This window comes from Chelatococcus sp. CO-6, assembly GCF_001271345.1.
Lineage (GTDB): Bacteria > Pseudomonadota > Alphaproteobacteria > Rhizobiales > Beijerinckiaceae > Chelatococcus_A > Chelatococcus_A caeni.
The window spans coordinates 2298866-2522700 of the sequence record NZ_CP012398.1 but is presented as its reverse complement, the minus strand read 5'-3'; the positions used below and the strand labels follow the sequence as shown (position 1 = coordinate 2522700).

Annotated in this window: 217 protein-coding genes, 3 tRNA genes and 4 pseudogenes (2 of these 224 running past the window's edge); 121 read left to right on the top strand and 103 right to left on the bottom strand. The window is 68.0% G+C overall.

The features are described from left to right. The 4 genes from AL346_RS11850 to AL346_RS11835 form a co-directional block, all read left to right on the top strand. Positions 1–46, top strand: partial view of a DNA translocase FtsK gene (locus AL346_RS11850; RefSeq protein ID WP_082312503.1) — the 3' end only. The gene continues 2588 nt to the left of window position 1, outside the view; only the last 46 of its 2634 coding nucleotides appear in the window; its start codon lies off the left edge, out of view; the stop codon is at positions 44–46. Positions 47–412: 366 nt separating this feature from the next. Further along, a complete protein-coding gene (locus AL346_RS11845; protein WP_019401036.1) occupies positions 413–1843 on the top strand; it encodes a nodulation protein NfeD in 1431 nt (476 codons plus the stop codon). After that, on the top strand, positions 1840–2607 hold the full coding sequence (locus AL346_RS11840) for a slipin family protein (protein WP_019401037.1): 768 nt from the start codon (positions 1840–1842) through the stop codon (positions 2605–2607). Before AL346_RS11845 ends, AL346_RS11840 begins: the two co-directional genes overlap by 4 nt. Positions 2608–2759: 152 nt before the next feature. Then, positions 2760–3395 (top strand): DUF1326 domain-containing protein, encoded by a 636-nt coding sequence (locus tag AL346_RS11835; protein WP_019401038.1) that lies wholly within the window; start codon positions 2760–2762, stop codon positions 3393–3395. Positions 3396–3455: 60 nt separating this feature from the next. On the opposite strand, the gene AL346_RS11830 is transcribed toward AL346_RS11835, so the two are convergent. Both AL346_RS11830 and AL346_RS11825 read right to left on the bottom strand, forming a co-directional pair. Further along, a complete protein-coding gene (locus tag AL346_RS11830; RefSeq protein ID WP_026014934.1) occupies positions 3456–3947 on the bottom strand; it encodes an SRPBCC family protein in 492 nt (163 codons plus the stop codon). Further along, complete coding sequence (locus tag AL346_RS11825) at positions 3944–4306, bottom strand: metalloregulator ArsR/SmtB family transcription factor (protein WP_050996491.1); 363 nt, start codon at positions 4304–4306, stop codon at positions 3944–3946. Before AL346_RS11825 ends, AL346_RS11830 begins: the two co-directional genes overlap by 4 nt. Before the next feature lie 227 nt (positions 4307–4533). On the opposite strand from AL346_RS11825, the gene AL346_RS11820 reads away from it, so the two are divergent. Then, positions 4534–4932 (top strand): DUF1801 domain-containing protein, encoded by a 399-nt coding sequence (locus tag AL346_RS11820; RefSeq protein WP_019401041.1) that lies wholly within the window; start codon positions 4534–4536, stop codon positions 4930–4932. A 175-nt stretch (positions 4933–5107) separates the two neighbouring features. Here AL346_RS11820 and AL346_RS11815 read toward each other — a convergent pair. Then, positions 5108–5197: transfer RNA gene (locus AL346_RS11815), tRNA-Ser, on the bottom strand. Between the two features lie 160 nt (positions 5198–5357). On the opposite strand from AL346_RS11815, the gene AL346_RS11810 reads away from it, so the two are divergent. The 17 genes from AL346_RS11810 (at position 5358) to AL346_RS11730 (ending at position 20853) form a co-directional block, all read left to right on the top strand. Then, positions 5358–5819 (top strand): GNAT family N-acetyltransferase, encoded by a 462-nt coding sequence (locus AL346_RS11810; RefSeq protein ID WP_019401042.1) that lies wholly within the window; start codon positions 5358–5360, stop codon positions 5817–5819. 255 nt (positions 5820–6074) lie between these two features. Then, the gene (locus tag AL346_RS11805; protein WP_019401043.1) at positions 6075–6728 is read left to right on the top strand and encodes a 50S ribosomal protein L21; all 654 of its coding nucleotides are present in this window, start codon (positions 6075–6077) and stop codon (positions 6726–6728) included. Positions 6729–6780: 52 nt separating this feature from the next. Continuing rightward, positions 6781–7047: a 50S ribosomal protein L27 gene (gene rpmA / locus AL346_RS11800; protein WP_019401044.1), complete on the top strand. Its 267-nt coding sequence runs from the start codon at positions 6781–6783 to the stop codon at positions 7045–7047. A 175-nt stretch (positions 7048–7222) separates the two neighbouring features. Beyond that, positions 7223–7903: a GNAT family N-acetyltransferase gene (locus AL346_RS11795; protein WP_019401045.1), complete on the top strand. Its 681-nt coding sequence runs from the start codon at positions 7223–7225 to the stop codon at positions 7901–7903. Next, the gene (locus AL346_RS11790; RefSeq protein WP_157672216.1) at positions 7903–8442 is read left to right on the top strand and encodes a GNAT family N-acetyltransferase; all 540 of its coding nucleotides are present in this window, start codon (positions 7903–7905) and stop codon (positions 8440–8442) included. Before AL346_RS11795 ends, AL346_RS11790 begins: the two co-directional genes overlap by 1 nt. A 122-nt stretch (positions 8443–8564) precedes the next feature. Next, on the top strand, positions 8565–9635 hold the full coding sequence (gene obgE / locus AL346_RS11785) for a GTPase ObgE (protein ID WP_053193689.1): 1071 nt from the start codon (positions 8565–8567) through the stop codon (positions 9633–9635). Then, a complete protein-coding gene (gene proB / locus AL346_RS11780) occupies positions 9623–10786 on the top strand; it encodes a glutamate 5-kinase (RefSeq protein WP_019401048.1) in 1164 nt (387 codons plus the stop codon). Before obgE ends, proB begins: the two co-directional genes overlap by 13 nt. Positions 10787–10904: 118 nt before the next feature. Next, positions 10905–12197 (top strand): glutamate-5-semialdehyde dehydrogenase, encoded by a 1293-nt coding sequence (locus AL346_RS11775; RefSeq protein ID WP_026014936.1) that lies wholly within the window; start codon positions 10905–10907, stop codon positions 12195–12197. Continuing rightward, complete coding sequence (locus tag AL346_RS11770; RefSeq protein ID WP_019401050.1) at positions 12197–12844, top strand: nicotinate-nucleotide adenylyltransferase; 648 nt, start codon at positions 12197–12199, stop codon at positions 12842–12844. Before AL346_RS11775 ends, AL346_RS11770 begins: the two co-directional genes overlap by 1 nt. A gap of 82 nt (positions 12845–12926) precedes the next feature. Continuing rightward, positions 12927–13346, top strand: a complete 420-nt coding sequence (gene rsfS, locus AL346_RS11765) for a ribosome silencing factor (protein ID WP_082312502.1) — start codon at positions 12927–12929, stop codon at positions 13344–13346. Positions 13347–13353: 7 nt separating this feature from the next. Next, entirely contained in the window at positions 13354–13833 is a 480-nt protein-coding gene (gene rlmH / locus AL346_RS11760; protein ID WP_019401052.1) for a 23S rRNA (pseudouridine(1915)-N(3))-methyltransferase RlmH, read from the top strand. An 18-nt stretch (positions 13834–13851) separates the two neighbouring features. Then, positions 13852–15276: a murein hydrolase activator EnvC gene (locus AL346_RS11755; protein ID WP_019401053.1), complete on the top strand. Its 1425-nt coding sequence runs from the start codon at positions 13852–13854 to the stop codon at positions 15274–15276. After that, positions 15276–16595, top strand: coding sequence for a S41 family peptidase (locus AL346_RS11750; protein WP_026014938.1), 1320 nt, complete (start codon positions 15276–15278; stop codon positions 16593–16595). The genes AL346_RS11755 and AL346_RS11750 overlap by 1 nt, the downstream gene beginning before the upstream one ends. 130 nt (positions 16596–16725) lie before the next feature. Next, the gene (locus tag AL346_RS11745; protein ID WP_019401055.1) at positions 16726–17799 is read left to right on the top strand and encodes a divergent polysaccharide deacetylase family protein; all 1074 of its coding nucleotides are present in this window, start codon (positions 16726–16728) and stop codon (positions 17797–17799) included. A 2-nt stretch (positions 17800–17801) separates the two neighbouring features. Further along, on the top strand, positions 17802–18320 hold the full coding sequence (locus AL346_RS11740) for an RNA pyrophosphohydrolase (protein ID WP_019401056.1): 519 nt from the start codon (positions 17802–17804) through the stop codon (positions 18318–18320). Positions 18321–18338: 18 nt separating this feature from the next. After that, a complete protein-coding gene (locus AL346_RS11735; protein WP_019401057.1) occupies positions 18339–19004 on the top strand; it encodes a phosphatase PAP2 family protein in 666 nt (221 codons plus the stop codon). Positions 19005–19068: 64 nt separating this feature from the next. Further along, positions 19069–20853 (top strand): ABC transporter ATP-binding protein, encoded by a 1785-nt coding sequence (locus AL346_RS11730; RefSeq protein WP_019401058.1) that lies wholly within the window; start codon positions 19069–19071, stop codon positions 20851–20853. Between the two features lie 11 nt (positions 20854–20864). Here AL346_RS11730 and AL346_RS11725 read toward each other — a convergent pair whose 3' ends face one another. Then, a complete protein-coding gene (locus tag AL346_RS11725; RefSeq protein WP_019401059.1) occupies positions 20865–21587 on the bottom strand; it encodes a tyrosine-protein phosphatase in 723 nt (240 codons plus the stop codon). A 196-nt stretch (positions 21588–21783) separates the two neighbouring features. Between AL346_RS11725 and AL346_RS11720 the strand changes: the two genes are divergently transcribed. The 3 genes from AL346_RS11720 to AL346_RS11710 all read left to right on the top strand — a co-directional run bounded on the left by AL346_RS11720 (position 21784) and on the right by AL346_RS11710 (position 24008). Then, positions 21784–22290, top strand: coding sequence for a GNAT family N-acetyltransferase (locus tag AL346_RS11720; protein WP_019401060.1), 507 nt, complete (start codon positions 21784–21786; stop codon positions 22288–22290). 125 nt (positions 22291–22415) lie between these two features. Further along, positions 22416–22952, top strand: coding sequence for an inorganic diphosphatase (gene ppa, locus AL346_RS11715; RefSeq protein WP_019401061.1), 537 nt, complete (start codon positions 22416–22418; stop codon positions 22950–22952). 405 nt (positions 22953–23357) lie between these two features. After that, a complete protein-coding gene (locus AL346_RS11710; protein WP_019401062.1) occupies positions 23358–24008 on the top strand; it encodes a LysE family translocator in 651 nt (216 codons plus the stop codon). A gap of 11 nt (positions 24009–24019) precedes the next feature. Here the strand turns inward: AL346_RS11710 and trmD are convergent, their stop codons facing one another. The 7 genes from trmD to AL346_RS11680 form a co-directional block, all read right to left on the bottom strand. Next, positions 24020–24709, bottom strand: coding sequence for a tRNA (guanosine(37)-N1)-methyltransferase TrmD (trmD, locus tag AL346_RS11705; protein WP_019401063.1), 690 nt, complete (start codon positions 24707–24709; stop codon positions 24020–24022). A 3-nt stretch (positions 24710–24712) separates the two neighbouring features. Continuing rightward, on the bottom strand, positions 24713–25321 hold the full coding sequence (gene rimM, locus AL346_RS11700) for a ribosome maturation factor RimM (protein ID WP_245258852.1): 609 nt from the start codon (positions 25319–25321) through the stop codon (positions 24713–24715). After that, positions 25318–25689: a 30S ribosomal protein S16 gene (gene rpsP, locus AL346_RS11695; protein ID WP_019401065.1), complete on the bottom strand. Its 372-nt coding sequence runs from the start codon at positions 25687–25689 to the stop codon at positions 25318–25320. The genes rimM and rpsP overlap by 4 nt, the downstream gene beginning before the upstream one ends. Before the next feature lie 3 nt (positions 25690–25692). Next, positions 25693–26211: a hypothetical protein gene (locus tag AL346_RS25040; RefSeq protein ID WP_156332741.1), complete on the bottom strand. Its 519-nt coding sequence runs from the start codon at positions 26209–26211 to the stop codon at positions 25693–25695. A gap of 3 nt (positions 26212–26214) precedes the next feature. Then, positions 26215–27777, bottom strand: coding sequence for a signal recognition particle protein (gene ffh, locus AL346_RS11690; RefSeq protein ID WP_019401066.1), 1563 nt, complete (start codon positions 27775–27777; stop codon positions 26215–26217). A gap of 557 nt (positions 27778–28334) precedes the next feature. Then, positions 28335–28703, bottom strand: coding sequence for a DUF488 domain-containing protein (locus AL346_RS11685; RefSeq protein ID WP_019402018.1), 369 nt, complete (start codon positions 28701–28703; stop codon positions 28335–28337). Next, entirely contained in the window at positions 28700–29539 is an 840-nt protein-coding gene (locus tag AL346_RS11680; protein ID WP_019402017.1) for a GyrI-like domain-containing protein, read from the bottom strand. The genes AL346_RS11685 and AL346_RS11680 overlap by 4 nt, the downstream gene beginning before the upstream one ends. Positions 29540–29712: 173 nt before the next feature. Here AL346_RS11680 and dapF point away from each other — a divergent pair, with 173 nt between their 5' ends. Beyond that, positions 29713–30582 (top strand): diaminopimelate epimerase, encoded by an 870-nt coding sequence (gene dapF, locus AL346_RS11675; protein ID WP_019402016.1) that lies wholly within the window; start codon positions 29713–29715, stop codon positions 30580–30582. Next, positions 30582–31820 carry a tRNA (N(6)-L-threonylcarbamoyladenosine(37)-C(2))-methylthiotransferase MtaB gene (gene mtaB, locus AL346_RS11670; RefSeq protein WP_019402015.1) on the top strand — a complete coding sequence of 413 codons (1239 nt, stop codon included), beginning with the start codon at positions 30582–30584 and terminating at the stop codon, positions 31818–31820. Before dapF ends, mtaB begins: the two co-directional genes overlap by 1 nt. Before the next feature lie 4 nt (positions 31821–31824). Here the strand turns inward: mtaB and AL346_RS11665 are convergent, their stop codons facing one another. Beyond that, positions 31825–32529, bottom strand: a complete 705-nt coding sequence (locus AL346_RS11665) for a GntR family transcriptional regulator (protein ID WP_082312501.1) — start codon at positions 32527–32529, stop codon at positions 31825–31827. Between the two features lie 482 nt (positions 32530–33011). Between AL346_RS11665 and AL346_RS11660 the strand changes: the two genes are divergently transcribed. From AL346_RS11660 to AL346_RS11645, 4 genes are all read left to right on the top strand, one after another. Then, positions 33012–34019, top strand: coding sequence for a 4-hydroxythreonine-4-phosphate dehydrogenase PdxA (locus tag AL346_RS11660; protein ID WP_053193686.1), 1008 nt, complete (start codon positions 33012–33014; stop codon positions 34017–34019). Between the two features lie 55 nt (positions 34020–34074). Next, positions 34075–35067 (top strand): Bug family tripartite tricarboxylate transporter substrate binding protein, encoded by a 993-nt coding sequence (locus tag AL346_RS11655; protein ID WP_371179633.1) that lies wholly within the window; start codon positions 34075–34077, stop codon positions 35065–35067. A 210-nt stretch (positions 35068–35277) separates the two neighbouring features. Next, positions 35278–35778, top strand: a complete 501-nt coding sequence (locus AL346_RS11650; protein WP_019402013.1) for a tripartite tricarboxylate transporter TctB family protein — start codon at positions 35278–35280, stop codon at positions 35776–35778. 51 nt (positions 35779–35829) lie between these two features. Continuing rightward, a complete protein-coding gene (locus AL346_RS11645) occupies positions 35830–37347 on the top strand; it encodes a tripartite tricarboxylate transporter permease (protein ID WP_019402012.1) in 1518 nt (505 codons plus the stop codon). A gap of 98 nt (positions 37348–37445) precedes the next feature. On the opposite strand, the gene AL346_RS11640 is transcribed toward AL346_RS11645, so the two are convergent. Further along, positions 37446–38846: an NAD(P)H-dependent oxidoreductase gene (locus AL346_RS11640; RefSeq protein WP_019402011.1), complete on the bottom strand. Its 1401-nt coding sequence runs from the start codon at positions 38844–38846 to the stop codon at positions 37446–37448. A gap of 165 nt (positions 38847–39011) precedes the next feature. Between AL346_RS11640 and AL346_RS11635 the strand changes: the two genes are divergently transcribed. Continuing rightward, positions 39012–39770 carry a GntR family transcriptional regulator gene (locus AL346_RS11635; RefSeq protein ID WP_019402010.1) on the top strand — a complete coding sequence of 253 codons (759 nt, stop codon included), beginning with the start codon at positions 39012–39014 and terminating at the stop codon, positions 39768–39770. Here the strand turns inward: AL346_RS11635 and AL346_RS11630 are convergent. Further along, positions 39764–40243 (bottom strand): BA14K family protein, encoded by a 480-nt coding sequence (locus tag AL346_RS11630; protein ID WP_026015110.1) that lies wholly within the window; start codon positions 40241–40243, stop codon positions 39764–39766. The genes AL346_RS11635 and AL346_RS11630 overlap by 7 nt on opposite strands. Before the next feature lie 285 nt (positions 40244–40528). Here AL346_RS11630 and AL346_RS11625 point away from each other — a divergent pair, with 285 nt between their 5' ends. Beyond that, the gene (locus tag AL346_RS11625; RefSeq protein WP_019402008.1) at positions 40529–41143 is read left to right on the top strand and encodes a glutathione S-transferase family protein; all 615 of its coding nucleotides are present in this window, start codon (positions 40529–40531) and stop codon (positions 41141–41143) included. Positions 41144–41181: 38 nt separating this feature from the next. Here the strand turns inward: AL346_RS11625 and AL346_RS11620 are convergent, their stop codons facing one another. Beyond that, positions 41182–41916 carry a 2OG-Fe(II) oxygenase gene (locus tag AL346_RS11620; protein ID WP_019402007.1) on the bottom strand — a complete coding sequence of 245 codons (735 nt, stop codon included), beginning with the start codon at positions 41914–41916 and terminating at the stop codon, positions 41182–41184. Continuing rightward, entirely contained in the window at positions 41913–42986 is a 1074-nt protein-coding gene (ada, locus tag AL346_RS11615; protein WP_019402006.1) for a bifunctional DNA-binding transcriptional regulator/O6-methylguanine-DNA methyltransferase Ada, read from the bottom strand. Before ada ends, AL346_RS11620 begins: the two co-directional genes overlap by 4 nt. 254 nt (positions 42987–43240) lie before the next feature. Between ada and AL346_RS11610 the strand changes: the two genes are divergently transcribed. Beyond that, positions 43241–44434 (top strand): diguanylate cyclase, encoded by a 1194-nt coding sequence (locus tag AL346_RS11610; protein ID WP_019402005.1) that lies wholly within the window; start codon positions 43241–43243, stop codon positions 44432–44434. A gap of 39 nt (positions 44435–44473) precedes the next feature. On the opposite strand, the gene AL346_RS11605 is transcribed toward AL346_RS11610, so the two are convergent. From AL346_RS11605 to AL346_RS11595, 3 genes are all read right to left on the bottom strand, one after another. Then, positions 44474–44550 (bottom strand) — tRNA-His (locus AL346_RS11605). Between the two features lie 150 nt (positions 44551–44700). After that, entirely contained in the window at positions 44701–45276 is a 576-nt protein-coding gene (locus AL346_RS25035; protein WP_156332740.1) for a phasin family protein, read from the bottom strand. Between the two features lie 559 nt (positions 45277–45835). Further along, positions 45836–46219 (bottom strand): phasin, encoded by a 384-nt coding sequence (locus AL346_RS11595; RefSeq protein WP_019402004.1) that lies wholly within the window; start codon positions 46217–46219, stop codon positions 45836–45838. 240 nt (positions 46220–46459) lie between these two features. Between AL346_RS11595 and AL346_RS11590 the strand changes: the two genes are divergently transcribed. From AL346_RS11590 to AL346_RS11580, 3 genes are all read left to right on the top strand, one after another. Then, the gene (locus AL346_RS11590) at positions 46460–49339 is read left to right on the top strand and encodes a PAS domain S-box protein (protein ID WP_053193682.1); all 2880 of its coding nucleotides are present in this window, start codon (positions 46460–46462) and stop codon (positions 49337–49339) included. Between the two features lie 98 nt (positions 49340–49437). Further along, complete coding sequence (locus AL346_RS11585; protein WP_019402002.1) at positions 49438–50595, top strand: acyl-CoA dehydrogenase family protein; 1158 nt, start codon at positions 49438–49440, stop codon at positions 50593–50595. A gap of 324 nt (positions 50596–50919) precedes the next feature. Then, complete coding sequence (locus tag AL346_RS11580) at positions 50920–53649, top strand: bifunctional acetate--CoA ligase family protein/GNAT family N-acetyltransferase (RefSeq protein WP_019402001.1); 2730 nt, start codon at positions 50920–50922, stop codon at positions 53647–53649. Positions 53650–53705: 56 nt separating this feature from the next. Here the strand turns inward: AL346_RS11580 and bfr are convergent, their stop codons facing one another. After that, positions 53706–54185, bottom strand: coding sequence for a bacterioferritin (gene bfr / locus AL346_RS11575; protein ID WP_019402000.1), 480 nt, complete (start codon positions 54183–54185; stop codon positions 53706–53708). A 115-nt stretch (positions 54186–54300) separates the two neighbouring features. Then, positions 54301–54639 carry a bacterioferritin-associated ferredoxin gene (locus AL346_RS11570; RefSeq protein WP_019401999.1) on the bottom strand — a complete coding sequence of 113 codons (339 nt, stop codon included), beginning with the start codon at positions 54637–54639 and terminating at the stop codon, positions 54301–54303. 242 nt (positions 54640–54881) lie between these two features. Between AL346_RS11570 and AL346_RS11565 the strand changes: the two genes are divergently transcribed. Further along, a complete protein-coding gene (locus AL346_RS11565; protein ID WP_019401998.1) occupies positions 54882–55103 on the top strand; it encodes a hypothetical protein in 222 nt (73 codons plus the stop codon). A gap of 161 nt (positions 55104–55264) precedes the next feature. Here the strand turns inward: AL346_RS11565 and AL346_RS11560 are convergent, their stop codons facing one another. Continuing rightward, a complete protein-coding gene (locus tag AL346_RS11560; protein WP_019401997.1) occupies positions 55265–56044 on the bottom strand; it encodes an outer membrane protein in 780 nt (259 codons plus the stop codon). Between the two features lie 388 nt (positions 56045–56432). Next, positions 56433–57398: a LysR family transcriptional regulator gene (locus tag AL346_RS11555; protein WP_019401996.1), complete on the bottom strand. Its 966-nt coding sequence runs from the start codon at positions 57396–57398 to the stop codon at positions 56433–56435. 279 nt (positions 57399–57677) lie between these two features. On the opposite strand from AL346_RS11555, the gene AL346_RS11550 reads away from it, so the two are divergent. Continuing rightward, a complete protein-coding gene (locus AL346_RS11550; protein WP_026015108.1) occupies positions 57678–58358 on the top strand; it encodes a TerC family protein in 681 nt (226 codons plus the stop codon). 60 nt (positions 58359–58418) lie between these two features. Here AL346_RS11550 and AL346_RS11545 read toward each other — a convergent pair whose 3' ends face one another. The 4 genes from AL346_RS11545 to AL346_RS11530 are packed head-to-tail and all read right to left on the bottom strand — an operon-like array spanning position 58419 to position 61117. Further along, the gene (locus AL346_RS11545; RefSeq protein ID WP_019401994.1) at positions 58419–58865 is read right to left on the bottom strand and encodes a low molecular weight phosphatase family protein; all 447 of its coding nucleotides are present in this window, start codon (positions 58863–58865) and stop codon (positions 58419–58421) included. Between the two features lie 4 nt (positions 58866–58869). Further along, a complete protein-coding gene (locus tag AL346_RS11540; RefSeq protein ID WP_019401993.1) occupies positions 58870–59358 on the bottom strand; it encodes a UPF0262 family protein in 489 nt (162 codons plus the stop codon). 14 nt (positions 59359–59372) lie between these two features. Continuing rightward, complete coding sequence (gene hisD, locus AL346_RS11535) at positions 59373–60665, bottom strand: histidinol dehydrogenase (protein WP_019401992.1); 1293 nt, start codon at positions 60663–60665, stop codon at positions 59373–59375. Positions 60666–60667: 2 nt separating this feature from the next. Beyond that, a complete protein-coding gene (locus tag AL346_RS11530; protein WP_019401991.1) occupies positions 60668–61117 on the bottom strand; it encodes a DUF2948 family protein in 450 nt (149 codons plus the stop codon). A gap of 228 nt (positions 61118–61345) precedes the next feature. On the opposite strand from AL346_RS11530, the gene AL346_RS11525 reads away from it, so the two are divergent. Continuing rightward, on the top strand, positions 61346–61681 hold the full coding sequence (locus tag AL346_RS11525) for a hypothetical protein (RefSeq protein WP_040404279.1): 336 nt from the start codon (positions 61346–61348) through the stop codon (positions 61679–61681). 66 nt (positions 61682–61747) lie between these two features. Here AL346_RS11525 and murA read toward each other — a convergent pair whose 3' ends face one another. Both murA and AL346_RS25030 read right to left on the bottom strand, forming a co-directional pair. Next, complete coding sequence (murA, locus tag AL346_RS11520) at positions 61748–63037, bottom strand: UDP-N-acetylglucosamine 1-carboxyvinyltransferase (RefSeq protein ID WP_019401989.1); 1290 nt, start codon at positions 63035–63037, stop codon at positions 61748–61750. 46 nt (positions 63038–63083) lie between these two features. After that, on the bottom strand, positions 63084–63338 hold the full coding sequence (locus tag AL346_RS25030) for a hypothetical protein (protein WP_156332739.1): 255 nt from the start codon (positions 63336–63338) through the stop codon (positions 63084–63086). A gap of 208 nt (positions 63339–63546) precedes the next feature. Between AL346_RS25030 and hemA the strand changes: the two genes are divergently transcribed. Both hemA and AL346_RS11510 read left to right on the top strand, forming a co-directional pair. Further along, positions 63547–64773 carry a 5-aminolevulinate synthase gene (gene hemA, locus AL346_RS11515; protein WP_019401987.1) on the top strand — a complete coding sequence of 409 codons (1227 nt, stop codon included), beginning with the start codon at positions 63547–63549 and terminating at the stop codon, positions 64771–64773. 122 nt (positions 64774–64895) lie between these two features. Further along, positions 64896–64970: transfer RNA gene (locus tag AL346_RS11510), tRNA-Thr, on the top strand. Between the two features lie 48 nt (positions 64971–65018). On the opposite strand, the gene mbfA is transcribed toward AL346_RS11510, so the two are convergent. Next, a complete protein-coding gene (gene mbfA, locus AL346_RS11505; protein WP_019401986.1) occupies positions 65019–66002 on the bottom strand; it encodes an iron exporter MbfA in 984 nt (327 codons plus the stop codon). 373 nt (positions 66003–66375) lie between these two features. Here mbfA and AL346_RS25890 point away from each other — a divergent pair, with 373 nt between their 5' ends. From AL346_RS25890 to AL346_RS11490, 3 genes are all read left to right on the top strand, one after another. After that, a complete protein-coding gene (locus AL346_RS25890) occupies positions 66376–69705 on the top strand; it encodes a hypothetical protein (RefSeq protein WP_305728450.1) in 3330 nt (1109 codons plus the stop codon). A 519-nt stretch (positions 69706–70224) separates the two neighbouring features. Further along, complete coding sequence (locus AL346_RS11495; protein ID WP_156332738.1) at positions 70225–70512, top strand: hypothetical protein; 288 nt, start codon at positions 70225–70227, stop codon at positions 70510–70512. Positions 70513–70588: 76 nt separating this feature from the next. Then, on the top strand, positions 70589–71368 hold the full coding sequence (locus tag AL346_RS11490; RefSeq protein WP_053193679.1) for a DUF4239 domain-containing protein: 780 nt from the start codon (positions 70589–70591) through the stop codon (positions 71366–71368). Between the two features lie 4 nt (positions 71369–71372). Here the strand turns inward: AL346_RS11490 and AL346_RS11485 are convergent, their stop codons facing one another. The 4 genes from AL346_RS11485 to AL346_RS11470 form a co-directional block, all read right to left on the bottom strand. Continuing rightward, on the bottom strand, positions 71373–72182 hold the full coding sequence (locus AL346_RS11485) for an inositol monophosphatase family protein (protein ID WP_019401401.1): 810 nt from the start codon (positions 72180–72182) through the stop codon (positions 71373–71375). A 38-nt stretch (positions 72183–72220) separates the two neighbouring features. Next, positions 72221–73282, bottom strand: coding sequence for an ABC transporter ATP-binding protein (locus tag AL346_RS11480; protein WP_019401402.1), 1062 nt, complete (start codon positions 73280–73282; stop codon positions 72221–72223). Next, the gene (locus tag AL346_RS11475; protein WP_019401403.1) at positions 73279–75516 is read right to left on the bottom strand and encodes an iron ABC transporter permease; all 2238 of its coding nucleotides are present in this window, start codon (positions 75514–75516) and stop codon (positions 73279–73281) included. The genes AL346_RS11480 and AL346_RS11475 overlap by 4 nt, the downstream gene beginning before the upstream one ends. 239 nt (positions 75517–75755) lie before the next feature. Next, positions 75756–76784 carry an ABC transporter substrate-binding protein gene (locus AL346_RS11470; RefSeq protein ID WP_019401404.1) on the bottom strand — a complete coding sequence of 343 codons (1029 nt, stop codon included), beginning with the start codon at positions 76782–76784 and terminating at the stop codon, positions 75756–75758. A 185-nt stretch (positions 76785–76969) separates the two neighbouring features. Between AL346_RS11470 and AL346_RS11465 the strand changes: the two genes are divergently transcribed. Beyond that, positions 76970–78025, top strand: coding sequence for a substrate-binding domain-containing protein (locus AL346_RS11465; protein WP_019401405.1), 1056 nt, complete (start codon positions 76970–76972; stop codon positions 78023–78025). 77 nt (positions 78026–78102) lie between these two features. Here AL346_RS11465 and AL346_RS11460 read toward each other — a convergent pair whose 3' ends face one another. Together AL346_RS11460 and AL346_RS11455 are read right to left on the bottom strand one after the other, a co-directional pair. Further along, positions 78103–79725 (bottom strand): hypothetical protein, encoded by a 1623-nt coding sequence (locus AL346_RS11460; protein WP_156332737.1) that lies wholly within the window; start codon positions 79723–79725, stop codon positions 78103–78105. A 208-nt stretch (positions 79726–79933) separates the two neighbouring features. Next, on the bottom strand, positions 79934–80929 hold the full coding sequence (locus AL346_RS11455) for a sugar-binding transcriptional regulator (protein ID WP_019401407.1): 996 nt from the start codon (positions 80927–80929) through the stop codon (positions 79934–79936). 312 nt (positions 80930–81241) lie between these two features. Here AL346_RS11455 and AL346_RS11450 point away from each other — a divergent pair, with 312 nt between their 5' ends. From AL346_RS11450 to AL346_RS11435, 4 genes are all read left to right on the top strand, one after another. After that, entirely contained in the window at positions 81242–82672 is a 1431-nt protein-coding gene (locus AL346_RS11450) for a PTS galactitol transporter subunit IIC (RefSeq protein WP_019401408.1), read from the top strand. 9 nt (positions 82673–82681) lie between these two features. Further along, the gene (locus AL346_RS11445) at positions 82682–83146 is read left to right on the top strand and encodes a PTS sugar transporter subunit IIA (protein WP_019401409.1); all 465 of its coding nucleotides are present in this window, start codon (positions 82682–82684) and stop codon (positions 83144–83146) included. Positions 83147–83227: 81 nt separating this feature from the next. Beyond that, on the top strand, positions 83228–83515 hold the full coding sequence (locus AL346_RS11440; RefSeq protein ID WP_019401410.1) for a PTS sugar transporter subunit IIB: 288 nt from the start codon (positions 83228–83230) through the stop codon (positions 83513–83515). A 125-nt stretch (positions 83516–83640) separates the two neighbouring features. Then, entirely contained in the window at positions 83641–84036 is a 396-nt protein-coding gene (locus AL346_RS11435) for a VOC family protein (protein ID WP_019401411.1), read from the top strand. 150 nt (positions 84037–84186) lie between these two features. Here AL346_RS11435 and ptsP read toward each other — a convergent pair whose 3' ends face one another. From ptsP to AL346_RS11405, 6 genes and pseudogenes are all read right to left on the bottom strand, one after another. Further along, positions 84187–86175 carry a phosphoenolpyruvate--protein phosphotransferase gene (ptsP, locus tag AL346_RS11430; RefSeq protein WP_245258866.1) on the bottom strand — a complete coding sequence of 663 codons (1989 nt, stop codon included), beginning with the start codon at positions 86173–86175 and terminating at the stop codon, positions 84187–84189. A gap of 3 nt (positions 86176–86178) precedes the next feature. Further along, a complete protein-coding gene (locus tag AL346_RS11425) occupies positions 86179–86562 on the bottom strand; it encodes a PTS glucitol/sorbitol transporter subunit IIA (RefSeq protein WP_019401413.1) in 384 nt (127 codons plus the stop codon). Between the two features lie 18 nt (positions 86563–86580). Then, entirely contained in the window at positions 86581–87591 is a 1011-nt protein-coding gene (locus tag AL346_RS11420) for a PTS glucitol/sorbitol transporter subunit IIB (protein WP_053193676.1), read from the bottom strand. Between the two features lie 37 nt (positions 87592–87628). Then, positions 87629–88147, bottom strand: a pseudogene (locus tag AL346_RS11415) (PTS glucitol/sorbitol transporter subunit IIC); the annotation flags it as partial. Positions 88148–88258: 111 nt separating this feature from the next. Then, positions 88259–88699, bottom strand: coding sequence for a transcriptional regulator GutM (locus tag AL346_RS11410; protein ID WP_019401115.1), 441 nt, complete (start codon positions 88697–88699; stop codon positions 88259–88261). A 356-nt stretch (positions 88700–89055) separates the two neighbouring features. Beyond that, the gene (locus tag AL346_RS11405; protein WP_019401114.1) at positions 89056–90018 is read right to left on the bottom strand and encodes a sugar-binding transcriptional regulator; all 963 of its coding nucleotides are present in this window, start codon (positions 90016–90018) and stop codon (positions 89056–89058) included. A gap of 186 nt (positions 90019–90204) precedes the next feature. Here AL346_RS11405 and AL346_RS11400 point away from each other — a divergent pair, with 186 nt between their 5' ends. The 10 genes from AL346_RS11400 to AL346_RS11355 all read left to right on the top strand — a co-directional run bounded on the left by AL346_RS11400 (position 90205) and on the right by AL346_RS11355 (position 102683). Beyond that, positions 90205–91548 carry an NAD(P)H-dependent oxidoreductase gene (locus tag AL346_RS11400; RefSeq protein ID WP_019401113.1) on the top strand — a complete coding sequence of 448 codons (1344 nt, stop codon included), beginning with the start codon at positions 90205–90207 and terminating at the stop codon, positions 91546–91548. 240 nt (positions 91549–91788) lie between these two features. Further along, on the top strand, positions 91789–92805 hold the full coding sequence (locus AL346_RS11395; protein WP_019401623.1) for a thiamine pyrophosphate-dependent dehydrogenase E1 component subunit alpha: 1017 nt from the start codon (positions 91789–91791) through the stop codon (positions 92803–92805). A 7-nt stretch (positions 92806–92812) separates the two neighbouring features. After that, positions 92813–93811, top strand: coding sequence for an alpha-ketoacid dehydrogenase subunit beta (locus AL346_RS11390; RefSeq protein ID WP_019401622.1), 999 nt, complete (start codon positions 92813–92815; stop codon positions 93809–93811). Beyond that, a complete protein-coding gene (locus tag AL346_RS11385; RefSeq protein WP_053193673.1) occupies positions 93811–95109 on the top strand; it encodes a dihydrolipoamide acetyltransferase family protein in 1299 nt (432 codons plus the stop codon). Before AL346_RS11390 ends, AL346_RS11385 begins: the two co-directional genes overlap by 1 nt. Positions 95110–95223: 114 nt before the next feature. Continuing rightward, complete coding sequence (locus AL346_RS11380) at positions 95224–96222, top strand: ABC transporter substrate-binding protein (RefSeq protein WP_019401620.1); 999 nt, start codon at positions 95224–95226, stop codon at positions 96220–96222. A gap of 21 nt (positions 96223–96243) precedes the next feature. After that, entirely contained in the window at positions 96244–97950 is a 1707-nt protein-coding gene (locus AL346_RS11375; RefSeq protein ID WP_019401619.1) for an iron ABC transporter permease, read from the top strand. Further along, entirely contained in the window at positions 97938–99014 is a 1077-nt protein-coding gene (locus AL346_RS11370) for an ABC transporter ATP-binding protein (protein ID WP_019401618.1), read from the top strand. The genes AL346_RS11375 and AL346_RS11370 overlap by 13 nt, the downstream gene beginning before the upstream one ends. A 5-nt stretch (positions 99015–99019) precedes the next feature. After that, positions 99020–100171: an MBL fold metallo-hydrolase gene (locus AL346_RS11365; protein WP_053193670.1), complete on the top strand. Its 1152-nt coding sequence runs from the start codon at positions 99020–99022 to the stop codon at positions 100169–100171. Between the two features lie 8 nt (positions 100172–100179). Beyond that, on the top strand, positions 100180–100929 hold the full coding sequence (gene surE, locus AL346_RS11360; protein ID WP_019401616.1) for a 5'/3'-nucleotidase SurE: 750 nt from the start codon (positions 100180–100182) through the stop codon (positions 100927–100929). Between the two features lie 92 nt (positions 100930–101021). Beyond that, complete coding sequence (locus AL346_RS11355; RefSeq protein WP_019401615.1) at positions 101022–102683, top strand: Na/Pi cotransporter family protein; 1662 nt, start codon at positions 101022–101024, stop codon at positions 102681–102683. Between the two features lie 114 nt (positions 102684–102797). On the opposite strand, the gene AL346_RS11350 is transcribed toward AL346_RS11355, so the two are convergent. From AL346_RS11350 to AL346_RS11320, 7 genes are all read right to left on the bottom strand, one after another. After that, positions 102798–103562, bottom strand: a complete 765-nt coding sequence (locus AL346_RS11350; RefSeq protein ID WP_019401614.1) for an SDR family NAD(P)-dependent oxidoreductase — start codon at positions 103560–103562, stop codon at positions 102798–102800. A gap of 122 nt (positions 103563–103684) precedes the next feature. After that, positions 103685–104743, bottom strand: a complete 1059-nt coding sequence (locus tag AL346_RS11345; protein ID WP_053193667.1) for a tagatose 1,6-diphosphate aldolase — start codon at positions 104741–104743, stop codon at positions 103685–103687. Beyond that, on the bottom strand, positions 104743–105648 hold the full coding sequence (locus tag AL346_RS11340; protein ID WP_019401612.1) for a PfkB family carbohydrate kinase: 906 nt from the start codon (positions 105646–105648) through the stop codon (positions 104743–104745). The genes AL346_RS11345 and AL346_RS11340 overlap by 1 nt, the downstream gene beginning before the upstream one ends. Next, positions 105645–107168 (bottom strand): tripartite tricarboxylate transporter permease, encoded by a 1524-nt coding sequence (locus tag AL346_RS11335; RefSeq protein ID WP_053193662.1) that lies wholly within the window; start codon positions 107166–107168, stop codon positions 105645–105647. The genes AL346_RS11340 and AL346_RS11335 overlap by 4 nt, the downstream gene beginning before the upstream one ends. Positions 107169–107174: 6 nt before the next feature. Continuing rightward, positions 107175–107654 carry a tripartite tricarboxylate transporter TctB family protein gene (locus tag AL346_RS11330; protein ID WP_053193659.1) on the bottom strand — a complete coding sequence of 160 codons (480 nt, stop codon included), beginning with the start codon at positions 107652–107654 and terminating at the stop codon, positions 107175–107177. Between the two features lie 16 nt (positions 107655–107670). Next, positions 107671–108663 carry a tripartite tricarboxylate transporter substrate binding protein gene (locus AL346_RS11325; protein ID WP_019401609.1) on the bottom strand — a complete coding sequence of 331 codons (993 nt, stop codon included), beginning with the start codon at positions 108661–108663 and terminating at the stop codon, positions 107671–107673. A gap of 54 nt (positions 108664–108717) precedes the next feature. Continuing rightward, a complete protein-coding gene (locus AL346_RS11320) occupies positions 108718–109620 on the bottom strand; it encodes a dihydrodipicolinate synthase family protein (RefSeq protein WP_019401608.1) in 903 nt (300 codons plus the stop codon). Positions 109621–109805: 185 nt separating this feature from the next. On the opposite strand from AL346_RS11320, the gene AL346_RS11315 reads away from it, so the two are divergent. The 8 genes from AL346_RS11315 to AL346_RS11280 all read left to right on the top strand — a co-directional run bounded on the left by AL346_RS11315 (position 109806) and on the right by AL346_RS11280 (position 117459). Beyond that, positions 109806–110627 (top strand): IclR family transcriptional regulator, encoded by an 822-nt coding sequence (locus tag AL346_RS11315; protein WP_019401607.1) that lies wholly within the window; start codon positions 109806–109808, stop codon positions 110625–110627. Between the two features lie 113 nt (positions 110628–110740). After that, the gene (locus AL346_RS11310; RefSeq protein ID WP_019401606.1) at positions 110741–111373 is read left to right on the top strand and encodes a GntR family transcriptional regulator; all 633 of its coding nucleotides are present in this window, start codon (positions 110741–110743) and stop codon (positions 111371–111373) included. Then, positions 111370–112314, top strand: a complete 945-nt coding sequence (locus AL346_RS11305) for an alpha/beta hydrolase fold domain-containing protein (protein WP_019401605.1) — start codon at positions 111370–111372, stop codon at positions 112312–112314. Before AL346_RS11310 ends, AL346_RS11305 begins: the two co-directional genes overlap by 4 nt. A 172-nt stretch (positions 112315–112486) precedes the next feature. Next, positions 112487–113749 (top strand): sugar ABC transporter substrate-binding protein, encoded by a 1263-nt coding sequence (locus AL346_RS11300; protein WP_019401604.1) that lies wholly within the window; start codon positions 112487–112489, stop codon positions 113747–113749. Between the two features lie 91 nt (positions 113750–113840). After that, positions 113841–114743: a carbohydrate ABC transporter permease gene (locus AL346_RS11295; protein WP_019401603.1), complete on the top strand. Its 903-nt coding sequence runs from the start codon at positions 113841–113843 to the stop codon at positions 114741–114743. Continuing rightward, on the top strand, positions 114740–115576 hold the full coding sequence (locus AL346_RS11290; protein WP_019401602.1) for a carbohydrate ABC transporter permease: 837 nt from the start codon (positions 114740–114742) through the stop codon (positions 115574–115576). Before AL346_RS11295 ends, AL346_RS11290 begins: the two co-directional genes overlap by 4 nt. Continuing rightward, positions 115573–116463: a sugar phosphate isomerase/epimerase gene (locus AL346_RS11285; RefSeq protein WP_156332736.1), complete on the top strand. Its 891-nt coding sequence runs from the start codon at positions 115573–115575 to the stop codon at positions 116461–116463. The genes AL346_RS11290 and AL346_RS11285 overlap by 4 nt, the downstream gene beginning before the upstream one ends. A gap of 3 nt (positions 116464–116466) precedes the next feature. Beyond that, the gene (locus AL346_RS11280) at positions 116467–117459 is read left to right on the top strand and encodes a Gfo/Idh/MocA family protein (protein WP_019401600.1); all 993 of its coding nucleotides are present in this window, start codon (positions 116467–116469) and stop codon (positions 117457–117459) included. A 6-nt stretch (positions 117460–117465) separates the two neighbouring features. Here AL346_RS11280 and AL346_RS11275 read toward each other — a convergent pair whose 3' ends face one another. Beyond that, the gene (locus AL346_RS11275; RefSeq protein WP_053193654.1) at positions 117466–118701 is read right to left on the bottom strand and encodes an MFS transporter; all 1236 of its coding nucleotides are present in this window, start codon (positions 118699–118701) and stop codon (positions 117466–117468) included. A 7-nt stretch (positions 118702–118708) separates the two neighbouring features. Continuing rightward, positions 118709–120562: a dihydroxy-acid dehydratase gene (gene ilvD / locus AL346_RS11270; RefSeq protein ID WP_026015035.1), complete on the bottom strand. Its 1854-nt coding sequence runs from the start codon at positions 120560–120562 to the stop codon at positions 118709–118711. A 164-nt stretch (positions 120563–120726) separates the two neighbouring features. Here ilvD and AL346_RS11265 point away from each other — a divergent pair, with 164 nt between their 5' ends. Then, positions 120727–121575 carry an RNA methyltransferase gene (locus AL346_RS11265; protein WP_050996521.1) on the top strand — a complete coding sequence of 283 codons (849 nt, stop codon included), beginning with the start codon at positions 120727–120729 and terminating at the stop codon, positions 121573–121575. A gap of 217 nt (positions 121576–121792) precedes the next feature. Here the strand turns inward: AL346_RS11265 and AL346_RS24650 are convergent, their stop codons facing one another. Continuing rightward, the gene (locus AL346_RS24650; protein ID WP_019401596.1) at positions 121793–121945 is read right to left on the bottom strand and encodes a DUF3309 family protein; all 153 of its coding nucleotides are present in this window, start codon (positions 121943–121945) and stop codon (positions 121793–121795) included. 120 nt (positions 121946–122065) lie between these two features. On the opposite strand from AL346_RS24650, the gene AL346_RS11260 reads away from it, so the two are divergent. Continuing rightward, positions 122066–122374, top strand: coding sequence for a hypothetical protein (locus tag AL346_RS11260; RefSeq protein WP_019401595.1), 309 nt, complete (start codon positions 122066–122068; stop codon positions 122372–122374). Here the strand turns inward: AL346_RS11260 and AL346_RS11255 are convergent. The 4 genes from AL346_RS11255 to AL346_RS11240 are packed head-to-tail and all read right to left on the bottom strand — an operon-like array spanning position 122335 to position 126389. Continuing rightward, positions 122335–123327 carry a metal ABC transporter permease gene (locus AL346_RS11255; protein WP_019401594.1) on the bottom strand — a complete coding sequence of 331 codons (993 nt, stop codon included), beginning with the start codon at positions 123325–123327 and terminating at the stop codon, positions 122335–122337. The genes AL346_RS11260 and AL346_RS11255 overlap by 40 nt on opposite strands. Next, positions 123327–124538 (bottom strand): metal ABC transporter permease, encoded by a 1212-nt coding sequence (locus AL346_RS11250; protein WP_019401593.1) that lies wholly within the window; start codon positions 124536–124538, stop codon positions 123327–123329. The genes AL346_RS11255 and AL346_RS11250 overlap by 1 nt, the downstream gene beginning before the upstream one ends. After that, positions 124535–125359, bottom strand: coding sequence for a metal ABC transporter ATP-binding protein (locus AL346_RS11245; RefSeq protein WP_053193651.1), 825 nt, complete (start codon positions 125357–125359; stop codon positions 124535–124537). The genes AL346_RS11250 and AL346_RS11245 overlap by 4 nt, the downstream gene beginning before the upstream one ends. Before the next feature lie 43 nt (positions 125360–125402). After that, positions 125403–126389 carry a metal ABC transporter solute-binding protein, Zn/Mn family gene (locus AL346_RS11240; RefSeq protein WP_019403443.1) on the bottom strand — a complete coding sequence of 329 codons (987 nt, stop codon included), beginning with the start codon at positions 126387–126389 and terminating at the stop codon, positions 125403–125405. A gap of 314 nt (positions 126390–126703) precedes the next feature. On the opposite strand from AL346_RS11240, the gene ccoN reads away from it, so the two are divergent. From ccoN to AL346_RS11180, 12 genes are all read left to right on the top strand, one after another. Continuing rightward, entirely contained in the window at positions 126704–128356 is a 1653-nt protein-coding gene (gene ccoN / locus AL346_RS11235; RefSeq protein ID WP_019403444.1) for a cytochrome-c oxidase, cbb3-type subunit I, read from the top strand. 5 nt (positions 128357–128361) lie between these two features. Next, positions 128362–129102 carry a cytochrome-c oxidase, cbb3-type subunit II gene (gene ccoO / locus AL346_RS11230; RefSeq protein WP_019403445.1) on the top strand — a complete coding sequence of 247 codons (741 nt, stop codon included), beginning with the start codon at positions 128362–128364 and terminating at the stop codon, positions 129100–129102. Further along, positions 129099–129266 (top strand): cbb3-type cytochrome c oxidase subunit 3, encoded by a 168-nt coding sequence (locus AL346_RS11225; protein WP_019403446.1) that lies wholly within the window; start codon positions 129099–129101, stop codon positions 129264–129266. The genes ccoO and AL346_RS11225 overlap by 4 nt, the downstream gene beginning before the upstream one ends. Next, a complete protein-coding gene (gene ccoP / locus AL346_RS11220; RefSeq protein WP_019403447.1) occupies positions 129257–130132 on the top strand; it encodes a cytochrome-c oxidase, cbb3-type subunit III in 876 nt (291 codons plus the stop codon). Before AL346_RS11225 ends, ccoP begins: the two co-directional genes overlap by 10 nt. Positions 130133–130135: 3 nt before the next feature. Then, the gene (locus AL346_RS11215; protein WP_019403448.1) at positions 130136–130366 is read left to right on the top strand and encodes a hypothetical protein; all 231 of its coding nucleotides are present in this window, start codon (positions 130136–130138) and stop codon (positions 130364–130366) included. 25 nt (positions 130367–130391) lie between these two features. Next, positions 130392–131186 (top strand): DUF2189 domain-containing protein, encoded by a 795-nt coding sequence (locus AL346_RS11210; RefSeq protein WP_019403449.1) that lies wholly within the window; start codon positions 130392–130394, stop codon positions 131184–131186. A 4-nt stretch (positions 131187–131190) separates the two neighbouring features. Beyond that, entirely contained in the window at positions 131191–133452 is a 2262-nt protein-coding gene (locus AL346_RS11205; RefSeq protein ID WP_019403450.1) for a heavy metal translocating P-type ATPase, read from the top strand. Continuing rightward, positions 133449–133631 carry a cbb3-type cytochrome oxidase assembly protein CcoS gene (gene ccoS / locus AL346_RS11200; RefSeq protein WP_019403451.1) on the top strand — a complete coding sequence of 61 codons (183 nt, stop codon included), beginning with the start codon at positions 133449–133451 and terminating at the stop codon, positions 133629–133631. Before AL346_RS11205 ends, ccoS begins: the two co-directional genes overlap by 4 nt. Positions 133632–133798: 167 nt before the next feature. Next, positions 133799–134257 (top strand): MarR family winged helix-turn-helix transcriptional regulator, encoded by a 459-nt coding sequence (locus AL346_RS11195; protein WP_019403452.1) that lies wholly within the window; start codon positions 133799–133801, stop codon positions 134255–134257. A gap of 5 nt (positions 134258–134262) precedes the next feature. Then, positions 134263–135429, top strand: a complete 1167-nt coding sequence (locus AL346_RS11190; RefSeq protein ID WP_040405100.1) for an HlyD family secretion protein — start codon at positions 134263–134265, stop codon at positions 135427–135429. 23 nt (positions 135430–135452) lie between these two features. Beyond that, positions 135453–137018, top strand: coding sequence for a DHA2 family efflux MFS transporter permease subunit (locus AL346_RS11185; RefSeq protein WP_019403454.1), 1566 nt, complete (start codon positions 135453–135455; stop codon positions 137016–137018). Between the two features lie 274 nt (positions 137019–137292). Beyond that, positions 137293–137661 (top strand): SPW repeat protein, encoded by a 369-nt coding sequence (locus AL346_RS11180; protein ID WP_245258929.1) that lies wholly within the window; start codon positions 137293–137295, stop codon positions 137659–137661. Between the two features lie 88 nt (positions 137662–137749). Here the strand turns inward: AL346_RS11180 and AL346_RS11175 are convergent, their stop codons facing one another. Next, positions 137750–138211, bottom strand: coding sequence for a MarR family winged helix-turn-helix transcriptional regulator (locus tag AL346_RS11175; protein WP_019403456.1), 462 nt, complete (start codon positions 138209–138211; stop codon positions 137750–137752). Positions 138212–138461: 250 nt separating this feature from the next. Here AL346_RS11175 and AL346_RS11170 point away from each other — a divergent pair, with 250 nt between their 5' ends. Further along, on the top strand, positions 138462–139649 hold the full coding sequence (locus tag AL346_RS11170) for an MFS transporter (protein ID WP_019403457.1): 1188 nt from the start codon (positions 138462–138464) through the stop codon (positions 139647–139649). 27 nt (positions 139650–139676) lie between these two features. Here AL346_RS11170 and AL346_RS11165 read toward each other — a convergent pair whose 3' ends face one another. Beyond that, positions 139677–141242, bottom strand: a complete 1566-nt coding sequence (locus AL346_RS11165) for an MFS transporter (protein ID WP_019403458.1) — start codon at positions 141240–141242, stop codon at positions 139677–139679. A 133-nt stretch (positions 141243–141375) separates the two neighbouring features. On the opposite strand from AL346_RS11165, the gene AL346_RS11160 reads away from it, so the two are divergent. Together AL346_RS11160 and AL346_RS11155 are read left to right on the top strand one after the other, a co-directional pair. Continuing rightward, positions 141376–142143, top strand: a complete 768-nt coding sequence (locus tag AL346_RS11160; protein ID WP_019403459.1) for a helix-turn-helix transcriptional regulator — start codon at positions 141376–141378, stop codon at positions 142141–142143. 163 nt (positions 142144–142306) lie between these two features. Further along, positions 142307–143776 (top strand): NAD-dependent succinate-semialdehyde dehydrogenase, encoded by a 1470-nt coding sequence (locus tag AL346_RS11155; protein ID WP_019403460.1) that lies wholly within the window; start codon positions 142307–142309, stop codon positions 143774–143776. A 27-nt stretch (positions 143777–143803) separates the two neighbouring features. Here the strand turns inward: AL346_RS11155 and rfbA are convergent, their stop codons facing one another. The 4 genes from rfbA to rfbB are packed head-to-tail and all read right to left on the bottom strand — an operon-like array spanning position 143804 to position 147241. Continuing rightward, the gene (gene rfbA / locus AL346_RS11150; protein ID WP_019403461.1) at positions 143804–144682 is read right to left on the bottom strand and encodes a glucose-1-phosphate thymidylyltransferase RfbA; all 879 of its coding nucleotides are present in this window, start codon (positions 144680–144682) and stop codon (positions 143804–143806) included. Then, complete coding sequence (gene rfbD, locus AL346_RS11145) at positions 144679–145587, bottom strand: dTDP-4-dehydrorhamnose reductase (RefSeq protein WP_040405102.1); 909 nt, start codon at positions 145585–145587, stop codon at positions 144679–144681. The genes rfbA and rfbD overlap by 4 nt, the downstream gene beginning before the upstream one ends. Before the next feature lie 11 nt (positions 145588–145598). Further along, on the bottom strand, positions 145599–146156 hold the full coding sequence (gene rfbC / locus AL346_RS11140) for a dTDP-4-dehydrorhamnose 3,5-epimerase (protein WP_019403463.1): 558 nt from the start codon (positions 146154–146156) through the stop codon (positions 145599–145601). Between the two features lie 23 nt (positions 146157–146179). Next, positions 146180–147241: a dTDP-glucose 4,6-dehydratase gene (gene rfbB, locus AL346_RS11135; protein ID WP_019403464.1), complete on the bottom strand. Its 1062-nt coding sequence runs from the start codon at positions 147239–147241 to the stop codon at positions 146180–146182. 228 nt (positions 147242–147469) lie between these two features. Between rfbB and AL346_RS11130 the strand changes: the two genes are divergently transcribed. Continuing rightward, complete coding sequence (locus AL346_RS11130; RefSeq protein ID WP_019403465.1) at positions 147470–148324, top strand: class I SAM-dependent methyltransferase; 855 nt, start codon at positions 147470–147472, stop codon at positions 148322–148324. Between the two features lie 27 nt (positions 148325–148351). Here the strand turns inward: AL346_RS11130 and AL346_RS11125 are convergent, their stop codons facing one another. Beyond that, positions 148352–150181, bottom strand: coding sequence for a glycosyltransferase (locus AL346_RS11125; RefSeq protein ID WP_053193649.1), 1830 nt, complete (start codon positions 150179–150181; stop codon positions 148352–148354). Positions 150182–150528: 347 nt separating this feature from the next. On the opposite strand from AL346_RS11125, the gene AL346_RS11120 reads away from it, so the two are divergent. After that, positions 150529–151509, top strand: coding sequence for a glycosyltransferase family 2 protein (locus AL346_RS11120; protein WP_053193646.1), 981 nt, complete (start codon positions 150529–150531; stop codon positions 151507–151509). A gap of 84 nt (positions 151510–151593) precedes the next feature. Here the strand turns inward: AL346_RS11120 and AL346_RS11115 are convergent, their stop codons facing one another. Further along, positions 151594–152235, bottom strand: a complete 642-nt coding sequence (locus AL346_RS11115; protein ID WP_019402395.1) for a TetR/AcrR family transcriptional regulator — start codon at positions 152233–152235, stop codon at positions 151594–151596. 255 nt (positions 152236–152490) lie between these two features. Between AL346_RS11115 and AL346_RS11110 the strand changes: the two genes are divergently transcribed. Both AL346_RS11110 and AL346_RS11105 read left to right on the top strand, forming a co-directional pair. Continuing rightward, on the top strand, positions 152491–153279 hold the full coding sequence (locus AL346_RS11110; protein WP_245303198.1) for an alpha/beta fold hydrolase: 789 nt from the start codon (positions 152491–152493) through the stop codon (positions 153277–153279). A gap of 113 nt (positions 153280–153392) precedes the next feature. Next, positions 153393–153698 carry a hypothetical protein gene (locus AL346_RS11105; RefSeq protein WP_019402393.1) on the top strand — a complete coding sequence of 102 codons (306 nt, stop codon included), beginning with the start codon at positions 153393–153395 and terminating at the stop codon, positions 153696–153698. A 212-nt stretch (positions 153699–153910) separates the two neighbouring features. Here the strand turns inward: AL346_RS11105 and AL346_RS11100 are convergent, their stop codons facing one another. Both AL346_RS11100 and AL346_RS11095 read right to left on the bottom strand, forming a co-directional pair. Then, on the bottom strand, positions 153911–155170 hold the full coding sequence (locus AL346_RS11100; RefSeq protein ID WP_156332735.1) for a hypothetical protein: 1260 nt from the start codon (positions 155168–155170) through the stop codon (positions 153911–153913). A gap of 196 nt (positions 155171–155366) precedes the next feature. Then, positions 155367–156803, bottom strand: a complete 1437-nt coding sequence (locus AL346_RS11095) for a hypothetical protein (RefSeq protein ID WP_245258892.1) — start codon at positions 156801–156803, stop codon at positions 155367–155369. Between the two features lie 303 nt (positions 156804–157106). Here AL346_RS11095 and AL346_RS11090 point away from each other — a divergent pair, with 303 nt between their 5' ends. Beyond that, positions 157107–158528 carry a hypothetical protein gene (locus AL346_RS11090; RefSeq protein ID WP_245258891.1) on the top strand — a complete coding sequence of 474 codons (1422 nt, stop codon included), beginning with the start codon at positions 157107–157109 and terminating at the stop codon, positions 158526–158528. 176 nt (positions 158529–158704) lie between these two features. On the opposite strand, the gene AL346_RS11085 is transcribed toward AL346_RS11090, so the two are convergent. Further along, positions 158705–159172 (bottom strand): MarR family winged helix-turn-helix transcriptional regulator, encoded by a 468-nt coding sequence (locus tag AL346_RS11085; RefSeq protein ID WP_019402389.1) that lies wholly within the window; start codon positions 159170–159172, stop codon positions 158705–158707. A 144-nt stretch (positions 159173–159316) separates the two neighbouring features. Between AL346_RS11085 and AL346_RS11080 the strand changes: the two genes are divergently transcribed. Next, positions 159317–160108 carry an alpha/beta fold hydrolase gene (locus tag AL346_RS11080; RefSeq protein ID WP_040404498.1) on the top strand — a complete coding sequence of 264 codons (792 nt, stop codon included), beginning with the start codon at positions 159317–159319 and terminating at the stop codon, positions 160106–160108. A 125-nt stretch (positions 160109–160233) separates the two neighbouring features. Here the strand turns inward: AL346_RS11080 and AL346_RS24645 are convergent, their stop codons facing one another. From AL346_RS24645 to AL346_RS11070, 3 genes are all read right to left on the bottom strand, one after another. Continuing rightward, positions 160234–160380, bottom strand: coding sequence for a hypothetical protein (locus tag AL346_RS24645; protein WP_019402387.1), 147 nt, complete (start codon positions 160378–160380; stop codon positions 160234–160236). A gap of 65 nt (positions 160381–160445) precedes the next feature. Then, positions 160446–163556 carry an efflux RND transporter permease subunit gene (locus AL346_RS11075; protein WP_019402386.1) on the bottom strand — a complete coding sequence of 1037 codons (3111 nt, stop codon included), beginning with the start codon at positions 163554–163556 and terminating at the stop codon, positions 160446–160448. Beyond that, entirely contained in the window at positions 163556–164665 is a 1110-nt protein-coding gene (locus tag AL346_RS11070) for an efflux RND transporter periplasmic adaptor subunit (protein WP_019402385.1), read from the bottom strand. The genes AL346_RS11075 and AL346_RS11070 overlap by 1 nt, the downstream gene beginning before the upstream one ends. Before the next feature lie 84 nt (positions 164666–164749). Here AL346_RS11070 and AL346_RS11065 point away from each other — a divergent pair, with 84 nt between their 5' ends. The 4 genes from AL346_RS11065 (at position 164750) to AL346_RS11050 (ending at position 168894) form a co-directional block, all read left to right on the top strand. After that, entirely contained in the window at positions 164750–165355 is a 606-nt protein-coding gene (locus tag AL346_RS11065) for a TetR/AcrR family transcriptional regulator (RefSeq protein WP_026015168.1), read from the top strand. Continuing rightward, positions 165352–166626 carry a multidrug effflux MFS transporter gene (locus tag AL346_RS11060; RefSeq protein WP_082312495.1) on the top strand — a complete coding sequence of 425 codons (1275 nt, stop codon included), beginning with the start codon at positions 165352–165354 and terminating at the stop codon, positions 166624–166626. The genes AL346_RS11065 and AL346_RS11060 overlap by 4 nt, the downstream gene beginning before the upstream one ends. Positions 166627–166675: 49 nt before the next feature. Further along, on the top strand, positions 166676–167974 hold the full coding sequence (gene fabF, locus AL346_RS11055) for a beta-ketoacyl-ACP synthase II (RefSeq protein ID WP_019402382.1): 1299 nt from the start codon (positions 166676–166678) through the stop codon (positions 167972–167974). A 104-nt stretch (positions 167975–168078) separates the two neighbouring features. Further along, positions 168079–168894, top strand: coding sequence for an oxidoreductase (locus AL346_RS11050; protein WP_019402381.1), 816 nt, complete (start codon positions 168079–168081; stop codon positions 168892–168894). Between the two features lie 188 nt (positions 168895–169082). On the opposite strand, the gene AL346_RS11045 is transcribed toward AL346_RS11050, so the two are convergent. Both AL346_RS11045 and AL346_RS11040 read right to left on the bottom strand, forming a co-directional pair. Further along, positions 169083–169418, bottom strand: a complete 336-nt coding sequence (locus tag AL346_RS11045) for a hypothetical protein (protein WP_019402380.1) — start codon at positions 169416–169418, stop codon at positions 169083–169085. A 241-nt stretch (positions 169419–169659) separates the two neighbouring features. After that, positions 169660–170814 (bottom strand): lipase family protein, encoded by a 1155-nt coding sequence (locus tag AL346_RS11040; protein ID WP_019402379.1) that lies wholly within the window; start codon positions 170812–170814, stop codon positions 169660–169662. Between the two features lie 469 nt (positions 170815–171283). Between AL346_RS11040 and AL346_RS11035 the strand changes: the two genes are divergently transcribed. Next, positions 171284–172006 (top strand): response regulator transcription factor, encoded by a 723-nt coding sequence (locus AL346_RS11035; protein WP_019402378.1) that lies wholly within the window; start codon positions 171284–171286, stop codon positions 172004–172006. A 42-nt stretch (positions 172007–172048) separates the two neighbouring features. On the opposite strand, the gene AL346_RS11030 is transcribed toward AL346_RS11035, so the two are convergent. Then, the gene (locus AL346_RS11030) at positions 172049–173374 is read right to left on the bottom strand and encodes an ATP-binding protein (protein WP_040404497.1); all 1326 of its coding nucleotides are present in this window, start codon (positions 173372–173374) and stop codon (positions 172049–172051) included. A gap of 316 nt (positions 173375–173690) precedes the next feature. Here AL346_RS11030 and AL346_RS11025 point away from each other — a divergent pair, with 316 nt between their 5' ends. After that, positions 173691–174545: a MipA/OmpV family protein gene (locus AL346_RS11025; RefSeq protein WP_040404496.1), complete on the top strand. Its 855-nt coding sequence runs from the start codon at positions 173691–173693 to the stop codon at positions 174543–174545. Positions 174546–174632: 87 nt separating this feature from the next. On the opposite strand, the gene AL346_RS11020 is transcribed toward AL346_RS11025, so the two are convergent. Next, positions 174633–175118 (bottom strand): VOC family protein, encoded by a 486-nt coding sequence (locus AL346_RS11020; protein WP_053193640.1) that lies wholly within the window; start codon positions 175116–175118, stop codon positions 174633–174635. Between the two features lie 394 nt (positions 175119–175512). Here AL346_RS11020 and AL346_RS11015 point away from each other — a divergent pair, with 394 nt between their 5' ends. Together AL346_RS11015 and AL346_RS25575 are read left to right on the top strand one after the other, a co-directional pair. After that, complete coding sequence (locus AL346_RS11015) at positions 175513–175848, top strand: hypothetical protein (protein ID WP_245258893.1); 336 nt, start codon at positions 175513–175515, stop codon at positions 175846–175848. Continuing rightward, complete coding sequence (locus AL346_RS25575; protein WP_019402373.1) at positions 175845–176027, top strand: hypothetical protein; 183 nt, start codon at positions 175845–175847, stop codon at positions 176025–176027. Before AL346_RS11015 ends, AL346_RS25575 begins: the two co-directional genes overlap by 4 nt. Positions 176028–176056: 29 nt before the next feature. Here AL346_RS25575 and AL346_RS11010 read toward each other — a convergent pair whose 3' ends face one another. After that, entirely contained in the window at positions 176057–176344 is a 288-nt protein-coding gene (locus AL346_RS11010; protein WP_019402372.1) for a hypothetical protein, read from the bottom strand. A 146-nt stretch (positions 176345–176490) separates the two neighbouring features. Here AL346_RS11010 and AL346_RS11005 point away from each other — a divergent pair, with 146 nt between their 5' ends. Continuing rightward, positions 176491–178614, top strand: a complete 2124-nt coding sequence (locus AL346_RS11005; protein WP_019402371.1) for a winged helix-turn-helix domain-containing protein — start codon at positions 176491–176493, stop codon at positions 178612–178614. Between the two features lie 149 nt (positions 178615–178763). Here the strand turns inward: AL346_RS11005 and AL346_RS11000 are convergent, their stop codons facing one another. Further along, on the bottom strand, positions 178764–179456 hold the full coding sequence (locus tag AL346_RS11000; RefSeq protein ID WP_019402370.1) for a thioredoxin family protein: 693 nt from the start codon (positions 179454–179456) through the stop codon (positions 178764–178766). Positions 179457–179458: 2 nt separating this feature from the next. After that, entirely contained in the window at positions 179459–179752 is a 294-nt protein-coding gene (locus tag AL346_RS10995) for a hypothetical protein (protein ID WP_019402369.1), read from the bottom strand. 102 nt (positions 179753–179854) lie between these two features. Here AL346_RS10995 and AL346_RS10990 point away from each other — a divergent pair, with 102 nt between their 5' ends. From AL346_RS10990 to AL346_RS10980, 3 genes are all read left to right on the top strand, one after another. Continuing rightward, on the top strand, positions 179855–181075 hold the full coding sequence (locus AL346_RS10990) for a helix-turn-helix domain-containing protein (protein ID WP_053193637.1): 1221 nt from the start codon (positions 179855–179857) through the stop codon (positions 181073–181075). A gap of 9 nt (positions 181076–181084) precedes the next feature. Continuing rightward, positions 181085–181735: a DUF5074 domain-containing protein gene (locus tag AL346_RS10985; RefSeq protein ID WP_019404189.1), complete on the top strand. Its 651-nt coding sequence runs from the start codon at positions 181085–181087 to the stop codon at positions 181733–181735. Between the two features lie 333 nt (positions 181736–182068). Beyond that, complete coding sequence (locus AL346_RS10980) at positions 182069–182521, top strand: PPC domain-containing DNA-binding protein (RefSeq protein ID WP_019404190.1); 453 nt, start codon at positions 182069–182071, stop codon at positions 182519–182521. Positions 182522–182636: 115 nt separating this feature from the next. Here AL346_RS10980 and AL346_RS10975 read toward each other — a convergent pair whose 3' ends face one another. From AL346_RS10975 to gstA, 3 genes are read right to left on the bottom strand one after another with little or no spacing between them, the layout of a single operon-like run. Beyond that, the gene (locus tag AL346_RS10975) at positions 182637–182864 is read right to left on the bottom strand and encodes a 4-oxalocrotonate tautomerase family protein (RefSeq protein ID WP_019404191.1); all 228 of its coding nucleotides are present in this window, start codon (positions 182862–182864) and stop codon (positions 182637–182639) included. Positions 182865–182876: 12 nt separating this feature from the next. Next, positions 182877–183254 carry a nuclear transport factor 2 family protein gene (locus AL346_RS10970; RefSeq protein WP_019404192.1) on the bottom strand — a complete coding sequence of 126 codons (378 nt, stop codon included), beginning with the start codon at positions 183252–183254 and terminating at the stop codon, positions 182877–182879. Beyond that, entirely contained in the window at positions 183251–183880 is a 630-nt protein-coding gene (gstA, locus tag AL346_RS10965; RefSeq protein ID WP_019404193.1) for a glutathione transferase GstA, read from the bottom strand. Before gstA ends, AL346_RS10970 begins: the two co-directional genes overlap by 4 nt. A gap of 116 nt (positions 183881–183996) precedes the next feature. Here gstA and AL346_RS10960 point away from each other — a divergent pair, with 116 nt between their 5' ends. Both AL346_RS10960 and AL346_RS10955 read left to right on the top strand, forming a co-directional pair. Continuing rightward, on the top strand, positions 183997–184353 hold the full coding sequence (locus AL346_RS10960) for a helix-turn-helix domain-containing protein (RefSeq protein ID WP_026015483.1): 357 nt from the start codon (positions 183997–183999) through the stop codon (positions 184351–184353). A gap of 258 nt (positions 184354–184611) precedes the next feature. After that, entirely contained in the window at positions 184612–186210 is a 1599-nt protein-coding gene (locus tag AL346_RS10955) for a serine hydrolase (protein WP_019404195.1), read from the top strand. A 74-nt stretch (positions 186211–186284) separates the two neighbouring features. Here the strand turns inward: AL346_RS10955 and AL346_RS25025 are convergent, their stop codons facing one another. Continuing rightward, a complete protein-coding gene (locus AL346_RS25025; protein ID WP_156332734.1) occupies positions 186285–186431 on the bottom strand; it encodes a hypothetical protein in 147 nt (48 codons plus the stop codon). A 246-nt stretch (positions 186432–186677) separates the two neighbouring features. On the opposite strand from AL346_RS25025, the gene AL346_RS10950 reads away from it, so the two are divergent. Beyond that, positions 186678–187643, top strand: a complete 966-nt coding sequence (locus tag AL346_RS10950; protein ID WP_019404197.1) for an isoaspartyl peptidase/L-asparaginase family protein — start codon at positions 186678–186680, stop codon at positions 187641–187643. A gap of 22 nt (positions 187644–187665) precedes the next feature. On the opposite strand, the pseudogene AL346_RS10945 reads toward AL346_RS10950, so the two are convergent. From AL346_RS10945 to AL346_RS10910, 8 genes and pseudogenes are all read right to left on the bottom strand, one after another. Beyond that, positions 187666–188531 (bottom strand): annotated as a pseudogene (locus AL346_RS10945) (D-amino-acid transaminase). 76 nt (positions 188532–188607) lie between these two features. Beyond that, positions 188608–189423: a M55 family metallopeptidase gene (locus AL346_RS10940; RefSeq protein WP_053193634.1), complete on the bottom strand. Its 816-nt coding sequence runs from the start codon at positions 189421–189423 to the stop codon at positions 188608–188610. Then, a complete protein-coding gene (locus AL346_RS10935) occupies positions 189420–190517 on the bottom strand; it encodes a P1 family peptidase (protein ID WP_019404200.1) in 1098 nt (365 codons plus the stop codon). The genes AL346_RS10940 and AL346_RS10935 overlap by 4 nt, the downstream gene beginning before the upstream one ends. A gap of 18 nt (positions 190518–190535) precedes the next feature. Beyond that, the gene (gsiD, locus tag AL346_RS10930) at positions 190536–191441 is read right to left on the bottom strand and encodes a glutathione ABC transporter permease GsiD (protein ID WP_019404201.1); all 906 of its coding nucleotides are present in this window, start codon (positions 191439–191441) and stop codon (positions 190536–190538) included. Positions 191442–191448: 7 nt separating this feature from the next. After that, on the bottom strand, positions 191449–192369 hold the full coding sequence (gene gsiC / locus AL346_RS10925) for a glutathione ABC transporter permease GsiC (RefSeq protein WP_019404202.1): 921 nt from the start codon (positions 192367–192369) through the stop codon (positions 191449–191451). Positions 192370–192521: 152 nt separating this feature from the next. Then, positions 192522–194048, bottom strand: a complete 1527-nt coding sequence (gsiB, locus tag AL346_RS10920) for a glutathione ABC transporter substrate-binding protein GsiB (protein WP_245258953.1) — start codon at positions 194046–194048, stop codon at positions 192522–192524. Between the two features lie 65 nt (positions 194049–194113). Further along, positions 194114–196015 (bottom strand): dipeptide ABC transporter ATP-binding protein, encoded by a 1902-nt coding sequence (locus AL346_RS10915; protein ID WP_019404204.1) that lies wholly within the window; start codon positions 196013–196015, stop codon positions 194114–194116. Between the two features lie 81 nt (positions 196016–196096). After that, a complete protein-coding gene (locus AL346_RS10910) occupies positions 196097–197053 on the bottom strand; it encodes a MurR/RpiR family transcriptional regulator (RefSeq protein ID WP_019404205.1) in 957 nt (318 codons plus the stop codon). Positions 197054–197129: 76 nt separating this feature from the next. Here AL346_RS10910 and AL346_RS10905 point away from each other — a divergent pair, with 76 nt between their 5' ends. Continuing rightward, entirely contained in the window at positions 197130–197321 is a 192-nt protein-coding gene (locus AL346_RS10905) for a hypothetical protein (protein ID WP_019404206.1), read from the top strand. Between the two features lie 43 nt (positions 197322–197364). On the opposite strand, the pseudogene AL346_RS25570 reads toward AL346_RS10905, so the two are convergent. The 8 genes and pseudogenes from AL346_RS25570 to AL346_RS10870 all read right to left on the bottom strand — a co-directional run. Next, positions 197365–197590: pseudogene (locus AL346_RS25570) on the bottom strand (ABC transporter permease subunit); the annotation flags it as partial. A gap of 324 nt (positions 197591–197914) precedes the next feature. Then, entirely contained in the window at positions 197915–198772 is an 858-nt protein-coding gene (locus AL346_RS10900; RefSeq protein WP_019404207.1) for a phosphodiesterase, read from the bottom strand. Then, on the bottom strand, positions 198773–199849 hold the full coding sequence (locus AL346_RS10895) for an ABC transporter ATP-binding protein (protein ID WP_245258954.1): 1077 nt from the start codon (positions 199847–199849) through the stop codon (positions 198773–198775). Further along, a complete protein-coding gene (locus AL346_RS10890) occupies positions 199846–200640 on the bottom strand; it encodes an ABC transporter permease (protein ID WP_019404209.1) in 795 nt (264 codons plus the stop codon). Before AL346_RS10890 ends, AL346_RS10895 begins: the two co-directional genes overlap by 4 nt. Position 200641: 1 nt before the next feature. After that, entirely contained in the window at positions 200642–201454 is an 813-nt protein-coding gene (locus AL346_RS10885) for an ABC transporter permease (protein ID WP_019404210.1), read from the bottom strand. Between the two features lie 74 nt (positions 201455–201528). Beyond that, positions 201529–202548, bottom strand: coding sequence for an ABC transporter substrate-binding protein (locus AL346_RS10880; protein ID WP_019404211.1), 1020 nt, complete (start codon positions 202546–202548; stop codon positions 201529–201531). A gap of 28 nt (positions 202549–202576) precedes the next feature. Beyond that, entirely contained in the window at positions 202577–203593 is a 1017-nt protein-coding gene (locus tag AL346_RS10875) for a substrate-binding domain-containing protein (RefSeq protein WP_019404212.1), read from the bottom strand. Between the two features lie 401 nt (positions 203594–203994). Continuing rightward, complete coding sequence (locus AL346_RS10870) at positions 203995–204159, bottom strand: hypothetical protein (RefSeq protein WP_156332733.1); 165 nt, start codon at positions 204157–204159, stop codon at positions 203995–203997. 37 nt (positions 204160–204196) lie between these two features. Between AL346_RS10870 and AL346_RS10865 the strand changes: the two are divergent. Continuing rightward, positions 204197–204825, top strand: a pseudogene (locus AL346_RS10865) (ATPase, T2SS/T4P/T4SS family); the annotation flags it as partial. A 74-nt stretch (positions 204826–204899) separates the two neighbouring features. Here AL346_RS10865 and AL346_RS10860 read toward each other — a convergent pair. From AL346_RS10860 to AL346_RS10835, 5 genes are all read right to left on the bottom strand, one after another. After that, positions 204900–205247 carry a cupin domain-containing protein gene (locus tag AL346_RS10860; RefSeq protein WP_019404215.1) on the bottom strand — a complete coding sequence of 116 codons (348 nt, stop codon included), beginning with the start codon at positions 205245–205247 and terminating at the stop codon, positions 204900–204902. 551 nt (positions 205248–205798) lie between these two features. Continuing rightward, positions 205799–206023, bottom strand: a complete 225-nt coding sequence (locus AL346_RS10850; RefSeq protein WP_019404216.1) for a hypothetical protein — start codon at positions 206021–206023, stop codon at positions 205799–205801. Between the two features lie 216 nt (positions 206024–206239). After that, complete coding sequence (locus AL346_RS10845) at positions 206240–207130, bottom strand: SDR family oxidoreductase (protein ID WP_019404217.1); 891 nt, start codon at positions 207128–207130, stop codon at positions 206240–206242. Positions 207131–207210: 80 nt separating this feature from the next. Then, positions 207211–207498 (bottom strand): alcohol dehydrogenase catalytic domain-containing protein, encoded by a 288-nt coding sequence (locus AL346_RS10840; protein ID WP_197286559.1) that lies wholly within the window; start codon positions 207496–207498, stop codon positions 207211–207213. A 53-nt stretch (positions 207499–207551) separates the two neighbouring features. Further along, positions 207552–208160, bottom strand: coding sequence for an NADPH-dependent F420 reductase (locus AL346_RS10835; protein ID WP_026015487.1), 609 nt, complete (start codon positions 208158–208160; stop codon positions 207552–207554). Positions 208161–208308: 148 nt separating this feature from the next. Between AL346_RS10835 and AL346_RS10830 the strand changes: the two genes are divergently transcribed. Beyond that, on the top strand, positions 208309–208668 hold the full coding sequence (locus tag AL346_RS10830; protein ID WP_019400632.1) for a helix-turn-helix domain-containing protein: 360 nt from the start codon (positions 208309–208311) through the stop codon (positions 208666–208668). Between the two features lie 175 nt (positions 208669–208843). Here AL346_RS10830 and AL346_RS10825 read toward each other — a convergent pair whose 3' ends face one another. Continuing rightward, a complete protein-coding gene (locus AL346_RS10825; RefSeq protein ID WP_019400633.1) occupies positions 208844–209737 on the bottom strand; it encodes a LysR family transcriptional regulator in 894 nt (297 codons plus the stop codon). A 103-nt stretch (positions 209738–209840) separates the two neighbouring features. On the opposite strand from AL346_RS10825, the gene AL346_RS10820 reads away from it, so the two are divergent. The 12 genes from AL346_RS10820 to AL346_RS10760 all read left to right on the top strand — a co-directional run. Continuing rightward, the gene (locus AL346_RS10820; protein ID WP_019400634.1) at positions 209841–210656 is read left to right on the top strand and encodes an SDR family NAD(P)-dependent oxidoreductase; all 816 of its coding nucleotides are present in this window, start codon (positions 209841–209843) and stop codon (positions 210654–210656) included. 531 nt (positions 210657–211187) lie between these two features. After that, entirely contained in the window at positions 211188–212510 is a 1323-nt protein-coding gene (locus AL346_RS10815) for a site-specific integrase (RefSeq protein WP_019400635.1), read from the top strand. Positions 212511–212551: 41 nt separating this feature from the next. Then, a complete protein-coding gene (locus AL346_RS24640; protein WP_082312492.1) occupies positions 212552–212944 on the top strand; it encodes a helix-turn-helix domain-containing protein in 393 nt (130 codons plus the stop codon). Positions 212945–213045: 101 nt separating this feature from the next. After that, positions 213046–213639 carry an ImmA/IrrE family metallo-endopeptidase gene (locus AL346_RS10805; RefSeq protein WP_019400637.1) on the top strand — a complete coding sequence of 198 codons (594 nt, stop codon included), beginning with the start codon at positions 213046–213048 and terminating at the stop codon, positions 213637–213639. A 68-nt stretch (positions 213640–213707) separates the two neighbouring features. Next, positions 213708–213956 (top strand): hypothetical protein, encoded by a 249-nt coding sequence (locus AL346_RS10800; RefSeq protein WP_019400638.1) that lies wholly within the window; start codon positions 213708–213710, stop codon positions 213954–213956. Between the two features lie 4 nt (positions 213957–213960). After that, a complete protein-coding gene (locus AL346_RS10795; protein ID WP_019400639.1) occupies positions 213961–214413 on the top strand; it encodes a hypothetical protein in 453 nt (150 codons plus the stop codon). A gap of 3 nt (positions 214414–214416) precedes the next feature. Beyond that, positions 214417–214947 carry a Mov34/MPN/PAD-1 family protein gene (locus tag AL346_RS10790; protein WP_019400640.1) on the top strand — a complete coding sequence of 177 codons (531 nt, stop codon included), beginning with the start codon at positions 214417–214419 and terminating at the stop codon, positions 214945–214947. After that, the gene (locus tag AL346_RS10785; protein WP_019400641.1) at positions 214944–216305 is read left to right on the top strand and encodes a ThiF family adenylyltransferase; all 1362 of its coding nucleotides are present in this window, start codon (positions 214944–214946) and stop codon (positions 216303–216305) included. The genes AL346_RS10790 and AL346_RS10785 overlap by 4 nt, the downstream gene beginning before the upstream one ends. Before the next feature lie 335 nt (positions 216306–216640). Further along, on the top strand, positions 216641–217819 hold the full coding sequence (locus tag AL346_RS10780) for a DNA cytosine methyltransferase (protein ID WP_156332732.1): 1179 nt from the start codon (positions 216641–216643) through the stop codon (positions 217817–217819). Positions 217820–219191: 1372 nt separating this feature from the next. After that, positions 219192–220298, top strand: a complete 1107-nt coding sequence (locus AL346_RS10770) for a hypothetical protein (RefSeq protein WP_019400644.1) — start codon at positions 219192–219194, stop codon at positions 220296–220298. Further along, a complete protein-coding gene (locus AL346_RS10765) occupies positions 220295–221167 on the top strand; it encodes a hypothetical protein (protein WP_019400645.1) in 873 nt (290 codons plus the stop codon). The genes AL346_RS10770 and AL346_RS10765 overlap by 4 nt, the downstream gene beginning before the upstream one ends. Next, positions 221164–223835, top strand: partial view of a DEAD/DEAH box helicase gene (locus tag AL346_RS10760; protein WP_019400646.1) — the start only. It continues 2974 nt past the right edge of the window; 2672 of the gene's 5646 nt are visible here — the first part of the coding sequence; it begins with the start codon at positions 221164–221166; its stop codon lies beyond the right edge, outside the window. The genes AL346_RS10765 and AL346_RS10760 overlap by 4 nt, the downstream gene beginning before the upstream one ends.

Here is a 223835-nt window from a genome sequence, read left to right as displayed (position 1 = left end):
CGACCGCCGCGACACCTATGGCGAGGGCGACGAAGGGGAGTACTGAGCTTCCCCCTTCCTGCCGTCATGCCCGCGCTCGGCCACGGCTGTCCCGTCGCGGCGCGAAAGCGTGAGGCCATTGGAGCCCACCCGCTCCTCCTCGTCATGCCCGCACTCGTCGCGGGCATCCACGCCCTGGAAGTTGTGCAAGGTCAAAGGCCTGGGCGGCAACAGCAACGCCGCACGCGCATTGCGTCTCTTGAGAAATGCCGCAAGTCGGGCGAGCCGGACTTGCGATGACAAGCCCGGCGAGGACGAGAGGAGGCGTCGTGCCTCGCGCCTCTTCCCGCCGCCCACCGCCGACTATACGGCCGAGGGCAGACAAAAGCCGGCCGGCAGGCCATAATGCGTGGCGCCAGATCGTCACGCTCCGATGGATTGCACGCGCCCGCTGCCCGATCGCCCCCCGTCCAACGGCTTCCTCGCCGTTCTCCTGGCCGGGATCCTCGGCCTTTGCGCCTTCACAGCCGCGGCCCAGACCGTCGAAACGCCCCGGGAGGCGGCCAGATCGCGCGAGGCGATCGTGCTCGACATCGAGGGCGCCATCGGTCCGGCGACGGTTGAATACCTGCGCCGCAGCCTTGCCGAAGCGACGCGCCGCGAGGCAGGGCTCGTCATCCTGCGCATGGACACGCCGGGCGGGCTCGACAGCGCCATGCGCGAGATCATCCGCGACATCATCGCCTCGCCCATCGCCATCGCCACCTATGTGAGCCCGAGCGGCGCCCGCGCCGCCAGCGCCGGCACCTACATCCTCTACGCCAGCCACATCGCCGCGATGGCGCCCGGCACCAATCTCGGTGCGGCGACGCCGGTGCAACTCGGCGGCGGGCGCCAGCCGCTCGACCGGGACAAGGACGACGCCGGGCAGGACAAACAGCCCAGCGCGCCGGCCGACGCCATGACGGCCAAGGCCGTGAACGACGCCGTCGCCTTCATCCGCGGGCTTGCAGAGCTGCGCGGCCGCAATGCCGACTGGGCCGAGGAGGCCGTGCGCCAGGCGGCCAGCCTGCCGGCGCGACAGGCCCTCGCCCGCAGCGTCGTCGACATCGTCGCGAACGACCTCTCCGACCTCCTCGCCCAGGCGGACGGGCGCACGGTGCGCATCGGCAGCACGGAGCACCGGCTCGACACGGCGGGGCTGAGGCCGGTGGTCATCGAGCCCGACTGGCGCACGCGCCTCCTCGCCACCATCACCCATCCGAGCATCGCCTATGTCCTGCTGCTCATCGGCATCTACGGCATCGTCTTCGAGTTCCTGAGCCCGGGCGCCATCGTGCCCGGCGTCATCGGCGCCATTTGCCTCCTCATCGCGGCCTTCGCGCTCAACCTGCTGCCGGTCAACTATGCCGGCGTCGGCCTCATCCTGCTCGGGGTGGCACTGATGACGGCGGAGGCCTTCCTGCCCTCCTTCGGCATCCTCGGCATAGGGGGCATCATCGCCTTCGTCCTCGGCTCCCTCCTCGTCTTCGACAGGGACGTGCCGGGCTTCGCCCTTTCCTGGCCCATCGTCATGGCGGCCGCCACCGTCAGCGCCGGAACGCTGATCATCGCCGCGACCGCAGCCGTGCGCGCCCACCGGCGCCGGGTCGCGACGGGCGATACCGGCCTCATCGGCATGACCGGAGAGGTGCTGGCCTGGAGCGACGGCCACGGCCAGGTGCACGTCCAGGGCGAGCGCTGGGCGGCCCGGGCCGACGTCGTGCTCGCCCCGCGCCAGCGCGTGCGGGTCGTCGCCCGCGAGCGGCTCACCCTGGTCGTCGAACCGGCAGCGGAGACGGCGCCCGAGAACCGAGGAAGATGACCATGTTCGACTACGCCCCCTATCTCGTCGCCGTCCTGCTCATCGGCTTCCTGCTGTCGCTGGCGGTCCACATCATGCGCGAGTACGAGCGCGCGGTGGTCTTCACGCTCGGCCGCTTCTCCGGCGTCAGGGGGCCTGGCCTCATCCTGCTCGTGCCCTTCGTGCAGCAGCTCGTGCGCGTCGACCTGCGCACCATCGTTCATGACGTGCCGAGCCAGGACGTCATCTCGCGCGACAACGTGTCGGTGAAGGTCAACGCCGTCATCTATTTCCGCGTCGTCGATGCGGACAAGGCCGTGCTCGCCGTCGAGAATTTCCTCATGGCCACCAGCCAGCTGGCGCAGACGACCCTGCGCTCCGTCCTCGGCAAGCACGAGCTCGACGAGATGCTGGCCGAGCGCGACAAGCTCAACGAGGACATCCAGGAAATCCTCGACAGCCAGACGGACGCCTGGGGCATCAAGGTGGCCAATGTCGAGATCAAGCACGTCGACATCGACGAGAGCATGGTGCGCGCCATCGCCCGCCAGGCCGAGGCGGAACGAAACCGCCGCGCCCGCATCATCAGCGCCGAGGCGGAGCAGCAGGCGGCCGAGAAGCTCGTCGAGGCGGCGACGATGCTGGCGACCGTGCCGGAGGCCATGCAACTGCGCTATCTGACGACGCTGCACGACATCGCCGACGAGCGCAACTCCACCATCGTCTTCCCCTTCCCGCTCGACTTCCTGCGTCACTTCACGGCTCCGGCCGAGAAGCGCGGCTGATCGGGCGGACGCGAAACGCCCCGCGCCTTCTGCTGCCTGGTCGTTCCTGCTATAGTTAAGATTGTCCGGACATCTTTGCGTAACCTGCATTGCCCTGCGATCGCGACCCAATCCGAGCCGCGTGCACGGGGACGAGCCATGGGGAGGACGCCATGCCGGATACGAAGTGGACCATCAAGGGTCGCGAATTCATCCAGTGCAACTGCAACTACGGCTGTCCCTGCCAGTTCAACGCGCGGCCCACGCACGGCAATTGCCATGCGGTCGGCTTCGTCGACATCGAGGAGGGGCACCATGGCGAGACGCGGCTCGACGGCCTCAGGATCGGCATGATCGTGTCATGGCCGGGGGCGATCCACGAGGGCGGCGGCGAGGTGGTGCCGATCGTCGACGAGCGTGCGTCCCCTGAGCAGCGCGATGCGCTCCTGCGCATCATGAGCGGCCTCGACACCGAGCCGGGCGCCACCTTCTTCCAGGTCTTCTCGACCACCTTTGCCAAGGTGCACGACCCGGTCTTCACCACGATCGATTTCGAGATCGACCCGGACGCGCGCACCGCCCGCGTCAACGTCCCGGGCTGGGTCGAGTCGCGGGGCGATCCGATCCTCAACCCGGTCACCGGCGAGGAACACCGCGCCCGCATCAACCTGCCACAGGGCTTCGAATATGACGTGTGTGAGGTCGGCCGCGGCTCGTCATGGACGAAAGGGCCGGTGCCGCTTGCGATCGACGACGGGCACGCTCATTTCTCCCGGCTGCACATGACGGAGAGCGGCGTCGCCCACTGACCCGTGAGGCCCTGCCGGCGGGCCTGCCCGGGCAGGGCCGCCAGAGGGCCTGGGGCCGGCCTACTGGCGCTTGATGAAGTCGACCATCTGGTCGACCACCGTGTTCCAGCCGTCGTAGAAGCCCATTTGCTCGTGCTTCTTGCGTCCCTCGGCATCCCCATGGAGGGCGATGGCGGTGTAGCGCGTGCCCGAGCCGTTCGACGCCAGCAGCAACGCGGCCGTGAAGAACGGGTTCGGCGACGGCCGGAAGCCCGGCAGGAGCGTGTCGGTGAAGATGAGGCGCTCCTCGGGCACCACGTCGAGATAGCAGCCGAGGTTGGGAAACTCCTGCCCCTCCGGCGAGCGCATGACGGTGCTGAAGATGCCGCCGGGCCTGAGGTCCATCTCGCATGCGGTGATGGTCCACGGCTTGGGGACGAACCACTGGCGCAGGTGCGCCGGCGTGGTCCACGCCTTCCAAACGAGTGCGACCGGCACGTCGATCTCGCGCTCGATGACGAGATCCCGCTCGGGATCGGGCTTGGCCAGGTTGCTCGCCAAAGGTGATGTCATTCGGTTTCCTCCTCTTTCATCGCCATGAGATAGCTGTCGAGCCGGTCGAGCCGGCGTTCCCACATGGTGCGCTGCCGGCCGAGCCAGTCCTCGGCGAGCTTGAGACGGTCGGGAGCGAGCTGATAGGTGCGCACGCGCCCCTCCTTGCGCGAGCTGACGAGGCCGCAGCCCTCGAGCACCCGCAGATGCTCGAGAAAGGACGGCAGCGCCATCTTGTAGGGCTGCGCCAGCTCGCTGACCGAGGCCGGGCTCCTGCTCAACCGTTCGAGCACATGCCGCCGCGTGGGATCGGACAGGGCCCGGAAGATCCCGTCCACCTGGGCCGCGGGAGGCATGGGACCGGCTTCCTGTAGCGTCATGTCCCTCTCTGGAATGGTGCCGCGGCCGTCAAACGGCCGCTGCCGACGTGGCATTCATAGGACGATGAAAAACTTAGGTCAACACCTAAGTATTCGCCGGCCGGCGCATGGCGGACGGAGCCCCCCGCTCGGACCGCTGTCCCTCTTGAACCCGCAAGGGGATTGGTGTGAGGTCCCGACCGGCGCCCGCCGGAGCGGCCGAAGAGCGCGGAACAAGAAGGAATGCCATGGCGACAGGACAACCCGGGGATGAAAAGTCCCCTTCCCAGCTCATCGACGAGAGGATCAGGGAACTGGGTGACTGGCGGGGCGACACGCTCTCCCGGCTGCGCGCCCTGATCAGGCAGGCCGACCCCGACGTGACCGAGGACTGGAAGTGGCGCGGCGTCCCCGTCTGGTATCACGACGGCATGATCTGCACCGGCGAGACCTACAAGAACGTCGTCAAGATGACCTTCGCGAGGGGAGCCGCGCTCGACGACCCGGCGAGCCTCTTCAACGCCAGCCTCGACGGCAATACCCGTCGCGCCATCGATTTCCGCGAGGGTCAGGCGATCGACGAGGAGGCCCTGAAAGCCCTCGTGCGCGCGGCCGTGGCGCTGAACACGTCCCGCGCTCGGGGCTGAGCGAACGCGGGTTCTAGGCAGTTCCAGGATGGAGGAACCGGCGCACGAAAAGCGCGCCGTCCGGCGCCGCTCAGGGAAAGCGGACTGGCCGAGCCATGTACGGTTGTCTGAGCGACAACACGGCGGCTGTGGAGCCACCGACCCGGATTTCACGCCGCGCGAGCAAGCGGCGATCTGGCGGAGAGGGAGGGATTCGAACCCCCGATAGACTTGCGCCTATGCCGCATTTCGAGTGCGGTGCATTCAACCACTCTGCCACCTCTCCTTGATGGCGGGCCGTTCATATACGCGCAACCGGGCGAAGATCAAGCCGTCCCTGTGAATAAAGATCCCTGCGGCCCGTTTTAGGCCGGCGGCGCCGGAATTCGTGACAGGAGCCGGCGCCCGCGGCATGGTGACCGCCCGACCATCGAGGGTTTCTTCCCGTGCCCGATTCCATCCGCATCCGCCCCGTCACGGCGGACGATTACGACCGGTGGCGTCCCCTGTGGGACGGCTACAACGCCTTCTACGGACGTTCCGGCGAGACCGCCCTCGCGCCCGAGGTCACGCGCACCACGTGGATGCGCTTCTTCGATGCCTATGAGCCGGTGCACGCCATCGTCGCCGAAGACGGCGGGCGGCTCCTCGGGCTCGCCCATTATCTCTTCCATCGCAGCACGACGGCGATCGCGCCGAGCTGCTATCTGCAGGACCTGTTCACGGTTGCGGCGGCGCGCGGCAAGGGGGTGGGCCGCGCCCTCATCGCGAGTGTCTATGAGCGCGCCCGCCAGGCCGGCGCGCCGCGCGTCTATTGGCAGACCCACGAGACGAACACGGCCGCGATGCAGCTCTACGACAAGGTTGCGGAACGCTCGGGGTTCCTCGTCTACCGCAAGCTGTTCTGAAGCATCCGCCCCGCCCGAAAATGTGCCGCCGTGCGGCCGTTTTCGTTGACAGATGCGGCCCTGGCATGTATCGAAACGCCCTGGCGCGGCATGTCCGCGCTTTTTCGAGTCGCGCGCACTTCTTCGGTGTCGCCCTTCGCATGGCGGAGCGGCGGCGGTCGTGACGGGGCGTGCGTAACAAGCCGGAACAGGCTGACAAGAAGCCGGCCGGGCGGTTTTCCGCCGAGAGCCGGGAGACGAACACGAGGACAAAAGATGTTCGCAGTCATCAAGACCGGCGGCAAGCAGTACAAGGTTGCCGCCAACGACGTGATCAAGATCGACAGGCTCGTCGCCGAGGCGGGTGATGTCGTGACCTTCGACAGCGTGCTGATGCTCGTCGACGGTGACAAGGTGGAAGTGGGTGCGCCGTCGGTTGCCGGTGCCCTCGTCGCGGGCGAGCTCGTCGAGCAGGCGCGCGGCCCCAAGGTCATCGCCTTCAAGAAGCGTCGCCGCCAGAATTCGAAGCGCAAGCGCGGCTACCGGCACGACCTGTCGGTCGTGCGCATCACCGAGATTCTGACCGGCGGGGCCAAGCCGTCGGGCAAGAAGGCCGCCGCCAAGCCGGCGAAGGCCGCCAAGGAAACCGCTGCCCCGGCCGCCGCCGAGGCGCGCGACAGCAGCAACCTCTCGCTCATCGCGGGCGTCGGCCCGACGATCGAGAAGAAGCTGCGCGCCGCCGGCGTCACCTCTTGGGAGCAGATCGCCGCCTGGAGCGAGGCGGACGTCGCGAAGTACGACGAAGAGCTCAACCTGCGCGGCCGCATCGCGCGCGACGAGTGGATCGAGCAGGCGAAGGAGCTCCTCGCCGGCAAGCCCCCGCGCGCCAAGGTCGACCAGGCCGAGCTGAAGTCGGGTGAGGATCTCTGAGGCGCGGCGCGGTAACGCAGCCACCCTCTGACAGTATTCGGGAGTAACGAACATGGCACACAAAAAGGCAGGCGGCTCTTCGCGTAACGGCCGCGATTCCGACGGCCGCCGTCTCGGCGTGAAGAAGTTCGGCGGTCAGTCCGTCGTTGCCGGCAACATCATCGTGCGCCAACGCGGCACGCGCGTCCACCCGGGCGTGAACGTCGGCATGGGCAAGGACCATACCCTCTTTGCGCTCACGGAAGGTCGCGTGGCTTTCGGCACGAAACTCGGCCGAGCTTACGTGTCGGTTGTACCCGCCATCGAGGCGGCAGAGTAAACGGCGGCAGCTGAGACGAAGGAGCTACCGCCGGCATCCCACGAACCGGCGGATCGAAGCTCCAGATGAATGCTTCCGATCCATGCGACAGGGGAGATGGGATGCCATCTCCCCTTCGTCGTTTCTGGCACCGGCCGCGGGAGGCGGCACGGGCCACAAGGATCGGAGCGAGACTATGTTTACCCGCGAGATCATCGACGACGCCTTCGTGATCGAGACCGCCCGGCTCGAGCTGCGCTGGCCGCGTCTCGCCGACGCCCGAGTTGTCGAGCGCCTCGCGGGTGACAAAGCCGTCGCGGAGATGACGGCGCAAATCCCCCATCCCTATCCGCCCGGCACGGCCGAAGGCTTCATCTACGAGGCCCGTCGCTCCAATGCCGACGGCAAGGCGCTGACGCTCGCCCTCGCGCCGCGCGGCAGGAGATGCGAGCTGATGGGCGCCATCAGCCTGCGCCGGTCGGCTGCCGGCGAGCCGGAAATCGGCTACTGGCTGGGCACGCCCTTCTGGGGCTGCGGCTTCGCCACGGAGGCGGTCAGGGCGCTCGTCGACACGGCCTTCACGCACAGCGAGGCACGCGCCATCGTCGCGAGCGTGCGCGTCGTCAACCCGGCCTCGCGGCGGGTCCTCGAGAAGTGCGGCTTCCACGCCGACGGGGCGGGCCTGCTGCCGTTCCCCGCGCGCGGCGGCGTCTTCCCGGTCGACCACCTCAGGCTCGAGCGGCGCATCTGGGAGAGCCTCAAGGGCTGGACCAACCCGCTTTTCGTCGGCCTTGCTGTGCGCGAGCGCACAGCTGATGCAGCCTGCCTCGTGTCAGGTGCAGAACCTTCCCCCGCCCTGTCCGGAGGAGAGCCATGATGCCGGATACGCTCAGTACCGAACGCCTGTCCCTGCGGGTCCCGCGCCGCGAAGACGTGCCGGCCCTGCACCGGCAGATGACCTGGCCGGTCGTGCGCTGGCTGTCGCAGGTGCCATGGCCGGTGTCTGCGGACGACATCGCCGCCCACATCGAAAAGAGCGCCGAGGACCGGGCCGCCGGCCGCGCCGCACTCTACACGGTGACGAAGGCGGACGAGCCGATCGGGCTCGTCGGCATCGCTCCGCGCAACGGCGCCATGAATCTCGGCTACTGGCTGGGGGAGGAGCACTGGGGCCAGGGCCTGATGCCGGAGGCGGCGGGCGCCGTGGTGGACGCCTATTTCGCCGACAGCCGGGCGGTGCACATCTCCTCCGGCCTGTTCGCCGGCAACGAGGCCTCGCTCAAGGTGCAGCAGAAGCTCGGCTTCGTCGTCGTCGGCGAAGGGCTGATGCCCGCCAGGGCGCACGGCCGGATGCTGCCGCACTACGACACCATCCTCGGCCGGGCCCGCTGGACCGGTCAGCAGATGGCAGCGTGAGCGCGAAAGACGCGGCTTCACCCATCGATGCCTGCCCGCGGCGACGCGCATGCGTTGCCGCGGGCGTTCGTCTCCTGTAGGAAAACCGCTCCCCGCCATGGATGCGGGAGCCGTGTGGTGCCATGAAATTTCTCGACCAGGCCAAGATCTACGTCCGCTCGGGCGACGGGGGCGCGGGGTGCGTCTCCTTCCGCCGCGAGAAATTCATCGAGTTCGGCGGCCCGGACGGGGGTGACGGCGGGCGCGGCGGCGACGTCATCGTCGAATGCGTCGAAGGGCTCAACACGCTCATCGACTACCGCTACCAGCAGCATTTCAAGGCCCGGCCCGGCGTGCACGGCATGGGCAAGAACCGCACCGGCGCCAAGGGCACCGACGTGGTGCTGAAGGTGCCGCAGGGCACGCAGATCTTCGCTGAGGACAACGAGACGCTGATCGCGGACCTCACCGAGATCGGCCAGCGCGTCGTGCTGGCGCGCGGCGGCAACGGCGGCTTCGGAAACGCCTATTTCAAGACCTCCACCAACCAGGCGCCGCGCCGGGCCAATCCGGGCCAGGAAGGCGCCGAGATGTGGATCTGGCTGAGGCTGAAGCTCATCGCCGATGCCGGGCTCGTCGGCCTGCCGAACGCCGGCAAGTCGACCTTCCTTGCCACGGTGAGCGCGGCGAAGCCGAAGATCGCCGACTACCCCTTCACGACCCTCCACCCGGGGCTCGGCGTCGTGCGCGTCGACGCGCGCGAATTCGTGCTCGCCGACATTCCCGGCCTCATCGAGGGCGCGCACGAAGGCCACGGCCTCGGTGATCGCTTCCTCGGCCATGTCGAGCGCTGCCGCGTGCTGCTGCACCTCGTCGAGGGCACCAGCGAGCACGCCGGCAAGGCCTACAAGGTCGTGCGCCGGGAGCTCGAGGCCTATGGCCACGGCCTGGCCGAGAAGCCGGAGATCGTGGCGCTGTCGAAGGCGGACGCGCTCGATCCCGAGACGCGCAAGCAGCAGCTCGCCCGCCTCAAGCGCGCGGCGGGCCGCACGCCGCTCGTGCTCTCCGCCGCCTCGGGCGAAGGGGTGGAGACGGCGCTGCGGGCGCTGCTCGCCGAGATCGACGCCGCGCGCGACGAGGAGAAGGACGACGGCCGCGAGGCGGCGGCAAACAAGGAAGGAGCCGGCGAGGGAGAGAGCTCTTGGCATCCCTGAGCACCACCGCCGAGGCCGCCACGGCGGCCGCCGTTCCGACGATCGACCGGTTCCGCCGCGTCGTCGTCAAGGTGGGTTCGTCCCTCCTCGTCGACAGGGCGCGCGGGCGGTTGAAGCACGCCTGGCTCGCGGCGCTTGCCGAGGACATCGCCGAACTGCACGGGCGCGGCGCCGACGTGCTCGTCGTCTCCTCGGGTGCCATCGCGCTCGGGCGCACGGTGCTCGGCCTGCCGTCGGGCCCGCTGAAGCTCGAGGAAAGCCAGGCGGCGGCGGCCGTGGGCCAGATCGCCCTGTCGCGCACCTGGGCGGAGGTGCTCGCCCATCACGGCATCACCGCCGGGCAGATCCTCGTCACCCTCGCCGACACCGAGGAGCGGCGGCGCTATCTCAACGCCCGCGCCACGACGGCGCGGCTCCTCGAGATGCGGGCCGTACCCGTCATCAACGAGAACGACACCGTGGCGACGAGCGAGATCCGCTACGGCGACAACGACCGGCTGGCCGCGCGCGTCGCCACCATGGCCGGCGCCGACCTGCTCGTGCTCCTCTCGGACATCGACGGGCTCTATACCGCCCCGCCGGGGAGCGACCCCGACGCGAAGCTCATCCCGGTCGTCGCGCGCATCACGCGCGACATCGAGGCGATGGCCGGCGGCGCCGCCTCGGAACTGTCGCGCGGCGGCATGCGCACCAAGGTCGAGGCGGGCAAGATCGCCACCGCCGGCGGCACGCACATGGTGATCGCCGACGGACGGGTGAAGAACCCGCTGCGCGCCATCGCCGAGGGTGCGCGCTGCACCTGGTTCCTGACGCCGTCGAACCCGGTCACGGCGCGCAAGAAGTGGATTGCCGGCACGCTGGAGGCCAAGGGCGCGCTCGTCGTCGACGAAGGTGCGGCGCGGGCACTGCGCTCCGGCGCCAGCCTGCTGCCGGCCGGCGTCCGGCGCGTCGAGGGCCATTTCGCGCGCGGCGATGCCGTCATCATCCGCGACGAGGCCGGCGGCGAGATCGGCCGCGGGCTCGTGGCCTATGACGTGGAGGACGCCCAGCGCATCGCCGGGCGCGCCTCGCGCGACATCGAACAGATCCTCGGCCATCCGGGCCGGGCCGAGATGGTGCACCGGGACGACATGACGCTGGCGGGCGGATGAGATGGACGAAAGCTGCGCCCAGCCCTCCTCCGCAAGAGGGAGGGAATGAGGGGCGCAGGTTTCGGGTGTTTGGCCGACGGCCGGCCGCTATGATGGCCGGCGAACGGGAATGGGGACGATGAGCGAGAGCCTCAAGGTGATCAGCGGCAGCGACGATATCGCCGCACTCATGCACGACATCGGACGCCGGGCGCGCGCGGCGGCCCGTGCCCTCGCCATCGCCCCAGAGGAGACGAAGACCCGCGCCCTCAACGAGGCCGCAGCGGCCCTGCGCGCCGACAAGGCCGCGATCCTCGCCGCCAATGCCGAGGACGTGGCGGAGGCGCGCCGCAACGGCCAGGCGGCCTCCTACATCGACAGGCTCGCCCTGGACGAAGGCCGTGTCGAGGCCATCGCCGCGGCGGTGGAGGCCGTGGCCGCCCTGCCCGACCCGGTCGGGCGCACGCTCGCCACCTTCACGCGGCCGAACGGCCTCGTCATCGAGCGTGTGGCGACGCCCCTCGGCGTCGTCGGCGTCATCTTCGAGAGCCGGCCGAATGTGACCGCCGATGCCGGGGCGCTGTGCCTCAAGGCGGGCAATGCCGCGATCCTGCGCACCGGCTCCGACAGCTTCCGCTCGGCCTCGGCCATCGCCGCCGCCATGGCCCGCGGCATCGCCGCGGCCGGCCTGCCGGCGGAGGCCGTGCAGCTCGTGCCGACGCGTGAGCGCGAGGCCGTGGGCCTCATGCTCGGCGGCCTCGGCGGCAATATCGACGTCATCGTGCCGCGCGGCGGCAAGAGCCTCGTCGCGCGCGTGCAGGCCGAGGCGCGCGTGCCGGTCTTCGCCCATCTCGACGGCATCTGCCACGTCTATGTCCATGCCGCGGCCGACCTCGCCATGGCGAAGACCATCGTGCTCAATGCCAAGATGCGGCGCACCGGCATCTGCGGGGCGGCCGAGACGCTGCTCGTCGACCGCGCCTGCGCGGCGACGCATCTCGCGCCCCTCGTCACCATGCTCCTCGACGCCGGCTGCGCCGTGCGCGGCGACGCGGCGACGCAGGCGGTCGATGCGCGCGTCACGCCCGCGAGCGAGGAGGACTGGCGCACGGAATATCTCGACGCCATCATCGCCGTGCGCGTGGTGGACGGGCTCGACGACGCCATGGCCCATATCGACACCTATGGCTCGCATCACACGGAATCGATCCTCACCGAGGATGCGGCGGCTGCCGCGCGCTTCCTCGCCGAGGTCGATTCCGCCATCGTCATGCACAATGCCTCGACGCAATTCGCCGACGGCGGCGAGTTCGGCTTCGGCGCCGAGATCGGCATCGCCACCGGGCGCATGCATGCCCGCGGCCCCGTCGGCGTCGAGCAGCTGACCTCCTTCAACTATCGCGTGCACGGCAGCGGACAGACCCGGCCTTGATGCCCGACCAGCGCTTCGCCGGGCCGCCCCCGCTGCCCCGTCACGGGCCGGGCATGCGCATCGGCCTCTTCGGCGGCACGTTCAACCCGCCGCACGCAGGGCACCGGCTGGCGAGCCTGACGGCGCTCAAGCGGCTCGGCCTCGACCGGGTGTGGTGGATCGTCACGCCCGGCAATCCGCTGAAGGACAACGCCGCCCTGCCGCCGCTCGCCGAGCGCATCGCGGCGGCGCGCCGCATCGCCGACCACCCGCGCATCGATGTCACCGGCTTCGAGGCGGGCATCGGCACGCGCTACACCTACGACACCCTTGCCTATCTGGTGCGCCGCTGCCCCGGCACCCGCTTCGTCTGGCTGATGGGGGCGGACAATCTCGCAGGCTTCCATCGCTGGCAGCACTGGCGCGACATCGCGGCGCTCGTTCCCATCGCGGTAGTGGACCGGCCGGGCGCGACGCTGAAGGCCTGCCGCGCGCGCGCGGCGATGGCGCTCGCGCCCTTCCGCCTGCCCGAGCACAGGGCGGCCGCGCTCATGCAGCGCGAGCCCCCCGCCTGGGTCTTCCTGCACGGGCCGCGCTCGCCGCTGTCCTCGACCTTCTTGCGCGCGCAGACGGGTCGCACCGGGCCGGCGGCTGCGCAGCGGCGTTGAAGCGCGAGCCAATGACGATTATCTTAAGAAACGTGGCGCCCGGTTTGCGCCATTCATTGAAGAGGATCAGGCACTGAATCTCATGCCCCATGGTGAGGCGGAACATACTTCCCCTCCCCCGGCGGTCGGCTCATCGGCCCCAACTGCCGCGGAAAGGCACGACGGCGACCTCGTGGCGCTCGCCCGTCATTGTCTCGAGGAAATGAAAGCCGAGGAGACGGTCGAAATCGACCTCGCCGGCAAAACCTCGATCGCCGATACGATGATCATCACCTCCGGCCGCTCGCATCGCCATGTCGGCGCCATCGCCGACAGGCTGCAGGAGGCCCTGAAGGCGGCAGGCACCGGCCCCTTGCGGGTCGAGGGCGTGCCGGCTTGCGACTGGGTGCTGATCGACGCCGGCGATCTGATCGTTCACGTGTTCAGGCCCGAGGTGCGCGGCTTCTACAACCTCGAGAAGATGTGGGGCGCCGACCGGCCGCACGAGCGTATCGCCGGCTGAGCGTCCCATGCGTCTCGCGATCGCGGCCGTCGGCCGTCTGAAGGCCGGGCCGGAGCGGGCGCTGATCGAGCGCTACCAGGAGCGCATCGCAGCCGGCGCGCGTGCGCTCGGCTTTTCTGCGCTCGACGTGGCCGAAGTGCCGGAAAGCCGCGCCCGCCGCGAGGAGGACCGGCGCCGGGAGGAAGGCGTCGCGCTGCTGCAGCGCATCGGCGACAGCATGGCCGTCGCCTTCGACGAGCGCGGCAAGACCCTCGACAGCCAGGGTTTCGCGCGGACGCTCGCCGGCTGGCGCGACGAGGGCGCGGCGTCTCTCGCCTTCGTGATCGGGGGCGCCGACGGCCTCGCGCCCGAGGTGCGGGAGCGGGCGCGCCTCGTCCTTTCCTTCGGCGCCATGACCTTGCCGCACCAGTTGGTACGCGTGCTTGTTGCAGAACAGCTCTACCGCGCTATGACCATCCTTGCCGGTCATCCCTATCATCGTGAATGACCGGCTGCCGGAGGAAGGATGCCGCTGCGCCCATCGAGACGACTGAGCCGGACAGCATCAGGTGCGGCCCGAATCGCGGCTGCGCTGGCGCTGCTGCCGGGCCTCGCGGCGCCGCTCCTCGCGCAAGATGCGCCGCAGGGCGCGCAGCAAGGCACGCAGCAGCCTTCTGCACAGGCGCCGCAGATCCCGCCGGAGGCGCAGCGCGCGCTCGATCGGGCCGCGCAGACCGAAGAGCAGCGGGCGGTGCGGGAGCAGGAGCTTGAAAAGCTGCAGGAACAGCTGCGCCTGAGCGAGGAAGCACGCAACCGGATCCGCGAGGAAGTGGAGGCGCTGCGCGCCGACCGCGCCAAGCTCAACGCCGCGCTGATCGAGACGACCGAGCGCACCCAGGCGGCGGAAGCGCGCGCGAGCGCCATCGAGCAGCGGCTCGCCACGCTCAATGCCAGCGAATCGGCGATCCGCAAGTCGCTGGAGAACCGCCGCGAGGTCATCGTCGAGGTGCTGGCGGCGCTGCAGCGCATGGGGCGCCGGCCGCCGCCGGCGGTGCTGGCGAGCCCGGACGACATGCTCGAGGCGGTGCGCTCCTCCATCCTTCTCGGTGCCGTCCTGCCCGAGCTGCGCGGTGAGACGGAGGCGCTCGCCACCGATCTCGGCGAACTCGTGCGGCTGAAGGACGCGATCGCCAGCGACCGCGAGGCACTGGTGCGCGACCTCGCCACCCTCGCCGGCGAGCGCGAGCGCCTCGCCGCGCTCGTCGCCGCCCGGCAGGAGGACCTCGCGAAGGCGGAGCGAACCGAGGCCGACGAGAGTCGGAAGACCAGCGAGCTCGCCGCGCGGGCGCAATCGTTGGGCGATCTCATTCAAAAAATGGAGAGCGAGATCGCCGCCGCCCAGCGTGCAGCCGAGGAAGCAAGGCAGGCCGCGGAGGCCCAGGCGCGGGAAATGCGGGAGCGTCTCGCCGCCGCGCCCTTTGGCGATCCGGCGCGTCTTGCACCCAAAATTCCCTTCGCAGAAGCCAGAGGACTGCTGCCGATGCCGGTCAACGGCAGCACATTGCGCCGTTTCGGCGCGCCGGACGGCTTCGGCGGCACCACGAAGGGCATGTCGATCGCGACGCGCAACGGCGCCGTCGTGTCTGCCCCCTCGGACGGCTGGGTGGCATTTGCCGGCCCGTTCCGATCCTTCGGCCAACTCTTGATCATCAACGCCGGCGGCGGGTACTATATCTTGCTGGCGGGCATGGAGCGGATCACCGTGGCGCTCGGACAGTTCGTGCTCGCCGGAGAGCCGGTCGCCGCCATGGGCGAGACGGCGACTCCACTCTCGACGGCATTTGCCGGTACGAACGGTCCCGTGCTCTACGTGGAATTCCGGAAAGATGGCGGGTCGATCGACCCAGGTCCCTGGTGGGCGAAATCGCAGGGCGAAAAGGTTCGCGGATGATGCGTAAGATTTCTCTTCTGATGGTGGGCGCCCTCATGGGGGCGGGTGCGGCGGTCGTCGTCACCCAGTCGCCCCTGTTCACGACGACCCGCGCGGTGGCGGCTTCGGCCGAAACCTACCGCCAGCTCAACCTGTTCGGCGACGTGTTCGAGAAGATCCGCGGCGACTATGTCGACGTGCCGGACGAATCGAAGCTCGTCGAGTCGGCCATCAACGGCATGCTGACGTCGCTCGATCCTCACTCGAGCTACATGGACGCCAAGAGCTACCGCGACATGCAGGTGCAGACGCGCGGTGAGTTCGGCGGCCTCGGCATCGAGGTGACGATGGAGGACGGCCTCGTGAAGGTCGTCAGCCCCATCGACGAAACGCCGGCCGCGCGGGCTGGCGTCCTCGCCAACGACCTCATCACGCATATCGACGGCGAGCAGGTGCAGGGCCTCACCCTCAACCAGGCCGTCGACAAGATGCGCGGCCCGGTCAACACCAGCGTGAAGCTGACCATCCGGCGCAAGGGACAGAACGACCCGGTGGAGGTCTCGCTGACGCGCGACACCATCCGCATCCGCGCCGTCCGCTCGCGGACGGAGGACGACATCGGCTACATCCGGGTCACGCAGTTCAACGAGCAGACCTTCGACAACCTCAAGACCGCCGTCGAGAAGATCGCGACGGATCTACCGGGGGACAAGCTCAAGGGCTACGTGCTCGACCTGCGCAACAACCCGGGCGGCCTGCTCGACCAGGCCATCCTCGTCTCCGACGCCTTCCTCGACCGGGGCGAGATCGTCTCCACCCGCGGCCGCAACAGCGACGAGACGCAACGCTTCAACGCCAAGGCCGGCGACCTGACCAAGGGCAAGCCCGTGGTCGTGCTCATCAACGGCGGCTCGGCCTCGGCATCGGAGATCGTCGCGGGCGCGCTGCAGGACCACAAGCGTGCGACGGTGCTCGGCACCCGGTCCTTCGGCAAGGGCTCCGTGCAGACCATCATCCCGCTGGGCGGCAACGGCGCCCTGCGGCTGACCACGGCGCGCTACTACACGCCGTCCGGCCGCTCGATTCAGGCCAAGGGCATCGAGCCGGACCGCGAGGTGCTGCAGGACGTGCCCGATGATCTCAAGGGCAAGGACGAGACCAAGGGCGAGGCGGGCCTGCGCGGCCACCTGAAGAACGGCGAGGAGGAAGCCTCCGGCTCGTCGGCCTATGTCCCGACCGACCCGGAGAAGGACACGCAGCTCAAGGCGGCGCTCGAGCTGCTGAAGGGTGCGCGCAAGGACGCGGCGACCACCGCCGAGAAGTCCGCCGTCCCGAACTGACAGACGCGGCCCTGCCGGCCGCGCCATCTCGACGGCCCACCCGTATTCTTGAAAGAATGCGGTGTGGGCCGTCTGATTCGTAGCCCTGTCGAAGGCCCCGCGCGGGACCTCCCGGTCGGAGACGCCGATCTTGCCCCAGGCCACGCTGAAGGATCTCGACAAGCCGCTCGGATGCGACGGCGGCCGTCCACCGGCACCATCGGGCCGGGATCGCCTGCTGCGCTTCGGCCTCGTCTGGGGTGTCGCGATTGCCGCCGTCCTGCTGTTCGGCGGGCATTTCCTGACTGAGACGCTGATCTCGCGCTCTCCCTTCCGCCCCGCCGAGACGCCGGTTGCGACAGCGCCCGCCGCACCGGCCCACGTGGCGCCGCGGGAGGCAGCCGAGCCGACGCCGAGCGATCCCGGCCCGCCCGCCGGCAACCGCACCGCGGCGTCCGAGGTCGAGCAGAACGCCGGCGTCGCCGTCGTCCGGCCGGCCGGCAACGTGCCCGGCGCCATCATCATTACCGTGCCCGACGGCAGCGAGCCCGGCCTTGCGCCTGCGCCCGATCCGCGCGTCACCGTCGAGACACCGGCCGGCCCCTTGCCGCGCATCGGCGACGACGGCAGCCGGGCGGCCGAGGTCTATGCGCGGCCGGCACCCCCGCATGCCGCCATGGCGCCGGCCCGCATCGCCGTCGTGGTCGACGGGCTCGGGCTTTCCGCGGCGACGACCCAGCAGGCCATCGAGACGCTGCCCGCCGACGTGACGCTGGCACTCGTCGCCTCCGGCACCGCGCTGCCGGAGGCCGCAGCCGCCGCGCGGCAGAACGGGCACGAAGTGCTCCTGTCGCTTCCCGCGGAGATCCCGGGCGCCGAGCTGACCGCCGCTATGGCGCGCTTTGCCGGCTATGCCGGCATCCTCACCGCGGCCGGTGCGGACCGGCTCGGCCCGCTCGCGCACGAAGCCGAGCAGCGCGGCCTCCTCATGCTGGCCTCGGCAGGCGGAGCTGACGTCACGCTGACGCAGACGATGGCGGCCGAGGCGGTCGAGCAGGCCTTCGCGCGTGCCGAGCGGCTGGCGCAGCGCAACGGCCGGGCCATCATCCTCGCCGAGGGATCTCCTTCCCTCCTGCGCCAGCTGGCGCGCTGGACGGCGAGCCTCGAGCGCCGTGGCGTCCTCCTCGTGCCGGCGACCTCCCTCATCGCAAATCCCAAAGGCTGAGCATGTCGGGTTTCGAACATCTGCCCTATCGCCCCTGCGTCGGCATCACGCTGTTCAATGCGCAGGGTCTCGTCTTCATCGGCCGGCGGCCGGTCAACGGCAACACCGAGAAGGTGAGCCCCGACCATGCCTGGCAGATGCCCCAGGGCGGGATCGACGACGGTGAAGCGCCGCAGGAGGCGGCCATGCGCGAGCTCTACGAGGAGACCAACATCCGCTCGATCTCGCTTATGGCCGAGGCACCCGACTGGTTCACCTACGACCTGCCCGGCGCCTTCATGGGCAAAGCCTGGAAGGGCCGCTACCGCGGCCAGAAGCAGCGCTGGTTCGCCTTCCGCTTCGACGGGGACGAAAGCGAGATCAACGTCGCCAATCCCGGCGGCGGCCACAAGGCCGAGTTCGACAGCTGGCGCTGGGAGCGCCTGGAGCGGCTGCCCGACCTCGTCATCCCCTTCAAACGGGGCGTCTACGAGCAGGTGGTATCAGCCTTCGGCCCGGTTGCCGCCAAACTGGCGGGATAGACGGTGGCCGGCGTTCCCATGGCGTACACGCACGCATCCGGTGCTCTTCCGTGGCGGGCGGGCTGGCCCGCGATCTGCCTTGCCGCCCTGCCCTTCGTCCTGCTCGCCGTGAGCCTCGGCGCCGGGACAGTCGGGGCCTTCGACCGCAGCATCCTGCTCGCCCTGCGCGATGGCGAGGGCAATCCCGTCGGGCCGTGGTGGCTCATCGTCGCGGCGCGCGATGCGACGGCGCTCGGCAGCATCACGGTGCTGGTGCTCCTCGCCCTCACCGCCATCGCCTACTGCATCGCGGACGGGGCCCGCCGGGAGGCGGGGGTGATCGCCGTCGCCTTCGTCGGCGGCGTCATCCTCAACACCGCCCTCAAGCACGTCATCGCCCGGGCCAGGCCGGACCTCGTCAATCACGAGGTGACGGTCTACACACCGAGCTTCCCCAGCGCGCATGCCATGCTGACGGCGACGCTCTTCCTCGTCATCGGGGCGCTGGCGGCGGCCGGCCAGTCAAGCCCCGCGGCGCGCCGCTTCGTGCTTGCCGCGGCGGTCACCATGATCGTCGTGGTCGGGCTCAGCCGGGTCTTCCTCGGCGTGCACTGGCCCTCGGACGTGCTGGCGGGCTGGAGCGCCGGCATCGCCTGGGCGCTCACCTGCCTCAGGTTCCTCGGTCCCCGGCCCGCGACGGCCTGACCGGTCTGCCACCCGTTGTGCGGGGCTGCGCCCCGTGCTAGCGGCTCAGGCCATGAGCCAGCCCATGCGCAAGCGCCCACCCCTCGTGACGAGAGACACCCTGCCCACCCTCATGCGCCTGTGGCGCGAATGGGTGCGGCCGCACTGGGGAACGCTCGCGCTCGTCCTCCTCCTCATCGCTGTCGTCTCGGCGGCGACCGGGGCCTATCCGCTGCTCATCAAGGAGGCCTTCAACGCCTTCGAGCAGAAGAACGAGGAGGCGCTCCTCTTCGGGCCCATCCTCGTCATCGTGCTGACGGCGATCCGCGGCGGGGCGCTGTGGGCGCGCGCGGTGCTCACCAACAAGGTGGTGACGCGCGTCGAGGCCGACATGCAGAGCGCGCTCTATGCCCATCTCATCGATGCCGACATCGCCCAGCTCGGGCGCGAGAGCCCGGCGGCACTGACCCAGCGCTTCACCACCGACTTCGCCTTCATCAAGGAGGCGCTGACGCGCGTCTTCACCGTCTTCCTCAGCGACCTCGGCATGGTGATCGCCCTCGTCATCTCCATGCTGTGGATCGACCCGTGGCTGACGCTCGCCGCCGCCGTGGTCGCGCCCTTCGCCTCGCTGCCGATCTCGCGCATCGGCCGCAAGCTGCGCCGCGTCGCCACCTCGACGCAGGAAGAGATCGGCGCCATGGCGAGCCACGTCTCGGAGAGCCTCGCCGGTGTGCGCGTCGCCAAGGTCTTCTCGCTCGAGGGCTATCTGAAGCAGCGCGCGGCGGACGCCTTCGAAACCGTGCGCGCGCTCAAGATGAAGGCGGCCAACGCCCGCGCCAAGCTCGACCCGCTGCTCGAGATCGGCGGCGGCGTCGCCGTTGCGGGGGTGCTGGTGCTGATCGGCTGGCGCATCATGCGCGGCGAGAGCACGGTCGGCGACTTCACCGGCTTTGTCGCCGCCTTGCTGATGGCGGCGCAGCCCATCCGCGCCATCGGCAATCTCAACGCCATCGTCCAGGAGGCCATGGCGGCGCTGAAGCGCTATTTCGCGGTGATGGACGAGAAGCCGACCATCCTCGACCGGCCCGACGCCCGGCCGCTCGCCGTCTCCTCCGGCCTCGTGCGTTTCGAGAACGTGCACTTCCACTACCGCTCGGACGTGCCGGCGCTCGAGGGCGTCGACCTTGCCCTGCCGGCCGGCCGCACGACAGCCCTCGTCGGCCGCTCCGGCTCGGGCAAGTCGACCCTGATGTCGCTGGTGCCGCGCCTTTATGACGTCACGGAGGGGCGCGTCACCATCGACGGCACGGACGTGCGCGCGGCGACGCTCGCCAGCCTGCGCACCAACATCGCCGTCGTCAGCCAGGAGGTGGTGCTGTTCGACGACACGGTGCGCGCCAACATCGCCTTCGGCCGCCCCGGCGCGGACGACGCGGCCATCGAGGCGGCGGCGAAGGCGGCGGCCGCGCACGACTTCATCGCCCGGCTGCCGGAAGGCTACGAGACGCGCGTCGGCAGCGCCGGCGCGCGTTTGTCGGGCGGCGAGCGTCAGCGCATCGCCCTTGCCCGCGCCATCCTGAAGGATGCGCCGATTCTCCTCCTCGACGAAGCGACGAGCGCGCTCGACACCGAGTCGGAGAAGGCCGTGCAGGAGGCGCTCGCCCGGCTCATGCGCGGGCGCACCACCATCGTCATCGCCCACCGCCTGTCGACGGTGCGCGACGCCGATCTCATCGTGGTCATGGACGGGGGGCGCGTCGCCGAGACCGGGCGGCACGACGAGCTCGTCGCCCGCGACGGCATCTATGCCAAGCTCTACCGCCTGCAGCTCGCCGACGACGTCACGCCCGTGCAGGCGGCCAAATAGCCGAGCCTACCTCATTCGCGCCGCATGATGCGGTCGACGACGATGTCGGAGAAGAAGCCGGGCTTGAACTCGCGCTCCAGCCGCTCGGGATCGTAGCTCTCGGCAACCCAGGTCAGGAAATCCTGCCCCCTGGGCTCGCCCTCGCGCCGGTAGGTCTCGAAGAAGGCGTCGAGAATGCCGGTCTTGGCGAAGCGGAAATGGCCGAAGCGCAGCGAGAGCTGCCGCATCGCCTCCGCCACCGGCCGCTTCTCGTGGATGATGAGGTAGAGCGCCGCCATGAAGCCGGCCCGGTCGGCGCCCGACTTGCAATGCACCAGCACCGGATAGTCCAGCGTCTCGAAGAAGTCCTTGGCCGCGAGAATCGTGGCGCGGTCGGGCGCGCCGCGCGAGCGCACGACGAAATCGGTGAGCCGGATACCGAGCTGTTCGCAGGCTTCGCGCTCGAGCGGCCAGGAGCCGTATTCGCGCCCGCCGCGCAGATTGACGATGGTGCGCACGCCGGCCCGCGCTGCCGCCCGGATCTGGTGCGGCGCCGGCTGGGCGGCGCGCCAGAAGCGCTCGGTCACGCGGTGGCTGTTGAGATAGGCGAGGCGGAAGATGCCGTGGTCGACGAAGACCATGTTGACCCAGGCGCGCCAGCGGTCGAGCCCGTCGGCGACGGGCCGGTCCCAGCGGGCGATGCGCGCCATGCGGCGCCGATAGCGCTCCTCCGGCTTTCGGAAACGGTTGATCAAGCGTCCTCTCGACACATGCACGCGGCCTGCGGCCCTGCCCGCCATGGGCCTGCCTTGGGCGCGCAGGCTTTACATCCCGCGGGGGCATAGCAGCCCCGGTCGAGGCCTGCAATCTCACCGATGTAGATACACAAAGCCTGTTCAACAAGGCGTGTGGGCCTTGTAAGGGGGGCGAAGCGCGCGTATTTTGGTTGTCATGAGCGAGCTCGTCATCAGCCTGCGACCGGCACGCCCCACCGATGCGGTGGAACTGGCGGCCGTGCATGATGCGGCCTGGAAGGAAGCTTACCGGGGCGTCCTGCCCGGCGTCGTCCTCGAGCAGATGGTTGCCCGCCGCGGGCCGCGCTGGTGGCGCAATGCGGTGACGCGGCCGCGCCGCATCAGCGTCGTCGATTTCGGCGGCAAGCTGGCGGGCTATGCCATCTACGGGCCGACGCGCAGCCTCAACCTGCCGCAGGGCGGCGAGATCGACGAGCTCTATATCGACCCCGTGATGCAGGGCATCGGCCTTGGCACACGCCTGTTCGCCGCGGCCCGGCAGGAGCTGGCCGCGGAGGGCCGCCGCGGCCTCGTCGTCTGGGCGCTCAGCGACAACGAGCGTGCCTGCCGCTTCTACGAGCGCCTCGGCGGGCGCGTCGCGGCGGAGGCCAAGGCCCTCTTCGGTGGGCGGCCCTGCGCCAAGGTGGCCTACACCTTCGCCTGATCCTCGTTCCTGCTGACACGTCCTCGCACGAGCACGCCCGGCTTGCGAAGCCGGGCCCGGGCGCTTACTAGAGGGGCGGCCGCAAGGGTGCGGCGCACCATTCTGCCCTCAGGAGTGACATACCGATGCGTCTCGACGCGATTGCGATCGGCAAGAATCCGCCCCACGACGTCAATGTCGTCATCGAGGTGCCGATCGGCGGCGAGCCGATCAAGTACGAGCTCGACAAGGAGGCCGGCACGCTGGTCGTCGACCGCTTCCTCTACACCGCCATGCGCTACCCGGGGAACTACGGCTTCATTCCCCACACGCTCTCCGACGACGGCGACCCCTGCGACGTGCTCATCGCCAACACGCGCGCCATCATTCCCGGCGCCGTGATGTCGTGCCGCCCGGTCGGCGTCCTCATCATGGAGGACGAGGCGGGCCAGGACGAGAAGATCATCGCCGTGCCCTCGCACAAGCTCACCAAGCGCTACGACCGCTGCGAGAGCTACACGGACCTGCCCGAGATCACGCTCAAGCAGATCGAGCACTTCTTCGAGCACTACAAGGACCTCGAGCCCGGCAAGTGGGTGAAGGTGGTGCGCTGGGGCGACGCCGAGGAAGCCCGCCGCCTCATCCAGGAAGGCATCGACCGCGCCAAGGGCGCCAAGGGCTGAGGCCCTGGTAGATCCACGCTGTGCGGGGCACCCGGTTGCGGGACGTGGATGGCCGGGACAAGCCCGGCCATGACGGCGGGATGCGCTTCCCAGCCGTCATGCCCGCTTGTCGCCGGCATTGTGAGCAAAGGTGATCCTGGCCGCCTGCCCGATCTTGTTTACCCGCGTTCTTCTTAGCCCCTCACTCCACCCCTCTTCCCCGCAGGCAGGGAGAGGGAGGCTCCCGGCAGGCTGCCGTCCTCGGCTCAAGGTCGCCTTGAAGCGCGCGATGTTCCCTCTTCCCGCAAGCGGGGAGAGGGTCAGGGTGAGGGGCCCTGGCACACCATCTGAAACCCACAAAACCCGATTGACAGCTTCGCCCCGCCGCGGGCTTGATGACGAAAATCCTTCACGAGGACGTGCGGAATGGACATCGTCATCCCCGGCGCCGCCAATCTCGGCCTGTTCGTCAGCGCCGCCCTGCTCCTGCTGCTGATCCCCGGCCCGGCCGTGCTCTTCATCTTCGCCCGCTCGATCGAGCAGGGGCGGCTTGCCGGCTTCGTCTCCATCGCCGGCATCCATGCGGCGACGCTGGTGCATGTCTTTGCCGCGGCCGTTGGCCTGTCCGCGGTGCTCGCCTCCTCGGCGCTCGCCTTCAGCATCGTCAAATATGCGGGCGCGGCCTATCTCATCTGGCTCGGCCTCCGGAAGCTCTTCGGCCCTGCCGAAATCACCTCGGTCGATGTGGCCCTACCCCGCCACAGCCATGCGCGGCTCTTCCGCGACGGCTTCATCGTCAACCTGCTCAATCCGAAGACGGCGCTGTTCTTCCTCGCCTTCCTGCCGCAGTTCGTGGAGGTGGGCCGCGGCCACGTGGCGATGCAGATCGCCTTCCTGGGCTTCATCTTCACGGCGCTCGGCCTCGTGACCGACGGCCTCTACGCGCTCGCGGCCGGCACGGCGGGCAACTGGCTGAAGCGCAGCCGCGGCTTCCTCAGGCTTGAGCGCTATGTCAGCGGCGGCCTCTACATCGGCCTCGGCGTGACGGCGGCCTTCGCCGGCAACGGCAAGAAGTAGGCGCGGCTTCTTTAGGTCTTCCGCCGCTGCCACAGGTCCGGTCGGCGCGCACGTGTCAGCCGCTCCGCTTCCTCGCGCCGCCAGCGGGCGATGGCGGCGTGATTGCCGGACAGCAGCACGTCGGGAATGGCGCGCCCCTCCCATTCGCGCGGGCGCGTGTAATGGGGATATTCGAGCAGGCCGCCCTCGAAGCTCTCCTCCTCGCCCGAGGCCTCCTTGCCCATGACACCGGGCAGGAGGCGCACGCAGGCGTCCATCAGCACCATCGCCGCGATCTCGCCGCCGGAGAGCACGTAATCGCCGATCGAGACCTCCTCGAGCCCGCGTCCCTCGATGACGCGCTCGTCCACGCCCTCGAAGCGGCCGCAGACGACGACCGCGCCGGGGCCGGCGGCAAGCGCGCGCACGCGCGCCTGGTCGAGCGGGCGGCCGCGGGGGCTCATGAGGAGGCGCGGCCGCGGATCGTCCGCCGGCGCGGCGGCGTCGATGGCGGCAGCGAGCACGTCGGCGCGCAGCACCATGCCGGCGCCGCCGCCGGCGGGCGTGTCGTCCACCGCCCGGTGGCGGCCGAGGCCGTGGGGACGGATGTCATGGGTGTCGAGATGCCACAGGCCGCGCGCCAGCCCCTCGCCCGAAAGGCTCTCGCCGAGCGGGCCCGGGAACATCTGCGGATAGAGGGTGAGGACGGTGGCCTGCCACATGGGTCAGCCCTCGCCCTCGTCGTCCTCGTCCCCCGCAGCGAGGCTCTCCGTCGCCACGACCACGCGGCCACCGGCGATGTCCACCTCCGGCACGAACGCCTTGGTGAACGGCCACATCACGGTGGGGCCGCCCTCCGCCGGGGCGACCTCCATGACGTCGCCCGCCCCGAAATCGTGCAGGGCGACGATGCGGCCGAGCACGGTGCCGGCCGGATTGTGGACGGCAAGGCCGATGAGATCGGCTTGCAGGTATTCGTCCTCGTCGAGCGTCTCGGCATCGAGGCTCTCGCGCGGGACGTAAAGGCGCAGGCGCGTCAGCGCCTCGGCCGCCGTGCGGTCGGTGATGCCGGCGACGCGCACGACGAGCATGTCGGCCGCGCCGGCGACGGGCCGCGCCGCCTCGATGCGGAAGCGGCGGCTGCCGTCCTCGCTCTGCAGGGTCGTGAAGCGGGCGATGGCCGCCGGCTCGGCCGTGTAGGACTTGAGCCGCACCTCGCCCCTGAGCCCCTGCGCGCGGCCGAACTCGCCGACGAGCACGAGCCGCCGCGCCGCGCCCGACGAAGCGGGAGCGGCGGACGACGGCCCGGTCGCCCTTGAGGAGCGGCGGCTCACGCCTCGGCGGCTTCAGCCGGCGCGGCAGCGGCCTCGGCCGCGGCGGCACGCTCGGCGGCGCGCTCCTGCGCCTTCTTGCCCGGCTGGGCCTTCTGCGGGTTGTTGCGGGCCGGGCGCTTCAGGACGCCGGCGTTGTCGAGGAAGCGCAGCACGCGGTCGGTCGGCTGGGCGCCCTTGGCGATCCAGGCCTTGGCCTTCTCGATGTCGAGCGCGACGCGGGCCGGATCGTCCTTGGCCTTCATCGGATCGTAGGTGCCGATCTTCTCGATGAAGCGGCCGTCACGCGGGGAGCGCGAATCGGCGACGACGATGCGGTAGTAGGGGCGCTTCTTGGCGCCGCCGCGCGTCAGGCGGATCTTGAGAGACATACTTTACTCCTTGTCGTTGAACGTTACTTCTACCTTAAGACGATCCCACTCGTATTTCATAATTATACGACTCTGCTCGGTAAAATCGCCTAATTTATATTTTCCGGAACCACGAGTCAGCTCTGATATTATCTCATGCAACTTCTTTCCATTCTCTTCATTGGGATTTATAAGCAATTTAATGTAATGTCCATGATATAAAAGATTTGATACTTCTTTGTCATCTCCTCCTTCTCTTATTTTTTGCAACGCAAAGTCGAACGAAGATGTCGTCTCGTCTTTCTTATATTTCACCATGATCATCGTATAACATCTAGCAAACTCCGCTAGATGCATTCTCAACACTTCAATCCACTCTCTCCGAAATTCGGCCACCCTACGGCGCCCCTCAACATCAATCATAGCTCGCGAGTTAGCATTGCTTGATTTAATATTTTTCATGGAAACTACAAATGAAACTACTGCTATGGCAATCGTTGCCACGCCTACACTTAAATTTCCAAAGTCAACCTGATAGTTCATGGCTCACTTCTTCTTGCCGAAGGGGAAGCCGGGAAGACCGGGCGCTCCCGGCCCCTTGCCGCCGAGCCCCGGCAGGCCGGGCAGCTTCGGCGCCCCGAAACCGCCGGGCGGCAGCGGCGGCAGGCCGCCGGCGCCACCGGGCATGGTCTCGGGCAGGCCGCCGGGCAATTGCCCCTTGAGCTGCTCCAGCATCTCCGGCGTCGGCTGCGGCATGCCGCCCCCGAGGCCGAACATCTTGCCGAGCGCCCCGCCCATGCCGCCGCGCCCGCCCTTGCCCATCATCTTCATGACGTCGGCCATCTGGCGATGCATCTTCAGCAGCTTGTTGACGTCCTCGACCTTGGTGCCGGAGCCGGCGGCAATGCGCTTCTTGCGGCTGGCCTTGAGGATGTCAGGGTTGCGCCGCTCCTTCGGCGTCATGGAATCGATGATGGCGCGCTGGCGGCGGATGACCTTGTCGTCGAGATTGGCGTTCTCGAGCTGGGCCTTCATCTTGCCGATGCCCGGCAGCATGCCGAGCACGCCCTTCATGCCGCCGATCTTCTCCATCTGGCCGAGCTGCTCGCGCAGGTCGTCGAGGTCGAAGGCGCCCTTGCGCATCTTGTCGGCGATGCGCTTGGCCTTCTCGGCGTCGATGGTCTCGGCCGCCTTCTCGACGAGGGAGACGATGTCGCCCATGCCGAGGATGCGGTTGGCGACGCGCTCGGGGTGGAACTCTTCGAGCGCATCGACCTTCTCGCCCGTGCCGACGAGCTTGATGGGCTTGCCGGTGACGGCGCGCATGGAGAGCGCGGCGCCGCCGCGCCCGTCGCCGTCCATGCGGGTCAGCACGATGCCGGTGACGCCGAGGCGCCCGTCGAAGGCCTTAGCGGTATTGACCGCATCCTGGCCGGTGAGGCTGTCGGCGACGAGCAGCACCTCGTGCGGCGCAGTCGCGGCACGCACCTCGGCCGCCTCCGCCATCAGCGCCTCGTCGACCGTGACGCGGCCGGCGGTGTCGAGCATGACGACGTCGTAGCCGCCGAGGCGGGCCGCCTCCATGGCGCGACGGGCGATCTGCACCGCCGACTGGCCGGCGACGATCGGCAGCGTGTCGACGCCCACCTGCTTGCCGAGCACGGCGAGCTGCTCCATGGCCGCCGGGCGGCGCGTGTCGAGCGAGGCCATGAGGACGCGGCGCTTCATCCTGTCGGAGAGGCGCCGGGCGATCTTGGCCGTCGTCGTCGTCTTGCCCGAGCCCTGCAGGCCGACCATGAGGATGCCGACGGGCGCGGGGGCGTTGAGGTCGATCCCCTCGGCCTCCTTGCCGAGCATCTCGACGAGGGCGTCGTGGACGATCTTGACGACCATCTGGCCCGGCGAGACCGACTTGATGACCTCGGCGCCGACGGCGCGGCTGCGCACCGTATCGGTGAAGGAGCGCACCACCTCGAGGGCGACATCCGCCTCGAGCAGCGCGCGGCGCACCTCGCGCAGGGCCTCGTTGACGTCGTTCTCGGTCAGCGCGCCGCGGCGCGTCAGGGAGCCGAGAATGCCGGACAGCTTGTCGGACAGGCTTTCGAACATCGTCTAGCGGTCCTCCGATGGGGTCCTGCCGGCACGCGGGCAGGACGAGGCACTGCGCCCGACATGGGCCGCCCCGATCCGTTCCGCAATGTCCGCCTCAGCGCGTCGCATCATGTCTTCCCGTGACCCGAGGGCCCAAAGCGAAACGCACCCGAGGGCGCAACGCGCTGTCGGGTGTTGACCTCCAGCCTCACGGGCTGGGCGGCGGCTCGCGAACGGACCGTTCGAGCTTTGACCGCGTCCTTATGCTGCGGCAGGCCTTGCGAGTCAAGGAAAAGGGAATGAGCGCCGCCGTCTCGCCCGCTGCAGAGACGCTGCAGAGATAAAGATCGAGAGGCCACATACGAGCCGCGCTGTTCCCCTCCCCCCGCTTGCGGCGGGGAGGGGTTAGGGGTGGGGGGCGGCTCCGCAAGGGCAACGGGACCCCAGCCATGACTTGCAAACTACCTGCCTGCTGCACCGCCCCCCAACCCAACCCTCCCCGCCACTTCGTGGGGGAGGGAGGAGCTTCAGCGTCCGCGTGGGCCTATGATGGGGCTGGGATGAGCTGTCCGTGCCTATTCCTGCCGTCCCAGCAGAAACGCCTGCAGCAGCACCGCGCTGTTTTGTTCACGGCTGCGGGCAGCCGACAGCAGGGTGATCTTGCCCTTGGCCGCCTCGGCCCGCAGCATGGCAAGGCCCGCCTTGGCATCGCCCTGCGCCGCCTCGAGCTCCGCGCGGTAGCGGGCCTGGAATTCCTCCCACTTCGCCGGTTCGTGGCCGAACCACTTGCGCAGGTCCGGCGAGGGCGCGACCTCCTTCAGCCACAGATCCCACGGCGCCGTCTCCTTGGCGACGCCACGCGGCCATAGCCTGTCCACCAGGATGCGCTTGCCGTCCCCCTCTTCCGGCGGATCGTAGACGCGCTTGACCGCGATCTCGCTCATTGCGGGCCTCCCGCTTCAGGGGTCTTCGGAGCATCCAAGCCGGGCTCTGCCGGCGTAGCCGCCGGGGGCGCGGAAGCCGGCGGCGGCGCGCTGCCGGGAGGGGCGGCGGGCGGAGGCGCGCCCGCTTCGGCCGGCTGGACGTAGATGTAGACCTCGAGGCCGGCATCGTCGCCGCTCGTCAGGTCTGTCGCATATTCCTCGATGAACATGTCGCGGACCGTGATGGCCTTGGCGTCGAGATAGGCGGTGATGGCCTCGTAGGTGGAATCGATCTCGTCGTAAGGGCCCTTGTGCACGAAGCGCAGGGCCTTGCCCGATGGCGTCGTGCCGAAGCGGATGCCTTCCGGCGGCCGGGCTGCGCCCGCAGCCGGGGCCGTCTCGACCGGCAGCAGCGCGTCGTAGCGGAACCCGGTGTCGTCCGTTTCGAGGAAGAGCACCACGGGGCGGCCCGCGATCTTGACGCCGGCACCGTCGAGGAAGATGCGCAGCTTGCCGAACGTCTCCTTGAGGGTCTTGACGGAATCGTCCCACTGCGCCCGGCCGCCCGCGATGGCGGCCGGCTTCTCCGGCAGCGTCACCTCGTCGACATCGCCTGCATTGGCCGGCGGCGGCACGAGCGTCGGCTGCGCGGGTGTCGACAGGCCCGGCGGCGGGGGCGGAGCGTCCGCCGGCGGAGGGACTTCGGCGGGAGCGGCCGGAGCAGCGCCGATAGCCGGGGCCTCGGCGGGCGCCGGCGCAGCCGCCGCCGGTCCCGCGAACAGGAGGACGAGAGCGCAAGCGGCGGCGAAGATCCTGCCGCGAGCCGCACCGATCAAGGGCCACGAAGCCGTCGTCATCTGCCGCACCCAACCGTTTCGCGGAACCCCGCGAATCGCCCTCCCCAGTCTTCCCGACCATAGGCGGCTTTGGGCGAGGCCGCGAGACGCGCCGTTGCGGAAGGGACTCGCGCTTTTGCGCGACATGGCCCATATACCGGAGGAATTTCGCGGCCCGGCCGCCGGACGACACGATGAACGCGCTGATCGGACACCCCTTTCTCAAGATGAACGGCCTCGGCAACGAGATCGTCGTGCTCGACCTGCGCGGGGAGCGGCACGTCGTCACGCCCGCCGAGGCGCGCGCCATCGCGGCCGATCCCGCCTCGCATTTCGACCAGCTGATGGTGCTCAACGACCCGCGCACGCCCGGCACCGACGCCTTCATGCTGATCTACAACGTGGATGGCTCGCTCTCCGCCTCCTGCGGCAACGGCACGCGCTGTGTCGCCTGGGCGCTGACGCGGGACGGGGCGCGCGACGAGCTCCTGCTCGAGACCGAGGCCGGGCTGCTCGCCTGCCGGCGCGAGGGCGAGTGGCTCTTCACCATCGACATGGGCGCGCCGCGCCTGAGGTGGGACGAGATCCCGCTCGCCGAGGAGTTCCGCGACACGCGCGCCATCGAACTGCAGATCGGCCCCATCGACGCGCCGGCGCTGCACTCGCCCTCGGTGGTCAGCATGGGCAACCCGCACGCCATCTTCTGGGTGGAAGACGTCGAGGCCCACGACCTCGCCCGCCTCGGGCCGCTCCTCGAGAACCATCCGATCTTCCCCGAGAAGGCGAACATCTCGCTTGCCGCGGTGAAGAGCCCGGAGCACGTGGTCGTCAAGGTGTGGGAGCGCGGCGCCGGCCTGACGCGCGCCTGCGGCTCGGCCGCCTGCGCCGTCGCCGTCGCCGCCGCACGCAAGGGCCTCACCGGACGCAAGGTGCGTGTCACGCTGCCGGGCGGCGACCTCCTCATCGACTGGCGCGAGAGCGACGGCCACGTCATGATGACGGGGCCGGTCGAGCTGGAGCACGAAGGCCGGTTCGCCGCGGAGCTCTTTGCGGAAACGGCCTGATGGGCGTCGAGGTCGTCACCTTCGGCTGCCGGCTCAACATCGTCGAGTCGCAGGTCATCAAGCGCCATGCCGAGGCGGCGGGGCACGATGCGCTCGTCGTCGTCAACACCTGCGCCGTCACAGGCGAGGCGGTGCGCCAGGCGCGCCAGACCATCCGCCGTCTGAAGCGCGAGCGGCCGGACGTGACGGTCGTCGTCACCGGCTGCGCGGCACAGGTCGACCCGGCGAGCTTCGCGACGATGCCCGAGGTCGCGAAGGTCCTCGGCAATGCCGAGAAACTCGAAGCGCCGAGCTGGCGCGGGCTCGCCGAGGGCGAGAAGGCCGCGGTCGGCGACATCATGGCCGTGCGCGAGACGGCGACGCATCTCGTGGACGGCTTCGACGGCCATGCACGCGCCTTCCTGCAGGTACAGAACGGCTGCGATCACCGCTGCACCTTCTGCATCATCCCCTTTGGGCGCGGCAACTCCCGCTCGGTGCCGATGGGCGCGGTGGTCGAGGCCGTCAGGCGCCTCGTCGGCAACGGCTATCGCGAAGTGGTGCTGACCGGCGTCGATCTCACGGCCTATGGCCGCGACCTGCCCGGTGCGCCGCCGCTCGGCCGGCTCGTCGGCCAGATCCTCAAGCACGTGCCGGACCTGCCGCGGCTGCGCCTGTCGTCGATCGATTCCGTCGAGGCGGACGAGGAACTGCTCGCCGCCATCGCCGGCGAGCGGCGGCTGATGCCGCATCTGCACCTGTCACTGCAGGCCGGCGACGACATGATCCTGAAGCGCATGAAGCGCCGGCACCTGCGCGAGGACGCCATCCGCTTCTGCGAAAGCGTGCGGCGGGCACGGCCCGACATCGTCTTCGGCGCCGACATCATCGCCGGCTTTCCGACCGAGACCGAGGAGATGTTCGAGCGCTCGCTCGCCATCGTCGGCGAATGCGGGCTGACGCATCTCCATGTCTTCCCCTTCTCGCCGCGGCCCGGCACGCCGGCGGCGCGCATGCCGCAACTGCCGCGCGAGGTGGTGAAGGAGCGCGCCGGACGCCTGCGCGCCGTTGGCGAAGAGGCGCGCCGGCGGTTTCTCGCCACCCAGGTCGGCACCCGGCAGAGTGTCCTCGTGGAGCGGGGCGACGTCGGCCATACGGAGGGCTTCGCGCTGGTGCGCCTGCCGTCTGGCCTCACCGTCGGCGATGTCGTCGACGTCACCATCGCGCGCCACGACGGGGAAGCGCTGATCGCCGCCTGAGACCCTACGGGAGCGTCTGCCTGACGCGTTCCCAGCTGTTTCGCATGTGGTTTGCGAGGATTTTGGCGAGGCGGTCGGGGGCGCGGGCGGTGAGGGCCGTGATCATCTCCTCGTGCTCGGCGACGGCCTCGTCCCACTTGGGCGGCTCCTGGTTGCCGAGGAAGCGGATGCGCTTGAGGCGCGACTGCAGCGTCTCGTGGATGTCGGCGAGCACCGCATTGCCCGACAGGCGCACGATGGCGGTGTGGATGGCCTGGTTGAGCTTGAAGTACTCGAGCCGGTTGCGGCTTTCGTAGAAGGCCATCATGCGCGCATGGAGAGCGGCGACCGCGGCGATGTCGGCGTCGCTGGCATGGGCGCAGGCAAGGCGCCCGGCCTCCGCCTCCAGCGTCGCGAGCACCGTCAGCATGTCGTAGACGTCCTTCGGCGAGAAGCGGCGCACGATGGCGCCGCGGCTCGGCACCAGCTCGATCAGCCCCTCGCGCGCCAGGAACTTCAGCGCCTCGCGCAAGGGCGTGCGCGAGATGCCCAGCGCCGCGCCGAGCTGGCCCTCGTGCACGCGCGCGCCCGGCGCCAGCTGGCCCTCGGTGATCATGTCGCGGATGCGGGTGACGACCTCGTCGTGCAGCGTGCGCCGGGCGATGGGGCGGGCCTCCTCGGGGGCCGCCTCCGGCTTGTCCGCCGACGGGGCGATGGTCTCGTCTGTCATGCTCACCTGTGGTCTCGGCCTCGTGGTCGGCTCGGGATCGGGATCGCCGCCCTGGATTGCCTTGGGATCACCTTGGGGATCGGCTCGGGATCGTCTTGGACCGGACGGGCCAGCGGGCGAAGGCCCGGCGCCCGATCCTGGCGCGAACTCCTTTGCTATCCCTCTGCTACCCCCTGGCGAACCCGCCGGGATCTCCCGGCGGATCCCTTGGCAGTTCCTTGGCAATTCCTTGTCGAATCCCTTGGCGAATCCCTTGGCGAATCCCTTGCGCGTCAAGGCTCATGATGCCTGCGGCGGGGGCGGCGGTCAATTGAACGCCGTATGATGGCATTCTGTATACAGCATACTTGACGACAGGAGCGCGCCCCTCTAGCCTCCCCTCAACCCATCTCCAGGAGGTCCGCGTCGTGGCGCAAAGGCCGCTCAATTCCGCTCCCCAGCCGACCCTCGCCCCAACGATTGCCCCAACGGTCGCTCTCGCCATGGGCGATCCCGCCGGCATCAGCCCGGAGCTCATGGCCAGGGCCCTCCATCTCGACGACCTGCGCGCCGCCGCCCGCCTCGTCGTCTTCGGCGACCGGCGCGTCCTCGCCGCCGGCGCGGCGATCGCCGGCGTGTCCCTTAAGATCGCCGTCGTCACCGACCCGGCCGAGGCCGCGGCCGGCGAGACCCGGCCCATCTTCGTCGACCTCGGCCATCTCGACCCGGCCACCATCCGCCCGGGCGAGGTCAGCCGCGCAGGCGGCGCCTTCGCCGTCGCCAATTTCCGCGCTGCCCTCAAATACGCCATGGCCGGCCACGCCCAGGCGGTCGCCTTCACCCCCTTCAACAAGGCGGCCATGCGCCTCGCCCATCCCTCCTACGAGGACGAGATCACCTTCCTCACCGAGGAGGTCGGGGCCGAGGGTCCGGCGAGCGAGTTCAACATCCTCGAGGGCCTGTGGAACGCCCGCGTCACCTCGCACGTGCCGCTCAAGGACGTCGCCGGACTGATCACCCGCGAAGCCGTGCGCGACGGCCTCGCCCTCGCCGACGGCGCCATGCGCCAGGCGGGCTTCGCCCGCCCGCGCATCGCGGTGGCGGGGCTCAACCCGCATGCCGGCGACGGCGGCAACTTCGGCCGCGAGGAGATCGAGGTGATCGCGCCGGCCATCGCCGAGGCCAAGGCCCGCGGCATCGCCGCCGACGGGCCGTTTCCCTCCGACACCGTCTTCCTGCGCGCCAGGGCCGGCGCCTTCGACGCGGTGCTGACCATGTACCACGACCAGGGCCAGATCGCCATGAAGCTCATGGGCTTCGACCGCGGCGTCACCATGCTCGCCGGCTTCCCCGTCCCCGTCCTCACCCCCGCCCACGGCACCGCCTACGACATCGCCGCAAAGGGCATCGCCAATATCGGCGCTACACGCGCCGCATTCAGCCTCGCCGCAAATATCGCCGCAAAGCGGCTTGCGGCGCAGGAGCCGGACGTCCGCACGGCGGCCGGCTGAACAATCCGCCCGATCAGTGGCGGCCCGGAAGAAGAAACTGGAGGAAACGATGATGATGAAAAAGGCGCTGATGGCTGCGACGGCCCTCGTCGCGGCGCTGGGCATCTCGGCGGCGGAAGCGGCGTGGAAGCCCTCGAAGCCGGTCGAGTTCGTGGTCACCTCCGGCGCCGGCGGCGGCACGGACCAGTTCGCCCGCACCGTGCAGGCGATCATCACCAAGCACAACCTGCTCGACCAGCCGGTGGTCGTGGTCAACAAGGGCGGCGGCAGCGGCGCCGAGGGCTTCGTCTACGGCAAGACGGCCGCGGGCGAGCCGCACAAGGTCATCTTCGCCACCAACAACGAGTGGCTGCTGCCCCTCGTCGCCAAGCTCGCCTTCAAGCCGGAGGACCTGACCCCGGTCGCGGCCATGGCGGTCGACGAATTCCTGCTCTGGGTGCCGGGCGATTCCCCGCATCAGGACGCCAAGAGCTTCATCGAGGCGGCGAAGGCTGCGCCGGGCAAGGTGAAGATCGGCGGCAGCCAGTCGAAGGACACGGACCACATCCTCGTCAAGCAGATCGAGAAGGCCGCCGGCATCAAGGTGACCTACGTGCCCTTCAAGAGCGGCGGCGAGGCGGCGACCCAGCTCGCGGGCGGCCATGTCGAGGCCAACACCAACAACCCGGCGGAGAACCTCGGCCAGTGGAAGGCCGGCGGCGTGCGCCCGCTGTGCGTCTTCGCGCCCGACCGCATGGCCAAGGGCGAACCGGTGGTGGACGGCAAGGGCTGGGCGGACATCCCGACCTGCAAGGAGGCCGGGGTGCCGCTCGAGCACTACCAGATGCCGCGGACCGTCTTCCTGCCCGGAAGCGTGCAGCAGGACGCCGTCGACTTCTACGTCGATCTTCTGAAGCAGGTGCGCGAGAAGCCGGAATGGCAGGAGTACATCACGCGCACGTCGCAATCGAACCGCTTCTTCGCCGGCGAAGACTTCCAGACCTTCATCAAGAACAACGAGGATGAAGGCCGCGCCGTCATCGCCGCCGAAGGCTGGCTGGTGAACTGAGGCGTCGAAGTGCTCTCGTCCCTGCGCAAGTCGCTTACCGATTTGCCGGGGACTGGCGCGGGGTGGAGGCGTGACAGGGAGCGCACAGCCTCCTGCATGCTGCACCACCCCCACCCCCTGCCTCTTCCCGCAAGGGGGGAGGGGAAACGTCATCGCCGCTCGCTGAATGAACAACGACAAGAGCGGGCGGGCCAATCGAGGAGGAGACCCATGTCGACGAACGAAAGAAGCCTCGTCTCCCGCTTCGCCATGGAGGTCGCGACGGGCTGCGCCACGCTCGTCGCGGGCATCGTCGTCGTCCTCGGCGCCATCGAGTACGAGACCGGGTGGGACGAGGGCGGGCCGCAGCCCGGCTATTTCCCGTTCTATGTCGGGCTCATCATCATCGCCGCGAGCCTCGGCGTGCTGGGGCAGGCCTTCCTCAACCACAGGCGCTCGCGCGAGGCCTTCGTCACGCGCGAGGGCTTTGCGCGGGTGATGGCGTTCTTCCTGCCGCTCGCCGCCTTCACCGTCGGCTCCTACGTGCTCGGCCTCTACGTCGGCACCTTCGTCTATCTCGCCGGCGTCATGATCTTCCAGGGCGGCTATCGCTGGCCCTTCGCGCTCGCCGTCGCCGGCGGCATCACGGGCTTCTTCTTCGTGCTGTTCGAGCGCTGGTTCCAGGTGCCGCTGCTCAAGGGGCCGCTCGAAGCCCTCCTCGGCATCTACTGACGCACCACCGCACCAAGAAGCCGCGCACAGCGGCCAGCAGGGAGAAAACGGGTGGAAAACATCGCTTCCCTCATGCATGGCTTCGGCGTCGCGCTGACCATGCACCACGTGCTCCTGATGATGCTCGGCGTGCTGCTCGGCATCCTCGTCGGCGTGCTGCCGGGCCTCGGCGCACCCAACGGCGTCACGCTGCTGATGCCGCTGACCTTCTCGATGGACCCGATCTCGGCCATCATCCTGCTGACGAGCATGTACTGGGGTGCGCTGTTCGGCGGCTCCACGACGTCGATCCTGTTCAACATCCCGGGCGAGCCCTCCTCGGTCGCGACCACCTTCGACGGCCATCCCATGGCCAAGCAGGGGCGCGCGACGGAAGCGCTGACCTACGCCTTCCTCTCCGCCGGCTTCGGCGCGCTCGTCGGCGTGGTGCTCATCACCGTATTGTCGAGCTGGGTGGCGAAGTTCGCCCTGCGCTTCTCCTCGCCCGAGTTCTTCGCCGTCTATTTCCTCGCCTTCGCCTCCTTCATCGGCCTTGGCGGGTCCTCGCCCTTCAAGACCGTCATCTCGATCATGCTCGGCTTCGCCTTCACGGCGGTGGGCATGGACACGGTATCGGGCAGCCTGCGCCTCACCTACGGCATCGACGAGCTCATCCGCGGCATCAGCTTCCTCGTCGCGGTCATCGGCCTCTTCGGCATCGGCGAGCTGCTGCTGACCATGGAGGAGGGGTTGCGCTTCGACGGGGTCAAGGCGCGCGTGTCGCCGCGCAAGGTGTTCGAGACGCTGCTGACGCTGCCGCGCTACTGGGTGACGCTGCTGCGCTCGGCGGCCATCGGCTGCTGGATGGGCATCACCCCAGGCGGGCCGACGGCCGCCTCCTTCATGAGCTACGGCCTCGCCAAGCGCTTCGCCCGCCGGCGCGAGGGCTTCGGCAAGGGCCGCGAGGAAGGCGTCATTGCGCCCGAGACGGCGGACCACGCCGCGGGCTCCAGCGCCATCCTGCCCATGCTCGCCCTCGGCATCCCCGGTTCGGCCACCGCCGCCGTGATGATGGGCGGCCTGATGATCTGGGGGCTGACGCCGGGGCCCATGCTCTTCATCGAGCAGAAGGACTTCGTCTGGGGCCTGATCGCCTCGATGTATCTCGGCAATGTCGTCGCCGTCGTGCTCGTGCTCGCCACGGTGCCCTTCTTCGCCGCCATCCTGCGGGTGCCCTTCGCCATCATCGGACCGGTCATCCTCGTCATCTGCGTCAGCGGCGCCTATACGGTGGCCGGTGCTTCGTTCGACCTCTGGCTGGTGCTGATCTTCGGCGTCGTCGGCTACGTCTTCAAGAAGCTGGACTATCCGATCGCGCCCATGGTGCTCGCCATGGTGCTGGGCGACAAGGCGGAGGACGCCTTCCGCCAGTCGGCGATCATGTCGGGCGGGGATCTGTCCATCTTCTGGTCGAACGGGCTCGTCGCCACGATCATGGCCCTCGGCGTGCTGCTGCTGGTGTGGCCGCTCCTGTCGCTCGTCGTCCAGCGCCTGCGGCCGTCGCGCGATATCGGGGCGACGGCCGCCTGAGCGCGCCCCTCCCCTTTCCTCCCCTGGCGGCAGCGTTCACCCGCTGCCGCACCTTCTCCACCCCGGGGCCATCGGCCCCGGGTTTTTCTCGTCCCGCCTCAGGCCGCGGCCGAATGGCCGAAGAAGGCGGCATCCTGCGCCTGGCGCAGGGCCAGGAGAACGGAGCCCGAGGCGATCTCGATGTCGGCCATGGTGACGAGCGCCCCCTGCCGGACGTCGCGCACCAGGCGCTGGTTGGCGGCGAGATAGAACGGCGCCGGTGCCGCTGGCGACAGCGGCGCGGCGGGCTGCAGCTCGGCACCGAGACCGTCGATCGTATGATGATGGCCGCCCATGGCGAGCACCGTGCCGGCCGGCAGGTCGCGCTGCGCCCGCGCGACGAGATCGTAGCGGGGCTTCGGCGCCGCAGCCCCGGTCGAGGCGCCGTGAATGGCCGCCTCGAGCACGCTCGTCGCCGCTTCGAGGCCGAGCAGGTGGCGCGGCAGGAGGATCGTCGCATGGTTACCGGTGCGGCTGACGAGATGGCCCTTCTCGGCGAGGATGCGCCACGTCTCCTCGCTGGTGCAGCGCACGACGACGAAGACGCCGCCGGCCGCGCTGACTTCGTGCGCGCCGCGCAGGCAATGGAACACGTCGAGCCGCCCGGTGCCCGCAAGCAGCCCACCGTCCTCCGCCGGGCACAGGAGCGAGGCCACCTCGTCGATGCGGGCGATAGGTGCGTGCAGGTCCGGCCGGTCGAACGACAGCTCGGTCGCATTGGCGACGAGGAGCAGCTCGCACAGGTCCGGCACGGCGCGCTGGGAAAGTGCCGCCGCGGCGCGGGACCGGGCGGCGACCCGCTCATCTGCCGCCGCATCGCCGAGCCGGCCGAGGCCGGCGAAATCGGCTGCCGGGACCGTGCGGCCGTTGCTGGTGATGGCCCCTTCCGCCGCGTCGAGCACGAAGTCGTATTCGCTCGACTTGCCGGCGGCGACGATCTCGAAGCCGAGCACCTCGGCCCAGGAGATGAGGCCGATCAGCAGGCTCGGCTGGTCGCCGTCGACGGGCGTCACGACGACGCCCTTCTCCCGCGCGCGGCGGGCGAGCTCGGGCCCCACGACGCTGTCCACCTCCTTCGAGACGAGCACGAGATGCCGGCCGGCCGCGATCGTGAGCTCGCCGTGGCGGGCGCCGGCTTCCGGGTGGCCCGTCGCCTCGATGACGACGTCGATCGGCAGGTCGACCACCTGGGCAAGATCGCCGGCGGCGATGAAATCGCCCGCCACCCAGGCCGCGACCGCCTGCTCGGCCGTCTCGCAGCGGCGGATCCGCTCCGCCGGGATGCCCACCGCGCGCAGGGCCGCGGCGGCGGTCGCGGCATCGACATCGACCGCGATGCGCGCATTCACCGCCTTCATGTGCTGCGCCTGCAGCAGAAAGCTGCGGCCGAAGCTGCCGGTGCCGACGATGGCGGTCTCCACCGGCGGACGCGCGGTGGCGAAATAGCGATGGTAGTTCATGGGGATCCTGTGGCGTTCCTGTCGTTGCGGGTCTTCTTCTGGCGGGGCCGCAAGGCCGCACGTCATGGACATGATGGCAAATTGCATGCAATATAGCCATAAAGATTCACGTCGCTCGCCCTATTCAACCGGTAAGAGGCGTGAGTGCATTCAATTGGAGGATTGATGGAGGACGCGCAGGCAGTGTCCCGCGGCCGGCTGACGTCCGCCGTCGCCGAGAGGATCCGCGACATGATCGTCGGTGGCGACCTGCCGGCGGGCGAGCGCATCGGCGAGCGCGCCCTGATGGAGCGGCTCGGCGTCACGCGCACGCCGCTGCGCGAGGCCTTCAAGGTTCTGGCGGCGGAGGGCCTCGTCGAGATCGTGCCGAACCGCGGCGCGCTGGTGACGCAGCTGTCGCTCGCGGATGTCGATGCGGCGATGGAGGTGCTCGTCGGCCTCGAGACGACGGCGGCCCCGCTCGCCTGCGAGCGGGCGCGGGAGGACGAGATCGCGGCCATCGCCGATCTGCACCGGTGCATGGTGGAGGCGCACCGCACCGGCGACCTGATGGGTTATTTCCACCTCAACCAGGCGATCCACGAAGGCATCGTCGACGCGGCCCACAACGCCGCGCTCTCGCGCGTCTATCGCAGCGAGAGCGCCCGCATCCGCCGTTATCGCTACACGGGGAACCTAGACGAGGCGCGCTGGGCGCGGGCGCTTCACGAGCACGCCCAGATTCTCGACGCCCTCCAGCTGCGCGCCGGGGCGCTGCTGCGCGAGATCCTGCGCGTCCACCACCTCGCCGGCTGGCGCGTCACCCGGGCCATGCTCGCCGATGTGGCGCCCCACGAAGGAAAGCGGCCGCCGCGCCGGCGCTCCCAGGCAAAAGAAAACCCCGCTCGAGGCGGGGTTCCATCAGCCGTGCAAGGCCGTCAGTAATAGGGCGAGACGCACTCCTGACGCGGCCCGCTGTAGGGCTGGAAGGTGTTGTCCGACGCCCGATACGACCGGTAGCGGTCATAGCACCAGCGCACGTGCGCGTCGCTGACGCTGCCGCGCCGATAGGCGGGCGGCGGCGCTGCCTGGGCGGCCTGACCCGCGATGATGCCGCCGACGATGGCGCCCGTCGCGAAGGCCGCCGGCGGGAACCACCAGTCGTTATAGCGGCGCCAGCCCGGCCGCGCGTAGCGATAGCCGCGATGGCCGTTGTAGTAGTAATAGTCGCCGCGACGATAGAAACCGCGGTCGACATAACGGGGCGAGCGGTACCTGTACTGCACGGTCTCGATCATCTCACCGGCCGGCATGGCCCGCTCCATCCCCAGCGGTATGGCCTGGGCCGTGGCGCCGCTGCCGCCGACGGCAGCCAGGGCCAGGGCCGCCGCACCTGTCATGGAAAGCAATAGCTTCATCGTTCCCGTCCTCCATTCCTGCAATGTGGGCCCAGACTGCCGCCGGCCCGCTGAACCAATTCTGAATGTGGAATTAAATAATCGTAATGTTCCTCACCGGAAGAGGCGCAAAGCTATCCATGAACACAACGCTTTGCGAGGGGCACAAGTTCCCGCCCCCCGCTTCGATCCTTCAAGATCCGCGATTGTTCACGCGCAGGAACATAGCTGTTCGCAACAACTCTGCCGTTGACTTCCGCGACGGCCGGGACAATCTGCGGTCCCAGCAACCGGCGGGAGCCACCCATGTCCGAAGAGGTCACCTTCTATTACAACCCGCGCTCGCGGGCGGTCATCGTGCACTGGATGCTGGAGGAGGTCGGCGCGCCCTACCGCGTCGTCACGCTCGACATGGAGAAGCGTGAGCACAAGGCTCCCGATTTCCTCGCCATCAATCCGATGGGCAAGCTGCCGACCATCGTGCACCGCGGTGTCGTGGTGACGGAAACGCCGGCCATCATCGCCTATCTGGCCGATGCCTTTCCCGCCGCCGGGCTCGCTCCGGCAACGGACGATCCGGCCCGCGGCGCCTATTACCGCTGGCTCTTCTTCGGCTCCGGCTGCTACGAGCCGGCGACGCTCGACGTCATGCTGAAGCGCGCGCCCCTCGAGGGACAGCAGAAAGGCATGGCCGGCTGGGGCTGCCACGAGGACGTGCTGGCGACGCTGAAAACGGCGCTCACCCCGGGTCCCCATCTTCTCGGCGACCGTTTCACGGCGGCGGATCTCTATATCAGCTCGGAACTGGCCTGGGGCATGATGATGGGCGTCCCCGGCCTCAAGGGCGAACCGGTGTTCGACGGCTATATCGCGCGCCTGCGCGAGCGCCCGGCCTTCCAGCGCAGCATCGGCGCCAGCTGACCACCTGGGGCGGCGGCTCCAGGGCCGCCGCCGCTCCTTCACGTCGCGTCGTGGAAGATGAGGCCGAGCGTGTGCCGGCGCCCCGCGCGCACGCGGCTGACGCCATGGCGCAGGTTGACGCGATAGGCGCCCTTCGCGCCATCGACGGGGCGGTTGTGCACGGCAAAGACGACCGCATCACCCCGGCGCAGCGGCACCACCTCGGCCCGGCTCTGCATGCGCGGGCGCTGCTCCGTCAGCACGAACTCGCCGCCGGTGAAATCCTCGCCCGGCTGCGACAGCAGCACGGCCACCTGCAGCGGGAAGGCCAGCGCGCCGTAAAGGTCCTGGTGCAGGCAGTTGTAGTCGCCCGGCCCGTAGCGCAGCAGGAGCGGCGTCGGCCGCCCCTGCCCGGCGGCGTGGCATTGCGCCAAGAAATCGGCGTGCCTGCGCGGATAGACGACATCCACCCCGAGCCGCGCATTCCAGAGATTGGCGATCTCCGCCAGCGGCGGATAAAGCGCCGTGCGCAGGGCAGCCAGCAGGTCCGGCAGCGGGTAGCGGAAATATTTGTACTCGCCGCGCCCGAACCCGTGCCGCGCCATGTGGATATGGCTGCGGAACCACGCTTCGTCGTCGTAGAGCGCGGCGATGCCGGTGCATTCATCCGCGCTCAGAAGGCCGGGCAGCACGGCACAGCCGAAGCCGTCGAGCTCCTGCGCCAGCTCGGGCCAGCCGTAGCGCGCAACACGATCGGCGGCGGTGTCCGGCGTCATTTGCGCAAGGGCCGTCATGCCTTCGCCTCCCGGGCCAGAAGCGCGCGCTTGCGCTCGACGCCCCAGCGATAGCCGGAGAGATCGCCGTCGCGGCGCACCACCCGGTGGCAGGGCACGGCGATGGCGAGGCCGTTGGCGGCGCAGGCATTGGCCACGGCCCGCACCGCTTCCGGCCGGCCGATGCGCCGGGCGAGATCGGCATAGCTCACCGTGCTGCCGGGTGGGACCTCGCGCAGCGCCTGCCACACCCGCTGCTGGAAGGCCGTGCCGCGCAGGTCGAGCGGCAGGTCGAGCCCGAGCGAAGGCGTATCGACGAGCCCGACGACCCGGGCGACGAGATCGGCGAAGGCCGGGTCGTCACCGACGAGGCTGGCGCGCGGAAAACGGTCCTGCAGATCGCGGGCAAGCGCCTCCGGATCGTCGCCGAGGGCGATGGCGCACACGCCCTTGTCGCTCGTGGCGACGAGCACGGCGCCCAGCGAGGACTGGCCGATGGCGAAACGGATCTCGGCATCCTCGCCGCCGCGGCGATAGGCCGTCGGCGTCATGCCGAGCATGGCGTTCGACGCGGCATAGAAGCGGCTGTTGGAGTTGAAGCCGGCGCCGTAGATGGCCTCGGTGACGCTGACATCCGCTTGCGCCAGCTCCTCGCGCAGGCGCCGCGCGCGCCGGGCCGCGCCGTAGGCCCGCGGGGTGATGCCCGTCACGGCCTTGAAGACACGGTGGAAGTGGAAGGGGCTGAGGCCGACCGCCGCGGCGAGCGCCGCAAGGTCCGGCATCTCCTCGGCCTCGTCGATCATGCGGCAGGCGTGTGCCACGGCGGCGGCATGGCGGCTCGCCGCGGGCGCCGCCGCTTGGTTCGGCCGGCAGCGACGGCACGGACGGTAGCCGGCGGCTTCCGCTGCCGCGCAACTGTCGTAGAAGGCGACGTTCTCGCGCCGGCCGCGGCGCGACGGGCAGGTCGGCCGGCAATAGACGCCGGTCGTGCGCACCGCATAGACGAAACGCCCGTCGCTCGCCGCGTCACGGCTGAGCACGGCCTGCCAGCGGGCATCCTCCACCGGCTCTGTCCTCGTGATGACGTTCATGGTCCTTGGCCCTCCGTGGAACGTCATCCCATCTATCGCGCTTCCCGCTGCGGGGCACTCCGCTCCTTGCTGCCGAATTCGGCGCGGCAAGCCCGCCGAGGATAGTGCCCGGACGGCCGATGGTCACGCCCGCGCCGCACGTCGGCCGGCGCTGTCGCCGGCAATCTGCCGGATCCCCTACAATATTCGTGGCTATCGCCCCGGCGACGCGGTATCGGCAGTGCTCCAGCCATCAGCATGCCCGAGGCACGGCCGTGCTCGATCTCGTGACCGCCCTCGTCCTGTGGTCGTCGGCCACCGCAACGGTCGCCGTCGTGCTGTTCATCGTCTGGTGGCGGAACCGGGCGTTCATGGCGAGCCTCTGGTGGTCGGGGGCCTTTGCCCTGATGTCCGCCGGCAGGCTGCTGCTGGCTCTGCGCGGGCATGTCGCCGACACCTTGGCCATCGAGATCGCCGTCGCGCTGTCGCTCGCCGGCTTTTCCCTGTCGCTGACGGGTTTTTCCGTCCTCGACCGGCTGCGGCCGCGCCCGTGGTTCCTGCTGCCGCTCGGGCTCTGGGTCCTCGGCTGCCTCACCCCGGCCTTCGCCGCGAGCGGCAGCTTCCGCATCATGCTGGCGCACGGCACGGCCGGGCTCGCCTATCTCCTCCACGTCGCCGTGTTGCGACGGGCGGGGCGGCGCTCGCCGGCCCGGCACTGGCTCTCCCAGATCTTCTGGTTTGCCGCCGGCCTCAACCTCGTCTCGCTCGTCCTCGCCGCACTGTTTCCGCCCGCGGATTTCTTCTCCTACCGGTTCGCCGCCGTGGCACTCGTCGCCGGGCTCGCCGCGCTGGTGGCAACCGTCATCGCGGGCGCCCGCCTCCTCGTCGAGGAAACCGAGCAGGGACTGCGCCAGCTCGTCGAGACCGATCCCCTGACGGGTGCCCTGAACCGGCGCGGCCTTGCACAGCGCTTCGACGCCATGGCGGCGAACGGCCGGCGGGATCCGCCGCTGCTGGCGATGCTCGTCTTCGACCTCGACCACTTCAAGCGCGTCAACGACCGGCACGGCCACCAGGCCGGCGACCTGGCGCTCGCCCATTTCGCCCGCATCGCAGCCGCCAGCCTCAGGGACGGAGACGCCTTCGCCCGCCTCGGCGGCGAGGAGTTCGCCGCCTGCCTGCCCGTTTCGAGCCTGGCCGAGGCCAAGGCCGTGGCCGAGCGCATCCAGGGCGCTCTCGGATCCACGCCGCTGAACGTCGAGGGCCGGTTCATCACGATCACGTCGAGCGTCGGGGTGAGCACGCGGCCGCGGCCCACCGCGACGCTCGACGAGCTCATCGCTGCCGGCGACCGCGCGCTCTATGCCGCAAAGGCCCACGGCCGCAACTGCATCATGACCGACGACGACACGCCCGGCGGCAACGAAAGACGCATGCGGCAGCGGACGCACGTGGCGCCGCAGGAGTGATCACCCGTCGATCATCGGGAAAGTCTGTTCAGAAGAAGATGGTACAGCTGCCCCGGCTTGAACGGGGGACCTCCTGATCCACAATCAGGCGCTCTAACCAACTGAGCTACAGCTGCACAGCCTAGGGAGCCGCAGGCTCCGCAGTCAGGCGGAAACTAGGCGCATCGCTTTGCGATTTCAAGCCCCTTCGCCGCGTCGCGAAGGGGCTGTTGACAGCGGCCCCGCGCAGGGGCCGCAAGGCGCTCCGTCGCCCGGGATCGGGGGCTTCAGCCGCCCCGCTTCAGCCGGGTTTCCTTGCTCCAGGTATCGACGATGCGGCGCACGGGGCTGATCGAGGTCTCGGCGACGCGCCCCGTCGTCTCGGCGATGTCCTTGAGACGCGACGACGTCATCTCGTAGCCGTGCCGCCAGCCCTTGGTCTGCAACTGCACGGCCTCCGAGAACGAGCCCGCGCCGAGCAGCTGCCGCCACAGGCCGAAGGCGGCATCCGCCTGCGCGCGCATGAGGTCGAGCACCTTGCCGTTGATTTCCGCGGCACCCTTGGAGGCGATGCCGGCGCTCTCGGCGAGGCCGCCCTGCAACTGCTCGAGCGACTGCCGGACGGCGGCATAGCCGTCACGCGCCTGCGCGAGGCCGGCCTGCGTCAGCGCCTCGGCGCCCGACGCCGTCTGCCGCTCGCCGACAGCAGCCTCGACGCGCCGGGCCGCCTCGGCGCCCCGATCCAGCGCCTCGGCCACCGTATGCGCCACCGCCCGCGCTGTCCGCGCCACCGAGGACGGGGCCTCCGGCACGGCCTTGGCGACCGGCGGGGTCACGGGCGGCGCCTTGGCGACAGGCTTCATCGGCGCGGCTGCGATCTTGCCGGCACCAGCTGCCGCCTTGGCCGGCGTCGACGCTGTGGCCGCGGGCTTGGCAACGTCTACGGGCTTGCCGGGCTTCGGAGCCTTGGCGGGCTTCGCGGTCTTGGCCGGTTTGGATGCCGGCGCGGATTTCGCCGCCGGGGCAACCCCTGTCGACGCCGGCTTCGGTGCCGGCTCGGGCCTTGACACCGCGACGGGCGCCGCCTTCACGGCTACCGGCTTCGGCGCCTGCGCCACGGCGACAGGCGCCTTGGCTGTAGCCTGCCCGCCAGCGGGCTGCCCGGCCGGTTCCTTCGCCATATCCTTGGCGGGATTCCCGGCGGGTTCCGACGGCTTCGGAGCAGGCGGCGCGGACGACACGGGCCCGGCAGACGTTGCTGGCTTGGCGGGCGTGGCGGCAGGTGTCCCGGCGGCGGGCGCGGCAGGCGCCGGCTTCGCCCCGGGGCATCCTTGGCCTGCGGACCCTGACCTGGCGGCGATGCCCCGTTCGACTTCGCAGTGGCCATGGTCGATCTCCTTCACATGTTACGGAACGCTGGCCTCAGGCCTTGCGCTTGGTCGCTTCGCCGACGACCTTCTCGGCGGCGGAGCCGAATTCCTTCATCTGCGACTGCAGGGACGCGAGCTGCTTCTGCAGGTAGTCGGCCTGCAGCTGCATGGCCTCCTGCATGTCCTTGGCGCGGACCAGCTTCTGCGCCAGGTCGAAGGCGGCAGCGATGTTCTGCTCGGCGAAGGACAGGGTGCGGTGCGTCAGGTCCTGCGTGCTGGACTGGACCGTCGTGGCCGAGCCCTCGAAGGCGGTCACCGCCTTCTGCGCGGCAGTGATGAAGCCATCAAACGCCTTGCGCGCCTGTTCGACACTGCGCTCGGCGAAATCACGCATCTCAGCGGGAATTTCGTAGTTGGGCATATCCTTGGCGTCCATGGAAACCTCCTCGGGTTATGCCGGCCTCGGGCCACGGCGAATTGTTGCGTTGCAATATACCATTGTGCGGCGCAAACTCAACCCACGGCACCGCCGCCTCCGTGCCGTTAACGCTACCGCGAGGTCGCAGGGAAAGACAGCAAGGCCTTTCGTGACCTCGGGCACCGATGCCTATATTAAGTCTTCATTAGGCATTGGCCATATCAACCTGATGACGCGAGCAGGAGCGAACCGACAGGCATGACGCGGACCGCACCGGAAGCTGGAGCGACGCTCGACACGCTGCGGCACGACGCGATCTTCGGACCGCTCGTCGCCGGCAACGGCGCGGTCGCGCTCGTCGACGGCCAGGGCGGCATTCTCGCGGCCTCTCCGGTCGGCAGGCGCCTCGTCGCAGCCTTGCTCGCCGCCGGCGGCGGGGCCCAGCTCGCGCGCCTTGCCGGCGGGCTCGCGCCACGCGAGGGCATGCGGCTCGAGCGGGTGCGGCTCTCCTTCGGCTCGCGCATCCTCGCCGTAACGATCGCCTGCCGCCGCATCGGCGACACCGGGTCGCTCGTTATCGCCGCAACCCAGCCGCTGCCGGCCACTCTCGTCGGCAGCGAAGCGGCCGCCGCGCCCGTGCAGGCAACGCCTGCGCCCAGCCCCTCCGCGGCGGACGAAGCGGATGCCGCGACGCGCCTGCGCGCCCTCGCCGGGCGCCGTGCGACCGTCCGCTTCCTCTTCGAGACCGATGCCGAGGGGCGTTTCGTCAAGCTCTCGCAGGAGCTCGCCGAGGTCGTCGGCGCCGCGAGCGCCGACATCGTCGGGCGCAGCTGGGCGGACATCGCCTCCGAGATCGTCAGCGACCGCGCCGGGCGCGTCGCCGCCGCCCTCGACCGGCGCGAGACCTGGAGCGGCGCGACCGTGCTGTGGCGCGTCGCCGGCAGCCCGCTGCGCGTCGAGGTGGAGCTCGCTGGCCTGCCGGTGCAGGGGCCGGACAAAGGCTTTGCCGGCTTCCGCGGCTTCGGCCTGTGCCGCCTCAACGAAATCCACGAGGACGTCGCCATCGCGCCGCCCATCGGCGTCGCGACGCCCGAGCCGGCGGCGCCCGCCGTCGAACCCACGGCAGCGCCCGAGGATGAAGTGCCGCCGGCCACTGTCGTCCCGTCTTCACAGCTCCCGACATCCGAAGGCGGGGCGGTCGTTCCCTTCCCCGCCGTGCGCACCAGCGTCGGCGCGACGCTCGGCACGCCGAAGGTGGTGCCGCTGAGGATCGCCGAGGCGCCCGCCGGCACGGGCACACAGGCCCGTGCCGAGCAGAGGCCGCCCGAGGCTCCGCGCCCCGGCCTGTCGCCGAGCGAGCGCAACGCGCTGCGCGAGATCGCGCGCGCCCTCGGCGCACGGTTCGAGGGCTGGAGCGACACGCCCGCCGCACCGGCGCAGAGCCCCGAAACGACCCCCCTCGCCGCGGCCGAGGCAACCTCCGCGCCCGAGACACCGGCGATCGACGCGCCTGCGTCCATCCCTGCGGAGCAGGTCCCTGCGACGCCTCCTGCCACGGAAGCGGTGGCGGAGCCGCCGCAGGGCGCGCAGGCGATCGAGGAGCCGGCACACGAGGAACCGGCCCGCGAAGAGGAAGCGGCCGCGCAACCCGTGAACGAGCCCGCTCCGGCACCCTCGCCCTTCGCCCAGCTCGTCGACAAGCTGCCGGTCGGCGTGCTGGTGAGCCGGGGCGAGGAGCCGCTCTATGCCAATCGCACGCTGCTCGATCTCCTCGACTATCCGGATGTCAATGCCCTCGCCGCGGCCGGCATGTCGAAGGTCTTCGCGCGCCAGCCGGACCGGCCGGGCGAGGAGGAGCGCATCGCCCTGCGCAGCGTCACCGGCGAGGCCATCCCGGTCGATGCGCGCCTTGCAACGATCGACTGGCAGGGCGCCGCCGCCTCGCTCATGACCTTCCGCCGCGCCATGGAGCCGGAGCTGCAGCGCCACCTCGACGGCCTCGAGGAGGACCTGCGCAACTACGAGGAGCGCACCAGCGAGCTCACCTCGATCCTCGACACGGCGACCGACGGCGTCATCGTCCTCGACGGGCACGGGCGCATCCTGTCCGTCAACCGGTCGGCCGAGGCGCTCTTCGGCTACGACCAGAACGAGATCGCGGGCGAGCCCTTCACCATCCTCCTCGCCCCCGAGAGCCATGCGGTCGCGCTCGACTATATCGAGGGCCTGAAGGCGGGCGGCGTCGCGAGCATCCTCAACGACGGGCGCGAAGTGACGGGGCGCGTGCGCCAGGGCGGCAAGTGCCCGCTGACCATGACCATCGGCCGCGTCAGCGAGCGTCCGCACCGCAAGTTCTGTGTCGTCCTGCGCGACATGACGGCCTCGAAGAAGGCCGAGGCCGAGCTGATGGCGGCCAAGCGCGCCGCCGAGGAGGCCAATGCCCAGAAGTCCGACTTCCTCGCGAAGATCAGCCACGAGATCCGCACGCCACTCAACGCCATCATCGGCTTCGCCGAGGTGATGCTGGAGGAGCGCTTCGGGCCCGTCGGCAACGAGCGTTACAAGGAATATCTCAAGGACATCCACGTTTCCGGCGGGCATGTCATCAGCCTCGTCAACGACCTGCTCGACCTCGCCAAGATCGAGGCGGGGCGGCTCGACCTCTCCTTCACCAGCGTCAAGCTGAACGATGTCGTGGCGAGCTGCGTCGCGCTGATGCAGCCGCAGGCGAACCGCGAGCGCATCGTGCTGCGCACGAGCCTCGCCCCGCACCTTCCCGCGGTCGTCGCCGACGAGCGCTCCATGCGCCAGATCATCCTCAACGTGCTGTCGAATGCCGTGAAGTTCACCGATGCGGGCGGTCAGGTCATCGTCTCGACGGCGCTGACCGATCGTGGCGAGGTCGTCGTACGCGTGCGCGACACCGGCATCGGCATGAACGACAAGGAGATCGAGGCCGCGCTCGAGCCCTTCCGCCAGCTCGCCACCGCCCGCCGCGCCGGCGGCACGGGGCTCGGCCTGCCGCTGACCAAGGCCCTCATCGAGGCCAACCGCGGCTCGCTCGCCATCAAGAGCGCCAAGAACGAGGGCACCCTCGTCGAGATCGCCCTGCCGCGCACGCGCGTGCTGGCGGAATAGAACCCGCATTCCCGCACAGCCGCCTGCCCGGCGCCGCGCGTTGCCCCTGCGGCGGGGGCGCCGTACCCTTCCGCTCAAGACGAACGGGGAGGTGCGCCATGCTTTTCGCCTTGAGCGACGAGGAGGAGATGATCCGCGAGACGGCGCGGCGCCTCGCGGCGGACCGGCTGGCCCCGCTCGCCGAAGCCCTCGACCGGGGTGAGGGCCGCGAGGGGCTTCTGGCGAACCTCGGGCTGCTCGCCGAGAACGGCTTCATGGCCCTCAACGTGAAGAGCGCCTACGGCGGCACGGAGGCGGGCTCGGTCGCCTTCGCCCTCGCCGTCGAGGAGCTGGGCTATGCCTGTGCCGCGACCGCTGTCACCGTCTCCGTCACCAACATGGTCGGCGAGGTCATCCAGGCCGTCGGGAGCGAGGAGCAGAAAAGAGCCTATCTGCCGCGCCTCGCCGACGGCACCTATCCGGCCGGGGCCTTCTGCCTCACCGAGGCGGAGGCCGGCTCCGACCCCTCCGCCATGCGCACGAGGGCGCGACGCGACGGCGACGGCTATGTCATGGACGGCGCCAAGATCTACATCACCTCGGCCGAATATGCCGGGCTCTTCGTCGTCTGGGCGGTCACGGATCCCGAGGCGCCGAAGGGTCGCGGAATCTCCCTGTTCCTCGTCGAGGCGGGCACGCCCGGCCTCGTGATCGGCAAGGCCGAGAAGAAGATGGGGCAGACAGGATCGGCGACGAACATCGTCACCTTCGACAATTGCCGCGTGCCGGCATCGGCCCTCATGGGGCGGGAGAACGACGGCTTCCGTGTCGCGGTGGGCGAGCTCGCCGGCGGGCGCATCGGCGTCGCGGCCCTGTCGCTCGGCATCGCCCGCGCGGCCATGGACGCGGCCAAGGCCTATGCGCGCGAGCGGCGCCAGTTCGGCACGCGCATCTGCGACTTCCAGGGCATCCAGTGGATGCTGGCCGACCGGGAGGTGGACCTCGAGGCGGCGCGCCTGCTCATCCTCAACGCCGCCGCGGCCAAGGACGCCGGCCGCCCCTTCGCCAAGGAAGCCTCGATGGCCAAGCTCTTCGCCTCCGAGGCGGCGCACCGCGCCACGGACACGGCCATCCAGATCCACGGCGGGGCGGGCTATGTGAAGGACTATCCCGTCGAGCGCTACGCCCGCGACGCGCGCATCACGCGCATCTACGAGGGCACCTCCGAGATCCAGCGCCTCGTCATCGCCCGGGAGATCCTGCGCCAGAACGGGTGAAGGGGCAGTCGGCAGTCGGCAGTCGGGCTGATCGCACCCCGCCGGGTCCAAGGACAACCTCGTTTCCCGGGCGCATGCAGCGAAGCGGAATGCGACCCGGGATCCAGCGCAAGGACTCGCCGAAGGCACCGCATGAAGGGCCCCGGCTCGGCACCGCATCGTTTCATGCTGTGGTGCGTCCGGGGCACGAGCGCGTGCTTGCGATTGCCGACTGCCGGCAGCCAATGGCCTGCAAGCCACGATCGCCCCTTTACCGCGCATGGCCGGGCCGTGTTTGATGGGGGTCAATGTCGGTTCACCCTCCGTCCAGCAAGGCTAGGCCTCATGTCGACCTATCGCCTCGACCGGCTGTTTTCGCCCCGCTCCATCGCTCTTATCGGCGCAAGCCCGCGTGAGGGCTCGCTCGGCCGCAAGGTGCTGGTCAATCTCAAGGCCGGGGGCTTTGCCGGCCCGCTCGCGGTGATCAATCCGAAATACCCCTCCATCGAAGGCATCGCGACGCTTCCCGCCATCGAGGCGCTGGAGGAGGCGCCGGATCTCGTCGTGCTGACGACCCCGCCGGAGACGATCCCCCACCTCGTCGAGGCCGCAGGTGCACGAGGCGTCGCCGCGGCCGTCATCGTCACCGCCGGCCTCGGCCATGGGCCCGGGTCGCTGGCGGAGAAGGCCGAGCAGACGGCGCGGCGGCACGGCATCCGCCTCGTGGGGCCGAACTGCCTCGGCGTCATGGCGCCGGCGGCGAAGCTCAATGCCAGCTTCGCGGCACGCATGCCGCTCGGGGGCGATCTCGCGCTCCTTTCCCAATCCGGCGCCATCGCCGCGGGCCTGGTCGAATGGGCGGCGGAGCGGGCCGTAGGCTTCTCGGCCGTCGTCTCGCTCGGCGACAAGGTGGATGTCGATTTCGGCGACCTGCTCGACTATTTCGCCCTCGACCGCGGCACGCGCGCCATCCTGCTCTATGTCGAATCCATCAACGACGCCCGCAAGTTCATGTCGGCGGCGCGCGCCGCTGCGCGCGCCAAGCCGGTCGTCGTCATCAAGTCGGGTCGGCACGCGCAGGCGGCGAAGGCGGCGGCCACGCACACGGGGGCGCTCGCCGGCTCCGATGCGGTCTATGACGCGGCCTTCCGCCGGGCCGGCCTGCTGCGCGTCTTCGACCTCGACGAGCTCTTCTCGGCGGCCGAGACGCTCGGGCGGCTGAAACCCTTCTCCGGCCGGCGCCTCGGCATCCTCACCAACGGCGGCGGCATCGGCGTCCTCGCCGTCGACCGGCTCGCGGACCTCGGCGGGGCGCTCGCCGAGCTCTCGCCAGACACGCTGGCGGCGCTCGATGCCGCGCTGCCGCCGACGTGGTCGCGGGCCAACCCGGTCGACATCGTCGGCGATGCCGATGCCGAGCGCTACGGCGCCGCGCTCGAGGTGATGCTGGCCGACCGCGACAGCGACGCCGTCCTCGTCATGAACGTGCCGACGGCACTTGCCTCACCGCAGGAGGCAGCGCGGCGCGTGGTCGCGACCGCCGAGCGCCATCGCCGGCAGGCGATGCGGCCGAAGCCCGTCTTCGCCGTCTGGCTCGGCTCCTCCGGCACGACGGACGATCTGTTCGAGGAAGCCGCCATCCCCCATTTCGCGACGGAAGCGGATGCGGTGCAGGGCTTCATGCATATCGTGCGCTACCGCGAGGCGCAGGCCCTGCTCATGGAGACGCCGCCGAGCCTGCCGGAGGATTTCGCGCCAGAGACGGACAAGGCGCGAGCCGTGGTCGCCGGGGCGTTCGCCGAGGGGCGCAGCTGGCTCGACCCGCTGGAGGTCACGGCCCTGTTCGAGGCCTATGGCCTGCCCATCACGCCGGCCGTCCTGGCGGTCAGCGCGGACGAGGCCGGCGAGGTGGCGCGGCCGTTCCTCGAAGCGGGCGATCCCGTCGCCGTCAAGATCCTGTCGCCGGACATCATCCACAAGTCCGACGTCGGCGGCGTCCGGCTCAACCTCACCAACGAGGCGGCGGTGCGCGAGGCGGCGCGGGACATCCTGGAGCGGGCCCGGGCGCTGAGGCCCGAGGCGCGCATCACCGGCCTCACGATCCATCCCATGATCCTGAGGCCGAAGGCGCGCGAGCTCATCGCCGGCCTGGCCGACGACGAGACCTTCGGCCCGGTGGTCGTCTTCGGCCGTGGCGGCACGGCGGTCGAGGTGATCAACGACAAGGCGCTGGCGCTGCCGCCGCTCGACCTCACGCTCGCCCACACGCTCATCGGCCGCACGCGCGTCTCGCGGCGGCTCAAGGCCTATCGCGACGTGCCGGCGGCCGACGAGGACGCGATCGCCCTCGTGCTCGTCAAGCTCGCCCAGCTGGCCGCCGACCTGCCCGAGGTGCGCGAGCTCGACATCAACCCGCTGCTCGCCGACCAGAACGGCGTCATCGCCGTCGATGCGCGGGTCGCGGTCGCGCCGAGCATCCAGCCGGTCCGCGGGCCCGCAGGCCACCCGCGCTTCGCCATCCGCCCCTATCCGAAGGAATGGGAGCGGCACGCGGCCCTGCCGGACGGCACGGGCGTCTTCATCCGGCCCGTGCGGCCGGAGGACGAGGAGCTGTTCCGCAGTTTCTTCGAGAAGGTGACGCCGGAGGACCTGCGCCTGCGCTTCTTCGCGCCCATCCGCGATTTCAGCCACACCTTCATCGCCCGGCTGACCCAGCTCGACTATGCGCGCGCCATGGCGCTCGTCGCCATCGAGGAAGAGACCGGCGCCATGCTCGGCGCCGTGCGGCTGCACGCGGACGCCAATTACGACAAGGGCGAATACGGCATCCTGGTGCGCTCGGACCTCAAGGGCCGCGGGCTCGGCTGGCTGCTGATGGAGATGATCATCTCCTATGCCCGCGCCGAGGGCCTCAACGTCATCGAAGGCCAGGTGCTGCGCGAGAACACGATGATGCTCGCCATGTGCGAGAAGCTCGGCTTCACCATCGGGCCCGACCCGCACGACCCCGACATCCGGCTCGTGCGGCTCGCGGTCTCCGGTGGGCCGGCCGCGGCGGTGCACCCTGCCCCTTGAAATGGCAAGGCCGCCGGCATGGACCGGCGGCCTCAAGGAGCCCGGGGGCCGGGAGCTCAGTCCTCGAGCTTGCCGATGTGGTGCTGGCTGTAGAGCTGCTCGCCGAGCTTGCCGATGAGGTCGAGCTGCGTCTCAAGGAAGTCGATGTGCCCCTCCTCGTCAGCCATCAGCTCCTCGAACAGGTCCTTCGAGGGATAGTCCTTGACCGAACGGCAATAGGTGGCTGCCTCCTGATAGAGGGCGCGCGCCTCGACCTCTGCGGCGAGGTCGCACTCGATCACCTCCTGCACGGACTGGCCGATGCGCAGCGGATCGAGAACCTGCAGGTTCGGATGGCCCTCGAGGAACAGGATGCGGTCGATGAACTTGTCCGCGTGGTGCATCTCCTCGATGGATTCCTCGCGCCACTTCTTGGCGAGGTCCTTCAAGCCCCAGTTGTCGAGCATGCGGTAGTGGAGCCAATATTGATTGACCGCCGTCAGCTCGCTGCGCAGACCGCGGTTGAGATATTCGATGACCTTGGCGTCACCCTTCATCGCTCCACTCCACGTCGTTGAGAAAATCGAGTTTAGAATCATTATAAACTAAAGCCCGGACGCATCAAGGGCCCGGGCTCGGTTCCAACGACATACACCATTGCGGGAGAAGCCGCTATTCGGCGGCGATGAGCGGGAGGGCGGGCGCCTCGGCGGGTTCCTCGTCGCCCGGGGCCACATGCGGACCGCTGTCGAACGGCACCACGTTGTCGGCGGCAGGCGCGTGCGCCGCGTGCTCGACGGCGCCGGGACAGCCGGGGCAACCGATGTCGCAGGCGTCCACGCGCGCGGCCTGCAGGAGGCGCCGCACGGTGACGAGGCACCGCCCGCACTCGGGACTGCAACCGAGACAGCGGTAAGCCTGCGCCGGCGAGCGCGGGGCCCCCGGGGCCTCGCTCTGCAGCGTTTCGAGGATCTGCTTGTCAGTGAGGACGTTACAGGAGCAGACGATCATCGAGCCAGTTTGGAACGATTCAAAATTACGTTGTCTTTCAATAACTTAACGACTGAATTCGCTCTTCGCAACGACCGAAATGCCGCAGCCAGCGCCCGATGCCCGCGTGGCGAACCATTGCACCGGAACCACGACGCCCCCATCTCGTTGAAACGATCAAAGCCCGCTTCTGTGCAGATGCGGCTGGTCGCGCTTTTGTTGACGAAGTGCAGGAGCAACCCTCAACCGACAGGAGGACAGCGATGCAAGCGAACATGCAGGACACGGCGCGTCTCCATTACCGCTCGAGCCCGCATCTGACGGATCCCGATCACGTCATCGACTTCCCCTCGCTGGAGGACGCGGTTGCCTTCGCCATGACGCAGAACCCGGGCAATCGCGAACTCGCCTGGGCCGACACGGCGAGCGGCCGCAAGCTGCGGCCGACCGAGATCGCGGCCCTGTGGGAACTGCGGCGCGAGTGACGCACCGGCCCTGCCCTCTCCCCGGGCTGCATGCGGCCTTGAAAAAGCCCGGCGTTCCTCGAATGCCGGGTTTCGTCCGTCTTCGCGGTCCGCACAAAAAAACAACGCCCGGCCAGGAGCCGGGCGTTGCAGGTCCGTTCGACGGTCCGTCCGGGAGAACCTCAGAACGTGTCGAACTTGTAGTTGAGACCGACGCGCACGATGCTGCCGCGGTTCTTGGCCTTGAGCACGGCAACTGTCGTAGGATCGACGACGTTCGGCGCAATCGCCGTCGTGTCGCCGAGGTCGTAGTAGAGGTACTCGGCCTTCGCCGTCAGGTTGTTGGTGAAGGCATATTCGAGGCCGCCACCGATGGTCCAGCCCGCCTGCGTGTCGGACTTGCTGCCGACGGCGAGCAGGGCACCCGTGGTGTCGAAGACGCTGTGCGTCAGCTTGGTGTCGCCGTAGATCAGACCGCCGGTGGCGAAGATGAGCAGGCGATCCATCGCGGCGAAGCCGAGCCGGGCGCGCAGCGTGCCGAACCACTCGAGCTCCTTCTTGCCCTCGGCAAAGCCCGCCGCGGCGAAGGAGGTGCCGGTGTCGCTCATGTCGGCGTACTGGATATCGGCTTCGAGACCGACCACGAACGCCCCGAACTGGTAGTTGTAGCCGACCTGGGCACCGCCGAGGAAGCCTTCGGACTTGAGAGAGAGGCTACCGGGAAGGTCACCAACACCGACTGAATCAAGATAAAGGGCGTCGCCCACATAGCGGGTATTGCCCGAGTCGGAGAAGCCGTAGCCGGCGTTCACACCGACATAGAAGCCCGTCCAGGTGAAGACCGGCGGCAGCGGCTCGGCCGGCGGCGTATAGGTACGAGACGGAAGATCGGCCGCAAAGGCCACGGCGCCGGAGAGCGCCAATGCCGCCGCCGCCGCCGATAGTCGCAGGAGATTCTTCATCTGAGGCACCTCTTTGAACGAAACCTGTTCCTGTCGCGCTGGCCCGAACGGACCATCATCTCACGCCGAAGCTAGACTCGTGAAGCCGCCGGAAAGAGTCAAGCATGACATAGATCTAGCATCACACGAGCAAAGTCATGCGACATTGATGCAACACAAAGAATAGATACCTATCATCGTCTATTGCTCATCATTAGAACAACCTATGGTCAGCTTCGCCCCGTGGTGCAACCGTGATGCGGGCGTGCGCAAGCTGCCCCGGCCTTGGGATGAAACGCGAAGAGCCGCCATCGGTTCCATGGCGCCTCGTCGTTTTTTGAAAGGGATGTTCAGGATCGCTCCGGGCGGTGCCGCTGACGTCGACACTCCCTGACGCGCTTCCTGCCGATCAGGCCTTTCTTGCCCGACGCCTGACGCGCGGCAGGTGCCGGAACGGAACCGTCCTGTCGTCGCCTGTCAGGCTGACGCGCTCGCGCAGGAGATCGAGGAAGGCGTCCCGCGCCGTGAGTCGCTGATGCGGACGCCACGCCACGCCGACGAGGGCGCCGTCGGGCGGCGGGTCGAGCAGCAGGCCCTTGAGGCGGCGGGTCGTCACGCCCGGCCAGTTCATCGCCGCCGTCCAGTCCGGCGCGAGCGCCAGGCCGATGCCGGCGGCGACCGCCGCGAACACCGCCGGCTTCTCGGTGACCTCCTGCACCACGTTGGGCACCGTGCCGACGCTGTCGAAATAGCGCATCACCAGATCGTAAGCGTAAGGACGCACCCGGCGCGACGGCACGATGAAGGGCTCGCCGACCAGGTCGTGCATCATAATGGCGTCACGGCCCGCGAGGGGGTGGGCCGCCGGCATGACGACGAGCGGCATCTCGACGCGCAGGATCTCGAAGGCGCAGTCCACCTGGCGCCGGGGTGGGCGCACGAGGCACAGGTCGAGCTTGCCGGCGTCGAGCATCTGCAGCTGGGGCGCCGTCATCGCCTCGGTGAACTGGATGTGCGCCCCAGGATGGCGCTGGCGGAACTCCGTCATGATGCGCGGCAGGAAACTCGCCGACGCGCCGTCGATGGCGCCGATGCGCAGGACCTTGCTGGTCGAGCTCGCTGCTTCGCGCACATGCCGCGCCGCATGCTCGGCCCGGGCGAGAATCGCCTTGGCCTCATCGAGCAGCAGCAGCCCGGCGCGGGTCAGGTTCACGCTCCGCGTCGTGCGCGTGAGGAGGTCGGCGCCAAGCTCCTCCTCGAGCGCCCGCACCTGGCGCGACAGGGCCGGCGGCGCTAATCCCATGCGCTCCGCCGCCTTGCCGAAATGCAGCTCCTCCGCGACGGCGACGAAGCATTTGAGCTGGCGCAGATCCATCGCTTGCTACAATCCATCCCCCGCGCGCCAACGGCCGCGCACCGACCAAAGGCGCCCCACCCGGCGCCGAATCGGCCGGCGCAGCACTGCGACCATCGGCCCCGGCCGGGTGCCGCATTATAGCGATTATGTCCCCGGATTATGAAATAAGTTGACGACGATCGCGCGGCACGCGCGCGCTAAGAGATGGCCCGACGGCGTGCCGGCGCAGTTCTGCGGCAGCTTCGGCCCGCCTCCGGAGCGCCCGGCGCTCCTTCAGACCCAAGAGCTGTTAACGTTATGGCCCTAGATGCACAGACATTGATCGCGATCGTCCAGATCATCTGGATCGACATTCTCCTGTCCGGCGACAATGCGGTGGTGATCGCGCTCGCCTGCCGGTCGCTGCCCGACAACCAGCGGCGCCTCGGCGTCGTCCTCGGCGCCGGCACGGCGATTGCGCTGCGCATTCTCTTCGCCCTCATCATTTCCCAGCTGCTCGCCCTGCCCTTCCTCAAGATAGTCGGCGGCGCGCTGCTGTTCTGGATCGCGGTCAAGCTCATTCAGGGCGACGACGACGGTCACGAGGTGAAGGAGAGCGGCAGCCTGTGGGAGGCCGTGCGCACGATCGCCATCGCCGATGCGGTGATGAGCCTCGACAACGTGCTCGCCATCTCCGCCGCCTCGCACGGCAACGTCTGGCTGTTCACCTTCGGCCTGCTGTTCTCCATCCCGCTCATCGTCATCGGCTCGACGCTGATCATGGCCCTCATCGAGCGGTTCCCGATCTTCGTGTGGGCGGGTGCGGCGCTGCTGGGCTGGATCGCGGGCGAGATGCTCGTCGCCGACCCCTGGGTGATCGAGCAGATCGGCGGCGTCACCAAGACCCTGCACTATCTGGCGGCCGTCGTCGGCGCGGCGATCGTCGTGGCCATCGGCCTCGTGGTGACGCGCTTCAACCGCAGCCCCGCGACTCGCTAACTGACGGGCAACGAGCGACATCTGCAGAGGCCGGCGGCGACGCCGGCCTTTTTGCTGGCGTCAGCGGCGGGTGAAGCGTTGCCGGATGCGCTCGACGAGGCCGTCACGAACGCCGCGATAGGCCTCGAGGCGCTGCTCGCGCGCGCCGTGGACGACCGTCGCATCGAGCGTCGGCCAGTATTCCACGTCGACCGCGAGGGTGCGCGTCAGCTCCAGCGCGCGATGGTGCGCCTCCGGCGACAAGGTGACGATGAGGTCGAAGCCGGCATCCTCGAGATCTTCCAGCGTCTGCGGCCGATGGCGCGCGACGTCGATGCCGATCTCCTCCATCACCGCCACGGCGAAGGGGTCGAGCTCGTCGGGCCGCACGCCCGCCGAGGCGACATAGATCGACGCGCCGAAATAATGCCGCGCGATGCCCTCCGCCATGGGCGAGCGCACCGCATTATGGGCGCACATGAAGAGGACGGACTGCACGCTGCGTCTGCCATCGGCCTCGGGCGCCATGGCCCTAGCCCTTCCAGTGCAGCGCGAAGATGAGGGTGAAGAGCCGGCGCGCGGTGTCGAAATCCACCTCGATCTTGCCGGCGAGGCGCTCGCGCAGCAGCTCGGCGGCCTCGTCGTGCAGGCCGCGGCGCCCCATGTCGATGGCCTCGATCTGCGTCGGCGAAGCGGTGCGGATGGCCGCGTAATAGCTCTCGCAGACGAGTTCGTAGTCCTTGATGACACGGCGGAACGGCGTCAGCGAGAGGAAGTGGGTCACGACCGGCTCGGCGCCGCTGTTGCGCACGTCGAGCGTCAGCTTCTTCTCGACCAGGGCCACATGCAGCGCATAGGGCCCGCCGTCGTGGCCCGGCACGGCGAAATGGTTGCGCTCCAGGATGTCCCAGATGGCGATGGCGCGCTCGTGCTCCTGGTCCGGATTGCCGCGGCCGAGCGAGCCCTCGTCGAGCGTGACGGCGGACAGCGTGCAGCGCTTCGTCGGCTCGGCTGGGCTCAAGGGCTCCTCCACTCTTACCGGTTGAGCCTGATGGCGACCGAGTGGGCATGCGCGTCGAGGCCCTCGGCCTCGCCGAGCGCGATCGCCGCCGGCGCGAGCGCCCTGAGGCCCTCCGGGCCGCAGCGCAGGATCGAGGTGCGCTTCATGAAGTCGAGCACGCCGAGCCCGGACGAGAAGCGGGCCGAGCGGGCCGTGGGCAGGACGTGGTTGGAGCCGCCGACATAGTCGCCGATGGCCTCCGGCGTGTGGCCGCCGAGGAAGATGGCGCCGGCATTGCGCACCCCGGCCGCCAGGCTGTCGGCATCCTCGGCCATGATCTCGAGATGCTCCGGGGCGAAGCGGTCGACGATGGGGAGCGCCTCGGCGAGGCGCCCGACGACGATCACGGCGCCGAAGTCGCGCCAGCTCGCCCCGGCGATGTCCGCGCGCGGCAGGGTCTTGAGCTGGGCCTCCACCGCTCGCTCGACCGCATCGGCGAGCGCGGCGTCGTCGGTGATCAGCACCGACTGCGCGGCGGTGTCGTGCTCCGCCTGGGCAAGAAGGTCGGCCGCGATCCAGGCCGGATTGGCGGAGCCGTCGGCAAGCACCAGCACCTCGGACGGACCCGCGATCATGTCGATGCCGACCGTGCCGAAGACGCGGCGCTTGGCGGCCGCCACATAGGCGTTGCCCGGCCCGACGATCTTGGCGACGGGCGCGATGGTCGCCGTGCCGAGGGCGAGCGCCGCCACGGCCTGCGCGCCGCCGATGCGGTAGACCTCGTCGACGCCGGCAAGATGCGCGGCCGCGAGCACGAGCGGATTGAGCTCGCCCCGCGGCGACGGCACCGCCATGACGATGCGCGGCACGCCGGCGACCTTGGCCGGCACGGCGTTCATCAATACGGAGGAGGGGTAGCTCGCCGTGCCGCCAGGCACATAGAGCCCGACCGCCTCGACGGCCGTCCAGCGCCAGCCGAGGGTGACGCCGAGATCATCCGTGAAGGCAAGGTCCTCGGGGCGCTGGCGCCGATGGAATGCCTCGATTCGGGCCTTGGCCGTCTCGAGCGCCGCGAGCGTCTTGGCATCGCACCGGGCAAGCGCCTCCTCGATCTCCGACGGCGCGATGCGCAGCGTCCCGGACGTCAGCGCGAGACCGTCGAAGCGGCGCGTATAGTCGATGACGGCGGCATCGCCCCGGGCCGCCACGTCGGCGATGATGGCGCGCACGGCCTCGTCGACGTCCTGCGACACCTCCCGCTTCATCGCGAGCAGGCGCGCGAGGGCCTCCTCGAAACCGGGGGCGCGACTGTCGATCCTCAGCGCCATCGTCAGGCCTGCCTTTCGTCGTTCTCGTCAAGGGGATGGTGCGGGCGGCTGATCGCCTCCCAGGCCGGGCCGAGGTCCATCAGCTGCGCCTCGATGCACTCGACATCGAGCGCGATGGCCCCTCCCCCGGAGAAATGCAGCGTCACGGTGCCGCCCGGCGCATCGCGTTCGTCGAAGGTGACGGCCAGGAGGCTGAGCACGGCATCCGAATCCCCCGGCGCGACGGCCCGGATGCGGGCGGCCATCACCCGCTCGAAGTGCAGGGCCGACAGGCGCCGGCGCGGCGGCTCGCCCGGCATCGCCTGCCAGTCGTAGCGCCGCAGCTCCAGGGCAAAGCGCCGCTCGCGCGGCAGGTAGACGAGATCGCGTGCGCGCACGACGGCGTCCTGCACATGGGCCGAGAGGACCGCGAGGTCCTGCCCATCGAGCGCGACGAGCTTCAACGGCTCCATCTCCAACGGCTCCACGACCGACCGGGTTGCCCCAACTGGCGTCCCGCCCCTGTTGTTATCGGCGCCGCCCGCTGCTGACAACCGATCTGCCGGAGAAACCCGGCGGGGGCAGCAGCCGAGGAAACCATTCGCCTTCATGAAGCGTTCAGCTTCCATGGTGCTATTTGATGAGGACGCGCCGAGACACAAGCGGCCGAAGGCCGCGAGCGGCGCCTGGATGAGACGATGATGACGAGGATCGTTCTGATTGCGCTCGCCGCCGTCGCGGCGCTGATGCTGATCACTCCACCGCCGGCCTCGGCCCAACCCTACGGCTGGGGCCAACGGCCTTATGAGGATGACTACGACGATTGGCGCCCGCGGCGCCCGCCGCCGCGCAACTGGCGCGACGACGGCTGGGACCGCGGTGGCTGGGAGCGCCCCCGCCCGCGCGGCGAGCGCTACGGCAGCGTGTGCGTCACCTCACGCGGGCAGTGCAATGCCGGCTTCCGCGCGCCGCGTAATACGCCCTGCCGCTGCTTCATTCCCGGCTTCGGCGAAAAGCGCGGCGCCATCGGCTACTGAGGGCGCCGCAAGGCTTATCTGAGGACCGTCGACGAGGACCCGGCCCGGTGCCGGGTCTTTGCGTTTTCAGCCCGAGATGCGCTCAATTTCGGCGCCGCAGCGGCCGAGCTTGCTCTCCAGCGCCTCGAAGCCGCGGTCGAGGTGATAGACGCGGTTGACCATCGTCTCGCCTTCCGCGGCGAGCGCGGCGATGACGAGGGAGACGGAGGCGCGCAGGTCCGTCGCCATGACGGGGGCGCCCTTGAGCCGCGCGACGCCGTCGACATAGGCGGTGTCGCCGTCGAGGCGGATACGGGCGCCGAGGCGGGCCAGTTCCTGCACGTGCATGAAGCGGTTCTCGAAGATCGTCTCGCGGATGCGGCTCGTGCCCTTGCCGCGCGTCATCAGCGCCATGAGCTGGGCCTGCAGGTCCGTCGGGAAGCCGGGGAACGGCTCCGTCGTGACGTTGACCGCCTCGATGGCGGCACCGTTGCGACGCACGCGCACGCCCTCGTTGGTCGAGGAGATGTCGACCCCGGCGCCCGACAGCACGTCGAGGGCCGCCTGCAGCAGCTCCGGCCGCGCGCCCTCGAGCAGCACGTCGCCGCCCGTCATGGCGACGGCCATGGCATAGGTGCCGGTCTCGATCCGGTCCGGCAGGACATTGTGCTCGGCGCCGCCGAGCCGCGCCACGCCCTCGACGACGACGCGCGAGGTGCCGGCGCCACTGATGCGCGCGCCCATCTTGACGAGGCAGTCGGCGAGATCGACCACCTCCGGTTCGCGCGCGGCATTGTCGATGACGCTGGTGCCGTGGGCGAGGCTGGCGGCCATGAGGGCGATATGGGTGCCGCCCACCGTCACCTTGGGAAAGGCGAACTCGGCCCCCCGGAGGCCCTTCGGCGCCCGCGTGACCGCATAGCCGCCGTCGATCTCCACCTCGGCGCCCAGCTTCTCCAGCGCCATGAGCAGCAAGTCGACGGGCCGGGTGCCGATGGCGCAGCCGCCGGGCAGCGACACCCGGGCCTCCCCCTTGCGGGCCAGAAGCGGCGCGATGACCCAGAAGCTCGCCCGCATCTTGGAGACGAGCTCGTAGGGCGCGCAGGTGTCGATGATGTCGCGGGCACGCAGGCGGATGGACTGGCCGGTCTCGCTCGTCTGGCCCGGGCGCTTGCCGGCGATGCCGTGATCGACGCCGTGGTTGGAGAGGATGCGCAGCAGAAGCGACACATCCGCGAGCCGCGGCACATTGTGCAGTTCCAGCGTCTCGTCTGTCAGGAGGCTCGCGATCATCAGCGGCAGGGCCGCATTCTTGGCGCCGGAAATGGGAATGACGCCGCCGAGCTTGTGGCCGCCCACGATGCGAATGCGATCCATGTGTCGTTCCTTGATTGACCGGGGCCCGTGGCGGAGGCGCCGGCGATCAGTCCTTCGTGTCTGGGCCAGCGCCCGGCGCCGGCTCTTTCGTGCCATGCGGCGCCTCGCCGCGCGGTTCGGCCGCGCGCTCGCGCATCTGCCGCTTGCGCCGCTTCAGGTTCTCCCGCAGCGCTGCGGCAAGGCGCTCCTTCCTGTCGGGAGGCGGTGCGTGCGACATGCTCGTCGAAGACTTGGGTTCCTCGAAGGTTGATCGATAGCGGGCATCGGCCCCGAGGACAAGCGCCGGTTTCCCCTCCTCCACGCAGGCGATGGTGCAGGGGCCGTCGCAAAGCGCGCGGTGCGCCGCCGCACTGCGGCGATGCGGCCCATTGTGCAGCCGGACGCACTATGGAACGAGAGCAATATAAACGAACACGCGACGAGAACCGCTTGCCCCGGCGCGGTTCCGGTTGTTCACTGGACCAGTTCCAAACTTGGTCTGCCCGCCACGGCGGCAGACGGATGCGATCATGGACTACGACAGCTATTTCGACGAAGCGCTCGGCCTTCTGCACAAGGAGCGTCGCTATCGCGTCTTCATCACCATCGAGCGCGACGCGGAGCGGTTTCCGCGGGCCGTCTGGCACAGCGACGAGGGGCCGCGGGACGTCGTGGTGTGGTGCACCAACGACTATCTCGGCATGGGTCGCCATCCGCAGGTGATCGACGCCATGGTCACGACGGCGCAGCGCATGGGCGCCGGCGCCGGCGGCACGCGCAACATCGCCGGCAACAGCGCCCCGATCGTCGGCCTCGAGCGCGCCCTCGCCGAGCTGCACCGCAAGGATGCCGCGCTCGTCTTCACCTCGGGCTATGTCTCCAACGAGACCGGCATCGCCACCATCGCCAAGCTGCTGCCGGACTGCCTCATCCTCTCGGATGCGCAGAACCACAATTCCATGATCGAGGGCGTGCGCCGCTCCGGCGCCGAAAAGGTCATCTTCCGCCACAACGACCTCGAGCATCTCGAGGACCTGCTGCGCCAGGCGGGCAAGACCCGGCCCAAGCTCATCGTCTTCGAGAGCGTCTATTCGATGGACGGGGACGTCTCCCCGATCCACGCCATCTGCGATCTCGCCGAGCGCTACGGCGCCATGACCTATATCGACGAGGTGCATGCGGCCGGCCTCTACGGCGCGCGCGGCGCGGGCTATGCCGAGGAGGTGGACGCCCTCCACCGCCTCGACGTGATCGAGGCGACGCTCGCCAAGGGCTTCGGCTGCGTCGGCGGCTATATCGCGGCGCGGCGCAACATCATCGACGCGGTGCGCTCGCACGCCCATGGCTTCATCTTCACGACGGCCCTGCCGCCGGCCGTGGCCGCGGCGGCAACCGCCTCGGTGCGGCACCTGATGGAGAGCGGCGAGGAGCGCCAGCACCACCGCCGGCAGGTCGCCCTGACCAAGGCCGCGCTGGCGGCCGCGGGCCTCCCGGTCAAGCCCGGCCCGACGCATATCGTGCCGGTGATGGTGGGCGATCCCGAGCGCGCCAAGCAGGCGAGCGACATGCTGCTCGCCGAGCACGGCATCTATGTGCAGCCCATCAACTATCCGACCGTGGCCCGCGGCACCGAGCGCCTGCGCGTCACGCCGACGCCCTTCCACGACGCGGCCATGATCGAGCATCTCACCGATTCGCTCGTCGCCGTGTGGAAGGTGCTGAAGCTACCCTTCGTCGACCGCGCAGCGGCCGCCTGACGGCCGGCCGCAGGCGACGATCCACAGGCTGTCGGCCCGGACGAAAATGCCGCGCCGACCCGGCTTGCGCCGACGCCCCCCTTGTGGCAGTGTCCGCGCGCTTTCGCCCCCTCAGGGGCCTCGCTGCCGTAGCTCAGTGGTAGAGCACTCCCTTGGTAAGGGAGAGGTCGAGAGTTCAATCCTCTCCGGCAGCACCAGATCCTGACGCAGCCCCTTTCGACGCTCTGCCGCCTTTCGGCGGGACGTCAGGCGTTGCCGATCAGGACGCCCGCGGCGAAGACGAGGCTGCCGCCGAGCACCACCTGGAAGGCCGCGCGCAGGAACGGGGTCTCCATGTAGCGGTTCTGGATGAAGGCGATGGCCCACAGCTCGACGAAGACCACGGCCACGGCGATCATCGTCGCCGTCCAGAACGATGGAATGAGATAGGGCAAGGCATGGCCGAGCCCGCCGATGGCGGTCATGATGCCTGACGCGAGCCCGCGCTTGACGGGTGAGCCGCGGCCCGAGAGCTTGCCGTCGTCGTGGGCTGCCTCGGTGAAGCCCATGGAGATGCCGGCGCCGACAGAGGCCGAGAGGCCGACGAGGAAGGTCTGCCAGGTGTCCTGAGTGGCGAAGGCGGCGGCGAAAATCGGCGCCAGTGTCGAGACGGAGCCGTCCATCAGCCCGGCGAGGCCCGGCTGGACGAAGGTCAGGATGAACTGGCGGCGCTCGCTCTGCCGCTCCTCCTCCTGAACGCTTTCCGGTGCGTGGGCGAGGCCGAGCCGCCTGGCGAGGCTTTCGTGAACCTGCTCGGCCGCCGCCAGATCGCCGAGCAGCTTGCGGGTCGAGGCGTCGCCGGCGCGCTTGGCTGCCTCCACGTAAAAGCGGTGCGCCTGCGCCTCCATCTCCTCCGCCTGCTGGCGCACCTTGTCGATGCCGAGGGGGCGCACCAGCCAGTCCGGCTTGCGCTCGTAATAGCCCCTCACATGCTCGCGGCGCAGCAGCGGGATGCGATCGCCGAACCGGGTCCGGTAGAGATCGATGAGCGCCTGCCGGTGCCGGTCCTCCTCCCGCGCCATCTCCTCGAAGACCTTGGCCGACTGGGGAAAGGCCTCGCGCAGCCCGTCCGCATAGGCAAGATAGATACGCCCGTCGTCCTCCTCCGAGGAGATGGCGAGCGCCAGGATTTCCTGTTCGGAAAGCGAATCGAAGGAGCGGCGCCCGAAGCCGAAAACCCTGGAAAGCATCGATGATCGCCCCTAAGATTGGAATTCTTCTAATCTATTGTGCAGCGCCGCAGAAGGCAACGGGCTCGTCTGTATCGCCAAGGGCGGCGGGACGCCGCAGAAGGATAGCTGTCATCGGCACCGGACCTCGGGGCAGGCGCAGGCGCGAAGGAAGCATGCGCCCGCGGCTGAAGGCGCAGAGGAGCAACCGGCTCGCGGCCATACGCCCGCCGACATTGCCGCAGTCGCTGCCGGCCGGCAGCGCCGGCAACGGCCCAGCGTATTCGCACCATCTGTTCTGATGATGGATCGGCCCCATAACCACGCGCGATAATGAAAATCTTAATATAATTTAAGACGTATAAGATATGGGCGCGATATGCATGCAAAACGCATGTGCAAGCGATTCCCATGTCAATCCCCGCCGCATAAATTCAGAACCAGCGATCCGGGGCCGCCGCAAAGACCGGCAGGCCCCGCAGCCATCGCAGGCCATCGGAACCAATCATCGGACAACCATTTTCGTCTGGCGGCTGACCTTATTTCTTTCATTTACCGGAGAATTGATATGGCAAATGATGGCGACGACCTCGTCGAGGTCGCGGTGAATCAGGCTGGCTACGAAGACACGCCGGGCGATGGCGACGCGCCCCCGGCATCGAGCAGCCCCGACGACGGGCATGTCCATGCCCTGAGCTCGGCCATCCCCGGCCTCGTATTCCATGGCGGTGAAGGCGACGACAGCCTGGACGGGACGGACGGCGACGATATCCTCTATGGCCACGGCGGCAACGACACGCTCAACGGCGGCGCCGGCGACGATACCCTCGACGGCGGCGCGGGGGCCAACGAGCTGACGGGCGGCGCGGGGAACGATACGTTCGTCTTCGATCCGCTGTCGGGCTCCGTCGAGATCAAGGACATTTCCTATGAGGCGGGCAATTACGACAGGGTCAACATCCAGGCGCCCGTGCTGAGCTACAATCACCTGAAGGCGCTCGCGGTCAATTATTGGGATCCCACAGGCTGGACATCAACCACGATTCACATCGGCGAAGGCCTGAGTTTCTACCATAAGTACATCGAGCACATTGCCCCGGAGGTGTTCGGCTTCTCGTCGGAAGGACGCCCCGGCTCGGTCTACCTGCGGGGCGGCACAGGGGACGAGATCCTGAGCGGCGGCGACGGCGATGACGTGCTGGTCGGCCATCATGGCACCGATACCCTCGTCGGCGGAGACGGACGCGACGTCTTCCTCAATCGCGGCGGCCACATCGTCATCGAGGATTTCACGGCCGAGGACTATCTCGACCTGCGCTACTGGGGGTACACCACCTTCGACGCGTTGATGGCGACTGCCACGGAGCAGAACGGCGACGTGCTCTTCACCATCGATGAAATGACGGTGCTGGTGAAGAACTTCACCAAAGCCCAGTTCACACCCGAGATGCTGCTGGTCAACGTCGCCGGCTCGGGCACCGGAACTGCCGGAGACGACACCATGACCGGCGGAACCGGCGACGACACGATCGACGGCGGTGACGGCAACGACAGCATCGACGGCGGGGGCGGCCACGACACGCTCTGGGGCGGGGCCGGCAACGACACGCTCAATGGCGGCGACGGCAACGATCTGCTGCTCGGCGGAGAGGGAGACGATGTCCTCAACGGCGGGAACGGCGACGACACGCTCGATGGCGGCGGAGGATACAACCAGCTGACCGGCGGCGCCGGGAACGATACGTTTGTCTTCGATCCTCGGGCCGGCGGCGCCGATATCAGGGACCTGTCCTACGAGGCAGGGAATTACGATAGATTAGATATAAAAGCAAATATAACGAGCTATAATCATCTTCTTGCCCTCTCACAGCACTGGGCAGACCATACCGGCTGGCACGCCACCAGCATTTATATTGGATCCGGCATCAGCTTGTATCGAGTCAATATCAATGATATCGCTCCCGAAGCATTCGGCTTCTCGCCGATACAAAACTCCGAAGAGGTTTTCCTCGTCGGCGGCACGGATGATGAAATATTGACCGGCGGCGCCGGCAACGATGTGCTTGCTGGCAGCGGTGGCACCGATACCCTGATCGGCGGGGCAGGCCGTGACGTGTTCCTCAATCTCGGGCAGTGGCATGGCGGATCTCCTCCCACCAATAGCGGCAGCCACGTCGTCATCGAGGATTTCACGGCCGAAGACTATCTCGACCTCCGGAACTGGGGCTACACCACCTTCGACGCGCTGATGGCGATCGCCACCGAGCAGAACGGCGACGTGCTCTTCACCATCAACGAGAACACGACGGTGCTGGTGAAGAACTTCACCAAGGCCCAGTTCACGCCCGAGATGCTGCTGGTCAACATCGCCGGCTCGGGCACCGGAACTGCCGGAGACGACACCATGACCGGCGGCACCGGTGACGACACCATCCACGGCGGTGACGGCAACGACAGCATCGACGGCGGGGGCGGCCATGACACGCTCTGGGGCGGGGCCGGCAACGACACGCTCAACGGCGGCGACTTCAACGACAGCCTTGATGGCGGCGACGGCAACGACAGCCTCTCCGGCGACCAGGGCGACGACACGCTCTCCGGAGGCCAGGGCGACGACACGCTCACCGGCGGGACGGGCAACGACCGGTTCATCTATAGCTCCGGCGCGGACACGATCACCGACTTCTCGCGCGTGGCGGGCAACCGCGACGTCATCGATCTCTCGGCAACCGGCCTCACCACCTTCGCCGACATCATGGCCACCGCCCAGCAGGTGGGCAGCGACACCGTCTTCACCTTCGGCCCCGGACGGACCCTGACCGTCAGGAACACCACCGTCGATGCCTTCGTGCCGGGCGACTTCGACCTCGCCAATGCCGTCATCGGCACGCCCGAGAACGACCTTCTCGTCGGCACGCCCTATGAGGATCATTTGAGCGGTGGGGCCGGCAACGACACCATCCTCGGCGACGACGGCAACGACACCATCTTCGGCAGCATCGGCAATGAGATCATCTACGGCGGCGGGGGCGACGACCTCATCTCGTCGGAGGAAGATGACGATCAGGTCTACGGTGAGGCCGGCAACGACACCATCCACGGCGGCAGCGGCAACGACACCCTCGACGGCGGCGACGGCGACGACTGGCTCGACGGTGGAGATGGCGACGACAGCCTCATCGGCGGGGCCGGCAGGGATACGCTCCTCGGCGGCGAAGGCAACGATCATGTAGCGGCCGGTGACGGCGACGACCTCGTCTTCGGCGAAGCGGGCAACGACACCCTGCTCGGTGAAGGTGGCAATGACACCATGGACGGCCACGACGGCGACGACTTCCTCTCCGGCGGTGACGGCAACGACGAGCTCTACGGCAGCGCCGGCAACGACACGCTCGAGGGTGGCAATGGCGACGACACGCTGATCGGTGGCGACGGCGACGACGTGCTCGCCGGCGGGGCGGGCGACGACTGGCTGTTCGGCGGAGCCGGGCACGACACCTTCGTCTTCCGGCCGGACGAGGGCCTCAGCCGGGTCATGGACTTCAACGTGGGCGGCGAGATCGACTCCGTGAGCCTGCAGGGATTCGGCTTCACGAGTGTGGCCGAAGCCGCCTCCTTCTTCGCCGACACGGACGGTGGGGTCTATTTCGACCACAACGGCACGCAGATCGCCATCTTCGGCATCGACAAGGCAACGCTCGAGAGCAGCCTGCTCGTCGCCTGACCTGCGAGGCACGACGATGAGGCCGGCGGCCGTGCCGCCGGCCTCATCGCCCTGTCTGCGGCATCGGCTCGGTGCTCCTGCCCGAGGAAGCGGGCGGCCGATGCCTTCAGGCAAGGTTCATCTGATACGCGTGAAGATCGATCGCCACTTTGATGCGGAACGCAGGGGTGGCGCGGCAACTGCGATCAGGGGGGATCGCATCATGAGGCAGGAAGCTCATACCGATCAGGCATGCTCCGCCGTCTCGCGGCGGCATGGGACGCACGCCGGTGCGCGTGGCCGAATGCGACGGCTCAAGGCCCGGGCAAGCGCCCGCCGGCCATGAACGGTGCAGAAAGGCCGGCATTGTCCGGCCGGACGATCGACCGCTGGCGCCTAGGCTTTTCCGCGGTCACACCACCTCTCGTACGGCTCGCCCCCGCGCAGCGGGAAACGGGCGCCGGGATCCTTCGCTTGCGAGGGACGACACCGGCACCGGGCGAACAGCGCCGACGTCCGACGTAGCAAGGAGTGCAGCTCTTGCGCGAACCACCCATCCCGCCAGCCGTCATGGCCGAGGGCTTCGTCACCGCAGCCCTGCTGGAGACGGTCGAGGCCCTCGCCCACGCCCTGAGAACCCAGGGCGGCGACCCTTCGCGGCTGCTCGACCTGATCGAGGCGCGCCTCGACGAGGTCCATTACCGGGCCGAGCAGCAGGCCCGCAGCTACCAGCTCGACCGGGCGGCCGAGGCCTCGACCATCACCCGGCAGCGAATCCGCGAGATCTTCAGCGATCTGCGCGAGAAGCTGGGCGCTCTCATCAACTGAGTCGCCGGGGGAACTATGGTGCCGCACAGGCGATTGGCGCAAAGTATCGCGAGCGACGACGGCCGGAGCGCCCGCGATGCCTTTCACTGACGTGATCTATCGCTTCTCCAACAGCGTTCTCGCCATCGTCTTCGTCGGGGTGGCCGTCACCGCATCGGTCCTGCTGCCCCTTATCGGCACGCGCCTCCTGAAGCAGGAGCAGGCGACGGCTCGGGCCGGCTTCGCGCTCGACGCCTTCAAGCTCATCGGCCCGGTCATCGCCATCTTCACGGCCTTCACGCTGCTGCAGGCGATCAACCGCTACCGGGAGGCCGAGACGCTCGTCCTGCGTGAAGCCACCGAGATCACGCAGCTCGACCGCGCGCTGCGGAGGCTCGGCGCGGAGGCGGCACCGATTCGCGCCGCGCTCGCCGCCTACGGCCAGTCCGTCGTCACGCAGGAGTGGCCGGCCCTGAAGAACGGACGCGAGAGCGCCGAGACGCAGGCGCTGTTTCACGACCTCATCGACCGCATCCACGCCGTGCATCAATGGACGGACGTGGAGGCCGCGACACGCGAGTCGGTCGACGACGCGGCGGACGAGCTCGTGGATATCCGGGCGTTGCGCCTCAACGCGGCGACGACGGGGCTGCCCACCATCTTCTGGCAGGTTCTCGGCAGCCTCATCGTGCTGCTTGCCGCCGAGGCGCTCCTCTTCCGCTTCGACTGGAACCTCGTGGTGCCGAAGGCCGGCTATGCCGCGGCGATCGCCCTGCTCGTCGCTCTGCTCGTCATCCTGGACTATCCCTTCCGGGGCCAGCAGAGCGTCGGGCCCGAGCCGATCACGCGGGCGCTCGCGCATATCGCGCGGTATTGAGCCTTCAGGCCGCCCGCGGCAGGCCGGCGATCCGGCTGAGCTCGGCGACGGCGCCGGGCGCGGCGGCCATCACGGGCGCGCCGCGCGTCAGGCCCTCGCCGGCCGCCGGGAACGGCAGCAGCGCCCCGCCCGCCTCGGCGACGAGGCAGTAGCCGGCGAGGCAATCCCAGGCGTGCATGTAGGGCTCGTAGTAGCCGACAAGGCGCCCCGCCGCGACATAGGCCAGCATGAGCGCGCCCGAGCCGTTGCGGATGAAGTTGCCGCCCATGCCGAGCAGGCGCTCGACAATGCCGGCGAACTCGGCCGGCGCGACGTGGTGATTGGCGCCGAGGCCGACGACGCCGTCGCGCAGGGAACGCCCGGTGGACACGTGCATGGGCGCCTCGTTGAGCGTCGCGCCCTGCCCCTTGCCTGCCGCGTAGAGCTCATCCACGCAGGGCGCGAAGATGACGCCGACCACCGGTTCGTCGCCGGCGAGCACGGCGATCGAGACGCACCAGTTGGGCATGCCGTTGACGAAGGGGCTGGTGCCGTCGATGGGGTCGAGCACCCAGGTGAAGCCGGACGTGCCCTCGGTGAGGCCGTATTCCTCGCCGAGCACGCCGTCACCGGGATGGGCCTCGGCGATGCGGGCGCGCAGCATCTCCTCGACCCGCCTGTCGGCGATGGAGACGACATCCTGCGGGTTGGCCTTGGCCTCGACGACCAGCGTCTCGCGCGCATTGAAATAGGCTAGTGCCACGGCCCCCGCATCGCGGGCGAGCGTGCGGGCGAGCGCCAGGCGCGCCTCGACGTCTGCGGCATCGACTGTCATGGATGTCCTCGTTGTCTCGTGAAGGGCGCGTAGCACCTTCACGCGGTGATGATGGCGACCCCGCGGTTGTGGAGCCCGATCGCGACCGGCGTCGTCGCGGCAAGGCTCCGCTCCACGTCCGGATCGACGACATAGAGCGTTCCGACCTCCGTCTCCACCTCATATTCGACGTGGTCGCCGAGATAGGCCGCATGGCGCACGAGGCCCTTGAGCCCGCCGTCGTCTGCCGGGGCGAGGCGGATGGCATTGGGCCGGATGGCGAGTTTGGCCGGCCCCGGCCGGGCCGCGCGGCCCGGCACGCGATGCTCGAGGGCGCCGAGCCGCACCACGGCCTCGGCTCCCTCGACGCCGACGACCTCGCAGGGCACGACATTCGCCTCGCCCATGAAGTCGGCGATGAAGGAGGAGGCGGGCGATTCGTAGAGCGCCCGCGGCGGCCCCTCCTGCGCGATGCGGCCCTCGACCATGACGACGATGCGATCGGAGACGGCGAGCGCCTCCTCCTGATCGTGCGTCACATAGACGGCCGTGAAGCCGAGGCGCTGCTGCAGCTCGCGGATCTCGGTGCGCACGCGCCGGCGCAGGCGCGCATCGAGGTTCGACAGGGGCTCGTCGAGGAGCAGCACCTGCGGCTCCAGCACGAGGGCGCGTGCCACTGCGACGCGCTGCTGCTGCCCGCCGGAGAGCTCGGCCGGCAGGCGAGCGCCGAAGCCGGCGAGGCCGACGAGGGCGAGCCCCGCCTCGGCCTTCTCGCGCGCCTCCGCCTTCCGAAGACCCGAGGATTCGAGGCCGTAGGCGACGTTCTCGATGACCGTCATGTGCGGGAAGAGCGCATAGGACTGGAAGACCATGGACACGTCGCGCTCGTTCGCCGGCAGCATGGTCACGTCCTTGCCGCCGATGAGGATGCGCCCGTCGGTCGGGTGCTCGAGCCCGGCGAGCATGCGCAGCGTGGTCGTCTTGCCACAGCCCGAGGGGCCGAGCAGCGTGACGAGCGTGCCCGGCTCGATCGTCAGCGACAGGTCGTGGATCGCCGTGAAGGTGCCGAAGGTCTTGCGAACGTGCTCGAAGACGACCGAGCCGGTCTTCAACCCGTTCATGCGATTTTCTCCTTGATTGTCTCCGCCGGCAGCGGACGGACCGCGGCCGGGGCGGCGATGCGCGTCTCGCGCCGCAGGCGCCGCTCGCCGACGGCGAGCTGGAAGCCGGCGATGACGACGAGCATGACCACGATCAGCATGGAGGAATAGGCGATGGCGACGCCGTATTCCCCGTTCTCGACAAGGCCGACGATATAGGCGGTGGCCATGTTGTACTTGGCGCTGACGAGGAACACGACGGCGCTGATGGAGGTGATCGCCCGCACGAAGGAATAGACGAGCGCCGCGACGATGGCGGGCCGCAGCAGCGGCAGCACCACGTGGCGGATGGTGCGCCAGCTCGAGGCGCGCAGCGTGAGCGAGGCCTCGTCGAGGCTCGCGTCGATCTGCGTCATGGCCGCGACGCCGCCGCGCACGCCCACCGGCATGTTGCGGAAGACGAAGCAGGCGATGAGGATGAGGGCCGTGCCCGTCATCTCCAGCGGCGGCAGGTTGAAGGCCATGATGTAGCTGATGCCGATGACCGTGCCGGGGATGGCGAAGCTCATCATCAGCGCGAATTCGAAGACGTTGCGGCCGACGAAGCGCTGGCGGACGATGAGATAGGCCGTCAAGAGGCCGACCGCAGCCGTCAGGGGCGCCGCGACGAGCGCGATCATCATCGTCGTCCAGAACGAATCCCAGGCGACGCCCGTCCAGGCGATGGAGCCGTCACGGAAGGCGAAGGAGAAGGCGCGCTCGAAATGGGCGAACGTCAGCGAATTGTCGAGGCCCCAGGTGTTCACGAAGCCGCCGACGAGAATCATGCCGTAGACGACGAGGGTGAACGCGGTCCACGGGATGACGAGCGCATTGACGCCGATGGCGAGCGGCCGCGGCAGCGCCGGATGCACGCCGCCGTCGCCCTTGCCGGTGACGGTGGCGAAGTTCCTGCCCGTGAGCCACAGCCGCTGCGCCAGGAAGGCCGACAGCGTGAAGCAGAGCAGGACGATGGCGAGCACGGCCGCCCGGGAGGGGTCGGTCTGCGCGCCGACGACGGCGAAGAAGATCTCGGTGGAGAGCACGCCGTGGCTGCCGCCGAGCACCAGCGGATTGCCGAAATCGGCCATGCTCTCGATGAAGCCGATGAGGAAGGCGTTGGCGAGGCCCGGCTTCATGAGCGGCAGCGAGACGTGCCAGAAGGTGCGCCAGCGGTCGGCGCGCAGGGTCTGCGACGCCTCCTCCATGGAGGGGCTGACGCCCTCGACGACGCCGATGAGGACGAGGAACGAGATCGGGGTGAAGGAGAGCATCTGGGCGATCCAGATGCCGGTGAGGCCGTAGAGCCAGCGCCCCGGCTCGACGCCGAAGAGGTCGGAGAGGAAGGTCGTCACGACGCCGGCGCGGCCGAAGAGCAGGATGAGCGCGAGGCCGATGACGAAGGGCGGCGTGATGATCGGCAGCACGGTCAGCAGCCGCAGGCCCTTCTTGAAGGGGAAGCGCGTGCGCGTGGCGACGAGCGCGAAGGCGAGGCCGAGGACGGTCGAGCCGGTGGCCGTCATCAGCGCCAGCCACAGCGTGCGCCAGGCGACGCCGCAACGCCCTCCCCCGATGACGCAATCGAGGCTCCAGATGGCCGGATCCCGGATGTTGCGCATGAAGCCCGAGGGCTCGAAGGAGCCGTCGAAGTCCTGCACCGAGCCGACGAACATGCTCAGCACCGGATAGAACACGAAGACGGCGACGAGGGCGACGAGAAGAGCGATGGCGGCGATGACGAAGAAATCGCCCTTCATCACGCCCTGCTCGGCGAGCCCCGCCGAGAACAGGAAGAGGAAGGTGAGCCCCACGAGGACGGCACCGGCGCCCATGGCCGGCTGGCCGGTGGCGAGCGGCCCGAAGAGCGCCTCGCCGATGTCCCAGCTCCAGCCGCCGAAGGTGATGGCGAAGCCCTGCAGGACGAGGAAGGCCATGCCGGCCGCGCCGAGAGCGACGAGCAGGCGTCCGCGCGACACGGCCGGAGCGGCGAAGCGGACAGCGGCTGCGGCAAGGAGCAGCGCGGCGACGACGGCGAGCCACCAGCGGCCCTGCGCCGCCATCTGCACCAAGGCCGGCGCCTCCTCGGCGCCGAAGGGGAACTGCGCCGGCCAGCGAAAGGCGTAGAACCCCTCGTCGATCCTGTACCAGGGCAAGAGCACGAACCCGGCGAGGCCGAGGCCGAGCGCCATGTCCACTCTGCGGTCGCGATGCTCCATGAGAGGTTCCGTACTGGAGAGGTTCCGTATGGGGCGGCCCTGCGCGGGGCGGAGCGGAAAAGAGCGGCACGTCCCCTCTCCCGGCCTGCGGGGAGAGGGGTGGGTGAGGGAGAACCGTTTCCGCAAATGCGGGGGCTCGGGCTTGCGTCAGCCCTTGCCCCTCGCCCCAACCCTCTCCCCGCGAGCGGGGAGAGGGAGTTACGGCCATGCAAGACGCCGCTCGTCTGCCAAGTCCCTGCTCAGTTCGCCAGCGTGCCGATCTCGCGGTCCCAGCGCTGCAGCAGGGCCTTGCGCTTCTCCGGATCGCCGTAAGTCTTGAAGTCGTAGTCGATGAGCCGGACGTCCTCGAACTTCGGCGCCTCGGGCGGCACCTCGGCATTCTTGTTGGACGGCAGCTGGAAGGACTTTGCCTCCTTCATCTGCGACTGCACTTCCGGCGACAGCACCCAGTCGTACCACTTCTTAGCGTTGTCGAGGTTGCGCGCACCCTTGACGATGGACATGGAGCCGATCTCGTAGCCCGTGCCCTCGCAGGGGGCGACGACCTTCACGGGGAAGCCCTCGACCGCCTGCGCCACGGCATCGTGCATGAAGACGATGCCGACCGTCGTCTCGCCGCGCGCCGCGGCCTTCACCGGCGCCGAGCCGGACTTGGTGTATTGCGAGACGTTGGCGTTGAGCTTCTTCAGATAGTCGAAGGCCTTCTCCTCGCCCATGATCTGCACGAGCGTGGCGAGCGCCGTATAGGCCGTGCCCGAGGAATTGGGATTGGCCACCTGGATCTCGCCCTTGAAGCCTGGATCGAGGAGGTCGGCCCAGCATTGGGGCTCCTTCAGGCCTTTCTTCGCCAGAATGTCGGCGTTGTAACCCCAGCCGAGCGCGCCGGCATAGACGCCGACCGTGCGGTAATCAGCGCTCTCGGCCTGCTTGACAGCCCAGGTCTGCAGCTCGGGAAGGCGCGGCGACTTGTATTCGAGCGTCAGTCCCTCGGAGGCGGCCTGCAGGTGCGGATCGCCCGTGCCGGCCCACCAGACGTCCGTCTTCGGGTTGCGTGCCTCGGCGCGGACCTTGGCATAGGCCTCGCCGGAGGACATGCGCACCATGTTGACGTCGATGCCCGTCTCCTTCTCGAAGCGGTTCTCGAGCAGTTCGCAGATGACGACGTCAGCCGAGCAGATGAGATTGAGCGAGCCCTGGGCCAGCGCAGCCGCAGGCGTGAACTGGACGGCAGCGGCAACCGCCGCAACGGCGACAAAACCGGAACGCATGTCTTCCTCCCCCTTGCGCGCCGCTGTTTCCGCGGCGTCTGTCTTTGCAACCGTGTGCAAAGGTTCCATGCAGCCATGGCCCCTGTCAAGAAACATGACGGGCAAATTTTTCTGCAACGCCGTTGCACGCTGTTGCAAGGCGGTGCATAGGGAAAGCATTCCCTGACGACGGCTGCAGGATCGCCATGCCATCGCCCCGAAAGTTCGTCAGCGCCCGTGAGGTGGCCGAACGTGCCGGCGTGTCGCGCTCGGCCGTGTCACGCGCCTTCACGCCGGGGGCGAGCGTCTCCGAGGACACGCGCCGGCGCGTCCTGGAGGCGGCGAACGCGCTCGGCTACCACGTCAACCATCTCGCCCGCGGGCTGTCGCTGAAGGAGAGCGGCATCGTCTGCCTTGTCGGCTCGGAACTCGGCACGCCCTACCGGGCGAATCTCGTGAAGGCCATGACGCAGGCGGCGCAGGACGCCGGCAAGGTGGCCATGGTCATCAACACCGACCGCTCGGATGCGAGCGTCGGCGCCGCCCTCCGGCAGGCCCTGCACTATCGCGCCGATGCCTCGATCATCCTGTCGGGCCTGCCCGACAAGTCGATCACGCGCCTGTGCCTCGAGAACGGCCAGCGCATCGTGCTGATCAACCGCGATGACGACCAGGAAGGGCCGCTGCGCATCAACCTCAAGGATGGCGAGGCGGCGCGGCACACGCTCACCGCCTTCCTGCGCGCCGGCTGCCGGCGCCTCGCCTTCGCCAATTCCGAGGCAGGCACCCCGAGCCTGATGGCGCGCGAGCGCGGCTTCCTCGCCGCAGCCGGCGCCATCGGCCTGACGGTCGCCGTCGAGCGCTTCGGCCCGAGCGTGTATGACAGCGGACGCGAGCTGGCGCGGCGCCTGCTCACCGCCCGCGAGCGGCCGGACGCCGTCTTCTGCGCGACGGACCTCATCGCCTGCGGCTTCCTCGACGCCGCACGCCACGAATTCGGCCTCGCCGTGCCGGAGGACCTGTGCGTCACCGGCTTCGACGACATCGAGCAGGCGGGCTGGTCCTCCTACGGCCTGACGACCTTCGCCCAGCCGGTGTCCGACATCGCCCGCGAAGCCTTCGCCTGGCTGATGCTGGCACCGGAGGAGGCGACACGGCGCCCTGCCGCCGTGGAGCTCGAGGCCCGCATGGTCTGGCGCCGGACAGTGCGGGGCTACGCGCAGGACCTGTCGCCGGACCTGCGCTCCGCCGCAGGAGCCTGACGCGCCCGAAGGCGTAAGCGGTAACCGCCGCGCCGCGGTGGGCGGCTTTCGCCCCAATCGGTTCCGGCATGAGCTCCTCAATCACCCTTCCGGGATGCAGCGGAAGGGAGCTTGTCCCAGCGGCCGGAAGGCTGTTGCAGTTGCCACGATGAGCCCTGCCCGAGCGATGACCGGCCGGCGCGCTCGGAGCCAGTCGTATGCAGGCGTTCCTGGCGCTCCGTCACGGGCAGCGGCGCCATGCGCTCGTCGGGCTCCAGCGGGGTTGCACGGTTATAGGCATGACCGAACAGCTGGACCGGCATCAGGTCTCCACTCTCGTCGCGCGACAAGGGCGGGTTGACGGGTCGGTCGTTCAGATAGCGTACCAGGTGCTCCGCCCGGTCCGCATAATTGGCCGCCCGCGTCACCTGGAGCTCGGCGGGCCCGCTCAGATAGGCCTTCAGGTCCTGCGAACGGTTATAGCCGAATTGCGTGAGACGCTCGAAGCCCTTGCCACCGTTGCGATAGGCGACATCCTGCGCCGACATCGGCGCAATCACGTCTCCGATGAGAGGCGGCAGGCGCTCCTTCGTTCCCTTGGCGACGGCGCGCGCCACGTCCTCCAGCTTCCAGCCCCGCTTCATGAGGGAGGCCAGCTGCCGCCCTCCGGGGGTCGCCATCATGGCGAGGTCGAGGCCCAGCTCGATGGCAAAGCCCTTGAGGTCCCCCTCCGTGAGCGCTTCCACCGCGCCGACGAAGGGGCCGAGATTGTTCACGAGGTCGCCGAGGGCACCCACGACGATCTCCGCCAGGCTTGCCTCGCGCAGTGGCTCGCGGAATGTCTCCACGTAATCGTTCAGGATATTCTTCAGCTCCGAATCGATGTCCTTCAGCTCGAAGACCTTTTCCGGGATCTTTCCAGGCTGGGCGAGATCACCGGTGATCGACAGGAATGTCAGGCTTTCCCTGGCCGGATGGCCGACCATGATGCTGTCCGTCGCGTCCGGGCCGTTCATGCCGTCCCGGCTCAACCGGCGCAGCGCGCCCGTGGAGAAGCTGAACGTATATCGCTTGTACGAGTTCTTTCTTTCCGCCTCTTCGATCGCGCCGATCTCTCCGCCGAGCTTCAGCCAGGGGGCGGGGTTGTGTCTGGGCTTTACATAGAATTCGAGCCCCGAGACCTGCCCGTCCCAGGGCCCGCCAACCACCTTCCGGTAGGTGGCCGCGAGCTGAAGACGCCTCTCCCCGACATCCGCCTTTCCGGCGAAGGCGTTCTTGACGGGATCGCCATCCGGCAGCTGCTGCAGCGAATCCCGGTACAGCGTCATCATGGCCTCGACCGTCCGAAGCTTCACATCATCGAAATCCCTGTCGAAAAGCTGGTTCACCTTCCCGATCTTGCTGCGAGGATCAAGCAGCCCCTTGCCCTCGAGAATATTCAGGAACATCATGACGGGACTGTATTTCCACACCTTGGCGAAGTAGTCCTCGATAAGCTCGCCAGCCCCCCAGGTCTTCGGATGTTCGTAGCCGTTCTCCACCGAGACCTGCGATCTCGGCTTGAGCCTTGCATCGGGACTGCCAAGGGTGCGCGCGGCATCCCGCGCGGCGGAAGCCGAAGGCGGCGCATTGCGATCGAACAGAATACTCGCCGAATTCTTCGGAAGCGGCTGAACGTATCTCTCTAGATGCCCATTCCCATAACTGACCGGGACCGACATATCCCACCTCTTACTGCAATAAATATAGAAACAATCGACTTTTTACAAGAAACCGCCATTATACATTGCCGTAAAACCAAATCCAAATATATTACAAGAATTACTACAATATACTGGCACCCGCGTGGATCGCGAGCAGGCGCCCTGTTTTCGCATCTTCAAACACAAGCGCCCGGCGTGGATGGGGAACTGATGGCGCCGTCGTTTCCTAACGCCTCTCCCGCAGCGGCATCGCGGCGACGAGCCGGCCGGCGAGCTCGCCGTCGATGATGAGACGGTTGACGACGCCCGTCTTCAGCACGGCCTGCAACGCATCGGCCTTGGAGCGTCCCGCCGCGAGCATCACGACCTCGGTACGCCGCAGATCCTCCGGCGCGATGCCGATGGTGCGGGCGTTCACGCCGCACTCCACCAGCCGGCCCTCGCGGTCGAAGAACTTGCCGGCGAGCTCGCAGACGGCCCCGGCGGCGCGCAGCTCGGCAAGGTCGGCCGGCGAGAGCAGCCCGTGGCGGAAGAGGAAGGCATCGGGCGAACAGTCGCCGAAACTCATGAGGTGGAAATCGGCCTCGCGGGCCAAAGCGAGCGACGCCTGCACCGGGCGCTGGCGCAGCACCGCTCCGAGATCGCCCGCCTCGTCGACGACAAGCGGCGCGGGCAGGAAATAGCCCTCGCCGCTGCAGGCCTCGGCGAGGCGCACGACCTCGAAATTGTTGAGCGACACGTCGCGTGTCAGCGAGCCGATGACGGAGACGAAGCGCACGTTCTGCTTGGGGAAGGCGGTGAAGGCGTCGACCACCGCCGTCACGGTGCGGCCGCAGCCGACGCCGATGGTGAGCCGCGGCGTGCCGAGGAGCCGCCGCGTCAGGTAGTTGGCGCCGGCCAGACCGACGCCGCGCCGCGCCAGCCGGTCCGCCGTCTCGTCGTCGAGGCTTCCCGTCTGCTCGTCGAACGGCGGCGTCAGGATGCATTCGGCAAGGCCGTAGCGGGCGGCGAGCCAGTCGGCCAGGGCGAGCGTCTCGCTCGTCTCGTGCTGGATCGAGATCTTGACGATGCCGGCCTCGCGCGCTTGGGCGAGCATGCGCGTGACCTTGAAGCGCGAGATCTTGAGGTCGCGCGCCACCTCCTCCTGGCCCTTGCCGTGGACGTAGTAAAGCCACGCCGCACGCACCATGAGGTCCTGATCGCCCCGCCCCGCCTCGCTCATCGTTCCTCCCTTTTCTGCACGATCGTGCACAGATCGCACGAATTGACGATAGTTAAAAAGGCTGACATCATGAACTTGTGTGCACGCAGCGCACGATTGTTCAGACGCTTCGCCGCCAGCTCATATCACCGAAAACCGACGAAGCACTGCGTGCAAGCCGGCGCCGGATGTCACGAGAGAGGCCGCCAAGGCCCGCGACCGCCGCCGGACGGGACCAGGGACGCAAGGCGCCCTCATGCGCCTCGCAGGACAACGCCATAACAACGGCGCCCGCCGCAACAGCGGAACGACGGCGCCGCCGGAGGAAAGGTCATGGATGGGCTGCTGAGCGGTCTCAAGACCGTCGTCGATTCCCTGGGAGCGACCGTTCTGCTCCCCATCGTCATCTTCATCATCGCCGTCGTGCTGGGCGCCAGGCCCGGCCGCGCCTTCCGGGCGGGCGTGACCATCGGGGTCGCCTTCATCGGCATCAACCTCGTCATCGGCCTGATGTTCACGAGCCTCAGCGACGTGGCGCAGGCGATCGTGAAGAACACCGGAATCACGCGCGACGTGGTGGACGTCGGCTGGCCGTCCGCGGCGGCGATTGCCTTCGGCTCCTCGGTCGGGCTGTGGGTGATCCCCATCGGCATCGCCGTCAACGTGCTGCTGCTGATGACGCGGATGACGCGCACGCTCAATGTCGACGTGTGGAACTTCTGGCACTTCGCCTTCATCGGCTCGCTCGTCGTCGCGGCCACCGGCAGCCTCTTCTACGGCCTCGTCGCGGCGGCGCTGATGGCGGCGCTTGCCCTCCTCTTCGCCGACTGGACGGCCAAGGCCGTGCAGCGCTTCTACGGCATCCCCGGCGTATCGGTGCCGCATCTCGCCTCGGCGCAGATCCTGCCCATCGCCATCGCCGTCAACTGGGTGATCGACCGCATCCCCGGCCTCAACGCGATCAACCTCGACACCGACGTCATCCAGAAGAAGCTCGGCGTCTTCGGCGAGCCCGTCATCCTCGGCCTCGCCATCGGCCTCGTGCTCGGCGCCATCGGCTATTACGACGCCGGCGACGCCTCGACGGTGGTCAGCAAGGTGCTCCAGACCGGCATGAACCTCGCCGCGGTCATGTTCCTGCTGCCGCGCATGGTGAAGATCCTGATGGAGGGGCTCATCCCCGTCTCCGAGGCGGCGCGGACTTTCGTCCAGAAGCGCGCCGGCGACCGGGAGATCCTCGTCGGGCTCGATTCGGCCATCCTCATCGGCCATCCGGCGGCCATCTCGAGCGCGCTGATCCTGGTGCCGATCGCCATCGTCCTGTCGATCATCCTGCCCGGCAACCGCGTCATCCTCTTCGCCGATCTCGCGGTCATCCCCTTCCTCGTCGCCATGGCCGCGCCGGTCGTCGGCGGCAACGTGCTGCGCATGGTGATCATCGGCACCATCACGCTCGCGGTCGGCTTCTACGTGGCGACGGGGCTCGCGCCGCTCTTCACCAGTGCCGCGGTCGCCGCCGGCTTCGCGCTGCCGGAGGGCACGACGCAGATCACCAGCATCGTCGACGGCTTCCTGTGGGTGTCCTATGTGGTCGTCGAGGCGGTGGCGGGGCTGGGCATCGTCGGGCTCCTCGTCCTGCTTGCGGTGATCGCGCTTTGCTTCATCGCCTTCCACCGCCGGCCGGCCGCCTGGGAGCGGCTCGCCGGCAGCGACGACCCCGCGCCGGCACCGGCGAAAGCCCCCGCCGCCACGCCCGCGGAGTGACGAGGCCCCATGCACGACAGTATTTCCCGGCATCTCGACCCCGAGGCGATCTGCCTCGGGGTCGAGGCCACATCGAACCGTGACGTCATCGACCTGCTCGCCGGGCGCCTTGCCGCCCTCGGCCGCGTGCGGCCGAGCTTCGCCGGCGCCGTCCTCGCACGCGAGGCAAGCATGCCGACCGGCCTGCCGCTCGGCGGCGCCGTCAACGTCGCCGTGCCGCATACGGACCCGGAGCACGTGGTGAAGCCGTCGCTTGCGCTTGCCACCCTCGCGCGGCCCGTCGGCTTCGGCAGCATGGACGATCCGGACGAGGAAATCCCCGTCGGCGTCGTGATGATGCTGGCGCTCGACAACAAGGACGCGCAGATCGACATGCTGCGCGAGGTCGCGGAGCTCATCCAGCGGCCAGGAGCGCTCGCGGCGCTCGCCGCCGCGACGTCGCCGGACGAAATCTATGCAGTGCTGGGAGCCTGACGCGGGGGGCGCGGAAAGGTCCGCCTTGCCTTTGCCGCCCCCGGCGACCAGCATCGTCTGACAGGAACGGGAGGAAGAAGAATGCCAAGGACCAAAGTCGTCCTCGTCGCCTGCGGCACGGCCGTCGCGACGTCGACCGTCGTTGCCAATGCCATCGAGGAGGAGATGCGCGAGCGCGGCATCGCGGTCGACATCCGCCAGTGCAAGGCGACCGAGGTGCCGGGCCTGATCGACGACGTCGATCTCGTCGTCTCGACGACACCGGTGCCGCCGGACCTCGACAAGCCGGTCATCACCACGCTCGCCTTCCTCACCGGCATCGGCAAGGCCGAGGTGCTCGACAAGATCGAGGCGGCGCTGCGGGGGTGATGTTCTCCGCTTCTCTTGCGGGAAGGGAAGACCAGATACGTAGCGGGCCCGCCACCCAACGCGACGGTGGGACTGGTGGTGCCTAGCCGGTCGCTTTGATAGCGTCTCCAGGCGAAGTGGAGACGATGATGAGCCTCGGCGGGATCGCGAACCTCGACTACATGGTCATCCTTTGCAGCAAGATGCAGGAGACCCGAACCTTCTATGGCGATGTGATGGGGTTCGAGATCGCCGAGGATCAAGAAAACTGGGTGAGCTTTCGGATCGGCTCGACCTTACTCACGCTTCGTCCTCGCGGGCCGTGGTCCCTCTGCGATGACGGCCCACGGCCGCAAGGCTCAGCGGCGGTCCAACTTGCCTTCCGCGTGCCGCTGGATGCCGTCGATCGCTGCCATGAGGAACTGGCGAGCAAAGGCGTGGCCATCCTGCGGGAACCGACCGACCTGCCCAAGTGGCGTCACCGCACGCTGTTCTTCCGTGATCCCGAGGACAACATCATCGAGATCTACGCGGAGTTTTGAATGCGGAGATCCGCTTCGCGCCCGTCTCGGGCATTCGCAACGAATCCTTGCTCCTACCGCCCCAAAAAAGAACCCGCCGGAAGCTTTCCGGCGGGCTTTCCAGTCAGGGGAAGAGCCCTTTGAGGCCGGGCGCCTCAGCGCCCGGTCCGATCACGTTTCGCTGACGATCTTCTTGGCCCGCGGGATGAGCGAGGGGCTCATGGAGAGCTCGCTCACGCCCCAGCCGAGGAGCCGCGGGATCATGCCCGGCTCGCCGGCGGCCTCGCCGCAGACGCCGACCTTGATGCCGGCCTCGCGCGCGGCCCGGCAGGTCATCTCGATCATGGCGAGCACGGCGGGATGGTCGGCCCGGTTGAGATGGGCGAGGCGGGCGTTGGTGCGGTCCGCCGCCATCGTATATTGCGTGAGGTCATTGGTGCCGATCGAGAAGAAGTCGACCTCACGGGCGAGCGTCGCGGCGCAAAGGGCGGCGGCCGGCGTCTCGACCATGATGCCGACCTCGAACGGGCCGGCCTCGCGGCCTTCGTCCATGAGCTCCTGCCGGCAGGCATCGATGAGCGCCCGCGCCGCCGTCACCTCGGTGACATCCGTCACCATCGGGAACATCACGCGCGCCGTCCCCACGGCCGCGGCGCGCAGGATGGCACGCAGCTGCGGCTTCAACAGATGCGGCCGGTCGAGGCACATGCGGATGCCGCGCCAGCCGAGGAAGGGGTTCTCCTCCCGCTCGGGCGCGATGCCGGGCAGAGCCTTGTCGCCGCCGATGTCGAGCGTGCGGAAGATGACCGCATGCGGGTGGAAGGCCTTCACGACGCGCGCATAGATGCGGAACTGCTCGTCCTCGCTCGGCAGGGTCTTGCCGTGCATGAACAGGAACTCGGTGCGGAAGAGGCCAACACCCATGGCGCCGAAGCCGAGCGCTCCGTCGATCTCCGCCTCCGAGCCGAGATTGGCCGCCACCTCGATGGCGCGGCCGTCGCGCGTCTTCGGCGCGACATGGGTGAAGGCGGCGAGCGCGCGCCGCTCGGCTTCCGCCTTTTCGAGCCGCGCAGCATAGGCGGCCGCGACGGCGGCATCGGGATTGACGACGGCAACGCCCCGGCTGCCGTCGATGGCGACCGTCTGCGCCGAGCGCAGCGCCGCCTCCTCGGCCTTGACGCCGACGACGGCGGGAAAGCCGAAGGAGCGGGCGAGGATGGCGATATGCGAGGTCGGCCCGCCCTCGGTCGTGACGAGCCCCTCGAGGAGGCGCAGCGGCAGGCGCGCGAGATCGAGCGCGCTCAGGTGCCCCGCGACGAGGATCGCCGGCTCGGCGAGCGCCGCAAGGTCGATCTCGTCGCGGCCGAGCAGCACGTTCGCGACCTGGCGGGCGACGCCGCGCACGTCCTCGGCGCGGGCGCGGAAATAGGCGTCGTCGATGTGGGTGAAGCGCTCGGCAAGGTCCGCGCCGACGGCGAGCACCGCCGCGACCGGATCCTCCTGCGCGCCGATGCGCGCCTCGACGGCCGTGAGGAACTCGGGATCCTGCGCGACGTCCTTGAGCGCCGCCATGATGTCGGCAGCGGTCGCGGCGGCAGCATCGCCGTTGTCGGCCTTGCGCTCGAGCATGGCGCAGACGGTCTCCACCGCGCGGCGGAAGCGCAGCGTCTCGGCCTCCACCTCCTGCGCCGCGATGCGGCCGCGCTCCGGCTGCGGCTCGCGCGGCAGATAGACGAAGGCCCGGCCGACGGCCACGCCCTCGCTCGCGGCGACACCGACGAGTTCTCCCGGCGCCGCAGGTTCCTGCGCCACCGTCGGGGCAGGCACATGTTCTGGCGGGACCGTCTGCGCGGCCTCCCGGGCCGGATCGTCCGCCTCGCCGGCGACGATGGCGGCGAGGCCTTCGACGGCGGCCTCGGCATCCTCGCCGCGGGCGCGAATGACGATCTCGTCGCCCTCCTTGACGGCCAGCAGCATGAGCTTGACCGTGCTCTTGGCATTGGCCGAGCGCCCACCCTTGACGATCTCGATGTCGGACGAAAAGCCCTTGGCGAACTGCACCACGCGCGCGGCGGGACGCGCGTGCAGCCCTTCCTCCAGCCGCACGACCGCCGTCCGCTCGACGTCCATCACCTGCTCCACGGTTGCCTGCCCTGCCATCGCTCAGGCCCTCGCCAGGATTTCGATGGCAGCCCCGGGGACGAGCAGCGGCAGCACGGCCGCCCCTTGCGTCTCCTCGAGGCAGATCTCGCCCGGACGGTCCGGGCTCGCGACGCCCGAGAAATTGAAGACGACATGGCCCATGTCGGCCACCTTCTTCCACGCCGTCTCGCCGATGGCGGTGATGGCGAAGTCCCGCCCGCCGATGCGCAGCACGTCGCCCGGGGCGGGGGCGGCGCCGGCCTCCCCCTCAGCCCGGTGCAGCACGGCGACTTCCGCGAGCTCCGGCGGCGCCCCCTCGGCGAAGAGGATGACGACGCCCCCTTCGGCGAGATCCGCCACATCGGGCCCGATCGTCGTGATCACCGTGCGATAGAGCTGCGTCATGGCGGATCTCCTTTTTCTTCAGAGCGCGAAGCTGGCGAGCCAGGCGATGACCACGGAAACGGGTCCCATGATCTGGCGGCTCAGGAGAACCGCCGGCACGCCGATCTTGATGGTTTCGGGTTTTGCCTCGCCGAGCGCGAGGCCCACGGGCACGAAGTCGCAGCCGACCTGGGTGTTGTAGGCAAACAGCGCCGGCAGGGCCATGGCGGGCGGAATGGTGCCGTTGCCGATGGCCGGGCCGATGATGGCCGCGCCGATGACCTGGGCGATGACCGCGCCCGGCCCGAGCACCGGCGACAGGAACGGCAGACCGCAGATGGCCGAGAGCACCAGGAGGCCGAAGATGTTGCCCGCCAGCGGCTCGAGCAGGTGCGCCAGCCAGTTGCCGATGCCCGTGGCGTTGATGACGCCGATGAGCATCGTCACGAAGGCCATGAACGGCAGGACGTTGCGGATGACCTGGTCGATCGAGCGCCGGCCGCTGTTGAACAGGACGCCGACGACATGGCCCATGGAGCGGCCGATGCCGGTGATGAAGCCGACGAGGCCGCCCGATTCCGCCGCCGGCATGGCCGCCCCGGCCGGCGCGGCGAAGGGGTTGGCGCCCGCCGGCGGCGCCCCTGCGGCGGCCGGCGCGGCCGCCTCGCTGCCGTCGGCGAGGCGGATCGAATCCACCGTCACGCCGGAGACATAGATGTCCTCGGTGATGAACTGGGCGAGCGGCCCCGACTGGCCGACGGGCGTGAGGTTCACCGTCGGGATGCGCTTGCGCGGGTAGACGCCGCATCGGGCTGTGCCGCCGCAATCGACGACGACGACGGCGATCTCGCTTTCGAGCGGCGGCGCGGTGAAACCGTCGACCGCCGTCGCGCCGGTCAATTCGGCGATGCGCCGGGCGACCTCCGGGATGCCGCCGCCGGTGACGGCGACGACCTTGTCACGCTCGGTGGTGGGCTGGATGACCAGGGGCCCGCCCCAGCCGCGCGCGCCGCGCTCGATCCTGACGGCCTTGAACTGCCTGTCCGACATGTCCGTGCTCCTTCTTTCGCGTCACGAGCACGGCGGCTCAGAGCGTCACGCCTTCGCGGCGCGCGATGATCTTCGTGATCCACTCGGTGACGATGCCCTTGAGCAGGATCACCACGAGGCCGACGACGAAGTAGAAGAGCGCGAGCTTGGCGAGCGAAAACGGCGCGGTGCCATTCTCGACGAGCTTGGTGATGCCGGCCGCAACCCCGAGCCAGACGAAGAGCTCGCCCGGATTGGCATGGGGGAAGAGGCCGGTGATCGGGTGCACGAAGGACACGGCCGAATCGTAGAAGGCCGGCTTGTGCTTCTCCTCCAGGAAAACGCCGAAGGTGTAGGCCATCGGGTTGGTGAGGAAGAAGACCGCCAGCAGCGGCAGGATGGTGTAGCGCGTGAAGACATTGCCCGCCGCATAGCGCGCCACCTTGTGCACGCGCTGCTCGCCGACGAGCTCGATGATGGCGTAGACCGCCGTCAGGAGCACGATCAGCGTCGGCAGGATACCCGTGACGAAGGCGATGAAGACCTTCCCGCCCTCGTTGAACACGCCGATGAAGGCCTCGGCGCCTCCGGCCAGCCATTCCAACATGGTTCACCCTCCCCAGACATTTTGCCTTGCTTGATCGATCCCTCGCGGCGACCGCCGCCGAGGGCTTCCCGGCACCTGGCGTCAGGCGACGGCCGGGGTCGGCCGCGCCACGCGGCCGGGCCCAGGCGCCTCGGCGCGCCCGGTGCGCAGGCGATCGACCTGCTCCAGCGCCTGGCGGAAGGCGGCGGCCCGGTTGGCGGCCCCGGCAAAGGGCGTGCCCACACGCAGCTCGGCGGCCGGCATGCCGGTCAGATCCGGCAGGGGCACGAATTTGGCGAAGACGCTGCGCCCTTCCATGACGAGGGCCTCGCGCACCAGATCGTCTGCCCCGACGACCAGCATGGCGATGACGCCGCGGCCGAAGCTCGCCTTGGCGACGCCGACGCCGACATAGCCGTCGGCCCAGCGCGTGGTGATGTCGCCGAGCACGCGGCGGTAGTGGCGCATCTGCAGGTAAGTGCCGAGGCTCTGCAGCGCCCACAGGACGCCGAGAACGAGAAGCGCGCTTTGCCAGAAATTCATGCGTTCCTCCCCTATGCCGCACGTTTGTTCGTGTCTTGCACAAATGAGTGTACATTTGTTTCTACGATCGTCAATGTGTTTGATGTGGCGGTCGGCAGTCGGCAGTCGGGCGGACCTCACGCCGCCGCAACCGAAAGCAACTTCGTTCACGGGCGCATGCAGCGAAGCGGAATGCGACCCGGGAACCAGCACATGAACCTGCCGAAGGCACCGCATGAATAGGTCCCGGCTCTGCGCCGCATCATTTCATGCTGCGGCGCGTCCGGGGCACGAGGGCGCGCCAGGCGTGAAGGGCGGACTGACGTGTCGCGACTGTCCGGAATAAGGACGCCCGGAATCGATGGCGTTATCCGCCTTCAGCCCTCGAGCAGCCCCAGCGCTGCCGGCTCGTCGGTCACGAGGACGCTCGCCGAGGTCGCCTTCAGCGCCGCGCGGATGGCGCGCACCTTGCTGTAGCCGCCGGCGGCGACGACGACCTTGGGGATGCGGCGGATGTCGTCGAGGTCGATCGCCATGATGCGGCGGTTGAAGGGATGGTCGACCACATTGCCCTCGGCATCGAGGAAATGGCACAGCACGTCGCCGACGGCGCCGGCCTTGCGCAGGCTCTCGAGCTGCGAACGCGGCAGCAGGCCCTGGCGGAAGAGCGTCGCCTCCTCGCTGACGTTGCCGACGCTGACGAGCGCGATGTCGACGCGGCGCGCCCTGTCGAGCAGCTCCTTCAGGCCCGGCTCCTCCCAGAGGAGCGCCCGCACCGCCTCATTGGCGACGAAGATCGGCGCCGTCAGCTGGTAGCATTCGGCGCCGAAGGCATCGGCCACGCGCCGGGCCACCGCGGACGGGTTGATGGTGCGCGAATGGGTGAGCCCGCCCATGAGCGAGATGACGGAGAGATTGTCGTAGCGGCCGTTGCCGAGGGCCTTGAGGCTCATGTGCAGGGTGGCGCCCCAGCCGATGCCGATGGACATGCCGTCGCGCACCTGGTCGTTGAGATAGCTGCCGGCCGCGTGGCCGACGAGCGTCGCGGTGTCGGCCTCGTCGGCGGCCGCCGGCACCACGATCGCTTCCCCGAGGCCGAGCTCACGCACGAGGCGGCGCTCCAGCGCGATCTGCTCGGCGCCCTTGGCCTCGATGCGGATGCGGACCAGCCCCTCGTCGCGTGCCGCCGCCAGGAGGCGCACGACCTTGATGCGCCCGATGTTCATGGTCTGGGCGATCTGTTCCTGCGTGAGGCCCTCGACATAATAGAGCCAAGCCGCCCGCACCTTCATGTCGGACGAGGGCTGAACCTCCTGGCGGGCAAGCTTCTCGGCACGCATCGGCAACGATTTTCCCAATCATCCAATCGGCCGCGACAGTGACCGCAAGCGCCCCGGGAGGCAAGCGCGCGGCGTACATCGCATCCCGCTTGACGCGCAATCGTTCATGAATTTATGTTCGTTGCAATGTACAAATGTGCTGATCACGGCACGTCACGGAACCGCCGTGGAGAGGGGAAACAGCCCATGGACACCAGAGCGCCTGCGGGGCGTGCCAGTGACGATTCCCTCATCGACGCCCTCCAGCGCCGCGAGCGCGAGGGACGGCCGGTCCGCGTCGGCCTCATCGGCGTCGGCCAGATGGGCACCGACATCGTGGTGCAGACGACCCAGATGCCCGGCATCGAGATCGTCGCTGCGGCCGATGCCATCGCCGAGCGGGTCAGCGAGGCCTGCGCCATCGCCGGCGGCAGCGCCCGGCAGCCGAAGACCGCGACGAGCCCGGGCGAGGTCGCGGCGGCGATCGCCGAGGGCCGCCTCGCCGTCGCCCCGTCCTATGAAGCGGTCTGCGCTGCCGAGGGCGTCGACGTCGTCATCGACGCGACGGGCAATCCCAATGTCGGGGCCATGGTCGCGCTCGCCACCATCGCCGCCGGCAAGCACATCGTGATGATGAACGTCGAGGCGGACATCACCATCGGCAGCTATCTGGCGGCCAAGGCCGACGAGAAGGGCGTCGTCTACACGCTCGCCGCCGGCGACGAGCCCTGCTGTACGATGGAGCTGATCAATTTCGTGCGCAGCCTCGGCTATCCCGTCGTCGCCGCCGGCAAGGGCAAGAACAACCCGCTGAAGTTCGATGCCACGCCCGACGCCTACGAGGAGGAGGCGCACCGGCGCAACATGAACCCGCGGATGCTGGTGGAGTTCGTCGACGGCTCGAAGACCATGGTCGAGATGGTCGCCGTCGCCAATGCCGCCGGCCTGGTGCCGGACCGGCCGGGCATGCACGGGCCCGCCGCGCCGCGCGAGGAGCTTCACAAGGTGCTGTGCCCGCAGGAGGACGGGGGCCTCCTGTCGCGCCGCGGCGTCGTCGATTTCTCGGTGGCGCGCGGCGTCGCGCCGGGGGTCTTCGTCATCGCCGAGATGCGCCATCCGCGCATCCGCGAGCGGATGGAGGACCTGCACCTCGGCGAAGGGCCCTACTACACCTTCTACCGGCCCTATCACCTCACCAGCATCGAGGTGCCGCTGTCGGCGGCGAACGCGGTCATCTACGGCCGCAGCCTGATGCGGCCGCTGCCGGTGCCGAGCGCGGAAGTCGGCGCCGTCGCCAAGCGCGACCTCACCGCGGGCGAGACGCTCGATGCCATCGGCGAATATTGCTACCGCGGCATCGCCCTCTCCCGGGCGGACGCGCTCTCGCTGAAGGCGCTGCCGATCGGCCTCGCACAGGGGGCGAAGGTCACGCGGCCGGTGCGCAAGGGCGAGTATCTCACCTACGAGAACTGCGCGCCCGATGAGAGCCTGATGATCGCCAGGGTGCGCAAGGAGCAGGACGCCTTCGTCGCCGGGCTCGAGGGGCGGTGATGCGGAGACGCGGGGGGTGATCCCTCCCCTCGAGGGGAGGGTGGATCGCGCCGTAAGGCGCGAGACGGGTGGGGTCGAAACCGGGAACCATGTTCAACGTTGGCCGCATCGCCCCCTCCGTCACCGCTTCGCGGCGCCACCTCCCCCTCACGGGGGAGGATCAACGCCTCCGGCGTTTGAATGCGAAGGACAGGGTGCTGTGCCAACGTCCACCCGACCAGCCACCGAGGTCATGACGCGATGAAAGCCGACACTGACACCACCGCCAGGCGGCCCAACCAGCGGCCGGAGCTGGCGGCCATCGACGACGAGACGATGCGGAGCGTGCTGCGCAAGATGCACCTCATCCGCAAGTTCGAGGAGGCGGCCGAGGCGAGCTACATGCGCGGCCTCATCCACGGCACCATGCATCTGTCCATCGGGCAGGAGGCGAGCGCCGTCGGGGCGACGCTGGCGCTGATGGACGAGGACTACATCCTCTCCACCCACCGCGGCCACGGCCATTGCATCGCCAAGGGGGCGGAGCCGGCGCGCATGTTCGCCGAGTTCTTCGGCAAGGAGAACGGCTATTGCCGCGGGCGCGGCGGCTCCATGCACATCGCCGATGTCGACGGCGGCAATCTCGGCGCCAACGGCATCGTCGGCGGCGGCCTGCCGATCGCGGTCGGCGTCGGCATGAGCATCAAGGCGCAGAAGCTCGACCGGGTCGCCGTCGTCTTCTTCGGCGACGGGGCCTCCAACGAGGGTGCCTTCCACGAGGCGCTCAACATGGCCTCGATCTGGAAACTGCCGATCCTCTTCGTCTGCGAGAACAACAAGTACGGCATGTCGATGGACATCGGCCGCGCCATGGCGGTGCCCAACGTCGCCGACCGCGCCGTGGCCTATGCCATGCCGGGCGTCGTCGTCGACGGCAACGACCTGCCCGCCGTCGCCGCTGTGGCGCACGATGCGGCCGAGCGGGCGCGGACCGGCGGCGGTCCGACGCTCATCGAATGCAAGACCTATCGCCTGCGCGGCCATTCCAAGAGCGACCGCAATCTCTACCGCACCAAGGAAGAGATCGAGGATTGGCGCAACCGCTGCCCCATCCGCCGCCTCGAGGCGGAGCTCGTGGCGCACGAACGCTTCACGCCCGACGTGCTGATGACCATCGAAGAGGCGGCGCAGGCGGAGATCGACACCGCGCTCGACTTCGCCAAGGCGAGCCCCGACCCGGACCCGAAGGACCTGACCCGCGATGTCTACGCTGACTGAGGCCGCCGTGGAGAGCGCGGTGCGCGAACTCACCTATGCCGAAGCCATCCGCGAGGCGCTGGCCATCGCCATGGAGGCGGACGAGCGCGTCTTCCTCTTCGGCGAGGATGTCGGCGTCTACGGCGGCGCCTTCGGCGTCTCGGGCGATCTGGTGCATCGTTTCGGCACCGAGCGGGTCATCGACACGCCGATCAGCGAGCTCGGCATCGCGGGGGCGGCGGTCGGCGCGGCGATCACCGGCATGAAGCCTGTGCTGGAGATCCAGTTCTCGGATTTCGTGACGCTCGCCATGGAGCAGATCGTCAACCAGGCGGCCAAGATCCGCTTCATGTTCGGCGGCAAGGCCAAGGTGCCGATGGTGGTGCGCCTGCCCGGCGGCTCGGGCACCGGGGCGGCGGCGCAGCACAGCCAGAGCCTCGAGGCGTGGTTCGCCCACGTCCCGGGCCTCAAGGTCATCCAGCCGTCGAGCCCGCACGATGCCAAGGGCATGCTGCTGTCGGCCATCGACGATCCCAATCCCGTCCTCATCTTCGAGCACAAGCTGCTCTACAAGACGAAGGGCCATGTGCCGGAGGGCGACTATCGCGTGCCGATCGGCAAGGCGGCGGTCCGGCGCGAGGGCCGCGACCTCACCATCGTCGGCTCGTCGATCATGGTCGTGCGCGCGGCGGCGGCCGCGGAGAAGCTGGCGGAGGAAGGCATCGACGCCGAGGTCATCGACCTGCGCAGCCTGCGCCCCATCGATTTCGACACCATCGCCGCGAGCGTGCGCAAGACGCACCGGCTGATGGTGGTCTACGAGGGCGTGAAGACCATGGGCATCGGCGCCGAGATCTCGGCCATGATCGCCGAGAGCGACGTCTTCGACTTCCTCGACGCACCCATCGTCCGCCTCGGCGGGGCCGAGGTGCCCCTGCCCTACAACCCGGTGCTGGAGAAGGCCGCCGTGCCCCAGGAGGATGACATCCTCACCGCCGCGCGCCGGCTCGCCAGGGGAGACGCCTGATGCCCGTCGAGGTCATCCTCCCCAAGGTCGACATGGACATGGAGACCGGCTCCATCGAGGCCTGGAAGGTCGCCGAGGGCGATGCCGTCAAGCAGGGCGACATCCTTTTCGAGATCGGCACCAACAAGGCTGTGATGGAGGTGGAGGCCCCGGCGAGCGGCATCATCCGCAACCTCGTGCCCGCCTCTGGCGAGCCGATCGCGGTGGGCACGCCCGTGGCGTGGATCTTTCAGGAGGGTGAGGAGGCGGGAGAGGCAGCCGAACCGACGGCGGGAGCGCCGGGAACTTCTCTCGCCGTTGGCAGAGTGGCGCCACAAGAGGGGCCGCTGCCGTCTTCCGTCACGACCCCCACCCCCAGCCCCTCCCCGCAAGGGGGAGGGGAGAAAAACGCACCGATGAACGGCAGACATGCCGCCCCCACGGCGGACGGCATCCGCGCGACGCCGCTTGCCCGCCGCACGGCGCGTCTCAACGGCATCGCCATCGACGCGGTGACGGGCTCGGGCCCGCGCGGGCGCATCACGGAGAAGGACGTCCTCGCCCATCTCGCGAAGGCGGAGAGCGCCGCGCCGGTGCCCGTCGCCGCGCGGGCGCCCGCCGAAGCGCCGGCGGAAGGCGAGCTCATTCCCTTCGGCCCCGTGCGCCGCATCATCGCGAGCCGTCTTTCCGAGAGCATGCGGGTCGCGCCGCATTTCTACATGACGGCGCAGATGGACATGGGCGCCCTCCAGGCCCTCTTGAAGCGCGTCGGTCCGCGCATCGAGAAGGCGATCGGCGTCAAGCCGAGCCTCACGGTGCTTCTCGCCCGCGTCGTCGCCGGCATCCTGCCGCGCCACCCCATGCTCAACGCGAGCGTCGAGGGCGATGCGGCCCGCCTGCACGCCGCCGTCAACATCGGCATCGCCATGGAGCGCGACGGCGATCTCGTGGTGCCGGTGCTGCGCGGTGCGGAGGGCAAGACCCTCGCGGAGCTGACGCGCGACTTCGGCCGCCTGCGCGCGGCGGTGGCGAGCCGCAGCATCCAGCCGGCCGACATGCGCGGCGGCACCTTCACCCTCTCGAACCTCGGCATGTTCGGCGTCGACAGCTTCACGGCCATCATCAACCAGCCCGAGAGCGCGATCCTGGCCATTGGGCGCACGGTGGAGATGCCGGTCGGCCGCAACGGCGAGATCGTGTTGAGGCCGATGGCGACCTTCTCGCTGTCGTCGGACCATCGAATCGTCGACGGTGTGACCGCCGCACGCTTCATGGCGGACCTCAGGGAAGCCATTGAATGCCCGGAGGTGCTTATCTGAGGTAACTATCGGAAATATAAAAGAATCCATCGTCACAAAAACAATATGCCCGGACGATAGGAATGCCGGCTTCGCGCATCCTGCGCAGCCCGGCCCACAGTGGGAGGAGAATTCATGAACACGCTGACCCGCCGCACCCTCGTCGCCGCCGGTGCGCTCGCCGCCGCCCTCGCTGCGGCCCCCGCCTTTGCGCAGGCGCCGTCCGGCAAGCTGGTGCTCTACACCTCGCAGCCCGAGAAGGACGCCAGCCTGACGACGGAGGCCTTCAAGAAGGCCTATCCCGGCATCGAGGTCGAGATCTTCCGCTCCGGCACCACCGAGGTGATGGGCAAGCTCGCGGCCGAGTTCACGGCCGGCGACCCGCGCCCCGACGTCCTCCTCATCGCCGACGCGGCGAGCATGCAGGCGCTGAAGAAGGACGGGCGCCTCCTGCCTTACGCCGAGGCCAAGGTCGAGGGCTTCGACAAGGAGACCTACGACGCCGACAAGACCTATTTCGGCTCCAAGCTCATCACCACGGGCATCGCCTACAACACCGGCGCGGCCGAGAAGCCCACGTCCTGGAAGGACCTGACCAAGGCCTCCTACAAGGGCCAGATCTCCATGCCGAGCCCGCTCTATTCGGGCGCTGCCGCCATCATGCTCGGCACGATGGTGGACAACGCCGACCTCGGCTGGTCGTTCTACGAGGGGCTGAAGGCCAATGACGCGGTGGCCGTGCGCGGCAACGGCGCCGTGCTGAAGTCGGTCGCCAGCGGCGAGAAGGCCTATGGCATCCTCGTCGACTTCATGGCGCTCAACGCCAAGGCCAAGGGCTCGCCGGTCGATTTCGTCTTCCCGGCCGAGGGCGTGCCGGCGGTGACGGAGCCGGTTGCCATCCTCAAGACCACCAAGAACGAGGCTGCCGCCAAGGCCTTCGTCGACTTCATCCTCTCCGACGAGGGCCAGAAGCTCGCCGCTTCCATGGGCTACGTCCCCGCCAAGGCGGGCATCGCCAATCCCGAGTGGCTGCCGGAGGGCACGAAGATCGAGCTGATGGCGACGAACATCGCCAAGGTCGTCGAGACGACCGACGCGGACAAGAAGCGCTTCGCCGACATGTTCGGCAACTGAGCCGGACGGGTCGCGGACATCATGAGCGGCAGTGCTGCCAAGGCCATGCGCGGCGGGGACCTCACGCTCCTGTGGGGGCTCGTCGTCCTCGTCGCCATCCTCTCCATCCTGCCGCTCGCACGCCTCGTCATCGAGGGCATCGCGCCCGGCGGCGCCGTGTCCTCGGGCGTGATCGGCTCGGTCCTGTCCGATCCGACCACCTGGACGGCGGTGCGCAACAGCCTGGTGACGACGCTCGGCGGCACCGTGCTCGCCGTCGTCATCGGCAGCATCGTCGCCTGTTTCGTCGCCCTCACCGACATGCGGGCACGCAACGCCTTCGTCTTCTGCTTCGTGCTGCCGCTGATGATCGCGCCGCAGGTCACGGCGCTCGCCTGGCTGCAGGTGACGGGGCCGTCGAGCGCTCTTCTCAAGATGCTCGGGCTCGCCCCGCCGCTCGGCACGCGCAACCCGCTCTATTCGGCCGAGGGCATCATCCTGCTGCTCGGCATCCAGTACGCCCCCCTCGTCTTCCTGACGCTGCGCGCGGGCCTGCGCGCCCTGCCGAAGGAGCTGATCGAGGCGGGCCTTGCCGCCGGGGCCGGCAAGCTGACGGTGCTGCGCACCATCATCCTGCCCTTGATGACGCCGCCGCTCGTCGCCGGCATCGCGCTGTGCTTCGTCTCGAGCCTCGGCAATTTCGGCATTCCGGCCTTTCTCGGCATTCCCGCCAACTACCTCGTGCTGCCGACGCTGATCTACCAGCGCCTCGCCGGGCTCGGCCCGGGCGTCCTCTCCGAGGTGGCCGTCCTGTCGACCCTCATCGGCGTCATCGCCATGGCCGGCATCATCCTGCAGGACGTGATGCTGCGCCGGCGCGACTTTCGCATCACCACGACCTCGACGGCGGCGCGCCCCTTCGAGCTGCGCGGGTGGCGGCTGCCGAGCGAGATCCTCTTGTGGGGGCTCGTCCTCCTCATCCTCGTGGTGCCGCTCGCCGGGCTCCTCGCCACCTCGCTCGTGCCCAGCTACGGCGTGCCGCTCAATGCCGCGACGGCCACCTTCGAGAACTACGACTATGTGATGTTCGACCACGCGGGGTCGAGACGCGCCTTCGCCAACAGCTTCGGGCTGTCGGCTGCCGCTGCGCTCGTCATCGTCGTCGTCTCGGTGCCGCTCGCCTATTTCCTCGTCTGGCGGCGCTCGCGCATGCTGCGGCTGCTCAACCTCGCCGCCGAGCTGCCCTATGCCCTGCCGGGCGTGGTGCTGGCCATCGCGGCCATCCTCATCTTCCTGAAGCCGCTGCCGGTTCTCGGCATCTCGCTCTACAACACCATCTGGATCATCTTCTTCTGCTATGTGGCGCGGTTCCTCGTGCTCGGGCTGCGCCCGGTCGCCAGCGGCTATCACCAGCTCGACCGCACATTGGAAGAGGCGGCCCAGGTCGCGGGTGCCGGGCTCATCCGCCGGCTCGTCACCATCATCCTGCCGCTCGTCGCGCCGGCGGCGACGGCGGGCGCCCTCCTCGTCTTCCTCACCGCCTTCAACGAGCTCACGGTTTCGGCCCTCCTGTGGTCGTCCGGCAACGAGACGCTCGGCGTCGTCGTCTTCTCCTTCGAGCAGGGCGGGGATTCGACCTATGCGGCGGCGCTCGCGGTGCTGACGGTCATCGTCACGCTGGCGCTGATGCTCTCCACCCTTCTCTTCGCTCGCAAGCTGCCCCAGGGAGTGCTGCCGTGGCGCGACTGACCATCGACCGGGTCTCCAAGAACTTCGGCAATTACCGCGCCCTCGACACCGTCTCCATGGAGGTCCGGGACGGGGAATTCCTCGCCGTGCTCGGCCCTTCGGGCTGCGGCAAGACCACGCTGCTCAGGCAGGTCGCCGGCTTCGACCAGGTCGATGACGGCGAGATCCGCATCGGCGACACGGTCGTCTCTGACACGCGCCGGCACGTGCCACCGGAGCATCGGCGCGTCGGCATCGTCTTCCAGTCCTACGCGCTGTGGCCGCACATGAGCGTGTTCGACAATGTCGCCTACGGCCTCAAGGTGGCGGGGGTGAAAGACCCCGAGCGCACGCGCCGCGTCAAGGAGGCGCTCACGCTCGTCGGGCTGGAGACCTTCGCCGAGCGCCGCCCGGGCCTTCTCTCCGGCGGCCAGCGCCAGCGCGTCGCGCTCGCCCGCTGCCTCGTCACCGAGCCTTCGCTCGTGCTGCTCGACGAGCCGCTCGCCAACCTCGACGTGCACCTGCGCGCGGCGATGGAGGACGAGTTCGCCCGCTTCCACGAGCGCACGGCGACGACGATGATCTACATCACCCACGACCAGGCCGAGGCCATGGCACTCGCCGACCGCATCGCGGTGATGGACCGGGGCCGCCTGCTGCAGCTCGCGACCCCCTCCGACCTGTTCCGCCAGCCCGCCAACGAGACCGTCGCCCGCTTCATCGGCGAGGGCATGGTGCTGCCCGTCGAGGTCGGCGCCGCGGACAGCGAGGGCCGCTGCCAGGGCCGCATCCAAGGCCTTGAGGTCTCGTTGCGTGCTTCACCACTGCAGAAGGCCGGCCATGCGAAGGTGTGCCTCAGGGCGCGCGACCTTGCGATCGCCGGGCCTGGCGAAGCGGGGCTCGGAGCGCATATCGTGCGGACCGTCTACCAGGGTGGCTTCTTCCGGCTCGAGGCAAGCCTCGTGCGGGCGCCCGACGTTACCGTTCATCTCGAGGTGCCGGAGCCCTTCCACCACGGCCCGGGCGACATCGTGGACATCGCCGTGCACGACGGCTGGGTACTGCCGGCGACGACCGAAAGCTGAAGCAGATGCGGATCCACCTTCTCGGCGGCTTCGGTGAAAAGGGCCGCACGAGCCTCGCCATCGAGAGCAAGGGCTATCGCCTGATGCTCGACGCGGGCATCAACACGAGCGTGAGCATGGACGACGCGGATTATTACCCGCGCGTCTCCCCCGCCGCTCTCGTGGCCACCGATGCGCTCATCATCACCCATGCCCATGAAGATCATGTGACGGCGCTCGGCTGGGCCATCGCGCACGGCTTCGCCAGCCGCATCCTGATGGGCACCGAGACCGCGCGCGACGCGGACCTGGCATGGGCTGGCTATGCGGCGCCGGCGGACCGCGAGCGGGCGCGCGCGGCCGCAGTCGAGGCCCTGCCGGCGCGCGGCACCGTGACGCTCGGCCCCTTCACCGTGACCACCGGCCGCTCGGGCCACATCGTCGGCGGGTCCTGGTGCGTCATCGACGACGGCGCGCGGCGCTTCGCCTATTGCGGCGACGTGGTGCCCGAAAGCCCCGTCTTCATGATGGATCCGCTGCCGCCCTGCGACGCCATCGCCATCGATGCCTCCTATGGCGACGACGACGTGCCGGCGCGCGAGCGGGCGCGGCAGGTCGCCGCCTTCGTCGCGCGGCATCCGCAGGGCTGCGTGCTGCCGACGCCGCTGGCCGGCCGCTCGCTGGAGCTGCTCGCCATCCTGCCAGAGCCCCTGGCGCTCGCCCCAGGCATGCGCGAATCCCTTGCCGCACAGCTCGCCGCGCAGGAATGGCTGCGCCCCGGCATCCGGGACCGCCTCGCCGAACGCCTCGCGGCTGCCGCCGATTGGCGGGAAGGCGAGCCGCTGCCGAAGGCCGCCCTCCTCTGCTACGACGGCATGGGCATGTCCGGCCCCTCGGCCACGATCCTGCCCCTCGCCGAGCGGCAGGGCCACCCTGTGCTGTTCACCGGGCACCTGCCGAAGGGCAGCCCCGGCGACAGGATGGTGCGGGCCGGGCGCGCTGCCTGGAACCGCCTGCCGACCCACCCGACGCTCGGCGAGAACCGCGCCATCGTCGCCGCCAGCGGCGCGCGCATCGTCCTTGGCCATTCCTGCGACCCGGCGATGCTCCGCGCCCTGGCCGCGCACATTCCCCTCCTCCGTGCCGATCTTGCGACCGGCACGAGCCTCGACATCTGAAGGTTTCCATGCGCGTTCTCATCGCCAACGACGACGGCATCGCCTCCCCCGGCCTCGCGCTTCTCGCCGAGGCCGCACGGGCGCGCGGCGACGAGGTCTGGATCGTCGCGCCGGAGCGGAAATGGACGGCGGCGAGCCATCAGCTCTCTTTCGACAAGGACATCGTGCTGACGCGCCGGGAGGCGCGGACCTATGCCTGCTCGGGCGCGCCGGCGGACTGCGTCGTCGCCGCCCTGTCGGTGCTGATGGCGGCGACACCGCCTGATCTCGTCCTCTCCGGCATCAATGACGGGCGAAACGTAGGGGAGGACATGGCCTATTCCGGCACCATGGCCATCGCCCGCGAGGCGGCCATGTGGGGCCTGCCGGCCCTCGCCTTCTCGCGCACGAAGGGCGGCGAAATGGGCCCGCGCGAGCGGGACGCGGTGCGGGCGCTCATCGACCTCCTGTGGGCGGCGCGCGGCGACTGGCATCGCGAGGGCACCTGGCTCTCCGTCAACCTGCCGAAGGACCTGCCGGCCCCGCTCGCCGGCGCGCGCATCGGCCGCGACAAGATCGCCGCAGCCATGGACGTCACCGCGCAGGACGGCGAGCGCATCACCTGCCGCATCCGCCGCGGGCGGCCACATACGCTGTTGCCGGGCGACGAGAACACCGCGATCGACAGCGGCCACGTCACCATCGTGCGGCATTGCTGGTTCGCCCATGCGCCGCTCGAGGATGCAACCATGGCGGGCTGGAGCAGCATGGTCAAATAGCCGGCTTACAGTAAGATGCCGGCACCGGCGGGAGGATCGAACACCGGTCGAAGCAGTTGGACAGGGCCGGCTTGGCGGCAAGGGAGCGTTGAATGTCGGCGAATCTGGTGCTGATCGACCTTCTCGGTGCGGGCGCCCTGCTGCTCTGGGGCCTGCGCATGGTCAAGACCGGCGTCACCCGTGCCTTCGGCTCGAGCCTCCGGCACTGGATCGCGCTCGGCACCACCAACCGCTTCAAGGCCTTCTTCGCCGGCCTCGCCGCGACCATCGCCGTGCAGAGCAGCACGGCCACCGCCCTCATCACCGCCTCCTTCGCCAGCCGGGAGCTGATGACGACGGCGATGGCGCAGGCGATCATGATCGGCGCCAACGTGGGCACGGCGATGGTGACGCGGCTCCTGGCGCTCAACCTGCACTGGCTGTCACCGGTGCTGATCCTGTGCGGCGTCGCCACCTTCATGGCAAGCGACAGCTCGCGGCCCAAGGCCATCGGCCGCGCGATCATCGGGCTCGGGCTCATGCTCCTGTCGCTGCAGCTCATCGGCGCGGCGACGGAGCCGATGCGCGCCTCGCCCACGCTGCAGAGCCTGCTCGCCGCCCTCGGCGCCGCGCCCGTCATCGGCCTGCTCGTCGCGGCGGTGCTCGCCTTCGTCGCCTCGTCGAGCCTCGCCATCGTGCTGCTCGTCGCCTCGCTGGCCGCCTCGAGCAACATGGATGCGGGGCTCGTCGTCGCGCTCGTCCTCGGTGCCAATCTCGGCGGGGCGGTGCCGCCGGCGCTCGCCACGGCGGGCTATGGCCCGCTCGCGCGGCGCGTCACCCTCGGCAACCTCGCGGTGCGCGGCGCCGGCTGCCTGCTCGCCCTGCCGCTCATCGGCCCCATCGACGGCTATCTCGCCCGGGCCGCGGCGCTGACCGGCAATTTCGCCGTCGACGTGCATCTTGCCTTCAACATCGCGCTCGCCCTCCTCTTCCTGCCGCTCGTCGGCCTCATCGCCCGCCTCGCCGAGCGGCTGATGCCGCCGCAGCCGGAAGACCGGCTGGGCCCGCGCTATCTCGACACGTCCTCCCTCGACACGCCGGCGGTGGCGCTGAGCTGCGCGGCGCGCGAGACGCTGCGCATCGGCGACGTGGTGGAGGTCATGCTGGTCAGGAGTCTCGAGGCGCTGCGCAACAACGACGCCAAGCTCAAGAGCGAAATCGCCAAGATGGACGACGAGGTCGACGCGCTGCAGCAGGCGGTCAAGCTCTATCTCTCGCGCCTCGGCCACGAGGGCCTCGACGACGAGGACGCGCGCAAGGCGACCGAGATCATCTCCTACGCCATCAACCTCGAGCACATCGGCGACATCATCGACAAGAGCCTGCTCGACATGATCGCCAAGAAGATCAAGTACGGCCTGCGCTTCTCGCGCGAGGGCATGGCCGAGATCGAGGAACTGCACGCGCGCACGCTGGAGAACCTGCGCATCGCGCAGAGCATCTTCATCAGCCGCGACATGGACCTCGCCCGCAAGCTGGTGGAAGTGAAGGTGGATGTGCGCCACATGGAGCGCCTGTCGGCCGAGCGGCACCTGGAACGCCTGCGCGAAGGACGCATCGAGAGCATCCAGTCGAGCACCCTGCACCTCGACGTGCTGCGCGACCTCAAACAGATCAACGCCCATATCACGTCGGTCGCCTACCCCATCCTCGACGAGGCCGGCGCCCTGCGCGAAAGCCGCCTGCGCGGCGATGGCAAGGCGGCTGTCGCGTGAGCTTTTGTGAGACCGCCTCCTGGCCCGAAGAAAAGCGGCCCGATCCTGCCGGACCGGGCCGCTTCGCAGTTACCTTGTGCTCGTTGGGAAAGCCTGCGGCTTTTCCCTGGCACATCAGGGCATCAACTGGCCGCCGTTGACCTCGATGACCTGGCCGGTGAGGTAGCCGCTCATGGCTGGCGAGGCGAGGAAGACATAGGCGCCGACGCAGTCCTGCGGCTCGCCGATGCGGCCCATGACGATGGTCTTGCGCATGGCCTCCAGCATCTCGGCCGTCGAGAAGCGCTGGTGGAACGGGGTCATGATGACGCCCGGGGCGACCGCGTTCACGCGGATGTTGTCGCCGGCATATTCCTTGGCCATGTTGCGCGTCAGGTTCGACACGAAGGCCTTGGAGCTCGCGTAGAGCGCCGCGCCCGGACCACCGCCGTTGCGGGCGGCGACCGAGCTCGTGTTGATGACGGTGCCGCCGCCAGCCTTCTTGAGATGCGGCACGGCGGCCTTCGAAGCCATCACCACCGAGCGCACGTTGAGGTCGAGCACCCGGTCGTAGAAATCGTCCGTGATCTCGGTCAGCGACATGCGCTGCACGAGAGCGCCGGCATTGTTGATGAGCACGTCGAGCCCGCCAAGGACGCCGGCCGCCTCGTCGACGACGCGGATCGCCTCGGCCGAGGTGCTGACGTCGCCCTTCAGCATGTCGGCCTTGCCGCCCGCCTTGCGGATGGTCTCGACCACCGCCTTGGCATCGTCCTCGCTCGAATTGTAGTGAACGACGACATGGCTGCCGAGCCGGCCGAACTCCACGGCTGTCGCCGCGCCGATGCCGGTGCTCGCGCCGGTGATGAGGACGCGCTTGCCCTTCAGATCATTCAACATATCGGTCTCGTCTCCCTAGACTGGACCGCCGGCGCTGCGGCTCACCCGCAGATCGCCGGCGATCGTTTCCCATCGGTTCGGCGCGAGCCGCCCCGGAGGCGGCGCGCCTCCGGCCCCGCACCTCAGGCAGCCTGCGAACCGAAGCCCGCGTAGCGCCCGGGGAAATCGTGTCCCGCGTCGGCCAGCCCCGGCGCGCCGCCAAAGGCAGCAGCCGTCTGCCACGGCTGCGCGGAATCGTCTGTTAATCGATTTATATCCTTCATATAGCCGATGCCGTCCGACGCCAACTCCCGTTCCATCGCCTGAAGGTCGGGATAATGGCGAAAGGCCTGCCACCAGATGGCACGGCCGGCGAGATAGCCGTTGGCGCCGGCCCGGTAGGCATAGGTGAGAACGCGGCGAAACTCCTCCATCCCCGCACCGGCGCTCAGCATCACCCAGGGCTTATCGATGAGCCCGGCCATGCGCGCAAAGAGCCGCTCGGTCTGCGCCACAGCGGCATCGCTGCCTGCGGGATCCGGCAGGGCCCCGGCTGGCACCGGACTTTCGAGCTTGTAGATGTCGACGCCATAGGCCGGGTCGGCGAAATCCGCGAGGCTCTGGAGCACGAGATCGGGACGCTTCTCGCGATCCTCGATGTAATCCGTCGTGTGGTTGCTGGCGCCCTTGAAGGGATAGACGAGGAGCTCCAGCAGAAAGGGGATGTCATAGCGCGCGCAGGCCTCGCCCACCTGCCGCACCAGCGCCTGCTGGTGCGCGACGACCTCGCGCGCCGCATCGGGCCGATACCAGAGCAGCAGCTTGACCCCGTCCGCCCCCATGCGCTTGATCTTGCCGACGTCCCAGCCGGGATAGAGCCGGGTGCGGCGGCCACCCTCGTCCTCCTCGAAGCGGAAGTCCTCGAGCGTGATCAGCAGGCCGCGCCGGGCGGGAATGTCGTCGACGGCGCGGCTGTAGCCGTAGTCGGGATCGATCAGCACGGCCGAGCCCAGCGGCGTCAGCACGCGGGCGAGCAGCGCCTTGACGGCGCTGACCTCGTCGTAGCCGGGCTGGCGCGGCGCCAGCTTCTCGCCGAGCGCCTTCAGGATGGGCGGGCGCTGGTCGACGGCGACCATCTTGAAGCGCCCGCTGTCGTCGGCGAGCCTCTTCAGCCCGCGCAGCTTGCCTGCGGAAACAGTCATCATACCTCCTCGGACAAAGACATGAGGGCCGTGACTTCGGCCCGATCCGGAATGCCGGCGCGGCCGCCGCGCCGGGTGCATTTGAGAGCGGAGGCGGCATTGGCGAAGCGCGCCGCGGCGCGCATGTCGCGCCCCTCCGCGATGGCGAGGGCGAAGGCGCCGTGGAAGACGTCGCCCGCGCCGAGAGTATCGACCGTCTCGACGGTGAAGCCCGGCTCGCGCGTGAGGCGCTGCCCCTCCAGCCAGGCGAAGCCCTCGCCGCCGAGGGTGACGCCGACGCGGCCGGGGCAGACCTGCGCCGCCGACCGGAGCCCCTCGGCGACATCGTCCGTCCCGGCAAAGCGCGTGAGCGCCGGACGCGAGAAGACGGCATAGTCCGAGCGCGCGACGAGCCGGTGGGCGACGTCGTCGGACGCAAGATCCGCGTCGAGCACCGCCGGCACGCCGGCCGCCCGGGCCGCATCGAGCACGATCTCGCTCGCGCGCGGCCAGCGCATGTCGGCGAGGACGGCATCCGCCGCCGCGACCTCGGCAAGGGGCAGCCACGCAGGATCGGTGTCGAGCCCGGGGTCGGCGAAGGCGATGATCAGGCGCTCGCCCTCCTTGTCGACGAGCACGCCCGAGACGCCGGAGCGGGCGCCGGGGACGAGCCGGATTTCAGGCCTGACACCCCATTCGCCCAGTTCCTCGACGATGCGCCGGCCCACGGGATCATCGCCGACGCGCGCCCACAGCACGGCCTCGCCGCCGAGGCGCGCCACCGTCACCGCGCCGGTGGCGGCCGGTCCGCCGCCGATCTCGCTGTAGCCGGTGGCGAAGACCTTGATGGGCTCGTCCGGAATGGCGGGCACGGAGAAGATCTTGTCCATCACCGCGATGCCCACGGCGATCACGCGTTTCGTCATGAGTTGTTCTCCGCGGGCTTTGCGGCGCGCGTGCAGCCGCGCAGGAGGCGCAGGCCGGCGAGGCCGAGCGGCACCGCCCAGATGAGGATGGCGGCTACGCCGAGCGCGGCGGCGACCGGGCGCTCGAAGAAGCCGGTGATGTCGCCGCCCGCGATCACCATCGAGGTCAGGAAGTTCTGCTCGAGCAGCGGCCCGAGCACGATGCCGAGGATGATGGGCGCCACGGGGAAGCCGGCGAGGCTGAGCAGGAAGGCGAGGATGCCGAAGCCGAGCATCAGGCCGATGTCGAAGACGGTGTTGTTGATGGCGAAGGAGCCGACGACGCAGAAGAGCAGGATGATCGCCATCAGCTGCGGGCGCGGCACGGTCAGGATGCGGCTCGCGAGCCGGATCGCCGCCCAGCCGAAGGGCAGGAGCAGCAGGTTGGCGATGAGGAAGATGATGAAGACGGCATAGAGCATCTCCGCCTGGGCCTCGAACAGCCGCGGACCGGGGTTGAGCCCCTTCATGAAGAGGACGCCGACGGCGATCGCCGTCACCGCATCGCCCGGGATGCCGAAGACGAGCGCCGGCACCCACGCGCCGGAGAGACCGCCGTTGTTGGCCGCACCTGCCTCGATGACGCCTTCGGGATGGCCGGTGCCGAACTTCTCGGGCGTCTTCGAAAAGCGCTTGGCGGTGGCGTAGGAAATCCAGGCGGCGATGTCGCCGCCGGCGCCCGGCAGGACGCCGATCAGCGTGCCCGTGACCGAGCCGCGCGCCACGTTGCGCCAGTAGTGACGGATGAGGCCGAGGATGCCGCGGAAGACGCCGGTGACCTTCTGCGTCGCGGCGAAGCGCTCACGCGCCGTGCCGCGGACGAGGCTGTTCAGGATCTCGGAGACGGCGAACATGCCGATCATGGCGGGAATGAAGCTGATGCCGCCCAGGAGCTCCGTGACGCCCAGGGTGAAGCGGGGCGTGCCGCTGACGCCGTCCATGCCGACGCTGGCGATGAAGAGACCGATGAGCAGGGAGACGAAGCCGCGCACGGGATCGTCCGAGCTCACGAAGGCGGCGCAGGACAGGCCGATGAGCGCCAGCCAGAAATATTCGAAGCTCGAGAACTGCAGGGCGATGCGCGCCAGCGCCGGCGCCGCGAGGATGAGGACGACGGTGCCGACGATGCCGCCGATGACCGAGGAGACGAGGCTCGCCCCGAGCGCCTGCGCGCCGAGCCCGCGCTTCGTCATGGCGAAGGTCTCGTCCGTGTAGGCGGCCGAGGCCGGCGTGCCGGGAATGCGCAGGAGGCAACCCGGAATGTCGCCGGCCGTGATCGCCATCGCCGTGCAGGCCACGATCGCGGCAACGGCCGGCAAGGGATCCATGAAGAAGGTGATCGGCACGAGCAGCGCCGTCGCCATGGTCGCCGTGAGGCCGGGGACGGCACCGACGAACAGGCCGAACAGCGAGGCCAGCACCACCGTGAGAAGCACCTGCGGATCGAGCACGAGCCCGACCGCCTGGATGACCGAATGCATGAGCGCTCACCCGAAAAGGGGTTGCAGCAGCCCGGCCGGCAGCGGCACCAGCAGCAGGCGGACGAACAGGAAATAGACGCCGAGCGTCAGGAGGAACCCGAGGACGACCGCCTGCACCGGTCGCACGCCGAGCAGCAGCATGAAGCCGGCGAGATAGGTGCCGAGAAGCGGCACGAAGCCGATGGGCTCGAAAGCCCGGATGATGACGATAAGCCCCGCGACGAGCCAGGCGAGCGCGCCCCAGTAGGGCCGCGTCGCGGCCGGCGCGGGCGGCCCCACCCCCTCGCCCACCGCCTCCGGCGCGGCAAAGAAGCCGCGCAGGGCGATGATGAGCCCGGCGACGACGAGCCCGCCGCCGACGAGCGAGGGGAAGAAGCCGGGCCCGTAGGCCTGGCCGATCATCGGAGGAATGGACGCCGCCTGAACGACGACGCCCGCCCCGAAGGCCGCGAAGAGCAAGCCCGCGGCGACATCCACCTTGCGCATGGAAGGAGCCTTCGCCCTATTGCTTGGCGAGGCCGGCGGCCTTCATGGCTTCGCCGAAGCGTTCATCCATCTGCTTGAGGTAACTCGCGAAATCAGGACCGCCGGCATATTCGATGCCGAACTTGCGGGCATCCATGAACTTCACGAATTCCGGATCCTTCACGACCTTGGCCATGGCCTTCGAGAGCGCCTCGACGACCTCCTCCGGCATGCCCTTGGGGCCGGCGACACCGCGCCAGGCGCCGAGGCTCCAGTCGACGCCGAGCGTCTCCTTGATGGTCGGCACGTCGGGGAAGGCGGGGTCGCGCTCGGGGCGCATCAGGGCGAGCGTCTTCACCTCCCCGGCATCGACCATGGTCTGCGCCTCGGGCATCGTCGTCGTGACGATGTCGATGGCCTTCGAGGTGAGGAGCTGCAGCGAGGGCGCCGAACCGTCCGTCGGCACCCACGGCGCGTCCTGGGCCTTGAGGCCGATGGCGTTGAGCAGGCCAACGAAGGACAGATGCGCCGCGCCGCCCTGGTTGGCGCCAGAGGCCTTGTGCTTGCCGGGGGCCGCCTTGATCGCCTCGACGAGGTCCTTGATCGTGGCCGGCCCGTCCTTGCGCACGTGCACGCCCTGCGGATCGGTGTTGTAGAGGGCGATGAGGCTGTAGCTGTCGTAGTTCAGCGCCGAGGTGCCGAGCCAGTGATACATCGACAGCTCGGTCGTGACGACGCCGATGGTGTAGCCGTCCGCCTTGGCATTGGCGATCTCGGTGTGGCCGACGATGCCGCCGCCGCCGGTGCGGTTAACGACCGACACGGGCTTGCCGAGCTCCTTCTCGAGCAGGCTCGCGACGATGCGCGCCGTCGCGTCGGTGCCGCCGCCAGCGCTCCACGGCACGATCATGGTGACCGGCCGCTCCGGCCAGGCGGCGAGCGCCGGCCCGGCAAAGGCGAGCGAGACCGCCGCGGCCATGGCGACCCGGCGCGTCAGGGATATGCGCGAGAACGATTTGCGCGAGAACATGGACGTTTCCTCCAACCCGATATGCTTTTGCTTTTTTGAACAGAAAGGCGGCCTTCAGGCCGCCTTTGCCTTGACGGCGACGCCGAGGCCCGCGAGCGCCGCGCGGATCGCCTCGCGCTGGGCGGGCGAGGCCGGCGGCATCGGCGCGCGCGGCTCCATGGCGTTCACGCCCTGCAGGCTCTGGGCGTATTTCGTGCAGGCCGGCAGGTTGTCCGAGACCATGGCGTTCCACAGCGCCAGCAGCTTGACGTGGAGATCGAGCGCGCGTGGGTGATCGCCGGCCTTCACCGCATCCCACAGGTCGACCGACGCCTTGGGCGCCGCGGCGAGGATCGCGGCGATCGAGCCATGGGCGCCGAGCGTGTAGGAGGGATACATCAGCGCATCGACGGCGCTGAAGATCAGCTTGTCGGCAAGGTTCTCGGCCATGAGGTCGGCGAAGAGCTTGAGATCGCCGGCGCTCTGCTTGACGCCGACCACCATCGGCACCTCGCGCATGATGCGGGCGAGCAGCTTCGGCGACAGATAGGTCCAGGGCACCACGTTGTAGATGATGATCGGCAGACCGGTCTCGTCGGCGAGCGCCCGGAAGTGGCGCACCATCGCCTCGTCGTCCGGCTTGAAGAGATAGTGCACCGGCGTGACCTGCAGGGCGGCGACGCCCATGTCGCGCACCAGCTTGCCGCGGCGGATCGCATCGCGCGTGCTGTCGACGATGATGCCGGCGATCACCGGCACCCGCCCGGCGGTGGCCGCGACCGTCGCGCCGATGAGATCGCGGAACTCCTCCGGATCAAGCGTATGGCCCTCGCCGGTCGAGCCACCGGCGGCGAGCCCATGCGAGCCGGCCGCGACAAGAAAGTCCACCTGCCCGGCCACGGCCTCCAGCGCCATCGCCCCATCGGTCCGGAACGGCGTCGTCATCGGCGGAATGACACCTGCGAGTTTCGTGTGCATTTCAGCTCCCTAGTCCGAATATCGGATCTTTATTCCGCATAGCAGACTTTATCGAGCCCACGAGCGAACCGTCAACACGGAATCGGATTTCGCGTCCGCCGGCACCGCGGCATGCTTCGAAAGCGCTTGACGCCCCCGACGAATTTGCCGATATGTTCCGCATCGTGGAATGAACGAGGCAAGGCGTGACGCGGACCCAGCGCAAGGATCTCGTCAACTCGCTCGGCAAGATGGCGAGCATCCTGCAGTGCTTCACCAAGCACGACCGGACGCTGACGCTCGGCATGATCCAGGCGCGGACCGGCTATCCCAAGGCCACGGCCCACCGGCTCCTCGCGACGATGAAGGAGATCGGCTTCATCGAGCAGGACCGCGACCGGGAGCGCTATCGCCTTGGCCTCAAGCTGTTCGAGCTCGGCAGCCTCTATCTCGCCAACCTCGACCTGCACCGCGAGGCGCAGCCGCATGTCGACCGGCTCGCCAAGTTGAGCGGCGAGGTGGTGCATCTCTGCATCTTCGACGGTCTGCACGCCGTCTTCGTCGACCGCAAGGAGATGGACAGCGGCCCGAGCTCGCTCGTCATGACCATCGAGGGCGCGCCGGTCTATTGCACGGGCGTCGGCAAGGCCATCCTCGCCTTCCAGGACGAGGCGACGCTGGAGCGCGTCATCGCGGCCGGGCTCAAGGCCTTCACCGAGAGCACCATCGTCGATCCCCAGCGGCTGCGCGAGGAGATGGCGGCGACGCGCAAGCGTGGCCATTCCATCGACTGGTCCGAGCACCAGCGCAACCTCAACTGCGTCGCCGCCCCGATCCGCAACGCCTCGGGCAGCGTCTTCGCCTCGATCAGCGTCTCCGGCCCGGCCGAGCGCATCTCGCCGGCGCGCATCCCCGTGCTCGGCGAACTCGTCATCGAGACGGCCGACACCATCTCGCGCGCACTCGGCTGGACAGCGCCCGCGAAGCAGGCGGAAAGCCACTCCGCCCCACGCGCCGCCGCGTCCTGAGGCCATCGCCACCTCGATCATTCCGGCCGCCCGGCAGGCGCCGTCTTGTCAGGCTACGTCGTTTGGATTATCAATATCAATATCGATAATAAGAAGGCAGGGAGGATTCGGACGTGCGTCCGCGCGAGGCAGCCTATTCGGCGGTCAAACGCCGCATCATCCTCAACGACCTGCAGCCCGGCATCGCCCTGACCGAGCTCGGCCTCGCGCGCGAGCTCGGCTGCAGCCAGGGCACGGTGCGGGAGGCGCTGCTGCGCCTGCAGGAGGACGGGCTCGTCATCCGCAGCGGCCATCGCGGCACCGCCGTCACGCCGCTCGACCCGGAAGAGGCCGACGAGATCATCGCGCTCCGGCGCCGCATCGAGATGCGCGGGGCCGTGCGCGCCGCGGCGGCGGTGACGGACGGCGCGCTGCAGGAGCTGCAGGCCCTGCAGGACGAGATGGAGCGGGTCGCGAGCGCCGGCGACCAGTACCGGCTCATCGAGCTCGACACGGATTTCCACCTCGCCATCTTCCGCCTCGCGGGCCTGCAGGCGCTGGAGCAGATCCTCGTGCGCTGCATCCTGCATTCGCACCGGCAGAAGCTGTGGGAGCCGCGCCATCGCCGGCCGCTGCTCGAAACGGCGCGCCGGCACCAGCCCATCTACGAGCGCCTCGCCGCGCGCGACGGCGCCGGCCTTGCCGAGGCGCTCGGCCACCACATCGACACCATCGTCGACGTTTCCTCGGAGCGTCAGTCAGCATGACCCTGCCTCTCGACCCGCATTTCAAGTCCATCTACGAGCGCATGCGCGCGGCGCCCGCCGTCGACTACCGCGCCATGGCGATGGGCGAGGCCCGACAGACCTTCGAAGAACTGGCGAAGCCCTGGAACATCGGCGCGCCGGAGCTTGCCGCCGTGCGCGAGCTCACCGTCCCCACGGGGGCCGGCGGCATGCGGGCACGGCTCTACGAACCGCAGGCGGGCGCGCTCGCGAACGGCCTCGTCGTCTTCGTGCACGGCGGCGGCTGGACCTTCGGCTCCGTCGACACGCACGACGGCACCATGCGCAACCTGGCCGAGGCCTCGGGCTGCGCCGTCTTCGGCATGGATTATCGCCTCGCCCCAGAGCACCCCTTCCCGGCGCCGCTCGAAGACGTCCTCGCCGCCCTCGCCTTTGCGGCCGACGGCGGGCTCGGCCGGCCCGTCGACATGGCGCGCATCGCGCTCGCCGGCGATTCGGCCGGGGCGAATCTCGCGCTCGCCGCCCTCCTCGCCCGGCGCGACAAGGGGCAGGCGCTGCCGGCAACGGCCGCCCTGTTCTACGGCTGCTATGCGCCGATCTTCGACACGGCGAGCCATGAACGCCTCGGCGACGGCAGCTTCTTCCTCGGTACCGCGATCATGCAGTGGTACTGGGGCAACTTCCTCGGCGCCCTGCCGGCGGACACGGCCGAGCTCGCCGTCCCGCTGCGCGCCGAGCTCGACGGCCTGCCGCCGCTCTATCTCAATGCGGCGGGGCTTGATCCGCTGCTCGACGACACGCTGCTGCTCGCCGAAAAGCTCGCCCACACCGGCATTCCCTTCCGCCTCGACGTGTCACCCGGCGTCGTCCACGGCTTCCTGCGCATGACGCGCGAGCTGCCGGCGGCGCGGGCGGCCATCGCGGCGGGGGCAGCGCATATCAGGGAGGTGTTCGGCCGGTAGGAGGCGGCAACTCCCCTTCCCCTTGTGGGAGGGGTTGGGGGTGAGGGTCGTGACACAAGAGCAGGGCCGCTGTCCAGGCTGCCCCCCTCCCTACCCTCCCCCACAAAGGGGGGAGGGAATCGGAGGCGATCATCCCAAGACAACGATATCCAAAAGAACCGGAGGAGAGGACATGACCAAGGACAACATGACCCGCAAAAAGGGCATCGGGAGGCGCAGGTTCCTGCAGCTCGCCGGCGCGGGCGCGCTTGCCGCGCCCTTCGCGGGCAGCTTTCCGGCCCCGGCCGTCGCGCAGGGCGTGACGGTGCGCTGGTGGTACCATTTCGACAATCCGCAGCACTCGCCGGCCGAGCTCGTCGCGAAGTTCGAGAAGGAGAACCCCGGCATCAAGGTCGTCGCCGAGAGCATTCCGTGGGGCGGCGGCAACGACTACTACACGCGCCTCTTCGCCGCGCTCGTCGCGGGCAATGCGCCCGACTGCGCCATGGTGAAGCTCAACAACCAGGCCCGCCTCGTGGAGATGGGAGCGCTCGAGCCGCTCGACGACATGCTCAAGGGCTGGAACGCGCGCACCGACATCACCGAGGACATCTGGCAGCTCAACAAGGCGAGCGACGGGAAGCAGTATTACCTGCCGCTGCAGTACGTGGTGCTCTATCTATACTACCGGCCGGATCTCTTCGAGCAGGCCGGCGTCGCAGCGCCGCGCACCTTCGACGACTTCCTCAAGGCGGCGAAGGCGCTCACCAAGGACGGCGTCTTCGGCTTCGGCATGCGCGGCGGCGCCGGCGGCCACGACCATTGGGGGCCGTTCGCCCTCGGCGGCGGCGCCAATTTCCGCAAGGGCGGCATGGTGAGCGACAAGGCGCTCGCCGCCAACCGCTGGTTCGTCGATCTCGGCACCAAGGAGAAGGTCTTCCCGCCGTCCGCGCCGACCGACGGCTTCCGCCAGATCATCGACGGCTTCAAGGCGGGCCGCACCGCCATGACCATCCACCACGTCGGCTCGTCCAACGAGATGGTGGAGGCGCTCGGCGACAAGGTCTCGGCCGTGCCGGTGCCGCGCGCGCCCGACGGCAACGGCTGGACCTCCTTCGGCGACGAATCGAACGCCGTCTTCTCGGCAAGCGCCAACAAGGAGGCCGCCTTCAAGTGGATCACCTTCCTGTCCACGGCCGAGAACAACGTCACCTTCAACGGCTTCACCGGCCAGCTCACCGTGACCACCTCGGGCATGGCGGACTGGAAGCTGCATCCCAAGCGCTTCGTCGAGGCGAGCGAACAGTCGCTCGCCATGGCCGGCGTGCTGCCGGACAGCCCCAAGACGGCGGATTTCGTGCGCACCGTCTGGCCGACCAACATGCAGCGCGCGCTGCTCGGCCAGATCAGCCCCGATGACATGATGCAGGCCATCGAGAAGCACTTCCACGGTTGATGGGTGGCGGGGGTCCCCCCTGGCCCCCGCAGACCCCGGGTGGAGCGCGGCCTAAGCCGCCTCCACCCGCCTTTTTCCGGAGTTTCGGCCCGTGACGAGCCTCGTGACGGCGGGAGCGCGCTCGCGCGCGCTCATGACGCCCTATGCCTTCCTGCTGCCCGCCCTCGTGGTCACGGCGGCGGTCATCCTCTTTCCCGTCCTGCAGACAGCGTGGATGAGCCTGCACAATTTCGTGCTCTTCCGCCCGCGGGACGTGCCCTTCATCGGCCTCGGCAATTTCGCGCGCATGTGGGACGACGAGGTCTTCTGGATCTCGCTCGGCCATTCCTTCCTGTGGATCGCGCTCGTCGTCGGCTTCCAGTTCCTGCTCGGGCTCGGTGCCGCGCTGCTCCTCAACGAGAGCTTCTGGTGGCGCGGCATCGCGCGCTCGCTGATCATCGTGCCCTGGGCCCTGCCGAGCGTCATCATCGGCCTGATGTGGACGTGGATGTACGACTTCAACGTCGGCGTCATCAACGACGGGCTCCTGCGGCTCGGCCTCATCTCCGAGCCGGTCGCCTGGCTCGCGCAGCCCGACACGGCCTTCTATGCCGTCATCCTCGCCCTCATCTGGCAGGGCTTTCCTTTCTTCGCCGTCGTCGTGCTCGCCGGCCTGCAGACGATCCCCGCCGAGCTCTACGAGGCGGCCGAGATCGACGGGGCGAACCGCTTCCAGAAGCTCGTCTACGTCACCCTGCCGTCGATCTCCGAGGTGATCGCGACCGCGCTCCTGCTGCGCACCATCTGGGTGGCGAACTCGCTCGACGTCATCCTCGTCATGACCGGCGGCGGGCCGGGCTACGCCACCCACACCTTGCCGCTCTACGCCTTCCTCAAGGCTTACAGCGGCATGGAATTCGGCTATGGCGCGGCGCTCGCGCTGGTGCTCACGGCGCTCCTCCTCGTCGTCGTCTTCATCTATGTGCGCCGCGTGGCGCGGGAGCTCAGCCGATGATCGAACGCCGCTCCCGCCTCGCCCGCATCGTCCAGGTGGAGATCCCCGTCCTCCTCATCGTGCTCTTCGCGCTCGCGCCCTACGCCTGGATGGTGATCACCTCCTTCAAGCCCAACGAGGAGATCGCGCGCTGGCCGGTCGAGTACTGGCCGAGCGCGGGCACGCTGCAGCACTACCGGGACCTCCTCGCCCGCACGACCTTCGCCGGCAACCTCGCCAACAGCTTCATCGTCGCCGTCGGCGCGGTCACCGCCGGGCTCCTCGTCAGCGTGCCGGCGGCCTATGCCTTCTCGCGCTTCCGCTTCCGCGGCCGGCGCTTCCTGATGGTGCAGTTCCTGGTCGTGAACATGTTCCCGATCGTGCTCATCATCATCCCGCTCTTCGTGCTGATGCGCATGCTCGGGCTGCTCGACACCTTCCTCGGCGTCATCGCCGGGCACTCGACCTTCGCCATCCCGTTCTCGATCTGGATGATGACGAGCTACATGAACGCGATCCCGCCCGAGCTCGACGAGGCGGCGATCATGGACGGGGCGAGCCGGCTGCAGACCATCCGCCTCGTCATCCTGCCCATCGTCATGCCCGGCATCGTGACGACGGGCATCTACATCTTCGTCACCTCGTGGAACGAATACCTCTTCGCGATGATGCTGTCGGGCCAGAACGTGCGCACCGTCACGGTGGCCCTGCAGCTCTTCATCGGCGAATTCACGGTGCAATGGGGCCTGCTCACGGCGGGCGGAACGCTCGTCGCCATCCCCGTCACCATCCTCTTCCTCCTCGTACAACGGCGGCTCGTGGGCGGTCTCACGGCCGGTGCGGTGAAGTCATGACCATGAAAACGAACCCGATCGGCATCATCTCCATGTTCTATGCCCGGCCCTTCGGCCGCGAGCATTTCGCAACCTTCGCCCGGGCGAAGAAGGCCGGCTGCGACTTCGTCGAGCTGCTGGTGCCCGAGCCCGGCGAGCTCGATCTCGCCGAGACCAAAGCGGCGCTCGCCGACAACGGCCTCGGCGTGGTGCTGGCCGCCCGCGTCAGCCTCGCCCGCGACATTTCGAGCGCCGACGAGGGCGCCCGCCAGGCGGGCATCCGCTATCTCGGCACCTGCGTCGAGACCGCGACGGCGCTTGGCGCGACCATCGTCGGCGGGCCGCTCTACGGCGCACCGATGGTCTTCGCCGGGCGCCCGCCCGCACCGGTCGCGGAGGACGAGCGCAAGCGGCGCATCGACCGCGTCGTCATCGGCCTGAAGGAGGCGAGCCTCAAAGCCGAAAATGCCGGCGTCACCTTCGGGCTCGAGCCGCTCAACCGCTTCGAGACGGACATCGCCAACACCACGCGCCACGGTCTCGCCATCGCCGAGGCTGTCTCCTCGCCGGCGCTCGGCGTGATGCTCGACACCTTCCACATGAACATGGAAGATCCCTCTATCCCCGATGCCATCCGCCGCGCCGGCAAGCGGCTCGTGCACTTCCAGGCCAACGAGAACAACCGCGGCTTCGTCGGATCCGGCCATATCGACTGGCCGGCGGTGGCGCGCGCCCTCGTCGACGTCGGCTACGCTGGGCCGATCACGCTCGAGCCGTTCCGCCGCGACGACGAGCGGCCGGGGGTGCCGCTCGCCCAATGGCGCGCGCCGCAGCGCGATGAGGACGCTGAGCTCGCCCACAGCGTCGCCTATCTCAAGGCCGCGCTCGCCTTTGCCGGGAGGGCCTGAGCCATGACCATCCGCATCGGCTGGATCGGCTGCGGCACGCATGCCAACGAGATGCTGCTGCCGCAGCTCATCCGCCACAAGGTCACCATCGCCGCCCTCTGCGACACCGACGAGGCGCGGCTCACCCACACGGCGGCGCGCTACGGCGTTTCGGCGCAGAACACGACTCGCGACTGGCAGGCGCTGCTGGCGCGCGAGGACATCGATGCCGTCGGCCTCGCTGCGGGCCCTGCCGTACACTTCGCCGTCGGCATGGCGGCGATGGCCCGCAAGCTGCCCGTGTTCATCGAGAAGCCGCCGGCGGCGAGCGCGCGCGAGGCCGAAGAGCTGGCCGAGGCCTCGAAGGCCGCGGACGTGCCCGTCGTGCTCGGCTTCATGAAACGCTATTCGACCGCGAACCGCATCGCCGCCAATGTCGTCGCCCGGCCCGAATTCGGCACGCCGGCGAGCTTCCTCGGCGAGTACATGACGGCGCCGACCTATTTCGAGAAGGACCCGGACTACACCGGCTTCTACCTGCACCATTGCGTGCATTATCTCGACCTCGTGCCGTGGCTGATGGGCGAAGTTGCCGATGTCGGCATGCGCCGGCACGAGCTCGCGCCCGGCAAGCTGCTGCTGCACGTCGACTTCCGCTTCGCGAGCGGCGGCATCGGCACGCTCGTCATGGGCACGCACCAGTCGCGCGGCACGCCGATGGAATGGTGGCAGGTGATGGCCGACCACCAGCGCGTCGAGGTGCGCAACGTGCACGAGGTGCGCTATTACCGCGCCCCGCCCTTCAAGGTGAGCCGCACGGACGCGAGCCTCGTCGACGGCGAGGACACGCTCGTCTGGGAGCCGAACCTGACGGTCGCCGCCAACGAGGACCACAAGGGCTACCACGCCCTGATCGGTGACTTCCTCGCCATGGTGCGTGGCGAGAAGCGCGACGTGCCCGACGCGGCCGCCGGAGCGCGGGCGATGCGGCTGCTGGAGGCGATCGTCAAGGGGTAAGGCGCACTACCGGGCGGCCTCCCGGCGCGACAGCGCCGCGGCCGCCCAGAAGCCGAGGGCAAGAAGGCTGCCGCCGGCGATGATGCCGACGAGCACGGCATCGTAGGATCCGGCCGCGGCCCACAAGGCTGCGGCGCCCACAGGCGCGAAGGCCTTCGCCATGGTGGTCGGCGCCGTGAGCGCGCCGTTGACGGCGCCATAGGCCTCGCGCGTCAGCATCTCCGGCACGGCGAGGCCGCGCACGATGGTCATGATGCCGTTGGCGCCGCCATAGAGCGCCGCGACCACGGCGATGAGCGCGAAGCTCGGCGGCAATGCGGCCAGCATCAGGAGCGCGAGCGGGAAGACGGCGACGACCGCCGAGCCGATCGCCCGCACGGAAGCGCGCGCGGCGAACAGCCAGACGAGGACGCGTCCCGTCACCTGCGCCGGGCCGATGATGGCCATGGCGGCCACCACCGAGGCGGGCGCAAAGCCCTTTTCCGTCAGCAGCGGATAGAGATGGAAGGTGAAGGCCGAGAACGTCGCGGCATAGGCGGTGAAGGCGAGCGCCAGGGCCCAGAAGACCGGGCGACGCACCGCGGCGGCGACGGCGGCGCGCCCGCCGAGCGGCGCGGCCGCACCGGCATGGCGCGCCGGCATGGCGTCGACCCGCCGATCGATGACCGCCGCATAGAGGCCGGCGCAGACGAGGAGATTGACGGCGCCGAGGACCATGAGCGCCCCGCGCCAGCCGAGGCCGGACAGCAGCAGCTCGACGAGCGGGATGAAGACGGTGGAGGCGAAGCCGCCCCACAGGCTGAGCGCCGTGATGCCGGACCGGGCCTCGCCCGCGCCCGTGCGCCGGGCGACGACGGCGAAGGCCGCCTCGTAGAGCGTCGCGGCTTGCAGGGCACCGATGCCGGCGACGGCGAGATAGAAGACCGGCAGGCTCTCAACCTGCGACCACAGGAGCAGCAGCAGCCCGGCGAGCGCCGAGCCACCGGCCATCACCGCGCGGCCCTGGCCGCGATCGATGGCCGAGCCGACGGGATAGGCGGCGAGGCCGCCGAGGACGAGCCCGAGCGTCGCCGCGCCGTAGAGCAGCGGCTTGTCCCAGCCGAGATCGCGGCCCATCGCCTCGGCGATCTGCGGGAAGCTGTAGTAGAGCGAGCCCCACGAACAGATCTGGCCGATGCCGAGGCCTGTGATGAAGAAGCTCCGCCCACCGGCGGGCGCGGTGGCGGGCGCAGCTGTCGTCATGGCAGGCTCAGCGCTTCAGGCCGCTCACGTCGCGCACGGCGCCGCGGGCGGCGCTGGTCGTCAGGGCCGCATAGGCCTTGAGAGCGGCCGAGACGGCGCGCTTGCGCGGGGCGGCCGGCTGCCAGGCGGCAGGGCCCTTCGCCTCCATGGCGGCGCGACGGCGGGCGATCTCCTCCTCCGCCACGGCGAGGTGGATGCGCCGGTTCGGGATGTCGATCTCGATGACGTCCCCCTCCTCGACGAGGCCGATGGTGCCGCCCTCGGCCGCTTCCGGCGAGACGTGGCCGATGGACAGGCCCGAGGATCCGCCGGAGAAGCGCCCGTCGGTGACGAGGGCGCAGAGCTTGCCGAGGCCCTTCGACTTCAGGTAGCTTGTCGGATAGAGCATCTCCTGCATGCCCGGGCCGCCGCGCGGCCCCTCGTAGCGGATGAGCACGATCTCGCCGGCCTTGACCTTGTTGCCGAGGATGCCCTCGACCGCCGCGTCCTGGCTCTCGAAGATGCGGGCGGGCCCGGAGAATTTCAGGATCGATTCATCGACGCCGGCCGTCTTCACGATGCAGCCGTCCTCGGCGAGGTTGCCGTAAAGCACGGCGAGGCCGCCGTCCTTCGAATAGGCGTGCTCGGCCGCGCGGATGACGCCCTTTTCGCGGTCGAGGTCGAGGTCGTCCCAGCGCCGGTCCTGGCTGAAGGCGACCTGCGTCGGCACGCCGCCGGGCGCGGCCTTGTAGAACGTGCGCACGCTCTCGCTGTCGGTGCGGGCGATGTCCCAGCGGTCCAGCGCCTCGGCCATCGTCGTGCTGTGCACGGTCGGCAGGCTGGTGTCGATGAGGCCGACGCGATCGAGCTGGCCGAGGATGGCCATGATGCCGCCCGCCCGGTGCACATCCTCCATGTGGATGTTGCTGACGGCCGGGGCCACCTTGCACAGGACGGGCACGCGCCGCGACAGGCGGTCGATGTCGCTCATCGTGAACGGCACCTCGCCCTCGTTCGCGGCGGCGAGAAGGTGCAGAACCGTGTTGGTCGAGCCGCCCATGGCGATATCGAGCGTCATGGCGTTCTCGAAGGCCTTGAAGCTGGCGATGGCGCGCGGCAGCACCGAGGCGTCGTCCTGCTCGTAATAGCGGCGGGCGAGGTCGACGATGAGGTGGCCGGCCTCGACGAACAGGCGCTTGCGGTCGGCGTGGGTCGCGAGCGTCGAGCCGTTGCCCGGCAAAGCGAGGCCCAGCGCCTCGGTGAGGCAGTTCATGGAATTGGCCGTGAACATGCCCGAGCACGAGCCGCAGGTCGGGCAGGCCGAACGCTCGATGACCTTCACGTCTTCGTCCGAGACGGTGTCGTCGGCGGCCGCGACCATGGCGTCGATCAGGTCGAGCGCCTTCTCCTTGCCGTTGAGGACGACCTTGCCGGCCTCCATCGGCCCGCCGGAGACGAAGACCGTCGGGATGTTGAGGCGCATGGCCGCCATCAGCATGCCGGGCGTGATCTTATCGCAGTTGGAGATGCACACCATGGCGTCGGCGCAATGCGCATTGACCATGTATTCGACGCTGTCGGCAATGATCTCGCGCGAGGGCAGGCTGTAGAGCATGCCGTCGTGGCCCATGGCGATGCCGTCGTCGACCGCGATGGTGTTGAATTCCTTGGCGACGCCGCCCGCCGCCTCGATCTCGCGCGCCACAAGCTGGCCGAGATCCTTCAGGTGCACGTGGCCGGGCACGAACTGGGTGAAGGAATTGACGACGGCGATGATCGGCTTGCCGAAATCGCCATCCTTCATGCCGGTGGCGCGCCACAGGCCGCGGGCACCGGCCATGTTGCGGCCGTGGGTCGAGGTACGCGAGCGATAGCTGGGCATCGGGTCTTCCATATCCTGGCGCCTTGCGGCGCCGTCCTTGAGCGTGAGCGGGCTTTTTCTTATGGCTGTTCCAATGAGGCAAGGGACAATGCCAGCGAACGCAAGGAAAAGCCATGCGCCCGAGCGCATGGCTGGCGACTGCTGCGCACAAAGCCGCGCGGGAGATGCCGTTGGCTGAAATCATCGACATCGACGATCCGGGCGACCCGCGCATCGCCGCCTATCGCGACGTGCGCGAGCGCGACCTCGTCGGCCGGCAGGGCCACTTCATCGCCGAGGGCGAGGTGGTGCTGCGCGTGCTCTTGACGCGCGCCGTCCACCGCACGCGCTCGTTGCTCGTGGCCGCCAACCGTTTCGACAGCCTCGGCGATCTTCTGGCACGGATGCCGGCAGACGTGCCGGCTTACCGGGCCGCGCCGGCCGTGATGGACGCCATCGTCGGCTTCCACCTCCATCGCGGCATCCTGGCGCTTGGCGAGCGGGCGCCGATGCCGGGAGCGGCCGAGCTCCTCGCCCAACTGCCTGAGGAGGCGCTCGTCGTCGTCGGCCTCGGCATCGCCAACCATGACAATGTCGGCGGCATCTTCCGCAATGCCGCCGCCTTCGGCGCCGCGGCCGTGCTGCTCGACGCGGCGAGCTGCGATCCGCTCTACCGCAAGGCAATCCGCGTCTCCGTCGGCGCGAGCCTCATCGTGCCCTCGGCCCGCATCGGCGAGGGCGAGGACGTCGTGACCCTCATGGAGCGGCACGGCTTCGTTCCCCTCGCGCTGAGCCCGTCGGGCGCAACGCCACTTGCGCAGCTCGCGCGTCCGGCCCGGGCCGCCATCCTCCTGGGCACGGAGGGGCCGGGCCTGCCGGCCGGCGTCATGGCGCGCGCTCACACCGTCACCATCCCCATGGCGCACGGCTTCGATTCCCTCAACGTCGCGACGACGAGCGGCATCGTGCTCTACCACCTGTCACAGGTGGCAAAGCGCCGTCACGACGAGGAGGGTGCACCCTCCGCTTCCTGAAAACGGCCTCCTGCCCCAGCCGGCCTGGGTCGACGCCGTCAGCTTGCCCCTTCGAGAGCGCAGATCGTCACGAAGACGATCATGGAACCGAGCACACCGAGAAGCTGGATCGTCAACTCCATGTTCTCTCTCCCTGTGACCCCTAAACGTCACGCCGCCGCCGGCGCAGAGAGCGTGCGCCGGCGGCCGACCCGAAAACGCCTGATCTTGTCGGGCGCTACAAGCGTCCCATCAGTGCGAGAATGAGAACGACGACAAGGATGAGGCCCAGGAGGCCGCTGGGGTAATAACCCCAGCCCGCGCTGTAGGGCCAGCTCGGCAGAGCGCCGATGAGCAACAATATCAGTATGACGATCAGTATCGTGGACATGGCGTTCCACCCCTTGACTTAAGCGAGTGTCATGGGAACGCACGAAGGGGCCATTCTGTTTCAAGCAGGCTATAATTTATTGTTCGTCCGGCGCCCGGCGCCCGATGTGGAGGCGAGACGATGAAAGCCCGCACCCTCACCCTTGCCCTGTTGACCGCCGCGGCCGTCGCCGGCCCGGCCGCGCAGGCCCTCGCACAGTCGCGGCCCTATGCGCCGGGGCTCACCTGCCGCGCGCTCGTCGGCATCGTCGCCTCGCGCGGAGCCGTCGTCGTCTCGACGAGCCAGACGACCTACGACCGCTATGTCGCCAATCGCAGCTTCTGCTACCCGACGCAGGTCACACGCCCCGCCTGGGTGGTCGCCGCGGACACCCCACGCTGCTTCATCGGCTATACCTGCAAGGAATTCGAGATCGACGACTGGTGGTGAGATGCCCGCCCGGGCGACGGCCGCCGCCGGCGGGCGGCCGTGCGCGTGCCGAAGCGCCGCGGCCCGGCCAGGCAGGCGAGCGCGAGGATCAGCCCTGCGACAGTCGCGATCATCCCCGCGGCACTGACGCTGTAGGCGGCGCCGAGCCACAGCGGGCCGTAGCCGGCCAGCACATAGCCGGCGATGGCCGAGACGACGGCGAAGGCGACGCTCCAGCCGAGCTGGGGCACGAGCCGGTCGGTCATCAGCCGCGCGGCGGCCGGCGGGCAGATGAACATGGCGATGACGATGATCGAGCCCACGGCATCGAAGGCCGCGACCGCCGCCACCGCCACCATGACGATGAGGGCGAAGCCCACGGGTCCGGGCCGGGCGCCGACACTCTCCGCGAATGTCGCATCGAAGGTGCCGATGACGAGCTCCTTCCAGAAAACAAGCAGGAACACGACCACGGCGAGCGTGACGAGCGCCAGGCGCGGCAGCTGCGGCGGCAGGGCCGCGAGCGCGCCCGGATCGAGCAGCGCCGGCCAGCCGGCCCCGCCCGCGAGCCAGATGAGACTTTCCAGATTGCCGTAGAGCGCATGCTCGACGTCGAGATGCACGGAGCTCGTGTCCGACTGCTCGAGCAGCAGCACGCCCGCGGCGAAGAGCGTGGTGAAGACGACGCCCATGGCCGCGCCCGGCTCGACGCGGCCGACCCGGCGCACCACCTCGATGAGCAGGACGGCGAGGACGGCGGCGATGCCGGCGCCGAGCAGCATGGCCCCGGCCGCGACGGTGCCGGTGAAGATGAAGGCGCCGACGATGCCCGGCAGCACCACATGGCTCACCGCATCGCCGATGAGGCTCTGGCGGCGCAGCACGAGGAAGTTGCCGAGCAGCGCGCAGGAGACGCAGACGAGGATGCCGATGGTAATCGGCACAAGGCTGAGGACGACGAAATCGGTGCCCATCACCGTGCTCCTGCCCCGGCCGGATCGAGACGCGCTGCAAGGTCGGCCACCACGTCCGGCGGCAGGGCTTTCGCGATGGGCGCAAGGCCCTGATGGTCGAGGGCTGCCGCCTCGTCGGGATGCAGCCGGCGGTAGAGCCCCCATAGGGCCTCCTCGCGTACGGCGGCCGCCGCGGCGGCGCGGCCTTCGAGCGTCGCGACGCCGTCGGCGCGGATATGCCCGGCCCGGCGCAGCACCTTGATGGTCAGGGGATCGTAGATGGCCTCGCCGCGGGCGAGGGCGAGCAGGCCCTGGCGCTCGTGCACGCGCCGCCGGAAACGCAGGCGCGTGGCAAGGCCGGACATCAGGCCGCGGACGGGCGACAAGACAAGCGAGAGGGCGAAGAAAGCGGCGGCGGTGAGCACGATGACCGCCCCGGTCGGCAGGCCCCGGTCCGAGGCGGAGATGGCGGCGCCGACATAGCCTGCGGCGGCGCCGAAGGCGGCGGCGATGAGCACCATGCGCTCCGGCCGGTCGGTCCAGAACCGCGCCGTCACCGGCGGGATGATGGTGAGCGCGACGATGAGCACGAGGCCGGCCACCTTGAGGCCGATGACCGTGACGGCGAGCAGCACGCCCATCATGGCAAGGTCGGTGAGGCGCACGTCGATGCCACGCGTCGCGGCATAGCCCTCGTCGAAGCACACCAGCGTAAAGGGCCGGCGCAGCACGAAGATGGCGGCTCCCGTGGCAAGCGCGGCGACGGCGATGGTCTCCGCCTCCGAGCGCAGCATGCCGGCGGTCGAGCCCAGGAGATAGCCGGCGATGCCAGCCTGCCCGCCGGTCTGCAGCGATTGGATGACGGTGAGCAGCACGATGCCGAAGCCGAAGAAGACGGACAGGACCGCACCGATGGCCGCATCCTCGGTGAGACGCGTGCGGCGGGTGATCCACTCGACGCAGAAGAGGCCGAGGGCGGCGCTGAGCGCCGCACCCGCCATGAGCGCGACGATGTTGCGCCCGTCGCCGGTCAGGAGCGCCATCAGGATGAAGGCGAGCGCGAGGCCCGGCAGCGTGCCGTGGCTGACGGCATCGCTGACGAGCGAGCGCTTGCGCAGGAGCACGAAGGTGCCGATGGCCCCGGCGCTGCCGCCGAGGATGGCCGCGCCGATGGTGACGAGGGCGGTGTTGTAGCCCGCGCCGAGGGCGAGCGCCGTGAGGAAGGCCGTCATCGCCCCTCCCCCGCCGCTTCCCGCCCCACCGCGACCTCCTCCACATGGGCCGCCGCGAGGCGCCCGCCGTAGGTCGCCTGCAGGTTGTGCGAGGTGAAGGTGGCGGCAACGGGCCCGTCGGCGATCTTGCGCACGTTCACGAGCAGGACATGGTCGAAATAGTCGGGCACCGTGGCGAGGTCATGGTGCACGCAGACGATGGTCTTGCCGGCGCCGTTGAGCTCCTTGAGCACGGCGATGATGGCGCGCTCGGTGGCCGCATCGACGCCGGCGAAGGGCTCGTCCATCACATAGAGGTCCGCCTCCTGCGCGAGCGCGCGGGCGAGAAAGACGCGCTGCTGCTGGCCGCCGGAGAGCTGTCCGATCTGCCGGTCGGCGAAGGCCGCCATGCCGACGCGTTCGAGGCAGGCGAGCGCCTTTTCGCGATGGCGGCGGCCGGCGAAGCGCAGGAAGCCGATCTCGCGGTAGAGCCCCATCAGCACGACGTCGCGCACGGTCGCGGGGAAATCCCAGTCGACGCTGGCACGCTGCGGCACATAGGCGATGCGGTGGCGCGCCTTCTCATAAGGGGCCCCGAAGACCGTGACCTCGCCGGCGACGCGCGGCACGATGCCGAGCGCCGCCTTGATGAGCGTCGACTTGCCGGCGCCGTTCGGGCCGACGATGGCAACCATCGCCCCCTTCGGCACGACGAAGTCGATCGAGAACAGCACCGGCTTCTCGCCATAGCTGACCGTCAGCCCGCTGATGGCGAGCGGACTGTCGGGATGGCTCTGGCCGAGCGTGCGGCCGTGGTCGGCAATCAGGGTCGGGGCACTCATGGCGTCATGTTCCTGACATCAGGCATCCTGGCGTCATGCCTCTTCAGTCGACCGGGTCGAGCTTGCCCTGAAAGCCGAGGGCCGGCGCGTCGCCGCCGAGGGCCCGGGCGATGGTCGTGAGGTTGCGGTCGATCATGCCGACATAGGTGCCTTCGTAGGTGCCCGGCCGACCCATGGCGTCGGAATAGAGTTCGCCGCCGATGACCACCTTGTGGCCGCGCGCCGCCGCCCCCTCGATGAGGGCCTTGACGTTGCGGTCCGGCACCGAGGTCTCGACGAAAATCGCGCCGATCCTGCGCTCGACCAAGGTGCCGACGAGATCCTCGATGTGCTTGAGCCCCGCCTCGCTCTCCGTCGAGATGCCCTGGATGCCGAGCACCTCGAAGCCATAGGCGCGGCCGAAGTAGCGGAAGGCGTCGTGCGCGGTGACGAGGACGCGCGCCTCGGCCGGCACGCTCGCCATGGCCCGCTCGCCATAGGCCGCGAGCGCGTCGATCTCGCCGAGATGGGCATCGGCATTGCGGCGGAAGGTCTCCTCGCCGGCCGGGTCGAGCGCGATCAGCGCGTCGCGCGCGGCCAAAACGACGCCCTTCCACATGCGCGGCGCCATCCAGACGTGCGGATCGTAGCGCCCCTCATAATCCTCGTGCGCCAGCAGCTCCGTCTTCGGCAGGGTGTCGGCGAGGGCAATGACCTTCTTGTGCTTCGCAAGGTCGACGAAGAAGGCCTCGAGCTGCGCCTCGAGATAGAGCCCGTGCCACATGACGGCATCGGCCTTCGTCATGGCGACGATGTCCGCACGGGTCTGGCGATAGGTGTGCGGGTCGACGCCCGGACCCATCAGGGCCTTCACCTCGGCCCGGTCGCCCGCTACCTGGCGCACGGCATCGGCGATCATGCCCGTCGTGGCGACGATGGCGAGCCTGCCTGCCGGCGGCGTCTGCGCCGCTGCCGGGCCGGCCGCGGCGGCGAAGGCGAGCAGGGCACCGGCCGCCATGGCCATGAGGCCGCGTCGCGAAGCACCGGGCATGAGGCATCTCTCCTTGTTGCGAATGAATTGCAATTGCAGATATAGGCTGCACGCTTCCGCCGCGCAAGTGCAAATGAGTTGCATTACGAAGTTGGCATCCCGCACCCGCAACGGCGTGCCCCCGGCAAGGTTCCGCGCGCGGGCACTTTGCCGCATCGGGAAAGGAGGAAAGGCGGGCGCCGAGCACAGCCGAATCCGGCGTTCTTTGATCCGCATCAAACAACTGGTCGCCGGCTCGTCCTATGGCCTTGAAGGACGGGTGGATTCTCACGCCCGTCGCAGGGGTCCAGGAGCGGAGCGGGAGCAACGCCACCATGATATCGGAACTGACGAGGGGCGAGAGGCGGCTGGCCCTTGCCGTACTGACGGCCGTGGCGACATTCGGCCTTGCCCTGGCCATCGCCGGCCGGGGAGACATTCTCGCCGTGCACGGCGGGCTCATCATGGCCTCGGCCGTCATCCTGATGTTCTTCGTCATCGCCGGCTTCTATGCGCCGGAGCCGGGCGAGGAGCGCCTCGCCCAGTATTACGACACGCCGACGAAGGCCGGCGTCGTGCTCGCCATGATCTGGGGCGTCATCGGCATGGGCGTGGGCGACTGGGTCGCCTGGCTGCTCGTCTATCCGGACATGACCTTCGACGCCGCCTGGGCGAGCTTCGGCCGCCTCAGGCCGGTGCACACCTCCGGCGTCATCTTCGGCTTCGGCGGCAACGCGCTCATCGCCACCTCCTTCCACGTCCTGCAGCGCACGTCCCGCGCCCGCCTGCCCGACCAGTTCAGCCCGTGGTTCGTGCTCGTCGGCTACAACCTCTTCTGCCTCATCGCGGCGAGCGGCTATCTCCTCGGCATCACCCAGTCGAAGGAATATGCCGAGCCCGAGTGGTACGCCGACCTGTGGCTCGTCGTCGTGTGGGTCGTCTATTTCTCGATCTACCTGCGCACGCTGATGCGCCGGCAGGAGCCGCACATCTACGTGGCCAACTGGTACTACATGGCCTTCATCCTGGTCGTGGCCATCCTGCACATCGTCAACAACCTCGCCGTGCCGATCTCCTTCGGCAGCGCCAAGAGCTACTCCGCCTTCTCGGGCGTGCAGGATGCGATGACGCAGTGGTGGTACGGCCACAACGCGGTCGCCTTCTTCCTCACCGCCGGCTTCCTCGGGATGATGTACTACTACCTGCCCAAGCGCGCGGGCCGGCCGGTGTTCTCCTACCGCATGTCGATCCTCGGCTTCTGGGGCATCACCTTCATGTACATGTGGGCGGGCTCGCACCACCTGCACTACACGGCCCTGCCGCAATGGGTGCAGACGCTCGGCATGACCTTCTCGATCATGCTGATCGTGCCCTCGTGGATGGCGGCGGCGAACGCCCTGCTCACCCTCAACGGCGCCTGGCACAAGGTGCGCGACGACGCCACGCTGCGCTTCATGATGCTGGCGGCGGTGTTCTACGGCCTCTCGACCTTCGAGGGCTCGTTCATGTCGATCCGCGCCGTCAACTCGCTCTCGCACTACACGGACTGGACCGTCGGCCACGTGCATGCCGGCGCGCTCGGCTGGGTGGCGCTCATCACCTTCGGCTCGATCTATGCCGTCGTGCCGTGGGTCTGGAAGCGGCCGGCCATGTATTCCAACAAGCTCGTCGAGGTGCACTTCTGGCTCTCGCTGGCGGGCACGCTCGTCTACGTCTTCGCGATGTGGAACTCGGGCATCATCCAGGGCCTGATGTGGCGCACCTATAACGAGGGCGGCACGCTCGCCTATTCCTTCATCGACTCGCTCGTGGCGATGCGGCCCTACTACATCGCCCGTGCCATCGGCGGCCTCCTCTTCGCCATCGGCGCGGTCGTCGGCCTCTACAACGTGTGGATGACCATCCGCGAGGCTTCGGCCGAGCGGGCCGACGAGCCCGACGCGCCCGTCGTCCCCGCCCTCGCCCGGTCGCTCCAAGCGGGAGAATGATTGAGATGTTCGGCATCCATCAAAAGCTCGAACGCAACGCCATCGGCTTCGTCGTCGCCATCATCGTGGTGTCGAGCATCGGCGGCTTCATGGAGATCGCCCCGCTCTTCACCATCGACGAGACGGTCGAGGAGGCGCCCGACATGCGCGTCTACACGCCGCTCGAACTCGCGGGGCGCAACATCTACATCCGCGAGGGCTGCTATGCCTGCCACTCGCAGATGATCCGCACCCTGCGCGACGAGGTGGAGCGCTACGGGCCCTATTCGCTGGCGGTCGAGTCGAAATACGACCACCCGATGCTCTGGGGCTCCAAGCGCACGGGGCCGGACCTCGCCCGCATCGGCGGCAAATATTCCGACGCCTGGCACGTCGCGCATCTCATCAACCCGCGCGACGTGGTGCCGGAATCGATCATGCCGGCCTACCGCTGGCTCGCCGAGACGCCGCTCAAGGTGAACGACCTCTCCGACCATCTCGCCGCCCAGCGCGTGGTCGGCGTGCCCTACACGGACGAGATGATCGCCAACGCCACCGCCGACGCCTATGGCCAGGCGATGCCGGACGGCCCCTTCGCGGCCGGCGTCACCGCCCGCTACGGCGAGGCCACCAACGTGCGCGCCTTCGACGGCAAGCCCGAGCGGGTGAGCGAGATGGATGCGCTCGTCGCCTACCTGCAGGTTCTCGGCCGCCTCACGGACGCCGCCCACCAGCAGACCGCATCGACCGAAGGGGCGAAGCCATGATCGACCACGACACGCTCGTCGCATTCTCCAAGTCCTACGGCCTCTTCTACCTCATGGCGATGGCCATCACCGTCGTCGCCTACACCTTCTGGCCCTCCAACAAGGAGCGGTTCGAGGAAGCCGCCAAGAGCATCATCGACGACGAGGACATGCCATGTCGGTAGGCGAGCACGATCCCTACACCGGCCAGCGGATGACCGGGCACGAGTGGAACGGCATCAAGGAGCTGAACACCCCCGTCCCCAGGGCGGTGTGGTTCTTCCTCTCCATCACCGCCGTCTTCGCCTTCGTCTATTGGGTGCTGATGCCGGCCTGGCCGCTCGGCGTGACCTATACGAAGGGCCTGCTCGGCATCGACCAGCGCGAGATCGTGCGCGAGAGCGTCGCCGAGGCCGCGCGCCAGCGCAGCTGGGCGCAGCGCGTCGCGCAGGACGACTACGCCACCATCCAGGCGGATGCCGGCCTGATGCAGAAGGTGCGCGAGAGCGGCCGCGCCCTCTTCGGCGACAATTGCGCGGTCTGCCACGGCACCTCCGGCAAGGGCGGACCGGGCTATCCCAACCTCGCGGCCCGCGCCTGGCTGTGGGGCGGCACGCCGGACGCCGTGGCGGAGACGATCCGCGTCGGCATCAACAGCGGCCATCCCGACGGCCGCATCGCCCAGATGCTCGCCTTCGGCCGCGACCAGATGCTCGACCGCGCGGCCGTGCTCAACGTCGTCACCTATGTGCAGTCGCTGAGCGACCCGACCCTCGTCAGCGGGCCGGAGAAGGCAGCGGTCGTCGCCGGCAAGGAGGTCTACGACGCCAACTGCGCCTCCTGCCATGGGCCGGAGGGCAAGGGCAGCACCGACGTAGGGGCGCCCGACCTGACGGACAGCTTCTGGATCTACGGCGGCGACCGCCAGTCGATCTTCAACACCGTCTACGGCGGCCGCCAGGGCCATATGCCGGCGTGGGAGACGCGGCTCTCGGAACTCGACCGCAAGATCCTCACGCTCTACGTGCTCGACCTTAGCGGAGGCAAGTGAGCCATGACGGCGAGGACGCAAGGCAGGGAGCCAACCGGACATCCGGCCCGCAGGCCCTGGTCGCGGGGGCGCCTCACCGCGCTCCTCATCGTCGCCGCGGCGGCCGCGGTGATCGTCGGGGCGAACGCGCATCTCGTCGTGGTGGCGCTGTCCTCGCAGCCGGACTGCGTCACCCATCTCAAGGCACCGGGCGGGGGCGAAGGCGCCTTCCGCGCGGCGAAGTCATCCTGCTGAGCGGACCGAGCGAGGGGAAAAGGACATGAGCACAGTTGCGCACGAAGCGCCGGTCAAGCCCGCCCGCGTCGATCTCGACCGCGGACTGCCGGCATCGGAGGCCCTCACCTGGCTCCGGAAGGGCTGGCGGGATTTCACGATGCAGCCGGGGGTGAGCCTCGTCTACGGCCTCCTCGTCTTCGCCGTGTCGCTCGCCACCATCTGGGGGCTCTTCGCCCTCGATTTCGACTACATCCTCTTCCCGGCCCTCGCCGGCTTCATGGTGGTCGGGCCCGTGCTCGCCATCGGCCTCTACGAGAAGAGCCGGCGCCTCGCCGAGGGGCGGCGGGCGAGCCTTACCGCCATGATCTTCGTCAAGGCGGCCTCGACGGGGCAGATCCTCTTCACCGGCGCGCTCCTGATGATGCTGATGCTGGTGTGGATGCGGGCGGCCGTCATCATCTACGCGCTGTTCTTCGGCTGGCAGCCCTTCGTGCCGGGCCTCGGGCCCATCGCGGCGATGCTGTTCGCCACGCCGCTCGGCCTTGCCATGCTCGTCGTCGGCAGCCTCGTCGGGGCGCTGTTCGCCGCCTTCTCCTTTGCCATCAGCGCCTTCTCCATCCCGATGCTGCTCGACCGGCGCGTCGACGCCTTCACGGCCATGGGCAAGAGCATGGCGCTCGTGTGGAACAACCTGCCTGTGATGCTCGCCTGGGGCGCCGTCGTGCTCGCGCTCTTCCTCGCGAGCCTCGCGACGGGCCTCCTCGGGCTCCTCATCACCTTCCCGGTGCTCGGCCACGGCACCTGGCACGCCTACAAGGCCATCGCGCAGGAGGAATGACCCCATGAGCTGCTGCGGGCCGGCCACGCTCGCCCTCGCCGCCGCGCCCGCGGGCGCGGAAGGAGGGCCCTCGCGGGAGGAGATCGTCCTCGCCAGCCATCGCATCGGCGAGGGCCTGTGGCAGACGGACCTGTCCGTGCCGGCCGTGCATTGCGGCGCCTGCATGCGCACGGTCGAGAACGCGCTCGGTCGCATCGACGGCGTCGAGGGCGCGCGCGTCAACCTCTCCACGCGCCGCGTCTCGGTGCGCTGGCGCGAGGTGGCGGACCCGAGCGCCTTCGTCCCGACGCTTGCGGCCATCGGCTATCCCGCCCATCTCGACGACCCGGCAGCCGACGAGCGCGACGAGACGCTCTCCAGCCTCGTGCGTGCGCTCGCGGTGGCGGGCTTCGGCGCGATGAATATCATGCTGATGTCGGTAGCGGTGTGGTCCGGCGCCGAGGCCGGCGCACGCGACCTCTTCCACCTCATTTCCGCCGCCATCGCCCTGCCGACCATCGCCTATTCCGGCCGCGTCTTCTTCAGTTCCGCCTGGAACGCGCTCAGCCACGGGCGCACCAACATGGACGTGCCGATCTCCATCGGCATCCTCATCGCCTTCGGCATGAGCCTCTACGACACGCTGAACAGCGGCGCCCATGCCTATTTCGACGCGGCCGTGTCGCTCATCTTCTTCCTGCTCATCGGCCGCACGCTCGACCATGTCATGCGCGAGCGCGCGCGCACCGCCGTCAAGGGCCTCGCACGTTTCGCCGCGCGCGGCGCCCATGTGGTCCATGGCGACGGACGGCAGGAATACCTGCCGCTCGCCGAGATCGCCCCCGGCATGACGCTGATGGTGGCCGCGGGCGAGCGCATCCCGGTCGACGGCGAGATCATCGCCGGGCAGTCGGACATCGACTGCTCGCTGGTCAACGGCGAGAGCCTGCCGCGCGAGGCCGGCCCGGGCACCGCCGTCGAGGCCGGCACGCTCAACCTCACCGGGCCCGTGACCATGCGGGCGCGAGCGGCGGCGAAGGATTCCTTCCTCGCCGAGATGGTGCGCCTCATGGAGGCGGCGGAAGGCGGACGCTCGCGCTACCGGCGCCTCGCCGACCGGGCGGCCTCGCTCTATGCGCCTTTCGTCCACGCGGCTGCGCTCGTCACCTTCATCGGCTGGATGCTCGTCGGCGGCGGCTGGCACCAGTCGCTCACCGTCGCGGTCGCCGTGCTCATCATCACCTGCCCCTGCGCGCTGGCGCTCGCCGTGCCGATGGTGCAGGTGGTCGCCGCCCGCCGTCTCTTCGAGGCGGGCATCATGGTGAAGGACGGGGGCGCGCTGGAGCGCATCACCGAGGTCGATACCGTCGTCTTCGACAAGACAGGCACGCTGACGCTCGGGGCGCTGGCGCTCACGAATACCGGCAACATCGCGCCGGCCGACCTTGCCGTCGCCGCGGCCATCGCCGCCCATTCGCGCCATCCGCACGCGCGGGCCATCGCTGCCGCCGCACAGGACCGGGTGCGGCTGGCGCCCGTCTTCGACAGCGTCGGCGAACATCCCGGCCTCGGTCTCGAGGCGACGGCCGGCGGCCATGTCTACCGTCTCGGCCGCGCGGCCTGGGCCCTCGGCGACGCCAGCGGCATCACCGGCACCGTGCTCTCGCGCAACGGCCGCCTCATCGCCGGCTTTTCCTTCGCCGACCGGCTGCGGCCGGGCGCACAGCAGGCGGTGCGGGCACTCCAGGCCGAGGGGCTCAGGATCGTCCTCCTCTCCGGCGATCGCAGCGACGAGGTCCTGCGTCTTGCCGCCGAGCTCGGCATCGACGAATGCGCGGGCGACCTCGTGCCGGGCGACAAGGTGGCGGCCCTCGCCGCGCTCGCCGCCGAGGGCCGCAAGGTGCTGATGGTCGGCGACGGCCTCAACGACGCGCCGGCGCTCGCCGCCGCGCATGCCTCGATGGCGCCGGCCACGGCCGCCGACATCGGCCGCAACGCAGCCGATTTCGTCTTCCTGCGCGACGGGCTCGAGGCCGTGCCGGCGGCGCTCGGCCTCTCCCGCGCGGCGCAGGTGCTGACCCGCCAAAACCTCGCCCTCGCGCTCATCTACAACGCCATCGCCCTGCCCTTCGCCGTGCTCGGCTTCGTGACGCCGCTCCTCGCCGCCATCGCCATGTCGTCCTCGTCGGTGATCGTGGTGGCGAATGCGCTGCGCCTCGGCCGCGCCGACGGCGGCACCCGCGAGCCGGGCCGGCGCGCCGCCCGGATGTCGGAGGCACACGCATGAGCGACTTCTTCTATCTCATCCCGCTGTCGCTGGGCCTCGGCTTCGTCGGGCTCGCCGTCTTTCTCTGGTCGCTGCGCGGCGGCCAGTACGAGGATCTCGACGGCGCCGCCGAACGCGTGCTCGACGACGAGGACGCGCCCATCCTGCCGCAGAGACGGACCGTCCCGGGCCAAGGCTGAACCCGCATCATCGCAACGGACCGGCAGCCGGTGGAGCAGGGCTTCGCCGGCTCGCTCATGCGCTGCATGCAGAGCAGCTGCGCGAACTGCAGCATAGATATAATAACTGTGCTTATTATATGTCGGCCTGACGAGAGGCGGCCCGTGCTGCCGACCCGGAGGCCGACATGGCCAGCAACGACAATTTCCTCAGCGAGATCTTCGACGTCGCCCGGCTGATCCGGGCCCACGCCGACAAGCGCGCCCGCGAGCACGGCATGAGCCGTGCCCAGTGGGTCATCCTGATGAAGCTCGACCAGCAGCCGGGCCTGTCGCAGCAGGAACTCGCCGACCTCATCGAGGTGGAGCCCATCTCCATCGGTCGCCTCATCGATCGGCTGGCCGAGCGCGGGCTGGTCGAGCGGCGCCGCGATCCGAAGGATCGCCGCGTCTGGCGGCTGCACCTCCTGTCCGCCGCCGGGCCTGTCCTGCGGGAGATCACCGCCTACAAGACGGCCCTCGTGGAAAGCGCGACCGAGGGGGTGCCCAGCGAGGCGCTCGCGGACCTCTCGCGCACGCTTCTCATGGTCAAGAACAATCTCGCGGCCGACATGCCCCGCATGCGCCGGACCACGGACGAAGGGTGATCACCATGTCGCAATCCATTTCGCTGTCCGCATCGCCATCCGTTGCCGAAGACCGCGCCGAGATCGCCGAGCCGGCCGCTCCCGCCGAGGCGCGGGGCGAGGTGCCGGCGCCCGCCCGGCCGCCCGCGCAGAGCCCGCCGAAGGCGCGCCGACGTCTCGGCCGCCCGGTCCTGATGATCGGCGGCATCGCGGTGGTCGCGATCGGCGCCGCGGTCGCCTGGCTCAACGGCGGGCGCTACGTGTCCGTGGACGATGCCTATGTCGGGGCGGCCAAGCTCATCGTCTCGACGGACGTGTCCGGCATCGTCGAGCGCATCGACGTACGCGAGGGCCAGGACGTGAAGGCGGGCGACGTGCTCTTCCGGCTCGACCCGCGCCAGTTCCGCATCGCGCTCGACAAGGCCGAGGCCGGGCTCGCGGAGACGCGGCTCACGCTCGAGGCGATGCGCCAGGACTACAAGCGCATCGAGAGCGACATCGCCGCCCAGCAGGCCGTGGTCGACCAGGCGCGGGCGCAGTTCGACCGCTATTCCGCCCTCCTGCGCAGCAACAACGTCTCGGCGGCGGCCTATGATCAGGCCAAGTTCGCGCTCGACGCGGCCGAGAGCAAGCTCGCCTCCCTGCGCCAGGAGGCCGAGGTGCAGCTCGTCAAGCTCGGCGGCCAGGCGGACACCGACATCGAGAAGCATCCGCAGTTCCTCCAGGCGCAGGCCGAAGTCGCCGAGGCGCGGCGCGAGCTCGACCACACGGTCGTGCGTGCACCCTTCGACGGTGTCGTGACGCAGGTCGACCAGCTGCAGCCCGGCCAGTTCCTCGCCGCCAATACCGCGGCCTTCGGCCTCGTCGGCGGCAGCGGCCTGTGGGTCGATGCCAACGCCAAGGAGACGGACCTCACCTACGTCAAGCCCGGCGACCCCGTCTCGATCGCCGTCGATACCTATCCGGGCCACGTCTGGACGGGCCACGTCGCGAGCATCAGCCCCGCGAGCGGCGCTTCCTTCTCGGTGCTGCCGGCGCAGAACGCCAGCGGCAACTGGGTCAAGGTCGTGCAGCGCATTCCGGTGCGCATCGCGGTCGAGCATCGGCCCAACGATCCGCCGCTGCGCGTCGGCATGAGCGTCGTCGCCGACATCGACACCGGCCACCAGCGCGGCCTCGGCGACCTCTTCTGAAGGTCACCGGCGGAGGACGAGCCATGAGCGCCACCGCATCGCCCACAAGCGCTGCCCCGGCCGAGGACGCCGGCCGGCACCGCGGCATCGTGACCCTGTGCGCGATGATCGCGACGCTGATGCAGGCGCTCGACGCGACCATCGCCAATGTCGCCCTGCCCTACATGCAGGGCTCGCTGTCGGCGACGAGCGACCAGATCACCTGGGTGCTGACCTCCTACATCGTCGCGGCCGCGATTATGACCTCGCCGGTCGGCTGGCTCGCAAGCCGTTTCGGCCGCAAGCGCTTCTTCATCGTCTGCCTCGTCGGCTTCACCGGCGCCTCGATGCTGTGCGGGCTCGCCGACTCGCTCTCTCAGATGGTCGTCTTCCGCCTGCTGCAGGGGGTCTTCGGTGCGGCGCTCGTACCGCTGTCGCAGGCCACCATGCTCGACATCTACCCGGCCGAGCAGCGCGGCTCGGCCATGGCCATCTGGGGCATGGGCGTGATGGTCGGCCCCATCCTCGGGCCGACCCTCGGCGGCTATCTCACGGACGCCTACAACTGGCGCTGGGTGTTCTACGTCAACCTGCCCTTCGGCATCGCCGCCGTCGCGGGGCTCGCGCTGTTCCTGAAGGATACGGAGCGCAACGCCTCCCTGCGCTTCGACTGGCTGGGCTTTGCCGTCCTCAGCCTCGGCATCGGCGCCCTGCAGCTGATGCTCGACCGCGGCGAGCAGAAGGACTGGTTCAGCTCCACCGAGATCGTCGTCGAGACGGTGCTCGCCGGGCTCGGCATCTACCTCTTCATCGTCCATCTCTTCACGGCGAAGAAGCCCTTCATCCCGCCGCGCATCTTCAACGACCGCAACTTCCTGTCCGGCCTCATGCTGATGTTCGCCATCGGCATGATCCTGCTCGCCAGCTCCGCCCTGCTCGCCCCCTATCTGCAGACGCTCGGCGGCTATCCGGTTGCGACCGCAGGGCTCCTGATGGCGCCGCGCGGGGTCGGCACCATGATCGCCATGATGGTGGCCGGCCGGCTGTCGTCGCGGGTCGACCCGCGCCTCATCATGCTCACCGGCATCCTCATGCTGGCCTATTCGCTCTGGGACATGAGCTACTGGACGCCGGACGTCTCGGCCACGACGCTGACGGTGACGACCGTGCTGCAGGGCTTCGGCCTCGGCTTCGTCTTCATCCCGCTGCAGGTCGTCGCCTTCGCGACGCTGGCACCGGATCTGCGCACCGACGCGACCGCGCTCTTCAGCCTGGTGCGCAACATCGGCAGTGCCATCGGCATCTCGGTGATGGCCTTCATGCTGGCGCAGAATACCCAGACCGTGCACGCGACGCTCGCCGAGCACATCACGCCTTTCAACCGGTTGCTGCAGACGGGCGCCGTGCGTGAATACTGGAACATCGGCACCACCCAGGGGCTGAGCCTCATCGACCAGGTCGTCAACCGCCAAGCCGCGATCGTCGCCTATGCCGACGATTTCAAGCTGATGCTGCTCATCACCCTGCCGACGGTGCTGCTGCTCCTGATGATGCGCCGGCCGGGCGCGACGGCTGCCAAGGGCGAACCGGGCCACGCGGTGATGGACTGACGCCTGGTACCCTTGAAAAATAAGGTTTTTCCGGCTAAATGAAGAGCAAGCGGTCGCCGTGACACGGGCCGCAGCCGGACCAGGGTCCGGAGATGTCGCCCATGCACGGTCCTCCACCGGAGGATGTGGCCATGAGGACGACGCAGAACGTGTCCCTCTCCTTCACCTCGCATATTCGCTGGCCGCGCCGGCGGCGTGGCCTTGCGGCTCTGCCACGGCGAAGGCCGGCTGCCGGCGTCTCGCGCGACCGGTGCGTCAAGGAAGGAGCAGTGTCATGCCAGCGAGAATGATGAGGAAGACGGAGCACACGGCGCTCGACGTGGGCAATGCCCTCGTCGGCGTCTGCCTCGCGCTCAGCCCGTGGGTGCTGGGCTTCACCATGGCGGGGGCCGCGGCCTGGAACGCATGGCTGGTCGGGGCGGCGATCGCGCTCATCGCCATCGGCGCGCTCGTCTCCTTCGCGGAATGGGAGGAATGGGCGAACCTCGCGCTCGGCATCTGGGCGGTGATCTCGCCATGGGTGCTCGGCTTTACCGGGCTCGCCGCGGCGTTCTATCCGCACGTGATCGCGGGCGTGATCGTCGCAGCCCTTGCCGCGATCGAGCTGTGGTTCATCCACCGGCGGCCGATGCCCGCCGCCTGACGGCAAGCCCATGCGGGTGGACCCCGTCGCCCGCGGCGGGGCCCTCCTGAAGAAGACGCCAGAAGAACGCCCCGTTCCGGCCGCCGCGTCAGCCCTTGTCCGACAGGCCAACGCGCAGCTTTTCACGCACCGCCGCCAGCGACCGGCGGCTGGCCTCGACCTCACCCGGCGACATGCCGGTCGTCTCGAGGATCTTCTCCGGCAGGCAAGCCGCCTCGTCGGCCAGCTTGCGGCCCGCCGGCGTCAGGCTGACGCGCACGACCCGCTCGTCGGCCGGGTCGCGGTGGCGCGTCACGAAGCCTGCCGCCTCGAGCCGCTTGATGAGCGGCGTGAGCGTGTTCGATTCGAGGAAGAGCCCGTCGCCGATGGAGCCGACCGTCTGATCGTCCTGCTGCGTCAGCGACATGATCACCAGGAACTGCGAATAGGTCAGGCCCAGCCGGTCGAGCAGCGGCTTGTAGACACGGTTGAACGCGAGGCCCGTGGAATAGACCATGAAGCACAGAAAGCCGTCGAGGCTCCTCGCGACCGGGTCCTTGTTTGCGGCCATGCCAGACCTCCTTCATCCTCCTGCCTAATATAATCGCACGCGATTTAATCGCAACCATGGCCGCAGTTTGCCATTGCGCTGGCATACCGGCCCTGCCCCGCCATTCGGGAATTCCAGGCACAGGTCCTTGGAACCGCGCCTGTCTTCAACGGCGCAGAGGCGCACAGCATCTTAGGCCGGACCAACCCCTCCGACTTCAATGTCGCCTCCACGATCCGGCCGGGCTGCCCGGCCGGCGAAAGGATGTCCCATGCCTGCTGCGCTCTATGCGCTGACGATCGCGGCCTATGCGATCGGCACCGCCGAATTCGTCAGCGTCGGCCTGTTGCCGATCATCGCCCGCGACTTCTCCATCAGCCTGCCGCTCGCCGGGCTCGTCGTCTCGGTCTACGCCCTCGGCGTGACCTTCGGCGCGCCCATTCTCACCGCGCTCACCGGCCGCATCGCGCGCAAGCCGCTGCTGCTCGGGCTGATGGTGCTCTTCATCGCCGGCAATCTGCTGGCGGCGCTCAGCCCCTCCTACGGGCTGCTGCTCGCCGGCCGCGTGCTGTCCGCCTTCGCGCACGGCGTCTTCTTCTCCGTCGGCTCGACCATCGCGGCCGGCCTCGTGCCGGAGAACCGCCGCGCCTCGGCGATCGCGCTCATGTTCATGGGCCTGACGGTCGCCATCGTCACCGGCGTGCCGCTCGGCACCCATATCGGCCAGATCCTCGACTGGCGCGCCACCTTCTGGGCCGTTGCGCTGCTCGGGGCGGTCGCCTTCGCCGGCATCTGGGCGCTGCTGCCCCGCGATCTCGCCAAGGCGCCGCCGGCATCCCTCATGGACCAGGTCCGCGTGCTCGGCTCCGGCCGGCTGCTGCTCGTCTTCGCCATGACGGCCCTGGGCTACGGCGGCACCTTCGTCACCTTCACCTATCTGTCGCCGATCCTCGAGACGATCACCGGCTTCTCGCCCCAGGGCGTCAGCCTCGTCCTCGTGCTCTACGGCGCCGCGATCGCCGCCGGCAACCTGGCGGGCGGGCGCATCGCCGACAGAAGCCCGGCAAGGGCGCTGACCGGCCTCTTCCTCGCCCAGGCGCTCGTGCTCGTCCTCTTCACCTTCACCGCGGCGAGCGCCGTCCCGGCCCTCGTCACGCTCGCCGCCCTCGGCTTCCTGCAGTTCGCCAACGTGCCGGGCCTCCAGCTCTATGTGGTGCAGCTCGCCAGGGAGCACCGGCCCGGCGCGGTGGACACGGCCTCGGCGCTCAACATCGCCGCCTTCAACCTCGGCATCGCGATCGGCGCCTGGCTCGGCGGCGTCATCGTGGCCGCGCCCGGGCTCGGCCTGGCGGCGACGCCGTGGATCGGCGCGATCATGGTCGCGGGAGCGCTCGTCCTCACGGCGTGGAGCGCCATGCTCGACAGCCGGGCGCAGCGGCCCGCCCTCGGCTGTGCCTGAGGCGCATCCGCCCAGGATCACGGCCGCTCAATCGCCCGGGCGGCCGACATGCCTCAGCGCCACGGCGGCAAGGACGGCGAGGATCGCCACCGACGCGGCGCTGACCGCGGCGGCGGTGGTGAAGCCGGCCATGAAGGCGCCCCGCGCCGCATCGATCAGCCCGGCCGGCAGCGCACCGGCGATCGCGGAGGCCGCCCAGAGGCTGTCCGCAACCGCTTCGCGCGCATCGCCGGCGAGCGCCTCCGGCACCCGCCCGGCCATCGCGCCGCGATAGACGGCGGTGGCGAGGCTGCCGAGTGCGGCGATGCCGAGGGAGGCGCCGAGATCCTGCACCGTCTCCGACAGTGCCGAGGCGGAACCGGCCTTCTCCGGGGGAGCCGAGCCAACCACAAGATCGGTGCCGAGCGCCGCGATGGCGCCGAGCCCGAGATAGGCCAGCGAAAAGCCGATCCCGAGCAGCGCCAGCCCCGCGTCGTCGCTGCCGAGCTGCGTCAGCATGAGATAGCCGGCGACCGATAGGGCGAGCGCACCGGAGACCACATATCCCGGCCTGACATGCCGCGCGACGAGCGGCGCGCCGATGCCGGCAACGACCATGGCCACGGCCGGCGGCCCCATCCAGAGCCCGGCGACGAGCGGCGAGAAGCCGGCCACCAGCTGCAGATATTGCGTGACGAGCAGCATGGTGCCGCCGACGGCCACGAGCCCGAAGAGCAGCACGATGAGCGCGACGCTGAACGCCCTTTCGGCGAACAGGTCCATGTCGACGAGCGGGTCCGCGAGGCGCCGCTGCCGCCGCACGAAGACGAGCGCGACGATCGACCCGAGCCCGATGGCGACGGCGGCCTCGGGCGTGAGCCCGTCCTTTGCGATCCGCTTGATGCCATAGATCACCGGCAACAGGGCGGCGAGGGACAGGGCGACGCTGGGAAGATCGAGGCGGCCGGCGCGAGGGGCGCGGTATTCCGGCAGCAGGACCGGGGCGAGGACAAGCAGCAGGGCGACGACGGGGACTGCGATGAGAAACGCCGCGCCCCACCAGAAATGCGCCAGCAGGGCGCCGCCCACGATCGGCCCCAGGGCCATGCCGACCGCGAACATGGTGGCCCAGACGCCGATCGCCAGCGCCCGCTCGCGGGGGGCGGCGAACATGTTGCTGATGAGCGCCAGGGTGGACGGCATCAGCGTCGCGCCGGAGATCCCGAGCGCCGCACGCGCCGCGATCAGCATCGGTGCGGAGGGCGAGAAGGCCGCGGCGATCGAGGCGGCGGCGAAGGCGGCCGCACCGATCATCAGGAGCCGGCGCCGCCCGATGCGGTCGCCGAGCGTGCCCATGGTGACGAGAAAGCCCGCGATCAGGAAGCCGTAGGCATCCATGATCCAGAGCGCCTGCGTGCTCGTTGCCTGGAGGTCGGCCGCCAGCGCGGGCAGCGCCAGATGCAGCAGCGTCAGATCGAGCCCGAGCAGGATCGTCGGCAGGGCGAGAAGGGCAAGGCCCAGCCATTCCCGCAGGCCCGCAGCGGACGGGACCGACGCAACGTCGCTCAGAACGCCACCTGGAAGAGAAATGTCGATGTCGCAGCGCGATGTCATGTTGCCTCCTTGCGGGAGGACTGTCGGCGCGGCATCATCCTGTTACAATATAGGAAATTATCCTGTTACCTGGAGCAATCCTCTGTCGGACCGGACCCTCGCCCGCACGCGCAGCGAACTGTCGGACTTCCTGATGCGCCACCGCCGCAGGCTGACGCCCGCCGATGTCGGCCTCGCCTCCATGGGCCGGCGCCGCACGCCGGGCCTGAGGCGCGAGGAGGTTGCCGCCCTCGCCGGCGTCGGGCTCACCTGGTACACGTGGTTCGAGCAGGGGCGCGACATCCAGGTGTCCGAGGATTTCCTGCTCAAGGTGTCGAAGGCCCTCAGGCTTGACGACGCGGAATGCTGCCATCTCTTCCTGCTGGCGCACCGGCGGCCGCCGCCGCTCGAAGACTATCAGTGGCTCTCCGTCAGCCCTCTCATCCAGCAGATGCTGGACGACCTCGCCGCGCGGCCGGCCTGCGTCGTCAACCTGCGCTGGGACGTGATCGCCTGGAATGCGGCCATCGACCGGCTGCTCGACCTCGCGAGCCGCGAGCAAGCGGATCGCAACGTCATGCGCATGCTCTTCGCCGATCCCGACCTGCGCCGCCGGCTGCCGGCATGGCAGCAGGATGCGCCGAGGTTGCTCGCTCAGTTCCGCTGCGATCTCGCCGCCGCGCCGGACAGCCCGGTGCTGGCGTCGCTGATCGGCGAGCTCAAGAGCCTGTCGGCGGACTTCCGGCGCTGGTTCGAGCAGCCGACCATGGACAGCTACAGCCGCGGCATCAGCGCCATCATCGACCCGGCCGGCAGGCACCGCGCCTTTCGCCATGAGGTGCTAACGGTGGATGAGCACCGTCATCTCAGGATGGTCGTCTATTTCGAGGACCCGTCACCGGCCGGCGACGAGGCCCCGTAGAGCCCGCCTGCGCCGACAGCGCAGGTCTCCGTTGTCGCCGTGGCCCTTGTCAGCGCCACATTGCCCTTCGAGGATGTGGGGAAGCGCATTCGCCCTCGCCTCCCCTCGCCAGTGCCGTTGAGATGCGCGCGCCAGCGAGAGAGCTCAGCTGGAGAGAACGACCATGCAGACAGAGCCCCGACTGAAGCGCCCAGAGCTGCTCCGTTCCGCCAACCTCATCGGCGGCGAATGGGTCAAGGACAGCTCGGCCGGCGAGCCCATCGCCGTCTCCGATCCGGCGACCGGCCGGCTCGTCGGCACCGTGCCCAATGCGGGCAAGGCCGAAACCGCCCGGGCCATTGAGGCCGCCGATGCCGCCTTTCCGGCCTGGCGGGCAAAGACCGCGGCCGAGCGGGCCGACCACCTGCGCCGCCTCGCCCAGCTCATCACCGACAATAAGGAGGACCTTGCCCGCATCCTCACCGCCGAGCAGGGCAAGCCGCTCGCCGAGGCACGCGGCGAGGTCGGCATGTCGGCGGCCTATGTGCTGTGGTTCGCCGAGGAGGGCCGGCGCATCTATGGCGACGTCATCCCCTCGCCGTGGCAGAACCGGCGCATCCTCGTCACGAAGGACCCGGTGGGCGTCGTCGGCGCCATCACGCCGTGGAACTTCCCCTCCTCCATGATCGCGCGCAAGCTCGGCGCCGCGCTCGCCGCCGGCTGCACCATCGTGGTCAAGCCGGCCTCGCAGACGCCCTATTCGGCGCTCGCCTGGGGCGTGCTCAGCGAGGAGGCCGGCATTCCCGCCGGCGTCGTCAACATTCTCACCGGGGCGGCGCGGCAGATCGGCGGAGAGCTGACGTCGAACCCCCTCGTCAAGAAGATCACCTTCACCGGCTCGACGGAGGTCGGCAAGCAGCTCGCCGAACAGGCGGCGCGCACCATGAAGAAGGTGTCGATGGAGCTCGGCGGTAACGCGCCCTTCATCGTCTTCGACGACGCCGACCTCGACCGCGCCGTCGAGGGCGCCATGGTCGCCAAGTACCGCAATGCCGGCCAGACCTGCGTCTGCACGAACCGCTTCCTCGTCCAGGACGGCATCTACGACGCCTTCGCCGAACGCCTCGCCAAGGCCTCGGCCGCCATGAAGATTGGCAACGGCTTCGAGGACGGCGTCGTGCAGGGCCCGCTCATCGACGAGAAGGCGGTCGCCAAGGTGGAGGAGCATATCGCCGACGCCCTCGCCAAGGGCGGGCGCATGCTCACGGGCGGCCGGCGCCACCAGGGCCTCGGCGGCAATTTCTTCGAGCCGACGGTGATCGCGGACGCGACGCCGGCCATGGCCGTCGCCCGCGAGGAGACTTTCGGGCCGCTGGCGCCGCTCTTCCGCTTCAAGGACGAGGCGGAAGCCGTGCGGCTCGCCAACGACACGGAGTTCGGCCTCGCCTGCTATTTCTACACGCGCGACCTCGGCCGTGCCTTCCGCGTCTCGGAGGCGCTCGAATACGGCCTCGTCGGCATCAACGAGGGGCTGATTACCACAGAGGTCGCGCCTTTCGGCGGGGTCAAGGAATCCGGCGTCGGGCGCGAGGGCTCCAAATACGGGATCGATGACTACCTGCACATCAAGTACGTCTGCGTCGGCGGCCTGTGAGGCAGGCGGCGACGCCCGCGGCAGGGTTCAGCGCCCCGCCTCCGCAAGCGCGAGGACGTAGCGGCCATAGTCGCTCTTGCCGAGGGCTTCGCCGAGGGCGCGCAGCTGGGTGCGGTCGATGTAGCCCATGGCGAAGGCGACCTCCTCCGGGCAGGCGATGCGGAAGCCCTGGCGCTTCTCGAGCGTGCGCACGAATTCCGCCGCCTCGACGAGGCTGTCCGGCGTGCCGGTGTCGAGCCAGGCATAGCCGCGCCCCATCGGCAGGACGCTGAGCTTGCCGCGGTCGAGATAGGCGCGGTTGACGTCGGTGATCTCGAGCTCGCCCCGCGCCGAGGGCTTGAGGCCGCGCGCGATGTCGACCACGTCCGCGTCGTAGAAGTAGAGCCCCGTCACCGCCCAGTTGGAGCGCGGCCTTGCCGGCTTCTCCTCGATGGTGCGGGCCTGCCCGTCCTCGCCGAACTCGACGATGCCGTACCGCTCCGGATCCTTGACGTGATAGGCGAAGACCGTGGCGCCCCCGGCGAGCGCCTGCCGCCGCGCCTGCTGCAGGAGGTTGGTCAGGCCGTGGCCGAAATAGAGATTGTCGCCGAGGATGAGGGCCGAGGGGCCGCCCGCCACGAAATCGGCCGCGATGTGATAGGCCTGCGCCAGCCCTTCGGGACGCGGCTGCTCGGCGTAGGTCAGGGCGAGGCCCCACTGCTCGCCGGTGCCGAGCAGCTGGCGGAAGCGCGGCAGGTCGGCCGGCGTCGAGATGACCATGATCTCGCGGATGCCGGCGAGCATCAGCGTCGTCAGCGGGTAGTAAATCATCGGCTTGTCGTAGACCGGCAGCAGCTGCTTGGAGACGACATGCGTCATCGGATGCAGGCGCGTGCCGCTGCCGCCGGCGAGAATGATGCCCTTCATGCCGTTTTCCCTTCCCCTTCTTCGCCCGCAAGGCACCGTGCCACGACCTCGGCGAGCGAGACGCGCCAGTGCGGCAGCGCGACGCCGTGCACCGCCGCGATCCGGCTGCAATCGAGCCGCGTGTCCGGGGCGCGGGCCGCGGGCGTCGGATAATCGGCCGTGCCGATGCGCTCGACGCGGGCGGCGGGGCCGCCGCGCGTCGCGCTTTCGGTAAAGACGGCCTCGGCAAGATCGGCCCAGGTCGCCTCACCCGCCGCGCTCATGTGGAAGAGGCCGCGCAGGGCCACCTCGCCCGGCCGCGCCACGAGATTGCGCGCCACCGCGATGACGCCGTCGGCGATGGCGAGGGCGGAGGTCGGGGCACCGTGCTGGTCCGCGACGACGCGCAGGACCTCGCGGCTCGCCGCGAGCGCCAGCATGGTGCGGACGAAATTGCGGCCGAAGGGGCTATAGACCCAGGCGACCCGCAAGATCGCATGGTCCGGCGCAGCCGCGGCGACCGCGGCTTCGCCTGCCAGCTTCGAGCGGCCGTAGACGTTCACCGGGGAAGGCGCGTCCTCCTCCCGGTGCGGCCGGCCGATGTGCCCGTCGAAGACGTAGTCCGTCGACAGATGCACCACCGGCACGCCGAGCCGCGCCGCCGCCGCCGCGACCGCGCCGGCGCCCGCTTCGTTGACGGCATGGGCGAGCTCCGGCTCGCTCTCGGCCTTGTCGACGGCGGTGTAGGCGGCCGCATTGACGATGACCTGCGGCGCCGCCGCCGCGAGGGCCGGCAGGACCGTCTCAGCTTTCGCAAGGTCGAGCGCCGGCCGGCCGACGGGAACAACTTCGACGCCGAGGGCGCGGCCGCGCTCCACGAGCGCCCGCGCCACCTGGCCCTCGCGGCCCGTGACGGCGATGCGCAGCGGCTGCGCGCTCACGAAAAATACTCCGGCAGCTCGGCGAGGCGCGGATGGGTGCGGTCCTTGCCGGACAGGATGGCCGCCGCGCGTGCCACCGGCCAGTCGATCGCGAGATCGGGGTCGTCGAAGGCGAGGCCGTGGTCGTGCTCGGGCGCGTAATAGGCGGTGACCTTGTAGACCACCTCGGTCTCCGGCTCGAGCGTGCAGAAGCCGTGCGCGAAGCCGACCGGCACGAGGAGCTGGCGCCCGTTTTCGGCCGACAGCTCCACCGCCACGTGGCGGCCATAGGTGGGCGAAGACCGGCGGATGTCGACCGCGACGTCGAAGATGCGGCCGCGCACGACGCGCACGAGCTTGTCCTGCGCGAAGGGCGGGCTCTGGAAGTGCAGCCCGCGCACGGTCCCGGCGGGACCGGAGAGCGAGTGGTTGTCCTGCACGAAATCGAGATCGATGCCAGCCTCGGCGAAGCGGCGGCGGTTCCAGGTCTCCGTGAAGAAGCCCCGCTCGTCGCCGAAGCGCCGGGTGGTGATGATCTTCACCGCCGGGATGGCGGTGTCCTCGATGGTCAGCATGGCTCCTCGATCCGTTATTGCTCTCAGGCGCCCGTGCCCAGCCGCTCGCCGCGATAGATCCCGTCGCGCACGCGCTGCCACCAGTCGCGGTTGTCGAGATACCAGCGCACCGTCTTGGCGAGGCCGCTCTCGAAGCTCTCGGCCGGCCGCCAGCCGAGCTCGGCGGCGATCCGCCCCGCATCGATGGCATAGCGCCGGTCGTGGCCCGGCCGGTCGGCGACGAAGGTGATCAGCGTCTCGCGCGGGCCGATGGCAGCATCGGGCGCCATCTTGTCGAGCAGGGCGCAGATGGTGCGCACGACGTCGATGTTGCTGCGCTCGTTGTGACCGCCGATGCAGTAGGTGGCGCCGACGGCGCCCTCTGCCGCGGCGATGAGAAGGGCGCGCGCGTGGTCGTCGACATAGAGCCAGTCGCGCACGTTGTCGCCCGTGCCGTAGACCGGCAGCGGCCGCCCCTCGAGCCCGTTGAGGATCATCAGCGGGATGAGCTTTTCGGGGAAATGGTAGGGCCCGTAGTTGTTGGAGCAGTTCGTCACCACGACCGGCAGGCCGTAGGTGTGGTGGAAGGCGCGCACGAAATGGTCGCTCGCCGCCTTCGAGGCCGAATAGGGCGAGCGCGGATCGTAGGGGCTCGCCTCGGTGAAGAAACCCTCCGGGCCGAGCGAGCCGAAGACCTCGTCCGTCGAGATGTGGTGGAAGCGGAAATCCCGGCGGCGCCCCTCCGGCAGGGTGCGCCAGTGGGCGAGCGCCGCCTCGAGCAAGCTGGTCGTGCCGACGACATTGGTGGTCACGAAGGCGGCCGGCCCGTCGATGGAGCGGTCGACATGGCTCTCGGCGGCGAGATGCATGACGATATCGGGCGAGAAATCCGCCATCGCCGCGCCCACGGCCGTACGGTCGCAGATATCGGCCTTGAGGAAATGAAAGCGGTTGCTGCCCGCCACCGGCGCCAGCGAATCGAGATTGCCGGCATAGGTCAGCTTGTCCAGCACGAGGACCTCGTGCTCCGTTTGCGCGATGAGACGCCGCACGACCGCCGAGCCGATGAAACCGGCACCGCCGGTAACGAGAAAGCGTCGTGCCATGTGTTCTCCCGAACGGCCTTGGCGCTCGCGAGACGAGCGCGCATGGCTTACACAAGGGCTTCAGATTGCGCACAAAGTCGGGCGGAAATCTCATTCCCTACGCAACGCGGGCGGCTTTTTTGGCATCTCGCCGGCATGCGGGCAAGCCCTCGGAAGGCTGCATCCGATGCCTCGCGGGACGCGAAGCGCTCCCTTGCTCGGGAGGGACGATCGATCCACGATACGGGCGTGAACGAGACGATCCCGCCCTCCCCGGCCAGCCAGGCGGTTCCCGCTGAGTCGCCCGACGTGCTGCGGTCGCTGATGCTGCGCTCGATGTTCTGGCGCCCGGCCTATCTTGCGACGTCGGCCTGGCTGGAACATCTGCCCTTCGCCTTCTGGCTCGTGGAGGCGCACCGGCCGCGCGTCTTCGTCGAGCTCGGCGCACATTACGGCACTTCCTATTTCGCTTTCTGCCAGGCGGTGGAGCGCCTTTGCCTCGATACGCACTGCTATGCGATCGACACGTGGGTCGGCGACGAGCATGCGGGCTTCTACGGCGAGGATGTCCATGCGGCGGTGTGGGCTCATAACGAGGCACATTATTCGGGCTTCTCGCGCCTCGTCCGCTCCACCTTCGACGAGGCGCTCGGCCATTTTTCCGACAGTTCCATCGACCTCCTGCATATCGACGGGCTGCACACCTTCGAGGCCGTGAGCCATGATTTCGCAAGCTGGCGCGGCAAGCTCACCGATGAGGCCGTGGTGATCTTCCACGACACCAACGTGCGCGAGCGTGGCTTCGGCGTCTTCCGGCTGTTCGAGGAGCTCAGGGCGCATTATCCGGCCTTCGAATTCGTGCACGGCCACGGGCTCGGCGTGATCGGCTTTGGCGCGCAGCAGAAGGACCTGCTGCGCCAGCTGTTCGAGGCCGACACGCATCCCGCCGCACGCCAGGCGGTGCGGGAGGCCTTCGCCCGGCTTGGCCGCGGCTGCGCCGACGCCTTCGCCGCCCAGGGCCGGAGCGAGCGCGAAAAGGACCACGAAGCCGAGGTCGCGCGGCTGCGCGCCGAATTGGCCGCCTTCGCGCAGGACCGCTCCTGAGAGCGCGCTTCCGGCAGCGAGACCGGATCAGCCCGCCACCTGCCACTGCCGGCGGATGTCGCGCGACAGGTTGGGGTTGTAGAACGGATCGGCGTCGAGTTCCGCCGCCCAGCGGCGACGCATCTCCGCGACATCCTTGCGGAACTGCTCGGTGCGCTCGGGTGAATCGTGCGGGCCGAAGGTCAGCGACTCGTGGTGGTAGAGCTCGGCCTGCGGCGTCCACAGGATACGCTGGCCCGCCCGGCGGATGCGCAGGCACAGGTCGACGTCGTTGAAGGCGCAGGGCAGCGCCTCATCGAAGCCGCCGAGCGCCTCAAAGAGGCGCCGCGGCATCACCATCGCCGCCGCAGTGACACAGGACAGGTCCTGGTCGAGCGCCGCCCGGCCGAAATAGCCCGGGCTGCCGCGCCGCACGTGCCGGTGGGCGTGATCCGCCACGCCGCCGATGCCGAGGATGACGCCGGCGTGCTGGATGGTGTCGTCGGGGTAATAGAGCATCGCCCCCACCGCCCCTACTCCGGGCAGCCGGGCGCGCAGCACCATCTCCTCCAGCCAGCCGGGCGTGATCGGCGTCACGTCATCGTTGAGGAAGCAGAGATAGTCTCCCCGCGCCTCTCGCGCGGCGTGATTGTTGACCCAGGAATAGTTGAAGGGCGTGCGCTCGTAGGCGACGACACGCACCCGCTCGTCCCCGCCCAGGGCGGCAAGATGGGCGGCAGCCTCGGGGCGGGCGGCATCGCCCGCCCCGACGGCGAGCAGCACCTCGAAGCGGGGATAGGTGGAGCCGGCGAGCAGCGCCTCAAGCGAGCGGCGGGCGACCGCGCCGAGGCGGCTCGGCACGATGATGGAGACGAGCGGCCATTCCTCCGGCCGGGCATAACGCACCTGGTAGAAGCCGCCGACGCCGGGCTCGACCTCGGCCGTGATGCCCCGCCGAGCGAGGTGCTCGAGGATCGCCCGGCGCCCGGCCTGCCAGGCATAGGGCTTGACCTCCGGCGCCGTCGCCGTCGACTGCGGCAGGGCGCGCCAGTGGTAGAGCACGCGCGGCACGTGGCGAATGCGCGCCGGCTCGGTCAGCTCGGCACAGCGCAGGGCGAGGTCGTGGTCCTGCGCGCCCTCGAAGCCCTCGCGCAGCCCGCCCGCGGCCGCGACGAGCGCGCGACGGAAGACGCCGAGATGCGAGAAGGCGTTCTGGCCGAGCATCAGCGCCGGGCTCCAGTCGCCCTTGAAATAGGGGCCGAAGCGTCGGCCCTTGGCATCGATCTTGTCCTCGTCGGAGAAGATCATGTCGACGTCCGGATGGGCCAGGATCTCGCGCGCAATCCAGTAGAGCGCGTCCGGGGGCAGTTCGTCGTCGGCATCGACGAGCGCGATGAATTCGCCGCTCGCCAGGGCGAGTGCGGAATTGGTATTGGCGCTGATGTGGCCTCGCTCGGGGCGGACATGCACCTTGATGCGCCCGTCCGCGGCCGCGGCTTCGGCGAGCATGGCGCGCACGTCGGCGCGCGTCGAGGCATCGTCGGACAGGCACAGTTCCCAATGGGGATAGACCTGGGCCTGGATCGACCGGATGGCGGCGCCGAGCCAGCGCGGGTCCGTCTCGTAGACCGGCATCACCACCGAGATGAGCGGCGGCTCGGCCATGGCGGCGATCTCGGCCGCCATGCGCGCCCACTCCTGCGGCCCCGGGCTGTGGCGCGCTGCCCATGCGGCATAGCGGGCGTCCGCTCCCCAGCGGCGCGCGACGGCGGCGTCGAGCCGGCGCTTAGCCTTGATGGCGAAAGGGAGCGCCTTGGCCGCACGGCGCAGCCGGTCGATGATGTGCCAGCGGCCGGATGGTGGAGGAAATTGCAGCAAGCTCCGCTCCGCGATTCACATCGGATGAGCAGGCAGATTGAGGCCGCCCGGCCGAATCACCGCATCCGTACCCTCGTCACCTCCGGCCGGGGTACGCCCCGCCACTGCGGCAGGCAAGCTGCGACATCGCCCAACCCGCACCGGAACGGCGCACGTTCGCAACGCCAAGCTGCTTCCGTACCAGCTGCAACAGGCATTTGCCGGCTGCTCGCACCGATTGCAAGCGGCGCGACAGCCAGCCATCCCGCCTGGCGATGGACAGCCGGGGCGATTGGCTTATTCCTGTTCCGGATGCATCCGCGGTCGGGTCAGCTGGAACAATGCCGAGCACTGCGCATAGCCCCTCCGTGGCCGTCGTCATCCCCCTCTTCAACGGCGCGGCGCATATCGAAGAGGCCCTGGCGGGCGTCTGCGCGCAAAGCGCACCGCCGCAGGAGGTCATCGTCGTCGACGACGGTTCGACCGACGACGGCCCGGACCGGGCCCGGCGCTTTGCCGGGCGGCTGCCGCTGAAGATCCTGCAGAAGGCGAACGGCGGGCAGTCGGCGGCCCGCAATCTCGGCGTCGCCGAAGCGTGCAGCGACTGGATCGCCTTCCTCGACCAGGATGACGTGTGGCACCCGCAGCATCTCGCCAATCTCCGGGCGGCGGCGGACAACGGCCCGGCCCAGACCGGCTGGGCCTATTGCGACGTCAGCGTCGTCGATGCGGCCGGGCGCCTCCTCGCGCCGTCCCTGCTGCACCGCCGGCCGGGGCGGCATCCGAAACAAAGCGTCGATGAATGCCTGGCGCAGGACATGTTCGTGCTCCCGTCGGCGGCGCTCGTCGCCCGCCACGCCTTTCTCGCTGTCGGCGGCTTCGACGAGCGGCTCAGCGGCTATGAGGACGACGACCTGTTCCTGCGCCTCCTGTGCGCCGGCTTCCACAGCCTCCATGTCGAGGAGCCCACCGTCCTGCGCCGCAGCCATGCGGAGGCGGCCTCGCGCTCGATCCGAATGGAGCGATCGCTGATGATCTATGCGCGAAAGCTCCTTGCCGTCTTTCCCGACCGCCCGCAGGAAGGCCGCTTCCCCTCCCGGGACCTGATCGCCCCGCGCTTCTGCCGCACCCTCCTCGCCCGCTGGGCCATGGCCGAGCGGGCCGGCAACCGGGAAGCGGCCGCGCTCGCCCGGGCGGGCTTGCGGGAACTCCTGCCCCATCTCGGGCCGCACCGCCGCCGGATCGGCGCGGTCATCCTTCATATCGCCTCGATGCCCGTCGTCGGCGGGGCATGCCTGCGCGCAGCCCATGGCCTGCGCCAACATGTGCGACGCACCTCACGGCCATGAGGCAGCAGGCGGCTCGGGCAGTCCGGCGGGGTGGATCGGCTAACCCGCAGGCCTGCCACGGTGTCACGCCGCTAGACTAACCGATCACCCGTTAAGAGCTGCCGGGCTGCCGGACTTCCCCACCCCTTCAGGAAACCGTGCCGCAACGCCCGAGACGACGTCCTCGACAATCTCCTGCAACTCCGCCGGCGTCGCGCCGTCCCGCGCCTGAATCGAAATGCCCTGCAGGACGGCCGCCAGATGACGTGCCAGGCGATCCACGACGCCTGGACCGGCAAACGGCTGCAGTGCCTCAGCAATCCGCTCGCGCATGGCGTTGCGCCGGTTGGCCGCATCGCGCGCGAGTGGAGCGTGCCCCGGATGACACGCGACCATGCCGCTGGAGATCATGCATCCGCGCTCGCGGTCGGGGTGCGTCACAGCCTCCACCGCCCCTTGCATCAGCGCCCGCACCGCCTCCGCCAGCGAGGCGGCCGAACGCACCGAAGCGACATCGAACGAGCCGAAGTTCTCCTCGTAGCGGTCGAGCACCTCTCCATAGAGCCCGGCCTTGCTGCCGAAGGCCGCGTAGAGGCTTGGGGGCGCGATCCCGATCGCCTTCGTGAGGTCGCCGACCGACACCCCCTCGTAACCGTGCCGCCAGAACAGCCGCATGGCCGTCTCGACCGCCTTCTCCCGGTCGAAGCTCCAGGGCCGGCCGCCACGTGATTTCGCCTCCCGTTCCATAGCGCCCACTAAACAATCCTTGACAGGCGGAGTCAAGCAATGATGAATAGCGATCACTAAACAACAAAGAGGCAAACCATGGACCGAACAAGACGCACGTTCCTCGCCGGCGCCGTCGGCCTCGCTGCCCTGGCGGCCGAGGGCGCCTATACGGCTTCCCGAGCACAGGCGGTCTCCGCCGACAAAGCGAAATCCGCTCCGGACAGACCCCGGGCAGCGCGCGAGCCATTCGTCGTCCGCTCGGCGGACGGCACGATGCTGGCGGGCGAGGCGCAGGGAGACGTGCAGGCGCCGGAGATCCTCTTCATCCACGGCCTGCGCCAGAGCCGGCTGAGCTGGGAGAAGCAGTTCGCAGACCCGGCGCTGGCGGGCTTCCGCCTGGTCGGTTTCGATCTGCGCGGCCACGGCGATTCCGACAAGCCGAACACCCTCGACGCCTATTCCGATGCGGATCGATGGGCGGACGACATTGCCGCCGTGATTGCCGGCGCCAGGCTCCGCCGGCCGGTGCTGGTGGGCTGGTCGCTCGGCGGCTTCGTGGCCGGCGCCTATCTGCGCAAATATGGCGGCTCCGGCATTGCCGGCATCAATCTGGTCGATGCCGTCACCAGGCTGTCGCCGGATCTCCTCACCGAGGAGGCGGCGACGTTTACACGCACCACCACCTCGCACGACCTGGCCGAACGGACCGCGGCCACGGCCGACTTCCTGGCCGCCTGCTTCCACCAGCCGCCGAGCGAGGCGCAGATGCAGCGCATGCTGGTCGTCAACGGCATGACGGCCCGCGCCGTGAACGAGGGCTTCGTCAAGACGCGGACAACTGATCTCGAGCCCGTCTTCAAGGCCTATGCCGGCCCGATCCTCCTGACGCACGGCGTCCACGACCGGCTGGTGCGGGTCGCGATGTCGGAGCGAATCAAGTCTGTTCACCCGAACAGCCGGCTCTCGCTTTTCTCCGAAAGCGGCCACAGCCCGTTTTATGAGGAGCCGCTTCGGTATGGGCAGGAGCTTGCGGCATTCGCGGCGGCTGCCGGCAAAGGCTGAGGGATGGCGGTTCCCCGATTTCGGCGGTGGCGCGGGACCACCACGCGGGTGGAAAAAAGACTCGCCATTCTGTTCCTGTTATGTTCTAGTCCGCTCCTTCTCGGAGCATGACCATGAACACCAGCGAGCGCCGCGCCTTCGCGGCAATGGCCTTTATCAACGGCGCGTTTCACCATGCTCGGCGGGGCCTGCCGGCGCACCTGCGCGCCGCCCTCTCGGCGAGGATCGCAGATGCCGTGCGGGCCGGTGCGAGCAGCGAGATCGACATTGCGATGGCCGCACTGCGCGCCGAGGGCCTCCCGGCCGAGTTCAGGATCCTCGGCGGGATCGGAATGGTCGTGCTTGCCGAGCCGCCCGCCGTCGAGCGGCGGCGCAGGGCCGCCGACGAATTGCTGCGCTCGCGGGTGTGGATGGCGTGAGGCGCCGACAACTCCCGGGGTCACCGCATGGAGCAACGCGCAACACGTGACGTCCGAGCCGGTCCTGTCGACCGGCTCGGGCATCTGCGGGGCGATCCGCTCTCACCCCTTGGCTCAGGTTGGGCAGATGGCGCCCGTCCGCCGACGATGCCCCGCTTCGTGACGGACACCATCGTCCGGGAGCCAGGCCTCTACGGGCGCCTTTGCGACGACTACTTGCCCGGCAGGGCGTTTCCCGTTTTCGGATCGTAGCCTATTGCCCTTGTCAGCGGGCCGACCATGTCGTCCTTGTTCTTGTCCGTATAGTTGGTGTTCTGATGTCTGCGGACGGAGGGATACATGACACCTGCTCCATCTCCATCGTGCTCATCATCGTGCATCAGATCGAACTTATGGCCGAACTCATGCTTCAAGACACCATTATCAAGGTGCTTGAAGGAAATGATCATATAAGCCGCGCCGGGTATCGCCTGACCGATAACACCGTGATCGACATCGGAGACAAGTATATATGTCGTTGCCGAGTCGACAATCAGAGGCTTATTTTCTGAATTATTGTTATTCCCATGTATATACCAGGCTAGCTCATTCCTGAAGAGACGCATATCCTCCCGAGCAAACTCTTGCACCCCTGTCGGCGCGCGGCCATTAAAATCGAACTTGAAGTCCCAGCTCATCGGAACGTTGGGCGCAAATGTCCCGAAGTCGTTGGCGACGGGTTCGATCCCCTTCTTCTGGATAGCGTCTATGATCTTGCTCTGGATCGACGGATCGCCGATTTGCCCGCCGAGTGCCTTGGCGACATTGGGGTGCACGAGGAAAATACTGTCCTTTGGCCCGATGAACTGCCTCGGCTCCGGATGGTCCAGCTGCCGTTTGATCTCCTCGACCTGCCTCAGGTCGCGCCAACCCGCCTGGCTGATCCTGCTGTCGGCCGCTATCCGGGAGACGGGACGACCGTGCTTGCCCTGGGGCTGGACCGCGCCGGCCGAATCGTTGCGCCCGGTTCCCTTCGGCACGTCGAGCTCCGGCCCGGCCTTCGTCACCGTACCGTCAGGGGCGCGCCATCCGACCTGGCGGGGCTTGCCGTCGGCATCGATTCGAAAGATCGGATCGCCGAGCCCGGCGTCCCGTGACGGCAGGCTGCCCGGAGCATCGTGGGCCTTGCGGGAAACATGATACTTCTTGCGGTGGTGCCCCCGATGTCTCGGGGCACCCTTCGCGGTCCTCTCCCGACGCGGCGCAGCATCACCCGCAACGTCCGGGTTGGAGCGCATCTCGGGAAACATCTCGTGCATGAACTTGTTGGCCTGCCGGATCTCCTTGGCGATCTTGGCTGCCGCCTTTGGATCATGACGATAGTAGGCGGGTGAGAACAAATTCGCCCCCGGCTTCTTCAGCGGGAATGGCGACTGGTGAGCAGTAGTCGTCGAGGCGCTTACCGGAGCACCGAAAGGAGATGTTGAAAGCATTTTATGACTCACGTTCGATTATTACAGTAAAAATGATGGCACATGGCCGCTTAATTTGGGTCTTCATACGATACGTGGCACGAAGGCGGGTATTGCTGCACTCTGGAAGCGCCGCCGGGATGGACACGTGAAGACCACGAAGAGCCCCCCAGCGGGACGAGGCCTGTGGCGGCGCGGGGACGGACTGCCCCTCGCCTCATCGGGTCACGGCTGGCCCTCCTGGCTGGCCCTCATGGCGGGCCAGCAGCCGCGTACCTCTTTTCGTCAAAGCGCCGTCGTTGCGCAGGACGCTCTTCAAGCTGCTCAGAGCCACATCGTTCGCCTGCGCAAATTCGGCCAGTGTCTGCCCGGCTGCGATCGCAGCCTGAGCCTGCCGGGCGACCTCAGCGGTGGCGCCCTTGAGGTGCCCGTTCCGCACCCCGCCAGCCACAACCTGCGCCCCGAGCACCGTGAGCGTACCGTCGGCGTGAATGCAATGGCGCAGGCTGTTCAGGGAGACGCCGTTCTCCCCCGCGAATGCTTCGAGCGTCTGTCCGGCGGCGATAGCATCCTGGGCCCGCCTGATGTTCTCGGCATTGGCTCCTCTGAGCTGTCCGCCCTGCACGCCGCCTGCCAGCAGCTGCGTGCCCGCCAAGGTCAGAGCGCCGCCGCTGCGAACGAAATGCCGCAGGCTGCGCAAGGAGACATTGTTCGCCTGCGCAAACGCCTCGAGTGATTGCCCCGTCGAGACGGCCGTCTGGGCTCGCCTGACGACCTCCGCGTTCGCCGGCTGAAGCCTGAGGCCGGGTGGCTGCACGCGCCCCGCAACCGGCGTGCCATCGGCATGAAGGGCCGACCGCAAGCCGTTCAAGGAAACATTGTTCGCCAGCGCGAACGCACTCAGCGACTGGCCGCTCGCGACCGCGGCCTGGGCCTGCCTCACCGTGTCGGACGTGACGCCCTGGACCTGCCCACCGTGCACGCCGCCCGCCAGGAGCTGTGCGCCGAACACGGACAGACTGCCGTTCGCGTATACAAAGTTCCGCAAGCTGCTGACGGACACATCGTTCGCCTGCGCGAATTCTCCCAGTGTCCGACCGGCCGCAATGGCGGCCTGAGCCTGCCTGACGATCTCGGCCGTGACGCCGCGGAGCTGTCCGCCCTGCACGCCGCCGGCGCGCAGTTCCTCGCCCCGCAGGGTCAGGCTGCCATCGGCATGTACGTAGGTTTGCAAGGTCGTCAAGGGAACGCCGGCGCCGTCTGCAAACTGCGCCAGGGTCATTCGTCCCGGCCAGCTTCCAACCCAGTCCTGCGCGAGCCGCAGCATCTCGGCCGTGACACGCGCCGCCGCCTGACGACTGGGACCGGGCATGGCATCCTGCAGCCCGAGAGCGGCCGCGACGGGCCGTCCCCCATCAGCGATCCGCCCCACCTGCGGCTTCGATCCCTCATCCGCGAGCGCGGCAAAGAACTCGTCCACGCCCTCGATCACGGGCAGATCAGCGCTGGGCCATGCACTGCCCTCCGCCCGCTCGGCCGGTGGCTGCAGGACAGTGGACAATTCTGCGGCGCGCGCGAAAGAGCGAAATACCTGCCCGTCGGCGCCATGGCCCGGCGGCCCCGGCGGCGAGGGACTGATCGAACGACTGTCCATAAACAACTCCCGAAACACGGAGCAAACAAGGCGCGCCCGTGCGAGTTTCAAAGTTCACCGCGTAGAACCCATGTTCGAAATATATGATACTTGTGGAGCACGCTGAGAATCTGGCGCCTAAAGAACGCCGGCACCCAGCCATTCTTAAGAATACGCCGAACAACAGGCCGCCTGCAGGTGCCTGATGCACGCTCTCAGTATGTTGCTGTTTCAGACATACAGAATTCGATTACCACGCGATGGCCGCTGAAAAATTTGCCAGATAAGAACTTAACGTCTTCTCCAATACTTCGGGAGTTGTTTATGGACAGTCGATCCGTCAGCCCGGCGCCGCCCGCATCCCCGGCCCGGCACGCCGATGAGCAGGCATTTCGTTCCTTCGCGCGTGCCGGTGGGATGTCTCCGGCTTCAGCGCCGACGCAGGCTGGGCGCGCGGAGGGCAGCGCACGGCCCACAGCGGATCTGCCGGTGATTGAGGGCGTGGACGAGTTCTTTGCCGCGCTCGGTGACGAAGCACAGTCGCAAGCGGGCCCGTCGGGGTCCGCGGCTGGGGGAATGGCGGCCGTTGCCGCTCTCGGACTGCAGGATGCCATGCCCGGCACCAGCCATCAGGCCGCACCACGCGTCACGGCCGAGATGCTGCGCCTCGCGCAGGACTGGGTCGGGAGCGGGCCGGGACGAATGACCCTGGCGCAGTTCGCAGACGGCGCCGGGGTCAATCTGGCGACCTTGCAGACCTACGTTCGCGCCAACGGCAGCCTGACCCTGCGCGGCGCGCAGCTGCGGGCCGGCAGCGTGCAGGGCGGACAGCTCCGCGGCGTCACGGCCGAGATCGTGAGGCAGGCCCAGGCGGCCGTTGCCGCCGGACAGTCACTGGGCGAGTTCGCGGAAATAAACAGTGTGTCCATAAACTCGTTGCGGCATTCCATCTATGTCGACGGTAGCCTGACGGTTTATGGAACGCAGCTGCTGGCCGGCGGCGTGCAGGGCGGGCAGGTTCAGAGCGTCACGCCGGAGACGGTGCGGCAGGCCCAAGCCGCCATCGCGGCGGGGCAGTCGTTGAGCGCATTCGCGCTGGCGAACAATGTCTCTCTCAGCAGCTTGCAGCTGGTCCTGCATGCCGATGGCAGCCTCACCTCGAACTACCTCCAGCAGCGGCAGCCGAGAGTCCAGCTTCAGCCGGTCACCGCGGAGGTGGTCAGGCAGGCCCAGGCTGCGGTCGCGGCCGGGCAATCGCTGGACGCGTTTGCGCGAGCCAATAACGTATCCCTTCATAGTCTGCGGCATTCCGTGCGCACCAACGGGACACCAACTCTCTATGGCACGCAGCTGCTGGCTGGCGGCGTGCAGGGCGGACAACTCCGGGGGGTGAACGCCGAGATCCTCCGACAGGCCCAGGCCGCCATTGCGACAGGCCAGACGCTGGCGGAGTTCGCGCAAGCGAATAACATCTCGCTGAACAGCCTGCGGCATTGCATTCACTCCGACAGCACGCTGACCGTCCTTGGCGAACAGCTGGTGGCCGGCGGCGTGAAAGGCGGGCACCTCAAGGGCGCCACCCCCGAGATCCTCCGGCAGGCTCAGGCCGCCGTCGCGGCCGGACAGTCACGCGATGCATTTGCGCAGGAAAACGATGTAGCGCTAACCAGCCTGAAGACCGCAATGCGCAAGGACGGCAGCCTGACCAAGCGCGGCATGCAGATGCTGGCCCGGAAGGAAGAGTAGCCCCAGTCCCTGCTGCGGATCGCAGCACAGACCGCCGCCGATCTCCTGCTTCGACCCAGCACGGCGTCTCGCCAGCGCCTCCGGTGTTCGCCGCGGCGTTTCGCGCGCCCATGCCATTGAGGGTGCCCGGTAGCGGGCCAACGTCCGCTGCCGGAAAGCTCGTCCGATGCCGGCGGTCAGGCCGGAACATTCCAGCCGCCGATGTGACCATAGATCGCGTCGCGAAGCGCCCGGACATCCTGATTGAGCTCGCCCAGGTCTGCCGGACTTTGCCCCGAGGCCGAAAGCAGCGCATCGCCCAGGCAGCCGGCCCGGGACCGGAGCGCACGACCCTCGTCGGTCAAGGCGACCACCACCTGCCGTTCATTGTCGGGATTTCGCGTGCGGCGCACGAGGCCGGCGGCTTCCAGCCGCTTGAGCAAGGGTGTCAGAGTACTCGATTCCAGCGCCAGCTTCTCGGCGATGCCGCCCACCGTCTGCCCGTCCTCGCGCCACAGCACATTGAGCACGAGATATTGCGGGTAGGTCAGCCCCAACGCGTCGAGCAGCGGCTTGTAGACGCGCTGAATGGCGATCCCCGCCGAATAGATGGCGTAACAGAGCTGATCGTCCAGCGGCAGAGGGTCGGTTGTTTTCCGGCTCATGGCGGCCTCCTTCCGTAATCCATATAGCGGCCCGGCGCACGAAAATGAATATCGCGATAAAAATTATGCTGGACAGTCGGCACTCGCCGCGCTAATGATAATTATCGCGATAACAATTGTCGCGCACCAGATATGGAGAGACCGATGAGCACGATGACGCAAACCCTCCTGGCCGCGACGGCCCTCAGCGCTGGCATTGCCGCCGCCACTGTCGCGCATTCTTCCGAGCTTCCTGCGGACCAAGCGGTCAGAAACGTCGTCCTGGTGCATGGTGCCTTTGCCGACGGCTCCGGCTGGCGTGGGGTCTATGACGAACTGAGCAAGCGTGGATACCGCGTCACCATCGTGCAAAACCCGCTGACCTCGCTTGCCGACGATGTTGCCGCGACCAAGCGGGCTCTCGATCGCCAGGCCGGCCCCACCATCCTCGTCGGGCACTCGTGGGGCGGCACCGTCATCACCGAAGCAGGCGTCCACCCGAAGGTGGCCGGCCTCGTCTATGTCTCCGCGCTGGCGCCCGACGCCGGCGAGACGACGGCGCAGCAGTACGACGGGTTCACGACCCCGCCCGAGTTCGTCATCGACACGCAGGCGGACGGCTTCGGCTTCTTGAACCTTGAGACATTCCAGGCCGGCTTCGCTCATGACGTCAGCGATGCCGATGCCGCGTTCATGCGGGACTCGCAGGTGCCGATCAACATGTCGGCCTTCGGCACCCGCCTCGAGCATGCGGCCTGGAGGACCAAGCCGAGCTGGGCGGTCATCGCCACCGAGGACAAGGCCTTCGACCAGAAGATGCTGTTCGGGATGGCCAAGCGGATCGGCGCGACGATCACGGAAGTCGCGGCCAGCCATGCGGTCTTCATGACGCAGCCGGAGGTGGTCTCCGGCGTCATCGACCAGGCCGCGCAGAGCGCCGGACGCGCCGTGCGGTGATCGGCAGACCGGGCGGCAGCAACAGGCAGGCGGCGTCTTCGGGCCCCGCCTGCCTGTTGCCCTATAGCCGCATAGCCGGCCAGGCACCTGGTGCCTTCGCCGTGTCGTTCGATTGCATAGCTGCTTCAGCCGAGATCGGCGGTGGCGCGATCGAAGATGGCCGGATCGCCCCGTGCGCTGGCCAGCAGGATCGCGCCCGCGAGCGTCGCTAGCACCTGGATCGCACGCTTCTCGGTGAGGTCGCCGGCGACCAGTCGGACGATGCCCGCCAAGAACCACGGACTTCCCCAACGTCCGCGGGGCCCCCGCGGAGGGTGACGCCTCCGCAGGTAGGGCTCTACTCCGCAGCCATCGCCGCTTGCAGTTCCGGTTCCCCGATCGAAACCTCATGGCTCTCGTCCGCGGTCGGCTTGATGCGGAACCATGCGGCGTAGAGCGCAGGAAGGAAGAGCAGGATCAGCACCGTGCCGACCGCCGTGCCGCCGATCAGCGTGTAGGCCATGGAGCCCCAGAAGACGGAGTGCGTGAGCGGGATGAAAGCGAGCACGGCGGCAAGCGCGGTCAGGATCACGGGCCGCGTGCGCTGCACGGTGGCCTCGATGACGGCGTGATAATCGTCGAGGCCGGCCGCGCGGTTCTCCTTGATCTGCTCGGTCAGAATCAGCGTGTTGCGCATCAGGATGCCGGCGAGGCCGATCAGCCCCAGGATGGCGTTGAAGCCGAAGGGCTGGTTGAAGATGATGAGGGCCGGCACGACGCCGACAACGCCGAGCGGTGCCGTCAGCATGACCATGGTCATCGTCGAGAAGGACCGCACCTGCAGCATGATGACGATGAGCGTGGCGGCGATCATGACCGGGAAGACCTTGCCCAGCGCGGCGTTGGCCTTGCCGGCCTCCTCGATCGATCCACCAATCTCGATGCGATAGCCGGCCGGAAGGGAGGCGATCAGCGGCTGGAGGGCCGTCATGACCTCTTTGGAGACCTCCGGCGGCTGGGTCGCCTCGTTGATGTCCGAACGGATGGTGATGACGGGCGTGCGGTCGCGACGCTTCAGGATCGGCTCTTCCACACGGATTTCCGAATGGCCGATCTGGTCGAGCGGAATCGAGCGTCCGCTCCGGCTCACCAAGGAGAAATCCGCCAGGCGCGTCGGATCCAGCCGCTCGCCGCCGGCGCTGCGCGCCACGACGGGGACGTTGCGGATGTCCTCGCGAACCTGTGTGACGGCGACGCCGGTGAGGAGGAACTGCAGCTGCTGGCCCACCTCGGCCGGCGAGAGGCCGATGAGGTTCAGCCGGTCCTGATCCGGGACGAAGCGCAGCATGGGTGTGCGATTGCCCCAGTCGCGGTTGGCCTGCCGCACGTCCGAAACGCCCCGCATGATCTCGAGGGCCTTCTCGGAGATGCTGTAGAGCTGCGCCGGATCGGGGCCCATGACGCGGAACTCGACCGGGAATGGCGTATAGGGGCCGAACACGAGCTGCGTGACGCGGACATAGGCCTCGGGGGCGAGCCCCTCCGCCACCGCCGCCCGGAGCCGGTGCTTCAACGCCTCGCGCGCCTCGGCGTCCGGGGTCAGCACGACGATCTTGGCGAAGGCGGGATCGGGCAGCTCCGGCGCCATCGCGAAGAAGAAACGCGGTGCACCCTGGCCGACATAGCTCGTGACGATCCTGGCCTCGGGCTGGCTCTCCAGCCAATGTTCGAGCCTCTCGACCGTGGCGGTCGTCGTCTCGATGCTGGAACCTTCCGGCAGGCGGACCTCCACCAGCACCTCGGGCCGGTCGGACGTCGGGAAGAACTGCTGCTTGACGGCGCCCATGCCGACGCCGGACAGCGCAAAGGCGATGCCGACGATGGCGCAGGTCACGAACTTGTGGTGCACGGCGAAGGAGATGAGCCGCCGCAGGCGCCGATAGTTCGGCGTGTCGTAGATCGCGTGGTGGCCGCCCACGACCGGCTTGATCGCGGGCAGCATCTTGACGCCGAGATAGGGCGTGAAGACCACCGCGACGATCCAGGAGACGATGAGCGCGAAACCGACGACCCAGAAGATGTTGCCGGCATATTCGCCGGCCGTCGAGCGCGCGAAGCCGACCGGCAGGAAGCCGGCGATCGTCACGAGCGTTCCCGACAGCATCGGCGCCGCGGTGTGGCTCCACGCATAGGCCGCCGCCCTGATGCGGTCCATGCCCTCTTCCATCTTCACCACCATCACTTCGATGGCGATGATGGCGTCGTCCACGAGCAGGCCGAGCGCCAGGATGAGGGCGCCGAGCGTGATGCGGTCGAAGAACCGGCCGGTCTCCAGCATGATGAGGAAGACGACGGCGAGCGTCAGGGGCACGGCGGCCGCCACCACGATGCCGACGCGCCACCCCATGCTAACCAGGGCGATCAGCAGCACGACGCCGAGCGCCATCGCGAACTTCATCATGAATTCGTCGACCGCCGAGGTGATGTTGACGGCCTGGTCGGTGACCTTGTCGAGCGTCATGCCGAGCGGCAGCGTCTGCGCGATGGCCGCCGTCCTGTCCTCCAGCGCCTTGCCCAGCGCAAGGCCGTCCCAGCCCTCCTGCATCACCGCCGCGAGCATGATGGTGGGCTCGCCCTGGCGCCTGATGAGGTAGGTCGGAGGATCTTCATAGCCGCGGCGAACCTCGGCGATGTCGGAGAGCTTCAGCGTCCGCCCCGCCGCGACGATCGGCGTGTCGGCGATCGCCTGGACGCTGTCGTAGGCGCCGTCGACCCGGATGAAGACGCGCGGCCCGCGCGTGTCGATCGAGCCGGCCGGGGTGACGGTGTTCTGCCGCTGCAGGGCGGCGACGATGTCCTGCGCCGACACGCCGAGCGTGGCCAGCCTGGCATGGGAGAACTCGACGAAGATCTGTTCGGGGCGCTCGCCGAGAATGTTGATCTTCTTGACGCCGGGCACGTGCAGCAGGTCCTGGCGGATCACCTCGGCCTGCCGCACCAGTTCGCGCATCGGCATGCCCTTGGCCTTGAGCGCATAGAGGGCGAAGCTGACGTCCGAATATTCGTCGTTGACGAAGGGGCCGTAGACGCCGGACGGCAGGTTGCGGGCCTCGTCCGCGAGCTTCTTGCGGGCCTGATAGAACTCCTCCTGCACGGCCGAGGGCGGCGTGCTGTCCTTCAGCGTGACCGTCATATAGGCGTAGCCCGGCCGCGTGGTCGTCTCGACCCGGTCATACCAGGTGAGCTCCTGCAGCCGCTTCTCCAGCGGCTCGGCGACGAGGTCCTGCATCTCGCGCGCCGTCGCGCCCGGCCACGCCGTCGTGACCGTCAGGGTCTTGATGGTGAAGTTCGGGTCCTCCGCCCGGCCGAGCATGAGGAAGGCGTAGGCGCCGGCGGCCACCAGAAGGAGGATCGAGAAGAGGGTGACGGCGCGTTCGCGGACGGCGATCGCGGAAAGGTTGAGGCTCATCACTTGCCCCTGATGTCAGAAGCGGTCCGCACGCGCGCGCCCTCCTGCAGGAGGTGGGCGCCGAGCGAAACGACCGAATCCCCCGAGTCCAGTCCGGAGATCACGGCGGTCTCGCTGGTCACGCGCACCAGCCTTACGGGCCGAAAGACCACGCTCGAGGTCGCGCCGTCGAACACCCACACGCCAGTTCTCTGGCCGTTGTCCAGGACGGCCGCGACCGGCACCTCCACCTCCGGTTGGCTCGCTTCGCTCACCAGCCGGATGGTCACCGTCGCGCCGAGCGGCGCCTGCGCCGCCTCGCCGTCGAGCACATAGCGGGCCTCGTAGGTGCGGGTCTGGGCATCGGCGGAATCCGACAGCTGCCGCAGATGCGCCGCATGGCGGCGTCCATCACCCCCGTACACGCTGGCCTCGGCCGTCGAGCCGATCGCCGGCCGGATCGTCTCGGGCAGCGCAACCACCGCTTCGCGGGGCCCCGCCTGGGCAAGCCGGACCACGGCCTGGCCGGCGGAGACGACCTGTCCCGGCTCGCCGAGCGTTTCGACCACCGTACCATCCACGTCCGCCACCAGCAGGGAATAGATCGCCTCGTTCTCCGCGACCCGCGCATCGGCTTCAGCGGCGGCGAGCTGCGCCGCGGCCGTATCGGAGGCGGCCTTCGCCTGCTCGTAGCGCTGCCGGGAGGACCATCCGTCGCTCACGAGCTTGGCGTATCGGCGCTCGTCTGCTTCGGCCTGAACGACGGCTGCGCGCGCCGCAACAACGGCGTTGCGCTTCGCCGTGAGCGCCAGGCGGAGGTCGGTCTCGTCGATCCGCATCAGCGGCTGGCCGGCCTTGACCTGCTCGCCGACATTCACGAGCCGTTCAACGATCTTGCCGGGGACGCGGAAACCGAGGTTGCTCTCGACCCGCGCCCCGATGATGCCGGTGAAGCCGCGTTCGGCCCCGCTCACCCGGGCTGCCGTCGCCAGCCTGACGATCGGCGGCTCCAGCCTCGGGTCGCTCACGGCCGCAGCTTCCTGCGTGCGCAGGGAAAGCGCGGCGAAAGCGGCCGCCCCAACCCCGGCGATCAGGACACCTCCCAGCACAATGGCGGGCTTCTTTCTCATGGCCGTGGCCTCGTCAAATTAGATTGCGTTCACACTCTATATCGGATATAGATGTTAAACGCAATCTAATTACGGAGGTCGGCAATGCGGGTAAGTCGCATTCAGGCGGAGAAGAACCGGCAAACCGTGATCGATGTCGCCAGCCGGCTCTTTCGGGAACACGGCTTCGACGGCATCGGCCTCAAGGACCTGATGGAAGGCGCCGGGCTGACCCAGGGCGCGTTCTACAAGCAGTTCGCATCCAAGGACGACCTCGTGGCGCAGGCGTCCCGGCGGGCACTGGAGAGCGCCTTCAGCCGGTGGTCAGCCGCTGCCGCGGCCAATCCGCAGGACCCGCTTGGCGCGGTGATCGCGTTCTACCTCAGCATGGAGCATCGCGCGGAAAGGATGGACGGTTGCCCGATCGTCGCGCTCGGCGCGGATGCGGCCCGGCAGGGCGCCGACGTGAAGGCGTCGTTCGAAGCCGGGATCAGGGAATATCTCGCATTGCTCGGCAGCTGGATCGGCGATGCCGGCGGCGGCGAGCCCGCCGGCAAGGCGATGGCCATTCTCTCGACGATGGTCGGTGCGCTCGTCCTCTCGCGGGCGGTCAACGACGAGCAGCTGTCGAAGCAGTTCCTGCACGCGGCCGCCGAAAGCGTGCAGCCGGGGCTGTCCGCCGGAGATACCCGGGAAGGGCCGCTCCAATGACGATCGTCTCCCCGGCGCAGGTGCGCGACGCGGCCGCGCCTGCCTCCGCGATTCCCATCACGAGCGGCGCGCCTTCGGAGCGCCGGCTGACGGGAAAGATCCTCTTCCTCCTCGCCGGGCTGGCCGCGCTCGGCGCACTTGCCACCAACATCATCCTGCCCGCCTTTCCACGGATTGGCGCCAGCCTCGGCGTTTCTTCCCAGGAACTCGGCCTGACGTTGAGCAGCTTCTTCGTTGCCTTCGCGTTCGGGCAGCTTCTGGTCGGACCGCTCTCCGACCGTTTCGGCCGCAGATGGCTGGTGCTTGGCGGCCTTGCCGTCTTCACCGCGGGCAGTGTCGTTTGCGCCTTCGCCGACAGCCTGCCCTTGCTGGTCCTCGGCCGCGTCATCCAGGCGCTCGGGGCCTGCGCCGCCTCCGTCCTGTCGCGCGCCATCGCACGCGACCTCTTCGACGGCGAGGCGCTCGCGCGGGCTCTGGCGCTGACCATGATCGCGATGGCGGCTGCGCCGGGCTTCTCGCCTCTCATCGGCAGCGCGCTCGACGGCCTGCTCGGCTGGCGGTTCACCTTCCTCGTCGTTGCGGCGTTCGGCATGGTGCTCGCGCTCCACTATGCGACGAGTGCCGGCGAGACCCATCCGGCCGAAGGCAGGGCGTCTCTTTCGGCTTCGGCGGTGGCATCCGCCTATGGCCGCCTGGCCGCCGATCCGCGCTTTGTCCTTCCCGCCCTCTCGGTGAGCCTTGTCATCGGCGGGCTTTACACCTTCTTCGCAGCGGCGCCCGCCATCCTGATGAGCGAGCTCGGCCTCACGGCCTTTCAGCTCGGATTGAACTTCGCGACCACGGTGCTGATCGTCTTCGCGGCAGGCTTTCTTGCGCCACGCCTCGCCCATCGCTGGGGCCAGCGCACCATCGGCATGGTCGGCCTCTTCATCGCGCTGGCCGGCAGCCTCCTTCTGTTCACATTCGCCGCCGCGCCGGCCTTCATCCCCTTCACCGCGGCCATCGCGCTCTATCTGCTCGGCATGGGATTGATCAATCCGCTCGGCACCGCGATCGCCCTCCATCCTTTTGGAAGGCAGGCCGGGCTCGCGTCCGCGCTGCTCGGCTTCCTGCAGATGGGCTGCGCCGCCGTCGGCGCGTCGCTCGCAAGCGTTCTGCCTCTTCAGCCGACTGTGTCCCTGGCCGTCATCCTCACGACGGGTTCGGCGCTCGCCATTCTTGCCTTTCTCCCCGTCGCCATGCGTCAGCCGAAAGCGGAGGTGCAGGCATGAGACGCATCAACGTGACGCCGCCCATACACCCGGATCGATAGGACAATAGATGCGACGGATTGTTGTCACAGGCATCGGTGCGGTCACGCCGCTTGCCGCCGATGTCGAAACCTCCTGGACGCGCCTCCTGGCCGGGCGCTCCGGCATCCGCAGGCTTCCGGACGAGGTGGTGGGAGACCTGCCGGCGAAGGTCGGCGGCGGCGTGCCCACCCTGGAGGAAGACCCTGACGCCGGCTTCGATCCGGATGCCGTCATGGCGCCGAAGGACCAGCGCAAGGTCGACCGGTTCATCCTCTTCGGGCTCGCCGCTGCCCAGGAGGCACTCACCCAGGCAGGGTGGGCGCCAACCTCGGAGGCGGAGCGCCTGCGCACGGCGACGATCATCGCTTCGGGCATCGGCGGCTTTCCCGCCATCACCGAGGCGGTGCGCACGGTCGAACAGCGCGGTGTTCGCCGCCTGTCGCCCTTCACGATCCCCTCCTTCCTCGTGAATCTCGCGGCCGGTCATATCTCGATCCGCCACGGCCTCAAGGGGCCGCTCGGGGCGCCGGTGACGGCCTGCGCCGCCGGCATCCAGGCGATCGGCGACGCCGCCCGGCTCATCCGTGCCAACGAAGCCGATATCGCCGTCTGCGGTGGCACCGAAGCCTGCATGAACACCGTCAGCCTCGGCGGCTTCGCCGCCGCGCGTTCCCTGTCCACCAGCTTCAATGACGAGCCGGCAGAGGCCTCACGCCCCTTCGACATGGCGCGGGACGGCTTCGTCATGGGCGAAGGCGCCGGCATCCTCGTCATCGAGGAACTGGGCCACGCGCTGGGGCGCGGCGCGAGGCCGCTCGCCGAGCTCGTCGGCTACGGCACGACGGCGGATGCGCACCACGTCACCTCCGGCCCGGAGGACGGCGACGGTGCGCGCCGGGCCATGGAGATCGCGATTGCCCAGGCCGGGATCTCGCCGCGCGCGATACGCCACCTCAATGCGCATGCGACTTCGACGCCTGTCGGCGATCTCGGGGAAGTCGCGGCGATCAAGCGGGTTTTCGGCACGGATTCTGCCATCGCCGTCAGCGCCACCAAGTCGGCGACCGGACATCTGCTCGGCGCCGCCGGCGGGCTCGGCGCCATCTTCGCGGTCCTGGCGCTCAGGGATCAGATGACGCCGCCGACGCTCAATCTGGAGGCGCCCGATCCGGCCGGCGACGGGATCGACTTCGTCGCGAACGCGGCCCGGCCCTTGGCGATGGACTACGCGATCGCCAACGGCTTCGGCTTCGGCGGCGTCAACGCCAGCGCACTGTTCCGGCGCTGGACGGAAGGCGGCTCGAGCGCCCGAAGCGCGCAACACTGAAACCTCGTTCCGCTTTCGGACCCATCAAAAGCCGGCAACGGGCAGGCCAGGGACGAGCGGCAAGCGATCCATCACATTCGCCAACTAGGAAAGACGTGACTTCCATGGACAAGACCAATCCCGGCGTCGCCCTGGTGACGGGCGCATCCTCCGGCATCGGGCTCGCCACGGCCAAGGCCCTGCGGAATGCCGGCTACCGCGTGTTCGGAACCAGCCGTCGCGCGGCTACCGAACGCTCCGACGGCATCACCATGCTGACCTGCGACGTGACGGACGACGCGTCCGTTACGACGCTGGTCGATGAGGTGCTGGCCAGGGCCGGACGCATCGACCTCGTTGTCAACAATGCCGGCATCGGCCTCGTCGGCGGCGCGGAGGAATCCTCCATCGCCCAGGCTCAGGCACTGTTCGACGTGAACGTCTTCGGCGTCCTGCGCGTGACCCGCGCGGTGCTGCCGGCCATGCGGCGCCAGCAAAAGGGCCGGATCGTCAACGTGAGCTCGGTGCTCGGCTTCATTCCAGCGCCCTACTCCGCGCTCTATGCAGCGACCAAACATGCCGTCGAAGGCTATTCCGAGTCGCTCGACCATGAGCTGCGCCCGTTCGGCATCCGCGTCGTGCTGGTCGAGCCGGCCTATACCCGCACCTCGTTCGACGACAATCTCGTCAGGCCGGACCAGTTGCTCGATGTCTACTCTTCCGCGCGCGCCGGCATGGATGTGATCATGCGAAAGGCGATCGCAGCAGGCGATGCACCCGAGATCGTCGCCGGGACGGTCCTGGAAGCGGCGACTGCTGCCGTTCCGAGGCGGCGCTACGCGGCGGGTAAAATGGCACGCCAGGTCAGCTTGCTGCGCCGTTTCGTCCCCGAGGCCGCATTCGACAAGAGCCTGCGGAAGCAGAACGGGCTGCCGGCCTGACAACGCCCTGCTTCGCCCGGCGCGGCGAGCGTTGCGAGCCACCTCCTATGCGATGATCGGCGGTCTTTGGCGCGCGGCTGTCGACGAAGACGAGCGCGACTTTCTGGGTGAGGTCGTGCCGTAACAAGGCAGTTGCGCACCCTTCGGGATGCGCAGGGCGAAGGCCGCCCTTTGGAAAGGAGCAGCGTTCATCCAATGGCATCCCACCTGGTCGGCCGGTAGGCTCGGTCGAACTCCTCCCTTAAGCGCTCGATTTCCTCCTGATAGAGAGGGTTCGGATTCCGACGCACCCAAGCCCGCAGAAGGCGCAGGTGTTCCTTTTCCGCTTTGTCGGCGGACGCTGGGTTCGGGAACTTCCTCTCAGCCTCAATCTGGAACTCGAAGCTCGCAGCATCGCGCTTCTCGCGCCACTCATGGTAGGCCGGGTGAGTGTCGAACAAAAAACGCCTGAAGGCATTCTCCCGGGCCTCGGACTGGGCCCGGGTCGTCACAGGTTTGGGCCGGGTACGCAGGTCGTTCAGCATGGCTTTCTCCAGCTCAGCCCATGGATGAACAACTCCGAAATGGACGTCGTGGTTTCCGCTCCGCCGACGACCTCAGGCAAATTTGATGAGCAGCGCGACCATCAGGACGAAGAGGGTCATGATGGCGACGGTCATCGGAACGAGCGCGCTGCGGTCACGTTGATCGGAGCGGTTCGGGCTACCATGAGGCCCGCTCCGGCCCGAACCAGTCGACGCCGGCCTGTAGCGTCGCGGTCCCGCGTCAGTCCGAATTGAAGATCGCCCCCGGCCTGGCATCACCGGGAGGTCCGGGCGGGACGACATCGTGGCACTGAGACTTCGCCTCTCCGCCTTCGATCACGGTGCGCGCGAAGGCAAGCGCGTCCGCAAACGATCCATGCAGGACACCATCGTGCGTCAAACCTTCGTAGCGATGCCAGGCGACGATATTCCGGGACGCGCATAGGGCCGAGACCGCGGCATACTGCCGATGCGGAGGGAGCGTGGTGTCGGCCAATCCCGTCCCGATGAACAGCGGGACGCTCGACGATCCCATCGGCATATCGGTGACAGGAATACGCAGATCGTCCAATTCCTCCTGCGAGATGGAGAGGGTCTCGGCCAGGGACCGAACCTTCAGTTCGCGAGCGAGTTCCCCCATCTGCCTGCTGCAACCGCGCCGCGCCATATCGAGGAGTTGTTTTCCCGCAGGACTTACGATGTCGTCGATCCGCGGCCCGTCGTCATGAAGACCACCGGCCACGAGGCTCAGGAACATGTTGCTGGAGTTGCGGACCGGAAGCGACACAGGGCCTTCCGGAAAAGTGGTGTTGAGCGCGGTTGCGACGGCCCCCAGGATGTTGAGTTCGGGCGCATAGTCACGCCAGATCGTCGCAGCACCCAGGGCAGCACCGGATCCTTGCGAGTGCCCAGCGACCAGCACCTCATTCGCGATCAGGCCTGGCTTCGCCCCAAGCGCTGCACGGACCGCGTCCAGCAGGGAACGGGCTTCTGCCCCCCAATGCAGATAGGGATGAGGGCCGGGCCCTCCGAGACCTTGATAATCGGTCGCGACGACTGCAAAGCCCGCCTCGAGCCAGCGATTGATGTACGAAGCATCCCGCGGCTTGAAGCCCGTCCACGACGGGGCGCATATGTCGGCTATGCCCAGCGTGCCATGCCCCCAGGCGACGAGCGGCCAGCCTCCCTTCGGAGCAGCACCGTCGGGAAGATAGAGCATGCCGCTGACCGGGATGCGTCCGGAATGCCAGCGCGCATCGCTCGAAGCATAGAGGATACGGAACGCCTCCTTGGCTGAAGTCATCTCCGGCTGGCTCGCCACCGCTTCCTCACGCAGCATCGCGCCGGGCTTGGCGGGGAATGCCGCAGCCCATCGATAGAACGGCGACAGGTCCATATCGCCCGCTGTCGGGCCGGTTGGAAGCGTCCCGCCCGTTGCGAGGTTCCCGCCAACATCTTGTGCCGGCGATATCGCGGGCATGAGAAGAGCACAGACACAAACACGAACAAGTATATTGACAGCTTTTTCGCTCATCATTTCCCCGATCCGGACAGCTAACTCAGGCACGGAACGGAAAGGAATCAACGCAACTCAGGATCTTCACGTCGCGCCAAACCCGACCACCGTCATGGCGCATCGTGTCACTTTGCCGCCCTGCGAGGGCATGTCCTTTTATTACATTGTATTGCGGCTGATCCCATTCGCCAGCTGTCGCTGCCGGCTGGCAAGCCATCGGGCGCAGAACCCTCAACCGCCTCATCCTGGAGGCACGGGGCGTTCTGCAACGCTGCAACAAATCTTAATATACCGAAACACGCGCACTCTGGTCGATGCGTGCATCATATGGGACAGGGCAAGAGGCTTCATGCACCCGGCTATGGACAACGCGCAGATCCTGATCGTTGAAGATGATCCTGAAATCGCAAACCTGCTCGCCCTGACCATGCAGGACAACGGCATGATCCCGACCGTTGCCGAAGATGGCCGGGTGATGCAATCGCTCCTGCGCAACGGTTCATTTGATCTCATCATCCTTGATGTCATGCTGCCGGGAGAGGATGGGCTGAACATCTGCAGGAAAATTCGCGCCGAGAAGACCACCCCGATCATCCTGTTGACGGCGCTTGGCGAAGAGGTCGACAGGATTGTGGGACTTGAGGTCGGCGCTGACGATTACGTTACGAAGCCGTTCAGTCCCAGGGAGGTCGTCGCGCGTGTGCGCAGCCTGTTGCGGCGTGCGTCCTATGGGCTGGTCAAGAACACCAGCCAACGAAGGCTGCGGTTTGACGGCTGGCAACTCGATCCCATGCGCCGCCAGCTTCACGACCCCAGCAATGCCCGCGTCGCGTTGACGACCACGGAATTCGACCTCCTGCTGGCCTTTTGCCGGAACCCGGGCCGCGTCATCACGCGCGAGGAACTTCTCTCGCTGACGCATTCGGGCCTCGCCGGACCGATCGAACGCAGTATCGACGTCCATATCAGCCGTCTTCGACAGAAGATCGAGATCAACGCCAGAGCGCCAGCGCTGCTGCAGACGGTCAGGCTTGGTGGCTATATGTTCACGGCGGCGGTCGAGGAAGCGTGAGCGGCGACTGGCGGCTCGCGGGCCTGGTGCACGGTCCACGCCCTAACGCGTGGGCAGCATCAGTCTGACGACAAGACCGTTGGGCTGGCGGTCGCGAAGCTCCAGTTCGCCCCCATGGGCCTGCACGATCTCGGCGACGATCGAAAGCCCCAGCCCGAAGCCGCTGTTCGCATCATTGCGGGCGGCATCGCCCTTGAAGAACGGTTCCAGCACACGCCTCCGGTCCGCTTCGGGGATACCCGGGCCATCATCGACGACATCGATGATGACCTTTCCGGCATGCGTTCCCAGTTCGACCTTGACCGTATTCGCGAACTTGGTCGCATTGTCGCAGAGGTTCGTAACGGCACGCGTGATTGCGAGCGGCTTGCAGTCCACGACCAGCCTTTTCGCCCCCCGATAGGTGACATCGAAGCCGACGTCGGCAAATTCACTACAGATCGTCTGCAGGGTGCTGGCGATGTCCGTCCGCTCGACATCCTCTTTCCGATAAGTGTCGCGCAGATAATCGAGGCTTTCCCCCAGCAGCCGGTCGATATGGCTGATATCGGAGAGCATTGCGTCCCGAGCGGCGTCCGCCGGCAAGCGTTCAGCCTTGAGGCGTAATCGCGTCAGCGGCGTCCGCAAGTCGTGGCTGATGCCACGCAACATGCGGGTTCGGGATTCGACCATGATGGCGATCCGCTTGCGCATGCTGTTCAGAGCCTTGGCCAACGCGACGATCTCGATGCTGCCGCGCTCTTCGAACACCTCCCCGTCCTGCGAGATATCGGCATTCATGGCTGCCAGGGATATCCGCCGGAGCGGCAGCATGATCGCCCAGACGGCAAAGGCGGAGAAAAGGAAGATCAGGGTGACCAGCGCGACCAGGTAATATGACCCGCGTCCGATGAAGTCGCTCGTCAGAAACGGGTCGGACGAAATGGGCGCAACCAGCATCGTTGCATCGTCCACCTGCATGGCCACGACGCGATTTCCGTTCAGAAAGGTTCTCCAGCCCCCCAGCGGGGAGATCGAACTATGGGGAGGAAACAGCCATTCGATGGCCCGATCCCGGATGGCCTCCCGAGGCGACGACGTCGTGAATTCCTGGCTGAGAGACAAAGGCTGCAGCGTCGTCTCCCAACCCGCCCGCCGGGCGGCGCCAAGGATGACGTCTCTTTCGTCTGGCGCCGCGACCGCCAAAAGCCCGCTTATGGCCTGGATATGTTCAGCGACCTGTTCAATATCCAGCTCCCTGTCGTCATTCCGAACCCAGCGCTCGAGCATGGGCCCCGCCAGGGCGACGATGATCAGCAGAGCGAGTATGGCGAGAGCCGTGATCTGCCCATGGATGGTCCTCAGGCCGGGAGGCACACGCAATCTCACGACCCCTTCGTCGGCTGCCCGCTTCTTCTGAAAAGCTCCGGTTTTATAGCACGACGGGTTCGCGCCCGAGCGAGGATGGTTGTTAAGTTTTATTTCGAGGCCGGCCGCTGACCTCATGAATGCGTGGGCCCCCTGACTGAAGCACGCGGAATGGCCAGGGCACGCCTTGCGACCCGCTGGGCTCGGCCTCCGATTTCTCCTTCGCAACAAAGCGAAACATAAAGACACGCTCGGAGCGGGTGCCCCCGTGAAAAGTGATGTCGCGTGTCGCCGCCGGCGGAACCCGTGCGGCACGGCATCTCGCTTTGGAGCACCCATGTCCTTGATCGTTCGGAACAATTGGCGCCTGCCGTCTCGTGCATTCGGCCTTGCGGCAGGGGTCATGGGGATGGCGGCCGGCGCAACGGCCGCCGATCTTCCGGGACGGGCACCGGAACCGGCCTTCGACCAGGAACGGTTCAACCAACGCCCCGTCCAGAAGCAGACCAGCCGGAAATGGAGCCTGATCATCGGGGGCGGCGGCGAGTATGAACCTGAATATGAAGGCAGCGGTGATTTCGAGATCGGCCCCGTTCCTCTCGTCCTTCTGACCTATGGCGAATGGCTCCAGATCGATCCCAAGGGAGTCACCGTCACACCCGTCAGGCACAGCGGCTTCTCGCTGTCCGGAAAGGTCGGCTACGAGTCGGGCAGAGATGCCGATGATTATGCCCGGCTCCGAGGCCTGGGCGACATCGACTTTGCCGCCACGGTCGGGCTCAAGGCGGCCTACAAGTGGGGGCCGCTCGAGTTCTATGCCGCAGTCGATCAGACGATCGACGGCAGCGAAAGCCTTATCGGCACATTGGGGATCGGCTATTCGGCCCCTGTGACCGAAAAGCTTATCCTTGGCGCCAAAGCCGAGGCGATCGTGGCAAATGACAAGCACATGGAGGCCTATTTCGGCGTCAATGCCATGCAGGCTGCAGCTTCCGGCCTGCCCGAGTACAAGGCCAAGGCCGGCCTCAAGCGCATCAATGTCTCGGCATCCGCGACCTATCTCCTGGACGAACATTGGCTCGTGCGCGGCCAGACAGGGCTTGGGATTTTGGCCGGCGACGCCGCCGACAGCCCGATCGTGGAAAAGAAGCTGCAGCCTTCCGTTTCGGCCGTCATCGGCTACAGGTTCTGACGCCCCGGCAGATCAAGCCGGCGGCCGGCGCTATCGACGAGCCGCTCGCCAGGAACGATCGGCGCGCAAATGACCTGACACCCCGTGCTACGTCGCTTCTCCCACGGCGGCTTCGAGGGCGGCGATGTCGATCTTCCGCATCGTCATCATCGCCTGCATCGCGCGCTTGGCCTTGGCCCGGTCCGAGCTCGTCGTCAGCTCCATCAGCCGCTTCGGCGTGATCTGCCAGGAGAAGCCCCACCGGTCTCTGCACCAGCCGCAGGCGCTCTCGGCGCCGCCATTCCCGACGATCGTGTTCCAGTAGCGATCGGTTTCTTCCTGATCCTCGGTCAGGACCATGAAGCTGACGGCTTCGTTTGCCTTGAAATTCGGGCCGCCGTTCAGGCCCAGGAACGGCCGCCCCAGCACCGTGAACTCGACGGTCAACTCATTGCCTTCGCGGCCGCCGGGATAATCGGCCGCCGCCGCATTGACGCGACCGACGCGGCTGTCAGGAAAAGTAGCCGCGTAGAATTCCGCCGCCTTGAGTGCTTCGCCATAGTCGAACCACAGACAGGTCACGAGTTTGCTCATCTCTCATCTCCTTGCTTCGCCTCGCGGAAAGCCGGCAGCCAGACGAAGGACAGCGGGAACGGTCCATGGAAGATCTCGACCTTTCCTGACCAGTCCCTCGAAGCCGTTCGTCGCGGCGTCGCGCGGCCATCGAGGGTCGCCTCCCTCGCCCGAACCGGCCGGCGCATGGGATCGGCAGCATCGACCAGCAGCGTAATTCGTCCGAATGATCCGCGCGGGAGAGGACTGCGATCGCAATCAGGATAGTCGTAGAATCCTTCCGCCGCCTCATTTGCGCGGAACTTGGCAGAATTCTCTGTGTTTTTGTCATTATTGCCAGCCAGCTCGCTCGCTAGGGTGCTTGAAGCAGCGGCTGTCGTGCCAGCTCCGATAGCAGAATGGCTTGCGAGACTGCATGTCGAGGTCCCTGAAAAGCGGTTCTGGTGCCATGTCTGCCTTCTCCCTGCTGGCGCTTCTCCTGGTGGCGGTGACAATGGGCCTCGCCCTGGCTCATGCACTCGAATTCCCTGGAAAAACCCGCCTGGACGAGCCCACCTATCGCGCGGTCCAGGCGATCTACTATCCCGGATTTACGATCGGCGGTCTGATCGGCGAGTTCGGGGGCATGCTTGCCCTCGCCGTCCTGCTCTTCCTGACGCCGGCCGCCACCGAGCGCTTCTGGTGGACCGCTGCCGCGCTCGGTTTCCTGCTGGCAGCTCAGCCGTCTACTGGGCCGTTACCCACCCTGTGAACAATGCCTGGCTGAAGGACACGCAGCTTGTCGGCGCAGGCAAGCTGTTCTTCGGACTCTTCGCCTCGCCCGATGCAGACTGGCGGCAGATGCGCGACATCTGGGAATGGTCGCATGTCGCACGCGCCTGCCTCGCCACGCTCGCCTTTCTGTCGATGGCCCTGGCGATCATACGCTAGGCAAGCCATTCGTTCTGGCCGGGCCCCGATTACTCGCGCTCGACACAGAATGACGCCAGCACTTCGAGCACGGGCGTGTAAGCGATCGTGTCCTTCTCGGGGTCGCCTGTGACGCGATCGATATGGCGAGCGGGGCCAATGAAAGCCAGCCGGCGGGTGTCCCCGGGTCTCACTAGATAGCCGAACGTTTCCTGCTCGGGTGCCGTCGATCGGGCGCCGATGTATATCGGAGCGCCCTTTGACGCATCGGCCATCGCGGAACTGGACATGACCGTGATGCCGGCGGCTACGATGGTCGCGAATGCTTCCTTCATCATGGCCAACCTCATGCGTTGTTAGGAACGGATTCGGACGGCTGTCGTCGTCCGCCCGACCGTCGACAAAGGTCCGCCATCCGCCATGGCCCGTCCTGAAATCCCTCCGAAATGATCCCGAAGTTTTCCCGAAAGCGGTATGATGGTTTATGGCGTCTCAGCGCTTCTCGTTCGGTCCCTTTCTGCTCGATACAGGGCGCGGTGTTCTGCTGGAGCGCGGCGTTCCCGTTTCCCTGGGAAGGAAACCGCTGGCGCTGCTCCGGGCTCTCGCTGAAGCGCGTGGGCAGGTGGTGACCAAGTCCGCCTTGATGGACGCGGCATGGCCGAATAGCTGCGTGGAGGAGAGCAACCTCACGGTCCAGATCGCCGCCCTGCGGAAGCGGCTTGGTGAGGAATGGATCGCGACCTTCCCGAGGGTCGGCTATCGGTTCGCCGGTCCGCTTGCGGTTGAGGAAGGCGAGGTTGCGAGCACGCCTGCTCGGCCGGCGGATATTGAGCCGGACCTCTCCGCTTCAACGGGCGCGCAAATAGCCGCTGCGATTGCCGGGCCCGCGCCCATGGACCGTATGCCGACCGAGCCGGCTGTCGCCCGACATACGATCGCCCCGGCCAGCACCATTCCGCGGCGGTGGCAATGGCGAGCGACCGCTGCGGCAATGGCCTTGGTCATGCTTTTTATGGTGGCCGGCACGGCGGGCTGGCTTCGCCCGTGGAGCCAGGATTTCGAGCCGCGCTTGCCACTGCCCGACAAGCCCTCAATCGCCGTCCTTCCGTTCACGAACCTGACCCTGGACCGGACCGACGACTATTTCAGCGACGGAATTGTCGACGACCTGATCACGGACTTGTCCCGGGTCTCTGGTCTGTTCGTCATCGCCCGCAACTCGACCTTTACGTACAAGGACAAGCCGGTCGAAATTCGGGACGTCGCGCAGGAGCTCGGCGTGCGCTATGTGCTGCAGGGCAGCATTCAGCGCGCGGGCGATCAGGTTCGCGTCAACGTCCACCTTGTCGATGCTGCGACCGGCGGACAGCAGTGGGCCGAGCGATATAGCGCTCCCGTCGCCGATATCTTTGCCTTGCAGGACAAGGTGACCCGCGCCGTCGTCGGCGTCCTGTCGCTGCGGCTGACCGACGCCGAACGCACCACCTTGCATCGGGCGGAAACCGGCGTGCCTGAGGCATACGACGCATTCCTGCAGGGCTGGAACCACTACAGGCGGACGACCCCCGAGGGTTATGCGGCGGCAGTTCCCTACTTCGAGCGGGCGATCGAGTTGGACCCCGACTATGGGCGTGCATACGCCGCGCTCGCGCTCGTCTACGCACAGGCCGCCAATGCGCTCTGGAGCTACAGACTGGGCATTCCGGCCAGCGAATCCCTGGCTCGCGCCAGGCGGTACCTTCTGGAGGCGCAGAAGCGCCCAACCGCTCTGGCGCATCAGGTGGCGGCAACCCTGCTGCAGATGAACTGGAAGCACGCGCGGGCGCTCGAGGAAATCCAGCAAGCAATTGCACTCGACCCGGGAGAGCCTTGGAACTATGCGGTCATGTCGTTGATACTGACGTCGGCCGGTCGACCGCGCGACGCGGTTCCGCATATGCGGACAGCCATGCGGCTCGACCCTCATTCTCCGCCCTATTTCTGGTTCGTGCTTGGGCTGATGCAGTTCAGCCTAGACGATTTCGCGGGAGCCGCGACGTCTCTGGAGCGCGTCGTCGAATATAGCCCCGATGCGGAGTGCCTGCTGCTGCTGGCGGCCGCTTATGCGCATCTCGGCCGCGGACAGGACGCACGGTCCGCGCTGTCTCGTTTCAACGAGGTCAGGCTGAGACGCGGCGGCGTTCCAGTCACCATCGCCACAGCGGTCAGCTTCGACTACACCGCCTTCGGGGATCGCGAGCGCCTCAAAGAGGGCCTGGCTCTGGCCGGTGTGCCGAAGTCTCTGGACGAACTCGCCAAGAACAGGCTGCCGCCCGCTGCAGTGCGCGACCTTTTCCTCGGTCACCGATTGCACGGACGCTCGCTCGCGACCGGCGAGGAACGTGCCGCGTCGATCACGGCGGAAGGCATCGCCACATTGTCCGGCGACTGGGGCACGATCATCAACGGCAAGGTCGAGATCGACGACGATGCGGTTTGTTACGTCTGGTCAGGGGGCGTGAGGTTTTGCGGGACCGTGGTCCACAACCCGGGCGGAACGAAAGCCGCGGAAAATGAGCTGATATGGATCGACGCGCGCGGAGCATTTGCGTTCTCGCAGGCAGACTGAGGACGTGGTCCGCGGCGGATCGTCGGGGGTATGAGGGCCGCCGTCTGCCTCAAGCACCAGAAATCGCGATTGCCGGGTCCTGGTGGGGCCCGGCAATCACCTCATTTCCCCCTTGCTAGCCGGTCATCGGCCACTGCTCTCCAGGACGGCTACGCGTATCGATCGTGCCGTCGCACCCAGTCCATTCCCGCGACTTCATTGCGGCCCTTCGGAGCGAGGTCGAGCATATTATAGGTGCCCATCATCACCTCGACGCCGCGCCCATAGGTGGAGTAGGTGCGGAAGACCTCACCCGCCTCATTCTTGTAGAAGGCAGTGACGCCGGGCCATTCCTCGCCAGTTTCCCGCCATTCGCCGAAGTTGTAGTCGATATGGCCGGTGGCGACCTCCTCGGGTGTGAAACTGACGCGGAAATCGTAGTTGAAGTCGTTGCCGAAGGACGACACCCATTTGAACTGCCAGCCCATGCGCCTGCGATAGCGCTCGATGTCGGCCAGCGGCGCGCGCGAGACGGCGATCATGGTGACGTCGTGATTTGCCAGATGCACGTTCATGCCGTCAGTGTGGTCGGCCATGAAGGAGCAGCTCGGGCAGCCTTCCTTCCACCCCGGCGCGAACATGAAATGCTGCACCAGAAGCTGCGACCGGCCGTCAAAGAGATCGGCCAGCGTGCGCGGGCCATCCGGCGTGTCGAACACGTATTCCTTGTCGATGCGCATCCACGGCAGGGCGAGCCGCTGTCGGGCGACCTTGTCGCGAAGACGCGTGAGTTCCTTCTCCGCTTTCAGGAGGTCCCGGCGGGCGGTCAGCCAGTCTTCGCGTGAAACAACGGCGTGTTGCATTGTCAGTCTCCTTCGGTTTGGGTGACGGGGGTGCCGGAGCGTTGCGAACGGGCGCAAAGGAGCTTCAGCCACGGCGACAGGTGAAAGACGCTCATCAGCAGGTACATCAGCGCCATGTCGTTGATCGCCACAAAGGCCGAGGCGGCGGAGCACATCGCCATGCCCGGCGAGCCGATGGCGGACATCGAGGCCATCAGCGCGAAGGTCGGGGCAGCCGCGAGCCCGAGCCGGCCGGCGATATCGACCGCCCGCCCGGGCCGTGGAACAATCTTCCCTGTTGCTGCAAACATCATCATTTCCGGCCCTCTCGTCGAATTCGCCGTTTCCGACGGTTGCGATAGGAAGACGCTATCGCGGGCGAAGGGCCGGGTGAGAGTTACAAGTGTGACGGGATTTCGATGGACTCGCTGATCACGGCCGCGGCACGCGCCCTCTCGGCCGGCGACGCGCTCGCCGCGTTGAAGAGGGTCGCATTGCGCGATGATCCTCCGGCGCTGGCGCTACGCGGCATCGCGATGGCGCAGCTCGGCGACCTCACGCGCGCCAGGGAACTCCTGCGGCGCGCGGGCCGTACCTTCGGCCCGAAAGAGCCCGTGGCCCGCGCGCGTTGCATCGTCGCCGAAGCCGAAATCGCGCTCGTATCGCGTGATCTGGGCCGGCCCCTGCAAACGCTCGATGCAGCGCGGGCGGTGCTCGCAGCGTCGGGTGACCGAACGAACGCCGCGCACGCCGGCTATCTCGAAGCCCGGCGCCTTCTCCTGATCGGCCGCCTCGATGAGGCCGAAGATGTGCTCGGCGAGGTCGACGTCGACATTCTGCCGCGCGCGTCGCGCGTCGGGCGCGAACTGGTGATGGCGGGCATAGCCATCCGGCGCATCAGGACAGGGCCGGCAAGAGCCGCCCTGGAACGGGCCAGGCGGGCAGCGGACATCGCACGCATTCCCGCGCTCGCGGCCGAGGTCGACCAGGCGGCGCGAACCTTCGAGGCGCCGGCCGCGCGTTGCATCACGCGAGACGGAGCGCGGTTGCTCCATCTCGACGAGGTCGAAACGCTATTGGCCTCCGATGCGCTGCTTGTAGACGCCTGCCGAAACGTCGTGCGTGCAGGCACGATGATCCTTCCGCTGGCTACCCGCCCGGTGCTGCTCGCCCTCGTCCGCGCTCTTGCGGAGAGGTGGCCGGAGGTTGTACCGCGCGAAACGCTTCTCGAACGCGTGTTCCGGGCGCGGCATGCCGACGAGACGCAGCGTGCGCGGCTGCGTGTCGAAATCGCCCGGCTGCGTGAGGCGATCAAGCCTCTGGCGGCCCTGAGCGCGACCAAACAAGGGTTTGTCCTGCAGCCTCACGCGGCAGGTGACGTGGCCGTGCTGGCGCCGCCCGTCGAAGGCAACCATGCCGAAGTGCTCGCCTTGCTCGGCGACGGCGAAGCCTGGTCCAGCTCCGCTTTGGCGCTGGCGCTCGGCGTGAGCCCGCGTACGGTGCAGCGGGCGCTCGAAGAACTTGCCCAGGACAACAAGGTCGAGGTCTTCGGGCGCGGGCGGGCCTGTCGCTGGATCGCGTCGCGCGTGCCGGGATTCCCGACAAGCTTGTTGCTCCCCGTCGCGGGAATTTCCGGCTAGGATCGGTCCATGAGACATTCGGCAGCCGAAATCATCCGGGAATATGGGCCCTTTCCCGATATCGATGACGTCGCCGGCGTCAGCTTCGATGGCCATCAGGTCTGGTTCGCCACCGGCGACAGGCTGAATGCTCTTGATCCCGAAAGCGGAGAAGTCTCGCGATCACTCGACATCGCGGCCGATGCCGGGACCGCCTTCGACGGCGAGCACCTGTTCCAGATTGCCGATGCCGTGATCCGCAAGATCGATCCCAAGACCGGCGAGGTGATCGCCACGATACCGGCGCCCGGCAATGGCGGGGATTCGGGTCTTGCCTGGGCGGAGGGCTCACTCTGGGTCGGGCAGCATCGCGGTCGCAAGATCCATCAGGTGGATCCCGAGACAGGAAAAGTGCTGCGCACGATCGAGTCCGATCGATTTGTCACCGGCGTCACATGGGTCGACGGCGAGCTTTGGCACGGCACATGGGAAGACAGCCAGAGCGAGGTCCGCCGCATCGATCCCGAGACGGGTGAAGTGCTCGAGCGGCTGGACATGCCCCCGGGGACCGGCGTTTCAGGGCTGGAATCCGACGGCGGCGACCGCTTTTTCTGCGGCGGCGGAAACAGCGGGAAAGTGAGAGTCGTTCGCCGGCCCAGGCGGAGCCCAGAGGGGGCGTAAGATCGCGGCCGTCGAAGCGAGCCAGGGGCCTGGCGGAACGCACTCCAAGTCGACCATTCAAGTTATGCCGCCGGATCTCAAGGAACAAGGTCCGGGAGCGGCAAGCGGCGGTTGAGCTGCTTGGCCCGCTCATCAGCGCGCGCAGTTCCGCGGCCATATCGGCGATCAGTCGCCGCATCCGTCCAGGCGATATCGCAGCATTCGGCACTTCGTGCGCAGCCATCGGTCATCGGACACCCTCGATCGCCTGGCGCGGAACCAAACGGGATGAGGCCCGTTACAAGGACCCATGCCGCCACGTGTCCCCGGTGAAGCACATGGGAGGGAAAAGACATGCAGACGCGCTTGCTTAATGAACAGGCCGGTTTGCGCACCATCCTCGCCGTCTTGAAAACCGGCGAGGAGGTGATGCAGAGCCTGCGGGGTCTGGCAGAGGCTGAAAAACTCTCAGCGGCACAGCTGACGGCACTTGGTGCCTTCAGAAGCGCTGAACTCTCCTTCTTCGAATGGGAGACGAAGGAATACCTGCCGATCCCGGTCGAGGAGCAGAGCGAGGTGGCGGCCATGGTCGGCAACATTGCGCTCGACAGCGAGCGTTCGCCCGTCCTCCACATCCACGCGGTGCTGGGCAAGAGGGACGGTACCGCCGTCGCGGGGCATCTCGCGCGCGCCGAGGTGAGGCCCACCCTGGAAGTGGTGATCACCGAGACCCCCGTCCACCTGCATCGGGTGAAGGATGAGGAGAGCGGACTTCCGCTGATCAGAACCGCCGAAGGCAGCGCGTGACGATCGAACCGTACCGCCGGGCGGCCACCGCATCAGGCTGAGTCACGCCTCGGATCCATGACTCCCCTTTCCGTCGGCGATTACGCCCTCATGGGTGACCGCGGAATGGCCGTGCTTATCGAGGCCGAGGGCCCGGGGTCGCGGCGAGCGTTTTCCGGTATTCCGCGACGGGAAGACCACCGACTCCCCAATCTTCCAGCGCGACCTCCTCGATGACGACGAAGGTGGTGGCCGGGTCCTTGTCCAACACGTTCATCAGAAGGTCGGTCACGCCCTTGATGAGTTCGGCCTTCTGTTCCGGCGTTGCGCCTTCGCGCGTGATCTTGATGTTCACATACGGCATGTCGCTCGCTTCCTATGGCTGGCGTTCGATGATCTGAAAGACCTTGGCGATGATCCGCCATCGGCCGTCCGTGCGCACCAAGGTGAGGAAATCGACAAAATCGCGCTGGCCTATCGAGCAGCGCACACGGGCGAACGCGGTATTTTCGCCGGCCAGATCGATGACGTCGATATGATCGCCCCGCACTTCGTTGCGCGAGGCGGGCGACTGGCGCGCGGCGACGATAGGCACATAGTCTTCCATCGTGCGATAGAGCAGCGGCGTCTCGTCAGCGGTGGCGTAGATCGCCCTGGGATGAAAGGCGCTCTGAAGCTTGTCGACGTCGCAGAAATAGAGTGCGTCGAAATAGTCCTGAAGGACTGCGCAGATGTCGTTCAAGGCCTGGGTCATGCCACGACCTCGTCAGCGACAAGTCCTTCCTGACGCATGGCATCGCGGACAGAGGGCCGGGCCGCGATGCGCGCCACATAGGCCGCCGCATGTGGCCAGCGGGCGAGATCAAACCCGATGAAGCCCGACCAGTTCAGGACGACGAACAGATAGGCGTCCGCCACGGTGAAGCTGTCACCCAGGATGAACTCCCTGCCATCGGCAAGGCCGTGCTCCACATCTCCCATACGCCGGACCAAGCGTAGTCGGACCGGCTCCTTTTCCGCCTCCTCGAGCGGGTGCCCCCGGAAATAGGGGCCGAATGCCTTGTGCAGCTCGGAAGAGGTGAAGTTGAGCCATTCCTGCAGTCGGGCCCGCTCCAGGGTGCCGTAGGCGGGCGCGAGACCTGCCTGGGGATGGGTGTCGGCAAGGAACTGAAGGATCGCGGGGTTCTCGGTCAGAATGGTGCCGTCGTCCAGTTCGAGAGCCGGCACATAGCCCTTGGGATTGACGGCACGATAATCGGCACCGGTTTCCGTCAGGCCGGCTTCGGTGTCGACCCTCAAGGCATCGTAGGCCAGGCCGATCTCGGTCAGCGCGATCCGCGACGACAATGAACAGGCGCCGGGTTTGAAATAGAGCCGCATGAAAGCCTCCTTGGTTGCGGGGATCGCCGGACACTATTCAGCGTAGTTACCGTTGCCAACCAAGTTTCCGCTGGTTACTAAATAATCGAGTTTCCCTGCAGTAACCGGTCGAGAGCATGAGCCTCAAAGTCCGCAAGAACCGAAGTGCGCCGCCGCCGCAGACCTGTGCTTTGACCGAATGCATGGCGATCATCGCCGGAGCCTGGGCACCGAACGTGATCTGGCACCTGCGCGCGGGTCCGCGGCGCTTCAACGAACTGCGCCTCGACATCCCGCCGATTTCCGCCAAGGTGCTGTCGCAGCGGCTGCGTGAGCTGGAAAGCCGCCGTGTCATCACGCGCACCATCCAGCCAACGAAGCCACCTTCGGTGGAATACGCCCTTACACCGCTCGGCCAGCAACTGGTGCCAGCGCTGGACGCCATCGTCGAAGTCGGCCACAAGCTCAAAGCAGCTGCGCCGCAAGAGATGTGAGTTGCCGCGGAAACGGCTCCGTGACCACGCGCACCGGGACGGATCCAGAGCGGCCCGCCAGCCATGGCTTGGTCCCAGGATCGAGACCGGCCGCGCCGACCTCATCAAGTCACGGCCCTCCAGTCCACCGCTCAACCTTGCGCCGTTCGAAACCCGCCATCGCCCTGGGGAAGCAATTCTGCTGCTGGACGCCAAGCGTCAGGCGTCGGATACATTCATCCTGAGGCTGCAGAAACACGATTGCGCTGGGGAGCTGCAATGATCCTGTCACAGGCCGCACGAACGCGTATTCTTGCGCGTATTCCGGGAAAGCGAAGCATCGCGAAACCTTGCGGCGGTCTGATCGCCGCCGCGTTCGCCACGCTCGCTGCCGTTCATCCGTCCCGAGCCGAAGTCACCGCCGACAAGCTGCACGCGCTCGTGCCGGAGCTCGAGAAGCAGGTTGCCGCCGGGATGGAGGCGCTCTCGGTCCCCGGGCTCGCCATCGGCATCGTCTTCGACGACAAGCTGATCTACAGCAAGGGTTTTGGCGTCAAGACGATCGGCACGAGCGATGCTGTCACGCCCGGCACCATTTTCCAGATCGGCTCGACGACCAAGGCCTTCCTCGCTACATCGCTCGCCCAGGCGGTGGATGCCGGCAAGCTGAAGTGGACCGACCCCGTCACCGATCACATGCCCGATTTCCAGCTCGCCGACCCTTGGGTCTCGCGCGACTTTCGTATTCTCGACCTGGCGGCACAGCGCTCCGGCCTCACGTCTTACGTCAACGATAGCTTGGCGCTTCTCGGCTATGACACGAAGACGTTGATCCGATCCCTGCGCGTTGCGCCGCAGACAGGCATCTTCCGCTCGGATTTTCGCTATCTGAACATCCCGCACGTGGTCGGCGGCGAAGTAGTGGCAAAGGTCGACGACGCGGCGTCATGGTTCGCGTCGGTCAAGCGGACGCTGCTCGACCCGCTCGGCATGACGTCGACGACGGCCAGCCCGGAAGCCATCATGCAGGCCGCGGACCACGCGACGGGCCATAGGCCCGACGAACGCCCGATCGCGATCCCCTTCCATGTGTCCTTCCCTTATGCGCTCGGCCCGGCCGGCGCCTTCAACTCCAACGTGCCTGACATGGCGCAGTGGCTTCGCCTGCAGCTCGGGCGCGGACATTTCGGGGACAAGGCTCTGGTCTCGCAGGCCAATCTCGACGTGATCTGGACGCCGCGCGTCGCGATGAACGACCGCACGAGCTACGCCGTGGGCTGGGCCGTGGCCGCCACGCCGCGCGGCCGCGTGATCTGGCACAACGGCGGAACCACGGGGTTTGGCGCCCATGTCGGCTTCCTGCCGGATGCGAAGACCGGCATCGTCATCCTGACCAACCTCGGCAGCCCGGCGATGGCGGATGCCGTTGCCCAGTGGTTCTACGACCGTGTTCTCGACAACCCGCAGGTCGACCACATTGCGCTCGCTGCCGCGGCGGCGCGGGAGAGCCGGGAGCGGGAGCGGCAGGACGCTGCGTCATCTGCCACGGGGCCGTTGCCCGCCAATGCGAATACCCTCGCAGGCCGCTACGTCTCGCCGGTCCTGGGTACTGCGTCGGTGGCGATCGCCGAAGGCAAGCTCCGGATGACGCTCGAAGCCACGCAGGCGATCGTCCAGCTCGACGCCAGCAAGGACGATCCGAACGTCTTTTCAGCGCGGCTGTCACCCGAGGGAGTCTATGAACTGATCATCGCCATGACCGGCGATGCGCCCTTCACCCGGATCCGCTTTGAGCGCGACGACAGAGGTGATGTCGTTGGCATGCACTGGCTCAATCCCGCACTGCCGCACGCCTTTGCCCGCGCGCCGGGTCAATAGCGGGGTGAGGCCCGGGGCGCGAGCCGCAGACGTGCTCGTGAGCCCAAGGCAACCGCGACCGCCCTCGCTATCTTTCAGCGAACGACGCCGAGGATGATCGCAAGCGCAAAGCCGAAGGCCAGTGCAAATATGCTGTAAGCGGCCACCATTCGTGCAGTCGCCAGCCAGGCCCTTCGCGCCAACCGCATGGGCCGGGGCACGCTGCTCATGAGATCAGCCATATCGTCCTCCAACCTCCATGCAGCCCGAAACCAACGGGCTGCATGGACCTTTTGTTCCCTGAAGCATCAACTGCCGGCCGTCGCAGGAACGCGGGCGATGAGGATCAACGCCTTCGGGCGTCGGCACTTCTGCGCGCGCAGACGGTCATGAACATCCGCGCCCGAAGTAGTATTGTCGCGGGACGAATCGCGGCTGGCGCCCGCTGCCGGCCCTTGCCGAAAATTCATCCAACAACGAGGTCACTGATGAGGCCGATCGCGCTTGCCATCCACGGCGGCTGTGGTGTCATGGCGAAGCTCGACCTGAGCGAGCAGGAATGGATCGCCGCCCGCGCCGATCTTGCACGGTCGTTGCAGGCGGGCTGGGCGGTCCTGGCGGGCGGCGGCAGCGCGCTCGATGCGGTCGAGGCCGCGGTGGTGGTGATGGAGGATTCACCCCACTTCAATGCCGGTCATGGCGCGGCGCTCAACGCTGCGGGCGAGCATGAGCTCGACGCCGCCGTCATGGACGGCAGCACGCTGGCCGCGGGGGCGGTGGCGGCCGCCAGGCGCATCCGCAACCCGGTGAAGGCCGCACGCGCCGTCATGGAGAGCGGCGAGGCCGTGATGCTGGCCGGCGGAGCGGCCGACGCCTTTGCGCGCGAGGTCGGCCTCGCCGTCGTCGATCCCTCGTATTTCACCACCGAGCGGCGCCTCGAGGCGCTCGCCCGTATGAAGGCCCGCGCCGCGGCCGGTACGGCGCAACTGGCGAGCGAGGCGGAGAAGCACGGCACGGTCGGCGCGGTGGCATGCGACGGCGCTGGCCGCCTCGCCGCGGCGACCTCGACCGGCGGCTATACCAACAAGCCCGTCGGGCGCGTCGGCGATTCACCCATCATCGGCGCCGGCACCTATGCGCGCGACGGCATCTGCGCCGTCTCGGGCACGGGCAAGGGGGAGTATTTCATCCGCCACGCGGTCGGCCACGAGGTGGCGAGCCGCATGGCCTATCTCGGCGAAAGCCTCACGGCTGCGGCGGCCAAGGTCATCCACGAGGACCTCGCGCCCTACGGCATCGGCGCCGGCCTCGTCGCGGTCGCGGCCGATGGCTCCGTCACGGCACCCTACAACACGGACGGCATGTTCCGCGGCTGGGTGACGGCGGAGGGACGCTTCCATGTCGCGTCCCATGCAGAGGTGTTCGAGGTGACGGAAGAATTCGCCCGGCCTTGAGGCCGGGCGAGAGCGGGGCCGGTCACCGGCCCTCGAGCGCGGCCTCGATGTAGAGCTGGCGCAGCTCGCGGGTGAGCGGCCCCGGGCTGCCGCCGCCGATCGGCCGGCCGTCGATGGACGTGACCGGCATGACGAGGCTGGAAGCGCTGGTGAAGAACGCCTCCTCAGCCGCGAGCGCCTCCTCCACGGTGAAGGGACGTTCGACGAAGGTCAGGCCCTTTTCTGCGACGAGACGCAGCACGGCACGGCGGGTCACGCCCGGCAGCACGGCGTGGGACAGGGGGCGCGAGACGATCTCACCGGCCTTGGTGACGATGAAGGCGGTGGAGGAGGCCCCTCCGTGACCGTCCCGTCCTCGACCATCCAGGCCTCGTTCACGCCTGCGGCAGCCGCCGCGCGCTTGGCGAGCACCTGGGCAAGGAGAGAGGTCGACTTGATGTCGCGCCGGGCCCAGCGCAGGTCGGGCACGGTGATGACGGCGGCGCCCTTCGCCAGCGCTGCACTGGTGCGCACGGACTTTGCCTGGGTGAACATCACCACCGTCGGCGTGAGGCCGGCGGGAGAGAGGAAGTCACGCTCGGCAACGCCGCGCGTGACCTCGAGATAGATGAGGCCCTCCGAGAGATTGTTGCGGGCGACGAGCGCCTGCTGGATCTCCGTCCACGCCTCGCGCGAATGCGGATTGGGAATGCCGATCTCGCCGAGCGAGCGCTCGAGCCGCGCCAGATGCGGCTCGTTGTCGATCAGGTGCCCATCGAGGACCGCCGTCACCTCATAGATGCCGTCGCCGAAAAGGAAGCCGCGGTCCATCACCGGGATGGAAGCGGTCTCGATGGGGAGGAAGGCCCCGTTGACGTAGACAATGCGCGGCGCGGAAGTCTCTGCCATGGCTGGAATGTCCGATCTGTTGCGGGCGTGGAGCGGAAAGGGAAGATCTGCGTCCTTGCAAGGGGAATGCGGCGCGTCAGCGCAGCATGGTCGACATCGCCGAAAGCGAATTGACGATACGCACCGCCGCCTCGACGGTCGGCGCCTCGAAGCCGATCTCGTCGCCGGAAAGGCGGCTCAGCGTCGGCCACTGACAGAAGAGATCGGCAAGCGCCGGCGTCTGCGTGCGGATGTGCGTCTTGATGGGGCTGGGCAGACGGAACGGCGGCGCTGGCGGGCGGGCGAGCGCCTCCTTCACGCCGGTGCGGATCGCCTCGCGCGCCCGCTCCGGCGAGAGGCTGATGCCGCTGTTGCAGCCGGTGGCGCGCTTGGTCTCGACGAAGACGGTGTGCGGGAACAGCTCGCGGTTCTCGCCGATGAACACGTCATCGCCGCTCGCCATGACGACCGGCGCGCCATATTCGCCGGCAAGCGCGCCGTAGATGCCGGCCTCGCCGAGTTCCAGCCCGTTGAATGCGATGCGGGCGAAGGCGAAGCTGTTGATGGTGTGGGCGAGAATGCCGCGGCCGTGGGCCCGCGAGTGATAGCCGACGAGGCAGACGGCATTCACCCCCTCCTCGACGCCCGCCACCATGCTGAGATAGCGCGGCTTGCCCTGTACGACCCGGGCGCGCGCGTCGAGCCGCTCGGCCGGCATGTTGCGGAAACCGCCGTGGGAATCGTTGACGATGACCTCGCTCGCGCCGGCCTCGAAGGCCCCGGCGACGGCCGCATTCGCCTCTTCCGCCATCAACAGGCGGGCCCGCTCGTATTCGCCGTTGCCGGCGCGCGTCTGCTCGGGGTGGTAGACGCCGGCAACGCCCTCGATGTCGACGGAGATGAGAACCTTCATGGGGTGCGCTCCGAAAGGAGGGAGGGGAGATCGGGCATCAGCTCGAGCAGCGCCTGCCGCCGGTGGCCGTCACGGCCGGTGACCGTCTCCGCCCGCCACAGCGCATGGATGATGGCCTGCTCGGCGCTGTCGGCGACAGCCTGGAACAGCGGATCGATGAGCGCATCGTGCAGCATGGCGATGGCCGGCATGGGGCGAGCCGCATCCTGCGGCAGCGTATAGGCGGTGGAGAAGGCGAGCGCGATGTCGCCGCTGCCGTGGCCGAAGACGGAGCCGGTGCGGGCGAGCCCGGCGGCGCTGCGCAACGAGAGACGGCCGAGCTGGCGCGTGTCGAGCGGCGCGTCCGTGGCGATGAGGAGGATGATCGAGCCTTTCTCCTGTGCCTCGCCCTCCCCTCCGGCGGCGTCTTCCCTCGCGGCGGCGAGCCGCTCCGCGAGCACGGGTCCGATGGCCCGGCCGGCGAGTATGAGCTGCGCCGCCCGGCCGAAATTCGCCAACACCAGCGCGCCGACGGTGAAAACGCGGCCGTTCGCCACCTCGGCGCGGCGCGAGGCCGTGCCGATGCCGCCCTTGACGCCGAAGCTCGCCATGCCGCGCCCGGCGCCGACCGCCCCTTCCGCCACATCCGGGCCGGCGGCGGCGCAGGCGTCGCCGTAATGCTGCTCACCGACCGCCATGGCCTGGATGTCGTTGAGGTAGCCGTCGTTGCACTCGAAGACGAGCGGATTGACCGTCGGCAGGCGCCGCCCGCATTGCGGATTGGCCGCGATCGTCTGGCGGATCTGTGCCTCGGCCACGGCGGCGACCGAGAAGGTGTTGGTGAGCGCGATCGGCGTCTCGACGACGCCGAGCTCCTCCACCTGGACGAGGCCGATGCTCTTGCCGAAGCCGTTGATCACGCTCGCCGCCGCCGGCACCCGGTCGCGGTAGAGGTCCCCCGCGTGCGGGCGCACCACCGTCACGCCGGTCTGCGCGGAACCGGCGGCGAGCGTCGCATGGCCGACGCTGACGCCGGCAACGTCGGTGATCGCATTGCGCGGGCCGGCATCGAGCATGCCGACATGCGGCGGAGTGATGTCACGCACGCTCATCATGCCTCACTCGCGGTCGGTTCATTTGCGGTCGATTTTGGGATCGAGCGCGTCGCGCAGCCCGTCGCCGAGCAGATTGAAGGCGAGCACCGTGAAGAAAATGGCGAGGCTTGGGAAGAGCGCCACATGCGGCGCGTTGACCATGTCGGCACGCGCGTCATTGAGCATCGCGCCCCATTCCGGCGTCGGCGGCTGAGCGCCGAGGCCGAGGAAGGAGAGGCTCGCCGCCGTGATGATCGATGTGCCGAGGCGCATCGTGAAATAGACCACGATGGACGAGACGGTGCCCGGCAGGATGTGGCGCACGAGGATGGTCCAGTCGGAGGCGCCGATGCTTTTCACCGCCTCCACATAGGTCATGCGCTTCAGGACCAGCGTATTGCCGCGCACGAGGCGGGCAAAGGCCGGCACGGAGAAGACGGAGACGGCGACGACCACGTTGAACAGGGAGCCGCCGAGAATGGCGACGATGCCGAGGGCGAGAAGAATGCCGGGGAAGGCGAAGAGCACGTCGCAGATGCGCATGACAATGCGGTCCCACCAGCCCTCGTAATAGCCGGCGAGGAGGCCGAGCGTCGTGCCGACGAGCCCGCCGAGCGCCACCGAGGCAAGGCCGGTGGCGAGCGAGATGCGCGCGCCCATCAGGATGCGGCTGAAGATGTCGCGCCCGAGCGGGTCGACGCCGAGCCAGTGCGACCACGACGGGCCGGCATTGAGCTGGTCGTAGTCGAAGTAGTTCTCCGGGTCGAACGGCACGATCCACGGCGCCAGCACGGCCAGCAGCGTAAGGAGCGCCACGAAGGTGAGCGCCGCGAGCGCCACCGGCTGGCGGCGGAAGCGGCGCCAGAACTCCCTCAGGGGCGTGCGCACGGCCTCGCCCGTTGTGGCGGAAGCGGGGGAGACGAGCTCGGTCGCGGTATCGGTCATGGCCGGCTCAACTGTAGCGGATGGTGGGGTTAATGACGCCGTAAAGCAGATCCACGACGAGATTGATGAGGATGAATTCGAGCGAGAACATCAGCACCAGCGCCTGGATCACCGGATAGTCGCGCTGCGCCACGGCATCGACGAGGAGGCGGCCGACGCCCGGCCAGTTGAACACCGCCTCGACAACGATGGAGCCGCCGAGCAGGAAGCCGAACTGCAGGCCCATCATGGTCACGACGGGGATGAGCGCGTTGCGCAGGCAATGCTTCAGGATGACGATGCGCTCGTTGAGGCCCTTGGCCCGGGCGGTGCGGACGAAATCCTCATGCAGCACGTCGACGAAGGAGGCGCGCGTGAAGCGCGCCATGACGGCCGCGACCGCCGCGCCGAGCGTCAGCGACGGCAGGATGTAGTGCTTCCAGCTGTCGGCGCCGACGGTGGGCAGCCAGCCGAGCCCCACGGAAAAGATCTGCATCAGCAGCATGCCGAGCGCGAAAGCGGGGAAGGAGATGCCGGAGACCGCCAATGTCATGCCGAGCCGGTCCGGCCAGCGGTTGCGATAGACGGCCGAGGCAATGCCGATCGTCATGCCGAAGATGACGGCCCAGACCATGCTGGTGAGCGTCAACAACAGCGTCGGCATGAAGCGCTCGGCGATTTCGGTCGAGACCGGCCGGCGCGTGCGAATGGAGCGGCCGAAGTCGCCCTCGAAGATATGGGTGAAATAGGTGACGAACTGCTGCGGCAGCGGCTTGTCGAGGCCGAGTTCGCTGCGCACGAGGGCGAGCGTCTGCTCGTCCGCATCCTGCCCGGCGACGAGCCGCGCCGGGTCGCCCGGCAGCATGTGCACGAAGAAGAACACGAGCACCGAGACGATCAGGAGTGTGGGGAGGAGCCCCAACAGCCGTTTGAGGAAATAGTGCAGCATGGTTCCGGATCGACTTGGGTGGACAAGGTACGAGAAGTGTTGCGGGCGGGCGGCGCTCCCTCTCGCCGCAACGAATCTCGGGCTTGCCCGAGATCCGAATTATTCTTGCGCAAGTCGGGTAAACCCGACTTGCGCGGGGAGGGGGTTACCCTTTACTCCGAAACGGCGATCTCGCTCGCCTCGATGTTGCCGTCGGGCATGACGTAGACGCCGGAGAGACGCTTGGAGGTGGCGTAGAGGTTCTTCTCCGTCACCAGCGGCGCCCAGGGCGCGTCCTTGAAGATCTGCTCCTGCGCCTTCTTGTAGAGCTCCGCCTTCTCCTCGTCCTTCACCGAGCGCAGGGCCTTGGCGATATAGGCGTCCACTTCCTCGTTGCTGTAGTAGGCGGTGTTGTTGAGCTTCGGCGGCCAGGCCTCGGTCGACAGCAGCGGCCTCAGCGCCCAGTCGGCCTCACCCGTCGAGGACGACCAGCCGGCGTAGTACATGCGCACCTTGGCCGTCTTCGGATCGGGCGCGGACTGCACCCATTCGGTGCGCTGGCCGGGCTCGAGCGCCTGGATCTGCACCTTGATGCCGACCTGCGCCAGCTGCTGCTGCAGGAACTGGATGGCCTTCTGCGCCGTCGTGGTGGTGTAGGCGCTCCAGAGGATCGACTCGAAACCGTTCGGATAGCCGGCTTCCTTGAGCAGCTCGCGCGCCTTGGCCGGGTCATAGGGCCAGGGCTGCATCTTGTGGGCGTAGAGCACGCCCTCCGGCACGATGCCTTCGGCCGGCGAGGCGAAGCCGTTGAAGGCGACCTTGGCGAGCGCTTCCTTGTTGATGGCGTAGTTGATCGCCTGGCGCACGCGGATGTCGTCGAAGGGCTTCTGCAGCGTGTTGAAGCTGACGTAGCGCTCGATGATCGACGCGCTGATCGTCACGTTGAGCTTGTCGCTCGCCTGCAGGGCCGCCGTCTGCTCATAGGGCAGCGGGAAGGCAAAGTCGGCCTCGCCCGTCTGCAGCATGGCGGCGCGGGTGTTGTTCTCCAGCACCGGCTTCCAGGTGATGGAATCGACCTTGGGGAAGTCCTTCTTCCAATAGCCGTCGAACTTCTTCACCTTGACGTAGTCGGTCTGCTTCCAGTCCTCGAAGACGAAGGGACCCGTGCCGACAGGGTTAAAGGCGATGTCCTTGTTGCCGTATTTGGCTAGGGCCGCCGGCGAGATGATCGCGGCCGAAGCGTGGGCCAGCGAGTTGATGAAGGGCCCGAAGGCGTCCTTCAGCGTGATCTTGACGACGTAGGGCGAGACGACCTCAACCTTGTCGATGCGGTTGAACTGGTTGTAGCGGGCGAGCTTGTTCTCGGGATTGAGCACCCGCTCGAACGACACCTTGACGGCTTCGGCGTTGAAGTCGGTGCCGTCGTGGAACTTGACGCCCTCGCGCAGCTTGAAGATGTAGACGAGACCGTCATCCGAGACGGTGTAGCTCTCGGCCAGCACCGGCCGCACCTTGAGGTCCTTATCGAACTCGAACAGGCCCTGGTAGAACGACTTGGTGACGGCGGTCGTCAGCGTCGTGTTGGTGTTGTAGGGGTCGAGCGTCTCCGGCTGGCCGCCGATGGCGAGCACGACATCCTTGGCGGCGAGCGCCGGCGCGGTGCCGAGCATGAGTGCCAGAAGGCCGGAAGCGATTGTCAAACCTCGTGGAAGTGAACTTTTCATTGGAACGGCTCCCGTTGCAGTGAAGCGATCAAGAGGGGCAGTCATCGGCCGAAGGCGCCGATCGGGTGACGGGCGACGAAATGGCCGGGGCCGACCTCGACAAGGGGCTCGACCGTCGGCTCGTCGCCCAACGCGCGCACAGGGCTCGGCAATTCGTCCGTCACCAGCTCGCGGCGCAGGTGCCGGCGCGCCGGATCGGCGACGGGGACCGCGGCCATCAGCTTGCGCGTATAGGGATGTTGCGGGTTCTCGAAGATGGCGCGGCGCGGGCCGATCTCGACGATCTGGCCGAGATACATCACCGCCACGCGGTGGCTGACGCGCTCGACGACGGCCATGTCGTGCGAGATGAACAGATAGGCCATGCCGAGCTCGCGCTGCAGTTCGAGCAGCAGATTGACGATCTGCGCCTGGATCGACACGTCGAGGGCCGAGACCGACTCGTCGGCGATGACCACCTTGGGGTTGAGCGCGAGCGCGCGGGCGATGGCGATGCGCTGGCGCTGGCCGCCGGAGAACTCGTGCGGATAGCGCTGGGCATGGGCCGGCGTGAGGCCGACCCGCTCGAGCAGCCAGTGCACGCGCTGGCGCGCCGCCTCCCCTTTCGCGACGCCGTGGACCAAGAGCGGCTCCATGATGGAATAGCCAACGGTGAGCCGCGGATCGAGCGAGGCGAAGGGATCCTGAAAGATGAACTGGATGTTGCGCCGCAAGTCCCGGAAGGCGCTCGGCGGCAGTTCGCGGATGTTGCGGCCGTCGAATTCGATGGCGCCGCTCTGGCTCTCGACCAGGCGCAGCAGCGAACGGCCGGTGGTGGATTTGCCGCAGCCCGACTCGCCGACGAGCGACAGGGTCTCGCCGGGATAGAGATCGAAGCTCGCCTTCTCTACCGCGTGCACGCGGCGCGTGACGCGGTTGAAGAGTCCGCCGCGGATGTCGAAGCGGGTGACGAGATCCTTGACACGCAGGATCGGCGCCGCATCCGGCTTCACCGTCGCCTGCGGGGCCGCCACCTTGCCCGGCGCCTCGCCATCCATGCGCAAAAGCGCGAACTCGCGCGGCAGGTCGGTGCCGGCCATGGCGCCGAGCCTCGGCACGGCGGAAAGGAGCGCGCGCGTATAGGAGTGCTGCGGTGTGGCGAACAGCCCGGCGGAGGCGCCCTCCTCCACCTTCTCGCCACGGCACATGACGAGCACGCGGTCGGCGACCTCGGCGACCACGCCCATGTCGTGGGTGATGAACACGACGCCCATGTGCATCTCGTCCTGCAGCGCGCGGATGAGCTGCAGGATCTGCGCCTGGATGGTGACGTCGAGGGCCGTCGTCGGCTCGTCGGCAATGAGGAGGGAAGGCTTGCAGGACAGCGCCATGGCGATCATGACGCGCTGTCGCATGCCGCCCGAGAGCTGGTGCGGGTAGCGGTCGAGCACGCTGCGCGCTTCCGGAATGCGCACGAGGTCGAGCATGCGCAGCGCCTCGGCGCGGGCCTCCGCCATGCCCTTGCCCTGGTGCACGCGGATCGATTCAGCGATCTGCTCCCCGGCGGTGAAGACCGGGTTGAGCGAGGTCATCGGCTCCTGGAAGATCATGGCGATGTCGGCGCCGCGGATGGCGCGCATCGTCCTCGGCCCGGCCGTCGCGAGGTCGAGCACCGCGCCGGAGCGGCGGCGGAAGAGCATGCGCCCGGCATCGATGCGCCCGCCGCCGTGCTCGACGAGGCGCATCATGGCGAGCGAGGTCACCGACTTGCCCGAGCCGGACTCGCCGACGATGGCGAGCGTCTCGCCGCGGTCGACGTGGAAGGAGACATCGCGCACGGCCGAGACCGTCCGCTCGGAGGTCGAGAAGCTCACCGACAGGCCATCGACGGCGAGGACCCGGTCTTCCGAAAGGTGAAGCGTCGGGTCCGGCGCGGGAGCGATCAGGGTCGCGGAGGACGTCATGGCAAGGTGAGCTCGCTCACGAAGTTGGGTGGCCGGCGAAGACCGGGCTGGCGAAGATGGCAAGGGGGTGGTCGCGCACGGTCAGCGGCCCTGGCGTGGCTTCTGGCCCCGCCGGGGCGTGGGAGGAGACGGCGCCTGCCTGTCCCATGCGCTCGATGGCCTCAGCGCCCCCGCATGATTGCCGTGCAGCCAGGGCAGCACGGCCTCCGCCAGTTCGGCCGCCGCCTCCACGGATCGGCCGGAGGCGTGGGCGACGGCGCTGCTCAAGGCCTCGATCAGAGCCAGTGAGCTCGCCTCGCAATTGGCGAAGAACTGGCTGTCGCCATGGGCGAAAAGCGCGACCGTGGCGAGCGAGGCGAGCGGCGAGCTGGGGCTCTCGGTGAGGGCCAGCACGTCGGCGCCCGCCTCCCGGGCGCGCCGCGTCAGCAGCAAGGTGTCCGACAGATAGCGCGGGAAGGCGATGGTGATGACGAGATCGCCGGGCTTTGCCCGGTGGAGAATGCGGGCCGCGTGCGAAGAACCCTCCATGCTGGCGAGCAGTTGCACCCGGTCGCAGAAGAGTTCGAGCTTGCGCAGGAGAAGGCCGGCGAGCCAGACGCTGCTGCCAAGGCCGAGGATGAAGACGCGCCGGGCGCCGAGAATGGCGGCGACGGCGCGCGTGCAGGCCTCCGTATCCAGGCCCTGCCGCGTCCGGTCGATGTTGTGCGCCGTCTCTGCAAGGGTCGCGGCCAGGATGTCGGCGGCGCTCGCCGGCTGCTCCGGCTTTCCGCGCAGCTTCTCCACCGGCGCCAGCGCCGTCTCGAAGCCGAGCACCAGCGCGGTGCGGAACTGCGCATAGCCGTCGAAGCCGAGAGCGCGGGCGAAGCGGTTGGCGGTGGCGACCGACACGCCGACGATCGACGCCAGTTCATCGATGGGCATGGCCGCGACGCGCAGCGGATGGTCGAGGACGTAATTGGCGATCTGGCGATGCGACGGCGACAGAACGGCGCGGGAAATGCGCTGCGCTATGGAGGGTTCGTCAAAAGCCGTGGCCATCGCAGGTCGTTTCACCTTGCCGGCGCGACCGGCGGATGATCAGAAATTTTCACGTTCGGATTCGTAGCGATATTTTTTGATCGCGCAAGAGCGTGTTGAGCGCTTTCTGTCCAGGCTTGCCGAAACCGCGCTGCATGACGTCGGCGAGGACGCACGACGAGACCATCACAAGCAGCGCAACCGCATCCGCTGCTTCAACAAGCTCAAGCACTTCCGCCCCTTCGCCATGGGTTACGACTGTCCTGCGCTGAATGTGGATTCGGCCTAGCGCCCACGTGGGGTGGCGCGTTCGTTGGCGAGACCCCTCCCCGTCACGCCGGCTTTTCCGCCACGTTTGGCCGCTTGATCAAGCGCTTCTCGACCATGTCGAGGATGCTGTCGATCAGGAGCACGAAAACGGCGAGGACGAGAATTCCGCCGAAAACCTCGACTGTGTCGAAAATTCCCCTCCGCCTGGGCCATGAGATGCCCGAGACCGGCGGAGGAGCCGAGGTATTCGCCGATGATAGCACCGACCACGGCAAATCCCGCCGACGTGCTATGAGTAAGAACATATTCGAGATCTTATTTGACTGGTCTCAGGACTTATTAATTCCGCTTGAGCTGTGATTCACAGTCACCGTAGAAGGAGATCGAATCACGATCCCACAAATAGCTGATCCAAAGCATCTGCATGATCAGCTCTTCGCAAGGTTGGGTAGACTCGATTTCTCTTCAGTGATGCTGAGAACATTCCGCGCAGCCACAGGGACGATGCTCTGGATCGAAGCGTCAAGCCCTCACAGAGGTTGCCGAGGCGATCACCCCAACGCCGCGTGCCATCCGGGTCGTTGTTCATGAAGTCGAACCGGACGCTATTCGCTACGCGTCCGAGCTCAACGCAAACGCCGACCGTTCCCGGCTTTGTCCTGGGTAATCGGCAGGCAGAATGAACGGAAATGGCCCAGGTGCCCTATCCACACTCGCTGTGTGGGTGACAACGTCACCCTGTGCGAAGTGATGCAGAAGAAATTCCGGGGCCTCCAGCACGAAACAGGACGGCCCATCCGGCCGCAGATCCAGGGCCACCTGATGCCCGACCGAAGGCGCGATCTGGCACAGCGTGCCGCCGAAGATGCGCTGGACGGAGCGATGGACGTGCCCGCACAGGATACGCCGCACCTGGCGGTTGGCGGCAACAATCCTTTCCAGCTGCTCAGACCCTTCCAGCAGCCGTGCCGCGTCCATATGCGCAATGCCGGTGTCAAAAGGCGGATGATGCAGCATGATGAGGGTGGGTGCATCGGGAGATCCAGCCAGGGTCTCTTCGAGGAACCTGATCGTTTCGGATCGAAGGGCGCCGTGGCTCGATCCGGCAACCAGACTGTCGAGGCCGATGACGTGGATCGGGCCGCACCAGACAGCAAAATTCAGGGGGCCGCTTGCGGGGAGATAGCCTCCTTGCGCGAAGGCCCGCCGGAAGGACTCGCGCCGGTCGTGATTGCCCGGCACCGCATAGACTGGGCATGGCATGCGGCCCAGGAGCTCCGCGGCGATGGCGTATTCTTCGTCCAACCCACAGTCGGTGAGGTCGCCGGTGACCAGGAGGCAATCCGGCTTTGGGTCCAGCCGAAGCAAGGCGTGGATGGCGTGCTCGGCAAAGAGGTTGGTTTCGGAAACACCATAGGCGAGCTGACCCTTGGGCCGGATGTGCAGGTCAGAGATCTGGGCGATAAGCATTCAGGCCTCGGTTTGGAATTCGATAATGGCAGCAGGGTCGATCTCGAAAGCGAGGATCTGGCCCGGTGTGACGGAAAGGTTCGACGGCAAATCGAGCTGCAGCCGGCATTCGGACGAAACCTCGGCGACCAGCCGTTGCGTCGCGCCGAAGAAGGTCGTCGCGGCAACACGGGCGCTGATGGCTCCGTTTGCGGAAGCCAGCCGCGCGGCCTCTGGCCGGAAGCAGAGCGTGGTCGCACGATCCGGGCCGCCGACATTCAGCCTCGCCATGGTTTCGCCGCCGTGGATGTTGAGCAGCCCATTTTCCACGCGCCCGGCGATCCGGTTCATCGTTCCGACGAAGTCGGCAACGAAATCATTTGCCGGCCGATGGTAGATCTCCTTCGGCACGTCGATCTGCGCGATGCGGCCTTTCTCCATGACGGCGATGCGGTCACCGATCGCCATGGCCTCTGCCTGATCGTGGGTGACATAAACGGCAGTAATCCCGAACTCGCGCAGCAGAAGACCGATCTCAACGCGCAACCGCTCGCGCAGCACCGCATCGAGCGCGGCCAGCGGCTCATCGAGGAGCAAGACACGGGGTTTGATCGCCAGGGCCCGAGCCAGCGCAGTGCGCTGGCGCTGGCCGCCGGAGACCGCCGAGATGCGGCGATCGGCGTATTCCTCCAGGCCAACCAGAGCCAAGAGGCGACGGGTCTCGGCCTCGCGCTGCGCACGCTCCACTTTGCGCACCTTCAGACCGTAGCCGACGTTCTCGGCGACGGTCATATTCGGAAACAGCGCATAAGATTGGAAGACCATGCCGACGTTGCGCTTCTCGATCGGCACGCCGCTGACATCCTCACCGTCGAAGCGGATCATGTCCGGTCCGTCGGGCTGTTCCAGTCCGGCGATCAGGCGCAGGAGCGTGGTCTTGCCGCAGCCGGACGGACCCAGCAGGACCAGGATCTGGCCGGCGGGGATTTCCAGGTCGGTAGGGTGCAGAACCGTCGTTCCGTTGAAACTCTTGCTGAGCCGACGCGTCGCAATGGACGCGCCGCTTCGAGTGGTCACCATAGGGGCGTGAGTGTTCATGATGCGGTCCGTTTTTCGGTGAAGTCGGCGACCAGCTGGACGCCGATCAGCAGCGGGATGACCATGACCAGGAAGACGATGGTGTAGGCCGAGGCTATCTCGAGCCGCATCGAGGCATAGGCATCGGCCAGGCCCACAGGCAGGGTTTTGGTCATCGGCGTGTGCATCATCCAGGTGAGATTGAATTCGCCGATGGAGAGCGTCACGACCGTCAGCGCCCCCGCGACGATGCCCGGCCGCACGTTCGGCAGGATCACGTCGATGAAGCGTCGCCAGGCCGGAGCACCGAGACTTGCCGCGCCTTCGTCGAGCGTGCGCCAGTCTATCGTCTCGAGCACGGCGATGACCGAGCGCATCATAAAAGGCAGGGTGAAGAGGACGTGGCCGACCACGACGAACAGCGTCGATTGCCGGAAGGCGCCCGCGCCGCCGTAGCTCAGGATAAGCGCCAGCGCGAGCGCAAGGCCGGGCACGGCGACCGGAAGCGTCACGATCTCTTCGACGGCACGCGCGAAACGGCCGCCCTTGCGCACCAGCGCGTAGGCGCCGGGAACGCCAATCAGCAGCGTCACCACCAGCGTCAGCAGCGCGACGACAAGGCTGCGCCAAACGGTATCGGCATAGAGCCCCCAGACCTGGCCTACCCAGTCGAGGGTAAATCCGGCGGAGGGCCCGCGGGCATAGTTGACGGCCAGGCCCGCATAGATGGAAAGCAGCACGGGAACGACGAGGAACAGGGAGAGCAAGGCCGTGATGACGATGCCGGCGGTCGAGGTCCACTGGCGGCGCATCTCAGCCCCCCTTCACGTCGCGCATGGCGCGGTTGCGGGCAATGGCCAGCGCGGCCCAGGTGATCAGGCCGAGCGCGATGGAGATCGCGGCGGCCATGCTGGCATTGGTGGCGAGCGTGAACTCGGTGTAGATCAGCAGCGGCACCACGTCGATGTTGGTGGCAAGCGTGAAAGCGGTGCCGAAGGCGCCCATTGCCGTGGCGAAGCACAGCGCCCCGCCGGTGTACATGGCCGGGAACAGCGCCGGCAGCACGACGTCGCGCTGTATGGCGAAGGGGCTGGCGCCCAGCGAGCGGGCGGCCTCGACCAGCGAGGGATCGAGCTTCTCTGCCGCCGCGAGGATGGTCAATAGAACACGCGGCACAGAGAAGTAGAGGTAGCCGAGGAACAACCCGAACAGCGAATAGGCGAAGACCACGTTCGTGCCGACCAGGCTTTTGGTGACGCTGCCTACAAGTCCGAGGCGGCCGCCAAACAGAATGATCATGAAGCCGACCACCACGCCTGGAAAGGCCAGCGGGAATGTCAGCATTGACAGGAGCAACCCACGGCCGGTGAACTGCCTGTTGGCAAGCGTCTGGGCGGCGATCGTTGCCACTGCCAGCGTCGCGACGGTTGTGACGATTGCAAGCAGAAGGGTCACGATCAGGCTGTTGCGAAAGCGGGCCTCGGTCAGGATGACCAAGAACCCGGCGAGACCTTGCGGCCCGCTGCCGGCCTCAGCGATCAGCCGAGCCACGGGCAGAATGAGAAAGGCCAGCGTGAAAATCGCGAGAGGCAGAATCAGGAAAAAATCAAAGCGCCTGCTGTTCAACGAAGCCTCCGGCGAAAATCGATGAGAAAACCCTGCCGGGAAGGGACCAGCCCTTCCCGGGAGGGGGTCGCCCGTCAGCGCACTTCCGACAGGTAACGTTCCGAGAACGCTGCCTGCGCAGCCTGGGCCTGGTCCCAGTCGATGGCTTTGGCGCGCTGATACTCGCTTGCCGGCAGGAACCGGTCCGCAATGTCCGCCGGCATTTCGACCGGGAGGACCGGACGCAGATAGGCCGTCGTCCAGAACAACTGGCCCTTGTCCGAGAGCAGGTAGTCGAGCACTTTCTTCCCGGTTTCGGCACGCGGGGCGTTTTTCACGAGCGTCATGACATAGGGAAAGGTGATGGAGCCTTCGCAGGGCAGGACGAACTCGAACTTGCCGGATTCCGTGTATTTTGCCCGATAGGCGTTGAAGTCATAGTCCATCAGGATCGGGATCTCACCGGACACGGTGCGCGCATAGGAGGTCTGCTTGGTGACGATCGCCCCGTTTCCGGCGAGTTCCTTGAGGAAGCCGATCGCGGGCGTGAAATCGTCGAACGAGCCGCCCAGCGCACTGTTGATGGCAACGGCCGACGCGTAGCCGACCGCCGCCGAGGTCGGATCGAGATAGCCGACGAGGCCGTTGTATTCCGGCTTCTTCAGGTCAGCCCAGCAGGCCGGGACAGGCGCGTTGCCGAGGGCGTCGACATTGACGAAGAGGCCGAGCGTGCCCTGATGCACCGCCCACCAGCGCCCCTCAGGATCCTTGAGCCCTTCGGGGATCTCGTCGAAGCGCTGCGGCTTCCAGGCCTCCACCAAGCCCTGCGCGGCAGCCGAAATGCCCGCATTGACGCCCAGATAGGCGATGTCGGCGACCGGGCTCGCTTTCTCGGCGATGATCTGGGCGACTGCCTGACCCGAATTCTTGTTGTCGCCCGGAATGTCGAGGTCGAGGTCGGCCTTGATGTTTTTCAGCATCTCGCCCCAGTTCGCCCATTCGGGCGGACAATTGTAACAGATGGCGTCCTGCGCCTGCGCCTGGACAGGAGCCAAGGCGAGGATGCTGGCAGCGGCCGCCAGACCGAGGCCAAGGGAAAGGATCGTCGTCTTCATTGTTGTGGCTTTCTCTTTTCGGTGAGGTTCAAGGCAGGCGGAGGTCGCCCCGCCGGGGCGGGGCGATCGTTTCCCCCGGAAGGGAAACGACGTCCGGGCACAAGCGCTGGGGGGCTTTGTGCCCCGCAGCGATGTCCAGCAGCAGCGAGGCGGCCAGCGCTCCCATCACCTGGGACGGCTGCCCGATCGTGTGGAGCCTGGGTGAGATCAGGCGTGCGAAGTCGATTCCGTCGAAACCGGTGACGGACACGTCCTCGGGAACACTCAGCCCCGCGCGGCGCAGGGACGCGATCACCGTGAACGCCAGCAGATCGTTGGAGGCCATGATTGCCGTTGGCTTGTACTCGACGAGAACCTCGGTGAGGTCGATGTCCCTCGTCGCGTCGATGAAATCGACCTCGATCGCCGGGGCCGCCGTGAGCCGGGCGGCCGTCATCGCATCCCAATAGCCTTCGTAGCGGCGGGCCGAGCGATCAGACGAGATGAACTTCCCGGCGAGGAAGAGGATGCGGCGATGGCCGAGCGCAATCAGGTCTTCGGTCGCATGACGCATCGCGCCGCGATTATCGACCATGACTGCCGCGACGCCCTCCGGTGTGTCTTCGTTGTAGACAGTCACCACGGGCAGCCCCGCCTTGCGGACGCGCTGGAGCGCCACGCTGGAGGCCGGATCGCAAACCGTCATGATCATCCCGACCGGGCGCTCGCCGATCAGCGTGGTGACGATGTCTTCTTCCTGCGCGGGGTCGTAGTTGGACTGGCCGAGTATGGTGAACATCCCGGCCGCCCTTGCGCGCCGTTCGATCCCTGCGACCGCCGCAGCGAACACCGGATTGGTCAGGCTGGGAACCAGAATGCTGATGACGGGGCGAGTCTCGGGAAAGGCGCGGGCAAGTGGAAAGCCGACCATCAATGCGGCTTCGACCACCCGCCTGCGCATTTCCTCGCTGACGGGGCCGTTGCCGGTGACGACCCGGCTCACGGTCGCGATCGAGCATCCGGCGCGCGCCGCGACATCTCGTATCGTGATCTGCGTTGACACCATCGCCCTGCCCCGTTCCGGCCGCTTCTTCTTCGGCCGGGTCGGAGGTAGCATGCGAACGTATTGGCTGGATGACGTTGTTTCAGTCGTTTTCAGCGCGTCGCACCCACGATTGGTCCCGCCGGCGAGCGCATCGCCTCGGGATCTCGTGCCAGAACTCAGATGCGGTGGAAAAAGATTGCTTTGCCGAGAATGGTCGCCGCTCTCTCCAGCTAGCTCATTCTCGAGACTTCGATGGGATTGACGTGAAGCCGAGTTTAAGCTCGAGGAAGCACGCCTCTGGTCTCACAGCAAATCCAAAGGCGACGATCGGACATGCAGTCTCATAACGGCACGGCCGATGTTTCTAGCTCTTGGGCCTCCTCCTCATTACGAGAACATCTCACGGTCCTTGATCCGCCGCATCACGCCAGATCCTCGCGGACCGTCTCCAGGAATTTGCTCACGGCGGGATGTTCGCTGTCCCGACGGAACACGACCTCGGTGCCGATCTGGATCCGGCCTTCCAGCAATTGCGCGATCTGGGTGCTTGGATGGAGTTCGTGCACGCCGAGTTCGACGTTGGGCACCTTCTGCCGGTCCGAGGCGATACTTCGCGGGGCCCGCATGCTGCGGACCGCACTCGGCCCTGCCATCGCCGGTTTCCTTGGAGACGCCAGCGTAGTCGAGGTGATGCTCAACCCCGACGGTCGTCTCTGGGTCGACCGGCTCTCGGAAGGCTTGTCCGACACGGGCGAGCGGCGGCCGATGGCGAGCGCATCGTGCGCTTGGTCGCCCACCACGTCGGCGCCTAGGTCCATGCAGGCAACCCGCGTGTCTCGGCCGAGCTGCCGGAAACGGGAGAGCGCTTCGAGGGCCTGCTGCCGCCCGTGGCGGCGGCGCCGGCCTTCGCCATCCGCAAGCCCGCCGTCGCGGTCTTCACGCTGCAGGACTATGTCGCCGCCGGCACCATGACAGTCGAGCAGGCGGAGATCCTGCGCCGAGCCGTCGCCGATCGCCGCAACATCCTCGTTGCAGGCGGCACCTCGACCGGCAAGACGACGCTGACCAACGCGCTGCTCGCTGAGGTCGCGAAGACCTCCGACCGCGTGGTGCTGATCGAGGACACCCGCGAACTGCAATGCGCCGCGCCGAACCTGATCGCCAAGCGGACCAAGCACGGCGTGGCGACGCTCTCCGATCTCGTCCGCTCTTCGCTGCGCCTTCGGCCAGACCGCATTCCGATCGGCGAAGTGTTCACGCGGGGCGGCCCAAGGCATCGGACCCCTCTTTGAGGGGCTGAGGCCGGCCGTCTTTGTTCCGCGATATGCTATTCCGCTTCGGACCAGTGAGGATACGTGACATAGGCTGTCAGCGCGCCTTCTGCGTGGGAGCGAATGATCACGGCGTTCCCCTTCGGCATATAGATAATTTCGCCGGGACCCGCAGTCAGGGTCTCACCGTCGGCTTCAACCGACACCCTTCCTTCCAGGACCACCATTACGTCATCGACGACGATTGTGGTCTCCAAGACTTGGTCGGGGCCGTACCGTCCATACCCGACCGTAACCGGGCCCCCTTGCCGTTGATCCGCCAAGTTCGAGGCAAAGATGTCGGCGTCCTGTCCGGGCGAGCGTTCGAATACGGCATCGGCTGGTTCAAATCTGACGACTTTCATCTCTTTTCCTTTCTCCGTTTCGGTGCAGTCACAGGGTTATCTCGTTCGAGGCCGGTGCCACCCGCGATGATGTCGGCAAATGTGGCAGTGGCGTCAGCGCATGTGCTCCTGCCAATGACGACATCCGCCGCCAGGCATTCTCCAGCTGCGACGAAGGCTCACGGCGCGATAAGAATAACTATAGCTTTCGCCCCGACTCCCCGTGAATGTCGCGGAAGGCTCGGAGCTGCCGTTTGCTCACCTGCTGGCAGATCTCGGTTTACTGTGCTCGGCGCTTAGCTCCGCTTGCCGCCTAAGATCCAGTCGTCACTACCATCACCTCGTGCGGCGCCCGGGAGACGTTTCACGATCGGCGGCGTCCAGGGCACGAGTTGGAAGCCGAAACCGACGTCGAACATCGCGACATGTCTGGAGGCGAGCGCCAAACGCCGGCGAAACGTGCTGGCGACCTGTTCGCCACTGTCCATGCGCTAGAAGGGCTGTCCGTCAGGCGACCTTCACCCGCATGCGTCGGGCGAACAGGATCAGAAAGCTAGTTGGAAAGCGGCAGGTCACTGCCGTTCTCTCTCCTCGAGTTTTGCGATTTCGGCATCGGCAAGGCCCGACATCTGTTCGGCCATGACCTTGAGGAAAATCAGCGCCCGCTCCCGGTAAACGACATGTTTTTCTGGCGTCCTGTCCCATGATTGCTGAATGGTGGTGCCAGGGGCGGCGATCATCATTCCATCACTGGCAAACAGAGCCAAAGCGACTTGGTCGATGATGCTTGGTGTCATTACTGAACCTGCTCGTTTGGAAAGCTGAATCAGCTAGAAGCTTCATTGTCAAATTTTGGATCCGGCCATTCGATTGAGCCTCTTCTGTCTCCAGCTTTAGGGCAATTAAGGTAGATGCCAGGGGATCACAGGTGATTGCTCTTCGCGGCGGGAAGGCACAATGGTTGGACCCTCCCGCCAATCTCGATATCAATCATCCGATAGCTCTCTCCCGGACTAGGTTTCGGTTTCGAGTTGGCGGGCGGCATAGCTGGCGCGCAGGAACTCAGCCGGCGTTGTCGGCTTGCGACCAAGGAGTTTTTCCAGATCCCCGGTCTGACCGTCCCACTCGCCAGCGTTGACGCCATGGACCCAAAGCAGCACAAAGCCGGCGGCCGGCTCGGGCAAGCCCGCTGCCATTAGGTTGGCGATGTACTCCTGATCCGAGACCGCATTGAACGGCACCGGTCTGCCGCTGATTTCGGACAGGATCTGCGCAACGTCAGGGAAAGACACAGACGGGTCGCCGTACAGCGAGTAAGTCTTGTTCTCATGACCGTCTTCGCTCAGCACGACGGCATGCGCCTCTGCCAGATCGTCACGGCAGGCATATCCTGCCCTGCCCGCACCGGCCGGCGTCCGAACACCTTTCTCCAAAGCATTCCCACCGACATAGGACGGGACATTCTCAAGGAATGGAGGATGACGGACGAGCGTATAAATGAGGCCAGAGGTCTTCAATCTTTCTTCGACGAAGAGATCTTCTTCGGTGACCTGCGGCAAGCTGAAGGCGGAGCCTGTCTTGTGGATGACCGGCATGTAGACGATGTGCCTGACGCCGGCCTGCCTTGCCGCATTGATGACATTCTCGTGCTGGGTATTGCGATCGGTAAAGGCGGTGGCAGACACGAGCATGACCTTGTCGATTCCCGTAAACGCGCGGACCAACCCCTCGTAATCGAAGTAGTCGCCTTGGCGAATCTCAATTCCCTTGAAGGTAAGATCTGCCGCTTTGGCCGGATCGCGCGCGAGACCGACAATGTCATTGGCGGGCACCCGGTTCAGAAGATGGTTGAGGGTCATGCGGCCGATGTTGCCGGTAGCGCCGGTGACGAGGATTTTGGTCATGGATTTTCCGTTCGGTTCATGGGGGGTGGCGCAGCGCAGTTGCGCCAAGCTCTGAATTGATTGGGGACGAGCTGGCTCTGTCAGGCGGCGATCACGATCTTTCCGATCGTACGTCTGCTCTCGAGTTGTTCATGTGCGGTCTTCATGTTCTCGGCGGTCAGTCCGTCGAGCCGAGTCCCGACGGCGAAACCCTTTGCCTTTGAACCGACCTGGAGCACTACTCCGGCGAATTCCCAGCCCAGAATAACGCGCCCGTCTGCCCCGGCGCTGCGCACACTCCTGATCAAAGCCTCGCCGGGATTGACCCCGACCGCTCGGATGTCGACCAGCAGATCAGCATCACGCAGCTTCGGTTCGGCGACTTCCATCTCCTCGATCCCATAGGCACCGAGAGTGTGGGCCTTCTCGTAAGCAAGCGCTCTCACAGCACGAACCGATCGACCAGGGTGAGGTTGAGACCCGCCAAGGGACCACCGACCTGCTGCTGCCTGCCACCGATCGCGAGTGTCCCGAGATCGACAGCGGCGAAGCCGACCTGTTCCAGCACTTCGCTCAGCGCTTTCTTCGCACCAGCATCGTCCCCCGAGATGAAGAGGACGGTTCTGGCTTTTTCGGGCGATGTGTCATCGATCCACTGCATGGGGACTGTGTTGAACGCCTTGACCACCTTGGCGCCCACCGCCTGATCGGCAACGATCTCGCTCGACGTGCGGCCCGAGAAATCGCCAAGATCGCTCGGATTGTCGCGGTTGATCCGGTTTGTGGCGTCGATCAGGGTACGGCCGGACCAGTCCGGGACTGATGCGAGAGCGTCCGGGACATGTGCCCACTCGACGCTCAGCACGACAACGTCCTGCTCGGCGGCTTGTTGCGGGGTCCCCGCGGACGCACCCCGACCCAAATTTCGGACGACCATAGCGAGAGTGGCGGGCCCGCGGCTGTTGCTGATCAGGACTTCGTGGCCAAATGGCAGTATGTGGCGCGCAATCGTCTGCGCAACCACACCCGCCCCGATAAATCCGAACTTCATGGAGGCCTCCTGGAAACCTGCAGCCCGCTGCGTTGGCTCGGTGATCATCGAACGCCTTGCGCGTCGACATCGTCCAATCCAGTTAAGACAGGGCAGACTTTGGTTCCAGTACTGACTATTTTGTAAGTATAAGAATCAGGAGATCACAATGACCGAGACGAAATTCCGATGTGGCTTGGAAGCGGTTCTGGCCATCCTTGGCGGTAAGTGGAAGCCGCTTATCGTTTATCATCTCGCCAGCGGTTCCAAGCGCACCGGCCAACTCCGCAGGCTCGTCACCAATGTGAGCGAAAAAATGCTGATCCAGCATCTGAAGGAACTGACGGACGATGGCGTTATTCGCCGCATCGATTTCCAGAAGGTGCCGCCGCACGTAGAGTACGAATTGACCGACTTTGGGCGAAGCTTGGCCCAGGTACTTGCGCCGCTGTGCGAATGGGGAACCCATCACATCGATGAGGTCGCAATGATCGTGAAAAAGAGAGAACACGTAGCGAAGGCGGCTTAGCGGGCTTTGCCGGAAAGCTGATGATTCGACAGAGCGCTCGACGCCTCCAAAGACACCCGCTCGGACTGAACCAGCAACTTATACTAGCGCAGCGTGCAGACAGCGGCTTCACTGGCTCCAACGCTGAAGAACGCCTCTGAAGCCCAACGCAACCGGCGCGAACGCTGCCGATCCTTTATGCAACCCTGCTATCTCGCAGCGCGATTTTGAACAGGTCGAAGGCTGCTGTACCCTTCCGATCGGGGTAGTAGAGGTGGTAGCCGGGGAACGGCTCACACCACGGCTCCAGCAGGCGGACGAGACGGCCATCGGCGATCGGCGCTACCACCAGGTCCTCCAGGATGTAGAGGATGCCGAACCCTTCGAGGGCGGCAGCAACCAGCAGGTCGGCGTCATTGAACACCGGGCCGCGGCCTGGCGCGACCGTCACCGCACGGCCGTTGCGCTCGAAGGACCAGGGGGACAGGTTGCCCTGCGCGTCGCGGTAGGCGATACAGCGATGCGCCGTGAGGTCGGCGGGCTCCATCGGTGCCGGATGGCCGTTCAGATAGCCGGGAGCGGCCACCACCGCGACGCGAAGCGGAGGCCCGACCGCCAGCGCGATCATGTCCTTTTCCAATCGCTCGCCGAGCCGAATGCCCGCATCGTAGCGGTCCGCCACGACGTCACTCAGCCCGTCCTCCACGCAAACCTCCACTTCGATACCGGGGTGGCGGCGTATGAAGGATGGGAGCATCGGCCACAGCACTGTATCCGCGGCGTGTTTGCCCGTCGTGATCCGGACGGTGCCGATCGCTGCCCCGCGTGCTTGGGACAACGCCTCGATCTCATCGTCCAGTCCGGCCAGTGCCGGCGACAGGGTGGCGAGCAGTCGCTCGCCCGCAGCGGTCGGGGCGACGCTGCGCGTCGTGCGGGAGAGCAGGCGAAAACCCAGCTGGCCCTCCAGTCGCTTCATGGTCTGGCTCAATGCCGACTGCGTGACGCCCAGCCGCTTTGCGGCCAGCGTGAAGCTGCGGTCGGACGCAATCGCCGCAAAGACTGCGAGGTCGCCGAATTGATCCGGGCGCATTGATAAATCCTGCTACTGGGGCCTATTATTTATTAGCCGGTAATTCCAATCAATTAGCTTGTCTAAATAGCCTGTGACACCGGAAGAAGCAAAGGAGCAGGCTATGAGCAAGATTTGGCTGGTGACGGGCGCAAGCCGGGGGCTTGGACGTGAGATCACCCGCGCGGCGCTGGATGCTGGCGAAACGGTCATGGCAACGGCGCGGTCCATTGGTGCAGTACGCGATGCCTTCGAGGGCGAACACGATCGTCTGCACGCCCTCGCGCTTGATATCACGGACGCCGAAGCCGCGAACGCGGTCGCCGTCGAAACGATCGAGCGGTTCGGTGCGATCGACGTGCTGGTCAACAATGCCGGCTATGCCGAACTGGGCTTCTTCGAGACCTTCACCGATGCCGCGGTGCGGCGCCAGTTCGACGTTAACCTGTTCGGTACGATGAACGTCGCGCGCGCGGTTGCCCCGCACATGCGTGAGCGTCGCTCGGGCCTCATCGTCACCATCTCGTCTGTCAGCGGGCTGGTTTCCAACAGCGGGGGCGCGGTCTACTCGGCATCGAAGTTCGCGGTCGAGGGATGGATGGAGGGCTTCGCGCAGGAGTTGGCACCGTTAGGCGTCCGCTCGCTCCTTGTCGAGCCGGGGATGCTGCGCACCGATTTCATGGACCGGAAGTCGGCGAGCTTCGGCAGCATTGACATCCCGGACTATGCTGAGGCGATCGCGCAGTATCGTGCGTTCGTGGACGGGGCCAACGGAAACCAGCCGGGCGATCCGAAGCTGCTCGCCGCGCGGATCGTGGCGCTTGCTTCGCAGGGCGAGACACCCTCGCGACTCATATTCGGCGACGACGCCCGGCAGTGGGCCGGAGCGAAGGTCGACCAATTGCGGCAAGAGATCGCCCGATCTGCCGATCGCGGCTGATACAACAGACCAAAGCCGGCAAGGGAGGTGATCTCCGGCCCAGGCCGTCAGAATGACCGCTTCGGAGGAGGCGCCGGAGGCTTGGCAACGGCGTGAATGGGGTCGGACGCAGAACGGCAGCCTGCTGCTTGGCGATCCCCAGAATCGGACAGTCCCTGTCGGCCCCAAAGACCTACAACACCTACACGTGGAGAATCCCGCGCGCGACCTCCGCCGGCACCGCTGAACTAGAAGGCACATCGGTTGACGGCAGTGGAGTCCGACAATCTTTGACGGAGTCCAAGCTCATGTGCCGTCCAACAAAAGTGGCGCACCCGACACGATTCGAACGTGTGACCTCTGCCTTCGGAGCTGGTCTAGTAGCCCATCCGATTTGCGCGATAGGGTACGCCAAAGCACGATAGACCTCGGAAAACACTAGCTTTTTCGTCTCCGCTGCTCCGAAGTCCCTATCCGAGAATACGCCCGAATTTGCCTCCAAGTGCTTACGTGGTGCTTACGCGAAATCGGGCCCGGAAGGGACTGAAAAGCGTGCCGAGGATCAGCAAACGCATCGTCGATTCCGCCGAGCCGGGCGACAAGGACTACGTGATCTGGGATGACGAACTGCCCGGCTTCGGCCTGCGCGTCTTCACCTCAGGCAAGCGCAGCTACGTCATCCAATACCGCACCCGCGGACGGTCCCGCCGGTACACAATCGGCCTTCACGGCGTGTGGACTCCGGAAACGGCGCGCCGGGAAGCCAAGGTTCAACTCGGCCGCGTCGCGCAAGGCGAGAACCCAGCCGAAGAGCGTGAACTGGACCGCAAGGCGCTGACTATGAAGCAGCTCTGCGAACAGTATGTCGCGGACATGCAGGCCGGGCTCATCCTTGGCAAAGGCGGCCGGCCCAAGAAGGCGTCGACGGTCGAAGTGGATACCGGCCGCATCCGCCGGCACATCATCCCGCTCGTCGGTAATCGTCGCGTTCAAGACATCACCAAGGCCGACATGAACAATCTGATGCGAGACATCATAGCTGGGAAGACCCGCGTTTCAGTGAAGACCGAAAGGCTCCGTGGACGTGCGATTGTCCGCGGTGGGCCGGGAACGGCGACGCGGGCAATGGGCCTGCTCGGCGGCATATTCACCTACGCCGTCCAGCTCGGCATTGTTGAACACAACCCCACGCACGGGCTCAAGAAGCCGAAGTATAAGGTCCGCGACCGGCGCCTCAGCGAGGCCGAATACCGGACGCTCGGCGAAATTCTCGCGCGCGCCCGCAAGAGTGATCATTACAAAATCCACACTGAGATCCTGCAACTCATCGCCCTGACCGGATGCCGCAAGACCGAGATCGTGGAGCTCAAATGGAGTGAGGTCGATTTCGAGGGCAGTTGCCTGCGCCTCTCCGATAGCAAGGAAGGCGCGTCGGTCCGCCCGATCGGCCTGCCGGCGATCGACTTCCTGGAAAAGCGCCACGCTCACAGAACAGGCACATACGTCTTCCCCGGTCAGGGCGACGACAATGCCGTGGGCAATTTTCCGCAGAGCTGGAAGAAGCTCTTCACCGAGAGCCCCCTCTGGGATGTCACGCCGCACGTTCTGCGGCACAGCTTCGCGAGCATCGCCAACGATCTCGGGTTTACCGAGATCACCATCGCCGCCCTAATCGGTCATGCGAAAGGCTCTGTGACGAGCAAGTACGTTCACACGCTGGACACGACCCTGGTCATGGCGGCCGACACCGTCTCCGGATATGTCCAGGCGCTGCTTGAAGGGACGAAATTTCAACGCAACTCCTACACCTTCGATCGGCGATCCCGGCAGGACGCGATCGACAGGATGCTCAGCGACGCGAGGGCCGCTGGCTGAGGAGTGGGCGTGAATTGATGTTTCGGAAGAGGTAATGATTCTTGACAGGCGAGTCGTTCGCTCAGTATGCTTACACCGTGAAAACACTTGGCCAAAAAATCCGCGAACGACGCGAAGAGCTCGACCTGTCGCTCCGCGAATTCGCGAAGGGCCTTAAATGTTCGCCGCCCTTCATATCCGACGTGGAGCATGGACGGCGCTTTCCGTCTGAGCCGATGCTGGAGGAAATGGCGCGGCTGCTGAAGCTCGATCTCGCCGAACTCAAGAGGCACGATCAGCGCGCGCCGCTAGATGAGATCAAACGCATGACGGAGCGGGACCCCGGCTACGCCTTTGCATTTCGCACGCTTGTCGAAAAGAAGCTGACACCTGAACAGCTTTTGCAGCTCGTGAACAAGGGCAAGCCTCCGCCCAAAGGGGGCCAAAAGAAATGAGGACGTACCGGACGGACCGCGGGCCATTTGCGACCCGGCCTTTCTACAAGCCCACGGAAATCGACCGTATCTGTGGCGATGCCCTTCAGGTCGCGGGACTGATGCCGGATTCGCCCGAAGCCGTTCGGATCGACCGGTTCGTCGAGAAGCACTTCAAGGTCTCGCCGCGTTACGAGCCGCTCCCGGAAGGCGTGCTCGGCTATACGTCCTTCGGTCCGTCCGGCGTCACGGGGATCGTCATCACGACAACGCTCGACGAGGAAGGCGGCAGCGTTTCCGAACGCCGCATCCGCACGACGCTTGCCCACGAGGCGGGACACGGGCTGTTGCACATGCACCTCTTCGCGCTCGGCGAGAAGCCGCCCAGGCTGTTTGAGGACGGAGATGACCGACCCGAGATTCTCTGCCGGGACGTTCACGGCAGCCCGCATGAGTCGCGGTATGACGGGCGCTGGTGGGAATACCAGGCGAATCGGGCGATCGGCGGGCTGCTGATGCCGCGGGGCCTTGTCATCAAGGCCGCGGCGCCCTTCTGCGAGGAACGCGGAGGCCTCGGCCTGCCCAACCTGAAAGACGACCAGAGGGAGCGGGCCGCGCGGGAGCTTGCGGAAATCTTTGATGTAAATCCGGTGGTTGTCCGAATCCGTCTCGATGATCTGTTCGCCCGCGCAGACGACAGCCAGCTCACCCTTTGACTTTTTTTGCCGGCAGTGTTAGCTATATAAGCTAACGTGTGCATACACAGATGAAAGGAGATCGAAAAATGCGGCAGCCCGATGAAATCACGCTCCACGTTTCCACCCCGGCAGGGCCTTTCCATGGGGCTTTTCCGAAGACCACGAAGGTGTCGGCGGTTATCGCAGCCATCGTCGAGGCCAAGGGCCTCGATGCCGGCGAGGATCTCCGCCTGATGAACGGCGACGAGCAGCTCGCCCCCGAGCGCCCGCTCGTTAGCTTTCACTTCGGCAGCGAGGCGACACTCAGCCTGCTCGCCACCGGTTCGGGCGTATAGCGTTTTGGCGACGGCGTCCGAACTCGTCCTCGCGAGCCAGATCGAGGCTGTGCGGCAGAATGCAGAGCTGCATGGCTGGAAGTTCGAGCAGCTTGATCCCGCGAGCTTCATTCTCGGCATGCTGGCGAAGGACGGCTCGTGGTTCACGACCCTGGCGAAGTGCGACGGCTTCGCCGCAAGGCCGCCGGCATGGCACTGGTACAACCCCGAGACCAAAGCCATTGACGCGCCGTGTGACACGCCGCTCGGCGGCAACTTCTTCCACAGCGCCGGTGTGATCTGCGCCCCGTGGAACCGCCTCGCTTACAAGGGCGTGGACGCAAGAGGCCCGCACGACAACTGGACCATCGGCAACTGGATGACGATTTCCGAAACCGGCGGGACGCGGACGCTCGCGGCGATGGCAACGCGCATTGCGCATGAGCTTCTCACCGTATTCACGAAGCGGATGGGGTGAGGCATGCGGAACTGGCTCCAGCGTCTTTTCTCTCCGCGCCCCGCGGCGTTTCGCCCGGTCACGCCGCCGCAGCCGCGGCGCATCCTGATGACTGCCGCCTGCGTTAGCGCCCTTCGGCCTGCCCTCGAGCCCGAGACAGCGCGCGGCCACGAGGGAATTGTCTATCTGCTGGGCCAGACCGACGGCTTCACAAGCATCGCCCTGAGCGTGTTCCGCCCAGTCGCGCGGACGACGCGCGGCAGCTTCCATGTTGACACAGCCGCCATGCGGCAGGTGGTTGAAGCCGCGAACGTGCACGGGCTGCAGGTGGTCGGACAGCTCCATACGCATCCCGGCGAGGCCTTTCACAGCGACGGCGATGTCGCCGGCGCCCTGATCCGGTTCGGCGGGTTCATTTCGATCGTGCTGCCGGAATACGGAAAGGCTCTGCCCGACTTCAGGGGTGCGGCGATCTATATGTTCAGCGGAGGTGAACGCCGCTGGCTCGATCTCACGGCTGCCGACGTGGCGGTCCTGCCGGAGCGGCTGCCGTGAACGATCAGAGCTTCCTCTCGCGACGGAATTCCCGGACAAATCTCTATGGGCGCGGTGCTCGCCCGCTCGATCCGGGGCGCTGGATCAGCCTTGCGATCGATGCCGCCTATGCCGAAACCTATGCCGGGCAGGTGGCCCTGCTGACGGCGGCGAACCTGATTGGAAGAATGACGCCCTCGGTGGCGATCGCCGTTCCTGACGGCACGAAAGTTCGCGATCCGCTGCCCTGGGCGGGGCAGTCTCTTTCTGATCTGCTGTTCGAGCAGCTCTTCGCCGCGACGCCCGCCGACAAGGGCGGACGGTTCATGGCGCGCGGTCCCAACTCGGGCGATGTTGCGATTGCGTTCGGATCCTGCGCCATCCGCGGCGCCGCCCTCGTCCATGGCTGCGGCTGGGATAGCTATTTCGGGAGGGAAACATCTCCTGTTCGCGCAAGCGATATCACCAATCCGTGTGGCCCGGCCTTCGCCGCCATTCTCTGCGGCGCGAATCTGCTCGCAGAAGGGCTGCACACCTCCCCCACGAGTTATCTGTGCAACACGCTGGACTGGTCCGCGCGGGCCGCTCCGCAGGGAGCGCCGCAGCCTGATCCGGCTACCGCGCTCGGCGAGCTTTGGACCATCGGCACAGGCTCCGTCGGCACGGCGGCGCTGTATTTTCTGACGCTGTTCACCCGACGCTTCGAGGCCGGGCTGATCGACAAGGACGATGTCGAAATCGAGAACCTCGATCGCTCGCCGATTTTCACCGCGATGGACGATGAACGGCCAAAGGTCGATGCGACGGCCGATTACCTGCGCTCGGTTGGCGTTGCCACGGTCAAGCCCGAACGTGCGGCCCTGGCCGAGTCGAAGCTCTGGCGGAACAGGCAGGAAGGGACGCCCGACCTCCTAATCACCGCCGCCAACGAGGATCATGTGCGGTTTCAGATCGAGGCCGACATGCCCCCGATTCAGATTTACGGCACGACAGGGAAGAACTGGCAGGCCTCGGTCATCCGGCATGTCCCCCTGCGCGATCCGTGCTCGCTGTGTCTATTCCCGGACAGCGGTCCGATCGTGCCGACGGCCTGCGCCACGGGCAAGGTCGCAAGCCCTTTGGATGGAAAGCAAATCGACGCCACCCTTCCGTTCCTCTCCTTCGCCGCAGGGCTCATGACCGCCGCCGAGATTCTCAAGCTCGGCCTACCAAACTACCCCTTCTCCAAAACGATCACACAGTATTCGACAAAGGCGGAGGACAAGCTCGTATCCGCGCGGCTTTTGCCGCGCGCAGGCTGCCTATGTCAGTCGGGACGAGACAGTGCGCTTCACGGTCGCATGATCGCCGGGTCGCGATACGCGGCGCTGTCGGAATGAAACTAAGCTGGTCGCGCCAGCGGACAACAATAATTGCGAGGCAAAAACCGGCGCCACCGTAGCGTGCGGGCTAGAGAACATAAACTTCTTCAGTCTATACTGCTGGCGAACAAGCGCCCAGGACGGCCACACGGGATCTCATCGCCTCGGAAACGCGCCGAATCTGCCGGCGCTAAGTGCGTCTGGAACTCGAGGAGGCGCGCTCAATGGGGAGGGGATCTGCGGAATCGGACCGGACCCCGCAGGCTGTGACGGGGGACTATGGGACATAACGCATTTCCTCAAAGCCTAAGCAGCGGCCGCAGCGTCATACGCTGCCGTCCGAGCGGCCTGTCATGACTCTCAGGGCCGTGTCGCTCTTCAGCGGAGCCGGCGGATTCTGCGAGGGCGTGCGCCTCGCAGGCTGGAATGTCGTCTGCGCCGTCGAGTCGGATGCGCAAGCGTGGCTGACGCACGCCGCCAACTTTTCCGACGTCGCGCTCTACAAGGGTGATATCGTCCGCTTCCTGCAGGACGAGCAGCCTGGCGTACCGGGCCTGCGCGAGCTGACGGGCCGCAAGATCGACATGGTCTATGGCGGGCCACCCTGCCAGGGTTTCAGCCAGATCGGCCCCCGCAACCTCGCCGACCCCCGGAACCGCCTCTACGAGGAGTTTGTCCGCGTTGTCCGGCTTCTCCGGCCGCGGGCGTTCGTGATGGAGAATGTCCCGAACATGGTGGCCATGAAGAACGGCCATTTCAAAGCCAGAATCCTCGATGCGTTCCGCGAAGCGGGATACTCGCGGACGGCGATCCTGCCAGCCGTCGCCTCCGACTTCGGGGTTCCCCAGCACCGCCGCCGCGTCTTCGTCTTCGGAATCCGCGACAGGCTGCCGTTCAACGGGGACTTTGCGGAAGCCATCAAGTCGCTCCTCGAGCGGGAGAAGTCGGACGCGATCGTCACGGTCCGTGAAGCGCTGTCTGATCTCCCCGCAACCGTGTCGGACGACGACGGGCCGCTTCCCTATCCAAAGAAGCCCGGCGGGCGCTACTCGGACTTCCAGAAGCTCATGCGCCTGGACTGGGACCATGAGCTGCTGACGGCCGCGCGGAAGCGGACGAACCTCGCCGAGGACATACTCTACAACCATCACACCAAGGGCATCGAAGCCCGCCGCAAGAAGATCATCGCCGCCATTCGCCCCGGCGCCCGCGGCGATTCCCTTCCCGCCGCACTCTGGAACGGCACGCGCGGGCACAAATGGCGCCGTCTGGATCCCGAGAAACCATCCTACACGATCCTCGCGCAGATGCATCGGGACCTCTCCGAATGGATCCACCCAACTCATGACCGCTGGATCACGGTCCGAGAGGCGGCCCGGCTTCAGTCCTTTCACGATGGCTTCGTCTTCCACGGCAGCGAATGGCAGCAGCTGAAGCAGGTCGGCAACGCGGTTCCGCCGCTCATGGCGCGTGCGGTTGCGCGTGCCGTTTCAGGGCTGCTCGACCAGATGCCCCGCAAGGCAAGCGGGTAGCGTCGGCATGGGGGAGATGGCTTTTCTTGCGTCTGCCGGCCTGCTCGCCGCCCTGGCCATTGGGATCGGCCTCTGGGGCTGGCGGCGGCTGTCGCGCAAGGCAAGCGTCGAGACGGCACCACGTGCGGCCGCGGCCGCGCTCCGGGCTTCCGCACCGCACGTAGCAAGCAGCGATGCCGACATGGCCGGGGAAAGCCCGCGCACCAGCCCCACTCGAAGAACGATGGGCGGCTCCGGTGGCGCGGCGACCGCTGAACCCGTGACGTCGCCGCCAGAGCCCCTCGGGGCGGCGAACCTGGCACAGGCCGCGGATGAAGATGGGACGCCCGAACCGACTGACGTTCTCCAGGAACCGCTCCCGCCGGCCCAGTCGTGTATTCCCGTCCAGCCGTCATCACCTCCAGCAATGGAGGAGCCCATCGCTCCGGCGGTTCCGGTGTCCGGTAGCGCTGGCGCTGGCGCGGACCGCGCCGAGCCGGACCTGCTGGCGCCTAACGTCGATGAGAAAGCTCCGGAGACGGACAGCCAGAGCGCGGTCGCGGCGCCGGACAGCGCTCCCACATCTGGACCTGATGCTGCTGTGGATCAGGTTGCTGTTGCGGACCAGGACAGTCCGGCCTTGGTTCTGCCTGCGCAGCCGCCCGAACTGCTTGCTCCTGATCCGCCGCCTTTGGAGGATGCCGCAGCGCTCGCCGTTCCGGAGCCTGGCGGCGGCGAAACAGAGCCCGCCGAGCAGGTTCCGCTGCCGTCGCCTCCCGATGGGGAACCAGCTCCCGGAGCAGGCGGTCAGGTAGCGGTCGTGGCGGGCGGCGCCATAGCTCCTTGCGAGGACGCCGGCGCGGAGAAGGACGGCTCTGCCCCGGTGCTGACCCCGCGCAGCACAGTCGAAGCGCCCCATGACGCCGGTCTGGCCTCCGCGGACAGCACGGGCGATCCACCGGAAGAGGGCGTCGCCAGCCAGCCTGACACCGGCCCGGAGGAGCCGGCGCCTGAAGCGGAAGCCGAGAGCGACACCGCCCGCCTGCCAACAGCAGCAGGGGAAGAGGACCCAGCTCAAAGCGCCGCTCCTGCAGAGCCTAATTCCGGCTCAGAGCCAGCACCGCAACCTGCGCTAGAACCGCCGGCCGGCCGTGCGCCCCGGCCCAAGCAGCCCGCGGTCCATCGTGACCGAAGAGGGAAACGCCGGGCGGTTGAGGCGGCGGCACCGCCGGAATCCGTCGCCGGAGTTTCGGGCCAGTCCATCCGGCCACCGGCGGAAGCGAGACTGCGCCTGTCTCTTCACCCCATCCGCCGCACGGCGCGGCTCTCCGTTATCCTGACCCGTCCCGACGGCTTTCCCGCGCGCGTAACGGTTCAGGAAGCCGGCAGCCAAGTGATCGAGGCTTATGACGATCAGCGCTACGACGACCTCGACCTGCCGTGGACGAGCGAGCTGCTCGACGGCGAGTTCCGGCTTGCGAGCGCGGACGGATTCCAGTGGCTCCGCAGCGCCCGGCAGGTCCACCTCTTCGTGCAGGACCCCAACGAGCCCGAGCTGATTTCGGCCAGCGCCGCACGGACCGGCATCGCCCATGCGCTGATCTGCCGGTCTGGCGATGTCGAAGCCGTCCGCTTAGCCGCCGCATCAACAGGCTCTTCGGAACTGCAAACGCACGAGCATTGGCAGGGCATTCCCGGCGGCTGGATCGTTCTGTCGGGGTACACGCCAATGCATGCCGCGGCGACGCCGCTGCCGGCCGGGCTGCGGACGCTCGATCCTGGCGAGGGCCTCGAGATCGGCTTCGATGGAGGACTGGCGCTGCGGGGCCGCGTCTACGCCGCCGGCTATCCCCCGCGGATTCTCATTCTTCCGGCGCCAGGCGCCGCGTCAGTCACTATCGGGAGCCAGCCGGCCGCGCTCTCTGCCGACGGCGCCTGGACCGCGCCGGGATGGGATGCGCCCGGCCAGCATATCGTCGATGTCGTCCCCGGACCCTCGGCGTCCTACGAGATCGCTGCCGATCCCTGGCTGTCCGGCGGCTGGGATTTCTGGGACGCCCATCCCGAGCGCTTCGGCGATGGAGTGGGGGAACCCTGGTCGCGAGCAAGGATATGCGGCGCGCTCGTCAGAGGACCGGCGGACGAAATGGTGTTCGCCGCTGAGACACAGCCGACGCTGATTGCGCTGGGCGCCCGATCGGGGGCAATGCCGCTCCGCCGACGCGGCGATGCCGCTGTCTCCGTCGGTCTCATGGCCCAACCGCCCGCATTCCTGCTTGCGGCGACCGGTCTCCGCCGGTCGCAAGGCCGCGTCGTCTGGCTCGGCTTGGCGCCCGCACAGAAACTATCCAGGCAACACGACGCCGAGTGGGTGACTATTGTGCGGAGCGCAGCGGCGCGCCGCCTCCCGCTGGTGCAGGCCGATTCCCTTGGCGAGGATTCATGGCGCAAGGCGAAGGAGCGCGCCCGCCGGCTCAGGAACAGGAGGCCGCTCACATGACGGACCGCCTGCTCGAGTGGATGTCCTTCCGCCGCTCCGGCCGGATCAGCGACATCGCCTCCGACCTTGCCGACGCCGGCGCGGTCCGCCGCACTGTAGAAAATCTGGCCACGCTTGGGCATCTCGAACTGCTAGCGGGCGCGAACTGGAAGATTGCCCCGCCGGTCCTCGCGGTCCTGCCAAGAAGGCCCAACGGGGCCGCCGCCGCAGTGCTGTGCGGCGCCCGGACGCCCGGCGTCCTCGCGGCGCTGGCGAGCGCATGCGCAGGCGTCGGCGTCCAGCTCGAAACGGAGGCCGCCGCGGCGCGGCCCTCGGTGATCCGTGTCATCGCCGGCTCAAACAGTGGGCTCGCAGCGGCTGCGTCCGCCGCCAGGATTCCGCTGCAGCACGACGCGGCGCTTACACTGCTCGCATGCACACCCACCATCCGCAAATGGCCGCGCACACCTTGTCCGATGGTTGCCGGACGCGTCGAGACGGTGCGCCGCTTTTCCCGGTCTCGGATCGGCTGGATTGACTCCACGCTCCCAGAGGCAACCGCTGCCCGGTCCGGCTTCTTCCGCATCAAGCGCGACTGGGACTGGGTCAGCATCCTGAAGACGGACGTCTCCGATTGCTCCTATATCGATGACAGCGCAGGCCGGCTTGCCGCCGCGGCAAAGCTCAAGGTTGCTTCATGGACGGCCAGCTCGGGCAGGCTCGATCTGCCCGGACAGCTCTATCCGCCGGCCGCCATCGCCCGGGCCCTTACTCTCTGCACCGGCCTTCTTCCGCAGTACGACGCCGCGACGCGGCGGATCTCCTTTGCCGGCGTCCCTCCAGAAATCCTGAGGCTGACGCTGGCCATCACGGGGCTGAAACTCGCATGAGCGATCCAATCCAGACCTTTCAGAACCTGAAAGGCGCGTATCTGCGCTATTTCGACAGCCCCTTCGACCTGCGCTTCGAAGAGCTGGTCCGCGCCCGCCGGCAGCTGCTGGACCGCGACGGCGTGCTCTATCGCGAGCCACTCATAGAACCGCAGCCGCCTTATGCCGGCAGCGGCCACGACGTGCGCGCGGCCGTGACGAATGTGCTTGGCGGAGCCGCCGGCTGGTCAGCTTCAGCCGTGGGCGACCTCGCCGGCGTCGCCGAGCAGGGCCTGTTCCTCCCGCGCGGCGCTATCCCGATCGAGCTCTACGGACACCAGGTGGAGATGCTGCGCTCTAGCGTCCTACAAGGCGCGGACTCGGTCATCCTCACCGGCACGGGGTCCGGGAAGACAGAGTCCATCTATCTCCCCGTCCTCGCCGCGCTCATCAGGGAATCCGCCGCCTGGCCCGCACTTGCCCCAGCGCCGCGCAACGACTGGTGGACGATGCCGCCGCCGGCGGGCTCGGGAAACCGGCGCTACCATCCCCGCATCTCCCAGCGCGCACACGAGCAGGGAGGCCGGATGGCGGCCATGCGCGCGCTCGTCCTCTATCCGCTCAACGCGCTCGCCGAAGACCAGATGGCGAGGCTCCGCCTGGCGCTGGATGGCGATCACGTGCGCGCCTGGCTCAGCGCCAACCGTCCGGGCAACCGCTTCTGGTTCGGGCGCTATACGGGGTGGACACCGGTTTCGGGCCGTCCGGACCGCGATGGCGCCGAAGGCGAGCTGCGCACCGAGCTGCAGCGCCTCAGCAGCATGGCCGCCCGGGTCGCCGGTACCGACGCCGAGCGCTTCTTCCCCCGCTTCGATGGCGGCGAGGCCTGGAGCCGCTGGGACATGCAGGATGCGCCGCCGGACGTACTCATCACCAACTACAGCATGCTGAACATCATGCTGATGCGCGACGTCGAGATGCCCATCTTCGAGCAGACCCGCCAATGGCTGGAGGCAGACCCGGCCAACATCTTCCACCTCGTCGTCGACGAGCTGCACACCTATCGCGGCACGCCGGGGACGGAGGTCGGCTACATCCTCCGCGTCCTTTACGACCGGCTCGGTCTCCACCCGGACCATCCGCAACTGCGCATCCTCGCCTCCAGCGCATCGCTCGGCGAGGACGAGGCCCGGGCGCAAGACTATCTGCTGCAGTTCTTCGGCCGCTCGCGTCCGTTCAGCCTGATCCGGGGCGGCGCGCTTGCATTGCCTGCCGGCGCAGCGGACCGTCTGCGCCACCTCGCCGCTCCGCTTATGGACCTCGGCAATCAGGTCGCCAATGGCGGCGGGACCAGCCTGTCAGCCGCCGCCGGCGCCTTCGCGGCCGCCGCCAGCCTGCCGGCCCCCGACGCGAGCCTCCCGGAAACGCAGCAGCTGGGCGCGGTGCTGGCGGAAGCCGGCGTGCCCGACGCCGTCCGCGCTGCGTGCAACGGCGCCACTGACGAGAATCCGACGGTCGTGCCGCGCACCATTGGCGCGCTTGGCGCCACGCTGTTCCCCGGCGACACGCCGCAGGATTCAACCGCGGCCGCGACGGGCATCGTTGCGGCCATGGCGCCCGCGCAATCGCCAACCGGCGCGCCACTACTGCCGATCCGGGTCCACCTTTTCTTCCGCAACGTCCAGGGCGTCTGGGCGTGCAGCAATCCGCAGTGCAGCCAGGCATCATGGACGGATGCAGCCATTCCCGTCGGCCGGCTCTACGACCGCCCGACCACCACCTGCGCCTGCGGGTCGCGCGTCCTCGAAATGCTCTACTGCGAGCCCTGCGGCGATATCTTCCTGGGCGGCTACCGGCGCACGCTGCAGCAGAATGTCTGGTCTCTGGTACCCGACGATCCCAACATCGAAAAGGCGCCGGACCACTCGGCCAACGACCGCGACTACGACAACTACGCCATCTATTGGCCGGCGCGGATGCCTGACGGCACGCTCCGCCAGCCGCAGCGGGACAGCTGGGTGCAGGAGGGCGTCACGCGCAGATGGCGCATGGCCGTTTTCGACCACCGCACCGGCGAGATCCAGGTGGCGCGGCGGAGCACGGACGCGACCGGCTGGATCTACCACGTCGCCGATCTGCATCAGACACCGGTGCCGCCACGGGCAGCTGTCCCCAGCGCCCGCAACGAGCGGCCGTCGGTCTGCCCGCAGTGCGAAGCCAACTGGAGCGGAATGACCAGCTCCGCGCCGATCCGCACGCAGCGCACCGGCTTTCAGAAGGTTGCGCAGGTACTGTCCGACTCGCTGCTGCGCGAAATCGCGCCGCCCCAGCCTGTGGCCGGGTCTCCGCCGGAAGACGTGCGCCGCAAGCTCGTGCTCTTCTCCGACAGCCGGCAGGACGCGGCCAAGCTCGCCGTCGGCGTCGCCAAGTCCCACTGGCTTGACGGGCTGCGCCAGGCGCTGGTCGACGGCATGGCCGACAGTACCCGCGCGGTGCTCCTCTTCGAGCGGCAGGTCCAGGGCGGCGCCCTCACCCCCGAGGAGACCGCGCTCGCCGGGCTGTTCGCGGTGTCGCGGCAGAGCGAGGCTCAGGCCATCCTCTCCGCTCAGCATGCCGCCTTGCGCACCCTGCCGTCTGCCGTGGGCGGCCTAACGATGGAGCAGCTCGCGGCCCAGGTCCTCGCGCGCGC

Bases quoted from the DNA above. Each gene is read 5' to 3' on its own strand.
- AL346_RS11105 (WP_019402393.1), top strand. From the start codon at position 153,393: ATGAACACCAGCGAGCGCCGCGCCTTCGCGGCAATGGCCTTTATCAAC.
- AL346_RS10845 (WP_019404217.1), bottom strand. From the start codon at position 207,130: ATGACCAAAATCCTCGTCACCGGCGCTACCGGCAACATCGGCCGCATG.
- AL346_RS11330 (WP_053193659.1), bottom strand. From the start codon at position 107,654: ATGCGCAAGGTGGATGTCGCCGCGGGCTTGCTCTTCGCGGCCTTCGGG.
- AL346_RS10975 (WP_019404191.1), bottom strand. From the start codon at position 182,864: ATGCCGTATGTGAACATCAAGATCACGCGCGAAGGCGCAACGCCGGAA.
- AL346_RS11345 (WP_053193667.1), bottom strand. From the start codon at position 104,743: ATGACTGTTTCCGCAGGCAAGCTGCGCGGGCTGAAGAGGCTCGCCGAC.
- ccoS (WP_019403451.1), top strand. From the start codon at position 133,449: ATGAGCGACTTCTTCTATCTCATCCCGCTGTCGCTGGGCCTCGGCTTC.
- ada (WP_019402006.1), bottom strand. From the start codon at position 42,986: ATGAACGTCATCACGAGGACAGAGCCGGTGGAGGATGCCCGCTGGCAG.
- AL346_RS11305 (WP_019401605.1), top strand. From the start codon at position 111,370: ATGACCCTGCCTCTCGACCCGCATTTCAAGTCCATCTACGAGCGCATG.
- AL346_RS25035 (WP_156332740.1), bottom strand. From the start codon at position 45,276: ATGAAGCCTGTCGCCAAGGCGCCGCCCGTGACCCCGCCGGTCGCCAAG.
- AL346_RS10830 (WP_019400632.1), top strand. From the start codon at position 208,309: ATGACCGAGACGAAATTCCGATGTGGCTTGGAAGCGGTTCTGGCCATC.
- AL346_RS11455 (WP_019401407.1), bottom strand. From the start codon at position 80,929: ATGAGCGAGGCGGGGCGGGGCGATCAGGACCTCATGGTGCGTGCGGCG.
- AL346_RS10850 (WP_019404216.1), bottom strand. From the start codon at position 206,023: ATGACACCAAGCATCATCGACCAAGTCGCTTTGGCTCTGTTTGCCAGT.
- AL346_RS11775 (WP_026014936.1), top strand. From the start codon at position 10,905: ATGAGCGAGAGCCTCAAGGTGATCAGCGGCAGCGACGATATCGCCGCA.
- AL346_RS11435 (WP_019401411.1), top strand. From the start codon at position 83,641: ATGATGAGCCTCGGCGGGATCGCGAACCTCGACTACATGGTCATCCTT.
- AL346_RS10900 (WP_019404207.1), bottom strand. From the start codon at position 198,772: ATGCTTATCGCCCAGATCTCTGACCTGCACATCCGGCCCAAGGGTCAG.
- AL346_RS11625 (WP_019402008.1), top strand. From the start codon at position 40,529: ATGTCCGAAGAGGTCACCTTCTATTACAACCCGCGCTCGCGGGCGGTC.
- AL346_RS11110 (WP_245303198.1), top strand. From the start codon at position 152,491: ATGCTGGCGGGCGAGGCGCAGGGAGACGTGCAGGCGCCGGAGATCCTC.
- AL346_RS11040 (WP_019402379.1), bottom strand. From the start codon at position 170,814: ATGGACCTGTCGCCGTTCTATCGATGGGCTGCGGCATTCCCCGCCAAG.
- ccoO (WP_019403445.1), top strand. From the start codon at position 128,362: ATGTTCGGCATCCATCAAAAGCTCGAACGCAACGCCATCGGCTTCGTC.
- AL346_RS11245 (WP_053193651.1), bottom strand. From the start codon at position 125,359: ATGAGTGCCCCGACCCTGATTGCCGACCACGGCCGCACGCTCGGCCAG.
- AL346_RS10780 (WP_156332732.1), top strand. From the start codon at position 216,641: ATGACTCTCAGGGCCGTGTCGCTCTTCAGCGGAGCCGGCGGATTCTGC.
- AL346_RS11665 (WP_082312501.1), bottom strand. From the start codon at position 32,529: ATGACAGACGAGACCATCGCCCCGTCGGCGGACAAGCCGGAGGCGGCC.
- AL346_RS11750 (WP_026014938.1), top strand. From the start codon at position 15,276: ATGCGTAAGATTTCTCTTCTGATGGTGGGCGCCCTCATGGGGGCGGGT.
- AL346_RS10895 (WP_245258954.1), bottom strand. From the start codon at position 199,849: ATGAACACTCACGCCCCTATGGTGACCACTCGAAGCGGCGCGTCCATT.
- ilvD (WP_026015035.1), bottom strand. From the start codon at position 120,562: ATGCCCAGCTATCGCTCGCGTACCTCGACCCACGGCCGCAACATGGCC.
- AL346_RS11050 (WP_019402381.1), top strand. From the start codon at position 168,079: ATGGACAAGACCAATCCCGGCGTCGCCCTGGTGACGGGCGCATCCTCC.
- AL346_RS10800 (WP_019400638.1), top strand. From the start codon at position 213,708: ATGCGGCAGCCCGATGAAATCACGCTCCACGTTTCCACCCCGGCAGGG.
- ptsP (WP_245258866.1), bottom strand. From the start codon at position 86,175: ATGGCAGGGCAGGCAACCGTGGAGCAGGTGATGGACGTCGAGCGGACG.
- AL346_RS11005 (WP_019402371.1), top strand. From the start codon at position 176,491: ATGGCGTCTCAGCGCTTCTCGTTCGGTCCCTTTCTGCTCGATACAGGG.
- rpmA (WP_019401044.1), top strand. From the start codon at position 6,781: ATGGCACACAAAAAGGCAGGCGGCTCTTCGCGTAACGGCCGCGATTCC.
- AL346_RS11065 (WP_026015168.1), top strand. From the start codon at position 164,750: ATGCGGGTAAGTCGCATTCAGGCGGAGAAGAACCGGCAAACCGTGATC.
- AL346_RS11755 (WP_019401053.1), top strand. From the start codon at position 13,852: ATGCCGCTGCGCCCATCGAGACGACTGAGCCGGACAGCATCAGGTGCG.
- AL346_RS10955 (WP_019404195.1), top strand. From the start codon at position 184,612: ATGATCCTGTCACAGGCCGCACGAACGCGTATTCTTGCGCGTATTCCG.
- obgE (WP_053193689.1), top strand. From the start codon at position 8,565: ATGAAATTTCTCGACCAGGCCAAGATCTACGTCCGCTCGGGCGACGGG.
- ccoN (WP_019403444.1), top strand. From the start codon at position 126,704: ATGATATCGGAACTGACGAGGGGCGAGAGGCGGCTGGCCCTTGCCGTA.
- AL346_RS11465 (WP_019401405.1), top strand. From the start codon at position 76,970: ATGCCATCGCCCCGAAAGTTCGTCAGCGCCCGTGAGGTGGCCGAACGT.
- bfr (WP_019402000.1), bottom strand. From the start codon at position 54,185: ATGAAGGGTGACGCCAAGGTCATCGAATATCTCAACCGCGGTCTGCGC.
- AL346_RS11580 (WP_019402001.1), top strand. From the start codon at position 50,920: ATGTCGACCTATCGCCTCGACCGGCTGTTTTCGCCCCGCTCCATCGCT.
- AL346_RS11555 (WP_019401996.1), bottom strand. From the start codon at position 57,398: ATGGATCTGCGCCAGCTCAAATGCTTCGTCGCCGTCGCGGAGGAGCTG.
- AL346_RS11845 (WP_019401036.1), top strand. From the start codon at position 413: ATGGATTGCACGCGCCCGCTGCCCGATCGCCCCCCGTCCAACGGCTTC.
- AL346_RS11485 (WP_019401401.1), bottom strand. From the start codon at position 72,182: ATGACAGTCGATGCCGCAGACGTCGAGGCGCGCCTGGCGCTCGCCCGC.
- AL346_RS11320 (WP_019401608.1), bottom strand. From the start codon at position 109,620: ATGCACACGAAACTCGCAGGTGTCATTCCGCCGATGACGACGCCGTTC.
- AL346_RS11205 (WP_019403450.1), top strand. From the start codon at position 131,191: ATGAGCTGCTGCGGGCCGGCCACGCTCGCCCTCGCCGCCGCGCCCGCG.
- AL346_RS11375 (WP_019401619.1), top strand. From the start codon at position 96,244: ATGAGCGGCAGTGCTGCCAAGGCCATGCGCGGCGGGGACCTCACGCTC.
- AL346_RS11825 (WP_050996491.1), bottom strand. From the start codon at position 4,306: ATGACGCTACAGGAAGCCGGTCCCATGCCTCCCGCGGCCCAGGTGGAC.
- AL346_RS11155 (WP_019403460.1), top strand. From the start codon at position 142,307: ATGCAGACAGAGCCCCGACTGAAGCGCCCAGAGCTGCTCCGTTCCGCC.
- AL346_RS11160 (WP_019403459.1), top strand. From the start codon at position 141,376: ATGCGCCACCGCCGCAGGCTGACGCCCGCCGATGTCGGCCTCGCCTCC.
- AL346_RS11380 (WP_019401620.1), top strand. From the start codon at position 95,224: ATGAACACGCTGACCCGCCGCACCCTCGTCGCCGCCGGTGCGCTCGCC.
- AL346_RS11010 (WP_019402372.1), bottom strand. From the start codon at position 176,344: ATGATGAAGGAAGCATTCGCGACCATCGTAGCCGCCGGCATCACGGTC.
- AL346_RS11770 (WP_019401050.1), top strand. From the start codon at position 12,197: ATGCCCGACCAGCGCTTCGCCGGGCCGCCCCCGCTGCCCCGTCACGGG.
- AL346_RS11830 (WP_026014934.1), bottom strand. From the start codon at position 3,947: ATGACATCACCTTTGGCGAGCAACCTGGCCAAGCCCGATCCCGAGCGG.
- AL346_RS11655 (WP_371179633.1), top strand. From the start codon at position 34,075: ATGAAAAAGGCGCTGATGGCTGCGACGGCCCTCGTCGCGGCGCTGGGC.
- AL346_RS11405 (WP_019401114.1), bottom strand. From the start codon at position 90,018: ATGCGTGCCGAGAAGCTTGCCCGCCAGGAGGTTCAGCCCTCGTCCGAC.
- AL346_RS24650 (WP_019401596.1), bottom strand. From the start codon at position 121,945: ATGTCCACGATACTGATCGTCATACTGATATTGTTGCTCATCGGCGCT.
- AL346_RS11635 (WP_019402010.1), top strand. From the start codon at position 39,012: ATGGAGGACGCGCAGGCAGTGTCCCGCGGCCGGCTGACGTCCGCCGTC.
- AL346_RS11100 (WP_156332735.1), bottom strand. From the start codon at position 155,170: ATGCTTTCAACATCTCCTTTCGGTGCTCCGGTAAGCGCCTCGACGACT.
- AL346_RS11225 (WP_019403446.1), top strand. From the start codon at position 129,099: ATGATCGACCACGACACGCTCGTCGCATTCTCCAAGTCCTACGGCCTC.
- AL346_RS10915 (WP_019404204.1), bottom strand. From the start codon at position 196,015: ATGACGTCCTCCGCGACCCTGATCGCTCCCGCGCCGGACCCGACGCTT.
- AL346_RS10995 (WP_019402369.1), bottom strand. From the start codon at position 179,752: ATGATGATGTTTGCAGCAACAGGGAAGATTGTTCCACGGCCCGGGCGG.
- AL346_RS11290 (WP_019401602.1), top strand. From the start codon at position 114,740: ATGATCGAACGCCGCTCCCGCCTCGCCCGCATCGTCCAGGTGGAGATC.
- AL346_RS11275 (WP_053193654.1), bottom strand. From the start codon at position 118,701: ATGACGACAGCTGCGCCCGCCACCGCGCCCGCCGGTGGGCGGAGCTTC.
- AL346_RS11090 (WP_245258891.1), top strand. From the start codon at position 157,107: ATGGACAGTCGATCCGTCAGCCCGGCGCCGCCCGCATCCCCGGCCCGG.
- AL346_RS10860 (WP_019404215.1), bottom strand. From the start codon at position 205,247: ATGAAAGTCGTCAGATTTGAACCAGCCGATGCCGTATTCGAACGCTCG.
- AL346_RS11470 (WP_019401404.1), bottom strand. From the start codon at position 76,784: ATGCGTTCCGGTTTTGTCGCCGTTGCGGCGGTTGCCGCTGCCGTCCAG.
- AL346_RS10840 (WP_197286559.1), bottom strand. From the start codon at position 207,498: ATGGAAGTCGCCGAACCGAAGCTGCGTGATGCTGATCTGCTGGTCGAC.
- AL346_RS11265 (WP_050996521.1), top strand. From the start codon at position 120,727: ATGCCGTTGGCTGAAATCATCGACATCGACGATCCGGGCGACCCGCGC.
- gsiC (WP_019404202.1), bottom strand. From the start codon at position 192,369: ATGCTGCACTATTTCCTCAAACGGCTGTTGGGGCTCCTCCCCACACTC.
- AL346_RS11085 (WP_019402389.1), bottom strand. From the start codon at position 159,172: ATGAGCCGGAAAACAACCGACCCTCTGCCGCTGGACGATCAGCTCTGT.
- AL346_RS10875 (WP_019404212.1), bottom strand. From the start codon at position 203,593: ATGGTGTCAACGCAGATCACGATACGAGATGTCGCGGCGCGCGCCGGA.
- AL346_RS11560 (WP_019401997.1), bottom strand. From the start codon at position 56,044: ATGAAGAATCTCCTGCGACTATCGGCGGCGGCGGCGGCATTGGCGCTC.
- AL346_RS11640 (WP_019402011.1), bottom strand. From the start codon at position 38,846: ATGAACTACCATCGCTATTTCGCCACCGCGCGTCCGCCGGTGGAGACC.
- AL346_RS25040 (WP_156332741.1), bottom strand. From the start codon at position 26,211: ATGAACTATCAGGTTGACTTTGGAAATTTAAGTGTAGGCGTGGCAACG.
- AL346_RS11285 (WP_156332736.1), top strand. From the start codon at position 115,573: ATGACCATGAAAACGAACCCGATCGGCATCATCTCCATGTTCTATGCC.
- AL346_RS11260 (WP_019401595.1), top strand. From the start codon at position 122,066: ATGAAAGCCCGCACCCTCACCCTTGCCCTGTTGACCGCCGCGGCCGTC.
- AL346_RS10825 (WP_019400633.1), bottom strand. From the start codon at position 209,737: ATGCGCCCGGATCAATTCGGCGACCTCGCAGTCTTTGCGGCGATTGCG.
- AL346_RS11240 (WP_019403443.1), bottom strand. From the start codon at position 126,389: ATGCCCGGTGCTTCGCGACGCGGCCTCATGGCCATGGCGGCCGGTGCC.
- AL346_RS10960 (WP_026015483.1), top strand. From the start codon at position 183,997: ATGAGCCTCAAAGTCCGCAAGAACCGAAGTGCGCCGCCGCCGCAGACC.
- AL346_RS11025 (WP_040404496.1), top strand. From the start codon at position 173,691: ATGTCCTTGATCGTTCGGAACAATTGGCGCCTGCCGTCTCGTGCATTC.
- AL346_RS11630 (WP_026015110.1), bottom strand. From the start codon at position 40,243: ATGAAGCTATTGCTTTCCATGACAGGTGCGGCGGCCCTGGCCCTGGCT.
- AL346_RS11000 (WP_019402370.1), bottom strand. From the start codon at position 179,456: ATGCAACACGCCGTTGTTTCACGCGAAGACTGGCTGACCGCCCGCCGG.
- AL346_RS10935 (WP_019404200.1), bottom strand. From the start codon at position 190,517: ATGATGAGCGTGCGTGACATCACTCCGCCGCATGTCGGCATGCTCGAT.
- AL346_RS10910 (WP_019404205.1), bottom strand. From the start codon at position 197,053: ATGGCCACGGCTTTTGACGAACCCTCCATAGCGCAGCGCATTTCCCGC.
- AL346_RS11060 (WP_082312495.1), top strand. From the start codon at position 165,352: ATGACGATCGTCTCCCCGGCGCAGGTGCGCGACGCGGCCGCGCCTGCC.
- AL346_RS11300 (WP_019401604.1), top strand. From the start codon at position 112,487: ATGACCAAGGACAACATGACCCGCAAAAAGGGCATCGGGAGGCGCAGG.
- hisD (WP_019401992.1), bottom strand. From the start codon at position 60,665: ATGGCGCTGAGGATCGACAGTCGCGCCCCCGGTTTCGAGGAGGCCCTC.
- AL346_RS10835 (WP_026015487.1), bottom strand. From the start codon at position 208,160: ATGAAGTTCGGATTTATCGGGGCGGGTGTGGTTGCGCAGACGATTGCG.
- AL346_RS11020 (WP_053193640.1), bottom strand. From the start codon at position 175,118: ATGAGCAAACTCGTGACCTGTCTGTGGTTCGACTATGGCGAAGCACTC.
- AL346_RS11790 (WP_157672216.1), top strand. From the start codon at position 7,903: ATGCCGGATACGCTCAGTACCGAACGCCTGTCCCTGCGGGTCCCGCGC.
- AL346_RS11805 (WP_019401043.1), top strand. From the start codon at position 6,075: ATGTTCGCAGTCATCAAGACCGGCGGCAAGCAGTACAAGGTTGCCGCC.
- AL346_RS11710 (WP_019401062.1), top strand. From the start codon at position 23,358: ATGGACATCGTCATCCCCGGCGCCGCCAATCTCGGCCTGTTCGTCAGC.
- AL346_RS11420 (WP_053193676.1), bottom strand. From the start codon at position 87,591: ATGTCGGACAGGCAGTTCAAGGCCGTCAGGATCGAGCGCGGCGCGCGC.
- AL346_RS11340 (WP_019401612.1), bottom strand. From the start codon at position 105,648: ATGACGAAACGCGTGATCGCCGTGGGCATCGCGGTGATGGACAAGATC.
- AL346_RS11325 (WP_019401609.1), bottom strand. From the start codon at position 108,663: ATGTTCTCGCGCAAATCGTTCTCGCGCATATCCCTGACGCGCCGGGTC.
- dapF (WP_019402016.1), top strand. From the start codon at position 29,713: ATGAACGCGCTGATCGGACACCCCTTTCTCAAGATGAACGGCCTCGGC.
- AL346_RS11720 (WP_019401060.1), top strand. From the start codon at position 21,784: ATGAGCGAGCTCGTCATCAGCCTGCGACCGGCACGCCCCACCGATGCG.
- AL346_RS11335 (WP_053193662.1), bottom strand. From the start codon at position 107,168: ATGCATTCGGTCATCCAGGCGGTCGGGCTCGTGCTCGATCCGCAGGTG.
- AL346_RS10765 (WP_019400645.1), top strand. From the start codon at position 220,295: ATGACGGACCGCCTGCTCGAGTGGATGTCCTTCCGCCGCTCCGGCCGG.
- AL346_RS11595 (WP_019402004.1), bottom strand. From the start codon at position 46,219: ATGGACGCCAAGGATATGCCCAACTACGAAATTCCCGCTGAGATGCGT.
- AL346_RS10805 (WP_019400637.1), top strand. From the start codon at position 213,046: ATGCCGGATTCGCCCGAAGCCGTTCGGATCGACCGGTTCGTCGAGAAG.
- trmD (WP_019401063.1), bottom strand. From the start codon at position 24,709: ATGTGGCAGGCCACCGTCCTCACCCTCTATCCGCAGATGTTCCCGGGC.
- AL346_RS11365 (WP_053193670.1), top strand. From the start codon at position 99,020: ATGCGGATCCACCTTCTCGGCGGCTTCGGTGAAAAGGGCCGCACGAGC.
- AL346_RS11070 (WP_019402385.1), bottom strand. From the start codon at position 164,665: ATGAGAAAGAAGCCCGCCATTGTGCTGGGAGGTGTCCTGATCGCCGGG.
- AL346_RS11045 (WP_019402380.1), bottom strand. From the start codon at position 169,418: ATGCTGAACGACCTGCGTACCCGGCCCAAACCTGTGACGACCCGGGCC.
- AL346_RS11570 (WP_019401999.1), bottom strand. From the start codon at position 54,639: ATGATCGTCTGCTCCTGTAACGTCCTCACTGACAAGCAGATCCTCGAA.
- rsfS (WP_082312502.1), top strand. From the start codon at position 12,927: ATGCCCCATGGTGAGGCGGAACATACTTCCCCTCCCCCGGCGGTCGGC.
- rfbA (WP_019403461.1), bottom strand. From the start codon at position 144,682: ATGAAGGGCATCATTCTCGCCGGCGGCAGCGGCACGCGCCTGCATCCG.
- AL346_RS11015 (WP_245258893.1), top strand. From the start codon at position 175,513: ATGTCGAGGTCCCTGAAAAGCGGTTCTGGTGCCATGTCTGCCTTCTCC.
- AL346_RS11400 (WP_019401113.1), top strand. From the start codon at position 90,205: ATGGACACCAGAGCGCCTGCGGGGCGTGCCAGTGACGATTCCCTCATC.
- AL346_RS11115 (WP_019402395.1), bottom strand. From the start codon at position 152,235: ATGGAACGGGAGGCGAAATCACGTGGCGGCCGGCCCTGGAGCTTCGAC.
- AL346_RS11530 (WP_019401991.1), bottom strand. From the start codon at position 61,117: ATGGAGCCGTTGAAGCTCGTCGCGCTCGATGGGCAGGACCTCGCGGTC.
- AL346_RS11210 (WP_019403449.1), top strand. From the start codon at position 130,392: ATGAGCACAGTTGCGCACGAAGCGCCGGTCAAGCCCGCCCGCGTCGAT.
- AL346_RS11255 (WP_019401594.1), bottom strand. From the start codon at position 123,327: ATGGGCACCGATTTCGTCGTCCTCAGCCTTGTGCCGATTACCATCGGC.
- hemA (WP_019401987.1), top strand. From the start codon at position 63,547: ATGGACTACGACAGCTATTTCGACGAAGCGCTCGGCCTTCTGCACAAG.
- AL346_RS11175 (WP_019403456.1), bottom strand. From the start codon at position 138,211: ATGGCCGCAAACAAGGACCCGGTCGCGAGGAGCCTCGACGGCTTTCTG.
- AL346_RS11475 (WP_019401403.1), bottom strand. From the start codon at position 75,516: ATGGAGCATCGCGACCGCAGAGTGGACATGGCGCTCGGCCTCGGCCTC.
- AL346_RS11565 (WP_019401998.1), top strand. From the start codon at position 54,882: ATGCAAGCGAACATGCAGGACACGGCGCGTCTCCATTACCGCTCGAGC.
- AL346_RS10940 (WP_053193634.1), bottom strand. From the start codon at position 189,423: ATGAAGGTTCTCATCTCCGTCGACATCGAGGGCGTTGCCGGCGTCTAC.
- AL346_RS11460 (WP_156332737.1), bottom strand. From the start codon at position 79,725: ATGTCGGTCCCGGTCAGTTATGGGAATGGGCATCTAGAGAGATACGTT.
- AL346_RS11685 (WP_019402018.1), bottom strand. From the start codon at position 28,703: ATGAGCGAGATCGCGGTCAAGCGCGTCTACGATCCGCCGGAAGAGGGG.
- AL346_RS10890 (WP_019404209.1), bottom strand. From the start codon at position 200,640: ATGCGCCGCCAGTGGACCTCGACCGCCGGCATCGTCATCACGGCCTTG.
- AL346_RS25890 (WP_305728450.1), top strand. From the start codon at position 66,376: ATGTGCAAGCGATTCCCATGTCAATCCCCGCCGCATAAATTCAGAACC.
- AL346_RS11180 (WP_245258929.1), top strand. From the start codon at position 137,293: ATGCCAGCGAGAATGATGAGGAAGACGGAGCACACGGCGCTCGACGTG.
- AL346_RS10970 (WP_019404192.1), bottom strand. From the start codon at position 183,254: ATGACCCAGGCCTTGAACGACATCTGCGCAGTCCTTCAGGACTATTTC.
- fabF (WP_019402382.1), top strand. From the start codon at position 166,676: ATGCGACGGATTGTTGTCACAGGCATCGGTGCGGTCACGCCGCTTGCC.
- AL346_RS11215 (WP_019403448.1), top strand. From the start codon at position 130,136: ATGACGGCGAGGACGCAAGGCAGGGAGCCAACCGGACATCCGGCCCGC.
- AL346_RS10980 (WP_019404190.1), top strand. From the start codon at position 182,069: ATGCAGACGCGCTTGCTTAATGAACAGGCCGGTTTGCGCACCATCCTC.
- AL346_RS11035 (WP_019402378.1), top strand. From the start codon at position 171,284: ATGCACCCGGCTATGGACAACGCGCAGATCCTGATCGTTGAAGATGAT.
- AL346_RS11250 (WP_019401593.1), bottom strand. From the start codon at position 124,538: ATGACGGCCTTCCTCACGGCGCTCGCCCTCGGCGCGGGCTACAACACC.
- gstA (WP_019404193.1), bottom strand. From the start codon at position 183,880: ATGCGGCTCTATTTCAAACCCGGCGCCTGTTCATTGTCGTCGCGGATC.
- AL346_RS11165 (WP_019403458.1), bottom strand. From the start codon at position 141,242: ATGACATCGCGCTGCGACATCGACATTTCTCTTCCAGGTGGCGTTCTG.
- AL346_RS11425 (WP_019401413.1), bottom strand. From the start codon at position 86,562: ATGACGCAGCTCTATCGCACGGTGATCACGACGATCGGGCCCGATGTG.
- mbfA (WP_019401986.1), bottom strand. From the start codon at position 66,002: ATGCTTTCCAGGGTTTTCGGCTTCGGGCGCCGCTCCTTCGATTCGCTT.
- AL346_RS11620 (WP_019402007.1), bottom strand. From the start codon at position 41,916: ATGACGGCCCTTGCGCAAATGACGCCGGACACCGCCGCCGATCGTGTT.
- AL346_RS11545 (WP_019401994.1), bottom strand. From the start codon at position 58,865: ATGGCGCCCGAGGCCGATGGCAGACGCAGCGTGCAGTCCGTCCTCTTC.
- AL346_RS10950 (WP_019404197.1), top strand. From the start codon at position 186,678: ATGAGGCCGATCGCGCTTGCCATCCACGGCGGCTGTGGTGTCATGGCG.
- AL346_RS11840 (WP_019401037.1), top strand. From the start codon at position 1,840: ATGACCATGTTCGACTACGCCCCCTATCTCGTCGCCGTCCTGCTCATC.
- AL346_RS11185 (WP_019403454.1), top strand. From the start codon at position 135,453: ATGAGCGCCACCGCATCGCCCACAAGCGCTGCCCCGGCCGAGGACGCC.
- AL346_RS11550 (WP_026015108.1), top strand. From the start codon at position 57,678: ATGGCCCTAGATGCACAGACATTGATCGCGATCGTCCAGATCATCTGG.
- AL346_RS11445 (WP_019401409.1), top strand. From the start codon at position 82,682: ATGCACGACAGTATTTCCCGGCATCTCGACCCCGAGGCGATCTGCCTC.
- mtaB (WP_019402015.1), top strand. From the start codon at position 30,582: ATGGGCGTCGAGGTCGTCACCTTCGGCTGCCGGCTCAACATCGTCGAG.
- AL346_RS11075 (WP_019402386.1), bottom strand. From the start codon at position 163,556: ATGAGCCTCAACCTTTCCGCGATCGCCGTCCGCGAACGCGCCGTCACC.
- AL346_RS11730 (WP_019401058.1), top strand. From the start codon at position 19,069: ATGCGCAAGCGCCCACCCCTCGTGACGAGAGACACCCTGCCCACCCTC.
- AL346_RS11835 (WP_019401038.1), top strand. From the start codon at position 2,760: ATGCCGGATACGAAGTGGACCATCAAGGGTCGCGAATTCATCCAGTGC.
- AL346_RS10990 (WP_053193637.1), top strand. From the start codon at position 179,855: ATGGACTCGCTGATCACGGCCGCGGCACGCGCCCTCTCGGCCGGCGAC.
- AL346_RS11820 (WP_019401041.1), top strand. From the start codon at position 4,534: ATGGCGACAGGACAACCCGGGGATGAAAAGTCCCCTTCCCAGCTCATC.
- AL346_RS11525 (WP_040404279.1), top strand. From the start codon at position 61,346: ATGACGAGGATCGTTCTGATTGCGCTCGCCGCCGTCGCGGCGCTGATG.
- AL346_RS11170 (WP_019403457.1), top strand. From the start codon at position 138,462: ATGCCTGCTGCGCTCTATGCGCTGACGATCGCGGCCTATGCGATCGGC.
- AL346_RS11280 (WP_019401600.1), top strand. From the start codon at position 116,467: ATGACCATCCGCATCGGCTGGATCGGCTGCGGCACGCATGCCAACGAG.
- rpsP (WP_019401065.1), bottom strand. From the start codon at position 25,689: ATGTCTCTCAAGATCCGCCTGACGCGCGGCGGCGCCAAGAAGCGCCCC.
- ffh (WP_019401066.1), bottom strand. From the start codon at position 27,777: ATGTTCGAAAGCCTGTCCGACAAGCTGTCCGGCATTCTCGGCTCCCTG.
- rlmH (WP_019401052.1), top strand. From the start codon at position 13,354: ATGCGTCTCGCGATCGCGGCCGTCGGCCGTCTGAAGGCCGGGCCGGAG.
- AL346_RS10985 (WP_019404189.1), top strand. From the start codon at position 181,085: ATGAGACATTCGGCAGCCGAAATCATCCGGGAATATGGGCCCTTTCCC.
- AL346_RS11440 (WP_019401410.1), top strand. From the start codon at position 83,228: ATGCCAAGGACCAAAGTCGTCCTCGTCGCCTGCGGCACGGCCGTCGCG.
- ppa (WP_019401061.1), top strand. From the start codon at position 22,416: ATGCGTCTCGACGCGATTGCGATCGGCAAGAATCCGCCCCACGACGTC.
- AL346_RS11735 (WP_019401057.1), top strand. From the start codon at position 18,339: ATGGCGTACACGCACGCATCCGGTGCTCTTCCGTGGCGGGCGGGCTGG.
- AL346_RS10790 (WP_019400640.1), top strand. From the start codon at position 214,417: ATGCGGAACTGGCTCCAGCGTCTTTTCTCTCCGCGCCCCGCGGCGTTT.
- AL346_RS11190 (WP_040405100.1), top strand. From the start codon at position 134,263: ATGTCGCAATCCATTTCGCTGTCCGCATCGCCATCCGTTGCCGAAGAC.
- AL346_RS11490 (WP_053193679.1), top strand. From the start codon at position 70,589: ATGCCTTTCACTGACGTGATCTATCGCTTCTCCAACAGCGTTCTCGCC.
- rfbB (WP_019403464.1), bottom strand. From the start codon at position 147,241: ATGGCACGACGCTTTCTCGTTACCGGCGGTGCCGGTTTCATCGGCTCG.
- AL346_RS11350 (WP_019401614.1), bottom strand. From the start codon at position 103,562: ATGTTGAATGATCTGAAGGGCAAGCGCGTCCTCATCACCGGCGCGAGC.
- AL346_RS11585 (WP_019402002.1), top strand. From the start codon at position 49,438: ATGCTTTTCGCCTTGAGCGACGAGGAGGAGATGATCCGCGAGACGGCG.
- AL346_RS11395 (WP_019401623.1), top strand. From the start codon at position 91,789: ATGAAAGCCGACACTGACACCACCGCCAGGCGGCCCAACCAGCGGCCG.
- AL346_RS11650 (WP_019402013.1), top strand. From the start codon at position 35,278: ATGTCGACGAACGAAAGAAGCCTCGTCTCCCGCTTCGCCATGGAGGTC.
- ccoP (WP_019403447.1), top strand. From the start codon at position 129,257: ATGTCGGTAGGCGAGCACGATCCCTACACCGGCCAGCGGATGACCGGG.
- AL346_RS10820 (WP_019400634.1), top strand. From the start codon at position 209,841: ATGAGCAAGATTTGGCTGGTGACGGGCGCAAGCCGGGGGCTTGGACGT.
- surE (WP_019401616.1), top strand. From the start codon at position 100,180: ATGCGCGTTCTCATCGCCAACGACGACGGCATCGCCTCCCCCGGCCTC.
- AL346_RS11660 (WP_053193686.1), top strand. From the start codon at position 33,012: ATGGGCGATCCCGCCGGCATCAGCCCGGAGCTCATGGCCAGGGCCCTC.
- AL346_RS11795 (WP_019401045.1), top strand. From the start codon at position 7,223: ATGTTTACCCGCGAGATCATCGACGACGCCTTCGTGATCGAGACCGCC.
- AL346_RS11410 (WP_019401115.1), bottom strand. From the start codon at position 88,699: ATGAATTTCTGGCAAAGCGCGCTTCTCGTTCTCGGCGTCCTGTGGGCG.
- rfbC (WP_019403463.1), bottom strand. From the start codon at position 146,156: ATGCTGACCATCGAGGACACCGCCATCCCGGCGGTGAAGATCATCACC.
- AL346_RS25025 (WP_156332734.1), bottom strand. From the start codon at position 186,431: ATGGCTGATCTCATGAGCAGCGTGCCCCGGCCCATGCGGTTGGCGCGA.
- AL346_RS11385 (WP_053193673.1), top strand. From the start codon at position 93,811: ATGCCCGTCGAGGTCATCCTCCCCAAGGTCGACATGGACATGGAGACC.
- AL346_RS11080 (WP_040404498.1), top strand. From the start codon at position 159,317: ATGAGCACGATGACGCAAACCCTCCTGGCCGCGACGGCCCTCAGCGCT.
- gsiD (WP_019404201.1), bottom strand. From the start codon at position 191,441: ATGACCGATACCGCGACCGAGCTCGTCTCCCCCGCTTCCGCCACAACG.
- AL346_RS10880 (WP_019404211.1), bottom strand. From the start codon at position 202,548: ATGAAGACGACGATCCTTTCCCTTGGCCTCGGTCTGGCGGCCGCTGCC.
- AL346_RS11095 (WP_245258892.1), bottom strand. From the start codon at position 156,803: ATGGACAGTCGTTCGATCAGTCCCTCGCCGCCGGGGCCGCCGGGCCAT.
- AL346_RS11740 (WP_019401056.1), top strand. From the start codon at position 17,802: ATGTCGGGTTTCGAACATCTGCCCTATCGCCCCTGCGTCGGCATCACG.
- AL346_RS11680 (WP_019402017.1), bottom strand. From the start codon at position 29,539: ATGACGACGGCTTCGTGGCCCTTGATCGGTGCGGCTCGCGGCAGGATC.
- AL346_RS11195 (WP_019403452.1), top strand. From the start codon at position 133,799: ATGGCCAGCAACGACAATTTCCTCAGCGAGATCTTCGACGTCGCCCGG.
- AL346_RS11590 (WP_053193682.1), top strand. From the start codon at position 46,460: ATGACGCGGACCGCACCGGAAGCTGGAGCGACGCTCGACACGCTGCGG.
- AL346_RS11480 (WP_019401402.1), bottom strand. From the start codon at position 73,282: ATGAACGGGTTGAAGACCGGCTCGGTCGTCTTCGAGCACGTTCGCAAG.
- AL346_RS11450 (WP_019401408.1), top strand. From the start codon at position 81,242: ATGGATGGGCTGCTGAGCGGTCTCAAGACCGTCGTCGATTCCCTGGGA.
- AL346_RS11355 (WP_019401615.1), top strand. From the start codon at position 101,022: ATGTCGGCGAATCTGGTGCTGATCGACCTTCTCGGTGCGGGCGCCCTG.
- murA (WP_019401989.1), bottom strand. From the start codon at position 63,037: ATGGATCGCATTCGCATCGTGGGCGGCCACAAGCTCGGCGGCGTCATT.